Origin of the sequence: Croceitalea sp. MTPC6 (assembly GCF_036985525.1) — a bacterium.
Lineage (GTDB): Bacteria > Bacteroidota > Bacteroidia > Flavobacteriales > Flavobacteriaceae > Croceitalea.
The window spans coordinates 115,344-285,876 of record NZ_BTGR01000005.1; the positions used below are offsets into that span (position 1 = coordinate 115,344).

At 36.0% G+C, this 170,533-nt stretch carries 164 protein-coding genes, 2 tRNA genes and 1 pseudogene (1 of these 167 running past the window's edge); 56 read left to right on the top strand and 111 right to left on the bottom strand.

What is annotated here, in order from left to right:
* Nucleotides 1–592: the 5' end (the start) of a tetratricopeptide repeat-containing sensor histidine kinase gene (locus AACP56_RS10895; protein ID WP_339337967.1), read on the bottom strand. Its footprint begins 1,187 nt before the window's first position; the window shows 592 of its 1,779 coding nt (coding positions 1–592); it begins with the start codon at nt 590–592; the stop codon falls past the left edge of the window.
* 151 nt (nt 593–743) lie between these two features.
* On the opposite strand from AACP56_RS10895, the gene AACP56_RS10900 reads away from it, so the two are divergent.
* The 5 genes from AACP56_RS10900 (at nt 744) to AACP56_RS10920 (ending at nt 8,420) form a co-directional block, all read left to right on the top strand.
* The gene (locus AACP56_RS10900; protein ID WP_339337965.1) at nt 744–1,307 is read left to right on the top strand and encodes a DUF6252 family protein; all 564 of its coding nucleotides are present in this window, start codon (nt 744–746) and stop codon (nt 1,305–1,307) included.
* A gap of 238 nt (nt 1,308–1,545) precedes the next feature.
* Nucleotides 1,546–3,615 (top strand): hypothetical protein, encoded by a 2,070-nt coding sequence (locus tag AACP56_RS10905; protein WP_339337963.1) that lies wholly within the window; start codon nt 1,546–1,548, stop codon nt 3,613–3,615.
* Between the two features lie 1,311 nt (nt 3,616–4,926).
* Nucleotides 4,927–5,955 (top strand): Fic family protein, encoded by a 1,029-nt coding sequence (locus tag AACP56_RS10910; protein ID WP_339338168.1) that lies wholly within the window; start codon nt 4,927–4,929, stop codon nt 5,953–5,955.
* A gap of 234 nt (nt 5,956–6,189) precedes the next feature.
* Nucleotides 6,190–7,572: an exonuclease domain-containing protein gene (locus tag AACP56_RS10915; RefSeq protein ID WP_339337961.1), complete on the top strand. Its 1,383-nt coding sequence runs from the start codon at nt 6,190–6,192 to the stop codon at nt 7,570–7,572.
* A 62-nt stretch (nt 7,573–7,634) separates the two neighbouring features.
* The gene (locus tag AACP56_RS10920; RefSeq protein WP_339337959.1) at nt 7,635–8,420 is read left to right on the top strand and encodes a LytR/AlgR family response regulator transcription factor; all 786 of its coding nucleotides are present in this window, start codon (nt 7,635–7,637) and stop codon (nt 8,418–8,420) included.
* A gap of 371 nt (nt 8,421–8,791) precedes the next feature.
* Here the strand turns inward: AACP56_RS10920 and AACP56_RS10925 are convergent, their stop codons facing one another.
* The 3 genes from AACP56_RS10925 to AACP56_RS10935 form a co-directional block, all read right to left on the bottom strand.
* Nucleotides 8,792–9,577 carry an aldose epimerase family protein gene (locus AACP56_RS10925; RefSeq protein ID WP_339337957.1) on the bottom strand — a complete coding sequence of 262 codons (786 nt, stop codon included), beginning with the start codon at nt 9,575–9,577 and terminating at the stop codon, nt 8,792–8,794.
* A gap of 2 nt (nt 9,578–9,579) precedes the next feature.
* A complete protein-coding gene (locus AACP56_RS10930) occupies nt 9,580–10,560 on the bottom strand; it encodes a PLP-dependent cysteine synthase family protein (RefSeq protein ID WP_339337955.1) in 981 nt (326 codons plus the stop codon).
* A gap of 84 nt (nt 10,561–10,644) precedes the next feature.
* Entirely contained in the window at nt 10,645–11,886 is a 1,242-nt protein-coding gene (locus tag AACP56_RS10935) for an ABC transporter permease (RefSeq protein ID WP_339337953.1), read from the bottom strand.
* A gap of 3 nt (nt 11,887–11,889) precedes the next feature.
* On the opposite strand from AACP56_RS10935, the gene AACP56_RS10940 reads away from it, so the two are divergent.
* Nucleotides 11,890–13,116 carry an exo-beta-N-acetylmuramidase NamZ family protein gene (locus AACP56_RS10940; RefSeq protein ID WP_339337951.1) on the top strand — a complete coding sequence of 409 codons (1,227 nt, stop codon included), beginning with the start codon at nt 11,890–11,892 and terminating at the stop codon, nt 13,114–13,116.
* On the opposite strand, the gene AACP56_RS10945 is transcribed toward AACP56_RS10940, so the two are convergent.
* Genes AACP56_RS10945 through AACP56_RS10955 form a run of 3 tightly spaced genes read right to left on the bottom strand, consistent with a single transcriptional unit; the run spans nt 13,107 to nt 14,977 of the window.
* Entirely contained in the window at nt 13,107–13,940 is an 834-nt protein-coding gene (locus AACP56_RS10945; RefSeq protein WP_339337949.1) for a sterol desaturase family protein, read from the bottom strand. The two genes, AACP56_RS10940 and AACP56_RS10945, sit on opposite strands and share 10 nt — an antisense overlap.
* 21 nt (nt 13,941–13,961) lie before the next feature.
* The gene (locus AACP56_RS10950; protein ID WP_339337947.1) at nt 13,962–14,456 is read right to left on the bottom strand and encodes a YkgJ family cysteine cluster protein; all 495 of its coding nucleotides are present in this window, start codon (nt 14,454–14,456) and stop codon (nt 13,962–13,964) included.
* Nucleotides 14,453–14,977, bottom strand: a complete 525-nt coding sequence (locus AACP56_RS10955; protein ID WP_339339944.1) for a DUF2059 domain-containing protein — start codon at nt 14,975–14,977, stop codon at nt 14,453–14,455. The genes AACP56_RS10950 and AACP56_RS10955 overlap by 4 nt, the downstream gene beginning before the upstream one ends.
* Before the next feature lie 20 nt (nt 14,978–14,997).
* Between AACP56_RS10955 and AACP56_RS10960 the strand changes: the two genes are divergently transcribed.
* Together AACP56_RS10960 and AACP56_RS10965 are read left to right on the top strand one after the other, a co-directional pair.
* Nucleotides 14,998–15,732 carry a class I SAM-dependent methyltransferase gene (locus tag AACP56_RS10960; RefSeq protein ID WP_339339946.1) on the top strand — a complete coding sequence of 245 codons (735 nt, stop codon included), beginning with the start codon at nt 14,998–15,000 and terminating at the stop codon, nt 15,730–15,732.
* 45 nt (nt 15,733–15,777) lie between these two features.
* The gene (locus AACP56_RS10965; RefSeq protein ID WP_339337691.1) at nt 15,778–16,704 is read left to right on the top strand and encodes a hypothetical protein; all 927 of its coding nucleotides are present in this window, start codon (nt 15,778–15,780) and stop codon (nt 16,702–16,704) included.
* 1 nt (nt 16,705) lies between these two features.
* On the opposite strand, the gene AACP56_RS10970 is transcribed toward AACP56_RS10965, so the two are convergent.
* Both AACP56_RS10970 and AACP56_RS10975 read right to left on the bottom strand, forming a co-directional pair.
* Nucleotides 16,706–17,338 (bottom strand): 7-carboxy-7-deazaguanine synthase QueE, encoded by a 633-nt coding sequence (locus AACP56_RS10970; protein ID WP_339337690.1) that lies wholly within the window; start codon nt 17,336–17,338, stop codon nt 16,706–16,708.
* Between the two features lie 14 nt (nt 17,339–17,352).
* The gene (locus AACP56_RS10975) at nt 17,353–17,805 is read right to left on the bottom strand and encodes a RidA family protein (protein WP_339337689.1); all 453 of its coding nucleotides are present in this window, start codon (nt 17,803–17,805) and stop codon (nt 17,353–17,355) included.
* 56 nt (nt 17,806–17,861) lie between these two features.
* On the opposite strand from AACP56_RS10975, the gene AACP56_RS10980 reads away from it, so the two are divergent.
* The 4 genes from AACP56_RS10980 to AACP56_RS10995 all read left to right on the top strand — a co-directional run bounded on the left by AACP56_RS10980 (nt 17,862) and on the right by AACP56_RS10995 (nt 20,977).
* Complete coding sequence (locus AACP56_RS10980) at nt 17,862–19,370, top strand: helicase HerA-like domain-containing protein (protein WP_339337688.1); 1,509 nt, start codon at nt 17,862–17,864, stop codon at nt 19,368–19,370.
* A gap of 22 nt (nt 19,371–19,392) precedes the next feature.
* Nucleotides 19,393–19,938 carry a hypothetical protein gene (locus tag AACP56_RS10985; RefSeq protein WP_339337687.1) on the top strand — a complete coding sequence of 182 codons (546 nt, stop codon included), beginning with the start codon at nt 19,393–19,395 and terminating at the stop codon, nt 19,936–19,938.
* 17 nt (nt 19,939–19,955) lie between these two features.
* On the top strand, nt 19,956–20,321 hold the full coding sequence (locus AACP56_RS10990) for a cupin domain-containing protein (RefSeq protein ID WP_339337686.1): 366 nt from the start codon (nt 19,956–19,958) through the stop codon (nt 20,319–20,321).
* Between the two features lie 71 nt (nt 20,322–20,392).
* Nucleotides 20,393–20,977 (top strand): hypothetical protein, encoded by a 585-nt coding sequence (locus AACP56_RS10995; RefSeq protein ID WP_339337685.1) that lies wholly within the window; start codon nt 20,393–20,395, stop codon nt 20,975–20,977.
* 25 nt (nt 20,978–21,002) lie between these two features.
* Here AACP56_RS10995 and AACP56_RS11000 read toward each other — a convergent pair whose 3' ends face one another.
* Complete coding sequence (locus tag AACP56_RS11000) at nt 21,003–21,425, bottom strand: winged helix-turn-helix transcriptional regulator (RefSeq protein WP_339337684.1); 423 nt, start codon at nt 21,423–21,425, stop codon at nt 21,003–21,005.
* A gap of 98 nt (nt 21,426–21,523) precedes the next feature.
* On the opposite strand from AACP56_RS11000, the gene AACP56_RS11005 reads away from it, so the two are divergent.
* Together AACP56_RS11005 and AACP56_RS11010 are read left to right on the top strand one after the other, a co-directional pair.
* Nucleotides 21,524–22,363 carry an alpha/beta hydrolase gene (locus tag AACP56_RS11005; RefSeq protein WP_339337683.1) on the top strand — a complete coding sequence of 280 codons (840 nt, stop codon included), beginning with the start codon at nt 21,524–21,526 and terminating at the stop codon, nt 22,361–22,363.
* Between the two features lie 53 nt (nt 22,364–22,416).
* Complete coding sequence (locus tag AACP56_RS11010; protein WP_339337682.1) at nt 22,417–22,842, top strand: VOC family protein; 426 nt, start codon at nt 22,417–22,419, stop codon at nt 22,840–22,842.
* A gap of 98 nt (nt 22,843–22,940) precedes the next feature.
* Here AACP56_RS11010 and AACP56_RS11015 read toward each other — a convergent pair whose 3' ends face one another.
* The 13 genes from AACP56_RS11015 to AACP56_RS11075 form a co-directional block, all read right to left on the bottom strand.
* Nucleotides 22,941–24,044, bottom strand: a complete 1,104-nt coding sequence (locus AACP56_RS11015) for a zinc-dependent alcohol dehydrogenase (protein WP_339337681.1) — start codon at nt 24,042–24,044, stop codon at nt 22,941–22,943.
* Between the two features lie 128 nt (nt 24,045–24,172).
* The gene (locus AACP56_RS11020; RefSeq protein WP_339337680.1) at nt 24,173–24,610 is read right to left on the bottom strand and encodes a hypothetical protein; all 438 of its coding nucleotides are present in this window, start codon (nt 24,608–24,610) and stop codon (nt 24,173–24,175) included.
* Nucleotides 24,611–24,614: 4 nt separating this feature from the next.
* Nucleotides 24,615–25,043 (bottom strand): hypothetical protein, encoded by a 429-nt coding sequence (locus tag AACP56_RS11025; protein WP_339337679.1) that lies wholly within the window; start codon nt 25,041–25,043, stop codon nt 24,615–24,617.
* A gap of 72 nt (nt 25,044–25,115) precedes the next feature.
* The gene (locus tag AACP56_RS11030) at nt 25,116–25,703 is read right to left on the bottom strand and encodes a Crp/Fnr family transcriptional regulator (protein WP_339337678.1); all 588 of its coding nucleotides are present in this window, start codon (nt 25,701–25,703) and stop codon (nt 25,116–25,118) included.
* Nucleotides 25,704–25,846: 143 nt separating this feature from the next.
* A complete protein-coding gene (locus tag AACP56_RS11035; RefSeq protein ID WP_339337677.1) occupies nt 25,847–26,218 on the bottom strand; it encodes a hypothetical protein in 372 nt (123 codons plus the stop codon).
* 9 nt (nt 26,219–26,227) lie between these two features.
* The gene (locus tag AACP56_RS11040) at nt 26,228–26,668 is read right to left on the bottom strand and encodes an SRPBCC family protein (RefSeq protein ID WP_339337676.1); all 441 of its coding nucleotides are present in this window, start codon (nt 26,666–26,668) and stop codon (nt 26,228–26,230) included.
* A 51-nt stretch (nt 26,669–26,719) separates the two neighbouring features.
* Nucleotides 26,720–27,283, bottom strand: coding sequence for a Crp/Fnr family transcriptional regulator (locus AACP56_RS11045; protein ID WP_339337675.1), 564 nt, complete (start codon nt 27,281–27,283; stop codon nt 26,720–26,722).
* Nucleotides 27,284–27,377: 94 nt separating this feature from the next.
* On the bottom strand, nt 27,378–28,835 hold the full coding sequence (locus AACP56_RS11050; protein WP_339337674.1) for a Gfo/Idh/MocA family protein: 1,458 nt from the start codon (nt 28,833–28,835) through the stop codon (nt 27,378–27,380).
* Between the two features lie 7 nt (nt 28,836–28,842).
* Nucleotides 28,843–29,574, bottom strand: a complete 732-nt coding sequence (locus AACP56_RS11055) for a 3-keto-disaccharide hydrolase (protein ID WP_339337673.1) — start codon at nt 29,572–29,574, stop codon at nt 28,843–28,845.
* Between the two features lie 49 nt (nt 29,575–29,623).
* A complete protein-coding gene (locus AACP56_RS11060) occupies nt 29,624–31,354 on the bottom strand; it encodes an alpha/beta hydrolase-fold protein (RefSeq protein ID WP_339337672.1) in 1,731 nt (576 codons plus the stop codon).
* 74 nt (nt 31,355–31,428) lie between these two features.
* Entirely contained in the window at nt 31,429–32,313 is an 885-nt protein-coding gene (locus tag AACP56_RS11065; RefSeq protein WP_339337671.1) for a bifunctional 5,10-methylenetetrahydrofolate dehydrogenase/5,10-methenyltetrahydrofolate cyclohydrolase, read from the bottom strand.
* An 88-nt stretch (nt 32,314–32,401) separates the two neighbouring features.
* The gene (gene ffh / locus AACP56_RS11070) at nt 32,402–33,730 is read right to left on the bottom strand and encodes a signal recognition particle protein (RefSeq protein ID WP_339337670.1); all 1,329 of its coding nucleotides are present in this window, start codon (nt 33,728–33,730) and stop codon (nt 32,402–32,404) included.
* A 144-nt stretch (nt 33,731–33,874) separates the two neighbouring features.
* Entirely contained in the window at nt 33,875–35,641 is a 1,767-nt protein-coding gene (locus tag AACP56_RS11075) for a hypothetical protein (protein ID WP_339337669.1), read from the bottom strand.
* Between the two features lie 118 nt (nt 35,642–35,759).
* On the opposite strand from AACP56_RS11075, the gene AACP56_RS11080 reads away from it, so the two are divergent.
* The 3 genes from AACP56_RS11080 to AACP56_RS11090 all read left to right on the top strand — a co-directional run bounded on the left by AACP56_RS11080 (nt 35,760) and on the right by AACP56_RS11090 (nt 39,845).
* Nucleotides 35,760–36,260 carry an RNA polymerase sigma factor gene (locus tag AACP56_RS11080; RefSeq protein WP_339337668.1) on the top strand — a complete coding sequence of 167 codons (501 nt, stop codon included), beginning with the start codon at nt 35,760–35,762 and terminating at the stop codon, nt 36,258–36,260.
* A gap of 131 nt (nt 36,261–36,391) precedes the next feature.
* Nucleotides 36,392–37,303 carry a FecR family protein gene (locus AACP56_RS11085; protein ID WP_339337667.1) on the top strand — a complete coding sequence of 304 codons (912 nt, stop codon included), beginning with the start codon at nt 36,392–36,394 and terminating at the stop codon, nt 37,301–37,303.
* The gene (locus AACP56_RS11090) at nt 37,284–39,845 is read left to right on the top strand and encodes a TonB-dependent receptor (protein ID WP_339337666.1); all 2,562 of its coding nucleotides are present in this window, start codon (nt 37,284–37,286) and stop codon (nt 39,843–39,845) included. The genes AACP56_RS11085 and AACP56_RS11090 overlap by 20 nt, the downstream gene beginning before the upstream one ends.
* On the opposite strand, the gene AACP56_RS18025 is transcribed toward AACP56_RS11090, so the two are convergent.
* On the bottom strand, nt 39,842–40,663 hold the full coding sequence (locus tag AACP56_RS18025; protein WP_445227707.1) for a Brp/Blh family beta-carotene 15,15'-dioxygenase: 822 nt from the start codon (nt 40,661–40,663) through the stop codon (nt 39,842–39,844). The two genes, AACP56_RS11090 and AACP56_RS18025, sit on opposite strands and share 4 nt — an antisense overlap.
* A gap of 171 nt (nt 40,664–40,834) precedes the next feature.
* On the opposite strand from AACP56_RS18025, the gene AACP56_RS11095 reads away from it, so the two are divergent.
* The gene (locus AACP56_RS11095) at nt 40,835–41,581 is read left to right on the top strand and encodes a bacteriorhodopsin-like (RefSeq protein ID WP_339337665.1); all 747 of its coding nucleotides are present in this window, start codon (nt 40,835–40,837) and stop codon (nt 41,579–41,581) included.
* Nucleotides 41,582–41,639: 58 nt separating this feature from the next.
* Here AACP56_RS11095 and AACP56_RS11100 read toward each other — a convergent pair.
* Nucleotides 41,640–42,452: pseudogene (locus AACP56_RS11100) on the bottom strand (zinc-dependent peptidase).
* Nucleotides 42,452–44,257 (bottom strand): arginine--tRNA ligase, encoded by a 1,806-nt coding sequence (argS, locus tag AACP56_RS11105; protein WP_339337664.1) that lies wholly within the window; start codon nt 44,255–44,257, stop codon nt 42,452–42,454. Before argS ends, AACP56_RS11100 begins: the two are co-directional and overlap by 1 nt.
* 95 nt (nt 44,258–44,352) lie before the next feature.
* On the opposite strand from argS, the gene AACP56_RS11110 reads away from it, so the two are divergent.
* The 5 genes from AACP56_RS11110 to AACP56_RS11130 all read left to right on the top strand — a co-directional run bounded on the left by AACP56_RS11110 (nt 44,353) and on the right by AACP56_RS11130 (nt 48,645).
* The gene (locus AACP56_RS11110) at nt 44,353–44,706 is read left to right on the top strand and encodes a bleomycin resistance protein (protein ID WP_339337663.1); all 354 of its coding nucleotides are present in this window, start codon (nt 44,353–44,355) and stop codon (nt 44,704–44,706) included.
* 1 nt (nt 44,707) lies between these two features.
* Nucleotides 44,708–45,133, top strand: coding sequence for a hypothetical protein (locus tag AACP56_RS11115; protein WP_339337662.1), 426 nt, complete (start codon nt 44,708–44,710; stop codon nt 45,131–45,133).
* Nucleotides 45,133–45,645 (top strand): DUF1648 domain-containing protein, encoded by a 513-nt coding sequence (locus AACP56_RS11120; RefSeq protein ID WP_339337661.1) that lies wholly within the window; start codon nt 45,133–45,135, stop codon nt 45,643–45,645. Before AACP56_RS11115 ends, AACP56_RS11120 begins: the two co-directional genes overlap by 1 nt.
* A complete protein-coding gene (locus tag AACP56_RS11125; RefSeq protein ID WP_339337660.1) occupies nt 45,642–47,066 on the top strand; it encodes an SDR family oxidoreductase in 1,425 nt (474 codons plus the stop codon). Before AACP56_RS11120 ends, AACP56_RS11125 begins: the two co-directional genes overlap by 4 nt.
* 79 nt (nt 47,067–47,145) lie before the next feature.
* On the top strand, nt 47,146–48,645 hold the full coding sequence (locus AACP56_RS11130; RefSeq protein ID WP_339337659.1) for a carboxypeptidase-like regulatory domain-containing protein: 1,500 nt from the start codon (nt 47,146–47,148) through the stop codon (nt 48,643–48,645).
* Here AACP56_RS11130 and ctlX read toward each other — a convergent pair.
* Complete coding sequence (ctlX, locus tag AACP56_RS11135; protein ID WP_339337658.1) at nt 48,642–49,571, bottom strand: citrulline utilization hydrolase CtlX; 930 nt, start codon at nt 49,569–49,571, stop codon at nt 48,642–48,644. The genes AACP56_RS11130 and ctlX overlap by 4 nt on opposite strands.
* Nucleotides 49,572–49,661: 90 nt before the next feature.
* On the opposite strand from ctlX, the gene AACP56_RS11140 reads away from it, so the two are divergent.
* Nucleotides 49,662–50,477: a LytTR family DNA-binding domain-containing protein gene (locus tag AACP56_RS11140; protein ID WP_339337657.1), complete on the top strand. Its 816-nt coding sequence runs from the start codon at nt 49,662–49,664 to the stop codon at nt 50,475–50,477.
* Nucleotides 50,478–50,599: 122 nt separating this feature from the next.
* The gene (locus tag AACP56_RS11145) at nt 50,600–51,730 is read left to right on the top strand and encodes a serine hydrolase domain-containing protein (protein WP_339337656.1); all 1,131 of its coding nucleotides are present in this window, start codon (nt 50,600–50,602) and stop codon (nt 51,728–51,730) included.
* Between the two features lie 2 nt (nt 51,731–51,732).
* On the opposite strand, the gene AACP56_RS11150 is transcribed toward AACP56_RS11145, so the two are convergent.
* The 37 genes from AACP56_RS11150 to rpsL all read right to left on the bottom strand — a co-directional run bounded on the left by AACP56_RS11150 (nt 51,733) and on the right by rpsL (nt 75,518).
* Entirely contained in the window at nt 51,733–52,647 is a 915-nt protein-coding gene (locus tag AACP56_RS11150; RefSeq protein WP_339337655.1) for a dimethylarginine dimethylaminohydrolase family protein, read from the bottom strand.
* Nucleotides 52,648–52,740: 93 nt separating this feature from the next.
* Nucleotides 52,741–54,024 carry a citrate synthase gene (locus AACP56_RS11155; RefSeq protein WP_339337654.1) on the bottom strand — a complete coding sequence of 428 codons (1,284 nt, stop codon included), beginning with the start codon at nt 54,022–54,024 and terminating at the stop codon, nt 52,741–52,743.
* Nucleotides 54,025–54,142: 118 nt separating this feature from the next.
* Nucleotides 54,143–55,678, bottom strand: a complete 1,536-nt coding sequence (locus AACP56_RS11160) for a glycogen synthase (protein WP_339337653.1) — start codon at nt 55,676–55,678, stop codon at nt 54,143–54,145.
* Between the two features lie 114 nt (nt 55,679–55,792).
* Nucleotides 55,793–57,085, bottom strand: coding sequence for a phosphopyruvate hydratase (eno, locus tag AACP56_RS11165; RefSeq protein WP_339337652.1), 1,293 nt, complete (start codon nt 57,083–57,085; stop codon nt 55,793–55,795).
* A gap of 116 nt (nt 57,086–57,201) precedes the next feature.
* Nucleotides 57,202–58,314 (bottom strand): glutamine-hydrolyzing carbamoyl-phosphate synthase small subunit, encoded by a 1,113-nt coding sequence (carA, locus tag AACP56_RS11170; protein ID WP_339337651.1) that lies wholly within the window; start codon nt 58,312–58,314, stop codon nt 57,202–57,204.
* A gap of 178 nt (nt 58,315–58,492) precedes the next feature.
* Complete coding sequence (gene rplQ / locus AACP56_RS11175) at nt 58,493–58,993, bottom strand: 50S ribosomal protein L17 (protein WP_339337650.1); 501 nt, start codon at nt 58,991–58,993, stop codon at nt 58,493–58,495.
* Nucleotides 58,994–59,052: 59 nt separating this feature from the next.
* Complete coding sequence (locus tag AACP56_RS11180; RefSeq protein WP_339337649.1) at nt 59,053–60,045, bottom strand: DNA-directed RNA polymerase subunit alpha; 993 nt, start codon at nt 60,043–60,045, stop codon at nt 59,053–59,055.
* Nucleotides 60,046–60,063: 18 nt separating this feature from the next.
* Complete coding sequence (rpsD, locus tag AACP56_RS11185; RefSeq protein WP_339337648.1) at nt 60,064–60,669, bottom strand: 30S ribosomal protein S4; 606 nt, start codon at nt 60,667–60,669, stop codon at nt 60,064–60,066.
* Between the two features lie 106 nt (nt 60,670–60,775).
* Nucleotides 60,776–61,168, bottom strand: a complete 393-nt coding sequence (gene rpsK, locus AACP56_RS11190) for a 30S ribosomal protein S11 (RefSeq protein WP_339337647.1) — start codon at nt 61,166–61,168, stop codon at nt 60,776–60,778.
* 12 nt (nt 61,169–61,180) lie between these two features.
* Nucleotides 61,181–61,555: a 30S ribosomal protein S13 gene (gene rpsM, locus AACP56_RS11195; RefSeq protein ID WP_339337646.1), complete on the bottom strand. Its 375-nt coding sequence runs from the start codon at nt 61,553–61,555 to the stop codon at nt 61,181–61,183.
* Nucleotides 61,556–61,557: 2 nt separating this feature from the next.
* A complete protein-coding gene (gene ykgO / locus AACP56_RS11200) occupies nt 61,558–61,674 on the bottom strand; it encodes a type B 50S ribosomal protein L36 (protein ID WP_013305171.1) in 117 nt (38 codons plus the stop codon).
* Between the two features lies 1 nt (nt 61,675).
* Nucleotides 61,676–61,891, bottom strand: a complete 216-nt coding sequence (gene infA / locus AACP56_RS11205; RefSeq protein ID WP_008613577.1) for a translation initiation factor IF-1 — start codon at nt 61,889–61,891, stop codon at nt 61,676–61,678.
* 3 nt (nt 61,892–61,894) lie between these two features.
* Nucleotides 61,895–63,235 (bottom strand): preprotein translocase subunit SecY, encoded by a 1,341-nt coding sequence (secY, locus tag AACP56_RS11210; protein WP_339337645.1) that lies wholly within the window; start codon nt 63,233–63,235, stop codon nt 61,895–61,897.
* 12 nt (nt 63,236–63,247) lie between these two features.
* On the bottom strand, nt 63,248–63,700 hold the full coding sequence (gene rplO / locus AACP56_RS11215; RefSeq protein WP_339337644.1) for a 50S ribosomal protein L15: 453 nt from the start codon (nt 63,698–63,700) through the stop codon (nt 63,248–63,250).
* A 12-nt stretch (nt 63,701–63,712) separates the two neighbouring features.
* A complete protein-coding gene (gene rpmD / locus AACP56_RS11220) occupies nt 63,713–63,892 on the bottom strand; it encodes a 50S ribosomal protein L30 (RefSeq protein WP_339337643.1) in 180 nt (59 codons plus the stop codon).
* A 6-nt stretch (nt 63,893–63,898) separates the two neighbouring features.
* Nucleotides 63,899–64,423, bottom strand: a complete 525-nt coding sequence (rpsE, locus tag AACP56_RS11225; protein WP_339337642.1) for a 30S ribosomal protein S5 — start codon at nt 64,421–64,423, stop codon at nt 63,899–63,901.
* A 6-nt stretch (nt 64,424–64,429) separates the two neighbouring features.
* The gene (gene rplR, locus AACP56_RS11230) at nt 64,430–64,783 is read right to left on the bottom strand and encodes a 50S ribosomal protein L18 (protein WP_339337641.1); all 354 of its coding nucleotides are present in this window, start codon (nt 64,781–64,783) and stop codon (nt 64,430–64,432) included.
* Nucleotides 64,784–64,795: 12 nt separating this feature from the next.
* The gene (gene rplF, locus AACP56_RS11235) at nt 64,796–65,338 is read right to left on the bottom strand and encodes a 50S ribosomal protein L6 (protein WP_339337640.1); all 543 of its coding nucleotides are present in this window, start codon (nt 65,336–65,338) and stop codon (nt 64,796–64,798) included.
* Nucleotides 65,339–65,359: 21 nt separating this feature from the next.
* Entirely contained in the window at nt 65,360–65,758 is a 399-nt protein-coding gene (gene rpsH / locus AACP56_RS11240; RefSeq protein ID WP_339337639.1) for a 30S ribosomal protein S8, read from the bottom strand.
* A 22-nt stretch (nt 65,759–65,780) separates the two neighbouring features.
* Entirely contained in the window at nt 65,781–66,050 is a 270-nt protein-coding gene (rpsN, locus tag AACP56_RS11245; protein WP_130611988.1) for a 30S ribosomal protein S14, read from the bottom strand.
* Nucleotide 66,051: 1 nt separating this feature from the next.
* On the bottom strand, nt 66,052–66,603 hold the full coding sequence (gene rplE / locus AACP56_RS11250) for a 50S ribosomal protein L5 (protein ID WP_339337638.1): 552 nt from the start codon (nt 66,601–66,603) through the stop codon (nt 66,052–66,054).
* A gap of 2 nt (nt 66,604–66,605) precedes the next feature.
* Complete coding sequence (gene rplX / locus AACP56_RS11255) at nt 66,606–66,917, bottom strand: 50S ribosomal protein L24 (RefSeq protein WP_339337637.1); 312 nt, start codon at nt 66,915–66,917, stop codon at nt 66,606–66,608.
* 12 nt (nt 66,918–66,929) lie between these two features.
* Entirely contained in the window at nt 66,930–67,298 is a 369-nt protein-coding gene (gene rplN / locus AACP56_RS11260; protein WP_339337636.1) for a 50S ribosomal protein L14, read from the bottom strand.
* Nucleotides 67,299–67,300: 2 nt separating this feature from the next.
* Entirely contained in the window at nt 67,301–67,564 is a 264-nt protein-coding gene (rpsQ, locus tag AACP56_RS11265) for a 30S ribosomal protein S17 (RefSeq protein WP_339143649.1), read from the bottom strand.
* 13 nt (nt 67,565–67,577) lie between these two features.
* A complete protein-coding gene (rpmC, locus tag AACP56_RS11270) occupies nt 67,578–67,769 on the bottom strand; it encodes a 50S ribosomal protein L29 (RefSeq protein WP_311352202.1) in 192 nt (63 codons plus the stop codon).
* Between the two features lie 14 nt (nt 67,770–67,783).
* Complete coding sequence (rplP, locus tag AACP56_RS11275) at nt 67,784–68,206, bottom strand: 50S ribosomal protein L16 (protein ID WP_339337635.1); 423 nt, start codon at nt 68,204–68,206, stop codon at nt 67,784–67,786.
* A gap of 20 nt (nt 68,207–68,226) precedes the next feature.
* Nucleotides 68,227–68,943 carry a 30S ribosomal protein S3 gene (gene rpsC, locus AACP56_RS11280; protein WP_339337634.1) on the bottom strand — a complete coding sequence of 239 codons (717 nt, stop codon included), beginning with the start codon at nt 68,941–68,943 and terminating at the stop codon, nt 68,227–68,229.
* A 1-nt stretch (nt 68,944) separates the two neighbouring features.
* Nucleotides 68,945–69,358 carry a 50S ribosomal protein L22 gene (gene rplV, locus AACP56_RS11285; protein WP_339337633.1) on the bottom strand — a complete coding sequence of 138 codons (414 nt, stop codon included), beginning with the start codon at nt 69,356–69,358 and terminating at the stop codon, nt 68,945–68,947.
* Nucleotides 69,359–69,361: 3 nt separating this feature from the next.
* Nucleotides 69,362–69,640, bottom strand: a complete 279-nt coding sequence (gene rpsS, locus AACP56_RS11290) for a 30S ribosomal protein S19 (RefSeq protein ID WP_339337632.1) — start codon at nt 69,638–69,640, stop codon at nt 69,362–69,364.
* Between the two features lie 12 nt (nt 69,641–69,652).
* Nucleotides 69,653–70,477 carry a 50S ribosomal protein L2 gene (gene rplB / locus AACP56_RS11295; protein WP_339337631.1) on the bottom strand — a complete coding sequence of 275 codons (825 nt, stop codon included), beginning with the start codon at nt 70,475–70,477 and terminating at the stop codon, nt 69,653–69,655.
* Nucleotides 70,478–70,486: 9 nt separating this feature from the next.
* On the bottom strand, nt 70,487–70,777 hold the full coding sequence (gene rplW / locus AACP56_RS11300; protein ID WP_339337630.1) for a 50S ribosomal protein L23: 291 nt from the start codon (nt 70,775–70,777) through the stop codon (nt 70,487–70,489).
* Between the two features lie 7 nt (nt 70,778–70,784).
* Complete coding sequence (gene rplD / locus AACP56_RS11305; RefSeq protein ID WP_339337629.1) at nt 70,785–71,414, bottom strand: 50S ribosomal protein L4; 630 nt, start codon at nt 71,412–71,414, stop codon at nt 70,785–70,787.
* Between the two features lie 4 nt (nt 71,415–71,418).
* A complete protein-coding gene (gene rplC, locus AACP56_RS11310) occupies nt 71,419–72,036 on the bottom strand; it encodes a 50S ribosomal protein L3 (protein WP_339337628.1) in 618 nt (205 codons plus the stop codon).
* A gap of 156 nt (nt 72,037–72,192) precedes the next feature.
* The gene (rpsJ, locus tag AACP56_RS11315) at nt 72,193–72,498 is read right to left on the bottom strand and encodes a 30S ribosomal protein S10 (protein WP_026915146.1); all 306 of its coding nucleotides are present in this window, start codon (nt 72,496–72,498) and stop codon (nt 72,193–72,195) included.
* 10 nt (nt 72,499–72,508) lie between these two features.
* On the bottom strand, nt 72,509–74,635 hold the full coding sequence (gene fusA / locus AACP56_RS11320; protein WP_339337627.1) for an elongation factor G: 2,127 nt from the start codon (nt 74,633–74,635) through the stop codon (nt 72,509–72,511).
* 8 nt (nt 74,636–74,643) lie between these two features.
* Nucleotides 74,644–75,120, bottom strand: a complete 477-nt coding sequence (rpsG, locus tag AACP56_RS11325) for a 30S ribosomal protein S7 (RefSeq protein ID WP_339337626.1) — start codon at nt 75,118–75,120, stop codon at nt 74,644–74,646.
* Between the two features lie 23 nt (nt 75,121–75,143).
* A complete protein-coding gene (gene rpsL, locus AACP56_RS11330; RefSeq protein WP_013305196.1) occupies nt 75,144–75,518 on the bottom strand; it encodes a 30S ribosomal protein S12 in 375 nt (124 codons plus the stop codon).
* A gap of 245 nt (nt 75,519–75,763) precedes the next feature.
* Between rpsL and rlmB the strand changes: the two genes are divergently transcribed.
* On the top strand, nt 75,764–76,501 hold the full coding sequence (gene rlmB / locus AACP56_RS11335) for a 23S rRNA (guanosine(2251)-2'-O)-methyltransferase RlmB (RefSeq protein WP_339337625.1): 738 nt from the start codon (nt 75,764–75,766) through the stop codon (nt 76,499–76,501).
* Here rlmB and AACP56_RS11340 read toward each other — a convergent pair.
* Complete coding sequence (locus tag AACP56_RS11340) at nt 76,498–77,229, bottom strand: rhomboid family intramembrane serine protease (RefSeq protein WP_339337624.1); 732 nt, start codon at nt 77,227–77,229, stop codon at nt 76,498–76,500. The genes rlmB and AACP56_RS11340 overlap by 4 nt on opposite strands.
* A gap of 80 nt (nt 77,230–77,309) precedes the next feature.
* Here AACP56_RS11340 and AACP56_RS11345 point away from each other — a divergent pair, with 80 nt between their 5' ends.
* Entirely contained in the window at nt 77,310–78,587 is a 1,278-nt protein-coding gene (locus AACP56_RS11345; RefSeq protein WP_339337623.1) for a replication-associated recombination protein A, read from the top strand.
* Here the strand turns inward: AACP56_RS11345 and AACP56_RS11350 are convergent.
* Genes AACP56_RS11350 through radC form a run of 6 tightly spaced genes read right to left on the bottom strand, consistent with a single transcriptional unit; the run spans nt 78,584 to nt 84,164 of the window.
* Nucleotides 78,584–79,444: a hypothetical protein gene (locus AACP56_RS11350; protein WP_339337622.1), complete on the bottom strand. Its 861-nt coding sequence runs from the start codon at nt 79,442–79,444 to the stop codon at nt 78,584–78,586. The genes AACP56_RS11345 and AACP56_RS11350 overlap by 4 nt on opposite strands.
* Nucleotides 79,445–79,456: 12 nt before the next feature.
* Nucleotides 79,457–80,893, bottom strand: a complete 1,437-nt coding sequence (locus AACP56_RS11355; protein WP_339337621.1) for a DUF5723 family protein — start codon at nt 80,891–80,893, stop codon at nt 79,457–79,459.
* Complete coding sequence (locus AACP56_RS11360; protein WP_339337620.1) at nt 80,890–81,429, bottom strand: hypothetical protein; 540 nt, start codon at nt 81,427–81,429, stop codon at nt 80,890–80,892. Before AACP56_RS11360 ends, AACP56_RS11355 begins: the two co-directional genes overlap by 4 nt.
* Before the next feature lie 58 nt (nt 81,430–81,487).
* Complete coding sequence (locus AACP56_RS11365) at nt 81,488–82,177, bottom strand: YjjG family noncanonical pyrimidine nucleotidase (RefSeq protein WP_339337619.1); 690 nt, start codon at nt 82,175–82,177, stop codon at nt 81,488–81,490.
* Nucleotides 82,170–83,465, bottom strand: a complete 1,296-nt coding sequence (locus AACP56_RS11370; protein WP_339337618.1) for a polysaccharide deacetylase family protein — start codon at nt 83,463–83,465, stop codon at nt 82,170–82,172. Before AACP56_RS11370 ends, AACP56_RS11365 begins: the two co-directional genes overlap by 8 nt.
* Nucleotides 83,466–84,164 carry a RadC family protein gene (radC, locus tag AACP56_RS11375; protein ID WP_339337617.1) on the bottom strand — a complete coding sequence of 233 codons (699 nt, stop codon included), beginning with the start codon at nt 84,162–84,164 and terminating at the stop codon, nt 83,466–83,468. It lies immediately after the preceding gene.
* 113 nt (nt 84,165–84,277) lie between these two features.
* Between radC and AACP56_RS11380 the strand changes: the two genes are divergently transcribed.
* Nucleotides 84,278–84,721, top strand: coding sequence for a DUF1569 domain-containing protein (locus tag AACP56_RS11380; RefSeq protein WP_339337616.1), 444 nt, complete (start codon nt 84,278–84,280; stop codon nt 84,719–84,721).
* Between the two features lie 10 nt (nt 84,722–84,731).
* On the opposite strand, the gene AACP56_RS11385 is transcribed toward AACP56_RS11380, so the two are convergent.
* Nucleotides 84,732–86,084 carry a UDP-N-acetylmuramate--L-alanine ligase gene (locus AACP56_RS11385; protein WP_339337615.1) on the bottom strand — a complete coding sequence of 451 codons (1,353 nt, stop codon included), beginning with the start codon at nt 86,082–86,084 and terminating at the stop codon, nt 84,732–84,734.
* An 81-nt stretch (nt 86,085–86,165) separates the two neighbouring features.
* On the opposite strand from AACP56_RS11385, the gene AACP56_RS11390 reads away from it, so the two are divergent.
* On the top strand, nt 86,166–86,477 hold the full coding sequence (locus AACP56_RS11390; protein ID WP_339337614.1) for a cupin domain-containing protein: 312 nt from the start codon (nt 86,166–86,168) through the stop codon (nt 86,475–86,477).
* A 92-nt stretch (nt 86,478–86,569) separates the two neighbouring features.
* Complete coding sequence (locus AACP56_RS11395) at nt 86,570–86,944, top strand: DoxX family membrane protein (protein WP_339337613.1); 375 nt, start codon at nt 86,570–86,572, stop codon at nt 86,942–86,944.
* Between the two features lie 43 nt (nt 86,945–86,987).
* On the opposite strand, the gene AACP56_RS11400 is transcribed toward AACP56_RS11395, so the two are convergent.
* The 8 genes from AACP56_RS11400 to AACP56_RS11435 all read right to left on the bottom strand — a co-directional run bounded on the left by AACP56_RS11400 (nt 86,988) and on the right by AACP56_RS11435 (nt 95,027).
* Nucleotides 86,988–87,713, bottom strand: coding sequence for a LytR/AlgR family response regulator transcription factor (locus AACP56_RS11400; protein WP_339337612.1), 726 nt, complete (start codon nt 87,711–87,713; stop codon nt 86,988–86,990).
* Nucleotides 87,710–88,768: a sensor histidine kinase gene (locus AACP56_RS11405; protein ID WP_339337611.1), complete on the bottom strand. Its 1,059-nt coding sequence runs from the start codon at nt 88,766–88,768 to the stop codon at nt 87,710–87,712. Before AACP56_RS11405 ends, AACP56_RS11400 begins: the two co-directional genes overlap by 4 nt.
* A 106-nt stretch (nt 88,769–88,874) precedes the next feature.
* Nucleotides 88,875–89,168 (bottom strand): hypothetical protein, encoded by a 294-nt coding sequence (locus AACP56_RS11410; RefSeq protein ID WP_339337610.1) that lies wholly within the window; start codon nt 89,166–89,168, stop codon nt 88,875–88,877.
* Between the two features lie 2 nt (nt 89,169–89,170).
* Nucleotides 89,171–89,359: a hypothetical protein gene (locus AACP56_RS11415; protein WP_339337609.1), complete on the bottom strand. Its 189-nt coding sequence runs from the start codon at nt 89,357–89,359 to the stop codon at nt 89,171–89,173.
* A 267-nt stretch (nt 89,360–89,626) separates the two neighbouring features.
* Nucleotides 89,627–91,933, bottom strand: coding sequence for a S9 family peptidase (locus tag AACP56_RS11420; RefSeq protein ID WP_339337608.1), 2,307 nt, complete (start codon nt 91,931–91,933; stop codon nt 89,627–89,629).
* A gap of 169 nt (nt 91,934–92,102) precedes the next feature.
* On the bottom strand, nt 92,103–92,627 hold the full coding sequence (locus AACP56_RS11425) for a DUF4136 domain-containing protein (protein ID WP_339337607.1): 525 nt from the start codon (nt 92,625–92,627) through the stop codon (nt 92,103–92,105).
* A gap of 59 nt (nt 92,628–92,686) precedes the next feature.
* Nucleotides 92,687–93,685, bottom strand: a complete 999-nt coding sequence (gene obgE / locus AACP56_RS11430; RefSeq protein ID WP_339337606.1) for a GTPase ObgE — start codon at nt 93,683–93,685, stop codon at nt 92,687–92,689.
* A gap of 235 nt (nt 93,686–93,920) precedes the next feature.
* On the bottom strand, nt 93,921–95,027 hold the full coding sequence (locus AACP56_RS11435; RefSeq protein ID WP_339337605.1) for an adenylate kinase: 1,107 nt from the start codon (nt 95,025–95,027) through the stop codon (nt 93,921–93,923).
* A 120-nt stretch (nt 95,028–95,147) separates the two neighbouring features.
* On the opposite strand from AACP56_RS11435, the gene AACP56_RS11440 reads away from it, so the two are divergent.
* From AACP56_RS11440 to AACP56_RS11460, 5 genes are all read left to right on the top strand, one after another.
* Nucleotides 95,148–96,305 (top strand): 5-(carboxyamino)imidazole ribonucleotide synthase, encoded by a 1,158-nt coding sequence (locus AACP56_RS11440; protein WP_339337604.1) that lies wholly within the window; start codon nt 95,148–95,150, stop codon nt 96,303–96,305.
* A gap of 184 nt (nt 96,306–96,489) precedes the next feature.
* The gene (gene rhuM, locus AACP56_RS11445; protein WP_339337603.1) at nt 96,490–97,368 is read left to right on the top strand and encodes a RhuM family protein; all 879 of its coding nucleotides are present in this window, start codon (nt 96,490–96,492) and stop codon (nt 97,366–97,368) included.
* A gap of 161 nt (nt 97,369–97,529) precedes the next feature.
* Nucleotides 97,530–98,027: a tetratricopeptide repeat protein gene (locus AACP56_RS11450; protein WP_339337602.1), complete on the top strand. Its 498-nt coding sequence runs from the start codon at nt 97,530–97,532 to the stop codon at nt 98,025–98,027.
* 13 nt (nt 98,028–98,040) lie between these two features.
* Entirely contained in the window at nt 98,041–98,529 is a 489-nt protein-coding gene (purE, locus tag AACP56_RS11455; RefSeq protein ID WP_339337601.1) for a 5-(carboxyamino)imidazole ribonucleotide mutase, read from the top strand.
* Between the two features lie 7 nt (nt 98,530–98,536).
* Nucleotides 98,537–100,561: a M3 family metallopeptidase gene (locus AACP56_RS11460; protein WP_339337600.1), complete on the top strand. Its 2,025-nt coding sequence runs from the start codon at nt 98,537–98,539 to the stop codon at nt 100,559–100,561.
* An 8-nt stretch (nt 100,562–100,569) separates the two neighbouring features.
* Here AACP56_RS11460 and AACP56_RS11465 read toward each other — a convergent pair whose 3' ends face one another.
* Nucleotides 100,570–103,137 (bottom strand): toxin-antitoxin system YwqK family antitoxin, encoded by a 2,568-nt coding sequence (locus AACP56_RS11465; protein ID WP_339337599.1) that lies wholly within the window; start codon nt 103,135–103,137, stop codon nt 100,570–100,572.
* A 288-nt stretch (nt 103,138–103,425) separates the two neighbouring features.
* Between AACP56_RS11465 and AACP56_RS11470 the strand changes: the two genes are divergently transcribed.
* Nucleotides 103,426–103,983, top strand: coding sequence for a sigma-70 family RNA polymerase sigma factor (locus tag AACP56_RS11470; RefSeq protein WP_339337598.1), 558 nt, complete (start codon nt 103,426–103,428; stop codon nt 103,981–103,983).
* A gap of 3 nt (nt 103,984–103,986) precedes the next feature.
* The gene (locus tag AACP56_RS11475; RefSeq protein ID WP_339337597.1) at nt 103,987–104,217 is read left to right on the top strand and encodes a hypothetical protein; all 231 of its coding nucleotides are present in this window, start codon (nt 103,987–103,989) and stop codon (nt 104,215–104,217) included.
* Between the two features lie 173 nt (nt 104,218–104,390).
* Here AACP56_RS11475 and AACP56_RS11480 read toward each other — a convergent pair whose 3' ends face one another.
* Together AACP56_RS11480 and AACP56_RS11485 are read right to left on the bottom strand one after the other, a co-directional pair.
* A complete protein-coding gene (locus AACP56_RS11480) occupies nt 104,391–105,257 on the bottom strand; it encodes a hypothetical protein (protein ID WP_339337596.1) in 867 nt (288 codons plus the stop codon).
* A 157-nt stretch (nt 105,258–105,414) separates the two neighbouring features.
* Complete coding sequence (locus tag AACP56_RS11485; RefSeq protein ID WP_339337595.1) at nt 105,415–106,236, bottom strand: hypothetical protein; 822 nt, start codon at nt 106,234–106,236, stop codon at nt 105,415–105,417.
* Between the two features lie 125 nt (nt 106,237–106,361).
* Between AACP56_RS11485 and gcvP the strand changes: the two genes are divergently transcribed.
* The 6 genes from gcvP (at nt 106,362) to AACP56_RS11515 (ending at nt 112,691) form a co-directional block, all read left to right on the top strand.
* Nucleotides 106,362–109,211: an aminomethyl-transferring glycine dehydrogenase gene (gene gcvP / locus AACP56_RS11490; protein WP_339337594.1), complete on the top strand. Its 2,850-nt coding sequence runs from the start codon at nt 106,362–106,364 to the stop codon at nt 109,209–109,211.
* 182 nt (nt 109,212–109,393) lie between these two features.
* Complete coding sequence (locus AACP56_RS11495) at nt 109,394–110,455, top strand: 3-oxoacyl-ACP synthase III family protein (RefSeq protein WP_339337593.1); 1,062 nt, start codon at nt 109,394–109,396, stop codon at nt 110,453–110,455.
* The gene (locus tag AACP56_RS11500) at nt 110,456–110,977 is read left to right on the top strand and encodes a methyltransferase (protein WP_339337592.1); all 522 of its coding nucleotides are present in this window, start codon (nt 110,456–110,458) and stop codon (nt 110,975–110,977) included. It abuts the gene before it with no gap.
* Nucleotides 110,978–110,986: 9 nt separating this feature from the next.
* Nucleotides 110,987–111,832, top strand: a complete 846-nt coding sequence (locus AACP56_RS11505; RefSeq protein WP_339337591.1) for a glycosyltransferase family 2 protein — start codon at nt 110,987–110,989, stop codon at nt 111,830–111,832.
* A gap of 59 nt (nt 111,833–111,891) precedes the next feature.
* Nucleotides 111,892–112,257 (top strand): DUF2200 domain-containing protein, encoded by a 366-nt coding sequence (locus AACP56_RS11510; protein ID WP_339337590.1) that lies wholly within the window; start codon nt 111,892–111,894, stop codon nt 112,255–112,257.
* 56 nt (nt 112,258–112,313) lie between these two features.
* Complete coding sequence (locus tag AACP56_RS11515) at nt 112,314–112,691, top strand: hypothetical protein (protein WP_339337589.1); 378 nt, start codon at nt 112,314–112,316, stop codon at nt 112,689–112,691.
* Between the two features lie 10 nt (nt 112,692–112,701).
* Here AACP56_RS11515 and pafA read toward each other — a convergent pair whose 3' ends face one another.
* Nucleotides 112,702–114,369 carry an alkaline phosphatase PafA gene (gene pafA, locus AACP56_RS11520; protein ID WP_339337588.1) on the bottom strand — a complete coding sequence of 556 codons (1,668 nt, stop codon included), beginning with the start codon at nt 114,367–114,369 and terminating at the stop codon, nt 112,702–112,704.
* Nucleotides 114,370–114,483: 114 nt separating this feature from the next.
* On the opposite strand from pafA, the gene AACP56_RS11525 reads away from it, so the two are divergent.
* Together AACP56_RS11525 and AACP56_RS11530 are read left to right on the top strand one after the other, a co-directional pair.
* Nucleotides 114,484–115,221: an MlaE family ABC transporter permease gene (locus tag AACP56_RS11525; RefSeq protein WP_339337587.1), complete on the top strand. Its 738-nt coding sequence runs from the start codon at nt 114,484–114,486 to the stop codon at nt 115,219–115,221.
* On the top strand, nt 115,218–115,985 hold the full coding sequence (locus AACP56_RS11530) for an ABC transporter ATP-binding protein (RefSeq protein ID WP_339337586.1): 768 nt from the start codon (nt 115,218–115,220) through the stop codon (nt 115,983–115,985). The genes AACP56_RS11525 and AACP56_RS11530 overlap by 4 nt, the downstream gene beginning before the upstream one ends.
* On the opposite strand, the gene AACP56_RS11535 is transcribed toward AACP56_RS11530, so the two are convergent.
* Genes AACP56_RS11535 through AACP56_RS11545 form a run of 3 tightly spaced genes read right to left on the bottom strand, consistent with a single transcriptional unit; the run spans nt 115,982 to nt 119,148 of the window.
* The gene (locus AACP56_RS11535) at nt 115,982–117,436 is read right to left on the bottom strand and encodes a DUF389 domain-containing protein (protein WP_339337585.1); all 1,455 of its coding nucleotides are present in this window, start codon (nt 117,434–117,436) and stop codon (nt 115,982–115,984) included. The two genes, AACP56_RS11530 and AACP56_RS11535, sit on opposite strands and share 4 nt — an antisense overlap.
* A 3-nt stretch (nt 117,437–117,439) precedes the next feature.
* Nucleotides 117,440–118,519 (bottom strand): mannose-1-phosphate guanylyltransferase, encoded by a 1,080-nt coding sequence (locus AACP56_RS11540; RefSeq protein ID WP_339337584.1) that lies wholly within the window; start codon nt 118,517–118,519, stop codon nt 117,440–117,442.
* Between the two features lie 11 nt (nt 118,520–118,530).
* Complete coding sequence (locus tag AACP56_RS11545; RefSeq protein WP_339337583.1) at nt 118,531–119,148, bottom strand: SprT-like domain-containing protein; 618 nt, start codon at nt 119,146–119,148, stop codon at nt 118,531–118,533.
* 103 nt (nt 119,149–119,251) lie between these two features.
* Between AACP56_RS11545 and AACP56_RS11550 the strand changes: the two genes are divergently transcribed.
* Nucleotides 119,252–121,657: an amylo-alpha-1,6-glucosidase gene (locus tag AACP56_RS11550; protein WP_339337582.1), complete on the top strand. Its 2,406-nt coding sequence runs from the start codon at nt 119,252–119,254 to the stop codon at nt 121,655–121,657.
* Nucleotides 121,658–121,674: 17 nt separating this feature from the next.
* Here AACP56_RS11550 and AACP56_RS11555 read toward each other — a convergent pair whose 3' ends face one another.
* The 6 genes from AACP56_RS11555 to porV all read right to left on the bottom strand — a co-directional run bounded on the left by AACP56_RS11555 (nt 121,675) and on the right by porV (nt 127,978).
* Nucleotides 121,675–122,355, bottom strand: coding sequence for an SDR family NAD(P)-dependent oxidoreductase (locus tag AACP56_RS11555; protein WP_339337581.1), 681 nt, complete (start codon nt 122,353–122,355; stop codon nt 121,675–121,677).
* 73 nt (nt 122,356–122,428) lie between these two features.
* The gene (locus tag AACP56_RS11560) at nt 122,429–123,454 is read right to left on the bottom strand and encodes a M28 family metallopeptidase (RefSeq protein ID WP_339337580.1); all 1,026 of its coding nucleotides are present in this window, start codon (nt 123,452–123,454) and stop codon (nt 122,429–122,431) included.
* Nucleotides 123,455–123,543: 89 nt separating this feature from the next.
* Complete coding sequence (locus AACP56_RS11565) at nt 123,544–125,181, bottom strand: pyruvate dehydrogenase complex dihydrolipoamide acetyltransferase (protein ID WP_339337579.1); 1,638 nt, start codon at nt 125,179–125,181, stop codon at nt 123,544–123,546.
* 4 nt (nt 125,182–125,185) lie between these two features.
* Nucleotides 125,186–126,184 carry a pyruvate dehydrogenase (acetyl-transferring) E1 component subunit alpha gene (gene pdhA / locus AACP56_RS11570; protein ID WP_339337578.1) on the bottom strand — a complete coding sequence of 333 codons (999 nt, stop codon included), beginning with the start codon at nt 126,182–126,184 and terminating at the stop codon, nt 125,186–125,188.
* Nucleotides 126,185–126,266: 82 nt separating this feature from the next.
* Nucleotides 126,267–126,758 (bottom strand): cytidine deaminase, encoded by a 492-nt coding sequence (gene cdd / locus AACP56_RS11575; protein ID WP_339337577.1) that lies wholly within the window; start codon nt 126,756–126,758, stop codon nt 126,267–126,269.
* Between the two features lie 77 nt (nt 126,759–126,835).
* Entirely contained in the window at nt 126,836–127,978 is a 1,143-nt protein-coding gene (gene porV / locus AACP56_RS11580; protein ID WP_339337576.1) for a type IX secretion system outer membrane channel protein PorV, read from the bottom strand.
* 368 nt (nt 127,979–128,346) lie between these two features.
* On the opposite strand from porV, the gene gldJ reads away from it, so the two are divergent.
* The 3 genes from gldJ (at nt 128,347) to AACP56_RS11595 (ending at nt 131,808) form a co-directional block, all read left to right on the top strand.
* On the top strand, nt 128,347–130,005 hold the full coding sequence (gene gldJ / locus AACP56_RS11585) for a gliding motility lipoprotein GldJ (protein WP_339337575.1): 1,659 nt from the start codon (nt 128,347–128,349) through the stop codon (nt 130,003–130,005).
* A gap of 64 nt (nt 130,006–130,069) precedes the next feature.
* Complete coding sequence (locus AACP56_RS11590; RefSeq protein WP_339337574.1) at nt 130,070–131,344, top strand: UDP-N-acetylmuramoyl-tripeptide--D-alanyl-D-alanine ligase; 1,275 nt, start codon at nt 130,070–130,072, stop codon at nt 131,342–131,344.
* A gap of 92 nt (nt 131,345–131,436) precedes the next feature.
* Nucleotides 131,437–131,808 carry a thiol-disulfide oxidoreductase DCC family protein gene (locus AACP56_RS11595; protein WP_339337573.1) on the top strand — a complete coding sequence of 124 codons (372 nt, stop codon included), beginning with the start codon at nt 131,437–131,439 and terminating at the stop codon, nt 131,806–131,808.
* A gap of 8 nt (nt 131,809–131,816) precedes the next feature.
* Here the strand turns inward: AACP56_RS11595 and AACP56_RS11600 are convergent.
* The 11 genes from AACP56_RS11600 to AACP56_RS11650 all read right to left on the bottom strand — a co-directional run bounded on the left by AACP56_RS11600 (nt 131,817) and on the right by AACP56_RS11650 (nt 148,684).
* Nucleotides 131,817–131,891: transfer RNA gene (locus AACP56_RS11600), tRNA-Val, on the bottom strand.
* Between the two features lie 27 nt (nt 131,892–131,918).
* A complete protein-coding gene (locus AACP56_RS11605; RefSeq protein ID WP_339337572.1) occupies nt 131,919–132,329 on the bottom strand; it encodes a 6-carboxytetrahydropterin synthase in 411 nt (136 codons plus the stop codon).
* Nucleotides 132,330–132,392: 63 nt separating this feature from the next.
* On the bottom strand, nt 132,393–133,214 hold the full coding sequence (locus AACP56_RS11610; RefSeq protein ID WP_339337571.1) for a sugar phosphate isomerase/epimerase family protein: 822 nt from the start codon (nt 133,212–133,214) through the stop codon (nt 132,393–132,395).
* A gap of 19 nt (nt 133,215–133,233) precedes the next feature.
* The gene (locus tag AACP56_RS11615; RefSeq protein ID WP_339337570.1) at nt 133,234–136,212 is read right to left on the bottom strand and encodes a ThuA domain-containing protein; all 2,979 of its coding nucleotides are present in this window, start codon (nt 136,210–136,212) and stop codon (nt 133,234–133,236) included.
* Nucleotides 136,213–136,273: 61 nt separating this feature from the next.
* Complete coding sequence (locus AACP56_RS11620) at nt 136,274–136,996, bottom strand: gluconate 2-dehydrogenase subunit 3 family protein (protein ID WP_339337569.1); 723 nt, start codon at nt 136,994–136,996, stop codon at nt 136,274–136,276.
* 2 nt (nt 136,997–136,998) lie between these two features.
* On the bottom strand, nt 136,999–138,723 hold the full coding sequence (locus tag AACP56_RS11625; protein WP_339337568.1) for a GMC family oxidoreductase: 1,725 nt from the start codon (nt 138,721–138,723) through the stop codon (nt 136,999–137,001).
* A 28-nt stretch (nt 138,724–138,751) separates the two neighbouring features.
* A complete protein-coding gene (locus AACP56_RS11630; protein ID WP_339337567.1) occupies nt 138,752–142,072 on the bottom strand; it encodes a VCBS repeat-containing protein in 3,321 nt (1,106 codons plus the stop codon).
* Between the two features lie 157 nt (nt 142,073–142,229).
* Nucleotides 142,230–143,720 carry a SusD/RagB family nutrient-binding outer membrane lipoprotein gene (locus AACP56_RS11635; RefSeq protein ID WP_339337566.1) on the bottom strand — a complete coding sequence of 497 codons (1,491 nt, stop codon included), beginning with the start codon at nt 143,718–143,720 and terminating at the stop codon, nt 142,230–142,232.
* 13 nt (nt 143,721–143,733) lie between these two features.
* Nucleotides 143,734–146,859, bottom strand: a complete 3,126-nt coding sequence (locus AACP56_RS11640; RefSeq protein WP_339337565.1) for a SusC/RagA family TonB-linked outer membrane protein — start codon at nt 146,857–146,859, stop codon at nt 143,734–143,736.
* 198 nt (nt 146,860–147,057) lie between these two features.
* Nucleotides 147,058–147,720 carry a hypothetical protein gene (locus AACP56_RS11645; RefSeq protein WP_339337564.1) on the bottom strand — a complete coding sequence of 221 codons (663 nt, stop codon included), beginning with the start codon at nt 147,718–147,720 and terminating at the stop codon, nt 147,058–147,060.
* On the bottom strand, nt 147,695–148,684 hold the full coding sequence (locus AACP56_RS11650; RefSeq protein ID WP_339339951.1) for a carbohydrate-binding family 9-like protein: 990 nt from the start codon (nt 148,682–148,684) through the stop codon (nt 147,695–147,697). Before AACP56_RS11650 ends, AACP56_RS11645 begins: the two co-directional genes overlap by 26 nt.
* Before the next feature lie 188 nt (nt 148,685–148,872).
* Between AACP56_RS11650 and AACP56_RS11655 the strand changes: the two genes are divergently transcribed.
* Nucleotides 148,873–149,988, top strand: a complete 1,116-nt coding sequence (locus AACP56_RS11655) for a sensor histidine kinase (RefSeq protein WP_339337562.1) — start codon at nt 148,873–148,875, stop codon at nt 149,986–149,988.
* A 5-nt stretch (nt 149,989–149,993) separates the two neighbouring features.
* On the top strand, nt 149,994–150,707 hold the full coding sequence (locus AACP56_RS11660) for a LytR/AlgR family response regulator transcription factor (protein WP_339337561.1): 714 nt from the start codon (nt 149,994–149,996) through the stop codon (nt 150,705–150,707).
* 33 nt (nt 150,708–150,740) lie between these two features.
* On the opposite strand, the gene AACP56_RS11665 is transcribed toward AACP56_RS11660, so the two are convergent.
* The 6 genes from AACP56_RS11665 to nhaD form a co-directional block, all read right to left on the bottom strand.
* A tRNA-Val gene (locus AACP56_RS11665) sits at nt 150,741–150,815 on the bottom strand.
* Between the two features lie 73 nt (nt 150,816–150,888).
* Nucleotides 150,889–152,100: a bifunctional folylpolyglutamate synthase/dihydrofolate synthase gene (locus AACP56_RS11670; protein ID WP_339337560.1), complete on the bottom strand. Its 1,212-nt coding sequence runs from the start codon at nt 152,098–152,100 to the stop codon at nt 150,889–150,891.
* The gene (locus AACP56_RS11675) at nt 152,101–153,009 is read right to left on the bottom strand and encodes an energy transducer TonB (RefSeq protein ID WP_339337559.1); all 909 of its coding nucleotides are present in this window, start codon (nt 153,007–153,009) and stop codon (nt 152,101–152,103) included. It abuts the gene before it with no gap.
* Nucleotides 153,009–153,395: an ExbD/TolR family protein gene (locus AACP56_RS11680; protein ID WP_339337558.1), complete on the bottom strand. Its 387-nt coding sequence runs from the start codon at nt 153,393–153,395 to the stop codon at nt 153,009–153,011. The genes AACP56_RS11675 and AACP56_RS11680 overlap by 1 nt, the downstream gene beginning before the upstream one ends.
* Before the next feature lie 7 nt (nt 153,396–153,402).
* Nucleotides 153,403–154,095: a MotA/TolQ/ExbB proton channel family protein gene (locus AACP56_RS11685; protein ID WP_339337557.1), complete on the bottom strand. Its 693-nt coding sequence runs from the start codon at nt 154,093–154,095 to the stop codon at nt 153,403–153,405.
* A 55-nt stretch (nt 154,096–154,150) separates the two neighbouring features.
* Nucleotides 154,151–155,479 (bottom strand): sodium:proton antiporter NhaD, encoded by a 1,329-nt coding sequence (nhaD, locus tag AACP56_RS11690; protein ID WP_339337556.1) that lies wholly within the window; start codon nt 155,477–155,479, stop codon nt 154,151–154,153.
* Nucleotides 155,480–155,724: 245 nt separating this feature from the next.
* Here nhaD and AACP56_RS11695 point away from each other — a divergent pair, with 245 nt between their 5' ends.
* The 4 genes from AACP56_RS11695 (at nt 155,725) to AACP56_RS11710 (ending at nt 166,113) form a co-directional block, all read left to right on the top strand.
* On the top strand, nt 155,725–156,867 hold the full coding sequence (locus AACP56_RS11695) for an acyl-CoA dehydrogenase (protein ID WP_339337555.1): 1,143 nt from the start codon (nt 155,725–155,727) through the stop codon (nt 156,865–156,867).
* 326 nt (nt 156,868–157,193) lie between these two features.
* Entirely contained in the window at nt 157,194–161,699 is a 4,506-nt protein-coding gene (gene gltB, locus AACP56_RS11700) for a glutamate synthase large subunit (RefSeq protein ID WP_339337554.1), read from the top strand.
* Nucleotides 161,700–161,754: 55 nt separating this feature from the next.
* Complete coding sequence (locus tag AACP56_RS11705) at nt 161,755–163,221, top strand: glutamate synthase subunit beta (protein WP_339337553.1); 1,467 nt, start codon at nt 161,755–161,757, stop codon at nt 163,219–163,221.
* 132 nt (nt 163,222–163,353) lie between these two features.
* Entirely contained in the window at nt 163,354–166,113 is a 2,760-nt protein-coding gene (locus AACP56_RS11710) for a TonB-dependent receptor (RefSeq protein WP_339337552.1), read from the top strand.
* A gap of 11 nt (nt 166,114–166,124) precedes the next feature.
* Here the strand turns inward: AACP56_RS11710 and AACP56_RS11715 are convergent, their stop codons facing one another.
* Nucleotides 166,125–167,240, bottom strand: a complete 1,116-nt coding sequence (locus AACP56_RS11715) for a ThuA domain-containing protein (RefSeq protein WP_339337551.1) — start codon at nt 167,238–167,240, stop codon at nt 166,125–166,127.
* Between the two features lie 135 nt (nt 167,241–167,375).
* Between AACP56_RS11715 and AACP56_RS11720 the strand changes: the two genes are divergently transcribed.
* Nucleotides 167,376–170,504, top strand: a complete 3,129-nt coding sequence (locus AACP56_RS11720; RefSeq protein ID WP_339337550.1) for a PVC-type heme-binding CxxCH protein — start codon at nt 167,376–167,378, stop codon at nt 170,502–170,504.
* Nucleotides 170,505–170,533: the final 29 nt, after the last annotated feature.

The following is a 170,533-nucleotide window of genomic DNA, read 5'->3' on the forward strand; positions in this document are numbered from 1 at the left end:
CGATTTGCAACACATCACCAGTCAGTTCAGCTTCCTTAATTGAAGCTTTAAAATAGTACACGGCGGAATCGGTTTGTTGTCTCAGGCCAAAGATGTTACCAATGTTGGATAGGCTATTACTCTTGCGTTGTGGGAAGGCCAAGAGCTTTTTAAAGATTGGTAAGGCCTTATCAAAGTCTTCTTGTTCATAATGAATCAATCCCATATTGGTAAGCGATGCAAATTGATAGCGTTTGAAAGAAGGGTCTGTCTCACCGATGGCATAGGCTCTTTGATAGTAATCCAATGCGGTGAGCGGGTCTGATTGAAAATAATGATATACCACTCCAATATTATTACTGGCAATTAACTGTCCTTTTTTAAAATCCAATTCTTCAGCAAGCGATAGGGTCTTGAGGTTGTAAATGAGCCAAGTTGTATCCGACGGTGTTCGCAGCATTTTATTAGCCACATAGCTCTGCCTCAAATTCACCAAAGTGGTGTCGATTCCTTTGTAGTCATTGATAATGTTTTCGAGAGAGTCCGCAACTCTAAACTGCCCTGATGATATAAAATAGCATACTAGTAGTATGAAAGTGAGAAGTGGTTTCATTAAGAATTTGGTTTGGACCATTAAAATAACTATTAAAAACGGTAATACAATTTAAACCGGACGTTAAGCAGAAATACACCTACGATAAAACATTCTCTATGGGAGGCATCGCAGGAAATATGCAACTTTAATTTTTTCTAAATCAACACCTATGAAAAAGATTATTCCAATTCTATTCTCAATATTATTATTCGCATGCAGCAGCGATGACGACTCAGCTTCAACCGACGGTGATAATGGTGAGCTGGGCAATTCATTTATCACCGCTAAAATCAATGGAAACGATTTTGAGGCCGTCCCCAACGACAGGGGCGTGGCTACCATTTCGGCCCAGCTTGTCCAAAATGAAGCCTTTTTTACGTTTACCATTGCCGGTATTGACCTAAGTGAAGACGTAACACAAGGTGAAGCTATCGCTCTTTCTATGGCAGGATTGAATTTTGACCTTATCGTGGAAGACGTTCAGATCAATAATCCGATAACCAATCCATTGGCGCTACAGTTCGCAGGTGGATATTCATCCAATGGAGCTGAGGGAGAAAATTTTGATTTTGACACGGACGGGAGTTCGGGGTTTGTAAGAATAACTGCCATTGATAAGCAAGAGCAGATTATTTCTGGCGAGTTTGAATTCAATGTTAAAAATTCAGATACGGGCGAAGTACTCCAAGTTACCGATGGTGTCTTCAACAATATCAATTATGTTATTGATTAATAAGGCCTTCATGGTCTATGCGGGTCAAATGTTCCATAGGAATCCTTTAATCCGGCCCAGTGGATAGGCAGCTGTCATAAAAGGCCATTTACAATAGTTCACCATAACCACATTTAGACTAGACTTGATTTTTTATATTTATAAGCGCAACGGACTGAAACTTACACTTACTGACTCTAATAAGGAATCGTATCATGTTCGTCCTATTGACAGTTTAGAAAACATAATCATCATATATATGAAAAGTTCTTCACGCCAATGCTTTGCTGTAATTGCAATGTTGTTCTCAACCCTATGTTTTTCCCAGAACTGTGATGATATCGGAAACTGGATGAACACGATTAAAAACGAATATCCAAATATGCGAATTGGTACTGCCATGCCTAGGGGTACGGTTGAAAATATGGCGATTAACCTCTACTCCGATAAATTTTATACCCCTTATTGGAAGAAATCCTTTATTTCCTCGGGAAAGAATGGTCGAACCAAGAGCTGGCGCAAGATTCAAAGCTGTTATGCCAAGCAAAACTACAATGCAGACCGGTACAAGGCCTGGGTATTCCAAAGCATTATTTACAATTATCACATCGATTTTCGTAGCGACGCGTTCAGTAATAAAATCGAACAAAGAAACCAGCTGCGAAATGAATTGGATGCAAAATTTACCGCGCTAAAGCGCAATGAATTGGATGCAGCAGAGATGGCAGCACTAAAAACGGATTTATCCATAAAATATGCCGTACTCTTTCCGTCTGAGCTCGATGCCATAGCCAAAGAGATAACTAAAAGTGAGTCTGATTCTGCCGAAAATCAGTTGGTGAGCGATTTTGAAGCCATCAAAGCACTGCCACTTGAATACCGATCAATTAAAAAGGTGCTTGACTTTAAATCAAAGAACACTGCACTTTTTGCCAAGTTAAGCACGGTACAGCAGAAAAAATTTGCAAGTCAACTGAATACCAAAGTTGAGGACATACTTCAGGTGCTTATGCCCAAACAAATTGCTGAGCTTAACAGCATTGATTCCCCAAAACCTGATGTTTCCAAAATCAATACAGTTCTTGCAGATTTTAAACAAAACTTCCGGAGGGTGATGGAATTTGATAGGGTGCAATCTACCTTAAAGACCCTACAGGCCAAGAAGACTGAAATTGTAAGCCAACTTATGCCAGATGTCACGGCTGCTATCGCCAAGACCAAAAGTCAGCAAGAAACTTCTGGATTATATCAACGTTATGTTGCCGATTTAGACCCCGACAATCCGATTAAAAATCAATTAGAACAAAAAATTGAACAGCAGCGGCAGTTTCTACTAAAAGAAAAAGCGCGTTTGGCTCAAGAAAATGCTTTACTCAAGCAACAAGAACGTCTTGATTATTTAGCAAACACCGGAGAGGCCGAAGAGGAGATGCGTTTCCATACGGAAGATATGTACTATGCTGAGTTTTTCGACTATTTATACCGGGGGCACTCAGAGAATCTTCAAATTGAAAAGGAAAGTTCGGAGTTTTTAACGATGTTCAATGGGTATATCAACGCGTTTAGCAAAAATTGTTTTGATGCCTTACCCGAAGAAAAAATACAATTAATGGAACTGGTTTGCAAAGCATATACTGTAACTAAAGAAGCCCTTTCAGGATTTGAACTATATAGTAGCTGTAATCATTGGGCTTATGAGGGCTCGGGAATTTTCGCCAAGCCTGCGATCTATAAGGCCAAGCTGCTATTGGAAGAACCAAGAGATAAAAGCGTTTTAGCACATTTGGCGGACATGTACGCAGACCCCAATGCCAACGGAAACGACGTAGAGTTCATGCACCGTTTAAAGCGACTCAAAATCGATTTGGACTTAATGTTTGCAAACAATGATTGTAGGGGTAAAGCCATGGCTCAATTTGAAGCTAATTTACTCAACTATGCCACTGGCAAACCGCTGCAGCGCTTAAAGGGGATTAGCGTTTATGAAAAAATGCGCATTGCGGGAGCTCCATCGGGGAAGCAGGATATTACAAAACTTATAAATGACATGGTACGGCGACAGTCAGAGACATGGGCACTAAATAAATATATTCCAAATACCATCACCAACTTGAAGTCCTTTGCAGGTCAAGACGGTAAGACCATAGTGGCGTATCGGGCAGACTATAAATTTTCCAACAGATTTTTAGGAAACGATACCGGTAAGGTGACCATCCGACTTAAAGAAGGCTTACCGGATTGCATCATTTTTTCTGACTTTCCCAATAATTGTAAAAAACCCAGTGCTTCGCTGCTGGTTGCTTATAGTAACGGTGACTATCGGCTTTAATCCGAAGCATAACTTTTTGCCAGTTGTCGTTAGGCCATTTTATGGGTGAACCTTGGAATTCCCATGTGTTACTGGCGTTAATTCTTGGAATCTGGATTTAACAAATCGGAAAAAAGGCATTGGACAATCCAAGAAAAAAGGTAACCCTAGCTTTGATGGGGCTTCCTAGCGAAGTTGTCGTTTTCTGCGGCTATGCGATTATTATTCCTATAATAGACTTCGCAGTCATTATGGCTAACAACATTGATTAATGGTTTATTTGAACTCTTTACAAAATCAGCTTTTGGTAAAGAGTTTAATTCCAATAAAAGAGTATTTTCAGAAACAATCTAAAAGTTCAAGAAAACCGCTAATTATATTATATAAAAGGAATAGTCCCCAAATCCTTACCCTTAAACTTTGCGCGTGAATCCTGTTTCAATTTTATAGCGTTCGGGAAGATAAGCGTAAATAAAATCGAAATAGGGCGCACTTGCTGCTATTAAATTTAGATTCTAGTATACCAATTAGCAATAAAACCCTTTAAAGATTATCCAATAAAAAATGTTCTTTAAATTTCAAAAATTAACCTCAAATATTATTTTTTGCGACAAAACCTGTAAGTGTTTACTGGGTTTACTAGACCGTTTGTCGCAAATTACTAAAAAACTAAAATGTACGATACCTTTAGTTGATTGATTTTCAGATATTTGAATAGTATAGATTATGAGGTCAAAATTAATTTGGGTCAAATTTTTCCAATGTTTACAGGGGTTTCCAGCCTATTTGACCCAATTTTACTAAAATATACATTTTCTAAATCTATATAAATTATTGAATATCAGTAAATTAAAATACGTAACATCGCTTTAGCGTGTTACCCTCTTGCTTTACATTCGTCGTCCTGCTGGCAGGACAAAAATTGTAAACGCTGTCCGCCTGTAAACGATACCAAATTAAAGCAATTAGCCTTAAATGTGATAGATTTACTAATGAAATTCATCTTTGCTTAAAAGGTGAGGCGAACTTCATTCATTTTATTTTTCTTAAAATGGATGGTGTTCAAGACTTTTTAAACGATACGCTTTGTCCGAAATGGAATGGAGGGCAATGGGTGGAGTTTGTGCATGATCTTAACCCAATTCACGATATTCTAATTACGCCATCTTTAGTATAAGAAGGGGTGAAATCTATACATATCGTTTTTATTATGTAAAGAAAAGTCGATTTTCTATACATAAAGAATTATCTTTGTATAGAAAATTAAAAAATCTATACATAGTGTCTCAAGAGAACGGATATAACTTATCGGAGTTACCATTATCCATTGATATGGAAAGTAAAGCTGTATTAAAAAGTTTGCCAGCTGCTCATGCTGCTCTGGCTGAGCTCAAAGGACTTGCAGCTACTATTCCAAATCAAACAATATTAATCAATACTTTGGGGCTACAAGAGGCAAAGGATAGTTCTGCAATAGAGAATATTATTACTACTCATGATGACCTTTACAAATCAGAATTAAATTTAGATGTCTTTAGGTCTCTTGATGCAAAAGAAGTACAAAACTATATTGAGGCATTAAAACATGGATTTGCTTTGACTTCTAAAAAAGGAGTCTTAAACAATAGGGTAATATTGGAGATACAGGAAGTATTGGAAAAAAACAATGCTGGATTTCGCAAATTACCAGGTACTGCACTTAAAAATAGTACAACGGGAAAAACGATATATACCCCACCTCAAAACTTAACCGATATTCAAAGGCTCATGAAGAACCTTGAGCAATTTATCAATGACAATAATTTAAGTGATTATGACCCTATCGTAAAAATGGCTATCATACACTTTCAGTTTGAGAGTATCCATCCATTTTATGATGGTAATGGTCGGACAGGTAGAATCATGAACATACTTTATCTTATTCTCAACAAATTGCAGACCTTACCAATTCTATATTTAAGTAGCTATATCATTCAGCATAAACCAGATTACTATAGGTTGCTTCAAGAAGTAAGAGATAAAAATAATTGGGAGGAATGGTTACTTTTTATGATAAAGGGAGTAGAACAAACATCTAAAGACACCATTAAATTGATTGTGGAAATTAAAAGTTTAATGACTGACTATAAGAACAAATTGAGAACAAACTATAAATTTTACAGTCAAGATTTACTAAATAACTTATTCAAACATCCGTATACAAAAATTGAATTTGTAGTAAATGACCTTTCAGTTTCTAGATTAACCGCAGCAAACTACCTTAATAAGTTAGCTGATGACGGATTACTAGAAAAAAAACGAATAGGGACAGCGAACTACTATATCAATAGGCCACTCTTTGATTTATTGACAGAAAGATAAATTATGAGAATAAGGATTTTTATGTTACGTCTTCATTTTTTTATAATACTTAGATTGTAGTATTTACTGCTATTTACATCCAAAAAAGACACCAATATGGAAGTTTCAAATAGAAAGTCACCTATTCGGTGAGCATAAAATTCAACCCCTTCGAAACGCCCTATTTGTAGGTATTTGAGGATTAGGTTCGTGTCTCCCCGGCTCCACAATTATATTATTCCTTAATTTTATTGGGTGTACACTATTATTGATATTGAGACCACGGGCAACGGTATTAAAGGAAACAAGATTACCGAAATTGCTATTTTCAAATATAATGGCAACCAAATAATAGATGAATTTACCAGTCTGGTAAATCCCGAATGTGCTATCCCTTACTTTATAACTGGTCTTACTGGGATTGATGACCAAATGGTTGCTAAAGCACCTACTTTTAGTGAGATTGCGCAAAAAGTCCTTGAAATTACCAAAAACTGTATTTTTGTGGCGCACGCTGTAAACTTTGATTATGGTGTTATCAAAGAGGAATTTAGACTCCTTGGAATCGACTTCACTAGAAAAAAGTTATGTACGGTAAGGCTTTCAAGAAAATTAATTCCAGGTTTTAGATCATATAGTCTTGGCAAACTATGCTCTTCTATCGGCATTCCCCTAAAGAATAGACATAGAGCAAGAGGAGATGCACATGCAACAGTACTCTTATTTAAAAAATTACTCCAAACTGAAAACTCAGAAGCTACTATCGCAAACTTTTTAAACGCTAGGAGTCAAGAAGCAACACTACCTCCTTTAGTTTCTAGAAAGAATATTGATGAATTGCCCACTAAACCTGGAATCTATTATTTTAAAAATAGTTCTAGTAAGATTATCTATATAGGTAAGGCTATCAACATTAAAAAAAGAGTATTAGGACATTTTTACACTAAAAACAATCATGAGTTACTTTTATGTAATGAGATCAGTAAAGTGGATTATGAACTTTCCGGAAGCGAACTTATTGCTCTTTTAATGGAGTCTGCCGCAATTAAAACTCACTTTCCCAAGTATAACAGAGCTCAGAAAAGAAATTCTACACAATATGCAATCTTTAGTTACGAGGATAGAAGTGGTGTTCTTCATTTAGCATACAACACCTTAAAAAATAGTTTTAATCCGATACTGGTCTTAAATAACAAAACTGACTGCAGAGCATATCTTGAAGAAATATGCAAAGCATTTTTGTTATGCCCAAAATATTGCCATTTACAAAATACAAATGGTCCTTGCTCTCACTATGAAATTTTAAAATGTGATGGGGTCTGTTGTGATAAAGAAGCTATTTCCGATTACAATCTAAAAGTGAAAAACGCAATTACGAGTGTAAAAAAGAGTACGGAGAATATCATTCTCGAAAGAAAGGGCAGACATCTGAATGAAAAAGCATTTGTACTGATTAAAGATGGAATATATTTAGGCTACGGATTTGTAGAAAATGACATAGAAATCTCTTCTTTTGAATCTTTAGAGGCATTTGTTATACCCCAAAAACATAATTCTGAGACAGAGAGCATAATTAAAAACGCTTTAAAAAACCAAATAAACAATTTAAACGCTCAATCTATCGCTCCATTCAGCTAGTTATTTTAAAAAATATGCGTTTGTTTAAAAACAAAGGCGTAACTTATAGATAGATTTTGATTGTGAACAATACTTTAGACCCCATAAAATTAGTGATTGTTGAAGATGAACCTATTTCCTCAACATATCTAAAAAAGCAAATAAACGATATTGGTATAGATTACCAAGTTGTCGCAGAAATTGCAAGAACTACAGACGCAACTGCTTTTTTCACCTCCAATAAGGATTATGATTTGGTGTTCATGGATATTCATTTGGAAGATGGAGATTGCTTTAAACTCTTGAATGAAGTCACCATTGAAAAACCAATAGTTTTTTGTACCACATTTGATTCTTATGCCTTAAAGGCCTTTAAGTATAATAGCATTGATTATCTCCTGAAGCCTGTAAATAAAGACGATGTTGAAATTGCCTTAAAAAAATACCTGTCACTAAAAAAAATAGAGGACAATAGCCATTTTGAAAGAATGGATAAAATGATGGAAACTATTGCGCCGACCGAATACAAAGAGAGGTTTTTGGTTAGGAAGGCCAATAAATTAAAGCTGGTTCATACAGATGATGTTGTTTGTTTTTACTCTAATGAAGGTGACACTAGGTTAATTGAAAAAAATGGCAGTGAACATATAATCGACTACACTGTGGAGCGTTTAGAAAAACTGATGAATCCAAAATACTACTTTAGGATAAATCGAAAAATGTGCATCAATATTAATTATTTACATTCTGTTGAAGATTATTTTAATAATCGGCTTAAAATTATGATGCAGAAGAAAATGCCTTTTGATTTAATAGTAAGTAGAAACAGAGCTAAAGGATTTAAAGTTTGGCTCAAAGGAATATCTTGAACAAATTATTTTTTCATCCTCCTATACATTTTAGCGATAAAAAGTAACCAAATCAAAAATATGGTCGCTACGATAATGGAATAAACCAATATAAAATCCACTACTCCTTATATTTTAGGTAATTCATAAAACCTAGTATGGTTGGTGCCCAAAATGCAATAAATATTGCATCTATCTTTTTTCCACTAAGGAAAAGTACTTCCGAGACAATGATAATAGAAATTACCACTAAAAGCAGGACACAATTCATGATTCCTACTCGCTCAATAAAATCTTTAAACATTAATTATCTTAGTAATATATTACTACTAAGTTAGTGAATATAACGGTGGAAATGTTAAAAAAATTGTGATTTTTTTAACAAATGTAGCTTACATTTTTGGCAAGAGAAAAACCTTAAAGCTCACTTTATCTTCCAGTAGTTGAAAACCAGCATGTAAATTTTCTTGAGAGACAGCGTAGGGATAGAATGAAATGGGTTCAATACAGACCATATTAGCAACCTCTGTCCAGCACATAAAATGCCCAAAACCCTCTGTTTTTATGGTAAGCTCTTTTTCGTCTTTTAAAGTAATAGATTCACAATCTGAAACTTGTAAAGCTCTACTACCAACCGCTAAAACTTCCAATAGGGATATTTGTTTTGAACCAGTATCCACTGTTGGCTTATCTGTATAAAGCTTGAACGCCGGATGGTAACCCAACATAAACGGCATTTCTTTATCTCCTGAAATCACAAACTGTATCTCTAATCCGTCATCGTCTAATTTAAATGACTTTTCAAATTCAAAACTGTAGGGCCAATTCATCCACTCTTCAGTCGATTTCTTAGGGAACTTGGAATTTTTAATTGGAGTTCCAGCTTCATACACTTTATTGTATATCGCACTGATAGTATCACTCGACACCAAATTATATTCCATTTGTCTCAAATGTCCGTGCTGGTCCTGAATTGCGTTCCCTCTTGGTGTTTCAACTTGGAATCTGGACTCACTTACTGGCCCAATAATGGGAAACATCTCTGTATCTGAAGAACTCCACCCTGGACTCCCTTTTTGATGTATGAATTCATGCCCATTTACGTTGTAACCGACTAACTCACCAGCATCAATCTTTACGATTTGATTTTTATGTTTGAGATTTATGATCTTTTCCAATTTTAATCTATATAACCCTTTTCGCGCATCCAATCATCATTAAACATTTTGCCTACATAACGGCTTCCATGATCATGGAATAACACAACTACAACGTCGTCTTTTGAAAAGTGTTCTTTAAGTTGTAACAAGCCTTTTATTGCTGCTCCAGCAGAATTGCCCAAAAACATCCCTTCTTCTTTTGCTAATTTTTGAGTATAGACCGCAGCATCTTTATCAGTTACTTTTGTAAAGCCATCAATAATACTAAAATTAACATTTAAGGGGAGAATGTCTTCCCCGATACCTTCTGTAACGTAAGGATAGATTTCATTTTCATCAAAAACACCTGTCTCATGATATTTTTTAAAGACGGAACCATAGGTGTCAATACCCCAAATTTTAACATTTGGATTCTTCATTTTAAGATAAGAACCCACTCCAGATATGGTTCCTCCAGTACCAACACCAACCACAAAATGCGTTACCCTACCCTTAGTTTGTTCCCATATTTCTGGTCCAGTACTTAAAAAATGTGCCTTGCAATTAGATGGATTATCATATTGGTTAACATACCAAGAATTAGGAATCTCTTCTGACAATCTTTTTGCAGTAGAGTAATAACTGCGTGGGTCTTCCGGAGCTACATCGGTTGGGCAAACATGTACTTCACTACCAACAGCTTTTAGAATATCTATTTTCTCTTTGGACTGCTTATCGCTGATAACACAAATCATTTTATAGCCTTTAACTACAGCGGCTAAAGCCAAACCCATACCTGTATTACCTGAAGTCCCTTCAATAATAGTTCCTCCCGGCTTTAAAATACCTGCAGCTTCTGCATCCTCCACCATTTGAAGTGCCATTCTGTCCTTAACAGAATTTCCTGGGTTAAAAGTTTCATATTTTGCCAACACCAAACATGGTAGTTCAGCTGTTAATCTGTTCAGCTTTACCAAGGGAGTTTGGCCAATAGTTTCAAGTATATTCTCTGCGTAGTCCATAATTGCCGCAAAGGTAGCTTTTTGACCAAGTAATCAGAAAAGTTTAAGGGACGATTGTGAGCTTTGAATTCAAATTTTTTTAAGCTATTCAAATTTTATAGCTTTTACGGGAGATATTCTTGTAATAGCATAAGACGGAATCAAAAGCATAATAAGACATAATAGCATAACACCAATGTTAAGAGCAAAAATGGTGGTTAAACTTATATCCATTGGAATATATTCCATATAATATTCTTCGGGATTTGGGAATTTAAGAAAACGGAATTTTTGCTGTAAAAAGATGATTCCTAAACCAATAAGGTTACCCCAAAATAATCCAAGGGAAATCAAGTATGCTGCATTATAGAGAAAAACTTTTCTAACACTCCAATTAGCGGCACCTAGCGCTTTTAAAAGCCCTATCATTTGGGTACGTTCCAAAATTAAAACCAATAATGCCGTAATCATATTGATGCCCCCGACAATAATCATAATGCCAATTATTAGGGCAGTATTAAAGTCGAAAAGACCAATCCATTCAAAGATTTTGTAGTATTTCCGCTTTATATTTTGAGTGTCCAAGTTAGACACTACAGCTCCATAAATCTCATCACTTTTTTCTTCAATTTGGTCAAAATCCTCTAAAAAAATCTCAAAATTACCTATCTCATTAGCAGACCATTTGTTCATCCGTTGAATATGGCGGATATCAATAAAAATATTATCCCTATCCAATTCTTCAAATCCACTATCGTAAATTCCAACAATCTCAAATTTTCGATTGTTTGGAGGTTTGGAAGCATCATTATCTTTTAAGAAAATTGCAAAAAAAGAATCTCCGACTTTTAGATTTAATAGGTTTGCTTTAATTCTAGAGATTAGGACCTCGTTATTAAGTTCTGATGAAAAGTCTGGTAATCTCCCTTTAATTAGATACTCCTCAAAAGTTGTCCAGTTGTAATCTTTACCCACTCCTTTTGCCAACATCCCCTCAAAAGTATCCTCGGTTCTTATAATTCCTCCTTTTGTCGCAACAGCTTGAACATGTGAAATACCGTCAATACTTTTGAACTCCGGATAAAAATCTTGTTCTATAGAAACTGGAACTACAGAAATATCCGAGCTATTATTGTCATAATTATAAATTTGAATATGACCATTAAACGCAGAAACCTTTTCCCTGATTTTTAATTGAAGTCCTGCAGTAGAAGCAATGGCAATCAACATCATAACAACGCCAATTGCAATAGCAGCGATGGCAATTTTTATTATCGGGGCGGAAATGCTAATTTTATGTTCCTTCCCTGTTATCAGGCGCTTGGCTATAAATAATTCTAAATTCAACGGATGCCCATTTTTTCTGGATTCAAAAGTACATTTTTATTGTTGTTTATCCTTTTCTCCTCTTGTGCACAAAAAAAAGAGAAAATAACAGCTGAAGAATCAAACCTTGCCATTCCAAAAAAGCAAGAAATTGTTGTTGCTGCCAATAGGGTAGAAACCTACTTGCCTAAAGTAAAAAACAAAAAAATAGCGGTTGTTGCCAATCAAACCTCTGTAATTTTTAAAGAAAAAGGATATACGCATTTAGTGGACTCTTTACTTTCTTTGGATATTAACATTAAAAAGGTTTTTGCTCCCGAGCATGGGTTTCGTGGAAAAGCAGATGCTGGGGAATTGGTTAAAGATGGGGTAGATACCAAAACACAATTACCAATAATATCACTTTATGGAAAAAATAAAAAGCCATCTGCTGAACAGTTAAAAGATATTGATTTAGTACTATTTGATATTCAAGATGTTGGAGTACGCTTCTACACCTACATCGCTACATTACAATTGGTAATGGAAGCTTGTGCAAAAAACAATATCCCAGTTTTGGTTTTGGATAGGCCCAACCCTAACGGACATTATGTGGATGGTCCTACAATGGAAAATGAACACAAAAGTTTTTTAGGAATGAATGAGATTCCCTTGGTTTATGGGATGACCATGGGTGAATATGCCAAAATGATTAATGAAGAAGGATGGTTGGAAGATGGATTAAAGGCTGACTTAACCGTAATTAAGCTTGAAAACTGGAATCATAACAGTTCATATTCGCTACCCATAAGACCTTCACCAAATTTACCTAACGACAAGTCAATCAATTTATATCCTAGTTTGGGGCTATTTGAAGGCACCAACATCAATGCAGGTCGTGGTACCGAGTTTCAATTTCAGCGTTATGGTGCTTCATTTCTAGATAGTACAACATATAATTTTAACTATGTACCTCAACCAAATTTTGGCTCAAAATACCCAAAAGAAAAAGGGGAAACCTGCTTTGGTGAAGATTTGTCCAATACTCCCGAAATGAATTCGGTTTCATTAAAATGGCTAATCAAAGCTTATCAAAATTGTACAGATAAATCCAAGTTTTTTAATACTGATGGTTTTACAAAACACGCAGGCACCAAAAAACTTCAAAAACAGATTGAAGCTGGTCTTTCTGAAAATGAGATTAAAGTGACTTGGGAAGAGGATTTAGAAGCGTTTAAAAAAGTTAGATTGAAATATTTAATTTATGATTGACCAGTGGTTGGCTTTCGATACTTATGAAACGGTTGTTTTAATAAACCCATAATACTACTGTTCTCTTTTTCGTCAGGGAAGGTGTCTACACCATAAGTAATCTTGTCCGGGTCTAACTTCATGTAAGTACCAAATAACCTGTCCCATATAGAGAAAATATTTCCATAATTGGAATCAGTATACGGCAACACAAAATGATGGTGCACCTTATGCATATCTGGTGAAACAATTAGCCAACTAAGTGCATTGTCCACTTTTCTAGGCAAGCTTATATTGGCGTGGTTAAATTGCGATAAAACTACAGAAAGACTTTGATATAACATTATGATTCCAATAGGAGCTCCAACCAAAAAAACACCTAGTAAGGTAAAAATGTATCTAATTAAACTCTCTAAAGGATGGTGTCTATTTGCAGTTGTAGTATCTACATTGTGATCTGAATGATGAACCAAATGCACCATCCACAGAGGTTTTACTTTATGTTCTACTAAATGTGCCGTGTAAGCTCCTATTAAGTCCAATAAGGCTACTCCCAATAACACGTATAGCCATAAAGGCATTTCTGGCAACCAATTGATGATTCCAAACTGATTTTCAACCGTCCAATCCGATGTTTTTAACAATAAGAAAGCCAATGGAAAGTTGACAATAATCGTTGTAAATGTAAAAAACAAGTTGGGCAAAGCATGACGCCATTTTTTGTACTTAACACTAAAAAGAGGAACAATTCCCTCTAAAATCCAAAAAAAAGTAATTCCACCAACCAAAATAAGGCTACGGTGCAACGGTGGAATATTTTCAAAATAGGTTATTACTTGTTCCATTAACTCAAATATAATAAAACACTATATTTTAATTCGCTTCTTCATTTCCTCTACAATATTGAATGCTGCTGGGCAAATGGCTACATTTTTTAGAGTGATGTTGCTGATTTGCTGAAATTTTTTCCTGTTGGTATGGGGAAACTCTCTACAGGCTTTTGGTCTTACATTGTAGATTGAACAATAATTGTCCGCACCCAGAAAAGTACATGGTACTTGTTGTAAAACATAATCGTTATCCTCATCCAGCTTTAAATAGTTACTGATAAACTCAGAAGGCTTTAATCTAAAGAACTTAGCAATTCTTTCTATGTCGGCATTGGTAAAAAGAGGTCCAGTGGTTTTACAACAATTTGCACAAGTAAGACAATCTGTTTTCTCAAACTCATCTTCATGAAGCTCTTGCATTACATAGTCTAAATTTTTTGGTGTCTTCTTTCTTAGTTTGGAAAAGAATTTTTTGTTATCTGAATGTTTTTCCGCTGCCTTCTGAGGTAGTTGCTCTAAAATATCTTTCATTCTTCTTTTAAAAGTAAAACAGCTGTTTGGTACAAATCTTTACTCCAATACTCTGAGACCATAGCAATTTCTTCTGAAAGAACTTGTTGTTTGGTCTTAATCTTAGAGCCAATTTTTGAACTAAAAAATGTATCAACCTCCTTTAGTTGGGCATCTGTTAATTTATTTCTGTCTTGAACCAATTGTTGGCCTGTATCGCCCAAATAAAAACTTTGCATTTTATCAATATCTTCTTCATTAAAATGCTTAATATAAATTGGAACCAACAATTCATTAATATTAGTCAAGGCTTTGGTTTCATTTTGCTGTAAATACAACCAACCATCACTATTCTTGTCTGATTTTGGGAATTGTTTTTCCATCAAATTCAAAAGCTCCAGATATGCATCTTTATATTGCTTTATAGTCCCATTACTTTGTAAATACTCTGAAACTTTTAGAACCATTTCTGTTTTTTGCGAAAACAATGAAATTGTACCAAAGAATAGTACTACAAAAATATTTGTCTTAAATGTTTTCATAATCAAATAAAAGAGCAACTTTGGTTCAAAATACAAATAATTACGGTTTGGATGTTTTTGGTGAGGCACTTTTAGATTATCAAAAAGGAAATTATATAGAAGATATTAAAACATTTTCTTCTTTGGATGAAGAAGATATAATTCCGCTACCCTACCTTTTTCGTTCTTACAAGAACATGCCCCAATTAGAGCAAAAAGCATTAAACCTTTGTAAAGGAAGTATTTTAGATATTGGAGCTGGTGCTGGAAGTCATAGTTTATATCTTCAAGAAAAAGGGCATCAAGTTTGTGCCTTAGATATATCATTAGGAGCAGTAGAGACATGTAAACTTAGAGGCGTCAAAAATACAGTGCACAGTAACATCCTAGATTATTCTGGAATAGAATTTGATACCCTATTGTTATTAATGAATGGAATTGGTATTGTAGAAAAATTGGAGAATTTAGACAGTTATTTAAGATACTTTAAATCCATTCTCAAGCCTTCTGGTCAATTCTTATTAGATTCAAGCGATATCATATATATGTATGATGAAGATGAAGATGGGGGGTATTGGATTCCAGAGGGGGTAAATTATTATGGTGAAGTAGAATTTACAATGCAGTACAAGAATAGAAAAAGCAACCCTTTTGGGTGGCTGTATTTAGATTACAACACGTTGAGGAATGCCTGCGAGGCTAATAATTTTAATTGTGAACTTGTAAGTGAGGGCAAACATTTCGACTATTTAGCCAGACTTACAGTAAAATCATAATAGATACCGTAAATATGCGTTTTCTATTATAACAGATAAAAAGCTATGAAAAAATCAATAATATTCTTTCTTTCACTATTCCTTATTGTCTTTTTAGCATGTTCTGAAAGCTCATCAGATGATACTACTCCTATGACCGATGATAATCAAGGTGTAGTTCCTGAAAACCCACAGCAGTTGTTTCCTGCAAATTTCCGAGCTACTGGTTCATCTGCTAATGATATTTTAGCAAACACAAACTTCGATAGACTACGTATACAGATTGCATATGTCCAAAGCCAAAGAAACTTTAGGCCTACAGATGAAGCAATGAACGAATTTCAAGCTTTTTTGCAACAGTTTACTTTTAAAGAGAACATCGAATTAGTTTTTACAGCTTTGGAATCTCCAGATGAAGAGGATTTAACCCTTCAAGAAATAGCTGACTTAGAGATAGAAAATAGAACAGTATATAATGATGGCACCACATTAGGTATTTATATTTATTTTGCTGATGCCCCATCAGAAGGAGACGACCTAGACGAAGGTTTGGTAACCTTAGGCGCAGTATATAGAAACACTTCTATGGTCATTTATGAAGAAACAGTTAGAAACCTAGCAGGTAGAAGTGTTTTAATTTCAAATGCTGATGTCGAAACCGCAACCTTAAATCATGAATTTGGACATTTATTAGGCTTAGTGAACCTAGGCTCACCTGCGGTTAACGACCATGAAGATGTTGATGCAGAGAACCATTGCAACGTTGACCCTTGTCTAATGAGAGCACAACTAGAGTTTGGTGCAACTAACAAGTCAAGTATAGCATCAACAAAAGAGGGTAGATTACACTCTTCTTGCACATTAGATGGCTTAGGTCTTGTTAAACAAATGGAAAATTCAGTATCTAGAGGTGCTGCGGCAGCTCCAGATTTAGATGCAGAATGTCAATTGGATTTGGAAACCAACGGTGGTAGGCCAAACACTACTGGTTAAGCTAAGGGATATTCAAATATTTATGAGTCTGTAACGAAACTTTCCAGTTAGGTTTTTTCATTACATAATCAACAATAAGGGGTGTTACCTTTTCTCGTACACTCCACTCAGGTTGTAGGTACAATATACAATTGGCATTTACTTTTGCAGCTTGTTCTTCTGCAAAGATCAAGTCATGCTTATTATAAACAATAACTTTCAACTCGTGGGCTCTTTCATAAATTTCTCCTACAGGGAGCTTATTCTTTTTTGGAGAAAGACAAATCCAGTCCCAAATACCCGTTAGTTCGTAGGCCCCTGAAGTTTCAATATGGATTTGTAGATTCTTTTCTTTTAATGCCGAGGTAAGTGGCAACATATTCCAAGTAAGAGGCTCACCTCCGGTAACAACTATGGTATCGGAATATTTAGCAGCGTTGGAAACAATTTGGTCTATCCCTGTCGGTGGATGGGTCTCGGCATTCCAACTCTCTTTAACATCGCACCAGTGGCAACCCACATCACAGCCTCCTATACGGACAAAATATGCTGCAGTACCTTTATGAAAACCTTCCCCCTGTATTGTATAAAATTCCTCCATTAAAGGGAGCATTTCCCCTTTTTCAACCAAATCCATCGCCTCTTGTAAAACCATTATGCAAAGATAGGTTACTTCACAGCAATTACATCAATTTCAATCTTAGCTCCAACTGCCAGTCCAGCCGCAGCATAGGTTGTTCTTGCTGGTTTTTTGGTAAAATATTTTACATAGACTTCATTGAAGGCCTTAAAATCATTAATATCACTCAAAATCACCGTACACTTTACAACATTGTCCAGTGTTAGTTCATGATGTTCCAAAACTGCCTTTATGTTTTTTATAGCTTGTTCCGTTTCTCCTTGTATACCACCTTCAGCCAATTTTCCCACAGTTCTATCCATCCCTATTTGCCCTGCCAAAAAATACATGTCCCCAGCTTGTACCACTTCACTAAATGGAGCTTTTGCCCTATTTGGATCAGCAGGTTTGTGAAAAATGATTTTGGTATCTTCTTGTGCAGTCAAGTTCACGAACGTTCCAAAGCTTATCAGAATTAAAAGAAATGAGCGTGTAAGTTTCATAATGTGATTTTTAGAATTGGTTAAAATTACCCTATTTTTATCGGAAATTGAATCGGATGGGCAACAAAGAAAAATTCTTTGCACATATAGAAAAAGGGTATACCACAAAAGGAGATTACATCACAATGGGGGCCGGAATGGTGGATGGTGAGACCGTAAACAAAGCGTTTGTAAAAGTCCCTTTAAAAACCTTGAATAGGCATGGGTTAATAGCTGGTGCCACTGGTACAGGCAAGACAAAAACACTACAAGTAATTGCAGAAAACCTTTCTGACAAGGGTATTCCTGTTTTATTAATGGATTTAAAAGGGGATTTAAGCGGTATTGCCCAACCTAGTCCAGGTCATCCTAAAATTGATGAACGACATGAAGCAATTGGATTACCGTTTGACGCTAAAGGTTTCCCCGTTGAAATTTTATCACTTTCAGAACAGGATGGGGTTCGCTTAAGGGCTACCGTGTCCGAGTTTGGTCCTATTCTCCTGTCTAGGATACTGGATTTGACAGTCACGCAAGAAGGTATCGTAGCAGTCGTTTTTAAGTACTGTGACGATAATAAATTACCACTTCTAGATTTAAAGGATTTTAAAAAAGTACTGCAATACGCTACTGGGGAAGGGAAGGCAGAATTTCAAAAAGAATATGGAAGAATGTCCACTAGCTCCACAGGAACCATTCTTCGAAAGATTATTGAATTGGAACAACAAGGGGCAGATCTATTCTTTGGAGAAAAATCTTTTGATGTCGATGATTTAACAAGAATTGACGAAAATGGTAGAGGTTATATTAATATTATTAGACTAACTGACATCCAAGATAAACCAAAACTTTTCTCAACATTTATGTTAAGCCTTTTGGCAGAAATCTACTCCACTTTTCCTGAACAAGGTGACAGTGATAGACCTGAACTGATTCTATTTATTGATGAAGCCCATTTAATCTTCAAAGAAGCTTCAAAAGCATTATTGGACCAGATTGAGAGTATTGTTAAACTTATTCGCTCCAAAGGGATTGGCTTATACTTTGTTACCCAAAACCCTACCGACGTACCGGACGATGTTTTAGCACAACTGGGCCTTAAAGTACAACATGCGTTAAGAGCTTTCACCGCTAAGGATAGAAAGGCAATAAAACTAACAGCAGAAAATTATCCCGACTCTGAGTTTTATGATACCAAAGAAATATTGACCTCATTAGGAATTGGAGAGGCACTCATCTCCGCTTTGGATGAAAAAGGACGCCCTACCCCATTGGCTGCAACTATGCTTAGAGCTCCAATGAGTAGAATGGATGTGCTTACAGATTCTGAATTGAAGGATGCCTTAAAACAATCTAAACTTATTAAAAAATATAATGAGGAGATTGATAGGGAAAGTGCATATGAAATTCTTAATGAAAAAATAGAAAAAGCTGAGAAAGAGGCAGAAAAAGAGAAGGTCAAACCTACAAAAAGGAGAACATCATCAAGAAGGAAAAGTACAAGGATGAACCCTGTTGTGAAAGTACTAACCAGTGCAACGTTTATACGTGGCGTATTGGGTGTAATGAAAAAAATGATTCGATAATAATAGCCCAAATCTAGTTTTAATGAAAAAATATTTAATGATCTTTAGTCTTTATATACTTCTTTACACTTCTTGTAAAGAAAAAGACACTACTTTTTTAATAACCAATGAGAGTATAGGCAAACTTGATAAGATAAGCTTAGCAAGAGATTTAGAGCTTATTTATGCTGATGATTCCATAGTCAAAGATACTTTCAACCTAAAAATTGGAGCTTCTAAAAGAAAGGTAAAAGTATTTGAAAAAAGTGGAAAACATCTTTTGACCCTAACACCAAGTGATGATAGCATCCCTACAATTGAAAATATTAGGGTTTATGATTCACGATTTACCACAGAAAACGGTATAGGGCTAAATAGTACTTTTAAGGACATTCAGAATAACTACTCCATCAAAAAAATTGTGACCACTTTAAACAGTATTGTGGTTTTTGTAAAAGAAAGTGATTTGTATTTCACCATAGACAAAGAAGAACTACCAGGAAACTTAAGGTTTGGTTCCAGCAATATTGAAGCTGTTCAAATTCCTGATGAAGCCAAAATAAAGTACTTGATGATCGGTTGGGACTAATCTTTGATTATAAGAGTATGGGCAAAAGCTATCAAATTCAAAAGAAGCCTTTTATTGTTCCAACAGATGATGGCAAATATATCGCCGAACATTTTGGCTTGGCCACCAATGGCGAGCATGCCGTAAGCATTGCACATATGAAAGCACCACCCGGCTGGAGCGAGCCATTTCAAACTCCTGAATTTGATGAATTCACCTTTATCATAAGTGGTAAGAAACAGTTTCATATTGGAAATGAAAAAGTAATTTTAAAAGCAGGGGAATCTATTAAAATCTCAAAAAATACCAGGGTGCAATATTCTAATCCGTTTAAAGAAGAATGTGAATATTTAGCCATTTGCTTACCGGCATTTACAATAGAGACCGTAAATAGAGAAGAATAGTCTTCGTTAATTTATTGCTAATCCTTAGTTCCCTATCCCCCGTTTTTAATACTTTGTAGTAAACCACCAAAATGAAAACATATTATTTGTTGTTAGTTTTATGTATTCCCATGCTTTCATTGGGGCAATATAAATTTGAACCCTCCCAAGAATATCCTTTTGGATTACCTAATCCGAAAGCTCCAAAAGAATTACTGGATTTTGCACCTTTGATCGGGGAATGTAATTGCAAGTCTCAAAACCGAAATCCTGACCAAACCTGGGCAGAACCCGTAGATATGAAATGGCGGTTTAAATATATCATGAACGGAATGGCCGTACAAGATGAAACCCTTAAAGCAGATGGCAGACATTCAGGAAGTATACGCCAATTTATAGCTGATAGTACAAAGTGGTATGTCCATTACTACAGTTCTGCTGCCCCTACACCTAAATTAAGTGCTTGGAAAGGTGTTAAAAACAATAATGGGGATATTGTACTTTACAAAGAACAAAAAGCTCCAAATGGCACAGACGGATTCTCTAGACTTACATTCTCTGCAATTAACGAAAAAGGGTTTAAATGGGTTGGTGAATGGGTAGATACTACTGAATCTGTGGTATTCCCTTTTTGGAAAATAGATTGTACAAATGGCAAAATCCCTTCATCTGAATGAACCAGTGCTTCTCCTGTAAATGGAGTTAGACCAATCCATATTTCTCTCGATTAGCTAATACTTTAGGACTATTTTTTTGCATCCATTCAGTTAGTTCAAGAAGTTTTTCAACATACTGTTTTCCAAAATCAGTCAAACGGTACTCTACACGAATAGGGACTTCTGGGTAAGCTTTTCTAGAGATATAACCATCTGCTTCTAGATTTTTCAAACGCTGGCTTAATACTTTATTGGAAATACCGTAAACGTACTTTTTTAACTTATTAAATCGTAAAGTTGGAAAATAACCTAGCCAAAGTATAATTAACGTACTCCATTGATCAGAAGCAACGGACATCACATCCCTGACCGGACAAAGTTCAGGCGGATTTTTATAATCTATGTGCCCAAACATTTTTTCTAGTTTTTTTACCATTCTAACTTCTTGATTTTCAGCAATAGTTTCCATAATTATACTTGGTTATGATTATGTTACTTCTTTTTTCTTACAAACGGAATGTGTATTTTTAGTATCTATAAAAGAGTAAGTTACTAAAAGTAACCAATATGAAAAAACTGCTGACCAAAATTGTTCCTCTTGCCTACGGAAAATTATTTAATCTAATGGTGCTCTTTAGACCCAAATGGACAGCAAAAAAAGCCTTTGATGTCTTTTGTACCATAAGAAAGGGACGGGTAAAACCAACTCAAAAAGAATTTTTAGATGCAGCAAAACTAAGTGTTGAAACTATTGGAGAGCACAAAGTGCAAACTTACAATTGGCCTGGGAATGGTGAAACCATATTGTTATTGCATGGTTGGGAGAGCAATACGTTTAGATGGAGAAATCTTATCCAAAAGCTAAACGAAAAAGGCTATAATATAATAGCTTTTGATGCGCCAGGTCATGGCTATTCCTCAGGAAATAGATTATATGTTCCACTATATGCAGTATCTTCTAGATACATCATGGAAAAACATCAACCCAAGTATATTGTTGCACATTCCGTAGGTGGCATGACCACACTTTATGATCATTACATTAACCCTAAATCATCAGTGGAAAAGATTGTAACCATAGGTTCTCCATGTGAATTTTCACAATTTATGGAGCATTACCAAAGCCTCTTAAAATTTAATGACAAAGTAAAAAAGGCTTTAAATAAAGAGCTTAAAGAATGGTTGGGCTTTCACTTTCATGAATTTTCAAGCGCCCGTTTTGTTGAAAACAATACTAAAAGGGGATTGCTATTTCATGATTTGGAAGATTTACAAGTTCCGTATGAAGCTTCTGTTAGGGTACATGAGCATTGGAAAGGAAGTAAATTAATTACCACAAAAGGCCTTGGACATTCTATGCACCAAGAAGAAGTAAACAATCAGATAGTAACATTTTTAACTTCTTAATTGTAAGAGTCAATACAATCCAGTAGCTTTATGTTTGAATAAATTAAGATTGTATGTCATCCACTATTTCACCTTTCCATATTGCCATACCTGTTCATAATCTTAAGGAGTGTAGGCAATTTTATAGAGAAGTCTTAGATTGTCAAGAAGGTCGTAGCAGTGACCATTGGGTGGACTTTAATCTTTTTGGACATCAATTGGTTATTCATTATAAACCTAAGGCCAAAGAAGAATTACATACCAATGCTGTTGACGGTAAAAATGTACCTGTACCTCATTATGGTGTGGTACTTCCTTGGGATACTTTTGAATACTTTGCCGAAGAACTTAAATCTAAAGGGGTAAAATTTGTAATAGAACCTTATGTTAGATTTAAAGGCGAAGTTGGGGAACAAGCTACAATGTTCTTTTTAGACCCAGCAGGTAATGCATTGGAGTTTAAGGCATTTAAGGATTTAAATCAGCTTTTTGCTAAATAAATTTTAGTATGAGTTAAGATTTTCGAACGTTCTTGCATAAACGGATTGCCATATTTTGCTGGTAATTAACGTTTTATGAATTGTTAGATGTCGTCTTTCTATGCTTTTATTGGATTTCGTTTAATCATAACTTTGGTTGTTTTTTTTAAAAGTTCTGTATCTGCACTTTCCCAATCGCCGATATGTGTAGTTATCAATTCTGGCTGTAATTTTTCATTTCTTATAAATTGTAACATTCCCGGAATATCAGCCATTGGATTTGCCAATCCTGTTACAAGCTTTATATTTTTCGCATAAAGTTGAAAGAAAGGAACACTAACTTTTTTATTAAAATAAATATTAGCAGAAGTGATTGCACCACCAGGATTTAACCACTTAACGGCTAATCTTATCGCTTTAGTTGAGTTGGTACAATTTACAATCAAATCATAATTCCCTGTATGTAAACGAAAATCTTTTTTAATTCCGTTAGCACCGAGTTTGTTAGCAATGTCAATCCTCTCTGTTGACAAATCTAGGTAATCGACCCTCTCATTAGTCATTTTTACGGCAAATCCAGCAGCATATAAACCAATACTCTTTGCCGAACCGCCAATTACGAGAACACTTTTATTCGGTCGATTCAGTAGATATGGTGCAACTCTAGACCAAGCGTCAGGTAAATTATCGCTAGCGCTGGCCAGTCCTATCAAATTCATTCCATTAGGTATCGGAATCAGCATACTATTGGCATGTGGCACTTTCAATAAGTCCGACATTGTTCCTCCGTTAGATACATGTTTACCTATTCCACTATACATATTGAAACTTCCTGTTACTTCGCATTGGCTTGTGAGTCCAGAATCACAAATAGGGCAGATTCCGCAAGAAATTTGAAAAGGAATTATCACTTTTTGTCCAATTTCAAAACCGCTAACCTCTTTGCCCAATTCGACAATTTCAGCAATACACTCATGTCCAAATGGGAAAGGTCCTTTAAATATATCCTTGCGCGTAAATCTTGGAACAGTTTTATCTACTAAACCTAAAAACTTACCGATACTATATTTTTTAAAAATATCATTATGAAGAAACGCTGCGTCCAAATCGCATCTAGCCACTAAAAAGGGTCTTACTATTGCATCTGTACCCAATTCAATTTTTGGTTCAGCAACTTCTTCCCATTTTAGTGTTTTGGTTTTAACGAATGTTAATTGTTTCATCTATGTGATTTCATAATGGTGCCTAACGGTTAGGCTATTATCTGTGGCGGTGTTGGAAATCGTTAGATTTCCAGCCGTGGCAAATCCAGCCGTTGATGGTTTCAAAGTTTCAAGTTAACGAATTGAAGCTATAAATTAGAGCCCTTGTTGGTGGTAGTTTTAATTTCAATATGATTGTTACTTTTGAAATCTGACGGTCTTAGAAATAATAACACCTCTAAAATGAGTACTATGAATATCCCGATCAAAATAGTAGCTCCAGGCGGCAAAGGTTCATTTTTAAATACTGCGGGAAGGATGAAGGTAGTTAACCATAGCGTTTTGTAAATCAATTGGATAATAAATATTCCAAGAAATTGATAAGGAAGAAAAATACCGATGATTGATGTCAGGCCAATGGCGAGCCAAATGCTTCCAAGTATGGTCATAACTCCATAATCTTGGGCCGCCCATAGCACATACTGTTCAGCAAAGCTTGGAAAAAAAACAATTAAAAACCCTGGAACACCAGCTCCTAGAATGTTTACTATATACATTATTTTAAAAATGTTCTTTTTATTTTTCATAACGTTAAATTTTGTTAGATGGAAGTTTTTTTAAGAGTCCTACACCAAGAAGAATTAGTGAAATAGTCAAAATGACAATTCCTATGTATAGGATAAGTATTAGCTCATTGGGTTGGGTAAGTTGATTTCCAGTAGCGGCAGCGAAAAAACCACCACTAATTAAGATGGATGATAGCGGAAAACCAATGCGCACTATCCATAGTAATTTATCATTCAAATTGGCATAGTTGGAAAGAATAATGGCCACTAGGGCTAGAATCACCAGAACTCCAGCATGTGCATGACCGGCTCTAAACATAGCTTCTTGAAAACTGGTCAAGGCCAATCCCTCTTCATTTCCGCTAATCACGTTGAGCAAAAAATATCCACCGAATTCTATTGTTGGAACCGTTAGCAGGACAATTCCGCAAATTACTCTTGATATATGTTTCATTGTATAAAATTTATACAACAAATATCTAGGTGTACTAACAATTTAGCATTGACAAATGTTAAGTTCTCAAAATTAGCCTGTAGTTTTTTTTTGTTTTATTCGACTGAGGCTTTCAGGTTTCACACCAAGATAAGATGCTATCTGATGCTGTGGCACCCTTTGAAACAGATAGGGAAATTGTGAGAGAGTATATTGAAATTTTGTTTCAAGCGTCTCGTTCTGCAAAATGCGCATTCGCTGTTCTATTTCTATAAATGCCATCTCTGAATGAATTCTTAAGAATTTTTGGAATCTTGGATAGTTTTCGGCCACTTTGCATATCTCTGCTCTGTCGTACGTAATTGCCAATGTATCTTCTAAGGCCTCTAAATAAAATTCAGTAGGTTTATCCCCAAAGTAGGACACGTAATCTGTTGCAAACGATTCCTCAAAAAAGAAATAATCAGTTATCTCCTCTCCGTTTTTGATATAATAAGAACGTAGTCCACCCTTCAATAAGAAATACATTTTATTCGCCATTTTGCCTGGCCTAAAAATCAAATCGCCTTTGCCAATGGATTCCTCACTTAAAATACCTAAAAATGCTTCTTCCTCTTCTTGAGAAAGCTTTCCTAATGGTTTAATTCTATTTAAAAGAAGATTTTTCAATATGACTGCCAATGGTATAGTATAAGAATAGTAGCGGATTTAAATCACTAACTATTCGAACTCAACACTAGCGTTAAATATAAAAAAGCGATTTCGATTAAGCACCAAAACCGCTATTATTTTTAGCATTGTAACCTGCTGGCTTTTTCCGCAGTTTAATTCAGCCATTCTCTCCAAGGTATTAGAAAAGGTAATGCCAAAACCCAAACAACAAAAAATAGAGCCATAGCTTTTGGAAAAGGAATATCATTTCGAAATGCTGGTAGTGCGACAACAAAAAGCCAAGTTCCTTTATAGATTAATTGTAATAAAAGTACTGGCGAGAAAGTGACTGGTTTCCAAAGTCCTAGAATCGACAAAATAGCAATAGCTAACCAAAGACAGCCTACAAGTCTAATTACTTCTGTTGGTTGGTATGCGTTCCCAAATGTCGTTAAAGCTGAATTTTTTGGGTTTGAAAGTGCAGAAATTGCTATTTGTCCAGCTACAATGATATTTAGTACATAAATAATTCTTAATCCTATCATTTCCATATTTTATTCTTTTTCGACAATTTCTTTAAAATTTTCCATTACTTCTGGTAAGACTGATTTAAATCCACCACCAAGCATAAGTCCGAACAGTTTTTTCAGAAATCCGGTAAATTTTATATCATCTGTAAATTCAATAAGGTCATCTTTTTTCTCAAGAGTTCGTTTTATTTCTAATGTCCCGACTGGCATTTTGGTTACAAAAGTGTAGGATTTATTAGGTTCTAATTCACTAATATGAAATTTTAGTTTTGGACCTTTTTTTGGTGTTAGAATACCCTTTACACCTAAACTGAAATTTCCTGAAACTGTTGATGATTTAAGTTCTGTGTCCCATTCTTTCCATCTATCAACATTCGTTAGAAAGTTCCAAACTTTCTCTTGCGAGTTATTTACTAAAATTGAGTATTGAAAATGATAATTTGTCTGTTTGTTTGATAAAGTCATTTTGCGATTTTAATAGCAAAACTCTAAAATCATTTAAACAATTTACTGCACCTATGTTAACTTCTTTCTTATTCGGCTCAACGATTGTGGTGCAACTCCAAAAAATGACGCAAGATGTTTTAAAGGTATTCTTTGTAGTAATTCTGGTTGGTTATTTAGTAACTTTTGGTAACGGTTTTCAGCTGTCTCTGTTTGTAGTTCTTCTAATATTTCTTCAGTGAAAAGTTGTACTTCTTGAGTTATTTTGCGAGCAAAACTATTCCAAGATTTTAGGTTTAATAGTTCTTCATTTTCCTTATAAGACGTTTCCCAAATTATTGATTTTTCTACGGTTTGAATATATTCATTAGCAGGTTTTTTTGAATTGAAACTTGCTTGTGAGGTAAAACAATATGGTGCAATAGTGAAAAATTTTGTTGATTCAATACCATCTTTTAAGATAAAAAATCTCAAAAGTCCATTCTCGAGAAAGTAAAGATTTTTACAGATTTTCCCTTGCTCTAAAAGATTGTAGTTTTTTGGCAGTATTTTTTTTCTAAAGCGTGCCGATACTAATTCCCAGTCCGTATCTGGAATTTTTTCATATTCTTCTACAAATTTTCTAAATTCTTTCAATTTTTAATGCTTGTTCTGAAGTTTTCTCAGCTTGCATTGCAGGTAACAATCGAATATGATCAATGATCATATATCCTTTATACATTCAATTAATTTAAAATTCACGGTAGGGAGCATCTAAATATTGGTTTGCCTCTTCTTCATCAAATTGGGCAGTTTTATTATTCCAATGTAAGGTTTGGTTTGGAAAACGCCCCGCAATTACTCCTAGTAAAATGGTTTCTGTCAATCTAGCCGAATATGAAAAAGGTGCTGTAACCTCATCTTTCCCTAAGCAAGCATCTATAAATTGATGATAATGCTTTGGACCTTCTGATGCATAATCTCGAATAGGTTTACCCATGTTATGCGCTTTTTCAAGCACAGCAATTTCTTCAGATATATCTACATACTGTCCATCTACTATTTTCTTTGGCAACTGCATAAAATGGGGTAACAACAACCTACCTTTTTCTCCCACAAACATTGCCCCTTGTTCTGGCAATTTTCCCTCATCGGCCACTTTGGTTTCTAGGGACATTTTATCTTGCATAGATTTTTCTTCTACTGAAGAATCACCTGAATTAGCAGAAGAATTGGGCAATACTAAATCCTGATGTATCTCGTTCGGGGCTCCAGGACCATCGTACCATGTCCATTTGAATTCCTCTGTAGTATATTTGGTTCCTGAAAACTCGTAGGTAACAACATTATTCTCTGGGAAGGCGAAACCGTTGGGTTCACGACAATTATTTGTTATTGTTTTAGGTACATCCAAGGCCAAAGCGTTGTATGGAGTATCAAAAATATGGACTCCCATATCTCCTAAGGTCCCACAACCATAATCGACCAGTTTTCTCCAATTCCCTGGATGATAGATATCCTTCTTGTAGGGTCTATCTGCCGAAGTACCTAACCAAAGATTCCAATCTAAATTTTCTGGAATAGCATCGCTACCTTCAGGAATCGGTCCGTCATAACCCCAATTCTTTGGAGACCAGGCATGTACAGCACTCACTTTTCCAATAATCCCTGATTGTATCAACAAAGTAGCTAACTTGTAATCATAGAAAGAATGCACTTGTATGCCCATCTGGGTCACCAAATTCTTCTTTTCAGCTAATTTTCGCATTGCTCTTGCTTCTGAAACGTGATGCGTTAGCGGTTTTTGACAATATACTGGCTTATTGAAATTCATGGCCATAATTGAAGCCGGTGCATGTGTATGATCTGGTGTAGAAACAATTACTGCATCTATTTCATCTTCCATATCACTCAACATTTTACGATAGTCTGCATATAACCTGGCATTTGGATGCTTTTCAGAGGCAGCCTTTAAAAATGTTGAATCTACATCGCAAAGGGCAACCACATCTACTTTTCCATGTGAGGAAATATCGTTTAAATCTGCTGCACCCATATTCCCTACTCCAATATGAGCTGTCCGTATGCGTTCTTTTACTTTCAGTACTGTTTTCACTTCTTTCTCTTTACAGGAAAATACAGTAGAAGGTATTATAGCAGAAGATGCCATTAATATGCTGGATTTTTTTAAAAATTCTCTTTTTTTCATCTTTTTACTATAATCGTTTTATTTTTATGTTTTTAAACCACAAAGGACTATCATGGTCTTGAAGACCGATATAACCTGACTTAAATGTACCATATTTAGTATAATCCTTCCATTTTCCCTTCTGTTTTCGTTCTTCCCAATCTTTACTCCATGGTTTAAAGGAGACTATTTTTTTTCCATTTAGCCAGTGTTCCACTAATTCTGGTGTAAATCTAATTTTCGAAGTATTCCACTCACCAGCTGGTTTTACTATTTTCTGAGTAGTATCTGGGGCATACATTGCGTAATCCGCTCCTGTCTTCTGCCAAGATTCTAGTTTGGCATTATTTATTTCTTCCCACTTTAAATCATCTAACAACTGATATTCAGGAGCAACTTCTGGTGGTCCCCAATTACCCTCTTTTATATGGTATAGTATTCCACTATTGCCACCTTCAGGTAGTTTCCACTCTAAATAAAGTTCAAAATTATCAAACTCCTCAGCTGTATAAATAATGTCTTTACCACCTTTTCGTTCAGACTCCAATCTTTTTTCGGTATCGAAAGTTAAAGCTCCGTCCTTAATTACCCATTCATCTGGTAATGAATCACCATTATAAGCTCTCCAGCCATTAGTCGTTTTACCATCAAAAAGATATATCCATTCGCTTTTAGCAACATCGGTGCTATTAACCTCCTTTGCTTCCTTTTTTTCTTTCTTGCAGGAAACCATAAAAGTGATTACTATTAGCAAATACATTAAAAGCTTATTTTTCCCCATTCGAATGTTCATTATTAAACTAGATTATTTACTGATATCTCCAACTCTTTAAATCTGCACCTGGGGGTGCGCTTTCTGCAATTCGCTTCATAATTTTTGGAACATACATAGCGTTGTATCTCATTCTAGTGATATGGTTAGGCAATTCTGGATCTCCGTTCCAACAGTGTTCTGCTTTATCTCCATATAGTACTTCGCCATCATAATAAGGCTTTGTGGTTTGCTCTAAAAAATCTTCCATTAAATAGACCGCATTATTTAAATAATAGTTATCCATATCCCCACAATAAATATGAATCTTTCCTTTTAGGTTTTCACCCAATTTATCCCAATCACGTTCCAGTATGTATCTTAAATCAAAATTCTCCTTCCAATATTCCGCAACTTTAGGATTAATATCCCCCGTTTTCTTATCCCATATTCGCTCAGGATACCCTTCTTCATTTTGTGGGGAGTACGTGGCCTCCCAAATATCCCATTGTTGTCCGGACCTTGATTTTGTTCCTAAAACCAGTTCCAAATGGTTTTCATCTTTTATTGTAGAGCTTATTTGGCCTAAGTAATCCCGTCGTGCAGGCACTTCTAGCTTTTTGTTTTGGCTTTTGTAGTAATAGGCATTCTCATCTTCGTAAATATTAGTCAGACAGTATGCCCTAAAATCCATAGGGTCTGGACAAGCGGCAAAACAACCATTGTATTCCTCAGGGTATTTAACTTGTACCGCTAAAGCTTCCCAGCCTCCAGTGGAACCTCCATACAAGAATCTTGACCAGCCCTCCCCTATCCCACGAAATTCTTTTTCGATATGCGGAATCAACTCATGGGTAATCGCATCTCCATAAGGACCTTGACTAGCAGAATTAACAGCATACGAATCATCATAATAGGGTGTTGGGTGTTGAATCTCAATAATCATAAAGCGTGGAAAATCGGGTTCATTCCATCTCTTATAAAAATCATAAGCTTCTTGTTGTTGAATGATGTTATATCCTTCAACATCAAATCGAGCTGAATATTCAGGTTCTATGTCCTGATCTGGTGGGGTAGTTCTAAATCCTCCAAAGTCCGACGGAAAATGTCCATGAAAAACCATCAAAGGGTATTTAGCTTCAGGATGCTCATCGAAACCCTTTGGCAACAAAACATGTGCTCCCAAATACATGTCCCTACCCCAAAATTTGGATAACTTCTCTGATTTGATTTTAATATGTTTTATCCACTTGGTATCCTCTGGTTCCTCAATGGGAGGAATAACTTTGTCCATAGTCACCCTTACATCTTGAATACCGTTTTCCCCTGTAGAAATCTTAAAGGGTTTGCTGTACAAATTACCGGGAGAACGGTTCCATTGCTGTCCTTCCCCATTATCCATGGGTAATTTAACGGTATGGCCAGTTTCTAAATTAAATGTTTCATAAGTATGTAATAAAGCTTGTACATAATATTCACCCGGAGGAACATCACTAAGGCTTGCATAAGGAAAGCCGAACACAAAATTATCAAAGCCTATTTCCTCTCCCGCTTCCATATTTTCAACATCTACCCCAAAAACAAGTTGTGCACTTAATCCAGAATTTATTTGAAAACGTGGCTCTTTTTCATCATTGGTGGAAAGCATTAGTAACAAACGACCATCTAAAGCCTTATCGCTAACATCTTCTGAAAAAGAAACGATTATCTTATTGTTGTTTTCCTGCGAAGTATTACAGGAACTTAATATTACAACTAGTAAGAGTAACAGGAAATATTGGATTTTCATGGGGTTGGTTGAATTAAGTACTAAAAGATACTAATTTTTAGTACTGCCTACACAACCAACATCACCAAAAGATTTTACCTACGGGTTCTGTGACGCTCTCTTGCAAGTAAGGTATTCTTAAGTAGCATGGCAATAGTCATAGGTCCCACCCCACCAGGAACAGGGGTAATATAAGAAGCTTTCTTACTTACATTTTCAAAATCAACATCACCAGTAATATAGTAGCCCCGTTCACGAGATTCATCGGCAACTCGAGTGATACCAACATCAATAACAACCACATCATCCTTTACCATCTCTGCCTTTAAAAAGCCAGGAACGCCCAAGGCTGAAATAATAATATCTGCTTGTGTGGTTATTTGACTAATATTTTTAGTGCGGCTATGTGTTAATGTAACTGTAGAATTGCCCGGAAATCCTTTTCTACCCATAAGAATGCTCATTGGACGCCCAACGATATGACTTCTCCCAATAACAACAGTATGCTTTCCTTGTGTTTCAACACCATAGCGCTCCAAAAGCTCTAGAATACCAAACGGCGTAGCTGGTATAAATGTGCTCATATCCAAAGCCATTTTACCAAAATTTGTAGGGTGAAAACCGTCTACATCCTTATCTGGATGTACCGCCATCAACACTTCTTGTGTATCTATTTGTTCTGGCAAGGGCAACTGAACGATAAAGCCATCTATATCATCATCATTATTCAGTTCATGAATTTTTTTCAAAAGTTCTTGTTCAGAAGTAGTACTCGGCATTTTAACCAATGTAGATTCAAAACCAATGCGTTCGCATGCCCTTACCTTGCTGCCTACATAAGTTAGACTAGCGCCATCGTTCCCTACAATTATAGCCGCTAAATGAGGAACTTTTTCTCCATTCTCTTTCATTTTGGCAACTTCGGCCGCAATTTCATTTTTAATATCATTAGATACTTTCTTACCGTCAAGAATCTTCATTATAAGCTAAAACTTTATTGTTATTTTTTCCTTCGACTTTACTCAATACAAACCACTGCTTACTGCTTACTGCTTACTGCTTACTCAACTAACGCATATTTTGCATCATCTGCATCATTTTTTTGCCCCCACCGCCTTGCATCATCTTCATCATCTTACTCATTTGGTTGAATTGCTTTAATAATTGATTTACGTCTTGTATTGTTCTACCACTACCAGCAGCAATACGTTTTTTTCTGCTTGAGTTTAATTTTGAAGGATTGGAACGCTCATCTGGCGTCATGGAATGAATAATAGCTTCGATGTACTTGAATGCATCATCATCAATGTCCAGGCCTTTTAAAGCCTTACCAGCTCCGGGAATCATCCCCATGAGGTCTTTCATATTCCCCATCTTCTTAATCTGCTGTATTTGGCTTAAGAAGTCATCAAAACCAAATCGGTTTTTCGCAATTTTCTTCTGAATCTTGCGGGCTTGTTCCTCATCAAACTGTTCTTGCGCACGTTCTACTAGCGAAACAACATCTCCCATACCCAAGATACGGTCTGCCATACGTGAAGGGTAGAAAACATCAATTGCTTCCATCTTTTCACCAGTACCAATAAACTTAATGGGCTTATCAACTACAGATTTAATGGATATTGCCGCACCACCACGTGTATCACCATCCAATTTGGTTAGGATAACACCATCAAAATTTAAAACATCATTAAAAGCTTTTGCCGTATTTACAGCATCTTGCCCTGTCATGGAATCTACCACAAATAAGGTCTCTTGGGGAGTGATAGCTTTATGGATGTTAGAAATTTCATCCATCATCTGCTTATCAACCGCCAAACGACCAGCAGTATCAATAATTACAACATTACATCCATTTTCTTTTGCATGTTTTACCCCAGCTTTGGCAATAGCAACCGGATCATTATTTCCACGGTCGGAATATACCTCAACCCCTATTTGTTCACCAACCACGTGTAGTTGGTCAATAGCCGCAGGACGGTATACATCGCAGGCAACCAATAATGGCTTTTTTGTTTTTTTGTTTTTTAGATAATTGGCAAGTTTCCCAGAAAAAGTGGTCTTACCGGAACCTTGTAGACCGGACATTAAAACTACAGATGGGCTCCCCGTTAAATCAATTTCTTCAGCATCACCTCCCATTAATGTTGTCAGCTCGTCCTTAACGATTTTGACCATCAATTGTCCTGGCTGCAGGTTGGTCAATACATTTTGACCCATTGCCTTTTCCTTTACCGTATTCGTAAATTCCTTGGCTATTTTAAAGTTGACATCCGCATCCAATAAAGCCCTACGGACTTCCTTTAGTGTTTCTGCAACATTGATTTCCGTAATTTGGCCATGTCCCTTTAGAACATGTAGGGCCTTATCCAGTTTCTCGCTTAAATTATCGAACATTAGCTTACATCATTTTTGAAGAAGCACAAATTTAAGAATAACTGATGGATTAGCATCTGCTGATCATGGATTACAATAATGTAGAAAAGAAAAAAGGACAACTCTTAAAAGTTGTCCTTTTTATAACTGATATGGGGCAAAAAGTTATACTCTTTTTTCGAATACTAAAACCTCTACTGTTCCATCTCCACTCTCACTCATTAGCTCAATCCTATCAGCAGTTACAGAAACAATGTTCCAATCATCTGTAAGGTCACCATAGATACCATCTTCATCAAAGTTTAAATAGAACTTTAAATCTTGGTCTTTATTTCTAATTACTCTCCAAAGTCCGGTCAAGAATGGATCATCATTCACAGACAACTCAACTTGGTGCATGTTAGAGAAGCTAAAATCCACTCCATCATATTCAGCAGTCATATCAACCTCAGCTTCTGTATATGAAGCTACATTCCATTGTCCGCCCAACATAATATTTCTAATCTCAGCAACATCTCCGTCACCAGCATTATCATCACAGACACGTTGTAAAATTAACTCGTAGTCTGTACCATCAACTTCAAACTTCAACCTTTCGTTAGTAAGCTCCCTTAAAGGCCAATCAAAAGTAACAGCTGCTTCATCTCCAAAACTAATCAATAAGGCAAGTTTCATTTCAGCATTCAGACCTACTTCCCAAGTACCTTCAGAAACTGTAATTCCGTTGCCTAAGGTTACAACACCTTCGCCCATAAAATTAAACTCGTATCCTAAAAGTCTGTCTATTTCTTCTCCTTGGTTTTTAACCTTTTTAATTATCCACTCACACTCTCTTAAAATCTCCCTTAGCGTATTTGGGTCATCACCTCCATTACCATCATCTTCACAGAATTGCCTAAGGATAATCTTGTTGTTATCATCTCCGAAAAGCTTGATTTTACCTTCGCCAATTTCGTAAACCAACCATTGTAAGTTAAAGTCAACAAGAACTTCAAAATCTAAATCCAATTGTACACCATGGTCAGTCATACTTGTTTCCCAAGTTCCTGTAAGCATGTTCCCTGTTCTATCTCTAACTGTAACAGCTCCATCTTCAGTAAAGTTCATTAAATATTCAAAATACTGGTCTGTTTGGTCTGTTCCATCCCTCTTAACTTCACGAACCAACCAAGGGCACTCAACTAGATAGGCATCTAGCCTTTCTTCACTAAAATCGTCATCGTTAAAATCATTATCATCATCCTCATCACACTCATCCTTAGCTCTTTCTAAGGCTGTAGCCAATTCAGCATTACTGTTTACCATTAGCTCTGTGCCATCAAATTTCTTTAAAGTAATAGGAAAATCAATACTTATTAAATCATTATCCTCAAGGCCAGCAAAGAATCTTCTAAGTTCTTTATCGCTATTGATAACTACTTCTCCTGTTCTTTGATCGTTTACATCAAAAGTGAACAGGGTGATAGGATATACAAAATCTATACACTCAATGTCATCATCATCTCCTCCTCTACATTCAGCTATTAACTCACCTAGTGCTTCTTTATTTTCAATTATAATTTCTGTGAAATCTCCTAAAGTGATTGTAATTGGAAAGAGTATTTCCAAGATATCTTCGTCATCATCAAATTCATCAAAAATTTCTTCGATAGTATGAAGATCTTCCTTAGAATCAATTGTAATCTGGATTCCAGCAACCTCAACGGTATAAGGAAAGTTTATTGCAAAACAGCTTGCACCATCAACAATATTATCAAAAGAACCATCTTTGGTAGATGTATTTTTAATAAGGCTAGCAGTAGTAGAACTTGCCATAATGGTCTGTTCCTCACTTCCACCATTTACTTCTTCGAACTCTTCTTGACAAGAGTTAAAAATTAAGGCCATACTAAAAAGCCCTGCGTACATTAAGTTTTTGAATATCTTTTTCATAATGATTTGGATTTTTTGTTGTCTAATCAATTTTAAAACAACCCATTTTAAAAATACCCTACCTGAATTTTAATTTTTTTTAAAATATCTTTGATTTAGTCAAGCCATACCTTACTAAATGAGCAATGTTTGTGAGGAGCAAATCTTTAGCTCCGTTTTTAAAGCTAATTCTAAAACGATATTCAACTATATATATTATAAGTTTGGTAATGAGGAAAAGGCGCATGATGCTGTACAAGAGGCTTTTGTGAAATTATGGGAGAATTGTGCCAAGGTTGCCCCTGAAAAAGCGAAATCCTATTTATATACGGTTGCCAACAATCTATACCTTAATGTAATCAAAGCTGAAAAGGTTCGTCTGAAATATGCCGATATGCATTCAAATTCCATATCGAACGAATCTCCAGAATATGTTTTAGAAGAAAAGCAGTTTAAACAGAAATTGGATAATGCATTAAATGATTTACCAGAAAATCAGCGCACTACTTTTTTATTAAATCGTATTGATGGAAAAAAATATGCTGAAATAGCTGAAATGGAAGGCGTAAGTATAAAGGCTATTGAAAAAAGAATGCATTTAGCATTGAAAAGCTTACGAGAAAAGATTGATGGAATTTAGAGGTTGAAGGTTGAAGGTTGAAGGAATATAAAAATCAAATAACTATTAAACTTATAAACTCGAAACATTTAAACTTTTAGAAGTAGGGTTTTTTAAATGTAGGTTGTTATAAAGATGTAAAGCATAGTGTTATGCAAGAGAATTATTTAGCAAAATGGCTCAACAATGAGCTTTCGGAAACAGAGTTGTCGGAATTTAAAAAATCCGATGAGTATGCTTCTTATATGAAGATTTTGGATGCTTCAAAACAATTAGAAGCTCCAAATTTTGATATAGATAGTGCTTACAAAAGCTTTAAGAATGCTCAAGATGCTGAGCCTATTAAAGTAGTGCCATTACGACCTTTTAAATCATTCTTAAGGGTTGCAGCAGCTATTGCGGTATTGATTACCGGTTCTTATTTCTTTTTGAATTCACTGGATGAATCCTTTAGCACTCAACTTGCTGAAAGAACTGAAGTTCTACTGCCCGATAATTCTGAAATCATACTTAATGCTGAATCCAAAGTTTCTTTTAGCGAAAAGAAATGGGATAAAGAAAGAAATGTCGCTCTTGATGGCGAGGCCTTCTTTAAAGTTGCCAAAGGAAAAAAATTCACGGTTTCAACAGAAGCGGGTATCGTATCCGTTTTAGGAACACAATTTAATGTTGAAAATAGAACTGGTTTTTTTGAGGTTACTTGTTATGAAGGCTTGGTAAGTGTAACTTACAAAAACACAGAGAAAAAATTACCTGCCGGAACCTCTTTCCTAGTGGTAAATGACAAAATAATGGATGATACTGCCATAGAAAATGGAGAGCCTTCTTGGGTAAACAATGAAAGTTCTTTTAAAAGTATTCCTTTAAAATATGTGCTTGCGGAATTGGAAAGACAGTATAATGTTCAGGTAAAAACTGAAAATGTTGATACCAATCAACTATTTACTGGCACTTTTAGCAACACAGACCTTAAAATTGCGTTAGAAAGTATAAGTACCCCTTCAAAGATTAGTTATAAATTAGAAGGAGAAAACGTGCTTTTCTATGGCGAGAATACCCCGTAGTTCGTACTTATTACTTGTTTTAGGAATATTTTTTTTGCTGTTGACAACCCCACTATCGGCGCAAGAAGAGAATACAATTGCCCTAAAATCTTATTTGACCCAACTTGAAGAAAAGTATGACGTTAAATTTTCATTTGTAGATGAAGATTTAAGTGGCGTAATCATTACAATACCCAATTTCAATAATTTAAGCTCAATTTTAGCCGTGCTGGAAAATGAGACCAAACTTAAAATTGAAAAATTAAGCAGTCGCTATTATACCTTGGCCAAAACCACTTTGGTGACTATCTGCGGTAATGTGTTGGATAACTATGCTGAAAATACCATCCCTGGTGCCACAGTAGAGGTTTTAGGGGGCGAAGTTGCCAAAATAACCAATATTGATGGGAGTTTTACTTTAGAAGACATACCGCGCACTGCATCTCTTAAAGTTCGCTATTTGGGCTATATTACTAAATACATTCCCGTTGAAGAAATAGCCGACAAGCCAGACTGCCCAAACATATTGATGGCACAAAACCTAGAAATATTGGATGAGGTCGTAGTTTATGAGTTTTTGACCTCAGGACTTATTAAACAAGCAGATGCTAGCATTACATTAAATACAGCAGAATTGGGAATGTTACCTGGGCTTATAGAACCAGATATCTTACAGTCTATGCAAGCCCTACCTGGCGTTAAAAGTATTGATGAAACGGTTTCAGACATTAATGTGCGCGGTGGAACAAACGACCAGAATCTAATGCTCTGGAACGGAATTAAAATGTACCAATCTGGACACTTTTTTGGTCTTATTTCTGCATTTAACCCCTATCTAACGGATAAAGTAACACTTTACAAAAATGGTACTCCTACACAGTATGGAGATGGGGTAAGTAGTGTGATTAGTCTAGAAACAAAAAATGATATTGAGGGGTCCTTTGTTGGAGGGGCTGGTTTAAACCTTATTAGCGGAGATGTTTATGGGCAGTTTCCTATAAACGATAAAGTAGCTTTTCAGTTTTCTGCTCGCCGTTCGACAACTGATTTTCTTAACACTCCAGCCTATGGAAGCTTCACGGATAGAGCTTTTCAAGATACAGAAGTACGCAACCAACAAAATCAAGAAATTGATGAAGGATTGACCAAAACAGAGAAATTCTTTTTTTATGATTTCACGGGAAAATTACTTTATGATATTAATGAAAACCATAAACTAAGGTTTAGTTTTATTGGTATTGACAATGACCTCGATTTTTCAGAAACAGATAATGATACCGATGAAACTTCAAGAAGTTTTTTAGACCAGACCAATCTATCTGCTGGACTTCAACTACAAAGCCAGTGGCGAGAAGACTTTTCTTCTAATTTGAATATCTACTTTTCAAAGTACAATTTAGATGCACAGAGTTTTTTTTCTAATCAAACACAGCGCTTAGACCAAAAGAATATTGTTGAAGAAAGAGCTGTAAAATTAAATACCAACTTCAAAATATCAGAAAATATTTCTTGGGATAACGGCTATCAGTATATTGAAACCGGTATTATAAATAGGGTTTTTAATGTTCAGCCACCTTTTAACGCTAATGCAAAAGGTGTAATTCGTATTCATGCACCATACTCACAAATAAATTATAGCTCTATTGAAAATAAGTTTATTGCTAGTGCAGGTGTAAGAACAAATTATATAGAAAACCTTGGTACGTTCTCAAAACTGCTAATAGAACCTAGATTAAATTTAAACTTAAGAATAGCCAAAAACCTTAGAGCACAGTTATTGGGTGAATTTAAAAGTCAGTCCACCAATCAAGTTATAGATCTAGAACAAAATTTTCTGGGCATAGAAAAACGAAGATGGACTTTAAGTGATGATGATGAATTACCTATCACAAAAAGTAAACAAGGCTCCCTAGGACTTAATTATGCAAAAAATTCCTTTTATGCTGGTCTTGAAGGTTTTTATAAAAAAGTAGATGGTATTAGTACAAGAACGCAAGGTTTCCAAAATGAAAACCAGTTTAATGGCGAAATAGGAAGCTATGAAATTAAAGGTCTTGAATTTTTAATCAATAAAAAAGGAGATAATTACAGTACTTGGCTCAGTTATACCTTAAATAAAAACGATTATACTTTTGACAGTATTGTACCCAATACATTTCCCAACAATTTAGATGTAAGGCACACGCTTACCATTGCCAGCACTTATACCATTAAAAGATTAAAACTGGGCTTAGGAATAAATTATAGAACGGGAAGGCCTTATACAGAACCACTAGCTGCAAATCCTTTAAATAATAATTTTTTTCCTGCAAGAATTAATTACCAAGAGCCCAACAGTATTCGTTTACCTAGTTATTTTAGAGTAGATGCATCTGCAGTATATCATTGGGAGTTTAGTAGAAGAATAAAGGCTAAGGCAGGTATTTCACTATTAAACCTTAGTAATAAAAAAAATATACTTAATAGATATTATAGGGTATCAGAAGATAATAGCGCTGTTGAGATCGTAGAAAACAACTCTTTAGGCATTACTCCTAATGTAAGTTTTAGGATAAATTTTTAGTCTTTTTCTAACTTAGACATTACTATTACATGCGGAAAAGTTATTGCTGCTAAGAAGTAGATGAGTATTGAAGTTAAATATTCTGTTTTTTCCTTAAAAATCAAATACAAAGAGAGTAATCCTATAATTGACGTCAACCAATAAAGCCACGAAGATTTTATGTATTTGAGGAACTCCACTTTAGAAGCCTTACCATATAAAAATTTCATCTGATCGGTTAAAGAAGGTATACTATGCCATAATATGAAGTAAATCGCAAACCCCCATAAAAGACCTGCAGTTTTAAAAACAACAAGTAAGACCAAAAGATAAAACAGTTCTTCAAAAATGTTAATCTTTAAATTCTTCCGTAGTACTAAATAAAATAAACAGCTAAGAAATAGAAATCCTATTAATAACAAAGTATACATGAACAAGGTTTTAGTGAATTGAACTTCGGTTAAGTCTTGAAAAATCAATAAAACTTCGTTTAAATTAAAATAGAATAACATAAACAAAATTATTAATCCGTAAAAAATATACAAAAGACTATTTAGGAGTTTCGAAGTATCCGTAAATTTTTTAAAATGCTGCTCTCCAAAATGGTATGCGCTTAGAAGTATAAATAATAAAAGCGCTAGAGGAGGGTAGCTAAAAAACACGGCTAGAATAATTAATATGGTAAACACATAATATGATAAGGCTTTGTAAAATTTGACCTTGAGACCCTTTTTACTGGATTTAATTCTAATGAGCAATAAGTCGTTTGCACCATGCAAAACACCAAATGTTAGTATAAGACTGTACGCTAAATAAGTTTGAATTTCACTATTGAACATAGTCGATATCCAAAGGCAAAAAAAAGTAGCTACGATAACCCAGTTTTTCAATTTCTCAATTTAAAAGGTTTTGTTTAAAGATATGATAAATTTTTTAAACAATATTTATGATAATTTTTGTTTAATATTTTGTACATTTCGCTAAACAAATATTAATTAACCTTTTATTATATGAAAACATTATTATTAAACATGCCTTTGGTGGCTGATGTTTCAAAAATTATGACAAACGACTATGTCGGTTTCACATTCTTTGTTGGATGTATGGCTATGATGGCTGCTTCTGCTTTTTTCTTTTTGTCAATGAATGATTTTGACAGAAAATGGAAAACTTCAATCCTCGTTTCAGGATTAATTACGTTCATTGCTGCAGTACACTACTGGTATATGAGAGATTACTGGGCTGGTGTAGGTGAGTCTCCAACTTTCTTTCGCTATGTTGACTGGGTATTAACCGTACCTCTAATGTGTGTGGAGTTTTACCTTATCTTAAAAGTCGCCGGTGCTAAAAAATCCCTTATGTGGAGACTCATTGCAGCTTCAGTAATTATGTTAGTAACAGGATATTTTGGAGAAGCAATCTACAACACCGGAAGCGGTCCTGCGATTTGGGGTCTTATCTCTGGTATTGCATACTTCTATATTGTTTATGAAATCTGGCTTGGAAGTGCAAAGAAATTAGCGAACGAAGCTGGAGGTGCTGTGCTTAAAGCACATAAAATGCTATGTTGGTTTGTACTGGTTGGCTGGGCCATTTATCCATTAGGTTATATGGCTGGTACCACAGGATGGTATGACGGTATTGCAAATCTTGGACTAAACATGGACGTAATCTACAATATTGGTGATGCCATTAACAAGATAGGATTTGGTCTTGTTGTGTATGGTGCGGCAGTCGCAGCTAGAAACAATGACTAATTCTATATTTTAGTTGGTTACTAAAGAAAAGTCCTAACGAAAGTTGGGACTTTTTAATTTAAACTATATTATAATTCAACATCTTTTTCAAATAGAAATAAAGCTCGGGAAATTCGTTCTCTAAACCTTTTGGGCTTTCAAAAAAGCTTTCTACCAATACCGCAAAGAATTCTATAAAATTGGTTTTGGCGTAATCCCTTAGGGACTCAGAGTTATTTATCTTCTGTTGAAAGCTCGGAGAATTAAACATTATTCCTAGCTTAGCCAAGCCCACCTTAAACTTTCTTGCTTCTCAAGTGGATTTTCCTCTGTTTTCAAAGAGCAGGGCATGAGCAACTTCATGAAGTCCTAAGTTCTTATTATCATTCGGAATTTTAAAACCTTTCCTTAAATCTTCAGCTGAAAACACCAAGATTTTCATTCTCGGGTTATATTCCCCAATATGATGACGTTTTCCAATATTGGAATAATATTGAGAAGGATAAATAATGATTCTAGAAATAGAATTTTCAAACCGAAAGTTTTTAAGTCCCAAAGTCATCAAAATAGCCGAAGCTGATACATAAGCTTTTATTTCTTCTTTGTTCGCTACTTCACCATAAAAAACAAAGGGCTTCTTGGATTTAAACCATGCAAAACGTTTTAAAAAACGCTTTTTCTCGGCAGTAGTAAACGTCTGGTAAGGAACCAAAAAACTGCTTATAAAATGCCGTTCTTTAGCATTTATAGACTTTACGGGATGAAAAAGATTAAATAGCGTAAAGCGTTCGTGTGCAAAACGTTCATAAAGTGCTTTTATAAATACAAAAGCCAAACCAACGACAAGAACTATAGCTGCAATTTGCTTTTCAAGCTCGGTTAGGTTTTCCATCACATACGTTCTGGAACATCAACTCCTAATAATCGAAATGATGACTGAGTAACCTCCCCCACTTTTCTGGAAAGTGCTACACGAAAGTTCTTTTTTGCTTCATCTGCTTCTCCCAAAATAGAAACTTGTTGGTAAAAGGAATTAAACTCTTTTACCAAATCATAGGTATAATTAGCAATCAAAGCAGGGCTGTAATTCTCCGCTGCCAATTGTATGGTTTCTGGGTAAAGCTGTACTTGTTTTAGCAATTCTTTCTCCTTTTCATGCAAGTCTAATGTCAGGTTGAGCCCTTCGACTTCGCTCTGGATGGACTCCGTCGAGACCTCATCACTATTCGCTTTACGCAAAATAGATTGAATTCGAGCATAGGTATATTGAATAAAAGGTCCTGTATTCCCTTGAAAATCTACCGACTCTTCTGGGTTAAATAAGATTCGTTTTTTAGGGTCAACTTTAAGGATATAGTACTTTAGCGCACCGAGACCTATCGTTTTATAAAGCTGTTGTTTTTCAGCTTCAGAATAACCCTCTAATTTGCCTAAATCTTCGGAGATAGCAGCTGCGGTAATGGTCATACTCTCCATTAAATCATCTGCATCCACCACTGTTCCTTCTCGGCTTTTCATCTTACCAGAAGGCAAATCCACCATTCCATAACTTAAGTGATGTAGTTTTTCGGCCCAAGAATAACCAAGCTTTTTCAGTATCAAAAACAAGACCTTAAAATGGTAATCCTGTTCGTTACCTACGGTATACACCATTCCGTTAATATCTGGAAAGTCTGTCACACGTTGTATTGCTGTACCTATATCTTGTGTCATATAAACTGCCGTTCCATCTGAACGCAGCACAATTTTTTCATCCAAGCCTTCATCGGTAAGGTCTATCCAAACACTACCATCCTCTTTCTTAAAAAAGACACCTTTCTCCAGCCCTTCTTTTACAACATCTCGTCCTAAAAGGTAAGTATCACTTTCATAGTAGAGCTTGTCAAAATCCACACCCATAGTTGTATAAGTGGTATCAAAACCTTCATATACCCAACCATTCATCTTTTTCCAAAGGGCAACTACTTCATCATCTCCAGCCTCCCATTTTCGGAGCATATTCTGGGCTTCAATAAGAATCGGTGCTTCTTTTTCAGCAACCTCTTTATCCTTTCCATTAGAAATCAACTCTTGAATTTCAGCTTTGTAAGCTTTATCAAAAGCCACATAATACTTTCCCACCAAATGGTCGCCTTTTAATCCTGAAGATTCCGGAGTCTCACCTTCACCAAACTTCTGCCATGCCAACATGCTTTTACAAATATGAATGCCACGGTCGTTGATAATCTGGGTTTTATATACTTTATGTCCGGCAGCTTTTAAAATTTCCGCAACCGAGTACCCTAAAAGATTATTTCGGATATGTCCTAAATGCAGTGGTTTGTTTGTATTTGGTGAGGAATATTCTACCATAACAGCATCTTTGGAACCTGCTTTTGCATAGCCATAAGATGTATCACCAGCAATGCTCTTGAAAAAGTCTAAATAATAGGAATCTGCAATGACCAAATTCAAAAAGCCCTTAACTACATTGAATTTTGAAACCTCATCGACATTTTTAACTAGGTACTCTCCTATCTGCGTTCCTATCTGTACCGGATTTCCTTTTACTACCCGTAGCATTGGAAAAACCACAACGGTAATGTCTCCTTCAAAATCCTTTCGCGTAGGTTGAAATTCAACAGTTGGCAAATCTGCGCTAAAAATAGCTGTAACCGCTTCCTGTACTTTATGTTCCAATACCTTTTGTAACTCCATCAAAATTGCCTTTTCAAGCTGCAAAACTACGTTTTTATGATAAGATTAAGAACAGATATGGCATATGACATTTATTTTTATAGAAAACTGACCTTATGGAGCATTTACAAAGTGCTGTCCCTGTTTTAGCCTCTTTAGATATTTTTGAAACAGTAGCATTTTACCAAGAAAAAATGGGTTTTGACAAAGTAGGTTGGAAAGATGAAAACTACGCGGTTATTGGAAGGGATAAGGTAGAGGTCCATTTTTGGAAATGTAACAACAAAATACATCCTGAGAACACAAGTTGCTATATCTATGTAGAGGATGTGGACGGACTGTATGATGAAATGAAAAAAGCTGGTGTTGTCCATCCCAACAGACCACTTAAAGACCAGCCCTGGGGAACTCGTGAATTTGCTGTTTTAGACCAAGACGGTAATATGATTAAATTTGGTCAAAACCTATAACATGCTCTTAAACATATCCTACAATGACAAAAAAATCATCAAGAAAGTTGATAATGCGGTTGGCAAACCCTTTACATTAAAGGAGCGTTTAAAAATGGGAGGCATTGGCTCGCCAAAACTATTTATTACAGAAACAAGTTTAGAGATTCAAAATCTACTTATTCTTGATAACAATAGGAATTCCTGTAACATTGAGATGCGTCCAAAAGGAATCATTGTACGTTTTAGGTCCTTATTAGAGACTTTCGCATTGGTAATTCCATATTACAAGCTCACCATTTATAAAGGTGATTTTGCAGTTTATTCTATTTATAGAGACCACTATTTTATAAAGGTTAAATCGGACACCAAGGCCATCCAAAAATATTTTAGAAAGTTATTGGATTTTAAAGCTGATAATGCCCCAACTTCAATTGAAGATTTATAATGTTTGGCAATCAACCTAAAATAGATATAAAGCCTAATGAATTCGACCGAAAATTAATTTTGGTTGGTTGGATTTTAGTAGCTCTAAATTTTATTTTGGCACTATCCTTTTATTCTGGGTTACCCGACACCATCCCAACCCACTTCAACTTAAAAGGCGAAGCTGACGGATTTGGAAATAAGTCAACACTATGGTTAGTACCATTTTTTAATCTGATTACGTACTTTGGAATGACCATGCTAGCAACAAAAATGAAACCATGGAACTATAATTACCCTACAAAAGTTACGGAGAAAAATGCTCCTAAGCTTTATGCAATGAGTATTAGAATGCTCGTTTGGCTTAACTTAGGAATTGCATTTATTTTCTTAGTGATTTCCCTTAATTCTATTCTGCTGGCAAAAGAAGTCACCAATTTTAGCATTGGTTGGTTAATCATAGTCTTGGTAGCCGTCATAACCATAAGACCTTTTGTATCTATTTTTAAAATGTTTAAAGTCCCCAAATCATGAAAATACTACTAACAGGTGCCAATGGTTACATAGGAATGCGTTTACTACCACAGTTGTTGGATGTAGGCCATGAAGTAGTTTGTGCTGTTCGCGATGCATCACGTTTATCTGTGGACAAAGAGACTTTTGCCAAGATTGAAGTTTTAGAAATTGATTTCTTGGAAGATGTTGTTGAAGGCAAAATTCCTAAAGATATTGATGCTGCTTATTTTTTAATACACTCCATGACCTCATCCACAAAAGAGTTTGATGAAATGGAGGCCACAACGGCCAAAAACTTCAATAGTTATATAAAGAACACCAATATTAAGCAGGTAATTTATTTGAGCGGTATTGTGAATGATGAAAATCTCTCCAAGCATTTATGGTCCAGAAAAAATGTAGAAGAAATTTTATATGAAGGCAATTTTAGCCTTACTGTGCTTCGTGCAGGAATTATCGTAGGTTCGGGAAGTTCGTCTTTTGAAATTATAAGAGATCTGTGCGAAAAATTACCCTTTATGATTACTCCAAAATGGGTGTTGACTAAGACTCAGCCCATTGCGATAAGAGATGTGATTTCTTTCTTAACAGGGGTTTTGGGCAATGAGAATACTTACGATGATTCTTTTGATATTGCTGGTCCAGATATCCTTACCTATAAAGAGATGCTCCATCAATATGCAAAGGCGAGAGGGTTTAAGAACTGGATAGTAACCGTACCGGTAATGACCCCAAAACTATCATCCTATTGGCTATATTTTGTCACTTCTACCTCTTACAAGCTTGCATTAAATCTTGTGGACAGTATGAAGATTGAAGTAATAGCCAATGATAATAGATTGGCCAGACTACTAAACATAGAGCCACACTCGTATAGGGAAGCTATTGATATGGCTTTTAAAAAAATCGAGCAAAATCTGGTCATGAGCAGTTGGAAAGACAGTATGGTAAGCGGTCGGTTTAACAAAAATCTAGAAAAATATATCCAGGTCCCTAAATATGGAGTTCTAAAAGATGTGCAAAAACTGAGGGTTGACGACTCATCCCGGGTGCTAAAAAGAATATGGAAAATTGGCGGAAAAACAGGTTGGTACTACGGTAACTGGCTTTGGAAAATTCGTGGTTTTCTAGATAAACTTTTTGGTGGAGTAGGATTACGGAGAGGAAGAACACATCCAGACAAAATATACGCGGGTGATGCATTGGATTTTTGGCGTGTATTACTTGCCGATAAAAAAGGAAAACGGTTGCTACTTTTTGCAGAAATGCGATTACCAGGTGAAGCTTGGCTGGAATTTAAAATAGATGAAGACAATGTGCTTCACCAAACTGCCACTTTTCGTCCTCGAGGCTTAAAAGGCAGGTTATACTGGTACAGCATTGTCCCATTCCACTATTTTATTTTTGGTGGAATGATACGAAATATTGCAAAAAAATAATCTTGGCTCAACTTTTGAAGCAACCAATTCAATTACAAAAACGTCTTTAGAAGTATATATCCATCAAAAGCGAGTTTTCATGAAATTAAATTACCTAGTTGTATTCCTGTTATCTTTTTTTTCAATCATAAGTCTAGAGGCCCAAACCATTTCTTCGAAGGTACTTGATGGCAAGACCAAGAAACCCATTCCATATGCTACCATTCAGTTTGGAGAAAATCAAGGGGTAATTACCAATGAGGAAGGAAGGTTCAGTTTTGTATTGGATTCAACAACTCAAAAACTGGATTCTATCTATATCTCTAGTATGGGTTATGAAAAAAAGGGGTTCACTTATGAAGCTATGTTGGACAGTATCATTTTAGTTCAACCTAAAGCTATTCAACTAAGTGGGGTTTATCTTTTTGATAAAGAGTTGGAGGTGGATGACATTATTGAAAAAATGAAAGAGCGTTTGCCACAAAACATCAATAGCGACCCTGTAAAGCAGCGTTATTTTTTAAGGCAATCTGTTTTTGGGAATATCAGCAAGGTAGATTTTGGATTCGAAAAATCTTCAATTGAAGAATTGGACAAAGAATTTATTGATAGTTTGGCGAGTGTTATCCCACGCAATTCTTATCATTATACCGAAGCGTTGGGAGACTTTTACAAGACCAACAAAGACTATAAAGTAAATGTCTTAAAAGCAGCAAACCTCTATGACAAAAAAGATATTGGCTCTTTTGATGAGCTGGGAAAAAGAATGGAAAACATATTCAAACAGAACGTAAAGCCAGATTCTTATTTAAAAATTAAATCAGGGATTTTTAGTGAAAAAATTCAAGTGGATTCCATCTTAACGGATATAGAAGAGGAGGAAGCCAAAGAGTTGGAAAAAGAAATGAAAAAAGATACTATTTCTGGCTTGGTAGATGGTCAAAAACACATTTTTGATGAGTTATTAAGTGAAGTTTTTTATCAAGAGGATACTAAACTCAATGTGGTAAATAAAAGTAGGAAATACAAGTTTGAGCTTGCAGGATATGCAGATATTGATGACTCAGGAGTTTATGTGGTAGATTTTTCGCCTAAGGGTGGAGCAGATTTTAAAGGACGATTGTATATTAATATTGAGGATTTTGCCGTAATGCGGATTGATTTTGAAAATTTGAAAAATCTTAAAAACTTTAGATTACTTGGTATTTTCTATCGCGAAATCCTGTATAAGGGAAGCATGCACTTTACAAAACTTTCAAATGGGCGTTACGATTTAAAATTTGTGGATTTTAGTTTTGGCCGCTGGTTTAGGTTTGACCGTCCTCTGGATGTTATAGAGAAAAACAAACACGTAAAAGGCCGTAACAAACAAAATGAATTGCGATTGAACATTGACTTTAGAATGACCAACACAAACAAATGGGAACTGGTCGTGTTTGAAAATACTGTCATTGACCAAAATCAGTTTGATAGTTTCAAGGAAGACAAAAGCGTAAAAGCCACTTATATGGCAAAATACAATCCAGAGTTCTGGAAAGGTTATAATATCATGGAACCAAACCAGGCAATTAGGGAGTTTACCGTTTCTGAGTCAAATTAAGCACTTGGCAAAAACACCTCTGCCATCATGCATCTAGCTGAGCCTCCGCCACAGGTTTCAATAGTATCTAAAGAACTATGTATGATTTTACAATGTTTTTGAATAGCTTGTATTTGGTCTTTTCTCAAACTATGGTAAGCCGCAGAACTCATTACCATAAAGCGTTTGTCATCAGCACCAATAACCTGTAACATATTGCCAGCAAAATAGTGCATTTGTTCTTCGGTAATGGAGATAATTTCTTTTCCATCTTTTTTTAGATGCACTACAACACTTTTACGTTCTTTTTTATCATCGATAGTATCCAAACAAATAACTACAAAAGTCTCTGCCATCGCCATCATAACGTTGGTATGGTATATGGGCAAGCGTTCTCCGTTTACTGTTTGATTGGCTGTAAATATTACTGGAAAACAATCAAAGTCTTCACAAAACTCTATGAACAAGTCTTCATGAGCACGTTCAGAAAGTGCACAATATGCTTTTTGATTCACCCTATCCTTTAAAATACTACCCGTACCTTCTAAAAAAACACCTTCCTCCTCCGCAGAAGTGTAGTCAACTATAGTATCAATTCTAAACCCTTTTTTCTCTAAAATATCAAATATGTCTTCACGCCTTTCCTTTCTCCTATTTTTTGCAAACATTGGATAGACTACAACCGTTCCATTTTGATGAAAGGAAACCCAATTATTGGGAAAAATAGAGTCTGGAGTATCCGTTTCAAGTCTGTCATCTACGACAACAACATTAACTCCATTTTCACGCAACACTGTTACGAAATCGTCAAACTCTTTTTGAGCCCTAGTATTTATGGTCTTGTTCTGAACATCTATATCTTCTTGAAAATAGTTGTTTACTGCTGTTTGCTCGTTCATACGGAAAGCAACAGGACGAATCATTAGTATGGTATTGGTAATCTGCATAAGTCTAAAAAAGTTCCGCTAAAATACTCATTACACCAATGATATTGTAACAAAAAATAGCTTGTTATCTTTAAGAAAGAATTTAAAACAATGTTCAAAAAATACCTGGATAAATACAATGATTGGGTATTGTGTTTTGTGTTGATTCCTCTTATCAACACTATAAATTACCATCTAACATATTCCAGAATAAGATGGGATTGGTACACCTACACTACATATTTTATTGATACCGCCTCTGGCTTAGTCTGCTGGTGGTTAATTAGAAAAGCAATTGACTTTCTAGATAAAAAAATCCCTTACGAACAAGCATTGGTCAAAAGGTTAATAATTCAACTTTTTTTAACCAATATAATTACCCTAGGATTTATTATCCTATCCACAGAACTCATTAACCTATTTTTTGGCGATGGTCCGCTACCAATAAAGTTTTATACCTACAACCTTTTTATTTTCTTTATTTGGATATTAGTTATTAATGGTATTTATGTTGGAATCTACTTTTATGATGAGTGGATTAAGGTTAGACTTCTTAGAGAAAAAGATAAAGAATTACGCCAAAAAGGTTTTGAAGTTCTTTACGGTAAAAATATTAAGAATGTTCCCTTTGAAAATATTTCAATGTTTTATGTAGCTGACAAAACCACTTATTTGTATACCTTACAAAATAGAAATTATGTTTTAGAGCTTTCTTTAAACAAAATAATGCCCAAACTTCCTGAAGAACTATTTTTTCGATTAAATCGAAAATGTATTGCAAACCGCAATTTTATCAAGGGTTATAAGAAAGACGTTAACGGTAAGCTGATTGTCAATTTTAATGCAGATAAGACAGACACAGAAAAGCAAATAGTTAGTAGAATCAATGCTCCACAATTTAAAAAATGGTTTAGTATGCAAACCTAGCAAGCTTAAAATATAATAACACTACACTTCATAATAAGAAATGCTACACTTCAGCATTTTTATTAAAGATTTACCATTTCCAATCATTTAACCTAGTGCAATTTTGCCTAAAATTATTCATCATGAAAAAACAAATTATTTCATTGCTACTGCTATTTACAATTACAGTATCAGCTCAAAAAGAAGGGTTTCCTGAGGACAGAAAGGAAAAAGTGAAATCCATTTTAAAAAAATATACTGCCATGGGCATTCCGGGGTTGGCATTGACAGTATATAATGAAGATACTGGTCTTTGGTCTCATGCTGAAGGTGTATCAAATATTGAGGAGGAGATTCCCCTAACCAACGACCACTTATTTTATTTACAGAGTGTCAGCAAGACCTACATGGCAGTAGTCATTTTACAATTGTACGAAAAAGGAAAACTAAATCTAGAAGACAGGATTGTAAACTATCTTAATTATGATTGGCTTACCGAAATCGAAGGAAGTGAAAAAATCACAGTAAAAATGTTATTGAATCATACATCTGGACTTCCAGAATATAGTACCGACCCTATTTTAGTTTCAAAAATTATCCATAACCCACAAAAGGTATTGACCGTGGAAGAAATGGTTGCACACATAGCCAATAAATCATTGGAGTTTGAACCAGGAAGCAAATACCGTTATAAGAATACAAATTATGAACTACTATCACTGATTGCAGACAAAATAACTGGCAATCATGTCTCCTATATGGAGAAACATATTTTTAAGAAACTTAAACTAAATTCAACAGTCTATCTCTCAAAAGAAAACCAGAACAAAAATATTAATCTGGTAGATGCTTATTGGGATATACTTTTAGAAGGTCTTCCAACAAATGTATCTAAGTTGCAACGTGCGAATGTTTCTTCTATGAAAGGAGATGATGGTATTGTTTCTTCAACCGAAGATGCTGCACTTTTTCTTAAAGGATTGATTTCAGGAAAACTATTAAAGCCACAAACTCTAAAATTAATGCAAGAATTTGTGCCTAATGAAGATGGAGAAAAAAGTTATGGATTAGGCATTCAATATTACAATTTGGATGTTACTTGCGCACTTGGCCATTCCGGTGGAGGTATTGGTGCTGGTTGTATATTATTATACCTGCCTGAATTAAACTCAATTGTCTTTTTGGCCACTAACTTTAACACGATGATGGAATCTCCTATTCGAAAAAAAGTTGAAAATCTTCAAATGGATATTCTAACTGCTCTTTTTATGTGAGGTCATTCTCGTATTAATGGTAATGTACTACAACGAAGAAGTCCCTCCTGCTTTGCAATTTCAGCATAGGGGATTTCTTCAACTATAAAGCCTTGTTCCCTTAACCAGTTATTTAAACGGGTGAAATTTTGCTCAGAAACCACAACATTAGGTGATATGGAAAATACATTACTGAACATTTGATACATCTCATCAGCAGTAATTTCAAAAATATTTTCTTTTCCAAAATAGTTTACCAGCCATTCGTACTCTTCCTCTATTAAAAATCCATTTTTGTGAAGAATTGCTTTATCTGTGCCTATGGGCTGGAAACAACAATCTAAATGTAAAGCGTTCTCTTTGGCATTGATATTGGATTTTCTCAACTCAAAAGCTTTTACTTGTTTGCTTGGGAACTGTTCTCTTAAAAAACCAACTGCTTCTTTATTGGTTCTAGCTGTAATATAATCTGGATAATCTTCCCCAGTATAAGTGCCTACAAAAATGTAATCTCTCCAGGGCATAACATCTCCTCCTTCAATATGAACCTCTTCTGGCGGGTAAATAATATTTTCTGGGTTTACTTGTTCAATAACATGTTTAATGGCTTGAAATTCTTTTTCTCTATCCGGAAGGATATTTGCATGCACTAACTTATCCTGAATCACAAAAGCAATGTCCCTAGAGAATATCTGGTTACAATCTATCAAAACAGATGGCCTAAATACTTTAACCCCATGCTTTTTAAAAACACGTGCAAAAGCATCCATCTCTTTAATCATATCATCTTCATTGGGATAAGTTCCAGCTAGAATATGCTCTAAAGATTTAGGATCATAAGCCTCATCTGGCTTAGGTGTAGGACCACAACTTTCCGCTGTTCCTAAAACCACTGCTTTTAATAGTGATGTTTCATCATTTATATTTAGCTGAAGCATTTTTAATTTTTTGTGAAATTAAATTCGTTTTTTAGAATAAAAAAACCCTTTTATTTGATAAAAGGGCTTATTGTTTTTAATAATGGTAGCAATCTACCTTTTGTCAACTTCGACAAAAGGACGGTGATTTTCTCCAATATAAATTTGTCTTGGTCTTCCTATTGGTTCTCCACGTAAACGCATTTCTCTCCATTGGGCAATCCATCCTGGTAGCCTTCCTAAGGCAAACATAACGGTAAACATGTCTGTTGGAATTCCTAGTGCACGATAGATAATACCTGAATAGAAATCTACATTTGGGTATAACTTTCTTTTCACGAAATATTCATCTTCCAAGGCTTCTTTTTCTAAACCTTTTGCTATTTCCAAAATTGGATCTTCGATTCCTAAATCAGCCAAGACCTCATCCGCAGCTTTTTTAATAATTCTAGCACGTGGGTCAAAGTTTTTATACACCCTATGACCAAAGCCCATTAGTCTAAATGGGTCATTCTTATCTTTAGCCTTGGCCATGTATTTTTTGGTATCTCCACCATCAGCTTCAATAGCCTCCAGCATTTCCAATACAGCTTGATTAGCACCGCCATGTAACGGCCCCCATAACGCTGAGATACCTGCTGAAAGGGAGGCGAACAATCCCGCATGAGATGAACCTACGATTCTTACTGTTGATGTTGAACAGTTTTGTTCATGGTCAGCATGTAAAATCAATAACTTGTCTAAAGCATCAATAACAACCTTATTCCTTTTATACTCTTGATTTGGTCTTTTAAACATCATTTTATGGATGTTCTCCACATAACCCAAGCTGTCATCTCCATAATCTAATGGAAGTCCCATTTTCTTTCTCATGGCCCAAGCTACCAATACTGGAAACTTAGCTAAAATTCTGACAATAGAACCATACATTGCATCTGCTGAAGCCACATCCACTGATCCAGGATTAAAAGCCACCAAGGCACTGGTAAGTGAAGATAAAACACCCATTGGATGTGCAGATTTAGGAAAACCATCCAAAATCTTTTTCATCTCTTCATCCACGTGAGATTCATTCTTAATATCTAGATGGAAAGCATCTAGTTGTTCTTTGTTTGGCAATTCACCAAAGATGAGAAGATAAGCAACTTCCAAAAAATCTGCTTTTTCAGCTAGCTCCTCTATAGAATATCCGCAATAACGTAAAATTCCTTTTTCACCATCTAAAAAAGTAATTGCACTTTCACAAGAACCTGTGTTTTTGTAACCTGGGTCAATGGTAACAATACCAGTAGTTCCCCTTAGTGTTTTTATATCGATTGCCAACTCATCTTCTGTTCCCTTAATGACTGGGAATTCATATTTTTTTCCTTCAAATTCTAGTGTTGCTTTATTCGACATTTAAGTGATTTATAATTATTATGACAGAATGTTAAAATTACGAAAAACGAAAGGTTTTAACAATTATAGCCTTCAATTTTGGTGAATTCTTAACAATAGTCGATTCAAAAAAACTAGCTTACATTTTATAGAGAACCTTGTAATATTCATCTACAGATTTTTCCCATGTAAATCGGACTTTTTTGGCACTTGCCTGAATCTTTTTCCATTTGGGTTTATCATTAGCATAAGTATCCAGAGCCAAATCAAAAGTGGAAAGCATATTCTTTATTTTCTCATCATACGTGTCACCATCAAAGCCAAAACCGGTTTTCATATGTTTAACCGTATCTATTAATCCCCCCGTATGATGAACCAAGCATGGGTTACCGTTTCGCATAGAAAGCATTTGACTTATCCCGCAAGGCTCAAAAAGACTCGGCATAAAATAAAGGTCAGATTCTAAATACATGGAATCAATCAAGTTTTCAGATTGCCCGTTTGTGAAAATAAAGTTTTTATGCCTGTAGCTAATGTCCCTGAAAAGCTCTTCATACTCAGGCGCTCCAGTTCCCAATAGGATAAAAATCCCATCTACCATCTCAAGTTTTTCAAGAATCTTTACAAAAGCCTCAGGAGAACGTTTGAAGAAGTAAAATTTTTGCTCTGTAAGACGGGCTACGCTTGAGACAATGAATTTTGGTGGGGAATCTACATATTGCATTATTTTCTCTCCAGTATGTGCCAAAAAATCTGCCTTATATTTTTTAGACTCTTCTTGAAGCCAGCTAAACAATGCTTTTACAGTATTTCGATATATCTTTCCCTTTTCCTCAACATTAACATTTTTATAATTGCAACCATTTAAAATCCCAAAGAGTCTATTCTCTCTGTCCGCTCGTTGCAAATCTTTTTCCAATCCTTCACCTCCAATAAACTCTGGTGGTGAACTTGGTTTCATTACATCTTCTTTATATGATGGTGATACTGTATGAACTGCATCAGCCAAACGAATACCAACTGCCATCAAATTGATACAGTCTCTATACCTATAATCCTGTAATCCTTTTTCATCATACGGAACATCTGGGAACCAATTTTTCACAGAAGAATAATTATCCTCAAAAGGGCGTATACCTTGAATGGCGAGATTGTGAATACTATAAACAAAGCGAATCTTCTTGAGACCATCGTACCCTCTATGATATTCACGCAAAAACAATAGTAAGCTAGAATGCCAATCATGAAGATGAACAATGTCCAGCTTACCAAAGGCTCCTTTTTTTATTGCTTCAGCTACCGCGGTACAAAAGATGAAGTATTTTATTGCATCTGTATAAAAAGGTTCTTCTGGGTCATCATGGTAAATATGTGCAATTCCGCCTGCCTCAATCTCTGGATGATGTATTACATAATGATAAATATTTGGATATTCTTTTTTGGGCTTTACCTCATATAGCTCAGCAGTATAAATGATACCGCGAAGGGTAAAGTTTAACTTTGTCTTTAAAACTCCATTTTGATGGAGTCTACCATAAGATGGCACTACTATATGAACTTTATCTCCTTTTTCTGAGATTTGACGTGGCACATCACGCACTACATCTCCCATCCCCCCCGCTTTACAATTTGCTATTCCATCATTTTCTGCTGCCGCAAAAAGAAAATTATTCATATGTCTTACTGATTATTCGGTATTGAAGCTTAATATACATTATCTATAGTACAAAAAAAAGCCTTTCTTATCTTAGAAAGGCTTGAATATTATATTTTAATAAGATGCTATATCCTATTTTAATTTGAATGCTTTTTCTTGGGGATAATATGCTGTATCACCCAATTCTTCTTCAATCCGCAATAATTGATTGTATTTAGCCATACGATCACTACGAGATGCAGAACCAGTCTTAATCTGTCCCGTATTTAATGCCACTGCCAAATCCGCAATCGTATTATCTTCTGTTTCACCAGAACGATGAGACATAACTGAAGTATATCCTGCATTTTTAGCCATATTGACTGCTGCAATAGTCTCTGTTAGTGTTCCTATTTGATTTACTTTAATCAAAATAGAATTGGCTATGCCATTTTCAATTCCTCTTGAAAGGCGTTCTACATTGGTCACAAATAAATCATCCCCAACTAATTGCACTTTCTCGCCGACTTTATCGGTAAGCATTTTCCATCCATCCCAATCGTTTTCATCCATCCCATCCTCGATAGAGATGATTGGGTATTTGGAACACAAATCGGCTAGATATTGAGCTTGCTCTTCAGATGTTCTAACTTGCCCTTTATCACCTTCAAATTTGGTATAGTCATACTTTCCATCCAAATAGAATTCCGCTGAAGCACAATCCAAAGCTATCATAACATCATCTCCTAGCTTATAGCCTGCTTTATCAACAGCTTTAGCAATGGTGTCCAAAGCATCTTCAGTACCACCTTCTAATGTTGGAGCAAAACCACCTTCATCACCTACAGCAGTACTTAGTCCTCTATCATGCAACACCTTCTTTAGGTTATGGAAGATTTCAGTACCCATTTGCATAGAGTGACTAAAGTCTTTTGCTTTTACCGGCATTACCATAAACTCTTGAAAAGCAATTGGAGCATCCGAATGTGAGCCTCCATTTATGATATTCATCATAGGAACTGGAAGTGTGTTTGCACTTACACCACCTATGTATCTATACAATGGCATTCCCAATTCTTCAGCAGCTGCTTTAGCTACAGCTAACGAAACACCCAATATTGCATTCGCACCTAATTTTGATTTATTTGGAGTACCATCCAAATTAATCATAGTTTGATCAATATAGTTTTGTTCAAATACTGAAGTACCAACCAATTCTTCTGCAATAAGTGTGTTTACATTATTTACCGCATTTCCAACTCCTTTACCCATAAAGGAATTACCACCATCCCTTAATTCAACTGCCTCATGTTCTCCAGTTGAAGCACCTGACGGCACAGCAGCTCTACCTAGAATCCCACTTTCTGTAACTACATCAACTTCAACAGTTGGGTTTCCTCTAGAATCTAAAATTTGTCTTGCATGGATGTTGATAATGATACTCATTGTCTTTATTATTTGTGATTGATATTATTTGAGCGAAGATACAAAAGCGCGTAGTTTTTAACAGGCGGAAAATCATATAACTACCTGATAATAACCAAAAAATAAACTACAACGTTTTAGTTAGAGTTTGCTTTTATAGCATCAAAAAATTGATTGAATAAGTAATCTGCATCATGTGGCCCAGGACTAGCTTCTGGATGATATTGAACTGAAAACACATTCTTACCCTTTACTTTAATACCTGCAACGGTATTATCATTTAAATGGGTATGTGTAACTTCTAGCTCAGGATTAGCCTCTGTCTCTTTCTTATTGATGGCAAAACCATGATTTTGGGAAGTGATTTCACCTTTTCCTGTTATCAAATTCAGAATAGGATGGTTTATACCTCTATGACCATTATGCATTTTATATGTTGAAACACCATTTGCCAGAGCCAATACTTGATGTCCCAGACATATTCCAAAAAGGGGTTTGTCTTCTTTTAAAATATCTTTTGTGGTTTGGATTGCTTCTTTTAATGGTTCTGGATCACCAGGACCGTTTGAAATAAAGTAGGCATCTGGATTCCACGATGCCATTTCTTCTTTTGAAGTGTTATAAGGGAAAACCTTTATACAAGCTCCCCGTTTGGCCATGTTTCTTAAAATATTCTTCTTGATTCCAATATCTAAAGCAGAAATCTTATAAGTAGCTTTTTCATCTCCATACACATATGGTTTTTTAGTTGAAACTTTAGAAGCAAGCTCCAAACCCTTCATACTCGGCACTTGTTTTAATTCCTTTTTCAAAGATTCAATATCATCTATCCTTGTTGAAATAACAGCATTCATGGCACCATTTTCCCTAATATAACTTACTAAGGCTCTCGTATCAACATCAGAAATAGCAAGAAGATTGTTTTTTTCCAAAAACTCTAACAAACTCAGGTTAGCACTTGGTCTTGAATAATTATAACTAAAGTTCTTAACTATTAATCCAGCAATTTTTATAGAATCGGATTCCACTTCATCTTCATGGGTTCCATAGTTTCCTATATGGGCATTTGTCGCCACCATCAATTGCCCGTAATACGATGGGTCTGTGAAAATTTCTTGATAGCCGGTCATTCCGGTATTAAAACATACTTCTCCAAACGCAGAACCTTCTTTATCCCCTACAGCCTTGCCATAGAAAATAGTTCCGTCCTCCAATAATAAAAGTGCTTTTTTTCTTGTCTGATACTTCATACACTAAGTAAATTACCTCAGGCTAAAACCATAAGGTTTAGATTGCAAACTAATTTTAATTTGGAGGAATACCCCAAGTAACAAATCTCGATTGTCGAGTAAAATTTCACAAAAAAACATAAAAAAAGGATACGTTTCAGCGTATCCTTTTATCTATTTTCAACTATTAATTAACATCTTATTCTTCAGAATCATCAATTGCAGTTGTTTCTACTGGTGCTGGAGTAGCTTTTTTAGCTCCACCCCCCCTTCTACTTCTTCTAGTAGACTTCTTGGCAGGTTTACCAGCGTTGTAGATTTCATTGAAATCAACCAACTCTATCATCGCCATATCAGCATTATCACCTAACCTGTTACCCAACTTGATTATTCTTGTGTAACCACCTGGCCTGTCACCAATTTTCTCCGCTACAGTTCCAAACAACTCAGTAACTGCATGTTTGCTTCTTAGATTACTAAAAACAATTCTACGATTATGGGTTCCTTTTTCTGTAGTTTGATTGTTTTCAACTTTTGATTTAGTAATCAAAGGCTCAACAAATTGCTTTAACGCTTTTGCTTTAGCAACGGTAGTATTAATTCTCTTGTGCGCAATTAAAGAACAAGCCATGTTTGCCAACATCGCTTTTCTATGGGCAGCTGTTCTACCTAAGTGGTTAAATTTCTTTCCGTGTCTCATTTTTTTGATTTATCATCTTGCTACCAAACTCGCTTTTGACGAGGAGCAAAATATGATTATTAATCTTTATCTAATTTATACTTTGCCAAATCCATTCCAAACTGAAGACCTTTGTTTATAACCAATTCTTCTAATTCAGTAAGTGATTTTTTACCAAAGTTTCTAAACTTCATTAAATCGTTCTTATTAAAAGAAACTAAATCTCCTAAAGTATCAACTTCTGCTGCTTTTAAACAGTTTAATGCACGTACAGATAAGTCCATATCAACCAGTTTGGTTTTCAATAACTGTCGCATGTGCAATGATTCTTCATCATAAGTTTCTGTCTGCGCAATTTCGTCAGCTTCTAAAGTTATACGCTCATCTGAGAATAACATGAAATGGTGAATTAACACCTTAGCAGCTTCTGTTAATGCGTCTTTAGGATGAATAGAGCCATCAGTTACGATTTCAAAAACCAATTTTTCATAATCGGTCTTTTGTTCAACCCTAAAGTTTTCGATACTATATTTTACGTTTTTTACCGGAGTATAAACAGAATCAACTGCAATGCTTCCAAGAGGAGCATTTGATTTTTTGTTTTCTTCCGCTGGAACATAACCTCGACCTTTTTCGATAATGATTTCTAAGTTTATAGAAACTTTAGAATCCATGTTGCAAATGACCAAATCAGGATTTAACACTTGGTACCCTGAAATGAATTTTTGAAAGTCACCCGCAGTTAATTGGTCTTTTCCACTTAGAGAAACAGAAACTGTTTCACTTTCAACGTCATCAATCTGTCTTTTGAATCGAACTTGCTTTAAGTTCAATATTATCTCGGTAACATCTTCTACAACGCCAGGGATAACCGAAAACTCGTGTTCAACCCCATCAATTCTAACTGATGTTATCGCAAAACCTTCCAATGAGGAAAGTAATACTCTTCGTAATGCATTCCCAACAGTTAATCCATAGCCAGGTTCCAAAGGGCGAAATTCGAATTTCCCCTCGAAATCTGTCGAGTCTATCATGATAACTTTATCGGGCTTCTGAAAATTAAGTAGTGCCATATTGGATTAGTGTTGTTTTTATTTAGAATATAACTCGACGATTAATTGCTCTTTGATGTTCTCTGGAATCTGAAGTCTTTCCGGTACGCTTACAAAAGCACCTTCTTTTTTCTCGTTGTTCCAAGTAATCCATTCGTACACACTACTATTGTTCGCAAGGGAATCATTAATAGATTGTACAGATTTTGACTTTTCACGAACACCAACAACATCACCAGCTTTTAATGAATATGAAGGGATATTTACCACTTCTCCATTTACCGTAATATGTCTGTGTGAAACCAACTGACGGGCTCCTCTTCTTGAAGAAGAAAGACCCATTCTGTAAACAACGTTGTCTAAACGAGATTCACATAGTTGTAAAAGCACTTCACCAGTAACACCTTCTTTTCTTTTGGCAGTAGCAAACAAGTTTCTAAACTGCTTTTCTAAAATACCATAAGTGTACTTTGCTTTTTGCTTTTCCATCAACTGGATTGCATACTCTGATTTTTTTCCACGGCGACGGTTGTTACCGTGTTGTCCCGGAGGATAATTCTTTTTTTCGAAGGCTTTATCGTCTCCGAATATCGCTTCGCCAAACTTACGAGCGATTTTTGATTTTGGTCCTGTATATCTTGCCATCTTCTTAGTTTATGAAAGTGTGATTATGAATTAAGGCTTATCCTTCGATAATCTTTAGTACGCTTTCGTGTGAAAATCTGCTATTCGCAGACCATATTATAATTAATTATACTCTTCTTCTCTTTGGAGGTCTACATCCATTGTGCGGCATTGGAGTAACATCGATGATCTCAGTTACCTCAATTCCTGCATTGTGTATAGATCGGATTGCAGATTCCCTACCGTTACCTGGTCCTTTAACGAAAACCTTTACTTTACGCAAACCAGCTTCGTGAGCAACTTTAGAGCAATCTTCAGCAGCTACTTGAGCAGCGTATGGAGTATTCTTTTTAGAACCTCTAAATCCTAACTTACCAGCTGAAGACCATGAAATAACGTCTCCTTTTTTATTCGTTAAAGAAATAATGATATTGTTAAAAGATGCTGTTATGTGAGCTTCTCCGTTGGAATCAACTATTACTTTACGCTTTTTTGTTGTTTTAGTATTTGCCTTTGCCATAATACCTAACTATTATTTAGTTGCCTTTTTCTTATTAGCAACTGTTTTACGCTTTCCTTTTCTTGTCCTAGAGTTGTTCTTTGTACGTTGACCTCTTAATGGCAAACCAGATCTATGACGAATACCTCTGTAACATCCAATGTCCATTAGACGTTTGATATTCAATTGAGTCTCTGAACGAAGTTCGCCTTCTATAGTATAAGAAGATACCGCATCACGGATTTTACCAATCTCATCATCGTTCCAATCTGAAACTTTAGTGTCTTCACTTACACCTGCTGCTGTTAAAATCTCTTTGGCACGGCTCTTACCAATTCCGAAGATATAGGTAAGTGCGATTACACCTCGCTTTTGTTTTGGGATGTCTACCCCTGCAATTCTTGCCATAACTACCCTTGTCTTTGTTTAAATCTAGGATTCTTTTTGTTGATTACGTATAATCTGCCTTTTCTGCGAACAATTTTGCAGTCGGCACTTCTTTTCTTTACTGATGCTCTTACCTTCATCTTAGTATCTATATGTAATTCTTGCTTTGGTCAAATCGTATGGGCTCATTTCAAGTTTTACCTTATCTCCTGGAAGCAATTTAATGTAATGCATACGCATCTTCCCTGAGATATGAGCTGTCACAACGTGACCGTTTTCTAATTCAACTCGAAACATTGCATTTGATAATGCTTCGATTATTGATCCATCTTGTTCTATTGCTGGCTGCTTTGCCATAAATTATGCTACTTTTCTATTTTTACCGGTTTTCATCAAACCGTCGTAATGTCTATTTAGTAAATATGAATTCACTTGTTGAACAGTATCAATAGCAACACCTACCATAATCAACAGTGAAGTTCCCCCATAAAATAACGCCCAACCTGCCTGTACATCCATTAGTTTTACAACAACTGCTGGCAATACGGCTAGCAGTGCTAAAAACACAGATCCCGGAAAAGTAATCAAAGACATTATTTTATCTAAGTAATCACCTGTTTCCTTGCCAGGTCGAATCCCTGGAATAAAACCACCACTTCTTTTTAAATCATCAGCCATTTTGTTCGTTGGGACTGTTATCGCAGTGTAGAAATAGGTGAAAATAATAATCAATACTGCGAATAATATATTGTATGCCAATCCAAAGATGTCCGCAAACTGAACTTCCATCCATTGACCAACAGCAGTATTGTTAAATGTTCTTCCTATTAAACTTGGTGCAAACATAATTGCTTGCGCAAAAATTATAGGCATAACTCCAGATGCATTCAATTTTAACGGGATATATTGCCTGGAGCCTGTAATGTTTTTTTCATATCCTCCAGAAGCACTTCTTCTAGCATATTGAACAGGGATTTGACGCAAAGCCATTACCAACAATACACTCGCAAGAATTACTAAAAACCAGATAACAACCTCAACAATAATGAGCATTGGACCACCAGTACCATTCCATCTAGAAACCGCTTCTTGAGCGAAAGACTGAGGCATAGTAGCTATAATACCAATCATAATCAATAATGATATACCGTTACCGATACCTTTATCCGTGATTTTTTCACCTAACCACATGGCAAATACGATGCCCGTAACCAATATAATTACTGCCGGAACAATAAAATCCAATCCTTTACCTAGTATGAATGCACTGTCTGGCACACCGAGCGCGCCTAAACCATATAAATAAGCCGGTGCCTGAACAATACCTATTGCAATGGTCAGCCAGCGAGTTATTTGATTTTTGGTCTTTCTACCACTTTCCCCCTCTTTGTCTAACTTCTGTAAATAAGGTATTGCAATACTCATCAATTGTACTACAATAGAGGCAGAAATATATGGCATAATACCCAATGCAAAAACTGAAGCATTTGCAAATGCCCCTCCCGTAAATGCATTTAGAATTCCTAAAATACCGTCACCCGCATTTGCGGATAGGTCTGCCAATTGAGCTGTATCAATACCTGGAAGTACTACTTGTGCACCAAAACGATACACCAATAGTAGACCAAGAGTAACTAGAATACGTTGTCTAAGCTCCTCAATTTTCCAAATATTTGATATGGTCTCAATAAATTTCTTCATAATTCGATATCGTTATAAACTTATTGCTTCACCACCAGCCGCTTCGATTGCCGCTTTAGCAGATGCACTAAATTTATGCGCAGAGACTTTAAGTTTGGCCTTTAATTCACCTCCACCTAAAATCTTTACCAGTTCATTTTGTCTCACCAACCTGTTTTCAACCAAAGCTTCGAAAGTAACCTCTCCTTTTACAGCCTTATTGTCCACCAAAGTTTGCAACTTGTCTAAGTTTATACCTTGATATTCTTTACGATTGATATTCTTGAAACCAAATTTGGGAACACGTCTCTGCAAAGGCATTTGACCACCTTCAAATCCAATTTTCTTAGAGTAACCAGATCTTGACTTAGCTCCTTTATGTCCTCTAGCAGCAGTTCCACCTTTTCCAGAACCCTGACCTCTACCAAGGCGTTTTCCGTCTCTATTTATTGCTCCTTCTGCTGGTTTTAAACTACTTAAATCCATTCTATCTTTTCTTTAAGATTCCTCAGTGGAAACCAAGTGTTCAACTTTTTTTATCATACCAAGGATGTTAGGTGTTGCTTCATGTTCTACAACATGACCTATTTTCCTTAGTCCCAATGCTTCTAGAGTCCTCTTTTGGTTCTGAGGTCTCTTAATGGCACTCTTTAATTGTTTTACTTTAATCTTCGCCATCTTATCCTATCCTTTAAATACTTTTTCTAAACTAACCCCTCTCTGTGCAGCAACAGTACCAGCATCCCTTAGTTGTAACAATGCATCAAAAGTTGCTTTAACAACGTTATGTGGATTGGAAGACCCTTGAGATTTTGAAAGCACATCGTGTACTCCAACAGCTTCCAATACCGCACGTACAGCTCCACCAGCAATAACTCCTGTACCTTGTGATGCAGGCTTTATAAATACTCTTGCGCCTCCAAACTTACCTTTTTGTTCATGAGGAAGCGTAGCTTTATTTAAAGGTATTCTAACTAAATTCTTTTTTGCATCTTCAATAGCCTTTGCGATTGCAGTAGCAACATCTTTTGATTTTCCCAAACCGTGACCTACCACACCGTTCTCATCACCTACAACAACGATTGCAGAGAAACCAAACGCTCTACCACCTTTGGTAACCTTTGTTACCCTCTGTACGCCAACAAGACGGTCTTTTAAATCTAAACCACCTGGCTTAACTATTTCTACATTTTTGTATTTCTGGTACATATTGATTTAGAATTTAAGTCCTGCTTCTCTGGCACCTTCCGCCAATGATTTTACTCTTCCATGATACAAGTTTCCGCCTCTGTCAAATGCAACAGCTTCAATACCAGCTTTTTTTGCTTTTTCAGCAATAGCTTTACCAACAGCGTTTGCAACTTCGGTTTTGGTTCCTTTTGCATCAATGTTCTTATCTCTTGAAGATGCAGCTGCTAATGTTTTACCACTAACATCATCAATCAATTGAGCATATATTTCTTTATTACTACGAAAAACGGACAAACGCGGTCTGCTTTCGGTACCAGAAGAAATCTTTCTGATTCTTCTCCTGATTCGTAATTTTCTTTCGGTTGTAGACAATCCCATAATACTATATTATTAAGCTGATTTACCTGCTTTTCTTCTAATTTGTTCTCCTACAAATCTGATACCTTTTCCTTTGTATGGCTCTGGTTTGCGGAAAGCTCTTATTTTGGCTGCCACTTGGCCCACCAATTGCTTGTCATGCGAAGTCAACTTCACAATTGGGTTTTTACCTTTTTCTGATACAGTCTCTATTTTAACTTCCGGAGCTATACTCATAACTATGTTGTGAGAAAAACCTAAAGCTAAATCCAATTTTTGTCCTTGATTGCTAGCTCTATAACCAACACCAACCAATTCCAATTCTTTAGTCCATCCTTTAGAAACCCCTTCAACCATATTCAAAAACAATGATCTATAAAGACCATGCTTTGCTTTATGCTCTTTTGAGTCCGAAGGTCTTTTTACCATCAAACTTCCGTCTTCCATCGCTACTTCGACACCTGAAAACTCTTGGGTCAATTCGCCAAGTTTTCCTTTAACGGTAACTACATTACCGTTTATTTCAACGGTTACCCCTTCAGGGATCGAAACTGGATTATTACCTATTCTAGACATTTCTCTAAAACTTTACTCTTATTAATATACGTAGCACAATACTTCGCCACCAACCTTCTCTTGCTTAGCTTGTTTGCTAGTCATTACTCCATGTGAAGTAGATACTATAGCGACACCTAAACCATTTAAGACTCTTGGCAAGTCCTCAGAACCTGAGTATTTTCTTAGACCAGGCTTACTAACACGTTGTAATTTTTTGATTACAGGTGCTTTTGTAAACTTGTCATATTTCAAAGCGATTTTGATATTACCTTGGACTGTGTCATCTTCGAATTTGTAACTAAGGATATATCCTTGGTCGAATAGAATCTTCGTCATCTCCTTTTTTAAGTTAGATGCAGGAATATTAACTACTCTATGACCAGCTCTGCTCGCGTTACGAATTCGTGTTAAATAATCTGATATTGGATCTGTAAGCATTTCTACTACTCTTTAATTCTATTTACCAACTTGCCTTTTTAACCCCAGGGATTAATCCTTGGTTGGCCATTTCTCTAAATGTTACCCTTGAGATACCAAAAGTTCTCATGTAACCTCTTGGTCTTCCCGTTAGTTTACAACGGTTGCGCATACGCACAGGAGAAGCATTCTTTGGCAACTTCTGCAAAGCGTCATAATCACCAGCTTCCTTTAAAGCTTTACGCTTTTCAGCATATTTAGCTACCATTTTTGCCCTTTTACGTTCGCGGGCTTTCATTGATTCCTTAGCCATACTAGTTCTTTTTAAAGGGAATTCCCAATTCGGTTAACAATGATTTTGCTTCTTTATCTGTATCGGCAGATGTCACAAAAGTGATGTCCATACCGTTGATTCTATTTATCTTATCAATATTGATTTCAGGGAAAATAATTTGTTCAGTTACACCAAGGCTATAGTTTCCTCTACCATCAAAACCTGTCGCACGTACTCCTTGAAAGTCTCTTACTCTTGGCAGTGCAGTAGTAATTAACCTATCCAAAAATTCGTACATACGCTCACCACGTAAAGTCACTTTTGCTCCAATTGGCATTCCTTTACGGAGTTTAAATGCAGCAACATCTTTTTTAGACATTGTAGCAACGGCCCTTTGACCAGTTATCATAGTTAACTCATCAACGGCGTGGTCAATTAACTTTTTATCGGCCACAGCAGCACCTACACCCCTACTAACTACAATTTTTTGCAGTTTAGGAACTTCCATCACGTTCTTGTAGCCAAACTCTTCAGAAAGTGCTTTTACCACACGTTCTTTATATTCTTGCTTTAATCTTGGAATGTAACTCATAACTAGATTATTTCTCCAGATTTTTTAGAAACCCTAACTTTTTTACCATCTCTAACTTCATATGCCACTCTAGTAGCATCTCCTTTGGAATCAACCAAAGAAAGGTTAGAAATATGTATAGGGGCTTCCTTTTTTACAATACCACCTTGAGGATTTTTTGCACTTGGTTTCTCATGCTTGGAAACCATGTTAGCACCCTCAACAATAGCTTTATTTTTTTCAGCATCAACACGCATTACTTTACCCTCTGTACCCTTATGGTCTCCAGTGGTAATTCTTACTGTATCTCCTGTTTTAATTTTCAACTTTGTCATCTTCTCGTACAATTACAATACCTCTGGGGCAAGTGAAACTATTTTCATAAATTGTTTGTCACGCAATTCTCTTGCAACAGGTCCAAAAACACGAGTACCTCTCATTTCACCAGTTGGATTTAACAATACACATGCATTGTCATCAAAACGGATATAAGAACCATCGGGTCTTCTTACTTCTTTTTTGGTTCTAACCACTACTGCAGTAGAAACAGAACCTTTTTTTACAGCTCCGTTAGGCGTAGCTTCTTTTACAGTTACTACGATTTTGTCACCAACGGAAGCATATCTTCTTTTTGTTCCTCCAAGCACACGGATGGTAAGCACTTCTTTAGCACCAGTATTATCCGCAACCTTTAATCTAGATTCTTGCTGTAACATAATTATTTAGCTCTTTCAAGGATTTCAACCAATCTCCAACATTTAGTCTTACTCAATGGTCGGGTTTCCATAATTTTTACGGTATCACCTTCGTTGCAGTCATTTTTCTCATCATGAGCAACATACTTTTTGGTCTTCAAAACGAATTTACCGTACATAGGATGTTTTACACGTTTTACTTCAGCCACAACAATGGATTTTTCCATTTTGTTACTGGTTACTACGCCAATCCTTTCTTTTCTTAAATTTCTTGTTGTTTCTTCCATAAGGCCGAACCCGTTATTGTAATTCCCTTTTAGTTAACTCTGTCGCCAATCTCGCCACCGTTCTTCTGGTCTTTCTTATCTGCATTGGATTTTCTAGTGGAGTAACTGAATGCGCCACTTTTAAATCAGCATATTCTTTCTTAGTTTCAGCCAATTTTTGCTGAAGCTCTTCAACCGATAGTTCTTTTATCTCTGCTTGTTTCATCTCTTATCAGTTATTTAAGCTGCGTCGTAATCTCTAGCAACAATAAATTTAGTTTTAACAGGTAATTTCTGTGCAGCGAGTCTTAATGCCTCTTTTGCAACATCATAAGGAACCCCTGCAATCTCGAACATTATTCTACCTGGCTTTACAACAGCAACCCAGTATTCTGGAGCACCTTTACCTTTACCCATACGTACTTCTAGAGGCTTTTTAGTAATCGGTTTATCTGGAAAAATCTTAATCCATAACTGACCTTGCCTTTTCATATATCTAGTTGCAGCAATACGTGCAGCTTCTATTTGACGAGATGTGATAAAGTGGGAATCCAATGATTTAATACCAAACATTCCATTGGAAAGCTGGTGTCCTCGCTGTGAATTTCCCTTCATACGTCCCTTCTGGGCTTTACGAAATTTTGTTCTTTTCGGCTGTAACATCTTACCTTTTCTTTATCTAATTACTTTCTACGACGTTGTTGTCTCTTACCTCCATCATTCTTACCACCTTTATTGCCAGTAGATAAACCTACTAACGGAGACAATTCGCGCTTACCATACACTTCACCCTTCATAATCCATACTTTGATACCCAATCTACCATAAGTAGTGTGGGCTTCAACTAAAGCATAATCGATATCTGCTCTAAAAGTTGATAATGGAATTCTACCGTCTTTATATGATTCTGAACGTGCCATTTCTGCACCGTTCAAACGACCTGAAATCTGAATCTTAATACCTTCCGCATTCATTCGCATTGCTGCTGCGATAGCCATCTTAATTGCTCTACGGTAAGAAATTCTGCTTTCAATCTGTCTTGCTACACTCGCAGCAACCAAATGGGCATCAACTTCTGGTCTTTTTATCTCGTGAATGTTGATTTGAACCTCCTTATTAGTGATTTTTTTCAACTCTTCCTTTAACTTATCCACTTCTTGACCACCCTTACCGATAATGATGCCAGGTCTTGCCGTAGTGATAGTAACAGTAATCAATTTTAGAGTTCTCTCTATAATAACCCTAGAAACACTTGCTTTTGCTAAACGGGCATGGATGTACTTTCTGATTTTGTCATCTTCTGCCAATTTATCTCCGTAATCATTTCCACCATACCAGTTAGATTCCCATCCTCTGATAATTCCTAAGCGATTTCCTATCGGATTGGTTTTTTGTCCCATATTATGCTTTAGCTTCTGTGTTAGTATTTGCACCCAAAATCATTGTTACATGATTAGAGCGTTTTCTAATTCTATGTGCACGACCTTGCGGAGCTGGTCTCAACCTCTTTAACATAGTACCGCTGTCCACGCGAATTTCTTTAATGAACAAGTCGGCATCTTCTATATTGCCGTCTTCATTCTTTGCTTCCCAATTTGCAATGGCAGAAAGTAAAAGTTTCTCTAACTTTCTAGAAGCTTCTTTTGGGTTAAACCTTAAAATAGCCAATGCCATTTCTATTTGCTTGCCTCTAATTAAATCCGCAACCAAGCGCATCTTTCGAGGTGAAGTAGGACAGTTATTCAACTTTGCAAAAGCAAGTTCTTTTTTCTCCGCCTTAATTCTTTCAGCCATCTGTCTTTTTCGAACTCCCATAGCTTACTTTTTACCTTTATTTTTAGCACCAGCATGCCCTCTAAAAGAACGGGTTGGTGAAAATTCTCCTAACTTATGACCTACCATGTTCTCAGTTACATAAACAGGAACAAATTGTCTTCCGTTATGCACCGCGATAGTTTGACCAACAAAGTCTGGTGTTATCATTGAAGCTCGTGACCAAGTCTTGATTACTGCTTTCTTTCCTGATTCCACATTTTGCTGGACTTTCTTTTCTAAACTATGATGAACGTAAGGTCCTTTTTTTAATGAACGTGCCATTTCCTTTTTCTTTTATTTCTTTCTACGTTCGATAATATATCTATTGCTATCTTTAGTCTTGGAACGTGTTCTGTATCCCTTAGCCGGAATACCGTTCTTAGATCTTGGATGACCTCCAGAAGCACGACCTTCACCACCACCCATTGGGTGATCCACAGGGTTCATAACCACTGGTCTAGTTCTTGGTCTTCTTCCTAACCATCTGCTTCTACCTGCTTTACCAGAAACCAATAATTGATGGTCTGAGTTTGAAACTGCACCAACAGTAGCCAAACAATTAGCTAAAACTAATCTGGTTTCGCCTGAAGGAAGTTTAATAGTTACAAACTTTCCATCTTTTGCCATTAATTGTGCAAAAGTACCAGCACTTCTCGCCATTACGGCTCCTTGTCCTGGTCTAAGCTCAATACAGGAGATTATGGTGCCTAAAGGAATATCCTTAAGAAATAGGGCATTCCCAATTTCTGGGGCAGCTTTTTCGCCGGAAACTACTTTCTGTCCGACCTGCAACCCATTTTGAGCTACGATATATCTCTTTTCACCACCCTTATATTCTAAAAGGGCGATAAAAGCCGTTCTGTTTGGGTCGTACTGGATTGATTTCACTTCAGCAGCTACACCTTGCAAATCTCTTTTGAAATCAATAACTCGATACCTTCTTTTATGACCACCACCTCTATGGCTCATGGTCATTTTTCCCTGACTGTTTCTACCACCCGACTTTTTTAACGGAGCAAGCAAGCTTTTCTCCGGCTTATCAGTAGTAATCGCGTCAAATCCGTTTACTACTCTAAAACGCTGTCCAGGGGTTATTGGTTTTAATTTTCTAACTGACATTACTTGTCTTTATAGATTACTGTAAAAATCAATGATATCTCCTTCTGCAACATCAACTATTGCCTTTTTACGAGCATTGGTTTTACCATGCTGAATACCTGTTTTCGTATATCTAGTACGACGCTCAGGTCCGTAATTCATAGTTCTAACTTTCTCCACAGAAACACCGTAAGTTGCTTCAACAGCTTCTTTAATCTGTAACTTGTTGGCCTTTGGGTCAACATAGAAACCATAACGATTGAAAAGCTCGCTGTCTGCGGTCATTTTTTCCGTAATGATTGGCTTTATCAACACACTCATGTTCTGCTTATTTACTTAAGTTAGATTCAATTCCTTCAACCGCGCTTTCCAAAAGCACAACACTTTTAGCATTTAAAATCTTGTAAGTGCTTAATTCTGAGTTTTTTACAACTTCAGAACCTTTAAAATTACGCGACGACAAATATACGTTATTATTCGAGTTGCCCAAGACGATTAAAGACTTTTTGTTTTCAATCCCTAAAGATTTCAAAACATTGACGAAATCTTTAGTTTTTGGAGTCTCAAAATTGAAGTCTTCAACAACTAATAATTCCTTTTGTTTAGACTTTAAACTAAATGCAGATTTACGAGCTAATCGCTTCACATTCTTATTTAGTTTTTGGCTGTAATCTTTTGGTCTAGGGCCAAAAATTCTACCACCACCTCTAAAAATAGGAGATTTAATACTACCAGCTCTCGCCGTACCCGTACCTTTTTGTTTTTTAATCTTTCTGGTACTACCAACGATTTCAGCTCTTTCTTTTGCCTTATGAGTACCTTGTCTTTGGTGTGCTAAATACTGTTTAACATCCAAATAAATTGCATGCTCATTAGGTTCTATAGCAAAAACATCGTTAGAAAGCTCAACCTTTCTACCTGTTTCTTTTCCTTTTATATCTAAAACTGCTACCTTCATTTCCTTACTTTTCTACAGTTACGTAAGCATTTTTATGACCAGGTACAGCTCCTTTAACAACTATTATGTTCTTTTCAGAAACTACCTTTAATACTCTTAGGTTTTGAACAGTAACTCTATCGCTACCCATTCTACCTGCCATCTTCATTCCTTTAAATACTCTTGCAGGATAAGAAGCCGCACCAATAGAACCTGGGGCTCTTAATCTGTTGTGCTGTCCGTGAGTAGCTTGTCCAACACCAGCAAAGCCATGTCTTTTTACTACACCTTGAAAACCTTTACCTTTAGATGTACCAACTACATCAACAAATTCTCCTTCAGAAAAAATGTCAACACCCACTGTGTCACCTAATTTAAACTCACCTTCAAAATCACGGAACTCAACGACTTTTTTCTTTGGAGAAGCGCCTGCCTTCTTAAAATGACCAGATTCAGCCTTATTAGCACGCTTTTCTGCCTTGTCATCGAAACCGAGTTGAAGGGCACTATACCCGTCTACCTCTTCGGTTCTGACTTGGGTAACCACACATGGTCCAGCTTGAATGACGGTACATGGAATGTTCTTTCCATTCTCATCAAAGATGCTGGTCATGCCGATTTTTTTTCCTATTAACCCAGACATATTTATTTATATTAATTATTTACTTTTCTGTTTGTTTACTTAAAAAACATTAAAAAAGGGTCAAGAAAATCCTCTGACCCAGATTTTTTTCTTTCACCGTCTTTCCCTCGCTCGCAGCTCAGGACATGTAACCTCTTTTTTAAAGAGCGTGCAAATCTACACTTTTATTTCTACTTCTACACCACTTGGAAGCTCTAATTTCATTAAAGCATCAATAGTTTTTGAAGAAGAGCTATAAATATCCAATAATCTCTTGTAAGAACTTAATTGGAATTGTTCTCTAGACTTCTTATTAACGTGCGGTGAACGTAGAACTGTAAATATCTTTTTGTTTGTAGGTAAAGGTATTGGACCTGTTACAACAGCGCCAGTAGTCTTTACGGTCTTAACGATTTTTTCAGCAGACTTATCCACTAAATTGTGATCGTAGGACTTTAATTTTATTCTTATTTTTTGACTCATCTTCTAAAATTTATGCTGGCGCACCAACAGCTGCCTTAATTACTTCTTCCGAGATATTACTTGGCGTTTCCGCATAGTGGGAAAACTCCATAGTTGACGTTGCTCTACCAGATGACAATGTTCTTAAAGAAGTAACATAACCAAACATCTCTGATAAAGGAACAGTAGCCTTAATAACTTTAGCTCCAGCTCTATCGGACATATCACTTACTTGACCTCTTCTTCTGTTAAGGTCACCAACAATATCACCCATATTTTCTTCAGGAGTAAGTACTTCCAATTTCATAATTGGCTCCATGATTACCGCTTTTGCAGCTTTTGCAGCAGCTTTGTATCCTAATTTAGCAGCAAGTTCGAAAGACAATTGATCCGAATCCACATCGTGATATGAACCATCCGTCAAAGTAACTTTCATAGCATCCATTTCGTAACCGGCTAAAGGACCATTCTGCATTGCCATTTTGAATCCTTTTTCTACAGAAGGGATAAATTCCTTTGGAACGTTACCACCTTTGATTTGGGACACAAAATCAAGTCCACTCTTACCTTCTTCAGCAGGTTCAATTGTAAATACAATATCAGCAAATTTACCACGACCACCTGATTGCTTTTTGTATACCTCTCTGTGGTCTGCCTTCTGTGTGATAGCTTCTTTGTACTCTACTTGAGGTTGACCTTGATTAACATCTACCTTAAACTCACGCTTCAAACGATCAACGATAATATCTAAGTGAAGTTCACCCATACCAGAAATAATGGTCTGACCTGAAGCTTCATCAGTTTTGACTTGGAAAGTAGGATCTTCTTCAGCCAATTTACCCAAAGCCATACCTAGTTTATCTACATCAGCCTTAGTTTTTGGTTCCACTGCTATACCAATTACAGGGTCAGGGAAATCCATACTTTCAAGAACTATTGGGTGCTTTTCATCAGACATGGTATCACCAGTCTTGATATCTTTAAATCCAACAGCAGCACCAATATCACCAGCTTCGATAAAATCGATAGCATTTTGTTTATTGGAATGCATCTGATAGATACGAGAAATACGCTCTTTCTTGCCAGATCTGTTATTCAAAATATATGAACCAGCATCCAAACGTCCAGAGTAAGTTCTGAAGAATGCCAAACGACCAACGAAAGGATCTGTCGCAATTTTAAATGCTAAAGCAGAAAAAGGTTCCTTAACGTCTGGTTTTCTAGAAATTTCATTTCCTGTATTAGGATCTGTACCTACGATATCATCCTTATCAATTGGAGAAGGCAAATATCTACATACAGCATCCAATAAGAATTGAACCCCTTTGTTCTTAAAAGAAGAACCACAAATCATTGGAATTATAGCTCTGTCCATTACCGCAGCTCTTAATGCAGCATGAACTTCTTCTTCAGTTATGGAATCTTCATCTTCGAAGAATTTTTCCATTAATTCTTCATCATACTCAGCCACTGCTTCAATTAAAGCAGCGCGATATTCTTTTACTTCAGCTTCCATTTCAGCAGGAATATCAATCACATCGAATGTTGATCCAAATCCTTCTTCGTGCCAAACGATTGCTCTATTCTTTGCAAGGTCTACTATACCTTTAAAATCAGCTTCTTCACCAATCGGCAAAACAATAGGTACAGCGTTAGAACCCAACATATCCTTAACTTGGTTACAAACCATTAAGAAATTAGACCCTTGTCTATCCATTTTGTTCACGAAACCAATTCTTGGCACCTTATAATTATCAGCCAATCTCCAGTTAGTTTCTGATTGAGGCTCAACACCATCAACAGCACTAAATAAAAAGACTAGACCATCCAATACACGTAAAGAACGGTTTACCTCTACGGTAAAGTCAACGTGGCCAGGAGTATCTATAATGTTAAAATGATATCCTTTAGTATCATTTACTGGATTTCCATTTTCCGTTGGGAAGTTCCAAGTACATGTAGTAGCAGCAGAAGTAATGGTTATACCACGCTCTTGCTCTTGCTCCATCCAGTCCATGGTAGCGGCACCATCGTGCACCTCTCCAATTTTATGACTAACACCAGTATAAAATAATATACGTTCTGTAGTAGTAGTTTTTCCAGCATCAATATGTGCCGCAATACCTATATTCCTTGTAAATTTTAAATCTCTTGCCATCTTGGTAATTAAAATCTAAAGTGGGAAAATGCTTTATTTGCTTCGGCCATTTTGTGGGTATCCACTCTTTTCTTGACCGCAGCGCCTTCTTCTTTTGCAGCTGCTAAAATCTCAGCAGCTAATTTTTGCGCCATAGATTTTTCATTTCTTTTGCGAGCATAAAGAATCAACCATTTCATAGCGGTTGATATTTTACGGTCAGGACGAATCTGCATTGGTATTTGAAATGTAGCACCACCAACTCTTCTACTTCTTACCTCAACATGTGGCATTACATTAGATAATGCATCTTTCCACAACTCCAATGCTGTCTTTTCTTCATCAGTGTTCTTTTCCTCTACAATATCAATTGCATCATAAAACACTTTGAACGCTGTAGACTTCTTACCATCCCACATCATCATATTTACAAAACGTGTTACCAATTGGTCTCCAAATTTTGGATCTGGCAACAATGGCCTCTTCTTTGCCTGTCTTTTTCTCATCGTTTCTTACTAAAAGTTGTTAATTACTTTTTAGGGCGTTTTGCACCATACTTAGACCTACGTTGCGTTCTACCAGCAACACCTGCTGTATCCAATGCTCCACGAACGATGTGGTATCTAACTCCTGGTAAATCTTTTACCCTTCCGCCTCTTACCAATACTATCGAGTGCTCTTGGAGGTTATGCCCTTCTCCAGGAATGTAAGCGTTAACCTCTTTACCATTAGTTAACCTAACCCTAGCAACTTTACGCATTGCAGAATTTGGTTTTTTAGGCGTAGTAGTGTAGACACGTGTACAGACTCCCCTTCTTTGTGGGCAAGAATCCAAAGCAGCCGATTTACTCTTCTTGGTAATTGTGGCCCTTCCTTTTCTTACTAATTGTGAAATTGTTGGCATTAAATTCTTTTATTAAATAAAATAACCCTCGTTTTGAGGGCTGCAAATGTAGTGATATTTCACAATAATTCAAATGCATATGGATTTATTTTACAATAGTACGCTCAATAAATTATTGAAACCATATCATTATAATATAATTTGCACATCGAAGAGGAGAAAAGTGTACACAAAAAAGTATTTATTATAATTTAAAGATTCCTTTCACATAAAATAACATAGACCACTTTACTACCTTTGCCAAAATGAAAAATACAAACAAAATCCATGGCATACGTGCCATCATAGAGGCTATAGAAGCTAACCAACCCTTAAACAAAGTTTATCTTCAAAAAGGATTAAAAGGACAGCTGTTTAAAGAGTTGGAAAACCAAATCAGGAAACACAAAATAAGTACTTCTTATGTACCTATTGAGAAGTTGAACCGACTGACCCACGGAAACCATCAAGGAGCGGTAGCCAAAATTTCATCCATTGGATTTCAAGAGTTTGAACCCTTAATGGAACAAATTCTTGAAAAGAAAGAGAATCCCCTCTTATTATTGCTTGACCAAATTTCCGATGTACGTAATTTTGGTGCAATAATAAGAACTGCGGAGTGCTGTGGCATAGATGCTATCGTTGTTCCAAAAAGCGGATCAGCACCACTTAATGACGATGCCATAAAAACCTCTGCAGGTGCGGCATTTAATATTCCCATTTCTAAAGTTGATCATTTAAAAGACGCTATGTTTTATTTAAAAGCTACAGGAATAAAATTAATAGCTGCAACAGAAAAAACAAATGACTCTGTATTTGATATAGATTTTCAAAAACCCTGTGCAATTATAATGGGCTCAGAAGACCGCGGAATTAATCCTTCTATCCTTAAAATGGTCGACAGCAAAGCTAAGTTACCTCTAAAGGGAGAAATAGAATCTCTAAATGTATCTGTTGCCTGTGGCGTATTTTTATATGAAGCGGTAAGACAGCGAGGAAATTAATCTTTACGATTTTCATTTTCCTTCTTATAATGATAATTTATCTCAACTTGTTCGGTAGGGGGTTCTATTGTTTCAATAAAGTTTCCATCTTCATCAAAATGTTTTAAAAACTCGTCTTCTTCTTCATTATAATCTTCTTTTTCCCATGAATATTTCTTTTCTGGGTCAAGTTTGGTTTTATATGTTAGTGCCAATAGGAATCCAACTAAAAAACCGGACAAATGTCCTTCCCATGAAATACCATCTTTTATTGGGAAAATATACCATATCATACTCCCGTATAAAAAAACCATAGCTAAAGACAAGGCAATTAACCTGTAGTGCTTGGCAAAAATGCCTTTAAAAAAAATGAAGCTGACCAAAACATAAATAAGACCACTGGCCCCAATATGATAGGATGGCCTACCTATTAGCCATGTAAGCAATCCTGAAAGCAGAATTCCTATGAGTAAAACCTGAATTGCATTGCGATAATAGAAGTAAAATAAAGCAGCTGTCAATGTTATCAAGGGAATGGTATTATTATATAAATGTTCAATAGACCCGTGAATAAATGGGCTAAAAAAAATCCCCCTTAATCCCACAACATCTCTAGGTTCAATTCCAAATTCATTTAGGTTAACCTTGAATTTTACTTCTATCCAAAATACAGTCCATATGGATAATGCAGCAAGCAAAGGAGCTAAAAGCACAACTTTAGAAAACTTAAAATGATTTTCTGCGGACATATCTATAAATGTCGCAAATTCTTATCCATAATTGCAAAATCGGATAAATTGTCATCCCCATTTTTAGCTATTTTTATAAAATGAACGAGCCCTTAGCAGAACGAATAAGACCTAAAAGCCTTGAAGATTACATTAGCCAAAGTCACTTAATCGGTGAAAAAGGAGCCCTAACGCACCAAATAAAACAGGGTATAATTCCATCTTTAATCTTATGGGGGCCACCTGGAACAGGAAAAACAACCTTAGCCAACATTATTGCAACAGAAAGTAAACGCCCCTTTTATACCCTCAGCGCAATAAGCAGTGGTGTAAAAGATGTGAGAGAAGTAATAGAAAAGGCTAAACAAAGCGGGGGGCTATTTACTTCTAAAAATCCTATACTATTTATTGATGAGATTCACCGTTTTAGCAAATCCCAACAGGATTCATTACTTGGAGCAGTAGAAAAAGGGTGGGTTACATTAATTGGTGCTACTACGGAAAACCCAAGTTTTGAAGTCATCCCCGCTTTATTATCTCGGTGTCAGGTCTATATTTTGAATCCTTTTGATAAAAAGGATTTGGAGATGCTTTTAAATAGAGCGTTACAGGAAGATGACTTTCTAAAAACAAAGAAAGTAGAATTAAAAGAAACTGAAGCTTTGTTAAGGCTTTCCGGTGGTGATGGTAGAAAGCTTCTTAATATTTTTGAACTTTTGGTTACTTCAGAATCTGGAAAGAAAATTAGTATCACAAATGAACTTGTTTTACAAAAGGTCCAAAAGAATACAGTCTTATATGATAAAACAGGTGAGCAACATTATGATATTATCTCAGCGTTTATCAAATCGGTTCGCGGTAGTGATCCAAACGCAGCAGTATATTGGCTTGCAAGAATGATAGAAGGTGGCGAAGATGTAAAATTTATTGCACGTAGACTGGTAATTCTAGCATCCGAAGATATAGGTAATGCAAACCCGACTGCTCTTGTATTGGCAAATTCTACTTTCCAGGCGGTAAATACGATTGGGTATCCAGAAGCTAGAATTATTTTGAGCCAATGTGCCACCTATCTGGCAAGTTCACCAAAAAGTAATGCAAGCTATGCTGCCATAAAGCTTGCACAACAAAAAGTAAAAGAAACTGGAGACCTGTCCGTTCCATTACATATTAGAAACGCCCCAACTAAATTAATGAAAGATTTAGATTATGGTAAAGGGTATGAATATGCACATGACCATAAAGATAACTTTATCACATCTGAGTTTTTGCCGGATGAAATCTCTGGGACCACTTTTTTTAGACTAGGCGATAATCCTCGAGAAAATGCCATGAGGGAATTTCTTAAAAAGCGATGGAAAGATAAGTATGAGTTTTAGAACTTAATGTTCAATTCTTCAAGAACTTTTTCTCCATTCTCATTATACTCAAAAAACCATCTTCCATTTTTACTTAAGATAACTCCACTTACATTATCTCGAGTAGCTAAAAAAACATTTTTTACTGATGTTTCTATAAGTTTATATCTAATCTTTGGTGTATTATCAATTAGTTGGAAGCCATTTTCAATAGGTTGGGCATAAAGCATTTCCAGCTTTTCTTCCAAAATTTCACTTGTCTTGTTTCCTTTTTGAATTGTTGAAGCAACTGGCTCAACACTCTTATAGCTCTGATTTTCTAGAGTAGCTTCTTGTTTTACGGTCGATGCTTCTGTTTTCTTATCCACGGATTTTTGTATTACTTCTTCATCCAAGGACTTTACATCATTTTTAAAACTTATCGTAATCGGTTTTTCTTCCATTTCTTCTTTAGGGACATATTTATAATTCAATGTATTATATGATGCAAAAGCTTCTTTAATAGCTTCCATGTAGGCAGGTTTATATTCCTTTTTTTTACTTCTTCCCTCCTTAGAAGTAAACACAACAAGACCATTACAGTCCCTGACAACTATGTTCACTTTTGTAGTAAATAAAGAAGACTTATTTTCTAAATCTGCTTTGAGCCCCAAACATCCATTTATTCTTAAATCTTCCGGAAGCATATCATCATAAATAGCATTATAAGAAGCTTCAACAAACAAATATTTTAATAGTGTACTAGTCTGATATTGATTCGCGTTTTTAAAATCATCAAACTTTTTAGGTACAATAATGTACTTGTAATCATTCAATTGTGCATTTCCAGCTGATACAGCTAAAAAGAACAGAGATAATAAGAGTAATATTTTTTTCATACTAAACAGTAATCAATTACTGTTCCAAGATATAATATTAAATCCAAACTGTAAAGATGCGTAATTGCTATCTGGAATATTTTGATAGCCCAATAGGTTATCACCAAGTATGTAAAAATTTACTGGTCCAGCTTGAAAATTGAGTCCTAAACCAATATTCGTAAGTGTAAATTTATCTGCTGTATACGTAGCCTTTACAGCAAGTGCATTGCCCAACCTTTTTTGATAAAAGGCAGTTAAGGCAGCTTGTGGTCCTCTAGGCCTGTTTATAACATAAAGGTGCCCGCCAACTGCATTTTTATAATCAAACGGGCTATCGCTCTGCACCGTATTTGTACCGCAATAACAATCTTCCGTTTTTCCCTTTTGTTCTCCAAAATTATACCGTATAGAGGCATTTAACTTTATTGGTCTCAGGGAAACATAGGCATCACTATTAGTTTCAAAAGGAACCTGATCTTCTATATCATCCACTAGCTCTTGCCAGATGTCACTATTTAAATCATCAAAGGATTCCGGTAAAATAATTTCAATTCCCTCATTGGAAGCCGTTCCTTCCAAAGTAAAGTTTTTAATATCCTTAGAATGATAAATAAAGCCTACATCTAAAAGGCTACCTGTTAAAAAAGTCCTTTCATTGAGTTGGTATGTAAATCCAACATCAAAACCGAGCCCTAGATTTCCTCCAAAAAAAGAACGCCCCAACAATAGACCTGCAATACTTTGGTCAGAATCTTCATTCTCGATTATTCCTTGTAGACCTGAAGTTTTAAGACCTCCATCAACGACTATTGTATTGCGTAATATATTATTTTCACCTTGTGTAGTTACAAAATATCCTTTGTTGGAATTTGATTTGGCCTCAAAAATACTTGAGTAAATCTTGCCTCTTAGCCCCAAACGCAGTTTATCATTTACTTTTCTGTTTATCCCAAAGTGAAATACGTTTACCGCTTCTCCATAAGTTGCAATGTGGTTCAGGCTAAATCTACGATTTAGGTTATTAGCATTACCCTCAAATGCCAAAATAGCCAAATCTTTAGGCCAGTATTGTACAATTGAAAAATCGCCATAAATTCCAAAAGAATAATAGTCTTCTGGCCTATTTGCATTTCTAAAACCTATATTTAAAATATCTATTTGAAAACTAGCGCCAAATTCATCCCTTTGGCTCAGACCATTGACAACTTTATCTCTTACCTTATCCGTAAAACTAAGTCCATCATTGGCGAAAAGGTCATTAACGGTAATTCCACTTGTTCCTGCCTGTACTGAAATTCCAGAAAGTAAAGGGATGCTCGTATGCCATTTATACGGAGTTTTTACACCTGGGTTTAAAAGAAGTGATTGTGGAATTTCATAAAAGTCGTACAGCAATTGTTTGTTTTGCGCACTAAGGAGTCCCATACTAGTAAGTATGGTAAAAAAAACCAGTTTAATCTTTTTCATTGTAGTCTTACCCTAAATGCTGCGCTTGATCTTAAGATTATTCTAGGTTCGTTGGCTGTTGATTGACTTGTGTTATCCCCAAGATTTTCACTCGTGACCCTAATTCTAGTTGTGTTTCTAAGTATATCCAAATCTTTATCCCCATTCCCATAAGCAACTTGGCGTTCCAGTAATGGTGCAGGTTGCGGGTCAATTGTAAAGGACTCACTATCCAATACAGTATCAGCATCATCTAAAAACTCGACCAATAAGTTCAATTCTTTGCTAGTGGTGTTCTCCAATTGATATGTAATTGTGCCATCTAAAACCCTTTCAGAAACAAAAGCTTCGTTAAATGCCTCAAACGTAAAAGTCTGGTTGTAAAAAACCCCTTGCGGTAATTGATTTATAACGTCTTCAGGAGATTCAAAATAAAAAATTCCAGTAGCTAGTGTTGGAGTCACACTTAAATCATCGAACTGATCAAAATTCTGTTCCTCAGCACAAGAAAAGAAAAGGAAAGAACCTAAAAAGAGAAAATACAAGACTTTTTTCATAACAGCATTCCAGTAAATAGACAACAACTTATGAGTGTTGAACCCTACTAGTATAACTCTACAAAAACAGTTTTATTTCGTGAAGACTATCAATCATTTTGCAAAAATCATGAGCTGGTTCATTATGTGCATTAAAATGGAGTGTATGAAACCCCAAGGCTTGAGCTCCGAGTATATCAGCCTCAATATTATCACCTATCATAACAGAGCTTTCAGCTTTGGTTTTGGTGAGATTAAGGGCCATTTTAAAAATCTTTGGATTTGGTTTTTTGACCCCTGCCATTTCAGAATTTATTATTTGACCAAAATAATTGTAGAGATTGGCGTTCTTCAATTTTTTGTCTTGTATCTCTTGAAAGCCATTTGTGATAATATGTAACCTATATTTTGGTTTTAAATATTCAAGTATTTCGAAAGTATGGGGGAAAACATGATTAAAGGTTGACAAATATTGAATATACTCATCTGAAAGAGTATCTATTAAATCATCAGAAACTTCAAACTTTATAGTGTCAAATGTCTCTTTCAGTCTTTGATATCGTAATTCTGCTTTAGTAACTTTTTCTTCACGATATAATTTCCAATATTCTAGATTTATTGGCACATAACTTTTTAAAAAATCTTCAATAGGTACGTTAACCTGATTCTTCTTTAAAATCTTTTTAAATGTCAATGCGGAGTTCTTTTCAAAATCCCAGAGCGTGTGGTCCAAATCAAAAAAAATATCTGTTATGGGTTGATCAAACATAATATCTCTTTAGGATAGCTTTATAAAGTTCCAACCATTTTAGACGGTTGTTACTCCCCAAAAGTTCATTGGAGAAAACAATATTGAAATCGCCGTGTACCTCTTTCACCTGTCTGTATATAAAGTCAAGTTTTTCAAATACTTGTTGCTGTTTTTTATGTTTTAAAAATGAATAATCACAAACCGCAAAGGGATGGACTTTTATAGGTTGTTGTATCTCTAAATTTATATCGTAAAAATAAAATGGTGTACAAGTACCTGCCCTAAAACCTATTTCATGTGTGTACCCCATGGTATAATCATCTGTGAATTCCGTTTCCACCAAATTGCGATACGTTTGGGGAATGTTGACCCTATTGTAGCGCATACGGGAGTAGTTTACTGGTCTATTTATCAGATTAGCCAACCTATTCTTTTCTTCTTTCAAAACTGAATTATTTAAAGAAGAGCTATAGGAAGCACTGAGGGAAACAACACTATAATCGGCTACGGATTTTATTAAATACTGAAACTTATTTTTGTAGATAGAAACATTTTTATCATGTCTTGAGTAGTCTGCAAATTGAAAGAAAAACATGGTCTTGCACTTAAACTGCTTATGTATCTCCATTAAATATGAAAAATTATTGTATGGATCTTTCTTTGGATTTATCCATACTGCAACCCGCTTTAGCAAACGCAATAGTTTAAACTTACCCAAGTCCAAAAATATGCCTCCCAGAGTTCTAACAAATCCACGATAAGCAAAACAATGTGAGGTTGTAACGTTGATTATGGAAGTAAACTTGTACGTGCGTTTTTTTCTTTCAATCTCTGGAAACCGTTTTTTTAAAATCCCTAAAAACCTTTGAGCCCACAAATCAACCACTGGGAGCTGTAAAAAATTTTGTTGGTATGCTAAGCTTTCTTTTACCGGAAAGCGACCTAACTCATCTTTTACATGAGGCAAATATTCTTCATACCTGCTTAATAAGTAAAAGGTTGCAGAAAAAATATCAAAAGGGATATTACTCCTTTCCCCCGCCTCAAAAAAGCAAGGTAATCCATCCCAATCTTCAATTTTTATATCAATGTCATCAATCCCTTGTTCAAACAATAGAGAATTGCTTCTAATAAAAAACTCGTTCTGTAAGGGTTGTTTAGAATAGGTTATTTTAGGTCCCGAATGTTTTATAAAATCCTCAACCGTATTAGTAAAGCTAACATCAATACCCAAAATTCGGGTAAAGACATGCTTCATTGTATAGCTAAAGCGCTTAGAAATTTTATGCGTGTAAATTAGCAGCATCTATAAAAGGTGTTCATCGGCAAAACTAAAATAAGCCTTTTCGGTTACGATTATGTGATCAAGCACTTTAATATCCAGTGCTTCTGCCGCTAATTTTAATTTTGTTGTTATTTGTTTGTCTGCTGCGCTAGGTTTTAGCATACCGGATGGGTGGTTGTGGGATAAAACCAAACCTACGGCACTATATTCCAATGCTTTTTTTAATACCAGTCTAATATCTACTAATGTGCCGGTAATGCCTCCTTTACTCAATTGCTCTTTGTGCAGTACTTTATTGGAATTATTTAAATAGATAATCCAAAATTCCTCATGCGGTAATTCTCCAAGTATAGGTTGTAAGAGTTCAAAAACATCTTTGCTGCTATTTATTTTAGTAACATTTTGGGCAGCTTCTCCTCTTCTACGTCTGCCCATTTCCATTGCAGCCGCAATAGTTATAGCCTTGGCCTCTCCAATACCCTTAAACTGCATCAATTGTTTTATGGTGAGCTTCCCTAATTCATTAAGGTTGTTGTTCACAGAAGCTAAAATCCGTTTTGATAGCTCAACAGCACTTTCATCCCTACTTCCCGACCCAATTAAAATGGCAATAAGTTCTGCATCTGATAAAACGGAGCGTCCTTTCTGAAGTAATTTCTCCCTTGGCTTATCATCGTCTGCCCAGTTTTTAATGGACAAAGAAGTTTGCTTCTCTTGCATTCGTTAAAGATAACTGGATTTCTTAATAGTATGAAAGATGATTCCAATGATATCCATTGTTGTACCTAACTATCTTCCTTTGTATCTTGACGGACACACTAAAAACTACTCAAATGAAATCTCTACTTACTGAAAATGGCTATTCTGAAATAAAAGAAAGGCTAAATAACTTAGCTGAAGATTCAGAAAGATTATGGGGCAAAATGACCATTGGCCAAATGGCATGGCATTGTAAATATCCATTAAAACTAGCCATTGATAACAAAGAGAACAATTCTAAAGGAAATTGGTTTGTAAAAACTTTCTTTAAAAAATCATTGTACAATGACAAACCCTGGCGTAAAAACTTGCCTACAGCGCCACAATTACGCGCTAAAGAGCCGAAAGATTTTAAAACTGAATATGAAGAGTTAAAAAATTTAGTGGATACTTTTTATAGTATTAAAGAAAGAGAAGTATGGTATCCGCATCCAGCATTTGGAAAATTCACCAAAGAACAATGGGGACAAATGCAATACAAACATTTGGACCATCATCTAAGACAATTTGGAGCTTGACAATGGGTGGTTAAAATAGATTGGAAATTTTATCAAAATCCAAACCGCCATAATTTCCTGAACTCATTAAAAGTAATGCTGAATTTTCAAAGCTTTGGGAGAACAAAAAGTTTTGAAAAGAATTAGAATCCGTGAAAATTTTTAAATCCTTATTCTTAAAGGCTTCGCCTATTTGTTTTTCTGATACCTCATCCAACCTCTTTATCTTGACCGCTTCAGGAGAATAGAAAACCACAGCCTCATCAGCATCGTCCAATGCACCAGCATACTCCTTTAAAAATTCTGAATTAAGACTACTGTAGGTATGCAGCTCTAAGCAGGCCAAAAGCTTTCTGTTTGGGTATTGTTCTTTAACCGCTTTGGTAGTTGCAGCTACTTTACTGGGAGAATGGGCAAAATCTTTAAAAGCTATGCCAGTTGGATTTTCAGCGATTTTTTCCATTCGTTTAGAAGCTCCTTTAAAAGTAGCTATGGCTTCATAAAAATCCAACTCGTCAACACCCATATTTTGGCAAATCCACTTGGCACCTGCCAAATTGTTCAGGTTATGCTTACCAAAAATCTCGATTGGCATTGGGCCTTCAGGAGTTTCCAATAGAGTAACTCCTTTCTCAACGGTATACCCAGGGGTCTGATAAGGCATTTTTCTAATGGTATTCTCAGAAGCTACTACCACATTTTTTAAATCTTCATCCTCTTCATTGTAAGTTATACTACCACCTTCTATTATACTATCGACAAAAATTTTAAACTGTTCCACATAATTCCCATAGGTAGGAAATACATTAATATGATCCCAAGCAATACCACTTAATAAAGCAATATTAGGTTGGTATAAATGAAATTTTGGTCTTCGGTCAATGGGTGAGGACAAATATTCATCCCCTTCCAGGACTATAAAATCATTGTCTTTGGTAAGGTGTACCATACGGTCAAAACCATCTAATTGTGCGCCAACCATATAATCAACATCAATATTGTTGTAATTAAGAACATGTAAAATCATAGAAGTAATGGTAGTTTTGCCATGACTACCCCCAATAACCACTCGTGTTTTATCTTTAGACTGCTCGTATAAAAATTCTGGATAGGAATATATTTTTACACCTAAATCCTGAGCTTTAAGCAACTCAGGGTTATCTGGTTTGGCATGCATCCCTAAGATTACTGCATCTAAATCTATCTGAATCTTCTCCGGAAACCATCCATACTCTTCAGGCAGTAACCCTTTCTTCTCCAGCCTACTTTTTGATGGTTCAAAAATAACATCATCACTACCGGTCACCCTATATCCTTTATACGCTAATGCTAGAGCAAGATTATGCATGGCACTTCCACCTATGGCTATGAAATGTATTTTCATGAAGAAAGTTTATCGCTCAAAGATAGTTATAGAATTAAAATTGTTTTATGTTTCTTACTATATTGGTAAAAACAAAATAATATGACTTTATCAGATATTCCTTCAAAAGAAATAATGCCAGGCTATCACGGCAGATTAGTACACTCTGAAAGTATGAGCTGGGTTTTTTGGGATGTTGAAGAAGGGGCTGTGGTTCCTATGCACCATCATATACATGAGCAAATAATGCATGTGGTTTCTGGTCACTTTGAGTTTACCCTAGATGGAAATACCGAAGTATATGAAGCTGGCAGTGTAGTGGTTATACCATCAAATGTTCCACATGGCGGAAGGGCAATCACTGTCTGTAAATTAATGGATGTATTTAGTCCAGCTAGAGAAGAGTACAAATAAAAGCTTTAGAAGTTCTTAGCATAAGCATCTGTTATTTAACGATATTGTAAATTTTAATTAGCTTTATCTACAAACCAATAAACTTTTAACAGATGAATTCAAAAATATTTTTAATTGTCCGGATTTTATTAGGAGTATTTGTGCTAGTCTTTGGACTTAACAAATTTTTAAACTTTTTACCAGCTTTTGAGCTAACTGGAGACCCCCTCGAATATTTTAGTGCATTATCCAAAAGCCAGACTCTAAATTTGGTTGGAGTTGTAGAAGTAGTTGCTGGATTAGCACTCATTTTTAATAAATGGGGAGCTCTAATGGCAGTTATCCTAATGAGCATTTCTGTAAATGCCGTATTATTTCATGCCACTTTGGATCCCGCAAATATCGGGCCTGCAATTGGATTGCTTTTATTGAACATTATTGCCTTGGTGGGCTACAAAGATAAGTACGCAGATATGCTTCGTGGTTAAAAGACACAAACAAAAAAGCCTTTCTTTTTGAAAGGTTTTTTTGTTAAAAACTCATACGGTCTTTGAACAAATAGGATTGTCTTCTAGAAACTTCCACTTCCTCACCATTTTGCATGGTGAGCTTTAATTTACCATTAAACCAAGGCACTACATTTGCAATAAAGTTGGTATTTATTATTTGTTGGCGGTTTACCCTAAAGAAAGAAGCTTCGGGTAATTTTTCCTCGATTTGATTTAAAGATTTATACAACATTGGTTTATTATCCTGAAAAAATACCCGTGTGTAATTTCCAACAATCTCAAAGAGAGCAATTTCCCCAATCTTTACCAACCAACATTTTTCACCATCTTTTATAAAAATTTGACTGCTTTCCGTAAGTTTTATACTTGAACCTTTTACATCATGCTTTTCCTCAGTTTTTGCTTTCACTTTTTCAATTGCGGAAGCAAAACGTTTTTCATTAATGGGTTTTAGCAAATAATCCAATGCGTTATATTCAAAAGACTTAATAGCATATTCGTCAAAAGCCGTGGTAAACACAGTAATTGGTACATCATCCAACATTTCTAAAAGCTCAAAACCATCTTTTTCAGGCATATTAATATCCAAAAACAACAGGTCTGGATGCGTCTTTTGTATTAATTCATATCCTAAATCAACATTTTCAGCCTCACCGATAAGCTCAATATCAGGATGGCCCTTTAATAATTCTTTGAGCTCATTACGTGCTAAACGCGAATCTTCTACTATGACAGCTTTAATACTCATACTTGTGGGATGTTAATTTCCGCAACAACCTCCTTACCTATTTCATTTAAACTAAAACTTGCTTTTTCACCATATAACAGCCTTAGTCGCTGCTTTATATTTTTTAACCCCAGCTGGGTAGAATCTTTAGAAATCTCAAGCTTTCCAGAATTTATGACCTTTATTTGAAGCCCATTATTATTCAAACCTACTTCTAGTTTAATTTTCCCACCCTCCTTTAAATTAGAAATCCCATGCTTTGCAGCATTTTCAATCAATAACTGAATAATCATTGGTGGAATTTGAAATTGAAGGGTATCTTTTTCAATCTCTTTTTCAAATTTTAGCCTTTCTTCGAATTGAATTTTTGACAACGCAATATAATTATCTACCATCTCCAACTCTTCTTCCACAGCTATTCCATCAACATTATTTTTTGTTAGCGAATACCTCAACATTTCAGAAAGTTTGGTCAACATTTCCCTTGATTTTTCTACATCCTCCAACATTAGACCTCTTATGTTGTTGAGACTATTGAACATAAAATGAGGGTTAATTTGACCTTTAAGTGTGTTTAATTGTGCTTGTTTTAAATTGGTGTTTAGTTCTAACCTTTCTATACGGTCTTTGTTCAGTTTTAAAAGCAATTTGATCACAAAATAGGTGACTGTCCAAGCACCTATCATAAATAGCGAATTTATAGCCTGTACCCAAAAGCCATCATACATTTTGAACATATCAATATGCTCCTGTGATATACTTGGACCATATTTGGCATATAAGTAACCAAAAAGATAGTTTAAAGAACCAAAAAGGAAACATGTCAAAAGAAAAGATATTCCGATTTTGATTACGTCTATTGACTTAAAAGACTCAAAATTAATATTGTGTTTCAGATACCATCGAAATATTGAAGTTACCGAAACACTTATTGTAAATCCAGATATAATTGAATAGATGATATATTCTAAACCGATATTCTTTAGTAATAATAAGGAAAGGCAATTGATAAACCCCCAACCAACAATTTGTAATACCCAAAAAATAAGGTTTCTATTCTTATCTGTAATATTCATAGTTTAAGGTTAGACCAATAAATTTAAATGGTAAAATAAATCTCACGAATTTACCTAAATAATAGGATTAGAAAATAGTAGCGAAAACATTTTTATTGTTGAGCTATCAATTGAGAATATGGTATAATAGTTGTCCAAATAAGAAGCCTATGCCACCAAATACTACGACCACTCCAAGCATGATCCCCAAAATTTTAAAAGGCCTTTTCTTGATCATATGAACCTCACAAACAATCTGTTTTCTACCTTGTCTGGTAAATGCTATTATAGAAAAAAATAAGCCAGAAAGTCCTAGCACTAAGACTTGACCTGTGTTTTTGTCGAGGATTTGACTAAAAATAGCACTAGCTACTAAAAGTGCTCCTGCTAGTAGTAGTGCCACTTTGTTGTTGTTTTTCATAACTAAGAATTTACTGATTTACATTCACCTTCTTTGTGGGATAAAGCTGTACCTATTAAAGCTAACCCCGTATATATAGGAAAGAAGTTTGTAGCAATGGTCTTTGCACTAATTGCTGTAAAAACACCAGCTAAAAGTGTTATAAAGCCTATTATAAATACTACCTGTTTAATATTGTTTGAATTTTTCATCTTTTTGGTTTTTATGGTTATTAATTAAAGAATAATTGCTAGTACAGTTTCGATTATAAGTTTTGCAAGTGTTATCATTTCTGGTTGTTTTTATTTGATTGTGAAGTAAAAGTATAATCAAATAGGGCCTTTGGAAAGTAAATTATGACCAACGGTCAAACGGACTTACCGAACGGTAGCTAAAAATTACCGAATTGAAAAAAGATAGTTATTCAAACAAAAAAGGGAGCTCAAAAGGCTCCCTTACAACAGTTTATGGTTGGTTAACTAGTTTTTAAGTGGCTTTGGGATTTCCTTTTGCCCTAAATGTTTTGCATAAAAGCCCATCATTGACTTATATAGTGCAATAGAATTCTCCTCTTTTGCAAAACCGTGTCCTTCGTCATATTTTACCATGTAAGGAACATCATAGCCTTTTCCTCTCAGAGCACTTACAATTTGGTCAGACTCATCAATATTAACCCTTGGGTCGTTTGCCCCTTGTACCACAAATAGAGGTTTCTTTATTTTATCTATTTGATAAACTGGTGAAACTTCCTTCATTATCTTCTTTTCCTCTGCAATGTCCTCGTCATACCAAATCTCTTTGATGATCTTTAAATAAGGTTTCCAGTAAGGTGGAATGGTTTTCATGAAGGTGAACAAGTTAGATACACCAACATAATCTACTCCACAAGCATATAGATCAGGGGTCTTGGTCATACCTCTTAATACTGCATAGCCACCATGACTACCACCATAAATAGCTGCTTTCTTAGCATCTACCCAGCCTTTGTCAATTACATATTTTAAGCCATCTTCAACATCATCCATTGCTTTTCTACCGATCTGCTTAAAGCCAGATTCTAAAAATTCTCTTCCATAACCTCCAGAGATTCTAAAGTTCACTTGTAAGGTAGCATATCCTCGACTGGCAAATAATTGCGCTTCTGGATTAAAGCCCCACGAATCTCTAATTCCTTGTGGACCACCATGTGGATTTACGATAACTGGAACTTTTTCACCAGCTAAGGCAGCTTTTGGCAATGTGATGTATCCATGAATGGTTAATCCATCCCTGCTTTTAAAAGTGATAGGACGCATTTCGGACATATCCTCCTCTTTTAATTGTGGCATTAGATTGTATAAAAATTTGAATTCATCCTTTTTAACATCGTAAGAATGGTATTCGCCATACAAGCGGTCGCTTTGCAAGAAAATCAGTAGATTATTTTCATCATCCGTCGCATCTGCTATGCTATATTGTTTTCCGGGAAATTTGTCGGTAATTCTTTTATGTAATCTTTTATAGGAATCGCTTACTGGGAGGATTACATTCTTTTCACCTTCATAAGAGACAAAGTCCAATTCATAGCCTCTCTTTCTAGAAAGGCTCATATTGGAAACATCATACTTATCATTAGAAAAGACCTCTTTAATTACTTTATCCGCTTTTAAATCATATAAAACAATTTTTGCTTTATCGCTTTCCAAGTTGGATACCATATAGGCATCATGGAGGTTTTCAGTAGCATAATCAAAAGATAAAATACCAAAGGCATCTTTCCAACTTAAGCTTTTTATTACTTCAAAACCACCATTACCATCTTCGTAATATAAATCTTGCTCTACCCCATCTCTAATTTTAGTAAAAGCCTTAAGATTTCCATCTTTGTCAAAATTATAGCCCGCTATTGGGTTTGCTGGGTCGTTGTTAGTGTACAACTGCTTTAGTTCACCTGTTACTACGTTGACCTTAAACGGCTCAAAAACCTGCTTATTGTTTTTGTTCATCAATACGATAATATGGTCTTTGTCTTCTTTTAAAAGGTCTGAAAACTGCGCCTGTACACCATTAAAAGGCGTAAGGTCTTTTAAATTGGTTCCGTCTAAATTTACACCATAAACATGATAGTTTTCATCACCTCCCTTATCCATTAAATAGACCAGTCTTTCATTATTTATCCATCCATAGCCCCTCACCAATTCTTCTTTTTCTTCTATTGCACGTTTTGCTTCTCCTGTTGCAATATTCTTCACATAAATATGACGTTTACCATTTTCATCCTTCTCACGATAAGACATATATTTTCCATCTGGAGAAAAGCGAAATGTTGATGCTTTGGGTTTTGCAAAATAATCTTCAACAGTGTACCTATAGTCTCCTTCATCTAAGTTGGCCAATTTTTCAAGCTCTACGTCTGATGATACTAAATCTGGATTGCCAGGAATAGTTTTCTCGGTTTTTTCAAGACTTAGTGGTAATTCCATACCACCTTGATAAAAGGTACCATTTATATTGGCGCCATCAGCTACGCCAACATATTTTATACCAGCTTGCTTAAATACAATTGTTAGTTGGTTATCAGCAAATGTGGTCTCATCCATTGGAATGTCTGTCGCTCCTTGTGAAGGACTATCCATAGTAGACTTTAATACACCGTCTTTATTTGAGACGTTAAAAATTAAAGGCATTTCTGTTCCTTGGACAGCTAACGTCCCTTTCCATGAACCAGAAATATCTTGGGCATAGCTGGTAACTCCTACAAAAAGGAAAACCATAGATGCAAGTAAATCTGTAAGCTTTGTTCTCATACTTATTGTTTTAAATGATGAATGTTTATTTATGAATGTATTCTATGAGTTTATTATTTACTCTAATTGTTACATCCTTTATATTTTCTTTAAAGATATTTTGAAGTAGGGTGAAAGAAAACTTAAATATGGCGAACGGTAAATTGCTAATTCTAAGCGGATAAAATAGCTACTTTAAATCTGGTGGATATTTAGAAAATACTTTTGCAACTACACGACGTAATTGTTGTTCCCTTTCTATCGGTGCAGCATTATCACGAAAACCACTTTGAGCATTCGCTTGCCAGAACAGTGCATTCCTTCCAACATCAACAAAATCAAATATAATTTCACGCTGTAGCCCTGAATTACCAACTGGAATTCCTATGGACAGACCGCCTCCAACATTTCTACCACCGCCACCTACACCTACACCTACATTGCTCCCTGAATTAGATTGAAATACTCCACTTTTAATATTCACTAAAAATTCTGGCTCTTCGGAAAGTAGATAACCTTTTGCCTGCAAGGTGGAATCCAAAACATTTAGCAAGCGTTTTTCGTCTAACTGACTTAAACCAGATTGCATATCCTGAAAGTAATTATAAGTAGTATAATTAGAAAAGTCCGTGACTTTATCGTAATCGTAATCTACCCGAACTGCATTGCAAGCGACTAAACAACACAAAATCAGTATGTAAAGTAGATTTCTCATTAGGGCAGTATCTACTTAAAAATACAAATTTATTGGATTGCGTTTGTAAAAATAAAGAACTATTCGTTCAACAACTTCCAAAGCATATCCTTAAGTTCTTGTATCCCCTTTTGGGCAACTGATGATATAAACATATAGGGAACATTTAAATCTTCATCTAAAATAGCTTTCATTTCACCCATAAGTTCATCATCTAGCATATCACTTTTTGAGATTGCTATGATGCGCTGCTTGTCAACAAGCTCTGGATTGTATCTTCTCAACTCATCCAGTAGGATTTCGTATTCCTTGGTAATGTCTTTGCTATCTGCCGGAATTAAAAATAATAAAGTTGCATTACGTTCAATATGCCTTAAAAAATAATGTCCTAGACCTTTACCTTCAGCAGCACCTTCTATGATACCAGGAATATCTGCCATTACAAAACTTTGAAAATCACGATATTCCACAATCCCAAGGTTAGGTTTTAGAGTGGTAAACTCGTAGTCAGCAATTTTGGGCTTAGCTGAAGTGATAACGGATAGTAAAGTTGACTTTCCAGCATTTGGAAAACCTACCAAACCAACATCAGCTAAAACTTTTAATTCTAAAATAATGTTCCGCTCCTCACCAGGAATACCAGGTTGTGCATAACGTGGCGTTTGATTTGTAGATGTTTTAAAGTGCCAATTGCCACGACCCCCCATACCTCCTTCTGCGATTATTTTTTCCTCCCCATTTTCAGTAATTTCAAAAATAATCTCATTGGTCTCTGCATCTCTTACGACTGTACCTAATGGAACATCCATGTAGACATCTTGTCCATCTGCACCCGTACTACGATTTTTACTCCCGTGTTCTCCGTGACCAGCTTTAAAATGCTTTTTGAACTTGTAAGTAACCAAAGTCCAAAGGTTGTTGTTTCCTCTAATTATGACATGGCCCCCACGACCACCATCACCTCCATCAGGACCACCCTTGGTAATATACTTTTCACGATGCAAATGCACAGAACCCTTACCCCCATTACCTGAGATAACAAAAGCTTTAACATAATCAACAAAATTACCTTCAGTCATTAGTCACGTTTTGTCATTCCCGTGGAAACGGGAATCTAATTTAATTAAATAGGCAAAAGCGGAAACCCTCGTTACTCAAAATCCAAAGAATCATCAAAATAAAATATATAGATCAAATAACAGACACAACCCAGCAAGAATACCAAAATTGCACATCCAGTTACCATACAACCCTTAAACGCATATTTAGGTGTTATTACTTTATCTGGCATTATGAAACTAGTTAAAAAGTGTCTTATAGACTATCTATTACTTGTGACAAACGTCCAGTAATAGCTGTAATATCCCCAATTCCATTTACAGAATGGAACTTGCCCTGCTTGGAATAATACTCTTTTAAAGGAGCCGTTTTTTGGTTGTACTCCTCAAAACGATTTCTAATTTTATCTTCATCTTGATCATCACTTCGCCCACTTTCTTTTCCTCTTTCCAATAGACGAGCAACCAATATATCATCATCTGCTTCCAAAGCTATTGTTGCATCTACTTGCATATCTTTAGATTCCAAGAAATTGTCCAATGCTTCTGCCTGTGCGGCAGTTCTAGGAAAGCCATCAAAAATGAATCCGGCAGCATCCGAATTCTTTTCTACTTCATCTTGCAACATTTTTATAGTTACCTCATCTGGAACCAAATCACCTTTGTCAATATATGATTTTGCCAGCTTTCCAAGCTCGGTATCATTCTTCATATTATAGCGAAATACATCTCCGGTAGAAATATGCTTCAAATTGTATTTTTCTTTCAAAAACCCAGCTTGGGTCCCTTTACCTGCACCAGGCTTTCCAAAAAGCACTAGGTTAATCATATTGGTTTGGTTTAGTTGGTAAACTTCTCTTAAATTTCTTCCTAACTCATTATAATCCAGTCCATAGCCAACAATAAATCGGTTAGGAATATCTAGCCCCACATAATCGATAATGTACTCCCCGTTATAGATTTCAGACTTATAAAATAATGAGGCAATTTTATACTCTTTTACATTGGTATTGGAAAACAAATGCACCAATTGCTGCAACGTGCGCCCTGTATCTATAATATCTTCTAGGATGATAACACTTCTTCCCTCAATATCTTCAGAAACATCTAGCAAAGTCTCAACAATGCCCGTGGATGTAAGCCCTTGATAAGAACTTAACTTTACAAACGAAACTTCACAAGGATATTGATATGCTTTTAGAAAATCCGCAACAAACATAAAAGACCCATTTAAAACCCCAACAAATATGGGTGTCTCATCTTTATAATCACTAGCTATTTCATCAGCCATTTTTTGTACGGCCGATAGAATTTCCGCTTCGCTCAAATAGGGTTTAAAAAGCTTGTCGTGTAGCTTAATCAATGCGTTTTAATTTTTTTAACAGTTGGCAAAGATAGTATTTTTTAAGCGTGCTTTTTGTTGCAAACCTTCACCCTTTTGGGAATTCGGTGTATTTTTGTGGATATTCCAAGTTGATTCAACATGCACTATTTTTCTTCGGATTTTAAACTCGGTATTCTCGGTGGAGGACAACTGGGTAAAATGCTTCTGTACGAAACCCGAAAATGGGATATTTACACTAAAGTTTTAGATGCTTCAAAAGACGCACCATGTAAGATTGCATGCGATGAGTTTATATTAGGTAGTTTATTGGATTTTGATACCGTCTACAATTTTGGAAAAGATGTAGATATGCTGACTATTGAAATTGAAAATGTAAATGTGGATGCGCTTGAAAAATTGGAAGATGAGGGGGTAAAAGTATATCCCCAGCCCAAGGCACTTCGAATAATTCAGAATAAGGCCACCCAAAAGCTTTTCTATACTGATAATGATATTCCCACATCCCCATTTACCCGATTTGCATATACCTCTGAAATTGAGGACAGTATATCAAATGGTGGGCTGGAACTTCCTTTTGTTTGGAAAAGTGCCCAGTTTGGATATGACGGACAAGGTGTAAAGGTAGTTCGTTCAATATCGGATTTAGAGGATTTACCCAATGTAGAATGCATTGCAGAAGAAATGGTTGATTTTAAAAATGAGTTGGCCGTAATAGTTTCCCGTAGTTCTAAAGGAGAAGTAAAAACTTATCCCGTAGTTGAAATGGAATTCCATCCAGAAGCTAATCAGGTTGAATATGTAATATGTCCTGCAAGGATTGATGATAAAGTATCCCAAAAAGCACAAGAAATTGCACTAAGAGTATCATACAAAATAGAACATGTAGGCTTATTGGCCGTAGAATTATTTCAAACCCAAGATGACCGGATATTGGTGAATGAGGTTGCCCCAAGACCTCATAATAGTGGTCATTACAGTATAGAAGCCAGTTACACCAATCAATTTGAGCAGCATATTCGTGCAATATTAGGACTCCCATTAGGAAATACGAATAGTAAAGTTGCAGGCATTATGGTAAATCTAGTTGGAGCCGAAAACCATATTGGCGATGTCGTTTATAAAAATATGGAAGAGGTATTGCAGCTAGATGGTGTAACTCCGCACATCTACGGTAAAAAACAAACACGGCCATTCCGTAAGATGGGGCATGTAACTATTGTAGATGAAGATATGGGCAGAGCACGAGAAGTTGCGCAAAGAGTGAAAGAGACTATTAAGGTAATCAGCAAAAGTTAGAATGAATTTGAATTATTGCAAAATTTGCAACACTTCACTTTAAAAATTTATAAAGCTTATTTATTTAAAAAATCAGCAAATAGAATCAGAAAGTTCAAATATTGTTTTTTTCAAAACTGAAAGCGGGGAAACACTTTTGGACGTGACTCTTTTAAATGAAACCGTTTGGTTAACTCAATGGCAAATGAGTGCTTTATTTGAAAAAAGCAAAAAAACAATTTCTGAACATATTTTAAACATTTACGAAGAAGGCGAATTAGCTGATAAATCAACTGTCCGGAAATTCCAGATAGTTCAAAAAGAAGGAAAAAGAACTGTAAATAGGCAAGTTGTTCATTACAACCTAGATGTTATCATTTCCGTCGGTTATCGTGTAAAATCAGCTAGAGGAACTCAGTTTCGTATTTGGGCAAATACCATACTTAAAGAGCATTTGGTAAAAGGATATACAGTCAATAAAAAACGTCTGGAAGAAACCCAAAAAGAATTGAAGTTCCTTCGCTCTGGTATTCAAATTGTCAATAGAGCAATAGAAGAAAAAGCTACTGAAGAAGGATTTGAATATCTAAAGCAATTTTCAAAAGGACTATCCTTACTAGACGATTACGACCATGAAAATTTAGACGGTAAAGGCCTTACCAAAAGAGAAGCTATTTATCCAAAACCAGCGGAATACCAATGTTTAATTGACCAAATGAAAACTGAATTTAATTCTGATGTTTTCGGTTTTGAAAAAGATCAAAGTTTTAAAAGTGCAATTGCACAAATTTCAAAAGGTTTTGAAAAAAAGGACTTTTACCCTAGCTTAGAGGAAAAGGCCGCTACGCTTTTGTATCTTATTGTTAAAAACCATGCTTTCACAGATGGTAATAAAAGAATTGCCGCTGCATGTTTTTTAATGTTCCTTGAATACAATAACTTATTGATTAATAAAGAAGGAAATACGATTATAAGTAATGAAGCTCTGGCTAGTTTAACTTTATTCATAGCTGCAAGCAATGCAGAAGAAATGGAAATTGTAAAAAAATTAGTTGTTAGTATATTGAATAGAAATAAAGATTAAAATAATACGAGCAGAGTAACCGAAGTAATGTGCAGAGCACGGAAAATTGCACTGCAGATAAAAGAGAGAATTAAAGTGGTTTCTAAAGTTTAGAAAATCCCTGCTAACAGTGATGATTTATAAAAAGGCAGTATTTATTTTTGAATATGAAATTTAGCTTTATGAATATTGGAAAACGTTATCGCCTAGAAGAAAAATTCAACAAGGCTGACCAAGACCTAAAAGCAGGCAAAATAGAGGACGCAGTTGAAGCTTTTGAGGCTATTATTAAAGAGGACCCAACTTTTGGAAAAGCATATAACCATTTAGGTTGGGTATTTGAAACTAAGGTAAGGGACTACGAAAACGCAGAAAAAAATTATAAACTGGCTTTGGAACATAGTCCATCATACACCGCTGTTTATAAAAATTACGCTATTCTCCTTTCTACATTGGGGCGGTTTGATGATTTAAAGTCGTTGTTGGAAAAAGCCAAGGATATTCCCGGAATGGATAAATATACGCTCTACAATGAATACGCCATTATGTACGAACAACTAGAGGAGTACAATATGGCTATAAACTATTATAAGAATGCTGCAAAGGCGACTATGAACGACAAGACTATGAAAGCTGCTATGGAATCCATAGAGCGTTGTAATATTAAAATGACTCTTTAAAACTTAAATAGAAATGAGTAAAGTAGCAGTAGTAATGGGAAGCACGAGCGACCTTCCCGTAATGCAAGAAGCCATAGATATTTTAAAGGGATTTGACATTCAAGTTGATGTTGATATTGTCTCTGCACACAGAACTCCAGAAAAACTGTTCGAATTTGGCAAAAACGCACACAAAAATGGGTATACTGTAATAATTGCCGGGGCTGGGGGCTCAGCGCATCTACCAGGCATGGTAGCTTCCTTATCACCACTCCCAGTGATTGGTGTTCCTGTTAAAAGCTCCAATTCCATTGATGGTTGGGATTCTATACTTTCAATTCTTCAAATGCCAGGAGGTGTTCCTGTCGCAACCGTAGCGCTCAACGGAGCAAAAAATGCTGGGATTTTAGCTGCGCAAATTATTGGTTCATCTGATAAATGTGTGTTGGATAAAGTAGAAGTTTATAAAGAAGGGCTAAAACAAAAAGTGATTAAAGAAGCAGAAGAATTAAAAAAGAAATAGCAGATATATGCAAAACCTACTTCTTAAACCATTTGACCAAGCTCCATTTTCAAAAATGAAAAACGAGCACTTTAAACCTGCATTTCTATCAGCAATTGACAATGCTCGAAAAGAAATTGATGCAATAGTTAAAAATACTGCAGCTCCAACCTTTGAAAATACAATTGCGGCTTTGGATTATTCAGGTTATCAGTTAGACCGGGTTTCCAGTGTCTTTTTCAATCTAAACTCTGCTGAAACCAATGAAGAAATTCAGAAAATAGCACAGGAAATTTCTCCTTTACTTTCTGAGTTCAGCAATGACATCACTTTAAACGAAGATTTATTCAAGCGTGTAAAATCAGTTTATGATAAGCGCAATGAAATTGTTTTAACTGTCGAAGAATTCACCTTATTAGACAAACGCTACAAGAGTTTTAGTCGCAATGGAGCTAATCTAGGAGCTTCTGAAAAAAAGCGCCTACGTGAAATTGATGCGGAATTAGCAAAGCTCAAATTGAAATTTGGAGAAAATATATTAGCTGAGACTAATAAATACCAAATGCACTTGACCAAGGAATCAGATGTGGACGGTCTGCCAGATGGTGCCAAAGAAGCTGCAGCTCAATTAGCAAAATCAAAAGAAAAAGAGGGTTGGATAATCACACTAGATTACCCAAGCTATATTCCTTTTATGAAATATGCCAAAAGCAGAATACTGCGTAAAAAACTTTCCTTGGCATTTGGGAGTAAAGGTTTTCATGACGATGATCTCGACAATCAAGAAAATGTACTAAGAATTGTAAACCTTCGACATGAGCGAGCCAATCTTTTGGGTTATGAAACCCATGCTCATTTTGTTTTGGAAGAACGTATGGCTGAAACCCCCGAAAAAGTTAATTCTTTTTTAGAGGAACTCTTAGATAAAGCGAAACCAGCAGCAAAAAAAGAATACAGAGAATTAGAAGAATTTGCAAAAGAATTGGATGGTATAGACCTCTTGGAAAAGTGGGATGGTTCTTATTATTCTGAAAAACTAAAGAAAAAACTTTTTGATTTAGATGACGAACAGTTGAAACCTTATTTTAAACTTGAAAATGTTATTTCTGGAGTCTTCAAAGTGGCAGAGAAGCTATTTGGCTTATCTTTTAAAGAAGTATTCCATGTAGACAAATATCATGAAGAGGTCAAAACCTTTGAAGTTTATGATGAAAATCAAAACTTTATCTCTCTTTTTTATGCCGATTTCCATCCAAGAGCGGGTAAGCGTGGTGGTGCATGGATGACTTCATTTAAATCTCAATTCCGTGTCAATGGAGAAGATAGTAGACCACATGTTTCCAATGTTTGTAATTTTACACCTTCTACTAAAACCAAACCTTCCTTATTAACATTTAATGAAGTAACAACTTTATTTCACGAGTTTGGGCATGGGTTACATGGTATGCTGGCCAATACTACTTATCCAAGTCTTTCTGGCACATCGGTCTTTTGGGATTTTGTGGAATTACCAAGTCAAGTTTTAGAAAACTGGTGTTATGAAAAAGAAGCTCTGGAGCTTTTTGCCACACATTATGAAACGGGGGAATTAATTCCTATGAAACTAGTTCAAAAGATTAAAGAATCCGCCACTTTCCAAGAAGGTATGGCCACTCTAAGACAGGTAAGCTTCGGAAAATTGGATATGGCGTGGCATGGACAGAATCCTTCAGAGATAAAAAATGTAAAAGCATTTGAAACCAAAGCTTTTGATGGCACACAACTCTATCCTGAAACACCAGAAACTTGTATGAGTACTGCTTTTGCCCATATATTTCAGGGTGGCTACTCTTCGGGATATTATAGTTACAAATGGGCAGAAGTATTGGATGCTGATGCATTTGCTTATTTTAAGGAGAAAGGTATTTTTAACTCTGAAATCGCCAAAAAATTCAAAGAGCATGTGCTTTCTAAAGGTGGTACTGAAAATCCAATGGTTCTCTACAAACGTTTTCGAGGCCAAGAACCTAAAATTGAAGCTCTTTTAGAAAGAGCTGGGTTGTTACAAGACTAGATACTTGTTCAATATAATTGGTCAGGTCTTATGTAATCAATATATACCCCAAGCTTTTTTGTGTATAAAGAGAAATTATTAAAAAGTAAATCTTCTTCTGCCTTGAAAACTACTTTTTGAGTGGTAGCCACCAAGGACAATGTCAATTTATCGTCTCCTTTTGTAAATATAGTGTGCGATAAATTTCCGTCGTTAGAAGTTAGATATACAGTACCTGACTCCAATTTGCCCTTTTCAAAAACAGCTCTATTTTGTTCTTCACCTTTTTCGTTGAATCTAATCACAATTCCGTGTACATAACCCTCTAAGGTTGAATAGCTAAGTCTCTTCTTGTCTGTATCTTTAAAGTAAGCTATGGTTTCAATAGTATTGTCATCATTGTAATTTGTAATGCGTCTCCCATTATTGTCATTACGCAAGGACTTTACCAACTTTCCATTATTATAAGTCTCCTGATCTGATTTCACTTCTGCATAAATACCTTTGAAGAGTGTACCATTCATTGGCATCCCGTTTTTGTAAGTTATTTTCCCAAGAATTGCACCTTTACCATCGTAAAAGATTATTTCTCCATCCAATTTGTCGTTTTGATATACTTCGGTTTTTCTAAGGTTATTTGAGTAATCATAATACTTAAAAACCCCTTGTTTTTCATTCTCTAAGTATTCTCCTTCTTCTAAAATACTTTCATTGTAGTCAAACTTCTCGTAGGAACCATTCTTTTTACCATTTTTTAGAGTGAATTTTTTTCGTTGGTTCAAGTCAATTAAAACTCCTTCCCATGGTTTACCATTCTTGAAAATAGTCTTACCCAAAAGATTACCTTCCCTGTCATAGAACATGGCGCAACAGTCAATATCTATATCTTCGATCAAAACTGGGTTTATTTGTCCATAAGAAACATTCTTGCCATAGTCATATCGCTTAAGCTTATGTTGCTTTCCAATCTTTAATGTCTGAATTTCTTGAATCTGATCAGAATCATAAAAAAACTTATAAAACTTTCCGTCTTGTTTTACATAATCATAGTTACCTATCACCTTACCATCGTAATCATAAAAAGTACCTGAAATTTCTTTATACTCTTTATAATTAATTTCACTCTGTTTTTTGCCATTGCTATAAAAAACGGTCTCTTTCACTTTTTTATATCCATCAGGCCCATAGATCTCAATACGCTTAAAGGTTTTGGTATTGTCTTCACTCATTTTTCTTTTTCTAAAACTAGTACGTTCGACAACACGACCATTTTCAAGTTTTTCTATTTGCGAAACATCCCCTTCATAATCAACATAAAACCTGAGCCCAGACATAGGTTTGGTATAACCATAATCGTCTTCTTCCAAGATTAGTTCGCCCAATACACTCCCTTCAACGTCATAAAATATCTCTTTTAGACTGGTTTTCTTACTAGCTATATTTTTATTCTTTGGATAGTACTTGATTTCTTCAACTAGTTTCCCCTCTTTATAGATTATTTCTCTGTCTTTTTGAACTTCTTTTCCGTTGAACGGTCGATAACCATCGTAATCCATTCGTGCAATCTGCTCTCCTTGTTCATTGTAACTCACCACATATTGTTTTACTCCTTTTTGATAAGATGTGAACTGCTTCAGGTTTTGGTTTTCATAAAGGCTTTCTGCTTTTTCTAATAGGCCAGCTTTATAATACGATTTCATTTGAACCATATCGTTTTTTTGTTCACCATTTTTTGGGTAATAGAAAAAATAGTTGATCCCATTTTCAGGTTTAAGTCCATAATTATCAAGTTGGTAGGTGAGTTCGCCTATTTTTTTTCCTGAAATATCATAGTAAGTGGTCATAAATCTTGGTTCTTGTATAAATTCTTGACGAATTTGTCCATTTGGGTAGTAAAATGAGTTGTTCAAATACTTGCCCATGGTGTAATAGCGTATTTCTTTTACACGCATAGGGTTTCTATAATACGTTACATCAATACCGTCATAACCTTTACCCTTTATATTTTTTCTTTTGCCCAAATATTTTCCATCATTACCATAATATTTAGTTGTAACATCATAGTTAGATGGAGTAGCATAAGTTACATAGCGAATTCCTTGAATTTCTGTTTGGTAAAAAGTAGTAATGGAAGTATCTGCCACCTTTTTATAGTACATCTGATAACTACCAGATTTAGTATTCTGTTCTCCAGATTTAATTCTACCGTTCTCATACTTTGCTGTAAGTTTTTTATCCCCTAAATAAGTTATAAAATCACCATCTAATCTATTATCATTATAATTTCCTTGCTGATAGATTGAACCATCTTCATTATACCAAGTAACCTTACCTTGCCATAAATCTTTTTCTTCACTTTTAGAAATTGCTCGCATTTGGATGGCTCCAGATATATAATAATCTTCAACCCTATAAAGGTCTCCTACCTTAGTTATAGGAGACCTATAAAAGGAAGCACTGTCTTTAACAGTTAATCTCCATTTGGTATTATAATAAATTGTGTCTTGTTGAGCATTTACCATATTTGGAGCAAGCATTATGATAAAAAATAAAACAGTGAATGAAGTAAATAATTTAGTGGAAGCGAGTCTATACATTTATTATTATTTAATGTTTACTATTTTCAATCACAAAAATACTAGATGTTCAACATGAACTCATCGCGGAAATCAGGGGTTTTTATAAAAAAGAATTTAAGATATATGGGGGATCCATTGGGCTTACATAGGATGCAAGTAAATAGATGGAAGAATTGAAATTTCTTTATCCCTTCAATAGTATATTTTGTTAACACTTACCCAAAATTAACCTTTGTGAACATTCTGTGATGAGTTTCAAATTCATTTGCATTAAAATCTAGTACATTTGAAACTCCATTGAAAATTATGCCAGTACACGAACTTCATCCGGAAACATGGGTCGACAGGTACGCCGATTATCTTTTTAACTATGCGGTATCTAGAGTGAGCGATTCAGAAATTGCGAAAGACTTAGTCCAAGAAACATTTTTTGCTGGTCTTAAATCAGCGAAAAATTATAAGGGTGATGCAGCAGAACGTACTTGGCTGATAGCAATTCTTAAGCGAAAAGTGATTGATCATTACCGAAAAATAAATTCTAAAAAAGGTAAGGCAGAAGTACGGATGAGCTATGTAAGTTCTGATGATGAAAATGAAGGTGATTGGCTTGAGGAACGTGTTGCAGATCCATTTAGTAAAGGAGGGGATGACACTCTTGAAAATGAAGAATTGGGATTGGCGATTCAAGATTGTCTTTCAAAATTACCCAAAAAACAATCTTTGGTTTTTACCATGAAGACTATTCAAGGTATTGGCACAGAAGATATTTGTAATGAATTGGGCATAAATCCGTCAAACCTTTGGGTGATGATCCATAGAGCGCGAACAGCGTTAATGGGATGTATGAATCAAAATTGGTTTTAAGAAATGAAAATATCTTGCGATAAAGCAGCAGAAATATGTAATAAAAGTCAGTATAAAGAAGCCTCGTGGTGGCAAATACTAAAATTAAGGTTTCATATTCTTTACTGTAAAAGTTGTGCTAAGTTTTCAGCAAAAAACACAAAATTCACTTCGCTTTGTGATTCGGCCAATCTAAAGACATTGGAATCTTCAGATAAAGAATCGATGAAAAAAGCTTTAAAAGAGCAGCTATAATCTTTATCACTTTCTAAATTTTACAGCTTTATATAATTTACAGAGGTGTCTTGAACCTTTTATATCCTGTAAACATAGTTTAGCCTTAATAGGCTACTTATAATAAATTCTTTATCACCATACCACTTGCTCCAATAAGAACATAAAAACACTCAGGTTTAAGAATAATACGATTAATCAACTTCCAATTCCGTACCAGCTTTTATTCGTGAATTACCATTTTTATCCCAAATTTCAACTTCCCAAGTCACGGGATTGTTTATTAAACCCTCAGAAAAAACCAGTGTGCCGCCAATACCCTGTGCTAATTGAGCGGTAGTAATCATAGTATTTTCAAAAGCATCTGAATTAGTTACAATTTTCTTCCCTTTGGCATCAAAAACATTTATAGATAGCCCAAGAGAAATCAAGCCATTTTCCAATTCAAAACCCTGTAAACCTTCAAATTGGAATTGTAAATTTTCTTTAGGCTCCACTTTGCCATCCGCAATGACCAATTTTGTATTCTGATTAAATATATATACTTCCTTCGCTTGTAAACCTGATTCTTTTACCATAATTCTTGGATTGGGTTTAATGGTAAAATACATCTCTGAACTAAACTCACCACCACCCTTGGTATCATTTATATAATGCTTTGCAATATATTTTTCTCCAGATTGCATTGGTGTCGCTAGTATTAGCTGCCCATACAATACTTTCTGCAACACATTATACCCTTTATTTGAATCTAACAAGTTGTCATTAAACATTACCCTTTTTCCATCTGTGGTAGTGACTTCTATACTCATTTGCGGAAAATAGGTGCCATCTTCCACAGAAAAACCGTCCAAGTTTTCAAAATTCGTATGTATTTTTTGACCATAGAAAAACACGTTTTCACTCAATTGCTTATCATCGCTAGTAACATAAACCTTTTTAGCTGACAATCCTTCTTCGGAAGTGCTTATTTTGTTTTCAAAACCTCTTTCTGATGTATTGCAACTAGTTGTAAAAACGAAGGTTATTAAAATTGTAAGTGGTAATATATAATGTCTCATTTTATATTGGGTTTGTAATTTATAAAATATGATTTCTGCAAGGTATTTTAAATTATATGGATACGATACCCTGATTTCAGTTAAAAAAGAAAAAATAGGAATGTTATTGTTTCTAACATCTTTTTTGATAAAAGCATTGCGAGAATTCCATTCAGTGCTAAAAAAGGTTTCGCAAGTGTAATATCAGCACATAGCCTAAAGGTATAGCTTCCACCCAAAAAGAGGAAAAATAACGAGATTGATTCTGTTTTGTCTTTATCAACACCAGTATCAATACCAAAGAAACTATCCCACACTCAATAATCCATCTATGGCCGATTTCATCTTTTAAAAAAGAAGAGAAAAAATAAAATACAATCAAGATATACCCTAACACTTTTGTATTGTTCACCCCTATTCTCTGTGGTAAGGTTTTTAATTCTGGATTATCGTATTTCATATCCCTAATCTCAAAAGGCAAGAGCAAAATAAGTACTAGAAGAAAGCGTTGAGCCATCAATATATTGGTATCCCAAACAATCGCTATTTGGTTATCTATTACCGGAAGTAAAACTGTACTACCCATCCATACAAAAGCGACCAGAAACGTTTTTAGTCCGCCTAGGCTTCTTAGGTTCTTTAATTTTGGCAGAAGAGGAACAGCGTACAAGGCGGATACTGTTGTTAAGCCCAAAACAGCTAACCAAACGTCCTCGTCTAATTGAAAAAAGAAATAAGCAGCAATCGCAAAGGAAATAAAACTAAACCCCTGTATTAATTTATGATACGGATTTGATACAATCAGGTACTTTTCTGCTTCAACTCCAAATTTGATAAAATTGTAACATACAATAGTTCCAAAAAAAAGGAATAAAGCTAATTGCCAATTTGTTGAAACTTTTAATACTTCTACTGTTACAAAATATAATGCTACAACTGCTAAAGCAACATGTATACTAGCGTCTAAGTAAAAATTAAAAAATCGTCTTAAAAAGGGCATTAAACAAAATTAACCAAACTAACATCAAGGTTAATTTGTGGTTAAAAACTTTGATTTCTTGATCATTAAAATTGCTCATTTTCATAGAATTAATACCTAATTTTGTGCACTTTATTTGATAAAAGATGAATACAGACACATTTGCTTTACGCCATATAGGTGTTCAAGAGAAAGATTTACAAAAAATGTTCGAAATCGTTGGAGTTAATGATTTGGACGAACTCATAAATCAAACAATTCCTAATGACATTCAGTTAAAGGAAAAGCTAAATCTTCCTGAAGCTTTAACCGAGAACGAGTTCTTAACATTGCTCCAAAACCTATCAAATAAAAACAAAGTATTTAAATCATATATCGGTTTAGGGTACCATGAAAGTTTAACCCCATCAGTAATTAAAAGAAATATCCTTGAGAATCCAGGTTGGTATACTGCATACACACCCTATCAAGCAGAAATTGCCCAAGGCAGGTTAGAAGCTTTGTTAAATTACCAAACCATGGTTTGCGATCTTACCGGTATGCCATTGGCCAATGCTTCCCTATTGGACGAAAGTACTGCCGCTGCAGAAGCTATGACCATGCTTTTTGATGTCCGTTCTAGGCAACAGAAAAAGGAAGGTATATTAAAGTTTTTTGTTTCTGAAGAAATACTGCCCCAGACCTTAAGCCTTTTGCAAACACGCGCTAAGCCTCTAGGTATTGAACTTGTAATAGGAAATCACGAAGAGTTTGATTTTTCTAAAGATTTTTACGGAGCAATTTTACAGTATCCCGGCAAACATGGCCAAGTTTATGACTACGCTGATTTTGTAAAAAAGGCTCACGAAAATGAGATAAGAGTCGCCGTTGCAGCAGATATATTAAGTTTGGTTCTTTTGACACCTCCTGGGGAATGGGGCGTGGATGTTGTAGTTGGCACAACACAGCGTTTTGGAATTCCACTAGGTTATGGAGGTCCACATGCTGCTTTTTTTGCTACTAAAGAAGAATATAAGCGTAACATCCCTGGGCGTATTATTGGCATGACCAAAGATACAGATGGCAATCCTGCTCTACGGATGGCATTACAAACAAGGGAACAGCATATTAAACGTGATAAAGCAACTTCAAATATTTGTACTGCACAAGTTTTGTTAGCAGTAATGGCTGGAATGTATGCTGTCTATCACGGCCCCGAAGGTTTAAAATATATAGCCAACAAAGTACATAACCATACTAAAAAAGTAGCCCAAAAACTAGTTGATTTAGGTTTTGAACAACTAAACTCCAGTTATTTTGACACTTTAAAAGTTAAAGTTGGCACTGTTAATTCACTCCGTACCATATCAGAATCAAAAGGAATCAATTTTAATTATATAGATGATGAAACTATCTCTATGTCTTTAAATGAAGCTTTTACAGAAAAAGATATTAAACCGTTAATTTCATGTTTTAGTAAATCACAGCGTATTGATGAGGATAATGACAATGAAGTGTTTAAAAATGTTATCCCGGACGGATTGAGCAGAACCTCTGCATTCCTAGAACAACCGGTCTTCAACTTGTACCACTCAGAAACAGAGTTGATGCGTTATATTAAAAAATTAGAACGTAAAGATTTGGCATTAAACCACTCAATGATTTCTTTGGGCAGTTGCACTATGAAACTAAATGCCGCTTCTGAAATGCTGCCGTTAAGTTGGGCCAACTGGGGCAATATCCATCCTTTTGTCCCTTTAAATCAAGCAGAAGGTTATCAGTTGGTTCTAAATGAATTAGAAGAACAACTTAATGTCATTACTGGTTTTGCCGCAACTTCACTTCAACCCAACTCTGGTGCGCAAGGTGAATATGCTGGATTGATGACAATTAGGGCTTATCACAAATCTCGTGGAGAAGCACATCGAAATATTTGCATTATTCCGGCTTCAGCCCACGGCACAAATCCCGCTTCAGCTGTAATGGCAGGCATGAAAGTAGTTGTGACAAAAACCGATGAAAAAGGAAATATTGATGTAATCGATTTAGAGGAAAAAGTAAATCTTCATTCAGAAAATTTAGCTGCCTTAATGGTGACCTATCCCTCAACCCATGGTGTTTTTGAATCTTCAATTAAGTACATCACAAAATTGATACATGATAACGGAGGCCAAGTTTATATGGATGGTGCCAATATGAACGCCCAAGTTGGATTAACAAATCCAGCAACTATCGGAGCGGATGTATGTCACCTTAACCTGCACAAGACTTTTGCAATTCCACATGGTGGCGGCGGGCCTGGAGTGGGCCCGATCTGTGTTGCACCACAATTAAAACCTTTTTTGCCATCAAATCCTGTTGTTGAAACTGGTGGAGACGAAGCCATAACAGCCATATCTGGTGCTCCATGGGGAAGTGCTTTGGCTTGTTTAATTTCCTACGGGTATATTAAAATGCTTGGAGCAGACGGAGTGACCGATGCTACAAAAATTGCTATTCTTAATGCCAATTACATAAAAGAACGCTTAAATGGTAAATATGATGTTCTATATACTGGTGAAAAAGGTCGCGCTGCCCATGAAATGATAATCGATTGTCGACCATTTAAAGAAAATGGAATCGAAGTAACGGATATCGCCAAACGCTTAATGGATTATGGTTTTCATGCTCCTACGGTTTCTTTTCCTGTAGCGGGAACCATTATGATAGAGCCTACTGAGAGTGAAGGCTTAGCAGAGCTTGATAGGTTCTGTGAGGCTATGTTATCCATCCGTGAGGAAATAGATGAAGCTATTATTGAAAATCCAAATAACGTTCTAAAAAATGCACCTCATACATTAGAAATGGTAACTAATGATAATTGGGATTTTCCTTATACGCGTCAGAAAGCAGCATTTCCGTTGCCGTATGTGAGTGAAAACAAGTTTTGGCCAACTGTAAGACGAACCGATGAGGCCTTTGGGGATCGTAATTTAATCTGTACTTGCACCCCCATTGAAGCATATGCGGAAGTTTAGCTAAAGCCTTATTATACAGTATTTCAGCCTGTTTTTTCTTGTTAAGAATAGGCTTCTTTATTTGTAAGATAGTTTAAATAGGTAGTTGACCATCGTACCTATTGTTATGCATGCATAGTAGTCTACAGCAGTTTTTGCTTACCTTGTGCAATACACTAAACATAAGACTTTACTAACTATATATGAAAATAGGTATTACTGGTACTGGTAGCTATTTGCCAGAGATTATCACTAAAAATGATGATTTCCTTAATCATCGTTTTCTTGGAACTGATGGCAGCGAGTTTGAACATCCAAATTCGACCATTATTGAAAAATTTCAAGCAATTACTGGGATAGCTGAAAGGCGTTATGCCAAACCAGAGCTAAAGACATCTGATCTGGGTTTTTTAGCCGCAGAAAAAGCGATTGAAGATTCAGGAATTGATAAGGAAAATTTAGACTATATCATCTTTGCGCATAATTTTGGAGATGTAACCCATGGTAAAATACAGGGAGACACCTTACCCTCTCTAGCTACCCGTGTAAAACATTTACTTAAAATAAAAAACACTTCTTGCGTTGCCTATGACATGCTTTTTGGATGTCCAGGTTGGATTGAAGGCGTTATACAGGCCAAAGCTTTTATACAAAGCGGAATGGCAAAGAAATGTTTGGTTATTGGAGGAGAGACTTTATCACGCGTTATTGATCCACATGATCGCGATAGTATGATTTATTCTGATGGCGCTGGCGCTTGTATTTTAGAAGCGGACGGAGATTCTGGCGAGATTTTAAAGCACAGTTCCCAGACACATGCCAATGGAGAGGCTTACTACCTTTACTTTGATAAAAGCTATAATCAAGACGGATGTGCAGATACCAGGTATATTAAAATGGACGGCAGAAAAATATACGAATTTGCCTGTACCCATGTACCACAAGCTATGGCAGATTGCTTAAATGCTAGTGGAGTAGGAATTGATGAAATAAAAAAAATCTTTATCCACCAAGCCAATGAAAAGATGGATGAGGCCATTATCAAACGCTTCTATCGTATTTATGGTAAGGAGGAGGCTCCCGATTCTGTTATGCCAATGATAATTCAAGAAATGGGGAATAACTCAGTGGCTACAGTACCTATTCTTTTTGATAGAATCCGAAAAGGGAAAGTAGAAAATCATGGAGTACAAAAAGGAGATGTTGTTATATTTGCAAGTGTTGGCGCTGGTATGAATATCAATGCCATTGTTTACAAATATTAAATGTACGAAGGCAAATATCCACACAAGCGATACCGAATTACTCTTGATTTCTTAAAAAAACATATAAACACCAATGAATCTATTTTGGATTTAGGTGTTAAAAATCCGTTTTCAGAAATCATGAAAGCGGAAGGTTATCATGTAGAAAATACCCAAGGAGAAGATTTAGATTTGGATTTTAAAGCCGTTGCCAATTCCAAGGCTGATGTGGTTACTGCTTTTGAAATTTTTGAACATCTAGTTGCCCCTTTTAATGTTTTACGAGAAATAAAAGCTAAGAAAATAGTAGTGAGCATTCCCATGCGACTATGGTTTTCATCTGCCTATAAAAATAAGACTGACCCTTGGGACAGACATTACCACGAATTTGAAGATTGGCAATTTGATTGGCTTTTGGAAAAAGCTGGGTGGAAAACTGTTGATTCAGCTAAATGGACCAATCCTACGAAGAAAATTGGATTTCGACCCCTGCTACGGTATTTTACCAATAGATACTATATTGTTTACGCAGAAAGGGCGTAATTTTATTATATGCGAATAAGCATTATCATTCCTGCACATAACGAAGAAAAATACCTAACCCTTTGCTTAAATTCTTTTGTTGGGCAGACATTCCAACCCAATCAACTAATAATAGTTGATGACAATTCTTCGGATAATACCTACAAAATAGCTTCAGAGTTTGCTGAAAAGCATGATTGGATAAAAGTCATTCAGCGTAAAAGCAGTGACGAACATATCCCAGGCAAGAAAGTAGTGGACACTTTTGACTTCGGACTGCAACATGTTGCAAATTATGATTTGTTAGGCAAGTTTGATGCAGACATAATTCTACCAACAAATTATTTTGAGGTGATGCGCAACCATTTTCAAAGTAATTGGAAATTAGGCCTGTGTTCTGGTCTACTTTTTATTGAAAAAGATGGCAAATGGATTTATGAAAACATAGCGGACAAAAGCCATGTTCGTGGACCAGTAAAATTATACCATAAAGCATGCTTTAAAAAGATTAGAGGCTTGCGCCCTGCAACAGGTTGGGATACAGTAGATACACTTTTGGCCAGATACCATGATTTTGAAACCCTAACAGACCATACTTTACAAATAAAACATCTTCGGCATTTGGGACAGGATTATATGACCAAAAACTACTTTGCCAAAGGAGAAGCTTTATTTAAAATGCGCTATGATATTGTATTGGCAAAATTAGCCGCCCTAAAAATGGCTTGGTCCATGAGAAGCCCTAGAATGTATATCCAAATAGTTTTTGGATATTTAAATGCTTTTTTTAAAAATGCACCTCGATTTGTATCTAAAGAGGAAGGCAAGTTTATTAGACGACTGCGTTGGAAAGGTATTAAAGAAAAAATTTTATAACTTAAGGTAATATAACTATTTTAAAATCAGCGATAAAGCAGTAAACATCCTATATCAAAATGGCAACAACTCCAGAACATGACGCCCGGGTTGCAAAACTGACCTTTGCATCTGTGTATCCACATTACGTAAATAAAATAGAAAAGAAAGGAAGAACCAAAGAAGAGTTGCATACCGTAATTGAATGGCTAACGGGTTATGATGATGATACACTACAAAAGCAGATTGAAAAAAAAGTAACATTTGAGACCTTCTTTAAAGAAGCAACTTTGCACCCTAACGCACATTTAATTAAAGGGGTTATTTGTGGATATCGGATAGAAGAAATAGAAACGCCTTTAACCCGACAAGCTCGTTATCTAGATAAATTGGTTGAGGAGCTAGCTAGAGGTCGCAAAATGGAGAAAATCTTGCGAAATACCTAAATTCATTATTTTATCTTAAGCAGACAAACAACCTAGGAGAATAAAAACTCAATATTATGGAAACCAAAAAAAGACATGGATGTGTTACTGCATGGCTGATACTTATGATTATTGCCAATTCTTTTACTGCTATAACTTATCTATTTATGGGTGATGTTGTTTTAGAAAACTTACCCAATCCAACATCTAAATCGATGCTTGTTCTACTTGCAATTTTAGGATTGGCCAATTTAGCATTTGCAATTCTGCTGTTTCAATGGAAAAAATGGGCATTTTGGAGTTTTGTGGCATCCGCATTAATAACTTTAGCCGTTAATTTATCCATAGGGCTTGGTTTAGGGCAGTCTTTACTTGGTCTCCTTGGTGTTATTCTTCTTTATGCCATTCTCCAAATAAAACAAGATGGAAAAACAGCTTGGGAAAATCTAGAGTAAATTAACCTTTTTATTCTAACACCTCAGAAATAGGCTTGCCAGTAGTCCCATTTGGGAAAGCAACACCTAACATGGAAGCAATTGTAGGTGCAATATCAGGTATTTCAGTCCTATTTACTGTACTTCCCTTTTTTATCCCGTTTCCATAAAACAGTAAAGGCACATGGGTATCATAAATCATTGGTGAACCATGTGTAGACCCCGTTCTGGGGTATGAAATATGGGCAGGCTCGGGAACCAAAAGAATATCACCAGAACGTTTCTGGTGCCAACCGTTCTGTAAAATGTAAGGGATTCCCATTGTATATTCATTTTGCCACATTTGATAACCAGTGTAGGCTTTGTTCATACCATCATAGCTTAACAATTCTAGGGCTATTTCCTCTTGTACATCATCCAAATCCATATCAAGATTAGCTATAACTTTTCTATCTAAAAAAACCTGATTGTTACTCACATCTTTAATCAAATCTGTAGTACCATAAGTATAGGTCAAAAATTCGTTGAACTTAGTTCTTGTTTTTTTACCGTTAAGGTAACCTGATGGTATTTTTTGATCTTCTAAGTATGCAGCTACATTAATAGCTCCATGGTCAGCAGTTAAAAATACTGTGTACTTTCCAGTACCTACTTTTGCATCCAAAGTATTTAGAAGTCTTTCTAAATCCAAATCCAGTCTTAAATAAGCGTCTTGAACCTCCTTGGAATTTACTCCAAATTTATGCCCTATATAATCTGTGCTTGAATAACTAACTGCCAAGAAATCTGTGGTGGAATCCACACCCAAGCTTTCTTTTTCTAAAGCTTCAATCGCAAAATCCGTAGTTAGGCTATTTCCCCATGGGGTATACTTTATAATTTCAAAATCCTTGGTCTTGCTTAAAAGATTAGGTGTACTATGCGGAAAAACAGGTGCTGTCTCTGTTTCAAATAAACCTTCATAAGCATTATTATCAGAACCACTCTCAATATATGTACTAATATCTTTTAGAGTTGTCCATGCCTTTTTATAGCTCTGTACTTTTCCAGAGGCATTAAAATCTGTTACCCATTGCGGTAAAGCATCCATATAATAAGAACTTGTAATCCACTTGCCGATATCATCGCCTTCGAACCAATAAGCGGCGTTTGCAGTATGGCCACCCGGAAGCACAGCTCCCCTATCTTTTAGGGCTACCGCAATAGTTTTTCCTCGCATTTGGGTATGTAATCTCAGTTGATCCGTAATTGTTGTGGTCAACATTCGATGGGGAGACATCTTACCTGCATCAGAAGTTGTTCCAACAGAATTATAACTATCATCTGAAGCGCAATACACCGAATCATCTGTTTCCCTATCGTACCAATTATTTCCAATAATACCGTGAGAACTTGGCGTTGCACCTGTGTATACAGAGGTATGACCAGGACCAGTACTTGTTGGTGCATAATTAAAATGATGGTTTTTACAATTAAACCCTTGACTAGCCAAACGTTTAAATCCACCTTCACTATAGTGATTCCAGAATCGCGTTAAGTAATCATAACGCATCTGATCTACAATAATCCCAACTACAAGTTTTGGTGCTATTTGGGTTTCAGTTTGAGTCGTAATAGTATTCTTTTTCCTTCTTTGAGCATCTACCTTCAAAAAAGAGACTAAAAATATTAAGGTAAATAGTTGAAAGTACGTTTTCATTTATAGTATCGTTTGATTAACAAATCTATTCAATTCTTTTATCCAAAAAATTAAATCAAGGTTAAATACCATTCAATATTACTATTTTTACGCTTTAAGTAGATTTCTAAATTCATGAACTACATAGCTGCCATTGGCAAGTATTTTATTATGGTGGGTGAGGTCTTTAAAAAGCCCACCAAATGGCGTATCATGAAATCCTTGATTTTAAAAGAAATTGATGAGCTTATCTATGGCTCTATGGGCATTATCATTTTTATTGCATTTTTTATTGGTGGTGTAGTCACCATACAGACCGCTTTAAATCTAAACAGTCCTTTAATTCCTAAAAGTCTCATCGGCTTTGCCACAAGACAATCTGTGATTCTGGAATTTGCCCCGACTTTTACCTCTATTATTATGGCTGGAAAAGTAGGGTCTTACATCACTTCCAGTATTGGCACAATGAAGGTTACCGAGCAGGTTGATGCTCTAGAAGTAATGGGCGTTAATTCCCTCAACTATCTTGTTTTCCCTAAGATTATAGCCATGCTTTTATATCCTTTTGCCGTTGCAGTTGCAATGTATGTGGGTATTTTTGGTGGATGGATTGCAGGAGCTTTTGGTGGTTATGCGCCAAGTGGAGAGTTCATAAAAGGGCTACAACTAGATTTTATTCCTTTTCACGTTACCTATGCATTTATCAAAACATTGGTCTTTGCCTTTGTAATTGCAACGGTACCATCTTTTCATGGGTTTTATATGAAAGGAGGGGCTTTAGAAGTGGGGAAAGCTAGTACAACTGCTTTTGTTTGGACCAGTGTGGTCATAATTATCTTGAACTATATTATTACCCAACTTTTACTAGGATGATCGAAGTTGAAAACATACATAAATCATTTGGTGATGCCCATGTTTTAAAGGGCATAAGTACTACGTTTGAGCAGGGTAAGACAAATTTGGTCATTGGACAAAGTGGCTCTGGAAAAACAGTTTTCCTGAAATCACTTTTAGGACTTTTTGAACCTGAACAGGGTAAAATTTGTTATAACGGAGAGTATTATTGGAATTTGACCACTGCCGAGCAAAGAGATTTGCGCCAACAAATGGGAATGGTATTCCAAGGAAGTGCTTTATTTGATTCTATGACTGTGGAAGAAAATGTGATGTTTCCCATGGATATGTTCACTAAGCAAGGTAAAGGTGAAATGCAAGACCGAGTAGACTTTGTTCTGGAACGTGTGAACCTAATTGATGCCCATAAGAAATACCCGGCAGAGATTTCTGGAGGTATGCAAAAAAGGGTTGCCATTGCACGAGCAATTGTAATGAATCCTAAATATTTATTCTGTGATGAACCTAACTCTGGGCTTGATCCCAAAACGGCAATTTTGATAGACAATCTGATTCAAGAGATTACCAAAGAGTACAACATCACCACAGTTATAAATACCCATGACATGAATTCCGTAATGGAGATTGGTGAAAAAATTATTTTTTTAAAAGACGGTTTCAAGGAATGGGAAGGCACTAACAAAGAAATCTTTAAAACTGATAACAAAGCTGTGACCGACTTTGTCTATTCTTCAGAGCTCTTTAAAAAAGTACGACAAATGTATATTGAAGAGCGCAATTAATTTACCTCTCTCACTTGTATAGTGGTATCCTTGACCCTGACCTTTAACCAATTAGCAATTTTCTTGATTTCCGCATCTCTTTGAGCATTTGAAAGTCCGTCTTTTAGCTTTACCTCAAAAAGAGTTATGGTATCTGTTTTACTAAAATCTGTTTGCACTCTATTAGAAAAACCTATTCCAGTAATATTTTCATAATTAATTTTGCATTCAGCTGTTATATCTTGAAAAGGAACATTTCTTGCGGCCAACTTACCAAAACTTGCCACTTCTTCTTCTAAAAATCTAATTCGTTCATCTTTGGTCAATAATTCTGCTTTTTTAGACTCATAAAGTTCATTCACATAATTAAAACGCTGTTCGGAATCATCACGTCCACCTTGTAGCACTCTTAAATCCGTATCTACTAGTCTGTTATATTTATTTTTCTTGTTTCTCCAGGTAGTAATAATATTTTCTGGCACTTCTTCAGTTCCCAAAATTGCAACTTCTAAATATGAGCCTAGCTCCTTATCATAATGAATATCAGTCAAATCATTTTCGTAACGTCCGTTTCCTTTAAACTCATAAACCTCCACAGTATCCGCTAAAAATTCTTGTGCTTGTTTCCTAAATAGGGATTCTTGAAGTACATTATAAAAAGTAAAACCAGCTGGAATCATTACCGCTAAACCAACAACCGATGCGATACGGGCAATTAATCTTCTCCGTTTGGAATTGGCATAACGCACCATAGGAAAGCGCAAATACTTTATGACCAAAAAAGTGGCCAATCCAATGAAAATTGTATTAATGGTAAATAAATACATAGCACCCAATGCGTACAAAGGCTTACCAATAGCCAAACCAAAACCTACCGTACAGAGAGGAGGCATTAAAGCTGTTGCAATTGCTACACCAAAAATCACACTCGCAATCGTACCCTTTTTAGCTCTTGCAATTACTAGAGCTAAACCACCGAAAAATGCTATAAGTACATCTCGAATATCGGGAGCTGTTCGTGCCAAAAGTTCAGAGGACTCATCTCTTAAAGGAAAAACATAAAAGAATAAAAATGCTGTCAGAACACTGAGCACCACCATTACGGTAAAATTCTTCAGAGAGCGGCGCAACATATCAATATCATTAATTGCTAAGGACATACCCATACCAAGAATAGGGCCCATCAATGGGGAAATCAACATTGCACCAATTACCACGGCGGTAGAGTTGGCATTTAATCCGATGGAAGCAATAAATATGGAACTTATTAAAATCCAAGAAGTATGGCCCTTAAAAGGAATATCGGCAATGATAGATTCTTTTGTGGCAATAGGATCTGTATTGCTTCGTATTTCAAGCAATTCAAACAGAAACTTTCTCCCACTACCTAAAAGACCTTGAAAGTCTTTTTTAACTTCCTCCCCAGCTACGTCAGCAGCGTCATTTTTATCCTCAAATAAATTTTCACTCATGATTTATGCATATTGGTCTCCAAAAGTGTCTTGCACTTTTCCACGAATCTTTTTAATGTCTTGTTCTTTAGATTTTGGGTAAATAAGTAAAACATCATCCTTGTCCACAACTATATAATCTTCCAGTCCATCAACGACCACGATTTTACCTTTTTTGGTCCTAATCATATTTCCATTGGCATCTTCTAAAAGCGTTTGTCCATTGACAACCGCATTCTTACCAACATCTTTATCTAGCTTTTCATATAGCGCACCCCATGTTCCAAGGTCATTCCAATCAAATGTTGCAGGCAATGTGTATATAGATTTAGAGTTTTCCAATATGGCATAATCAATCGAAATGTTATCCGCTTTTGGGTAGTTCTCAGCTATAAAGTCCTGTTCATCAGCAGTATTGTAACAATGCATTCCTTCATTAAAAAGTTCATATTGTTCCGATTGATAAGCCTTAAAAGCATTAACAATGGTTTTTACTCCCCACATAAAAATACCTGCATTCCAAAGAAAGTTACCTTGCGCGAGAAACTCTTTAGCTGTTTCCAGATTTGGTTTCTCTCTAAACTGAGTCACTTTTTTAAGTCCAATTGCATTATCTTTTTCAAACTCAATGTAACCAAAACCTGTGTTGGGATAAGAGGGTTGAATTCCTAAGGTACAAAGCACTTCTTCTTTTTCGCATTTATCAAAACATGCTTTTACATCATTCTCAAAAGCTTGCTCGTCTTCAATCCAATGATCACTTGGAGCAACAATCATAACTGCATTTGGATTCATTTTTTGAATTTTAAGTGCAGCATATAAAATACAAGGGGCAGTATTTCGCATAGCGGGCTCCAAAACCACCTGCTCCTGCTTAACTTTCGGCAGTTGTTCCAAAACCAAATCATTATATCGTTCATTGGTCAGAATCAGGATGTTCTCCGTTGGAATAAACTTGTTTAATCGTGAAAATGTTTTTTGGATTAGCGTGTCTCCAGTCCCTAACATATCGTGGAACTGTTTTGGATTATTTGTAGTGCTTACCGGCCAAAAACGAGAACCTACACCACCTGCCATTAAAACTGCATAATAATTTTTATTCATGATTTTTTAGTTTAAAATGGTGCTTCTATGTCTTTTATTAATTCTACTTCAGCGTTTGGTTGAAACAAATATAATCTGCCTGTGGCTAGCTCTACACATTCATAACGTTTTATTCTTTTTTTTCCTTTCTTAAAGATTTTTCCATTATAAATTCTAAAAGTACTGCCCATGGGCAATTCAAATACGTAAGAGTTCTTCCTTTCATCTGTATCAAATGTTTTTAGGGCTATTGATAAATTAGCATCAGTACTACTACTTGCTTTTGGGTTCTTAAAATGATTGGCTATTACAGGTAAAAGTTTTGAAGGAAATATTTCTGGACGAATAAAAGGTAGCATTAATTGCTGAAAAGTTTTTTTCCACTCCAAACCATGGGGTTTAATTCGTCTTCCAAATTTTTCAAATGCAACGAGATGTGCAATTTCATGAACCAAGGTTATTAGAAAACGATATTTATTTAAAGAAGCATTTACCGTTATTTGGTGCAAGCCATTTGGTAATCTCCTGTAATCTCCATGTCTAGTAACTCGATGATTTACAATTTTCAAATGCACCCCATTGGATTTGATAAGTTCAAAACAAGGTTGCACCGCTCTTTCTGGCAAATATTTTTCCAATACCTGGTTCACTGTAACAAAAATAGCGGTTTAGGTAAGACCGTTCTTTTAAAAAGTTAAAAACACATTTAGAAGTATTGGTTTATCTATGTATTTTTAAAGAAATGTGTGTGTTATGTGTATAAAAAGGTTGGTATTCCTTGTGGTCTTACTTGTTTTTATAGGCTGTTCTAAAAAGAAAGAGCAGAGACTGAGTGATATAATTAGTGATGCACCAAAAATTGAGGGAAAATCGGAATATCTTGACTCTCCTTATGTTACAGCTGGGAATAGAGTTTATATGGTTGGACACCAAGACGGCTCATTTCCTGATTTAGGGTGGCACATTAAAGGTGAAATGGGTGGAATTTGGAATCATCCTATCAAGTTAATGGATGGGTTTGATGCTCACTTAAATTGGCCTGATTACTCTTATACACTTGATAAAGCCACTTCTTTTACAAATTATCCTTTTGCCAATAAGCATAGTTTCGCAAATGAAGAAAAATCAATAAAAATAGAACGTTGGCAATTTGTCCCAGATGATATCGAAGGAATAGCTATACAGTTTGAAATTTTTAATGATGGAGATACTACGCAAGATTTCCATTTTGTTTTTACTGGGCATTCCGACTTAAGACCTACATGGTTGGGAGAACGTACAGAAATGATTAATGGCCAAGACGGATCAACGTACAAAAAAGAAATAAATGGATGGCTCATAAAAGACAAAAACAACCCATGGTTTGTTTGTTATTCGGGTTCAGAAAAACCAAAGCAAGAATTTAAAGCAAATCTGAATCAGAAAGAATTAACAACATCTAACACACTTAGTTACCCCATTAAACTCGATTCTGGTAAATCTAAGGTTTTAACCTTTTACATTAGTGGTTCTTATACTTCGGAAAACAAAGCAATAAAAACGCTGAATAAGCTCAAAAATGAACTTCCTTCATTAGTTGTAACTAAAAAAGCACGCTATGAGCAGTTGGCAAATCAAACAAAACTGACCATTCCTGATAAAAAACTGGAAAAAACTTTTGAGTGGTTAAAATACAATTGTGATTGGCTGGTAAGGAAAGTACCAGAAGTTGGCACGGGAATTACTGCTGGCATACCCGATTATCCTTGGTGGTTTGGTGTAGATAGCGAGTATGCGCTGCAAGGGTATATGGCAGTTGGTCAAGAGGATACCGTTTACAATACCATTAAACTTTTGGACAGTGTGTCCGAAGCTGTAAATGGCAATGGAAAGATTATTCATGAAATGTCTACCAATGGAGCAGTTTTTAACAAGGGCAACATTAATGAAACCCCACAGTTTGCATCTTTAATTTGGGAAATTTACAAATGGAATGGTGACAAAGCATTCTTGGAAAAATACTATTCCACCATAAAAAAGGGGTTAGAATGGTTAATTGATGAAAATGATCTGGATAAAAACGGATTCCCAGAAGGTTTTGGTATGATGGAAATCCACGGCTTAGATAGCGAAATGATTGATGTAGCCGCATATACGCAAAGAGCATTTGCCGATGCTGCTAAAATAGCTAAAGAACTTGGAGAACTAGAAATATCAAAGTCGTACGCTGAAAAAGCAGCATTACTAAAAGTTAAGATCAATGAGGGTTTTTGGTCCGAAGACTTTAATTCTTATGCCGATTTCATAGGTACGGACAAGCAAACTTTACATCTTATTGATGATGCAATCGTGCGTGCAGACACGCTTAACAAGCCGTGGGCCATTAAGGAAATGAAGGAAACAAAAAAGTTTATTTTACAGAATCCGTCCAGTAAATCCAGACCGTTTGTGCTGCATCACAATTGGGTAGTAAATACACCTATGGAAATGAAAATTGCCGATTCTGTCAAAGCCATAAAAGCATTGGAAACAGCCAAGCAGTTTGTAAATCCCTTTGGAGTCTTCGTAACTGGAATAGACCGTGATGAATCTGCCGGTTCTGATGCTGGTGCCTATAAAGCGCCGCCAATATTTACCTACACTGGAGCAGTTATGACTTTGCCTACTGGTGTTTCTGCAAGAGCGGAAAATAATTACGGTAGACCTAATGAAGCGCTAAATTATTTAGAACGGATGACCCGTTCTTTCAGCTATGCCTTACCAGGAAGCATGTATGAAGTTTCCCCTGATTTTGGGATGATGACACAAGCTTGGAACATCTATAGTTTTTCATATCCTATAGTAAATCAGTTTTTTGGAATCCAACCGAATGCTGCAAAAAAAGAAATTGTAATTATTCCCCAAATGCCAGACAAATGGAATAAAGCTTCTTTAGAAAATGTAAAGATTGGCGACAATGAAATTTCAATTTATTATTCCAAAGAATCAGATAAACTAAAGCTTAGAATAGAACAAACAAATCCGGACTGGTCGATAAAACTCAAGACTCCTAAAAATATTAGTCATAAATCTGAAGCTATAGCTAAGGTTGGTAAACGAAGTGAAAATAGCAGCTATTTGGTAGAATCAGATGATGAAGCTATTGATATAACCTTTCACTTTATTGAAAAACTATTATGAGGATTTTTGGAAATAATTTAAGGCGTACTGTTACTTACCTGAAGTAATTTACCATTGTAGAACTGTTGGCCATTTAAAGCAAAATCTTTGATGTAGCTAGCCATTTGTTCAGCAGATGTAGGTGCTTCAAAACCGGGGAAAGCTTCCGCTAACATTTCAGTTTGTACTGCTCCAAGGGCTAGCACATTAAACGACGGACCAGTTTCTTTAAACTCTTCTGCCCATAACTCTGTTAAGGTAATTACTGCTCCTTTACTGGAGCTGTAAGCTGCAAGACCAGGGAATTTCATACTTCCTTGTACGCCACCCATTGAACTAACGGTTACAACATGGCCAGATTTATTCATTTTAGGAAGAACTATTCTAGTAACTTCAGCAACACCAAATACATTCACTTTATAAATCTTTTCAAATTCTTCCATTGAGGTTTCTTGAAAAGGTTTGTTCAATAGACTCCCGGCATTATTAATGAGCACATCAACCGAACCCCAATTTGATACAAAATCAGTTATTTTTTGGTAATCCAACGAATCGCTCAAATCAAACGGAAATGCAGTTACGTTTTTTAATTCTAAATTAGAGACGGGTTTAGCATTTCGTGATAAAGCCAGAATCTGATGACCTTCGGAAGCGAATTGTTTTATCAATTCAAAACCTATACCCCTACTAGTTCCAGTAATAATGATATTTTTAGACATTTTCTGTCATTCCTGCGAAAGCAGGAATCCATTTTTTATACACCCCCATTTTAACAGGAGGTTGGGTTATATTTTATTTTAACTTAACTTCTTGGGTTGCAGCATTTGTAATTCCTTCCACAACTGGAAGCATTTTATTTACCATACTGGACATATGCTCAAAATCCATAATATCATTTTCGTCACCGACTTTGTGGTAATGATCAAAATTAGTGAAGTCGAACGTACAAAAAGTATGAGACGGCACTGCAAACTCTTTGTGAAAATCATAATTATCAGAGCGTTGAAATAGGTTATATTCTTTAGCAGTAGGTAAAAATCCAATCAATTTTTTGCCAGCATATTTATTACTTATTTCAGCCAGATTAGACAATTCATAACCTGTGATATATAATTCATAACTCTTACCCTGTAATGGAACTCCTGTCATTTCAAAATTTAGCATAGTATAAAGATTAAGTTCTGCTTCTTTCAACTTTTTTGCCAAATGCCTTGAACCTAACAGGCCCTTTTCCTCAGCACTAAAAAGTGCAAAAATTAAGCTGCGCTTATTCGTTCTGTTAGCTCCAAAATAGCGGGCAATTTCCATAACTGTTGTCGTACCAGAAGCATTATCATTAGCACCATTTGCAATTGCATCACCATTTTCCGCTGTTATGATTCCAATATGATCGTAATGTGCACCGATAAGAATATATTCCTTTTTTAGGTCTGGGTCATTTCCCTCAACAAAACCAACAATATTATAAGAAGGTTTTTTAAAATTTGATAGCGTATCTCTGTATGATTCAAAGTATGGCTTAATCCCATTAGCAGTAAAATATTTTTCAATGTATTGAGCCGCCATCTCTATTCCTTCACTACCAGAATCCCTTCCTTTTAATTCATCTGAGGCTAAAAAGTTCATGATTTTACCAATCTTACCTGAATTGGTAAAGCCTTCATCACTGCTCATTGCTTCGCCGGCAACTTTGCCTTTTAACCCTTCTGGTCCGTTAGGCTCTGCAGTACTAATCTTATCAGGACTGGTTTCAACCATTTTGGTTGAACCACATGCCATCGCCAATAGTAAACTCAAAATACTGATTGCTATTTTCATTGTATTCCTTTTTTTGTTGCGATTAAAGATAAAAAAAAGCATCCGCCTTAGACGAATGCTTTTTTATTATTTGATAGCTAATTTAAAAACTATGCTAGCATTGTAACTGGATTTTCAAGATATGCTCTTAAAGTCTGTAAAAATTGTGCTCCCGTTGCTCCATCTACAGTTCTATGGTCACAAGCCAAAGTTACTTTCATGGTATTCCCAACAACAATTTCCCCGTTTTTAACTACTGGTTTTTCAACAATTGTACCAACAGATAATATTGCTGAATTAGGTTGATTTATAATAGAGGTAAACTCTAAAATACCAAACATACCAAGATTAGATACTGTAAATGTGCTTCCCTCCATTTCCGCTGGAGTCAATTTTTTATTCCGAGCCCTTACAGCCATATCTTTTACTGAAGCGCCTATCTGAGTTAAACTCATTTGGTCCGTAAACTTTAAAACTGGCACTACAAGTCCATCATCTACCGCTACCGCGACACCAACATGAATATGGTGGTTGTACTTTGTGGTATCAGCTTTCCAAGTAGTATTTACTTGTGGGTGCTTTTTAAGCGCCATCGCACAAGCTTTTAATACCATATCGTTAAATGAAACCTTAGTGTCTGGCAAACCATTTATTTGGCTTCTTGAAGCTTTGGCGTTGTCCATATCAACCTCAATGGTCAAATAATAATGCGGTGCACTAAATTTGGATTCACTCAAACGCTTAGCGATTACTTTTCGCATTTGAGAATTTTTAACTTCCTCAGTACTTTCTTCTCCAACAGGTAAATTGATTGGTGCGACTGGTGCAGCCGAAACTGTACTATCTACTGATGCAGGAGCCGAAGTAGCAACTTTATCTTGAGAAGGTTGGTAATTCTCAATATCTCTTTTGACTATTCTTCCATTATCTCCTGTACCGGAAACCGTTGAAAGATCTATTCCTTTATCTAAGGCTATCTTTTTAGCTAAGGGTGATGCAAAAATACGTTGCCCATCAGCTACAGAGGAGGTCTGACTTGCACTTGTCTCTGCCTTTGGTTCCTCTACCTTTTTATCTTCTTTGACTGGAGCTTCTTTAGCTGTGCCTGCAGGTTTTGCATTCAAAACTGCATTTACATCTGTACCTTCTGGACCAATGACCGCTAAAAGCGAATCGACTGGCGCTCCTTCTCCTTCTTGTATTCCAATATGAAGTAAAGTTCCTGAGTAGAAAGATTCAAACTCCATGGTAGCCTTATCCGTTTCAATCTCAGCTAAAATATCTCCTTCTTCGACTACGTCCCCTACTTTTTTCAACCAAGAAGCAACTGTTCCTTCCTCCATGGTATCACTTAAACGGGGCATCGTAATAATTTCAACTCCTTCAGGGATTTCGCCACCCGAACTACTCTCTGTAGTCACTTCCTCTTTTACCTCTGCAGCAGTAGTATCTTCTGATTTTTCATCATTCGATGCAGCTTCACCATTTAAAAGTCCAGAAATATCCTCCCCTTCGTCTCCAATAATAGCTAAAAGGGAATCAACAGGCGCACCATCACCTTCTTGAATTCCAATATGCAATAAAGTTCCTTCATGGAAGGATTCAAACTCCATGGTAGCCTTATCGGTTTCGATTTCGGCTAAAATATCTCCTTCTTCAACCTTATCACCAACATTTTTGAGCCATTTTGCCACAGTACCTTCTTCCATGGTATCGCTCAATCTTGGCATATTTATTATTTCTGCCATCTAGCTATAATTTATGTTGTAAAAATGGATAATCTTCTTGTTCATAGACCATGTCGTACAATTGCTGTACTGGTGGAAAGTCCGATTCCTCAGCGAATTTTTCACACTCGGACACTAAATCTTTGACCCTTTTATCAATTACTTTGATATCATCTTCGGAAGCATATTTCTTTTCTAAAATCACATCCTTCACTTGTGTGATTGGATCTATCTTCTTGTACTCCTCAACCTCATCTTTGGTTCTATAGTGTTGCGCATCAGACATTGAATGACCGCGATATCTATAAGTCTTCATTTCCAAGAATGTTGGCCCACCACCAGTTCTAGCTCTTTCTATGGCTTTATCAACCTCTTTAGCAACAGTAACGGGGTCCATACCATCTACAGGGGCACAAGGCATTTCATACCCTAACCCAAGTTTGTAGATATCCGTTGAATATGATGTGCGCGCTACAGAAGTCCCCATAGCATAACCATTGTTTTCACAAATAAAAACAACTGGCAATTGCCAAAGCATGGCCAAATTAAAAGCTTCGTGCAATGAACCTTGCCGTACAGCACCATCACCCATATAACATAAGGTCACATTATCACGCTTAAAATATTTATCTGCGAAAGCAAGACCAGCACCCAAAGGAATTTGACCTCCAACAATACCGTGGCCACCATAAAAACGGTGTTCTTTAGAGAAAATATGCATAGAACCACCCATACCTTGAGAAGTTCCTGTTACCTTACCATATAATTCTGCCATTACCTTTTTGGGGTCAACCCCCATACCTATTGGCTGTACATGGTTTCGATAAGCGGTAATCATCCTATCCTTGTTCAAATCCATTGCATGTAATGAACCTGCCAAAACAGCTTCTTGTCCATTATACAAATGGAGGAAACCTCTAACTTTTTGTTGGATATAAACGGCTGCTAGTTTGTCCTCAAACTTGCGCCAAAACAACATATCTTCATACCATTTAAGGTAAACCTCTTTGGTTATTTTTTTCATTAAGTAATAATGTTAAATGAAGCTCCCTTTATTAAGGGAAAAACAAAAATACATATATATCTGTTTTTGCGAAACAATTGATTTAAGAATCCCCCAAAAAAGAATTATTAAAAGCCAATGGCAGTAATTCAGCAATTGAATTGCATTTATAAATTTTTCCCTTTTCGCCCCTCATTATCATAATTATTGGGGTCTTCTGCTTTTGTTCGTACTCAGCAATTGATTGTCTACAATTTCCACACGGTCCAGCAGGACAATCTACAACATAATTTTTTGATGCCGCACTAATTGCTATAGCCAATATCCGCTGATCGGGAAACCTTGCACCTGCTTGAAAAATGGCTACTCTCTCCGCGCATAATCCAGATGGATAAGAGGCATTCTCCTGATTATTACCAACAACAACTTCTCCACTTTCCAATAGTACTGCTGCACCAACTTGAAAATTTGAATAAGGGGCATAGGCATCATATCTAGCCTTAACTGCTTTACTTAGTAATTCTGCTTCAGCTTGTGTTAATTCATTTTCTGAGTCATATATACTCAGTTCAAACCCAATATTTCTTTTCTCCATTTGAAAACGTATTATCTAAAAATAAGAAAACCCCAACTGTAAGGTCGGGGTTTTTTCAAATAATACTTTAATTTTCTTTAATCGTTATAAAACTCTTCTCCTAAATTAAAGGTGAGTGAAAATCGCAATGTGTTCTCCAAAGGATTTCTAACTTGAGCTGTTGAGAACAGATATGATAAATCTATTTGAGCAGATTTGAACTTGAATCCAGCACCAATAGTTGCAAATTGTCTAGAGCCTTTTTCTGGGCTTTCATTAAAATAACCCGCTCTTAGCATGAATGCATCTTGGTACTTATATTCTGCTCCCAAGGACCAAGTAATTTCTTTTAGCTCCTCACTAAAACCATCTGGTGCATCCCCAAAAGACTCAAACACACCGCTAAAGAAACCTATATTTTGGTAAGTATCGTTGTCTTCAGCATCAATGACTCCATCACCATTAAAATCTCTTGGTGTAGGAACTAACAGTTTATTAAATTCAGTATATAAGCCAACTACATTATCAGCATCTAAAATGAAGTCAAATCCCGCTCCAAATTTTAAATTGGTTGGCAAAAAATTTTCTTGCCCTCCATTGTCGTATTGTAACGAACCACCAAGGTTCGAAATATTAAAACCTGCTCGCCATCTACCATCAAAATTATTATAGGCGACTTCTCTTGATTGAAAGAAACCTGAAACATCTACAGCAAATGAATTTGCAGCTTGTGAATCTTGCGTACCATCCTGCAACCTAAGATTAGAACTGATAAACCTACCTCCCACAGCCATTGAGAATGTTTCACTTAGTTTTAGCGCGTAAGACCCGTCTATAGCAAATTCATTGGGCTTTACAACTGTTCCTTCCTCGTTGATATTTTGTCTAAGCTCTATTTCTCCCAAACTAAAGTACCTTATCCCGACAGCAAACGCACTTCTATCGCTCAATTTGTTGGAAACATTAGCTGCTAACAATCCAATATCAGAAACTACATTTTCCAAAAAAGGGGTATAGCTAGCACCAATTACTGTTTTACGCTCAGAAAATGCATATTTGGCAGGATTCCATTGTTGCGAAAAAGCATCAACGGATGTGGCCACTCCCATATCTCCCATACCAGATGCCCTTGCATCAGCTGAAATGGTTAAAAATGGTACCGCCGTAGTGATTACTCTCTCTTGTTGTGCAGATACTTTGACAATACCAATAAGTACTACCAAAAAGGTTAACTTTTTCATTCTTTCTCGTTATAAAGTTGTCAGTGTTTTTTACATAAAATATGTACAATTCCCTAAACGGAAATAATTTAACATATTATACTGAAACGGTCTTTTTGACAAATTCTTATTTAAGAAAGACCTTTTTAGACCAAATACATATAAGTAAAGAATTAAAATGAACGTTAAACCTAGCTATCCTGCATACTATATTTGATTTTGCTCCGTTATTGTGATAGTAATAAAATTGTGAAAACTGACTAAAAGTTTTTTGTTGGGTTACAAAATATTGTGCTCATCTTTTCGTTTTATTGCCGAAAGTGATATTAAATCAAATAAAATTAAAGTGGCCGAGTACAATATCGGCTCACTGAACTCAAGTCCTAATTATGAAAAAACACTTAGTAAAAGTTGTACTATCCAGTGTGGTTGTGGCGGTAAGTTTTTCTAGTTGTAAAAACTCATCTTCATCTTCAAAGAACGTTTCGAGAGCTACTGGATGGAAAATTAATGCCAAAGATGGTGGTTTCCAATACAACTCTGATTTCAAAGAACAAGAGACCCCTCCGGGTACCGTTTTCATAGAAGGCGGAACATTTACCAAGGGTAAGGTTCAAGATGATATCATGCATGATTGGAACAATACTCCAACTTCGCAACACGTACAGTCTTTTTATATGGACGAAACTGAGGTTACCAATAAAATGTACATGGAATATTTGGATTACCTTAAAAAGGTATACCCTCCCGAAAATCCCATGTATAAGAACATATATAAAGGTGCATTACCAGATACTCTGGTATGGAGAAATCGTTTAGGTTTTAATGAAACTATGACCAATAATTATTTACGTCACCCGGGGTACGCAGAATATCCTGTTGTAGGGGTAAATTGGATTCAGGCGACTCAATATGCTGAGTGGAGAACGGATAGGGTTAACGAATATAAGTTAGCGCAAGAAGGTTTTATCCAAGAAGACGCTTTATATGGTGTTCTTAATGGAGAAGTAGACGGTACTTTTAGTACTGATGCCTACCTTAACAATCCAGAATCAGTTTACGGTGGTCAAATAGATTCACTTCAGGGAAAACAAAAAAAGGATTCTATCAACAGTTTTGCTAAAAGAAGTTCAGGGATTATTTCACCTGAATATCGCTTACCAACTGAAACTGAATGGGAATATGCCGCTCAAGCATTAATTGGCTCTAGGGAGTATAACAACTATAGAGGTAGAAAAAAATATCCTTGGGAAGGTGATTATACTAGAAACGGTCAACGCGTAGGTCGTGGAGACCAATTGGCAAACTTTAAGCAAGGAAAAGGTGATTATGGCGGAATCGCAGGCTGGTCTGATGATGGTGCAGATATTACCGCTGAGGTAAAATCTTATAAGCCAAACGACTTTGGGTTATACGATATGGCAGGAAATGTTTCTGAATGGGTAGCTGATGTTTACCGTCCTATAGTAGATGACGAAATAAGTGATTTTAACTACTATCGAGGGAATATTTATACTAAAAAGGCCATTGGAGAAGATGGAAAAGTACAGATTCTTCGTGATTCGGTTGTTTTTGACACCTTACCAAACGGTAAAGTAGTTGCTTTGAATTTACCTGGAGAGATAAAAGAAGTGCCAGTTGATGAAGAAGAAACTTATTTGAGAACAAACTTCTCTAAAAGTGACAACAGAGGATATAGGGACGGTGATCCAGGGTCTTCAAGATTTTACCAAAGATTTAGTGATGATGAAAGTGACAACAGGAAAATGTACGATTCTCCTAAACATAAAGTAGAGCGTGATTCTACAGGTAAAATTCTACGTCAATATGATACTTCAAACTATAGAACCTCATTAATAAATGATGAAGTAAGAGTCTATAAAGGAGGTTCATGGAGAGATAGGGCATTTTGGTTAGATCCAGCACAGCGCCGTTATTTGCCACAATACATGGCAACGGATGATATTGGGTTTAGATGTGCAATGTCACGAGTAGGTTCTAAGTCTAAAACAAAAAACAAAACAGTAAGACATAAAAAGACAAAATAATTTTATTTCACTTTAAAAATCTAAGCCTTGATAATCCATCAAGGCTTTTTTTTATCTTCGATTTATGAACTTGTCCAAATTGCACGAACTGTTCTTACAGTTTCCAAATATTTCTACAGATACTCGAAAAGTTTCCAAAGATTGCTTGTTTTTTGCACTAAAAGGCCCAAACTTCAATGGCAATACATTTGCAGAAGATGCTCTAAAAAAAGGAGCCGCTTATGCTATAATTGATGAAGAAGAGCATATGGCTTCTGACAAATTGATTCTTGTTGACAATGTATTGGTAACACTACAAAAGTTAGCAGTCTTTCATAGAAATTATTCCAAAGCAAAGGTGATTTCACTAACTGGCAGCAATGGCAAAACCACTACCAAAGAGCTTATTAACGCAGTGTTATCCAAAAAGTATAGAACGATTGCGACCAAGGGCAACTTAAATAATCATATTGGTGTTCCATTGACTTTACTTTCCATAAAAGAAGAAACTGAAATAGCCATAGTTGAAATGGGAGCAAACCATCAGGGAGAAATTGCCTTTTTGTCTGGACTTGCTCAACCGGATTTTGGCTATATCACCAATTTTGGGAAAGCTCACCTAGAGGGTTTTGGGGGAGTTCAAGGTGTAATAAAAGGAAAAAGCGAGCTCTACAACTATCTAATAGAAAATGATAAGCATGCTTTTTTTAACGCTGATGATGCCATACAAAAAGAAAAACTGGCCACTTACATTAAAAAAATAGGGTTTAGTCAAAATGACCATCAATTTTACACCATTGAACTAACTAAGTCTGCCCCTTTTGTTGAGTTAAAATTTGAGGACATATTCATTAAAACGCAACTCATAGGCAAATATAATTTCCCTAATTGCTGCGCAGCAGTCTTAATGGGTAAATATTTTAATGTACCCAAAAACGATATTAAACAAGCTATTGAGGTTTATCAACCAGACAATAATCGTTCACAATTGTTAGGTAAAAATGGGCATAAAATTGTGTTAGATGCCTACAATGCAAATCCGACCAGTATGCTTGCAGCTTTGGAGAATTTTAATTCAATTAACACAGAACATAAAGTACTCTTCTTAGGTGATATGTTTGAGTTGGGGGAAACTTCTTCAAAAGAACACCAAGCAATAGCTGACGTTGCTAAAAAAATGAATTTCAATAGTGTTTATTTAATTGGTGAGAATTTCTTTACCACGAATACCGACTTTCAGAAATTTAGAAGTTTTGATGATTTAGAAGCCCACTTGCGGCAAATTAATTTGACCAAAAGTACTATACTCATAAAAGGGTCTCGTGGAATGGCTCTGGAACGGACATTAGAACTGCTATAAATCCTAAAGTTTTCTAAAAAAGTACTATTCTTTACTTCAACTTGAAATGATTCTGCGTATTTACCGAACTAAGGTTAAGAAATACAATAATCATGGAAACCAATATTATAATATTTGATGGGGAATGTAATCTTTGTAATGGCGTTGTGGACTGGTTGTTAAAATTTGCTCCAGCCGATAGTTTTAGCTTTGTCGCATTCCAATCTCCTTACGGTCAATCATTATTGCACACCTTTGGTTTTCCTAAAAAAGAACTAACTACCGTAATTTTAATTGATGAATCTGGAGCACATACACATTCAGATGGTTTTTTAAAGATTATAGCTCAAATTCCTAAGTGGAAATTAGTTGCCGCCCTTTTGGCCTTTATTCCAAGGATAATTAGAGACACGGTTTATAACCTAGCTTCAAAAAATCGAGTTCGCTGGTTTGGAAAATCCAACACCTGTACTGTCAGTTTTTAAGAAAAAAGTGGAGTATACTGGATTCGAACCAGTGACCTCTGCCCTGTCAAGGCAGCGCTCTAAACCAACTGAGCTAATACTCCAAAAAGTTGTGCAATATCGTAAAAATGTTACCAATCCCCATACTCAGCAGCATTCTTTTGAGTTTCATGCAGCGTAATGTGTAACAAATGCCCTTTCACCAGTTTGGGTTTTAATATATCGTAGATGATTTTTACAAAGTTTTCCGTAGAAGGCATAATATCAGCGAACTCTTTACAATCTTCATTGAGGTTTTTATGATCAAAGCGATCTTCGATTTCAGATTTAATCATCTGACCTAAATCTGCCAAGTCCATTACAAAACCTGTTTGAGGGTCCACTTCACCTTTTACCCTAACTTCCAAATCAAAATTATGCCCGTGGTAGTTAGGACTATTGCATTTCCCAAAGACTTCAAGGTTCTTTTCGTCACTCCAAGACGGATTATGCAATCTATGAGCTGCATTAAAATGAGCTTTCCTACAAATAGTAACTATCATTCTACATCTATCAAGAATGCAAATTTACTTTAAAATTTGAATCTAATATCCAACTGTAGTAAACTATATTTTTTTAAGGAATTCCAGGCTAGGTGGCACTTGACTTACAACTTTAGAAGACTCATCTTCGATAAACATATACTCTACACCCAATTCTTTTCCTTTAATTACCAGAGCTTTAATATCTATCATGCCAGAACCCAAAACCACATTAGTTTCAACATCGCTATGCCCCGTGTGGTTACCGACAGTGCCCTTTTGCATATCCTTTAAATGCATTAATTTAAATTTAGTGGGGTACTTATCAAAAAGTACCATTGGGTCTTCTCCACCATGAGTTACCCAATATACATCCATTTCAAAATCAAAATGTTTTGCATTTTCAGCCATATGATCGAATAAAGTACCGCTCTTATAAGGTCTAAATTCGTATCCATGTGGATGGTACACCAAAGTGACCCCATTTTCTTTTAAGAATTTTCCAGACTTGTTAAAGATTTTTGTAGCATTTTCAGTATCATCTAAAGTAAAATCATCTCCATTATGTGGTATCCAAGGACACATTGCATATTTAGCCCCGAAAGCCTTAGCTCTCCGTAAAGCTTCTTGAGGATTGTCTCTTAATTCCTCTAGACTGGTTCCTACACTTGCAGTTTTTAGCCCATTTTCATTCAGAAGGTCGATAAACTTGGACTCTTCCATACCATAGGTATTTTCTCCACCTTCAATAACATTAATTCCCCAAGATTTAATTTGGGATATGGTTCCAGGTATATCTTCAGCAAATTGGTTTCTAAGGCTATACAATTGTATTCCTATATCCTGTGCAGAAATAGTAGTATAACCTATAATAAATGATAGAATAACTATAGTTTTCGTTTTCATATTTTGGATAAGCTAATGATTACTCTTTTACCCCTTTAGGGACAAACACTATTTTTTTGTTTGCCGATAAGGAGGAATTGGGCACCTCTTTATTTCCTTCATCCAGATAGGAGGCCATTAAAATATACTTTCCTGGGTTCTCGCTTTTAAGATGTTGGTTAAATTCCACCTTACCTGATAAAGGTAGCAATTCTACTTGAGGCCGATTATCCAGTTTTAATGTATAAATATAATCGACCATTTTTGCTATTTCATCAAGTGACAATTGTGGATGCGCAGACATTAATGATTCACCCCAGACACCAGAACCTCCCCTACTTATCCTATCTATTAAATAATCCTTATCCTTAAGTGTGTAGCGCTGGGCAATCTCTAAATAACTTGGTCCGTTCACTTTTTCATTAACCGAATGGCAAGCTCTACAATCTGTATTATCCATTATTTTTTTTCCTTCATGGATAACATTCTGCTGGTGGCCCAGAGTTGCCTTAATTATATCCTCTCCTTCTGGAATATAATCGAAGGTTACTCTTATCTTATCTTTCTCAATACCACCATTTTCAGAGTTTCCATCTTCAAAATCAATGACATTTACCCTGTACTCCACTGTGCTTCCATCTGCATAAAGAGTGTCTTGGGGGTGAATTTGAATCCGTATTTCAGGCGCATCGTTTCCTGCCAAAATCTTGGTTTCAGCTTGTGATGTGTTACCAAATTCATCAGAAACCTTCAATCGTACATTGTAAGACCCAGCTTCTTTAAAAGTAAATAAAGTATTTGCTTCATCAGACTGTACTTTGTCCCAATCCGTAAAATACCATTCATAGGTCAGTTTATCACCGTCATAATCCAAAGATGGTGTCCCCGAAAAATTTATAGTCAAAGGTACCGCCCCAATTTTTTTATTCGTCTCTATTTTTGCTATTGGGTTACGGTTACCAGGTATATAAGATATTTGACTTAACTTAGCATCTAGGTTTTTTGCATTCCATTTTTGTCCATATTCCAATAAGTACATGGTACCATCCTGTGCAAAAATCATGTCCATGGGATGTGAAAACTCGGTGCTCGGCATAAAAGCTTCTGCTTTTGCATAATTTTGATTATCATCTAAGGTGACTACATAAATCCAATCCCTCATCCATTCATAAACAAATAATTTATCTTCAAAATACTCAGGAAATATACCTTCATCTGAATTTTTGGAGTCCGAAGCGTGAAATATAGGTCCACCCATTGGGTTTACGCCGCCCTGTCCCAACCAAGGGAATTCCTCAGACCTACTGTAAGAATACCAAATTAAAGACTCTTTTACAAAGGGTAATTTCTTGATTCCTGTATTGTTTGGAGAATCATTGATTAAATTGTTGGGGTCAAATTTAGGGCCTGAGGTTTCCGCCTTAAAGTCAAAATCATTGTATAATTGATTATTCCCTCTAGTGTAGGGCCAACCCCAAAACCCTGCGCTTCTTGCTTGATCAAATTCCCCCATACCATGAGGACCTCTATCTTCTTTTGGTTTTCCCGCATCTGGTCCAACATCACCCCAATAAACATAGCCTGTTTTGGAATCTATTGAAAAACGGAAGGGGTTTCTAACCCCCATCACATAGATCTCTGGTTTAGTATTGGGCATACCTTTAGGAAACAGATTCCCTTCAGGAATACTGTATGTTCCATCGTCCTCGGGCTTAATGCGAAGTATTTTTCCCCTAAGATCGTTAGTATTTCCTGCAGACTTTTGGGCATCCCATCCAGCACGATTCTCACGTTCATCTATTGGTGCAAAACCGTCTGATTCAAACGGGTTAGTATTATCTCCTAATCCGATAAATAGATTTCCACCTGGACCAAACTCCAACCCACCACCACTATGACAACAAATTCGCATAACTGGAATCTCCAGCAAAACCTTTTCTGAATTTATGTCAATATAGTCGTCCTTAAAAACAAAGCGGGATATCCTTTGAATTGGTTTGTTTCCTGATGGTGAGTAGAATAGGTAAACCCAATTATTTTCCTCAAAACTGGGATCTACAGCCAACCCTATGAGACCGTCTTCGTTACCATAAAAAATATCAATCTTACCAGCTTCTTTTGTTCTTTTTTCATCAAAATCATACAACTTCACATTGCCTCTTCGCTCAATAAATAAAATACCTTTTCCTGGCAACTCCGCCAATTCCATTGGTTCATCCAAATTAAAATCCAATACTTTTTTGACAAATCTATTTTCTGGTGGTACCCTATCGGATTTGGCAAGGGCATAATCTAGTTCATTTTCACCTATGGCATATTTTATACCGCCCAAAAGGTGAGTTAGAAAGGTTTTGTCTTCATAAGTTTCATTGGTGTGCCCCATCCCAGTGTAAAATGCGCGACCTCCATCAAACTCATGGTTCCAAGAAATGGGATGGGATTCCCCATTCTGGCCCCCTTCATAACTATCTTCATCAATCTTTAAAAGAACATTGACCGATTTGTTTATTTTTTTAAAGTTGTACCATTCATCTTCTTTTTTCCATACTTTTTTTAAATGTACAGTGGCAAGATGTGTTGAATCGATAACGTTCAACTGGGCAGTTTGTATTTTTGGATGACTCTCAAAATTAGCCCCAACTAATTTATTGTACCACGGCCAGTCGTACTCTGTATCGGTAGCAGCATGAACACCTACAAACCCTCCACCTGATTGAATATATCTTTCAAAATCTGCCTGTTGTACATCATTCAGAATATCACCAGTAGTATTTAAAAAAACAACCGCACTATAGCTTTTCAAAGAATCCTCAACAATAAATGAAGAGTCTTCAGTAGCCATTACTTCAAAACCGTGCTCTGCACCCAACTTTTTTAAGGTTTCTATCCCAGTCTCAATTGATTCGTGTCTAAACTCCTTAGTCTTGCTGAATACCAAAACTTTTTCAGGCTTTTCTTTACAAGAAGTGATTGTTATAATTACGCAAAGAACAACTATGATGTATTTAAACTTTATCAATTGGAAATAGCGCTTAATTGGTATTTTTTTTAAATGTAAATCTAGATATCCTATCTGATTTTTAAGTTAATAGGTTTCCATTTTCATCCCATTCGGCAGCTATGTTCCGTTTGCTTTGATCTACGCATTTTGCAATCCATTCCGGGTCATAAGCAACACCATGTTGGTCTAAAACATCTTGAGGCACTCCATCCCAAACATTGGGCATATTTCCCTTATAACCCAACTCCTCGATACCTATCTTAGTGGTATAAAAGCCAGACATTGTCATATTTCTGACCATGCTAAAAAAGTTTACCTCAAAAGGGCGTTCGTTTTCTGGAACTTTTGGGTCATAATATGCGATTTCATCTAATATGGTTTTTTGCTGTGACTCTGTTGCAGATTTAAATACAACTCCGTTTTCTGTATTACATTTATGGTCCAACCACATTAAACCCCCTTTTAAATCAGTTTGCATTTTTTCTGATTCTGTATCCCTTGCCATAAAATCGATAAAAGAGACTACATCTGCATCAGATGCTCCTTTAAACTCTTCACTGGGTGGAAGAATTAAATCACAAAGCACAACCATGGTTTCTCTTTGGTGCTCATTGAAGAAATTTTCCCCTTCTTTGATTTCGGTTAAAATCTTATTCTCATAATCCGTACGCCATTTGACCGGCTCGTGAGTTTTTACGTCCACAATTTCTGGCTTTTCTTCACCAGGTTTGCAACCATGTGCTGCCAACCCCGTGGCAACAGAGCCCAACGCTATCGCTTTTAAACTTTTTCTTCTATCCATGGCTAAATGTTTTGTTTTTTTAATTGCTCAACGATATAATCTGAAGCTCTCCATGAGAGTGCCAAAATCGTCCATGTACAGTTTTTATCTGCCTGTGATGTAAATACCCCAGCATCTACAATAAATACATTATCCACATCATGTAATTGTTGATACTTATTGGTAACCGATGTTTTAGAATCATCTCCCATTCTTGTAGTACCTACTTCATGAATTATAGCACCTGGAGTGTGTAATCCATAATCCCTGTCTTTGCCTGGCTTATCTCCCATAAGTTCTCCGCCCATGTTGGTCAATATTTCTTCAAATGTATCATGGGCATGTTTTGCTTGGTTTCGCTCTAAATCTGACCATTTGTAATTGAAACGTAATACAGGTATGCCCCATTCATCAACAACATTAGGGTCTATCTCACAATAATTGTCTTTCCGAGCTATTGATTCACCTCTTGCAGATATACCAACTACGGCACCGTAGTATTTTTTCAAATCACTTCTTAGAATATCCCCATATCCTCCGGCTTTAGTTCCAAAGAACTTATTAAAGTCATTGACATTAAAACCTGTTCCATAGCTAGGCATACCCATACCACCCCATATTTCTAGGTGATATCCACGTGGAAAATCCAATTTAGAGTTGTCTCCCCACCAAGGAGAATAGATATGCATACCCCCAACACCATCTTCATTATAAGATACTTTCCTATTCATTAAATCAGGTATAAAAGCCGCCCTATCAGCACCAGTAGAATCATGAAGGTATTTACCTACTACATCGCTACTGTTGCCCAACCCATTGGGATGTTGCTTGCTCTTGGAGTTCATTAAAATTCTAGCTGAACTACAGGCTGAAGCTGCCAAAATAACGGTTTTACCTTTTAATTTATATTCTTTTCTGTCATCCTTACTAATATAGGAAACACCAGTAGCTTTACCTTCTTCATCAGTTGTTACTTCTCTTACCACAGAGTTTACAAATAAATCTACTTGCCCCCTACTTTTCTGCGCTGGAAAAATTAAACACGTACCAGCAGAAAAATCAGCATATACTTGACATGCCCTACCACATTGCCCACAATAGAAACAAACTCCGCGGTCTTTATTAATACGTTTGGTCAACATGGACATTCTGGAAGGGTATACTGGAACTCCAGATTTTTTTGCGCCATTAATATAAAAAAGCTCGTGTAGCCTAGGTTTAGGTGGTGGTAGAAAAAACCCATCAGGATCATTAGGAAGACCTTCGTTAGTGCCAAAAACACCTATAAGCTTGTCTACTTTATCATAATATGGTTTTACATCATCATAACCTATGGGCCAGTTGTCACCATAACCATCCCTATCTTTTCCTTTAAAGTCTTTTGGCCCAAACCGCAACGAGATACGTCCCCAGTGGTTTGTTCTCCCCCCAAGCATATGAGACCTAAACCAATTAAATTTAGTGCCTTCTACATGGGTATAAGGTTCACCTTCTATATCCCAGCCACCATAGGCAGCATCATAGTCACCAAATGGTCGGTAACGAGTGCCTGCTCCCCTACGCTCTGATTCGTATGGCCAACGTAATTGGGTCTTTTGTTCTGGATCAGCAGGATCAAAAAACGGTCCAGCTTCCACTACAGCAACTTTTAAACCAGCATCGGCCAGTACTTTGGTAGCCATACCACCTCCTGCTCCAGACCCAACAATAATTGCGTCATATACAGTTGAATTTTCTATTATTTGCATCTACACGTTTTTATTTTATTAGAAAAAGTCATCTCTTTTTATTCCATTCAAATAATTGAAGTTTATCATTATTATTGGCCACAACTATTGTGTTTTTTCCTTTGATATTTATATCTACCAATCCTTTTGCATCACCTGAAGCAAAAAAACCACTATCAATAGTATTAATAGCCATGAAATTGCCACTCCCATCTCCCAAAAGCAGTATGCCAGTACCTGCATCACTCCGTGGAGTTTCTATTTCTGAAACATAAAGGTTACCAACAGCTAGCACATCTAAATTTCCGTCACCATTAAAATCTTTAACCAATACATCATTTAAATTAGTCCATTGTGCCTCATTAGGTAATGGTTGCATTTTAAATTCCCCATTGCCTAGGTTCTCAACATAATAGGATGCAAAAGTATCTGCTTGATAGTGCAGTGCATTTTCCAAGTTTGTTTCTCCATAGACTTCATTAATCTCCATAGAAGCAAAAAGATCATATTTTTTTATCTCTGTTTTTAACCCTGGTATTTGTTCTGAAGAACATGAAAAACCCCTTAAAGGATAATGTTTATCATTGTTGTGATAGCCCAAAACAATATCTCCACTTCCGTTATTATCAAAATCTTTATAATAAATATCAAATGGTTCCTCTGGCGAAGTTTTGTACTTGTAATTGAGCCCTAAGTTACCTGCAATAAAATCCATATCACCATCAGCGTCAAAATCCCCTGACGTGATACTAAACCACCAACCTGTGGTACTCTCGAAAGTCGGTATATTCTGTTTTACCATTTTCCCATTCTCATTCAAGAAAATGGTAATCGGCATCCATTCTCCAACAATTATTAAATCTAAGTCGTTGTCTTTATCATAATCAAACCAAGAGGCATCAGTTACCATCCCCAAATCTTTAAATTCTGGAGCCAACTCAGATGTTTTGTTAATTAAACTCCCATTATCATTTACAAAAAATGTACTTGATGCAGGTGTTGGGTATCTTTGAGGTTCATGACGCCCTCCAACAAAGACATCTAAATCACCGTCTTTATCATAATCTTCAATTACAATTTTAGAACCACTATTCCTATCTGCATTCAATAATGCCCCTTTTTTAAAATTACCGTTGCCATCATTTAAATAGAGCCTATCTGCATAATGAAAATTATTCTTGGCATATTCATTCCCACCACTGACCACATATAAGTCTTTGGCTCCATCTCCATTTACATCAAAGAAAACAGCATCAACATCTTCGTAAGGAGCTTCTTTCTTCCAAAAATCAGGATTGCTTTTTGTGAATTCACCATCTTTGCCTTGAATCATTAATACGGGTTCAAAACCAGATGCCCCACCTATATAAAGATCATCTAACCCATCACTATTTATATCGGCTTTAGCTAGAGCAGGACCAAACTGTGACATTTTATGTGGTAATAGAATTTGATATTCAAAATCATCGAATTCGTTTTCTTGATGAGAGTACTCTAAGCTAGTAGTTTTGGATACTTCTGAGAACAGCGTATTATTCTTAAGTATATTATTTTTAAGAAAAGGCTTCGCTTCTTGTATCGCCAATTCAACAACCCTATTGGATTTTAAATTTGTTTTTAATGTCCTGTCCCCGTTTGGCCAAAAAACTTCTAACGTATCAATTTTTTCATGATTTCCAACACCAAAATGGATATAGGGTTCACTGGTAGAGTAAATTCCCCTGACATTCGTGGTTTCGAAAAATTGTTCTTGAGTATCAACAACTAAACGAACTTTTACTCCAAAAGTGCTTTTATTTTCTTTGTCTACCAGTTTTACTCTTAGGTAATTCGAATTTGGCAATGATTCTGAATTATTACGGTATAAAAAAGCCTCTTCATTAATATTGTTTACTATCAAATCCAGATCACCATCATTATCAAAATCTGCATACGCAGAACCATTGGAGAAAGATTTTTCATCAAAACCCCAATCTTCCATTACTTTCGAAAATTGAAAATTTCCGTTGTTTTTAAACACATAGTTTTTTAAGGGTTGCGAAGGCAAGAAGGATATTGCCTCATCTACGTTAATGATATCAAAGGCACTATTTATACTCCCACCATCCGGATGCTTTACTAGCCATTCTGCCCTTGTTTTATTTATATATTCCGCAACCTTGTTGTCAGCATCAGTATTTCTGATATCCCTTAGCAGTCCATTAGTAATATATGCGTCTTTTAAGCCATCGTTATCAAAGTCTGCTAAAAGGTTGCTCCAACTCCAGTCAGTTGCTTGCATACCTGTAAATTGAGCGACATCGCTAAACGTACTATTACCATTATTTTTTTGAACTGTATTATACATATACTGGTAATGGCCACCATCTTCCACCACCTTCCAAAAAGCATCTATATCCATTCCGCTCATATTGGATTTTAACCTAAAGTTGTCTTCGGCAACCATGTCCACAACAAAAATGTCATTGAGACCATCATTGTTTATATCGGCAATATCAACACCCATACTGTAGTAGGGCATATGTTTAAGTGATTGATCTGCCGTATTGGAAAAAGTACCGTCTCCATTGTTCATGAAAAGAAAATCTGGCACATAGAAGTCATTTGCAATGTATAAATCTGGGTGTCCATCATTATTCAAATCACTTACAGAAACTGCGTTGGGAAAACCTGTTTTATTAATTCCAGCTTCTTCAGTAACATCTAAAAACACTGCCCCTGTGTTTTTTAGTAGTTTCAGAGAGTATTCTGGCTTTAATAATTCCGTGCCGTTCAATGGCGATAAACTACCTGGGTTTGGTGGCTGAGTTAATAGCAAAAGATCTAGCAAACCATCACTATTGTAGTCTAGAAAAGTAGAATGTCTTGTCCTCTGATTATCTGCAACACCATATGCTTTCGCATTTTCCTTAAATGTTCCATCTCCATTATTTATGTAAAGTAAATTTGTTCGCCATTCCGAATTATCATCATACAATTCCCTACTAACATAGATATCCTGATGACCATCACTGTTGACATCTGCAATTGTAACTCCTGTAGACCAACCGCCATCATTCATGATACCAGCCTTATCTGTGACGTCCTCAAATTTTAAATTTCCCCTATTTAGATATAACTTATCGGGTACTATGTTTCCAGCAAAATATAAATCTTGGAGCCCATCATTATTAAAGTCCCCTACTCCAACTCCACTACCACCATAATAGTTAGCATATCTTAAAATATTATGCTCTTTGGCATCCTTTACATCATTTGAAAAATTTATCCCTGTCTCATTTGAACTAAGTAGTGAGAATCGTGTTTTAATGTCATTAGTAGCTTCCTTGTCTCCGCAAGAAAAAAGCGATAACAAAAAGAATATAAACATAGTTTTTACAACTATTGATCTTTCTATTAATCGCTTAAAAGTATTCATGAAAATAATAATCATCAGATAAAAAATTGGGGAGAGTAAACTCTCCCCAATTGCTTGAATAAAACTAAACTAACTCATTTTAATATAAATGAGAAAAACTTAAAACTATTTATTGAACATCCCACCAAACACGGGTAGTTAATTCATCTGGACCTTGTCTTGAAATTGCCTCGTCATAATTTGCCTTATTATTTACCTGCTCACTTTCAGAATAAGACATCCTTCTAGGTATGGTCCCATTAGTAACATTACCAGGATAATTAACGGGAACTAAATTTGGAATACCCGTTCTTCTCCAATTAGAAAAAGTTTCATACTCATTTAAAAAGGTAGCAATCCAATACTGTGTGTTTATCTGTTCTAGCGCGTTGCCAGCATCATATGGATTATTGGTCAAATATGTTGCAATATCAGCTGGGTCGATGACTCCACCATCTCCGTATAAAGAAAGCATTTCCATTGCAGCTGTTACCCCATTATTATAGCTTGTTTCAGCATCACCGCCAAGACCCCATCTTACATTAGCCTCTGCAAGCATAAACTGAACTTCGGCATAAGTTTGGAAAATCATTGGGGCATCTAAGCCAGTTATAACGCTCCTATTAGGCTCCGCATAATTATCCATATTTTCTTCGCCAGTCATGTCTAAAAGCATATTGGCATCTAGACCATTTGGAAAACCGATTAAATCTGCTGGGTCAGTACTTCCATCGCTTCTTCTGGCACCAAGAATAGGCAATCTAGGGTCATTACCAGCTTGTAAAATATCTACAAAAGTTTTACTTAACCTAGGATTCCCATCAACCAAGAAAACTTCTCCATTACCATTTTGATTTACTCCTTCTGGACCAGCAGTATGTGGCACATAGAATATGTCATCATTGGATTCCATAACACCTCCAGCAATTGCTGTAGTCGCCCAAGATTGGGCAGCAGCAGGATCAACTTTTATAAGTCTTAAACCTAAACGGAGCATTAAAGAATTGGCTAATCTTTTCCATTTTCCTTGATCTCCATTATAAATGATGTCAGCATCACCAAATGCTGAAGTACCTGTACCTAAATCTGCAGCTGATTCTTGTAATTCGTTTAGCATATCCGCATAAATTTCACTTTGCGGGTCGTATCTAGGAGTCAAAATATCTTCTAACACCGCTTTTCCAGCTTCACTATAAGGAACATCACCATATAAATCGGTTAATCTAGAAAACGCAAAAACTCGCAATATTCTAGTAATAGCCTTCATTTCTGCAGGCAATCCTTCTTCATCTATTTGAACCAGCATATCCTCTAATGATTTTATTGCATTGCCATAGTATCTATCCATTAGAGAGGAAGCATAACCCCTATTCCAGGTATATTTGTCGCCATCCCAGTAGCCAGCTGTTGTAGCTATATGCTGCATCATGGTAGACTGATAAATTAGACCAGCGCGCCAGTTATCATATCTTTCACTCGAAACAAACAACTGAGCAGCTGTTAGTTTCGTATTGACAGAAACCTGTACAGGTCTTTGCGGATTTATATTCGTTTCTTCGAAACCTTCATCGCATGCGGTCAGCGCGAACACAAACAATAAGATATAAATTGATTTTTTCATAATTTTCTTTTTTTTAAAACTGAACGTTAACACTTAATCCATAGCTTCTTGTAGAAGGTACACCAAAATACTCTAATCCTTGAGAATTTCCAGCATTATAGGTACTTTCCGGATCAATATTATCTATACTTCTTGATAAATAAAATAAATTTTGACCAATAAGGTTGATTGTAACAGATTGTAAAAATGTTTTGTCTAAAATTTGACTTGGTAAAGTATAACCAAGGCTAAATTGTCTAAACTTTATATAATCTGCATCTTCAACAAATTCCTCTGCGATGTCATTAACCCTACCCCAATAGGTTTGAAGATTTTCTGGACTTACCGTTGTGGTGAATGAAGTACCTGTACCCGCATCAGCATCAAAAGTTGATCCGTCCACACCCGTTACACTTAGACCACCTTCTCTACCTTCCAAGGTTTTCTTATGGAGTCCGGCTCCGTATGCAATAGAATTGGTTCCTGAAAATATCTGACCTCCAAATTTAGCATCTATTAAGAAATTTAAATTGAAATTCTTATATCTAAAGCTATTGGTCCAACCAAAATTCCATGGCGGAACACCTTCTCCTAAAATTTTGCGCTCGCCTTGCCTGGCTATCGGCACACCATCGCCGTCAATGTCATATACTATATTTCCATTATTATCCCTTACATATGAAGTACCAAAAATAACTCCAAAAGGCTGTCCTACTATTTGTTGTATTCTAACGTTTCTAGTTCTAGGCTCGTCTAAGGCAATGTCCGAATTATCAGCATTAGTAGCTGTAATTTCACTTTCGTTAAAAGTTGCATTAAGAGTGGTTGTCCAGTTAAAATCTTGAGTTCTAATCGGTGTTCCTGAGATTAGAAGTTCAACACCCTTATTCTCCAACTTACCTAAATTCGCCGATGCCGCTCCAAACCCGGAGGCTACTGAAGTTGTTACATTAACAATATCATTGGTAGTTTCATTTGCATAGTAAGCAAAATCCAGAGAAAGTCTATTATTAAAAAGCCTAGTGTCAAAACCAATTTCAAATTCACTTTTGTTAAAAGGAACTAGATTCGCATTTGGCACTGTACCTCCACTAACTCTACCTAGTGGTTGGCCCAAATGCCCCTGTCCAAAGATTTCGTATGTCAAGGCTAATTGGTAAGCTTCTTGAGCACCACCGGCCACTTGACTATAACCACCTCTTACTTTAAGAAAATCTACAAACGTAGGCATTGCCAACATGTCTGATAATATCAAGCTACCGTTGATTGAAGAGTAAAAATCGTTATTTGGAGTTGTTTTTCCAGGAAAAGATAACGTTGAAAACCAGTCATTCCTTCCAGTAAAAGTCAGATAAGCATAATTATTATACGACAACTCTAATGAGCCATAAATAGAACCTATCTCCCTTTTATTAAAACTTCTGTTTCTATTCTGATTTCTTAAATTGGCAATATCAAAAAGACCAGGAACAATAAATTGGTTTCCGCCTAAATTTAAGTCTTCTCTTACAATTGAGTTTTTATTTGCTCCTACAAGACCTGATACAGCAAACTTATCGGTAATACCTTTATCTACACCCAAAATAATATCGGAATCAACTTGTGTAAAGCGCCTATTCAATTCATTCATGTCACCTAAAGGATTAAACAATGTTCCCGTTGGTGTTATCCTAGTAGTTCTTAATGTTTGGTGGTCAGTACCAACTCTACCCAGAACATATAACCAATCCAATATATCGTATCTCAATGATGCAGATGCAATAATTCTGTTCTTTGTATCCTCATTCCTAAAATTAAAAGCTGCAAAATAAGGATTTGTAGAAAAGACATTTCCATTATATTGTCTTTCATTACCATCTTCATCCGCACCAGGGTTCAAGGTATTAACATCTATATTTCCTGGCAATAATCCTACAGTAAAGTTTGCGTTTCCAGGAGAGTCTGAAAGTCTTGGCCTATTGATAACATCTTCGACTATATACTGCGAATTTACCTGCAAAGTTAGCTTTTCTCCTAGAACGGTGCCGCCATTAAGCGAAAAGGTTTTTCTATTAAGACTAGAATTAGGTACAATATCACTATTGGACAGATCTGTAATTGAAAACCTTAGATTAGACTTATCATCAGCAGTTGAGAAGGCTACAGTATTTATAAAGGTAGTTCCTGTCCTATAAAATCTTTTAAGATTATTCCCTGTATAAGAATAAGGTCTTTCAACACCATCCCATTGAATAACCGAGGAACCGTCAAATCTTGGACCCCAAGCACTGAATCCTAAATTAATAGCTTCTTCTTGAGTTGCTGGAACCCTTCCTTGTGTTCCTTGACCGTAAGTGGTTTGAAAATCCTGAAGATCTGTATTTATAGCATCAAAATTAACCGTTGTACTATATTCAATACCAAAACCTTCTTTCTTAGTACCGCCCTTAGTTGTTATTAAAATAACTCCATTTGCACCACGAGAGCCGTATAAAGCACTAGCCGCACCACCTTTTAGTACTGATATTGATTCTATGTTGTCAGGTGCAATACTTGAAATACCATCTCCACCATCGCTTCCTCCCCACAAACTAGCAGAGCCGTTATTATCATTACCGATTGGAATACCATCTACAACATAAAGTGGTTGGTTATTCCCAGTAAGTGTACTATTCCCGCGAATGATAACCCTACTTGAACCAGCTGCTCCCGTTGAGTTCTGTGTAATATTTACACCTGCTATCTTACCCTGCAAAGAATTGATAGCATTTACTGTCTTTACTGTCGCAATTTCCTCTCCATCTACTTGAGTTACCGAGTAACCTAATGCCTTGGTCTCTCTTTTGATACCAAGAGCAGTGACTACAACTTCATCTAATTGACTAGCATCTTCCGCCAGAGAAATATTTGCTGTAGACCTTCCAGCTACCGATAATTCTGAAGTTGAATACCCAAGCGAGGAAAATACCAACGTTGCATTTTCAGCCACGCTTATGCTGTAATTACCATCAAAATCTGTAGATGTTCCATTGGAAGTTCCTTTCTCCACAACGTTAACGCCTGGTAATGGACTTCCACTTTCATCCGTAACTGTTCCAGTTACGGTTTTGTTCTGTGCCATTGCTCCTTGATAAATAAGAAATAGGAAAAGAAGCATGCAATACTTGAATTTTTGTTTCATACTAGTTTAGGTTTACTTTATTTAGTCAGTTTTAGGTTAATGAAATGTTAAGTTTAAATTTACAAAAATAGTTTCGCAAAAATTTCGACCAATGACATTTCAGAAAAGCTAGAGGGTGGTATTCCCATTCTTTTTTAAGTAGGCATAGGTATTATTAGAAGTAGATTACTAGAAAGACGATACTGGACCCAGCTTCATTTACATTTTGCTTTTTAGTTTTTTTACCACTGCAAAATGCCTTTCTGAAAGTGCAGGACTATCAAAAATAGAAATACATTCAGCCCCATTTGCTTTTGCCATCAGAATAGCTTTTTCAAATTCCTGCGGAGATAAATCTGGAATGTAAAGCTTAGTGCATAGTTTAGGGTTCTTACCTTTTAAATCATTAACTCCTTGTAGTTCGGCATACCGTGTCCAATCCAACTCTTTATTACTAAAATTGTCGTATATCACTGGCAATACAGTATCAATATTTCGTTTATCCAACGATTGATTAACCCTATTCGTGAATATCCATGCATGTACCTCTAAACCTTCTTTCTTTGCCAAGGGAGTCAACCTTTTTAAAAGCTCAGCATTTGCACCAGTATTTATAAGGACTACATCAAAACCATAATCATTAAATTTTTTAAAATCCTCTGTATAAGATGCATTGGTTCTCTTTTCGTCAGCTGTTATCCAAGTCCAAAATTTAAAATCCGCTTTTTCAATAGCAACACCAACGATTTTACTTTTTTTAAATTTTCTTTTTTTACCCATTATTTGGTTATCCAAAAAACCAACAGCTAAAAGCGATAATAAAACCACTACCAAAATCTTAGCCCCCTTACCCCTATTATTTGGCAGTGTAGAATTTTCCATCATCTCTGATAATTAATTTTTCATTTGTGAGAGGGCTTAAAGTCCATAAATTCCAACCAAAGTCATTTTTTTTAAAATACAGCGGTATAGTTTTACCATTATCTTCCAGTTCTTTTGGAAGCTTAAAATCTATGTTTTTATATAAGTGTCTATAATAATTGTAGAGTTTCCATTTTATTCTTTCTTCTTCACTTACTTCAAATTGAGATTTGCTAGAATTAGTGTCCTTAGAAAAATACACATATCCCCAACGCTCGGGTTCGTGCATGTTCACAACTTCTTGAGGGGACCAAACCCAATTATATTCAGGTAAATATTTGTCATTCACATCTTTTTTTCTAAAATATTTTCCATCAATTAAATCATAATCCCAATTGACCCTAGAAAAATTGATTCTCCAAAATTCATTCTCAGGTACTCTAGAGTTATTAGACGCTTCTACCAATACCTTCCACGGAATTGCTATCTCTAAAGACCATCCCATATCTTTATCTAAAGCGTTGTTAATGGTACCATTTATTCTGACAGCAGATTTAAGACCTTGAATATCCCAACTATCCAATACTTTGCCACCATTGCGATAGGGCTTTGTTAAAAAAAGGTCCCAAAAAGTATTCAGTGCATTAATTTCCAATTCATAGTAATTATGGGTGTCCCCATCTGGATCTATAAAAACTTCAAAGTCATTATTGTAAAAGATTACAGTATCCCTCTGTTTTAGGTTGCCCCATACATGGGGTTCTTCCATTTCAGCAAACACATAAAAATAATCGGGACTCCAAGCCATCTTAATCCGAGTTCCAAACTTTGGCACCTTTTTCCCCTCTATATCAATAAATTTAGAGGTCCATTTGGCTTCTTGCCATGTTTTTTCATTGTCCTCACCATCAATATCAACATCCTCATTTGTATAAAATGCAGTATACGTTTTGGGCGGATATTGTCCTGATAAGGTATGACCCATTAATAAAAAAAGTAAGATTGTAGCGTACATTGTTAAACTGTACAAAGGTTTTTTCAAAACCTTAAATTTTAACATCCCATTTGTTAAGTACAATATCACAGCTTAAATATCTTATATAATATTCATACATTTAATATTAACAGACTAGTATTTTAGACCAATAACTATTTAGATTTGACCAACAACTGATGCAGAATAAGGTAAGTGCTTTTCAAGATTTAAGGATTGATAACGAGGATAACGGCTACTTATCCAGTGAGAAAATAAACCGATATGTGATTACATATAAACATCACATCATCTTTTGGTCTATCTATTTTCTCTTTAACACATTACGATGGGGCAGTTACTTTAATGATTATGATTATTCATTAAAATCTAACCTGATAGGTTTTCCCATTCATATGGCATTGTCTTATTTTAATATTTACTTTTTAATGCCTCGCTATGTCTACAAAAAGAAATACTTTCTATATACCTTATTAGTTCTAGCATCCCTCATTGTAATGCTTCTAGTAAAATACTACTTGACCTATTATTTTGTAACTACAAATGTGTGGCCGGAAGGTCCAGAAGCAATAGAAGTTATCACTTTTAACTACGCTGTTCAAATGATGTTGGGAGAACTCTATGTTGTATCATTTGTCACGGCCATTAAAATTACCGTTGATTGGTTGGCGGAACATAGCAAATTGCATGAACTTGAAAAGAGACAACTTGCAACTGAGCTTCGGTTTTTAAGGTCTCAAGTATCTCCACATTTCTTCTTTAATACCTTGAACAATATCTATGCTTTAACATTAAAGAAATCCAGTAGGGCACCCGAAGTCGTCCTAAAGCTTTCTGAATTGATGCGCTATCTCCTATATGCCACCGATAAAAGAAAGCAAAGTTTAAAAAATGAAATTGAGTGTTTGCAGAACTATATTGACTTAGAACGAATACGATTTGATGACTCCCTTGAAATTGATATCGGAATTTCAGGAAACATGGAAGGTAAAACAATAGCACCAATGTTGTTAATTCCTTTCGTGGAAAACTGTTTTAAGCACGGGGCAAGTAAAAATATTGGCAAAATGTCCATATCCCTAGATATTGATGTTAAAGATGACTTTCTATATTTGAACTTAAAAAATACCATACCAAAAAAAGTGAAGGATAACAAAATACCCACTAGAGGCGGTGGCATTGGGCTTTCCAATGTAAAAAAAAGGTTGGAGTTGGGCTATAATCCCGATGATTACCAATTAAAAATCAAGAAAAAAAATAAAAATTTTCACGTTTTTCTAAAATTAAAAGTATAGGTATTATGATGCTAAAAGTAATTATAATAGATGACGAGCCTTTAGCCATAAATGTTCTTGAATCCCACGCAGAAAAAATAGAACAATTAAATGTTGTTAAAACATTTTCTAATGCCGTTAATGCTAGCATATTTTTACAAAATAACACAGTAGATATTATCTTCCTAGATATTAATATGCCCGTTTTGGATGGTTTTGGTTTTTTAGAAACGTTAAAAAAGAAACCAATGGTAGTCATAACCTCTGCCCATGCAGAATATGCTTTAAAAAGTTATGAGGTAGAAGCAATTGACTACTTGGTCAAACCAGTATCTTTTCCAAGGTTTTTAAAAGCGGTCAATAGAATTATTGATTTACTCTCAAAAAGTAGATCAGCAAATCAAAAAACAGATTCCAATCCAAGCATCTTTATCAAAATAGATAATAAAAAGCTGCAAAAAATATATCTAAATGAAATACTGGTTGTGGAGAGCTTAAAGGATTATATTAGAATTAAAACCACTTCTGATAAATATATTATCCATAAAACTTTAACTGGGTTTACCAATGAATTACCTGCAGATAAATTCTTAAGAATTCATCGCTCATATACTGTGGCTATTGACAAAATACAGTCAGTTGAAGGTAACAGTGTAGAAATAGATGATATTAGATACACTATTGGACGTAGTTATTGTGATGAAGTAAAGAAAAGGATATTGGAGAACTACCATTCCTAATAAAAAAGCCTCCATGTAATTGGAGGCTTCAAGTGGGCGCTGAGGGATTCGAACCCCCGACCCCCTCGGTGTAAACGAGGTGCTCTGAACCAACTGAGCTAAGCGCCCTAAACTATTTTTGAATAGGGTGTGCAAATATAGCACCATTTTTTATTTAGCAAAAGCAATCAACCTAAAATTATTATACAATTTCCGCAACCACAAAAGTGCTGCCGCCCACATAGATAAAATCCTCTTTTTTAGCATTTTTTATAGCACTTTTCATTCCTTTGGCGACTGTTTCATATGCCTTACCCACCAATTGATGTTCTGTTGCTAAAACAGATAATTCTTCTGCATGTAAACCTCTTGGTATATTGGGGGTAACAAAATAGTAAGTTGCCCTTTTTGGCATAATGGCCAGAACTTTAGACAATTCCTTATCATTTACAAAACCTAAAACCATATGTAGTTTGGTAAATTCTTGATTTTGTATTTGCTCTAGAACCAATTGTAGTCCCTCTCTGTTATGGGCGGTATCACAAACTATGGTTGGTTTTTTTTTCAAAACTTGCCATCGTCCCAACAAACCTGTGTTATCAGCTACATTCGACAACCCTCTAGAGATGTGTCCTTGAGAAGTTTTAAACTCTTTTAGTTCCTTAAGGCAAGCTATTACTCCCCTGATATTTCTTTTTTGATAGTTTCCCAATAAATCTGTAGGATACAATACATCAACACTTTCATCAGCAAAAATAATCTTAGCCTTCTTTTGAGAAGCAATCATACTAAAAATACCTTTAGTTTCAGGTTGCGTTTCGCTAATGACCACAGGGATATTTTTTTTAATTATGCCGGCTTTCTCTAAGGCAATTTTTTCAATGGTATCGCCCAATAATTGTGTATGGTCCAAGCCTATGTTAGTAATTAACGATACTACTGGAGTAATAATATTTGTAGAATCCAATCGCCCACCTAATCCAACTTCAATAACCGCAATATCAACTTTTTGAGTAGCAAAATACTCAAATGCCATACCAACCGTCATTTCAAAAAAAGAAAGTTGATGGTTTTCCAAGAAATCTTTATGTTCAGCGATAAAGTTCTTTACCCTTTTTTTACCAATTTTCTTACCATTGATTTTAATCCGCTCTCGAAAATCTTTTAAATGGGGTGAAGTATATAGCCCCACTTTATAGCCCGCTTCTTGTAAAATTGAAGCCAACATATGGCAACTTGAACCTTTTCCATTGGTTCCTGCTACATGAATTGATTTGAATTTTTCCTCCGGATTTTTTAAGTAAAGGGCAAAATTGATGCTGTTATCAAGTTTGTCTTTATATGCAGATTTACCTTTTTGTTGATACATTGGAAGTTGTGCAAACATCCAATCCAAAGTCTCTTTATAGTTCACCTACTGCCCCAATTTAAAATTGACAACTACAAAGCCTATCTGTTGGGCAGGGGCATTTGAATCTAGATTCCATTTGTACGTGAAAGCTGTTTTGCGAGCAGGTTCAAGTAGGCAATCGGCTTTATTTGTAGTTCCTTTTACGCCTGGAGTGGCCTTTATAACCTTTCCATTTCTATCAACTACAATCTCAACCACGACCTTACCTTCTTCATTACATTTTTGCCGTACTTTATCGCTACTTACCAAAGATCTACTTTTAAGACCAACACCACCTGTTCCATTTTCACTACCTGGCGCTCCATAGTAACTGGTAGCATATGGGTTACCTTCAGGACTGCCTTTATCTCCCGCTCTGTTATCATCACCTTCACTTCCTGATTCAGTACCGTCAGATTTTCCAATACCTCCCATTAAAGCATCTAACTTTTTCTTTTTTGCTTCCTGTTCAGCACGTTTTCTTTCTTCTGCTTCTCGTTTTTCACGAGCAACTCGAGCCGCTTCAGCTTTTTTTCTTTCAGCAGCCTCATTTGCTTTTCGTTTTGCTTTTTCCCGCTGTTTTATACGAATGGACTCTTCGCTCTCTTGAGTAACAACTTTTTCAATTGGCGCTTCATCTTCTACATTTTCCTCTTCGACCTGTTCTTCCACAACTTGTTTAACTTCTTCTTGAACTTGTTCTGGTTCATTTGTGGGTTCTGGGATGTCCAAAGGTTCTGATTTAATCTTCTCTTTGGGCTGTACTTTCCCACTACCAAATTCCATAGTACCAAAGTTAATGGCTATACCATTTTCCTCAGGTGGGTCTAAATAGGTTAATCCTATATAAAAAAGTAACAATAGGAGCACACTTAACAATAGTGTTGTAAGTGTAAATGATTTTTTCTTGTGTCTCGTGTCTAAAAGTGGCATTATTTTGGCCGCACAGCCAGAATAACCTTGTAATTGTTCTTGTTGGCAATATCCATAACATTAACAGCCTCTTTTATGGCTACGCTTTGTTCTGCTCTCAAGATAATCGTAGGCTTCTCTTGGCCTTTTAGTGCTTTTTTTAATTCAATTTCAATGTATTCTCCGTTAATCTGTTCATTATTAACGTAATATTTCAAGTCTTTATCAATAGTGACCGAAACGTTCTGTGTGTTCGTGGATTTTCCTTTTGCTTTAGGCAATAGTAAGTCCAAAGCATTTGGTGCATTAGATGTCAACATAAAAAAGACCAACAATAAAAAAACAATGTCAGTCATAGATGACATACTAAATTCCGGACTTACTTTATTTCTTCCTTTCAATTTCATAGTAAAACTATATAGGCTCGTTGAGTAAATCTAAAAACTCTACAGCATTAGCTTCCATTTTATGCACCACTTTGTCTGTTCTATTAACCAAATGGTTATATCCAATGTAAGCTATAATTCCTACAATTAAACCTGCAACAGTAGTTGTCATTGCTGTATAAATACCTGATGCTAAAGAACCCATTTCTGCTTGTCCTCCACTACTTGCCATTTCATGGAATGCCAAAATCATACCAATCACTGTCCCGAGGAAACCAATCATTGGTGCAGCTCCTGCAACAGTAGCCAAAATACTAACGTTTTTCTCTAGTTTATAAACTTCAAGTGTACCAGCATTCTCGATAGCTGTATTAATATCATCCAAGGGTTTTCCAATACGTGAAACTCCTTTCTCTGTTAAGCGAGCCACAGGAGAATCTGTTTGGGCACATAATAGTTTTGCAGCCTCCAACTTACCATTCATGACATGGTCACGAATCTGATTCATGAAGTTTTTATCTATTTTAGAAGCAGCCTTAATCGCAAAAATTCGCTCAAAATAAATATAAAGTGCCACAAAAAGTAAAATGAAAAGTACTGTAATGATGACGACACTACCGGTACCACCATTAACGATTAAATCAATTACAGAAAGTGTTTTTTCTTCAGAAATAGAAGCCGCAGTATCAACGCCTTCTTCCAAATCTTGAAATAGTATCATAAAGTATCCCCAATTTTAGTTGCAATAATAACGCAGTTTTGGGAATAAAATTATGCTAGAGCACAAAATCACGCAAAGCAATAAATACCAATCCTCCACCAACAAAGCCAACAAATGCTAACCACGCAATTTTTTTGAGATACCAGAAGAAATCTATTTTCTCCATCCCCATGGCTACCACACCTGCTGCAGAACCAATAATTAGCATACTACCACCTGTTCCCGCAGAATAGGCTATAAAATGCCATAGTGGATGGTCTGGGCCCTCAGAGAACATACCCATACTTGCAGCAACCAAAGGAACATTATCAATTACTGCCGAACCAATACCCAATAACATAACAACAATATCCCGTTGCGGTATTGCCTCGTTAAGGCTTTCCGCATAATTAAATAAAATACCTAAAGACTCTAATGCTGCTACGGCCAATAAAATACCAAGGAAGAAAAGAATACTTGGCAACTCAATCTTTGTAAGTGCCGAATGCACAGGGCTATGATGTGATGCTTCATGATGATCTTCATCCATAGCGGAACTAATGCTAAATTTAGCATTGCTATAAATCTCTGCAAATGTTGCTACTATTGCTAAAGAAAGCATCATACCCACATATGGTGGCAAATGCGTAATTGTCTTAAAAAACGGGACAAAAACAATAGCTCCCAATCCTAAATATAGCATTGTGGGTCCATATTTTGATTTTGGCCCTTCTTGCTTCTCTTCAATATCAACCTGACCACTAAATGCCTTAAACCTACTAGCAATCATTGTTGGAATAATCATACAAACGATTGATGGCAATAATACATGAATCACTAAAGAGCCCGCTTCAACTTTGCCAGCAATCCATAACATTGTAGTTGTAACATCCCCTATTGGAGACCAAGCACCACCAGCATTTGCGTTTATGATGATAAGACCAGCAAACCACAATCTTGTTTCACGGTCTTTAATTACTTTTTGAAGTATCGTTATTAAAACAATAGTTGCAGTAAGGTTATCTATTATAGCCGATAATATAAAAGCCAAAATGGAAAAAATCCACAGAAGCTTGCGCTTACTACGTGTTTTTATATACCCTTTAATAGTAGCAAAGCCATCAAAATAGTCTATGATTTCAACTATGGTCATCGCTCCCAGTAAAAACACCAATATTTCTGCTGTTTTACCAAGGTGATGCAGCAATATTTCATCTATATGGGTGGGTTCTAACTCTTTTAATTGTGCATTTACCTCAAAAACATCCAAATGGGCCAAAGCAATCATTGCCCATAATATGGCCATCATTGCCAAGGCGGGAATCAATTTGTCAATCTTTAAATTATGTTCTAAGGTAATTGCTAGGTAACCAGCAAGGAATATGATGATAATTATGGTTTCCATTTTCAGTTGGTTTTAAAAATGAGTTTGTTAAGGTTACAAATAATTAGGTTATATCCTAAAGATATTGAAATAAGATCATTTCTATCCTTTTATGAACATTAAATATAAGGATTGATAAAAAAGAGTCCCAAGACTTGAGAAGCTTTTTTAAAAATTCAATTATTCTTGTATTTCACCTAAAATCTCTGAAAAATCAACAGTTAACCCATATATTTGCATCGTATTTTTATTTATTTCACAATAGTATGGACTTTACCCTTTCAGAAGAGCAGTTAATGATTCAACAAGCTGCAAGAGACTTTGCACAAAATGAATTATTACCTGGCATTATTGAGCGTGATGATGCTCAAAAATTTCCTGCAGAACAGGTTAAAAAAATGGGAGAACTGGGTTTCCTTGGAATGATGGTTGATTCCAAATACGGCGGTAGCGGATTAGATACCTTGTCATACGTAATTGCCATGGAAGAGCTTTCTAAAGTAGATGCGTCTGCATCAGTTATTGTTTCAGTAAACAACTCTTTGGTTTGTTGGGGCTTAGAAACTTTTGGAAATGAAGAACAAAAACAAAAATATTTAACCCGCTTAGCTTCTGGAGAAATAATAGGTGCTTTTTGTTTATCTGAACCTGAGGCTGGTAGCGATGCTACTTCTCAAAAAACAACTGCAATAGATAAAGGGGACCACTACGTAATTAATGGGACTAAAAACTGGATTACAAACGGGAACTCTGCTGAAGTTTACCTAGTAATTGCTCAAACTGATGCCGAAAAAGGACATAAAGGAATCAATGCACTGATTGTTGAAAAGGGAACGGAAGGTTTTGAGATAGGCCCAAAAGAGAACAAATTGGGAATCAGAGGTAGTGACACACACTCTTTGTTATTTAATGATGTAAAAGTCCCTAAAGAAAATAGAATTGGCGAAGATGGCTTCGGTTTTAAATTTGCTATGAAAACCCTTGCCGGTGGAAGAATTGGTATTGCAGCACAGGCGTTGGGGATAGCGGCTGGGGCTTATGAACTGGCATTAAAGTACTCCAAAGAACGTAAGGCTTTTGGCACCGAAATTTCTAATCATCAAGCGATAGCTTTTAAATTAGCGGATATGCATACCAAAATACAAGCTGCTCGCCATTTAGTTTATAAGGCTGCTTGGGATAAAGACAATGGTAATGATTATACACTATCAGGTGCAACGGCAAAATTATATGCAGCTGAAACTGCTATGGAAGTTGCTGTTGAAGCTGTTCAAATTCATGGAGGAAATGGATTTGTTAAAGATTATCACGTAGAACGAATGATGAGAGATGCCAAAATCACTCAGATTTATGAGGGCACTTCTGAAATTCAAAAAATAGTGATTTCAAGAAGTATTTTAAGAGATTAAGAGCTAATCATACATTTTAATTTTTCAACACCCCTAAAAAATTAGGGGTGTTTTTGTTTTAATATCGATTTATTTGTGCGTATAGCTATTCTAACTAGGTTATAAATCTGTTTCTTTCAAATACTGATGCCATCCTCTAGAGTTTTGACCATACACAAAGGTGAATACAACCCAAAATTTACATTATGATAATTTAGAAGGGTTAGAATTTACATTATGAATATTTTTTAACGTTTTAAAAGGTATACTGGTTTTTTTATTGCATTAATTCTAAAACACAATAAATAGTTCAATGCTTATGATATTTTTGAACAAATACCATAATCATGAAGCTAGAAAAACAAGGATTATATCTCCCCGAATTTGAACACGATAATTGTGGCGCAGGATTCATTTGCAGTCTTAAAGGAAAAAAGTCGAATGATATTATCCATAAGGCTTTAGAGATATTGGTAAAACTTGAACATAGGGGAGCAGTTAGCTCAGATGGGAAAACTGGAGATGGTGCCGGGATATTGATAGATATTCCCCATGACTTTTTTGTAGATGTATGTGAATTTAAACTTCCAAAAGCAGGGGATTATGCAGTAAGCAATGTTTTTCTTCCGCAGAAAGAAAATCAAAGAGCATATTGCATATCAGTTTTTGAAGAAAATATAAAAAAACAAGGACTTCAATTATTGGGTTGGCGGGATGTACCGGTAAATAAATCCATTCCTGGAAGAATTGCCACAGAAACAGAACCTTTCGTAAAACAAGTTTTTATTGGTAAAGAAAGTAAATTGAATGATTTTCAGTTCAATCTAAAGCTATTTATCGCCAGAAAGATAACTGAACACACGGTAATTGCTTCAAAATTATCAGAGAGTCAATTTTTTTACCTACCAAGTCTATCAACCAAAATCATCATTTTTAAAGGTCTTTTAGTGCCTGAAGATATTAGTAGGTACTATAAAGATTTGCAAGATTCAAGGGTAGTAACCCGATTGGCATTGGTACATCAAAGGTTCTCCACTAACACTTTCCCCACCTGGGATTTAGCACAACCGTTTCGTTACATGTGTCATAATGGTGAAATCAACACCCTTCGTGGGAACGTAGCTCGCATGAAATCCAGGGAGGAGTTAATGAAGAGTGATTTTTTTGGTGAAGAAATCAAAAATGTTTTACCGGTAGTCCTGCCTAACAAGTCAGATTCGGCAAGTATGGATATGGTTGTTGAATTATTATTGATGACCGGTCGTTCTTTACCAGAAGTAATGATGATGCTCGTACCTGAAGCTTGGGAAAAGAACACCGAAATGTCCGAAGCAAAAAGAGCTTTTTATGAGTACAATTCTTGCTTAATGGAACCTTGGGACGGACCAGCTTCCATCCCTTTTACAGACGGGAATTACATCGGAGCAGTTTTGGACAGGAACGGTCTTCGCCCTTCTCGTTATACCGTAACCAAGCAAGGTTATGTTATCATGTCTTCAGAAACTGGTGTAGTCGATTTGCAACCTGAAGATGTTGAATTCCATGGCCGCTTAGAACCTGGAAAAATGTTTTTGGTGAATATGGAAGAGGGCAGAATCATTAATGATGAGGAGGTTAAAGAAACCATAGCAAAAAAGCATCCTTATAAAAAGTGGCTCAAGAAAAACTTGGTCCATCTTAAAGACATCCCTTATAATGATTGCCCCGTATTCTTTGGTGAATTCCCTTTAGAGACTAGGCGCTCTGCTTTTGGTTATACTCAAGAGGACATCAATACCATTATAATGCCAATGGCAAAAAGTGGAAAAGAGCCAATCGGGTCCATGGGCTCCGACACTCCTATTGCCGTCTTATCTGAACGACCACAATTGATTTATAACTACTTTAAACAATTGTTTGCTCAGGTAACAAACCCACCATTGGATGGTATTCGTGAAGAATTGATAACAGATATCAGTCTTACTTTGGGCAGTGATCAGAACATCTTTGAATCTACTGAAAAACACTGCAGAAAACTTAAGATTCAAAATCCCGTAATTTCTAAAGAAGATCTCGATAAGATAAAGAATTATGACTCTCATCCAGATTATAAAGTGGTTTCTATCTCCATTTTGTATCAAATAAGTAAAGGACACAATGGTCTTGAAGAGGCATTGGAAAATATCTTGGATCAAGCTATAAAAGCTATTGACCAAGGCGCAAATATTATTATTCTTTCTGATAGGATGGTAAGTAGTGAAATGGCAGCAATACCAGCATTATTAGCGTGTTCTTTTGTCAATAGTGGTTTAAGCAGGAATGGAAAAAGGTCAAAACTCAGTATTATTATTGAATCTGCAGAACCAAGGGAAGTTCATCATTTTGCATTGCTCTTTGGCTTTGGCGCCAGTGCTATTAATCCATATTTGGTAAATGAAATTATTGGGCAACAGCTTGAGGAAAACAACATTTCGGATTACACTTTTCAAGAAGCCATTGAAAATTACAACAAGGCTGTCGGTAAAGGCATCCTAAAGGTGATGAATAAAATCGGTATCTCCACGCTAAATTCCTACAGGGGTTCAAGATTGTTTGAATGCATTGGTATAAATACTAAAGTGGTAGAAAAATATTTTCCCAATACCCCAACAAGAATAGAGGGAATTGGATTATATGAGATAGAAAAAGAAACTGCAAAACGACACAAAAAGGCTTTCGAAACAAAAAAGGTAACTGGAAATCTAGACCTAGAAATTGGCGGGGAGTACCGATGGAGAAGAGATGGTGAAAAACACATGTTCAATCCGTTAAGTATTGCCAAACTTCAAAAAGCTGTTCGTAATAACGAACCGAACACCTACAAAGAGTATTCTGAGCTTGTAAATGAGCAATCAAAGAACCTAATGACCATTAGGGGGTTATTTGAATTTTCCAATTATGATCCAATTCCTATTGAAGAAGTAGAACCTTGGACAGAAATTGTGAAACGATTTAAAACTGGAGCAATGTCCTATGGAAGTATAAGCAAAGAAGCCCATGAGAATTTAGCCATTGCTATGAATAGGATTGGTGGTAAGAGTAATTCTGGAGAAGGTGGTGAGGATGCAGAGCGCTTTTACAAAAATCAGTCTGGGGATTGGAGAAATAGTGCAATCAAACAAGTTGCTTCAGGTCGTTTTGGAGTTACTTCCAATTACCTTACCAATGCCCAAGAAATACAAATAAAGATGGCCCAAGGAGCGAAACCAGGCGAAGGTGGTCAGTTACCAGGACCTAAAGTAAATCCAGCAATAGCTAAAACACGAAATTCCACTCCTTATGTAGGGTTAATTTCACCACCGCCACATCATGATATCTATTCTATTGAGGATTTATCACAATTGATTTTCGATTTAAAGTCCGCAAATAGAGAAGCAAGGGTAAATGTGAAACTTGTTTCAGAAGTTGGTGTTGGTACTGTAGCTGCTGGTGTGGCAAAAGCTAAAGCTGATGTTATATTAGTTTCAGGTTTTGATGGAGGAACTGGAGCATCACCACTTACTTCTCTAAAACATGCTGGATTACCATGGGAGTTGGGAATAGCAGAAGCACAACAAACTTTGGTCATGAACGACCTTAGAAATAGGATTGTCCTGGAGTGTGATGGACAATTAAAAACAGGTCGCGATGTAGCTATAGCCTGTCTTTTAGGGGCCGAAGAATTTGGTTTTGCAACAGCACCTCTGGTAGCTTCTGGCTGTATTATGATGCGTGTTTGTCATTTAAATACTTGTCCAGTGGGCATAGCAACCCAAAATCCTGAGTTGCGGAAAAAGTTCAAAGGAAAACCTGAGCATGTTGTAAATTACATGTATTTTATCGCGCAAGAGCTTCGCGAAATTATGGCAAGACTTGGTTTTAGGACCGTAAACGAAATGGTTGGCCAAGTTCATAAACTAGATAGAAAAAAAGCCATTGACCATTACAAAGCATCAGGAATAGATTTATCACCAATTTTACATGAGGTGGATGTACCAGCTGGGACTAAGTTTTTTAATACTCAACAGCAAAAACACGATATAGAAAAATCTATCGAGTTTGATATTATTGAGAAAGCAAATCCATCATTGTTTAGAAAAGAAAAATTAACACTTGATTTCCCAATTCGTAACACAGATAGAGCTGTGGGGGCAATTATTAGTAATGAAATATCTAAGGTCTATGGGGCTCAAGGTCTTCCTATTAATACCTTAAAAATTAATTTCACTGGTTCAGCAGGACAGAGTTTTGGGGCATTCGCCACTAGAGGGCTTACTTTAATAGTTAATGGAAATACAAACGATTATTTAGGAAAAGGGCTTTCTGGAGCCAAATTAGTAGTAAAAGTACCTGAAAACTCAACCATAGTTCCTGAAGAAAATGTAATTACTGGCAATGTAACATTATATGGAGCCACTGCTGGAAGAGCTTATATAAATGGTAAAGCAGGAGAGCGTTTCTGCGTAAGAAATTCCGGTGCAAAAGCTGTTGTAGAAGGGATTGGAGATCACGGTTGTGAATATATGACAGGTGGAGTTGCCGTAATTCTTGGAGAAGTGGGAAGAAATTTCGGCGCAGGAATGAGCGGAGGTATTGCTTACGTTTATGATGTTAAAAACACATTCAAAAAACAATGTAATTCAGAAGCACTTAACCTTTTAAATGTTGAAGAAGATAACGATGTTAAGCAGTTAAAAGATTTGATAGAGAGTCATTACAATTCTACATTAAGTCCACTTGCGCAGCGCATCTTAGAAGATTGGGAAAACTGCTTGCCTAAGTTTATAAAGGTATTTCCAGAAGAATACCGACAAGCCCTAATACGTTTAGAAAGAGAAAAAGTGGAGGTCTCATAAAGCATTTACTCCTAAAAGAGAAGATAAAGCCTTTGAATAGATAAAAATTATTAAAATGGGGAAGATAACTGGATTTATGGAATATGAGCGTAAGGATGAAGCCTATATTCCCGCCAAAGAGCGTATAAAAAATTACAAAGAGTTTACTAAACCACTCAAAGAAACTGAACTCAAAAATCAAGGGGCACGTTGCATGGACTGTGGCATTCCATTTTGTCACAGTGGCTGTCCATTAGGAAACTTAATTCCAGATTTCAATGATGCCGTTTATCAAGGGAAATGGGAGAAAGCAACTAAAATCTTACACTCAACAAATAATTTTCCAGAATTTACTGGTAGACTATGCCCAGCTCCCTGTGAAGAAGCGTGTGTTCTAGGAATTAATGAAGATCCAGTGTCTATCGAAAATATTGAGAAAAATATTGTAGAAACTGCTTTTAAGAATGATTGGATAAAACCAAATCCTCCTTTAAAGAGAACAACTAAAAAGATTGCTGTAATTGGTTCTGGCCCTGCAGGACTTGCTGCTGCTCAACAACTAAATCGCGCTGGCCATAATGTCACTGTTTTTGAGCGTGATGAGAAAATTGGAGGATTATTGCGCTATGGCATTCCTGATTTTAAAATGGAAAAAAATGTTATTGATAGGCGTTTAGAAATTTTGAAGGCAGAAGGAATTGATTTTAGAACTGGAATTCATGTCGGGGTTGATATTAAAGCTGACCAACTCAAAGCGGATTTTGATGCAGTGGTTTTATGTGGAGGAGCAACCATTCGTAGAAATCTTCCCATACCTGGTTCTGACTTAAAAGGTGTTGTACAAGCAATGGATTTTCTACCACAGAATAATCGTAGAGTAGATGGTATAACAAACTTAGGTGATGAAATTTTAGCAACAGACAAGGATGTAGTGGTAATTGGTGGTGGTGACACTGGATCAGACTGTATAGGAACCTCAATCCGACAGGGGGCTAAGTCTGTTTCAAATTTTGAAATAATGCCTATGGCAACTACTGAAAGACCAGAAGGACAACCCTGGCCTTTTTGGCCAATGCGGCTTAGGACCAGTAGCTCACATAAAGAAGGAGCTGAGCGTTTCTTTAGTATTTCAACTAAAAAATTCATTGGCGACAATCAAGGAAACTTAACAGGCCTTATAACCTCGGAGGTAGAATGGGAAATGATTCCGGGACAACGACCAAACCTAAAAGAAGTTCCTAATACCGAAAAAGAATGGAAATGCGAATTAGCACTATTGGCCCTAGGCTTTACAGGTTCTGAAACTACTTTAGCAGATCAATTTGGTCTTGAAATGGACTCAAGAACTAATATAAAAGCAGCTGAATCCAATTATAAAACAAATGTCCCAGGAGTATTTGTTGCTGGTGACCAAAGAAGGGGACAGTCCTTAATTGTTTGGGCAATATCTGAAGGTAGGCAAGCCGCGCACCATGTGGATAGGTTTTTAATGGGCACATCTGAATTACCATTAAAAGGTGATGGTGATTTGCCAAGAGTTTGATAATATAATTTCTTCCTTAGAGTTTTGTTCGGGCATAAACGAAATAAGCTTGTTATATTTATATGATTAAAAAGACTGAAAATCAATAAGTTTTTAATTCTTTTCCTTTTTGTATTTACATGTGTATGCCCCATGTATGCACAAGTCACCATCAGCGGTCAGGTCAATGATATTTATGGCACTCCACTTTCAGGTGCAAATGTTAGTTTGAAACCTTCAAACCGATTTGCTACCACTGATATGCAAGGACTGTTTGAAATTTTTGATGTTAATTCTGATAGTTATATACTTACCGTTTCATATTTAGGCACTAAAACCTATACCAAAAACATTGAGGTAAAAGATAAAGAACTTATATTTTCACTAACCTTGGAAAGTGACCCTCTCAATTTACAAAACATTGTAGTAACGGGAAATTTTGAGCCACGCCTTCAGTTAAAATCAAGTACAGCAATCACTACTTTAAATTCAAAAAATATACAGCAAACGTTTCCAAGAGGTACTGCCAATCTTTTACAACAAATCCCAGGCACTTTTACGGACCCATCAGCTGGCGAAGTGTTTACCAAAGTTTATTCAAGGGGTATTTCTGCATCTGCTGAAGATGATATGGGGTGGTATTATGTATCCTTACAAGAAGATGGGTTGCCAGTCAGCTTGGTACAACATTCTTACTATAGTCCTGAAATTTTCCATAGAGTGGACCTTACTTCGGAAAAAGTGGAAGCAATTCGAGGAGGCAATACAGTAATTACATCACTTAATGCCCCTGGCGGAATCTATAATTTTATTTCTAGAGGTCCGAGAAACCTTTTTGGTGGAGAAATACAGTTTACAGGTGGCGTTCAGGGTGAAGGCAACCCTCTATCTAGAATTGATGCCACAATTGGTGGGGCTTTAGGCAAAAATTGGTTCTACAACTTTGGTGGTCATTATCGTAATGATGATGGAGCCAGAAATACTGATTTTACTTTTAGTAAAGGTGGGCAATTAAAATTCAATCTAGTAAATTCTCATGAGAAAGGGTATCTCAAACTATATGGAAAGATTCTAGATGATTTTACCAATAGATATACAGGTGTAGCAGCAACTGACTGGAACGAACCAAAAGCAACTTTTGGGCAAGATTTTAACTCTACGTCACTGATGATGCCCGCTTTTTCAGCCAATATTCCTGATGGTAGAAGACTTGCTGAAGGTGCAACAAACAATTTTAATCCTTCCCAAGGCGTTCATGCGCAAGACCGTGCATTTGGAATTGATATGTTACAAAGCTTAGGACAAGATTGGTCAATTCGATTCAATTTAAAACATTCATATAAAAACGCTAATTGGCAGACTGCTATCAGTAACGCTTTTGTATCATTGAATGACCCATTGGCCTATTTTATTAGTGGCGCACAATTTCCTATTGGACAGATAGTATTTAGAGAGGCTTCTTCAGGTAGCGAATTAGCGAGATTGGATAATAGCGGAATCTTGGCTGGGGAATCCTTTCAATACTTAAATGAAGGGACTTTACCTAATGATGGCATTATGGGAACAGCATCATGGTTAAAACAAATCAAGGCGGATGAATGGATGAATCAGCTTACATTGCGCAAGAAAACTCTAAATCACGATATAAATTTTGGGCTAGCAATGGGGTTTTCAGATAGTTCGCTTTACACTCAAGGAAGTTTTGGTTATGTCACTTATGAACCTAATCCGAGAATGCTACATGTAACGTTAGAAAATCCTAATCAACCAGTAATTGCGCTTTCAGATGAAAATGGACTTAGTAATTATGGCGGATTATTTTTTGATAATTCTAGGGCCAACGTGAATCAAATTGCATTTTTCGCCAATGACCTTTGGAAACTAGCAGATGAGCTTCATTTAGATTTAGGATTGCGATACGAGACTATTAAGCATAAGGGAAGTAAAGACCAAGCGGCACCTTTTGAAAGTGAGGGGGGCTATGACGGTGAACTCACTACTGCGTATGATAACGGTATCTTAGCACCAACTGGGGAACAAGATTCATTCGATTTCAATTACGCCTATCTATCTTACTCAGCAGCGTTAAATTATAAGTTCACAAAACAAGCAGCGGCATTTGTCCGTTTTTCATCCGGGAATAAAGCTCCAGAATTAAATTATTATTTCAACAATTTTTCCAATGTCCCTATAAATCGTAAAGGAGAAGTCCAAAAAATAATCCAGGCAGAAATCGGATTGAAATATGCCACAATTGATTTTTCAACCACTATAACTGGATTTTGGAGCCGATTGAAGAATATTGACATAGCAGATTTTGCTTTTGACTCTGATAGTGGCAGTGTTTTTTACACACCTATTCAATTCAATAATTCAAGAACTATCGGATTGGAATTAGAGAGTGCATATTCACCAATTTCCAATTTAACTTTTAGGCTCAACGGCTCCATACAAAATCCAATCGCCACCCAATGGACAGTATATAATGCAGCGGGTTCTGTAGATACAGCAGATGATTCAATTTTGGACTATTCAGATAATACACTTCCTTTTAATCCTAAACTGATCTTCAATTTAGGAGTGGAGTATGAGAAAAGTAACTTTAACAGTTTTGCCAGATGGCAATTTATGGGAAAGCGTGTGGGAAATGTTGCTAACGCTTTTCAATTACAGGCATATAGTATTTTTAATGTAGGTTTTGGATATGACATCACTAATAATATTTATACCAACATTCTGGTAACTAACCTATTCAATTCGGAGGGGCTGGCTAACTTCTTTGGAGCAAATACTTTTGGAGCAAGTGCCAATGGTGTTACCTCACAATTCATTCAAGAAAACCCAAATGCTAGTTTTGTAGTTGTGCCCGTCCTACCTAGAGGTATGCTGTTTAGGTTGGGATATCGGTTTTAAAATGTGGATTACTATAAATCTTGTATTGTTAGATTCTTTTCTATCCAATAATCATCGGTTGTAAACCCATAGGCAGAAGGATTATATTCTCCTACCAAATTTACATTGGCCTTTTCTGGCACTTCTTCACCCATGGCCCAAAAAACACCATTAACCAGTAGGCGCCTTACCCCTTCGTTCAACATATCTGTCGATGATCCTATTGTTGAGGTGAAAGCCCTTCCTTTTTTACCATTTGGCAATTGATAGGTTTTCGCCCATACAATGGGCATAAGAATATCGTTCACTTTTAAACCTTTATTGTTTTCGGTTGCTAGTTCATCGTCTATAGGTTTCATCCCATAAAAAATATCATTTTGGTCATATTTTCCTTTTCTATTTATGACCTGCCCCCAAATAATAGGTTGGCTATCGCCAGGCAATGGCAAACGAATTCCATAGACATCAGTTGCACCCCAAATTTCTCCACTTACTATGCCATTGGTAACTGGATGTGATTCCATTTCCTCCAAAAAGATGCCACGTGTACTTTGATGCTTGTGGTGTCCATGATGGTTAACCCAGTTTTCTCCTAGTACTAGCCTTCCAAAACCGTCGGTCCAGTTTACTTTATCGCCTTTGTAATAATTTCCATAATGTTTATAGTTTGATATGGAGTCTTTTTGAAAATTGAAAGCGTGGGTTGCCGTCCGAATACCTATCAGAGGTTTACCAGCCTTAAGATAATTATCTAAATGTTTCATCTGACTATCTGGCAAAGCCCTAAACCGAGTGAAGATAATCAACATATCAGCCGAATCCAGCACTTTTAATCCTGGGATATTCTTGACGTAATTCCCATTGACTATTCCAGGTTTAGCAGGGTCTTGTGCAAACAAGACCGTACACTTAAAGTCATGATGTTTCGCAAGGATTTTAGCCAATTGAGGCAATGCTTCTTCTGAGCGGTATTCCTCATCTCCTGAAACAAGGACAATATGTTTTTGCTCTTTGTTTTTGACCCCTATGGTTAGCCACTCTTTAGAGATATGACTCCCATCTTTTTTCTGTTTTTTTTCGGTTTTCTGTTCTTTACACCCAAATAGCATGAAACAGATTGATAATCCTAATAATAAAAGATTTTTCATAAAAACAAATTGAAATAGACTATTTTAATAGCTCTTTTTTACACAAAAAATAGCATCGAAATAGAACATCAAAAAAATTATAATCATTCTATATTACAACTAATGATACAAAATTTTAAAAAAACAATCATATGCATGATAATAACTTCTATGATGATTATCAGTTGTACCAACGAAAAGGAAGGTATTATAACAATTGAAAAAAACAATCATATTGTATTAATTGGAAATAATCTAGCTTCCCGAATGATGGATTTTGGACACTTTGAGACCGAATTGCATTTATGCTATCCTGATAGCAATTTATTTATTCGAAATATCGCTGATCCTGGAAATACCCCAGGCTTTCGACCACACTCCTCAAGAAATTTGCCTTGGGCTTTTCCCAGAGCGCAAAAATTTTATCAAGATGAACTTGGAAATAAATCTGGAAGTATTGGTTTTTTTCCTTCAGAAGATGAATGGTTAACGAATCTAAGTGCAGATATTATCATCGCTTTCTTTGGATACAATGAATCTTTTAAAGGCCCATCTGGTGTCCAAAATTTTAAAGACGAGTTGTATGCTTTTATAGAACATACCAAAAATCAAAAGTACAATGGAGAATCTGTTCCAAAACTTATTCTGGTATCCCCCATAGCTTTTGAAAATCTTTCTGCCAAAAGGGACTTACCCAATGGGGTTAAGGAAAATGAAAACCTAAAATTATACTCCAGCGCTATGCGAGAAGTGGCTATTCAAAATAGTGTTCATTTTATTGATGCTTTCAATCCCAGCAGAAAGTGGTTTGAGGAAGAAGAGCAGATGACAGCAGATGGATTTCAATTAAATAATCTTGGCTACAAAAAGCTCGCTAAACTCTTGAACGATGAGATTTTTGGAAAGACACCCGTAAAAGCAAAATCTAATGAAGAATTGGTTCACGATGCCGTTATGGAAAAAAATTGGTTTTGGCACAACGAAATCAAATTACCGAACGGAGTTCATGCTTGGGGAAGAAGGTATGACCCTTTTGGTCCCGACAATTATCCATATGAAAAAGAAAAAATCAATCAAATGATTGCTAATCGGGATACCCTAATTTGGAATACTGCACAAGGGAAAAAAACAGCACTTGGGATAATGGATGCCCAAACAAAAGAATTACCTCTTGTGGAAACCAATTATAAAGATGTAAATGGTTCAGGAAACCCTGAATATTCATACGGCAAGGATGCATTAGTAAAATTAACAGCTGCCCCTGGCTACAAATTAGAACTATTTGCTTCAGAAAAAGAGTTTCCCGATTTGGCCAATCCAGTACAAATGTCTTTCGATAATAAAGGTCGTCTTTGGGTGGCAACCATGCCAAGTTACCCACACTACAAGCCTGGGGATAGCAAACCAGATGATAAACTATTGATTTTAGAGGATATTGACAATGATGGAAAAGCAGATAAGCAAACAATTTTTGCAAAAGGTTTGCACTTACCACTAGGGTTTGAATTTGCGCCGGAAGGTGTATATGCCACCCAAGGAATGAATTTGGTATTACTGAAAGATATTGATGGAGATGACAAAGCTGACTCAAAGGAAATCATCTTAAGCGGATTCGATGATCATGACACACATCATGGCATCAGTGCCTATGCTGCCGATCCTTCTGGAGCTATATATATGGCTGAAGGTGTATTTTTACACACCAATGTGGAAACCGCATATGGTCCTGTCCGAGGAACGAATGGAGGGTTTTATCGATATAATCCACAACGTAATCATTTGGAACGTACTGCACAACTGCCTATTCCAAATCCTTGGGGAATTGCTTTTGATGAATGGGGACAACCCTTCTTTGCACATACTTCAGGACCAGATATGACCTGGATGATGCCAGGAACTATCAAATCAAGATATGGGCAGGCTAATCCCTTACCAGAAAATCTTATTGAGAAAGCGCACCGCGTGAGACCTACTTCAGGGTTGGAATTTGTGCATAGTAGACATTTTCCTGATGAAGTACAAGGTGATATCCTAATCAACAACACCATAGGTTTTTTGGGTACTAAACAGCATACAATGGTAGATGACCCAAATTCCTCAAGTTACCTTAGTGAACATCGAACTGATCTGATAGTCTCCGAAGATACCAATTTCAGGCCCGTTGATATGGAATTTGCCCCAGACGGCTCGTTATATATTGTGGACTGGCACAATGTACTGGTAGGGCACATGCAGCATAATGCTAGAGACCCCCTACGAGACTATGCACATGGTAGGGTTTATCGTTTGACTTATCCTTCCCGACCTTTGGTAAAGCCTGCTAAAATTGTAGATGCCAGTATTGAAGAATTGCTTGAGAATCTTAAGCTCCCTGAGTTTAGAACTCGGTATCGGACAAGAAGAGAACTGAGAGGAAGAGATACTGAAGAAGTAATTAAAAAACTCGAAACTTGGATTGCCAATTTAAATAAAACTGATTTAGAATATGAACATTATGTATTGGAAGCCCTTTGGGTCAGTTGGGGTCTGAACAAAGTGAACGAAAGTCTTTTAAAACAAATGCTCCATGCCAAAGATTTTAGAGCACGAGCTGCCGCTGTAAAAGTGCTACGATATGCAGGACATCAAATTACTGACCAAGCAGACTTATTGATGGAAGCTGTAAAAGATAAGCATCCGAGAGTCCGTCTGGAAGCGTTTGTTGCTGCTTCATGGCTGCCAAAAGAAATGGGATTACCCATAATTGAAACAGCGGGTAGAACGCAATTGGATAGTTGGATGAAAAAACCATATGAAGTTGCTATCTCACACATTCAAGGAATTAATGTCGGCCAGGCTTCAGACGGAAGTACTAAAACTGATTTAGAAGGGATTGCAAAAGAGCTGTTTACCAAAGGTGAGGAGATTTATAATCGGGAAGGGTTCTGTGTAACTTGTCACCAAGCTGACGGTCTTGGACTAAGCGCATCTCAATTTCCACCGTTGGCAGGACAAAAATGGGTTACTGGCAACGAAGAGCGTTTAATCAAGTTAACACTTAAAGGTATGATGGGTCCATTAAAACTATCAGGGAAAACATACCCAGGACAGGTACCCATGACACCGTTTGAAGGTATGTTGAATAATGAAGAAATTTCCGCTGTACTTACTTTTATTAGAAATACGTTTGGTAATAACGCAGGACCAATAATGCCAAAAAAAGTTGAAACCGTGCGTAATTCAATTAAAGATAGAAAAGGTTTTTATACTCCAGCTGAGCTCTTGGAAGAACATCCAATGAAATAACCTTGCACTTTAGGTAATCTTTCAGAATA

What these genes read in the sequence shown, in the direction of transcription:
- AACP56_RS10900 (WP_339337965.1), top strand. Translation starts at nt 744, where the DNA reads ATGAAAAAGATTATTCCAATTCTATTCTCAATATTATTATTCGCATGC.
- AACP56_RS10905 (WP_339337963.1), top strand. Translation starts at nt 1,546, where the DNA reads ATGAAAAGTTCTTCACGCCAATGCTTTGCTGTAATTGCAATGTTGTTC.
- AACP56_RS10910 (WP_339338168.1), top strand. Translation starts at nt 4,927, where the DNA reads ATGGAAAGTAAAGCTGTATTAAAAAGTTTGCCAGCTGCTCATGCTGCT.
- AACP56_RS10930 (WP_339337955.1), bottom strand. Translation starts at nt 10,560, where the DNA reads ATGGACTACGCAGAGAATATACTTGAAACTATTGGCCAAACTCCCTTG.
- AACP56_RS10940 (WP_339337951.1), top strand. Translation starts at nt 11,890, where the DNA reads ATGCCCATTTTTTCTGGATTCAAAAGTACATTTTTATTGTTGTTTATC.
- AACP56_RS10945 (WP_339337949.1), bottom strand. Translation starts at nt 13,940, where the DNA reads ATGGAACAAGTAATAACCTATTTTGAAAATATTCCACCGTTGCACCGT.
- AACP56_RS10950 (WP_339337947.1), bottom strand. Translation starts at nt 14,456, where the DNA reads ATGAAAGATATTTTAGAGCAACTACCTCAGAAGGCAGCGGAAAAACAT.
- AACP56_RS10955 (WP_339339944.1), bottom strand. Translation starts at nt 14,977, where the DNA reads ATGAAAACATTTAAGACAAATATTTTTGTAGTACTATTCTTTGGTACA.
- AACP56_RS10965 (WP_339337691.1), top strand. Translation starts at nt 15,778, where the DNA reads ATGAAAAAATCAATAATATTCTTTCTTTCACTATTCCTTATTGTCTTT.
- AACP56_RS10970 (WP_339337690.1), bottom strand. Translation starts at nt 17,338, where the DNA reads ATGGTTTTACAAGAGGCGATGGATTTGGTTGAAAAAGGGGAAATGCTC.
- AACP56_RS10975 (WP_339337689.1), bottom strand. Translation starts at nt 17,805, where the DNA reads ATGAAACTTACACGCTCATTTCTTTTAATTCTGATAAGCTTTGGAACG.
- AACP56_RS10980 (WP_339337688.1), top strand. Translation starts at nt 17,862, where the DNA reads ATGGGCAACAAAGAAAAATTCTTTGCACATATAGAAAAAGGGTATACC.
- AACP56_RS10985 (WP_339337687.1), top strand. Translation starts at nt 19,393, where the DNA reads ATGAAAAAATATTTAATGATCTTTAGTCTTTATATACTTCTTTACACT.
- AACP56_RS10990 (WP_339337686.1), top strand. Translation starts at nt 19,956, where the DNA reads ATGGGCAAAAGCTATCAAATTCAAAAGAAGCCTTTTATTGTTCCAACA.
- AACP56_RS10995 (WP_339337685.1), top strand. Translation starts at nt 20,393, where the DNA reads ATGAAAACATATTATTTGTTGTTAGTTTTATGTATTCCCATGCTTTCA.
- AACP56_RS11000 (WP_339337684.1), bottom strand. Translation starts at nt 21,425, where the DNA reads ATGGAAACTATTGCTGAAAATCAAGAAGTTAGAATGGTAAAAAAACTA.
- AACP56_RS11005 (WP_339337683.1), top strand. Translation starts at nt 21,524, where the DNA reads ATGAAAAAACTGCTGACCAAAATTGTTCCTCTTGCCTACGGAAAATTA.
- AACP56_RS11010 (WP_339337682.1), top strand. Translation starts at nt 22,417, where the DNA reads ATGTCATCCACTATTTCACCTTTCCATATTGCCATACCTGTTCATAAT.
- AACP56_RS11015 (WP_339337681.1), bottom strand. Translation starts at nt 24,044, where the DNA reads ATGAAACAATTAACATTCGTTAAAACCAAAACACTAAAATGGGAAGAA.
- AACP56_RS11020 (WP_339337680.1), bottom strand. Translation starts at nt 24,610, where the DNA reads ATGAAAAATAAAAAGAACATTTTTAAAATAATGTATATAGTAAACATT.
- AACP56_RS11025 (WP_339337679.1), bottom strand. Translation starts at nt 25,043, where the DNA reads ATGAAACATATATCAAGAGTAATTTGCGGAATTGTCCTGCTAACGGTT.
- AACP56_RS11035 (WP_339337677.1), bottom strand. Translation starts at nt 26,218, where the DNA reads ATGATAGGATTAAGAATTATTTATGTACTAAATATCATTGTAGCTGGA.
- AACP56_RS11040 (WP_339337676.1), bottom strand. Translation starts at nt 26,668, where the DNA reads ATGACTTTATCAAACAAACAGACAAATTATCATTTTCAATACTCAATT.
- AACP56_RS11050 (WP_339337674.1), bottom strand. Translation starts at nt 28,835, where the DNA reads ATGAAAAAAAGAGAATTTTTAAAAAAATCCAGCATATTAATGGCATCT.
- AACP56_RS11055 (WP_339337673.1), bottom strand. Translation starts at nt 29,574, where the DNA reads ATGTATTTGCTAATAGTAATCACTTTTATGGTTTCCTGCAAGAAAGAA.
- AACP56_RS11060 (WP_339337672.1), bottom strand. Translation starts at nt 31,354, where the DNA reads ATGAAAATCCAATATTTCCTGTTACTCTTACTAGTTGTAATATTAAGT.
- AACP56_RS11065 (WP_339337671.1), bottom strand. Translation starts at nt 32,313, where the DNA reads ATGAAGATTCTTGACGGTAAGAAAGTATCTAATGATATTAAAAATGAA.
- ffh (WP_339337670.1), bottom strand. Translation starts at nt 33,730, where the DNA reads ATGTTCGATAATTTAAGCGAGAAACTGGATAAGGCCCTACATGTTCTA.
- AACP56_RS11075 (WP_339337669.1), bottom strand. Translation starts at nt 35,641, where the DNA reads ATGAAAAAGATATTCAAAAACTTAATGTACGCAGGGCTTTTTAGTATG.
- AACP56_RS11080 (WP_339337668.1), top strand. Translation starts at nt 35,760, where the DNA reads ATGAGCAATGTTTGTGAGGAGCAAATCTTTAGCTCCGTTTTTAAAGCT.
- AACP56_RS11085 (WP_339337667.1), top strand. Translation starts at nt 36,392, where the DNA reads ATGCAAGAGAATTATTTAGCAAAATGGCTCAACAATGAGCTTTCGGAA.
- AACP56_RS11090 (WP_339337666.1), top strand. Translation starts at nt 37,284, where the DNA reads ATGGCGAGAATACCCCGTAGTTCGTACTTATTACTTGTTTTAGGAATA.
- AACP56_RS18025 (WP_445227707.1), bottom strand. Translation starts at nt 40,663, where the DNA reads ATGTTCAATAGTGAAATTCAAACTTATTTAGCGTACAGTCTTATACTA.
- AACP56_RS11095 (WP_339337665.1), top strand. Translation starts at nt 40,835, where the DNA reads ATGAAAACATTATTATTAAACATGCCTTTGGTGGCTGATGTTTCAAAA.
- argS (WP_339337664.1), bottom strand. Translation starts at nt 44,257, where the DNA reads ATGGAGTTACAAAAGGTATTGGAACATAAAGTACAGGAAGCGGTTACA.
- AACP56_RS11110 (WP_339337663.1), top strand. Translation starts at nt 44,353, where the DNA reads ATGGAGCATTTACAAAGTGCTGTCCCTGTTTTAGCCTCTTTAGATATT.
- AACP56_RS11115 (WP_339337662.1), top strand. Translation starts at nt 44,708, where the DNA reads ATGCTCTTAAACATATCCTACAATGACAAAAAAATCATCAAGAAAGTT.
- AACP56_RS11120 (WP_339337661.1), top strand. Translation starts at nt 45,133, where the DNA reads ATGTTTGGCAATCAACCTAAAATAGATATAAAGCCTAATGAATTCGAC.
- AACP56_RS11125 (WP_339337660.1), top strand. Translation starts at nt 45,642, where the DNA reads ATGAAAATACTACTAACAGGTGCCAATGGTTACATAGGAATGCGTTTA.
- AACP56_RS11130 (WP_339337659.1), top strand. Translation starts at nt 47,146, where the DNA reads ATGAAATTAAATTACCTAGTTGTATTCCTGTTATCTTTTTTTTCAATC.
- ctlX (WP_339337658.1), bottom strand. Translation starts at nt 49,571, where the DNA reads ATGCAGATTACCAATACCATACTAATGATTCGTCCTGTTGCTTTCCGT.
- AACP56_RS11140 (WP_339337657.1), top strand. Translation starts at nt 49,662, where the DNA reads ATGTTCAAAAAATACCTGGATAAATACAATGATTGGGTATTGTGTTTT.
- AACP56_RS11145 (WP_339337656.1), top strand. Translation starts at nt 50,600, where the DNA reads ATGAAAAAACAAATTATTTCATTGCTACTGCTATTTACAATTACAGTA.
- AACP56_RS11150 (WP_339337655.1), bottom strand. Translation starts at nt 52,647, where the DNA reads ATGCTTCAGCTAAATATAAATGATGAAACATCACTATTAAAAGCAGTG.
- AACP56_RS11155 (WP_339337654.1), bottom strand. Translation starts at nt 54,024, where the DNA reads ATGTCGAATAAAGCAACACTAGAATTTGAAGGAAAAAAATATGAATTC.
- AACP56_RS11160 (WP_339337653.1), bottom strand. Translation starts at nt 55,678, where the DNA reads ATGAATAATTTTCTTTTTGCGGCAGCAGAAAATGATGGAATAGCAAAT.
- eno (WP_339337652.1), bottom strand. Translation starts at nt 57,085, where the DNA reads ATGAGTATCATTATCAACATCCATGCAAGACAAATTTTAGATTCTAGA.
- carA (WP_339337651.1), bottom strand. Translation starts at nt 58,314, where the DNA reads ATGAAGTATCAGACAAGAAAAAAAGCACTTTTATTATTGGAGGACGGA.
- rplQ (WP_339337650.1), bottom strand. Translation starts at nt 58,993, where the DNA reads ATGAGACACGGAAAGAAATTTAACCACTTAGGTAGAACAGCTGCCCAT.
- AACP56_RS11180 (WP_339337649.1), bottom strand. Translation starts at nt 60,045, where the DNA reads ATGGCACTACTTAATTTTCAGAAGCCCGATAAAGTTATCATGATAGAC.
- rpsD (WP_339337648.1), bottom strand. Translation starts at nt 60,669, where the DNA reads ATGGCAAGATATACAGGACCAAAATCAAAAATCGCTCGTAAGTTTGGC.
- rpsK (WP_339337647.1), bottom strand. Translation starts at nt 61,168, where the DNA reads ATGGCAAAGGCAAATACTAAAACAACAAAAAAGCGTAAAGTAATAGTT.
- rpsM (WP_339337646.1), bottom strand. Translation starts at nt 61,555, where the DNA reads ATGGCAAGAATTGCAGGGGTAGACATCCCAAAACAAAAGCGAGGTGTA.
- ykgO (WP_013305171.1), bottom strand. Translation starts at nt 61,674, where the DNA reads ATGAAGGTAAGAGCATCAGTAAAGAAAAGAAGTGCCGACTGCAAAATT.
- infA (WP_008613577.1), bottom strand. Translation starts at nt 61,891, where the DNA reads ATGGCAAAGCAGCCAGCAATAGAACAAGATGGATCAATAATCGAAGCA.
- secY (WP_339337645.1), bottom strand. Translation starts at nt 63,235, where the DNA reads ATGAAGAAATTTATTGAGACCATATCAAATATTTGGAAAATTGAGGAG.
- rplO (WP_339337644.1), bottom strand. Translation starts at nt 63,700, where the DNA reads ATGGATTTAAGTAGTTTAAAACCAGCAGAAGGAGCAATAAATAGAGAC.
- rpmD (WP_339337643.1), bottom strand. Translation starts at nt 63,892, where the DNA reads ATGGCGAAGATTAAAGTAAAACAATTAAAGAGTGCCATTAAGAGACCT.
- rpsE (WP_339337642.1), bottom strand. Translation starts at nt 64,423, where the DNA reads ATGTACCAGAAATACAAAAATGTAGAAATAGTTAAGCCAGGTGGTTTA.
- rplR (WP_339337641.1), bottom strand. Translation starts at nt 64,783, where the DNA reads ATGGGATTGTCTACAACCGAAAGAAAATTACGAATCAGGAGAAGAATC.
- rplF (WP_339337640.1), bottom strand. Translation starts at nt 65,338, where the DNA reads ATGTCTAGAATAGGTAATAATCCAGTTTCGATCCCTGAAGGGGTAACC.
- rpsH (WP_339337639.1), bottom strand. Translation starts at nt 65,758, where the DNA reads ATGCTTACAGATCCAATATCAGATTATTTAACACGAATTCGTAACGCG.
- rpsN (WP_130611988.1), bottom strand. Translation starts at nt 66,050, where the DNA reads ATGGCTAAGGAATCAATGAAAGCCCGCGAACGTAAAAGGGCAAAAATG.
- rplE (WP_339337638.1), bottom strand. Translation starts at nt 66,603, where the DNA reads ATGAGTTACATTCCAAGATTAAAGCAAGAATATAAAGAACGTGTGGTA.
- rplX (WP_339337637.1), bottom strand. Translation starts at nt 66,917, where the DNA reads ATGACAAAGTTGAAAATTAAAACAGGAGATACAGTAAGAATTACCACT.
- rplN (WP_339337636.1), bottom strand. Translation starts at nt 67,298, where the DNA reads ATGTTACAGCAAGAATCTAGATTAAAGGTTGCGGATAATACTGGTGCT.
- rpsQ (WP_339143649.1), bottom strand. Translation starts at nt 67,564, where the DNA reads ATGGAAGAAACAACAAGAAATTTAAGAAAAGAAAGGATTGGCGTAGTA.
- rpmC (WP_311352202.1), bottom strand. Translation starts at nt 67,769, where the DNA reads ATGAAACAAGCAGAGATAAAAGAACTATCGGTTGAAGAGCTTCAGCAA.
- rplP (WP_339337635.1), bottom strand. Translation starts at nt 68,206, where the DNA reads ATGTTACAGCCGAAAAGAACAAAATTTCGTAAAGCCCAGAAGGGACGT.
- rpsC (WP_339337634.1), bottom strand. Translation starts at nt 68,943, where the DNA reads ATGGGACAAAAAACCAATCCGATAGGAAATCGCTTAGGAATTATCAGA.
- rplV (WP_339337633.1), bottom strand. Translation starts at nt 69,358, where the DNA reads ATGGGAGTTCGAAAAAGACAGATGGCTGAAAGAATTAAGGCGGAGAAA.
- rpsS (WP_339337632.1), bottom strand. Translation starts at nt 69,640, where the DNA reads ATGGCACGTTCATTAAAAAAAGGACCTTACGTTCATCATAGTTTAGAA.
- rplB (WP_339337631.1), bottom strand. Translation starts at nt 70,477, where the DNA reads ATGTCAGTTAGAAAATTAAAACCAATAACCCCTGGACAGCGTTTTAGA.
- rplW (WP_339337630.1), bottom strand. Translation starts at nt 70,777, where the DNA reads ATGAGTGTGTTGATAAAGCCAATCATTACGGAAAAAATGACCGCAGAC.
- rplD (WP_339337629.1), bottom strand. Translation starts at nt 71,414, where the DNA reads ATGAAGGTAGCAGTTTTAGATATAAAAGGAAAAGAAACAGGTAGAAAG.
- rplC (WP_339337628.1), bottom strand. Translation starts at nt 72,036, where the DNA reads ATGTCTGGGTTAATAGGAAAAAAAATCGGCATGACCAGCATCTTTGAT.
- rpsJ (WP_026915146.1), bottom strand. Translation starts at nt 72,498, where the DNA reads ATGAGTCAAAAAATAAGAATAAAATTAAAGTCCTACGATCACAATTTA.
- fusA (WP_339337627.1), bottom strand. Translation starts at nt 74,635, where the DNA reads ATGGCAAGAGATTTAAAATTTACAAGGAATATAGGTATTGCGGCACAT.
- rpsG (WP_339337626.1), bottom strand. Translation starts at nt 75,120, where the DNA reads ATGAGAAAAAGACAGGCAAAGAAGAGGCCATTGTTGCCAGATCCAAAA.
- rpsL (WP_013305196.1), bottom strand. Translation starts at nt 75,518, where the DNA reads ATGCCAACAATTTCACAATTAGTAAGAAAAGGAAGGGCCACAATTACC.
- rlmB (WP_339337625.1), top strand. Translation starts at nt 75,764, where the DNA reads ATGAAAAATACAAACAAAATCCATGGCATACGTGCCATCATAGAGGCT.
- AACP56_RS11340 (WP_339337624.1), bottom strand. Translation starts at nt 77,229, where the DNA reads ATGTCCGCAGAAAATCATTTTAAGTTTTCTAAAGTTGTGCTTTTAGCT.
- AACP56_RS11345 (WP_339337623.1), top strand. Translation starts at nt 77,310, where the DNA reads ATGAACGAGCCCTTAGCAGAACGAATAAGACCTAAAAGCCTTGAAGAT.
- AACP56_RS11350 (WP_339337622.1), bottom strand. Translation starts at nt 79,444, where the DNA reads ATGAAAAAAATATTACTCTTATTATCTCTGTTCTTTTTAGCTGTATCA.
- AACP56_RS11355 (WP_339337621.1), bottom strand. Translation starts at nt 80,893, where the DNA reads ATGAAAAAGATTAAACTGGTTTTTTTTACCATACTTACTAGTATGGGA.
- AACP56_RS11360 (WP_339337620.1), bottom strand. Translation starts at nt 81,429, where the DNA reads ATGAAAAAAGTCTTGTATTTTCTCTTTTTAGGTTCTTTCCTTTTCTTT.
- AACP56_RS11365 (WP_339337619.1), bottom strand. Translation starts at nt 82,177, where the DNA reads ATGTTTGATCAACCCATAACAGATATTTTTTTTGATTTGGACCACACG.
- AACP56_RS11370 (WP_339337618.1), bottom strand. Translation starts at nt 83,465, where the DNA reads ATGCTGCTAATTTACACGCATAAAATTTCTAAGCGCTTTAGCTATACA.
- radC (WP_339337617.1), bottom strand. Translation starts at nt 84,164, where the DNA reads ATGCAAGAGAAGCAAACTTCTTTGTCCATTAAAAACTGGGCAGACGAT.
- AACP56_RS11380 (WP_339337616.1), top strand. Translation starts at nt 84,278, where the DNA reads ATGAAATCTCTACTTACTGAAAATGGCTATTCTGAAATAAAAGAAAGG.
- AACP56_RS11385 (WP_339337615.1), bottom strand. Translation starts at nt 86,084, where the DNA reads ATGAAAATACATTTCATAGCCATAGGTGGAAGTGCCATGCATAATCTT.
- AACP56_RS11390 (WP_339337614.1), top strand. Translation starts at nt 86,166, where the DNA reads ATGACTTTATCAGATATTCCTTCAAAAGAAATAATGCCAGGCTATCAC.
- AACP56_RS11395 (WP_339337613.1), top strand. Translation starts at nt 86,570, where the DNA reads ATGAATTCAAAAATATTTTTAATTGTCCGGATTTTATTAGGAGTATTT.
- AACP56_RS11400 (WP_339337612.1), bottom strand. Translation starts at nt 87,713, where the DNA reads ATGAGTATTAAAGCTGTCATAGTAGAAGATTCGCGTTTAGCACGTAAT.
- AACP56_RS11405 (WP_339337611.1), bottom strand. Translation starts at nt 88,768, where the DNA reads ATGAATATTACAGATAAGAATAGAAACCTTATTTTTTGGGTATTACAA.
- AACP56_RS11410 (WP_339337610.1), bottom strand. Translation starts at nt 89,168, where the DNA reads ATGAAAAACAACAACAAAGTGGCACTACTACTAGCAGGAGCACTTTTA.
- AACP56_RS11415 (WP_339337609.1), bottom strand. Translation starts at nt 89,359, where the DNA reads ATGAAAAATTCAAACAATATTAAACAGGTAGTATTTATAATAGGCTTT.
- AACP56_RS11420 (WP_339337608.1), bottom strand. Translation starts at nt 91,933, where the DNA reads ATGAGAACAAAGCTTACAGATTTACTTGCATCTATGGTTTTCCTTTTT.
- AACP56_RS11425 (WP_339337607.1), bottom strand. Translation starts at nt 92,627, where the DNA reads ATGAGAAATCTACTTTACATACTGATTTTGTGTTGTTTAGTCGCTTGC.
- obgE (WP_339337606.1), bottom strand. Translation starts at nt 93,685, where the DNA reads ATGACTGAAGGTAATTTTGTTGATTATGTTAAAGCTTTTGTTATCTCA.
- AACP56_RS11440 (WP_339337604.1), top strand. Translation starts at nt 95,148, where the DNA reads ATGCACTATTTTTCTTCGGATTTTAAACTCGGTATTCTCGGTGGAGGA.
- rhuM (WP_339337603.1), top strand. Translation starts at nt 96,490, where the DNA reads ATGAGTGCTTTATTTGAAAAAAGCAAAAAAACAATTTCTGAACATATT.
- AACP56_RS11450 (WP_339337602.1), top strand. Translation starts at nt 97,530, where the DNA reads ATGAATATTGGAAAACGTTATCGCCTAGAAGAAAAATTCAACAAGGCT.
- purE (WP_339337601.1), top strand. Translation starts at nt 98,041, where the DNA reads ATGAGTAAAGTAGCAGTAGTAATGGGAAGCACGAGCGACCTTCCCGTA.
- AACP56_RS11460 (WP_339337600.1), top strand. Translation starts at nt 98,537, where the DNA reads ATGCAAAACCTACTTCTTAAACCATTTGACCAAGCTCCATTTTCAAAA.
- AACP56_RS11465 (WP_339337599.1), bottom strand. Translation starts at nt 103,137, where the DNA reads ATGTATAGACTCGCTTCCACTAAATTATTTACTTCATTCACTGTTTTA.
- AACP56_RS11470 (WP_339337598.1), top strand. Translation starts at nt 103,426, where the DNA reads ATGCCAGTACACGAACTTCATCCGGAAACATGGGTCGACAGGTACGCC.
- AACP56_RS11475 (WP_339337597.1), top strand. Translation starts at nt 103,987, where the DNA reads ATGAAAATATCTTGCGATAAAGCAGCAGAAATATGTAATAAAAGTCAG.
- AACP56_RS11480 (WP_339337596.1), bottom strand. Translation starts at nt 105,257, where the DNA reads ATGAGACATTATATATTACCACTTACAATTTTAATAACCTTCGTTTTT.
- AACP56_RS11485 (WP_339337595.1), bottom strand. Translation starts at nt 106,236, where the DNA reads ATGCCCTTTTTAAGACGATTTTTTAATTTTTACTTAGACGCTAGTATA.
- gcvP (WP_339337594.1), top strand. Translation starts at nt 106,362, where the DNA reads ATGAATACAGACACATTTGCTTTACGCCATATAGGTGTTCAAGAGAAA.
- AACP56_RS11495 (WP_339337593.1), top strand. Translation starts at nt 109,394, where the DNA reads ATGAAAATAGGTATTACTGGTACTGGTAGCTATTTGCCAGAGATTATC.
- AACP56_RS11500 (WP_339337592.1), top strand. Translation starts at nt 110,456, where the DNA reads ATGTACGAAGGCAAATATCCACACAAGCGATACCGAATTACTCTTGAT.
- AACP56_RS11505 (WP_339337591.1), top strand. Translation starts at nt 110,987, where the DNA reads ATGCGAATAAGCATTATCATTCCTGCACATAACGAAGAAAAATACCTA.
- AACP56_RS11510 (WP_339337590.1), top strand. Translation starts at nt 111,892, where the DNA reads ATGGCAACAACTCCAGAACATGACGCCCGGGTTGCAAAACTGACCTTT.
- AACP56_RS11515 (WP_339337589.1), top strand. Translation starts at nt 112,314, where the DNA reads ATGGAAACCAAAAAAAGACATGGATGTGTTACTGCATGGCTGATACTT.
- pafA (WP_339337588.1), bottom strand. Translation starts at nt 114,369, where the DNA reads ATGAAAACGTACTTTCAACTATTTACCTTAATATTTTTAGTCTCTTTT.
- AACP56_RS11525 (WP_339337587.1), top strand. Translation starts at nt 114,484, where the DNA reads ATGAACTACATAGCTGCCATTGGCAAGTATTTTATTATGGTGGGTGAG.
- AACP56_RS11530 (WP_339337586.1), top strand. Translation starts at nt 115,218, where the DNA reads ATGATCGAAGTTGAAAACATACATAAATCATTTGGTGATGCCCATGTT.
- AACP56_RS11535 (WP_339337585.1), bottom strand. Translation starts at nt 117,436, where the DNA reads ATGAGTGAAAATTTATTTGAGGATAAAAATGACGCTGCTGACGTAGCT.
- AACP56_RS11540 (WP_339337584.1), bottom strand. Translation starts at nt 118,519, where the DNA reads ATGAATAAAAATTATTATGCAGTTTTAATGGCAGGTGGTGTAGGTTCT.
- AACP56_RS11550 (WP_339337582.1), top strand. Translation starts at nt 119,252, where the DNA reads ATGTGTATAAAAAGGTTGGTATTCCTTGTGGTCTTACTTGTTTTTATA.
- AACP56_RS11555 (WP_339337581.1), bottom strand. Translation starts at nt 122,355, where the DNA reads ATGTCTAAAAATATCATTATTACTGGAACTAGTAGGGGTATAGGTTTT.
- AACP56_RS11560 (WP_339337580.1), bottom strand. Translation starts at nt 123,454, where the DNA reads ATGAAAATAGCAATCAGTATTTTGAGTTTACTATTGGCGATGGCATGT.
- AACP56_RS11565 (WP_339337579.1), bottom strand. Translation starts at nt 125,181, where the DNA reads ATGGCAGAAATAATAAATATGCCAAGATTGAGCGATACCATGGAAGAA.
- pdhA (WP_339337578.1), bottom strand. Translation starts at nt 126,184, where the DNA reads ATGAAAAAAATAACCAAAGAGGTTTACCTTAAATGGTATGAAGATATG.
- cdd (WP_339337577.1), bottom strand. Translation starts at nt 126,758, where the DNA reads ATGGAGAAAAGAAATATTGGGTTTGAACTGAGTATATATGACTCAGAA.
- porV (WP_339337576.1), bottom strand. Translation starts at nt 127,978, where the DNA reads ATGAAAAAGTTAACCTTTTTGGTAGTACTTATTGGTATTGTCAAAGTA.
- gldJ (WP_339337575.1), top strand. Translation starts at nt 128,347, where the DNA reads ATGAAAAAACACTTAGTAAAAGTTGTACTATCCAGTGTGGTTGTGGCG.
- AACP56_RS11590 (WP_339337574.1), top strand. Translation starts at nt 130,070, where the DNA reads ATGAACTTGTCCAAATTGCACGAACTGTTCTTACAGTTTCCAAATATT.
- AACP56_RS11595 (WP_339337573.1), top strand. Translation starts at nt 131,437, where the DNA reads ATGGAAACCAATATTATAATATTTGATGGGGAATGTAATCTTTGTAAT.
- AACP56_RS11605 (WP_339337572.1), bottom strand. Translation starts at nt 132,329, where the DNA reads ATGATAGTTACTATTTGTAGGAAAGCTCATTTTAATGCAGCTCATAGA.
- AACP56_RS11610 (WP_339337571.1), bottom strand. Translation starts at nt 133,214, where the DNA reads ATGAAAACGAAAACTATAGTTATTCTATCATTTATTATAGGTTATACT.
- AACP56_RS11620 (WP_339337569.1), bottom strand. Translation starts at nt 136,996, where the DNA reads ATGGATAGAAGAAAAAGTTTAAAAGCGATAGCGTTGGGCTCTGTTGCC.
- AACP56_RS11625 (WP_339337568.1), bottom strand. Translation starts at nt 138,723, where the DNA reads ATGCAAATAATAGAAAATTCAACTGTATATGACGCAATTATTGTTGGG.
- AACP56_RS11630 (WP_339337567.1), bottom strand. Translation starts at nt 142,072, where the DNA reads ATGTTTATATTCTTTTTGTTATCGCTTTTTTCTTGCGGAGACAAGGAA.
- AACP56_RS11635 (WP_339337566.1), bottom strand. Translation starts at nt 143,720, where the DNA reads ATGAAAAAATCAATTTATATCTTATTGTTTGTGTTCGCGCTGACCGCA.
- AACP56_RS11640 (WP_339337565.1), bottom strand. Translation starts at nt 146,859, where the DNA reads ATGAAACAAAAATTCAAGTATTGCATGCTTCTTTTCCTATTTCTTATT.
- AACP56_RS11645 (WP_339337564.1), bottom strand. Translation starts at nt 147,720, where the DNA reads ATGGAAAATTCTACACTGCCAAATAATAGGGGTAAGGGGGCTAAGATT.
- AACP56_RS11650 (WP_339339951.1), bottom strand. Translation starts at nt 148,684, where the DNA reads ATGGGTCATACCTTATCAGGACAATATCCGCCCAAAACGTATACTGCA.
- AACP56_RS11655 (WP_339337562.1), top strand. Translation starts at nt 148,873, where the DNA reads ATGCAGAATAAGGTAAGTGCTTTTCAAGATTTAAGGATTGATAACGAG.
- AACP56_RS11660 (WP_339337561.1), top strand. Translation starts at nt 149,994, where the DNA reads ATGATGCTAAAAGTAATTATAATAGATGACGAGCCTTTAGCCATAAAT.
- AACP56_RS11675 (WP_339337559.1), bottom strand. Translation starts at nt 153,009, where the DNA reads ATGCCACTTTTAGACACGAGACACAAGAAAAAATCATTTACACTTACA.
- AACP56_RS11680 (WP_339337558.1), bottom strand. Translation starts at nt 153,395, where the DNA reads ATGAAATTGAAAGGAAGAAATAAAGTAAGTCCGGAATTTAGTATGTCA.
- AACP56_RS11685 (WP_339337557.1), bottom strand. Translation starts at nt 154,095, where the DNA reads ATGATACTATTTCAAGATTTGGAAGAAGGCGTTGATACTGCGGCTTCT.
- nhaD (WP_339337556.1), bottom strand. Translation starts at nt 155,479, where the DNA reads ATGGAAACCATAATTATCATCATATTCCTTGCTGGTTACCTAGCAATT.
- AACP56_RS11695 (WP_339337555.1), top strand. Translation starts at nt 155,725, where the DNA reads ATGGACTTTACCCTTTCAGAAGAGCAGTTAATGATTCAACAAGCTGCA.
- gltB (WP_339337554.1), top strand. Translation starts at nt 157,194, where the DNA reads ATGAAGCTAGAAAAACAAGGATTATATCTCCCCGAATTTGAACACGAT.
- AACP56_RS11705 (WP_339337553.1), top strand. Translation starts at nt 161,755, where the DNA reads ATGGGGAAGATAACTGGATTTATGGAATATGAGCGTAAGGATGAAGCC.
- AACP56_RS11710 (WP_339337552.1), top strand. Translation starts at nt 163,354, where the DNA reads ATGTATGCACAAGTCACCATCAGCGGTCAGGTCAATGATATTTATGGC.
- AACP56_RS11715 (WP_339337551.1), bottom strand. Translation starts at nt 167,240, where the DNA reads ATGAAAAATCTTTTATTATTAGGATTATCAATCTGTTTCATGCTATTT.
- AACP56_RS11720 (WP_339337550.1), top strand. Translation starts at nt 167,376, where the DNA reads ATGATAATAACTTCTATGATGATTATCAGTTGTACCAACGAAAAGGAA.